Consider the following 228,226-nt stretch of genomic DNA (forward strand, 5'->3'; position numbering starts at 1 on the left):
CCGTTCTCGCAGTAGGTCGCCGAGGGTGCGGGCAGGCTCGCGCCGCCCAGCCACGCGATCGGGTCGACCTGCGAGCCGCCGGTGAGCCGCCCTCCGGGTACGACCTCGAAATGCAGGTGCGCGCCGGAGGATTCACCATTGTTGCCGACATTGGCGATGTGCTGGCCCATGGCGACGATGTCACCGGTCTTGACGAAAATGCCGCTGTCCCACATGTGTCCGTAGACGGTGGAGTAGCGGCGGCCGCTCTCGTCGAGGGAGTCGATGACCACCCAGACACCGAAGCCGGAGGCCGGGCCCGCCGCCACCACGAGGCCGTCGGCGGCCGCGTAGATCGGGGTGCCGTCGGAGGCGGCCATATCGACCCCGAGGTGATTGCCGCCACGCGAGCCGAAGACGTCGGAGACGGTGAATGTGCCTGCCGCCAAGGGGTATTGGCGGCGGCCCAGGCCACTGAGCCGCCCGGCCTCGTTCACCGCGGCGAGGGACACCTCGGGCGAGGCCGACGTGGTGGACCCGCTCTGCTCCTTGATGGTGACCTGCACCCGATCCGTGCGATTGCGCGCCGCGTCGCCGCGATCCTCCAGCGGCGTCCACGCGATGGCGGCGGCCGCGTCGGGAGTCCAGCTGCGCTGCTTCCAGATCAGGTAGTCGATGCGGAAGGCAGCGGCGTTCTCCTGCAGGTACGCGACGATCTGATCGCCCTTGGCCTGATCGGCGCCCACGATGAATTCCACCGCGCGCCCGGCCCGATGATCGGGGAAGGCGTCGTCGGTGATGACGCCGCGCATGTCCATCATCCCGAATTGGGCCACCACACAGCGCAGTGCGCGCAGCGCCCCGTCCTGCAGCCCGGTTTCGGCGGGTGATCCCGTGGCGGGGCAGTTGGGTTCGGTGCGCCCGGTGGTCGCCGACACCACCGCCGGAGTGCCCACGCCGCAGGTCTCCTCGGTGGCGGGCAGGATGATGACGAGCACGAGTGCCATCAGCGCCAAGGGCAGGCCGAGCCCCACGCCCACAAGGACTTTGGAGTTCACGCCCGAACGCTCACGACCGACGCGGTGATCACCCGGACATCATGCCATGCCCGCGCCCCGGATTACCTGAACGCCAGCCGGATTCGGGTGGCCCGCGCTCAGCGCAGGCGGTTATCGCGCAGGGTGGCGGCAATGGCGAGCTGGTCCGCGTCCAGTTCGTCGTCCTCGTCGTCGATGTTCCACAGCAGGTTCTGCAAGGCGCGGCCCAGGGTCCAGGCGGCGGCGCGCTGCCGGTCCTGGCCGGTGGCCTCGGTGAGCAGGTCGAAGCGGTAGAGGACTTCCTTCTCGTCGTAGCCGCCACGGAGTTCGTTGCGCAGGGCGGGCATCAGATCGAATCCGGGATCTCCGGCGAGCGGTTTGGGATCGATGGCCAGCCAGGGTTCGCGGGCGGCGGCCAGGATGTTGTCGAAGTGCAGGTCCCAGTGCAGGAGCCGGTCGCCCGGCTGGTCGAGCACGTCCCGCACGGCGGCCGCGCAGTCGAGAATCGTGCGCCGGGCGGCGCTGTCCACCAGGGGTGACGTGAGCGCTTCGGGGACCTCGTCGAGCATCTCCCGGGCGATATCGCCGAGCCGGCGCAGTCCGGCGGGGGCCGCGACGGCGGTGAGGCGGGCCAGGATTCCGGCGAGAATCGCGGTCGCTGCGTGCATGTCGTCGAGGGCGGACAGGTGCCGGGTCTCGTCGAGGCGCTCGAGCAGCATGCTGCCGGTGTCCGCGTCGTGTTCGAGCAGCCGCACGATGGCGTCACCGTTCCACTGCCGCAGTGCGAGCGGCTCCCCCACGCTTTCCTCGTCCAGCAGTGGCAGTTTCAGCGCGGCGGGGGTGCCGTCGGCGCGCTCGACGGGCAGCACCAGCGAGGCCACGCCGTGCATGGACTTGCCGGTGAGCGTCAGCTGCCAGCGATCGAGAAAGGTGGCCGCACGACGGGGCAGGTCGTCGAGGAAGGCGCGGCCGGCCGCGCCGTTGTAGTCGATCTGGGTCCGGGTGAGTTCCGCGGGAACATCGATCACGACATGATCCTACGAACGCCGTCGAGCGGATTACGGTGCGCGCTCCGGGGATTCCACCCCGGACCGACCGGCACGCCGGCTTGTTTCGACCGGCAGCCACCGGGCATCCGAGGGGTATGCCTTATCTCTACCGCACCTACAACGAGGGTGCCGCCGCCCGCATCATCGCGGGTGTCGGTGGCCTGTTCGCACTCATCGAGGGTGTCTACATCCTGCTGCTGGTGTTCGACGCCGACCAGTCCAACCGGTTCTTCACCTTCATCAAGGGGCTCGCCGAACCCCTGGCGCTGTTCTTCCCGGGCCTGTTCCACACCGGCAACGGGGACCTGGACATCGTGTTGAACTACGGTCTGGCCGCGGTCTTCTGGCTCGCCGTGACGGGTTTCATCGCGCGCCTGGTGTCCCGATACTGACCAGTCCGCGTCTCGCATAACGACACGCGGTTTCCGCTGGTAGCGACACGGTTTCAGCGGGCATGACGGCGACCTGCATCGGGCATATTTCCGTTATGCCGTACGTCGCCCGCAATGAGGCCACCGCCGCGCGGATCATCGCCGGGGTGGGTGCCGTGTTCGCCCTGATCGAGGGCCTGTACATCCTGATGCTGGTGCTGGACGCCGATCAAACCAATCGGTTCTTCCTGTTCATCAAGCAGTTCGCCGAACCCCTGGCGCTGTTCTTCCCGGGCCTGTTCCACACCGGCAACGCCGATCTGGACATCGTCCTGAATTACGGTCTGGCAGCGCTGTTCTGGCTCATCGTCAGCGGATTCGTGGCGAGGTGGGTGGCGAAGTAGCTATCTCTCAGAGATCCGCCGACGCCAGGTCGAACGCGGTGAGCGCGGCCGCGAACAGCGGCGTGTGCTCGGACCGGCCGGGATCGTATCCGGTCAGGGCGGCAATGCGGGTGAGCCGATAGTTGAGCGTATTGCGGTGCACCACCAGCGACTCCGCCGCGGCCACCCGATTGTGATCGTGCGCGAGATAGGCGCGCAGCGCGTCCATCAGATGCGGGTGCCCGGTGAGCGGGGCGAGCAGCTCCAGCAGCCAGGCGCGCGCCGGGCCGGGCCGGGCGAACTGATACTGGAGTGCCAGATCCGCCATGCGGTAGACCCCGGTCGGACGACCCAGGCCACGCGCCAGCCGCGCGATCTCCCCCGCCTCCTCGGCCCGCGCGGGAATCTCGGAAACCACTGCGGCCGTGGCCGTTCCGGCGATCACCCGAACACCTCCGGCGGCGGCGATGCGCGCGACGGCGGCATCGAGCCGGGCGGCGGGCTCGGTGATCGGCACCAGCACCCAGCCTCCGGTCCGGTCCAGCAGGGTCAGCGCGGACGGTGACAGCGCGTCGATCTCGGCATGGATCACCCGCAGCGCCGGACGAGCCGCCTCGGCGGATTCGACGGAGTCGGCCGTGCGCAGCGACAGCACGTGATAGCCCCCGAGGGCGAGCCCGAACCGCTCCGCCAGCAGCTCGGCCGGTTTGCCCTGCAGAAGCGCCTGCGCCAGCGTGCGTTTCGCCTCCCGCTGCTCCCAGTGCAGATCCTGCCGTTCCCGCAGATACGACCCCGCCACCCCCGGAATCACCACCCCCAGATACCGCAGCAGCTGCGGCACCGCGGCCAGCAGTTCGGCCTGCCGCTGCGGCGTATCGACCGCCGCGGCAATGTACTCCCACGCCGCCAGCGCGCCACGATGGTAGACCGCCAGCGCCGCATCCAGCGGAATGCCTTCCCGCGCACGGCGAACCGCGACCTCGATCATCCCGTCGAGATCCTCCGCCCGAGGTTCCCGCCCCTCGATGACCAGGCGCACGAACAGCCGCAGATTGTCCTCCGCCCGCCGCGCCAGATCCCGCTCCAGCCCCTCGTGCGGCAGCCGATCGTAATCGGGAAAGGTGCGCAGCAGATCTGCCACCACTTGCCGAGCCATATCCGGAATGCGCGCGGTGACGAACTCGGGGAACGACAGATCCCGCTCCCCCACTGAACTATCCACGCCCCACATTGTGTATGCGAACCAAGTCGGCCGCACCCCCTAGCGAGGCAGCCGGGAACATTGTCGCTGGACGGTGCGCCGGATCTGTCATTCGAACAAAGTCACCGCCGCAACCCTGATTCGCCGCACAGACCGTGAGCACCTCGGAACAGCGCAGGCGTGGCGACAGTGTCGCCACGCCTGCGGATTTCGCTGTCCGGAACGCGCTAGAGCTTGACGACCGAGGTGAGCGGGTAGTCGCCCTGCTTTTCCCGGCCGTTGAGGAAGCTCAGTTCGAGCACGACCGCCGCCGCGACAACCTCCGCGCCGGCGGCGTGGAATAGCTCGGCCGCAGCGGCGAGGGTGCCGCCGGTGGCGAGCACATCGTCGAGGAGCAGCACCCTGCGGCCCTTCAGGTCGATGCCGTCGGCCGGGATTTCCAGTGCGGCGGAACCGTATTCGAGGGTGTACTCGCGGGAGATGACCGGGGGCGGGAGCTTGCCCGCCTTGCGCACCGCGACCACGCCGGTGCCCAGGACGGCCGCGACGCCCGCGCCGAGCAGGAAGCCGCGGGCGTCCACGCCCGCGACCAGGTCGGCTTCGGGAGCGCAGGCGGCGAAGCAGTCCAGCACCGCGCGGAAGCCCTGGGAGTCCGCGAACACCGGCGTCAGATCGGCGAAACGCACTCCCGGAGTCGGGAAGTCGTCGTGCCAGCGGGTCAGCCGTTCGACCGCCTCGGCGGCCCGGGTGGCCCGCTCACCGGCGATCTCGGCGGTCTCCACCATTTCGTGCTTGCTCATCTACACCCACTCCTCGTCACCACGCCACACGGCACATCTCACCGCTCGAGCACCCAGCGATCCATATTCCAGCCCGCGCCCGCCTTGGTGGGGCTGGCGATGCCGTTCCTCATGCCGTCGCCGAACCCGATGGTGCGCGGGGTGGCGAACAGCGGGATGGACGGCATCTCGCTCCACAGCAGGTTCTCCTGCTCGGTCAGCAGGTTCAGCACCGTGGCCGAGTTGTCCTCCGCCGCAAGCTGATCCGCGATGGCATCGTAGCGGCCATTGCCGAACCGGTTGAAATTCAGGCCCTGACCGGTCTTCAGCGCCGCGGTCGCGTCGGTGCCGGTGAGCGAGCCGGACGGGCCGGGCATGCCGGCGGTGCCGGTCAGCATGGCGTCCACCTTGCCCTCGGTCAGCTGCGCGGGAGCGAAGTCCGGCGTGCCCGCGTCGACCACGGTGATACCGGCGGGCTTGCAGGCCGCCGCGATGTCGGCGATCGTCTGGGCGCGGCGCTCGTCGGGCTTCAGGTAGCCGATGCGCACCGTCGGATTCTGCACGCCCGAGCCGGCCAGCGCCTGGGTGGCGGCGGCGACATCACCGCCCTTGTAGCGGTCGGCCGCGCCGGTGGCCGCCGCGTAGTACAGCGAATCCTGTTGGATGGTGCGGGAATTCAACGGCCCGGAGCCGAGCCCGGAGGCGGCGTCGATGTCCGGGTGGCCGAGTTTGTCGAACAGCGCCTGCCGTGGCGTGCACAGCGCCAGCGCGCGGCGGGCCTCGGTATTGCTGAAGACGCCGCCGGTGCTCAGGATCAGCTGTTCCACACCGCGACTGGGCAGGTTCTCGGCGGAGAAGCCGCCCAGCCCCACATCACCGAGCGAGCCCGCGCCCACGTCGAGGACGCCGATCGCGCCGTCGGACACCTTCTTCTTCAGGTCGGATGTCCTGGGCCACACCACGATTCGCGCGGTCTTGGCGGGATCGCCCCACCACTTGTCGTTCTTCACCAGGACCAGGCCGTCCTTGTCGGTGAAGGATTCGATCTTGTACGGCCCCGAGGCGGGCAGCACCGACAGATCCAGCTTGCCGGGCGCGAGAGTGAAGCCGTTGTTCCAGAACTCGGCCACGCGCTCGAGCTGCCCGGTGTCACCCGACTGCACGGCCGTGACCAGGTTGGACACATTCGCCTGCTTGGCCACCACATGGGCGGGCATCAGCTCGGTGGCGTTGAACAGCGTCTTCCACGCCGAGTAATGCCGGCCCGGCCGGAACACCACGGTGGCGTCCTTGGACCCGGGCTGACAGTCCACCCGCTCGATATCGCTGTACCCGGAGGTCGTGGCGGCGTCGAACAGCGGAACCGGGCCGCCCGGACCGGCTTTGGTGAACCGGCCGCTGCGCGCGGCCCACGCCAGCACCAGATCGTCACAGGACGTGGACGTGCCGTCGGAGTACACGCCGTCCGGATTGAGCCGGTACTGGATGGTCTGGGTCTCCCCCGGCACCTCTTTGGCGGTGCCGGTATCGGTGTCGGCGATCGGCTGACCGTCCGGACCGGTGTAGAAGAACCCGGTCAGCACCCGCGAGAACACCGCCGCCGCACCGGAACTCGCGCCCAGCGTGCTGCCGCCGTTGTAGCTGGCGATGGCGGCGTCCACGCCGTAGCCGATGGACGGCACCTGGTTCTTGCCACCACAACCCGCCACCGCACCGGCGGCGAGCACACCCGCCACACCGACGGCCAGACCGCGCGCCAAGGCCCGGCGAGGCGTCATTCCACTCCCATCGAACGATTCGGTTTCCTGCCGCCGCACCCGCAACCCCCTGCGCATTGTCAGTGCCTTCTCTTGTGTCGTTTCCCGCTCGGTTTGGCGCCGGGGCGCGGGGCGCCGGCGTCGCGGGTGCGCGGCCCGGAGCTCTCCCGGCCGCCACTGAAACCATTTGCCGCGCCGTGGGTTTCGTAGTCGGCATCGCGGACGGCGGTGCGCCCGGCGCGCGCCGAGGCGGCGGTGGCCACCCGTGAGGAGGTCGCGCCCGACCGCTTGGCGAGCACCTTGCGCGTATGCGCCGCAACGGGTCCGAAGCGTTCCTTGATCGACACCAGCAGCGGCACCGCGAAGAAGATCGAGGAGTACGCGCCGACGATCATGCCGACCAGCTGCACCAGTGCCAGGTCCTTGAGCGTGCCGACGCCGAGCAGCCACACCGCGATCACCAGCATGCCGATGATCGGCAGAATGCCGATGACGGTGGTGCTGATGGAGCGCATGAGGGTCTGGTTGGCCGCCAGGTTGGCCTGCTCGGCGTAGGTGCGCCGGGTGACGTGCAGGATGCCCTTGGTGTTCTCCTCCACCTTGTCGAACACGACCACGTTGTCGTACAGCACGTAGCCGAGGATGGTGAGCAGACCGATCACGGCCGCCGGAGTCACCTCGAAACCGACCAGCGAATAGATGCCGGCGGTGACGATCAGGTTGAAGAACAGCGAGGCGATGGCCGCGAACGACATGTCCCGTTCGAAGCGGATCGCGATGTACACCATGGTCAGCGCGATGAACACGACCAGCGCGATCAGGGCCTTCTGGGTGATCTGATGACCCCAGGTCTCACTGATCTCGGCGATGGAGATGGCATTGCGATCCACCACCCCGTCGCTGTCCTTGGGATGGAACGCCTCGAACAGCGCCAGCTGCAGCCGATCGGACTGCTCGGCGTCGAGGGTGTCCGAGCGCACCTGAATGGTGGCCGAGGAGCCCGAGCCCACCTTCTGCACCGTCACCGGCGCGTGCCCGAGGGTGTCGGTGTAGACCTGCTCCACCTGCGAGACGGAGATATTGTCCGACGCCGGGATCTGGATGCGGGAACCGCCGGCGAAGTCGATGCCGAGGGTGAATCCGCGGATGGCGATGCTCAGCAGCGAGATGATCACGAAGGCGGCGGCCAGCCCGTAGTAGAGCTTGCGCCTGCCGACGATCTCGAATCCGCCTGTGCCCGTGTACAACCGCTCCAGGAAGCTGTGCTTCGGAGCGTCCGGGGCGGCCTCGACGTAGTCGATGTCGGAATCAACGATGGGATTGCTCATCGTCACGCCTCCTTGCCCGCGCCGACGGTGGCGGCGGCGGCAGCCTTGCGCTCCCGCGCGATCTGCGAAACCACACCGAGTCCGTTGACCGACGGCTTCGCCCAGAACGGCGACTTGGACGCCAGCATCAACAGCGGGGCGGTCACCAGGTAGAGCACGATCACGTCGAGGACGGTGGTGATGCCGAGGGTGAACGCGAAGCCCTTCACCTGTCCGGCGGCCAGCATGTACAGCACCGCGGACGCGATCAGCGAGACGGTCTTACCGGAGAGGTTGGTGCGCTGGGCACGCTGCCAGCCGCGCGGCACCGCCGAACGGAAGCTGCGGCCCTCGCGCATCTCGTCCTTGATGCGTTCGAAGAACACCACGAACGAGTCGGCGGTCAGACCGATACCGATGATCAGACCGGCGATACCGGCCAGGTCGAGGGTGAAGCCGATCCAGCGGCCCAGCAGGATGATCACGCCGTACACGGCCACACCGGCCATGAGCAGCGAGAAACCGGCCAGCAGGCCGAGCATGCGGTAGACGATCAGGCAGTACAGCAGCACCGCCACCAGGCCGATGGCGCCCGCGATGAGCGAGGCCCGCAGCGAGCTCAAACCCAGTGTCGCCGAGACGGTTTCGGCTTCGGAGGTGGTGAAGGACAGCGGCAGCGAACCGTACTTGAGCTGGTTGGCCAGCTCGGTGGCGCTGGCCTTGGTGAAGCTGCCCGAGATCTCGGTGTTGCCGCCGTACTGGTTGCCGTCGTTGATCCGCGGCGCGCTCACGACCCGCGAGTCCAGGGTGAAGGCCAGCTGGTTGGTCGGCGCCGGCTTGGACACGTATTCGGTGGTCAGCTTGCCCCAGGTGTCGGCGCCGCTGGACTTGAAGTCGATGGCGACCGTCCACTGCGGCTGACCCTGGCGCGGCGCGACCGCCTGCGCGTCCTTGATCTCCTGGCCGTCCAGGGCGGACTTGGCCAGCAGGTACACGTACTGGCCGTCGGTGGAGCAGGTGACCAGCGGCAGGTTCGGGTCGTCGTTGCCCGCCAGCGGATCCGGCTTGCTGCAGTCCATGGTCAGCATGGCCAGCTGCTGCACGTTCGGGTCGGTGCTCTGCCGGGTCGCCTTCGCCTCGGCGATCTCCTGCTGCGTCTTCTGCGCGGTGGTCAGGCCACCGGTGGGCTTGGGGGCCTCCGTGGTCGCCGGAGCCTCAGTGGTCGCCGGAGCCTCGGTGGTCGGTGCGGGCGCCTCGGTGGTCGGGGCCTGCGCCGGGAACACCCGGTTCTGCGGGGCGGGAGCCTCGCTGGTCGCCGGGGCGTCGGTCGCGGGCGCGTCGGTGGCGGGCGCCTCGAGGCCGGGCACGGCGGGTGCGGTGGTCGGCGCGCCGCCGGCGGGCGGCGTGGTCGGCGCGGTGGCCCCACCCTGCTTCTGCGCCTGGATCATGTTCTGCACCGGCCGGATGTAGAGCTTGGCCGTGGTGGCGAGAGTCTTTGCCTGCGAACCACTGTCGCCCGGCACGGTGATCACCAGATTGTCGCCGTCGATCACGACCTCCGAACCGGAGACGCCGAGACCGTTGACACGCTGCTCGATGATGTCCTGCGCGCGACGCAGGGCGTCCTGGCTGGGCTTACCGCCGTCGGGAGTGCGCGGAGTGAGCGTGACGCGGGTGCCGCCCTGCAGGTCGATACCGAGTTTCGGGGTGTGGGCCTTGTCGCCGGTGAAGAACACCAGACCGAATATCAAGGCCAGCAGCGCGGCGTAGACGCCCAGCAGGCGCCATGGATGCGCCGATCCCTGGGAAGGTGGCACGGTTCGTAATCTCCTAGGCCGGAATCGAGGTGGTTGCGGGCGCACGCCGCAGCGCCACCGGCCGCCGGATTCGAGGCGGCCGATGGCGCGCGGTATGTCAGTCCTTGGTCAGCCGCGGGGCTTCGTCGGCGGTCTCGCCGGTCGCCTCGGTGGCGGCCGGAGCGGTGTCCGGGGTCGAATCCTCGGTGGTGTCGGCGACGTCGTCATTGCGGATCTCGCGGATCGCGGCCCGCGACCAGGTGGTCACGACATCCTCGGCGATCTCGAGGTCGACGCTGGTGTCATCGGTGTCGACAACGGTGCCGTACAGCCCCGACGTGGTGATGACCCGGTCGCCGACCTTCAGGTTGTCCTGCATCTCGGTCACCTTGGCCATCTCCCGCTTCTGTCGGCGTACGCCGAGGAACATCGGGATGAGCAGAGCAACCAGCAGCAGTGGCAGCAGAAGGTCCATCGTCGAAGTCAGCCCCTAGTCAGTGGTCGGTTGGGTCGTTTACCCAGACAGTCTGCCAGCACAACCTAAGACAAGGCGCGCCGACTCTCTAACCGGAGCGGCCAGGAATCCGCTCTCGGCGTAACCACTCGGCCCGCGGGCCCGCCTCGATTCAACAGGGAGTAGCCAATTCGACGATGGCGGCGGCGGCCGTGCAGGTGAGCAGAACGCCGCCCGCCGCGGCGAACACGCGGGGGACGCCGGAGCGAATGCCGGTGCGGGCGAACCTGTTCGGCGTGGGCTCACGGTCACGGATCTGCTTCGCCGGCGCGGCAGTTCCCACTCCCGCATCGGGTGCGGCAGCGCCGGGCCGCGACTGGGCGCCGTCCGCCGAGGTCGCCCGCCGGGCGCGCACCCGGCGGCGGATGAGCGTGGTCAGTGCCACCAGGGCCGTCATCACCAGCATGTGTCAACCCCGGTTCATCCGGCGGTGGCGGGCGCGACGGCCGGAGACGCGCTGCGTGCACGCGGACGGCCCGGGTCGGCGACGACGCCATGGTCGATGAGGCCGGCGGCGGTGTCGAAAAGAGACTCCGTGAACGGCCGCATGGTCCAACCCAGTTCGCGGCGAGCCTTGGCGGCGCTGACGCGTTCCTCACGTCCCAGGAAGCGGGCGGCGCTGCGGGCATTGGCATCGAAGCGACCGGCGAGGCGAACCAGGAAGTCGGGCATGGCGAGCGTGGAGACGCGATAGCGGGTCGCCAGGGTGCGGGCCATGTCACGCAGCGGAATGTGTTCGCCCGCAACGATGTAGCGGTTGCCTGCGGCCTGCGGGAGCTCCATGGCGAGGCGGTGCGCGGTGGCCACGTCGCGGACGTCGACGGTGGAGAAGCCGATATTCGGCAGGGCGGGCATCTCGCGGGCCAGCAGGATGCGGATGACATCGGCGGAGGTGCTCAGTCCGGAACCGTGCTGGATCGGGCCGAGGATCATGCCCGGATTGATCACGGCCAGTTCGAGTTCCGGGTGCTCGGCGGCGAAATCCCAGGCGGCACGCTCGGCGAGGGTCTTGCTCTTCGGGTAGGCGTCGCAGGCCGCCAGATCCGACCAGTCCGCCTCGGTGCACTCGTGCGTGCGGCCGATCCGCACGGCCGCGATGGAGGAGGTGAGCACGACGCGTTCGACGCCCGCCACCGCGGCCGCGCGCAGGACCCGCAGGGTGCCGTCCACGGCGGGGCGGATGAGTTCGTCCTCGTGCTCGGGTTCGCGGGGCGGGAACGGCGAGGCGGTGTGCACGACGAAGCGGCAGCCCGCGACCGCTTCGGCCCATCCGGCGTCCGAGGACAGATCGGCTTCGACCAGTTCCACACCGGTGAGATGCGCGGTGGCCGCGCTCTTGGCCAGTGAGCGCACGGTGCCGCGCACCTCGTATCCCTGCTGCTGTAGTTCGCTGACGACGTGTCCGGCCAGGTAGCCCGAAACTCCGGTCACGAGAACACGATTCGACATTGCTCGACTCCGATCTAATCAGTGTTTAGAATCTAAACAATGTATAGATTCACCGGGCGTGCGGTGTCAACCCCGTACTCTCATCGCATGCCGCCGACGAAGGACCGCTACCACCACGGGGACCTGCGCGAGGAACTGCTGCGCGCGTCCCTGCAGCTCATCGAGTCCGAGGGGCTGGCGGCGGTGAGCCTGCGCAAGGTGGCGCGCGAGGCCGGGGTCAGTCCGGGCGCGCCGTATCACCACTTCGCCGACCGCTCGGCCCTGCTGGCGGCCCTGAGCAATCGCGGATTCGAACACCTGCGAGACCGCATGGCGGCGGCGCGCGCCACCTCCGGCTCTCCCATGGAAACCCTGGTCGCCATGGGCGAGGCGTATGTGCGGTTCGCTCGCGAGCAGCCGGCCTACTTCCGGCTCATGTTCCGGCCGGAACTCTCACAGCCGGAGAAGAATCCGGATACCGAAGGCGCCGGGGATCAAGCCTTCGCCCTGCTCGAGGAGACCGTCACGGAAGCCACCGCGGACGGCGTGCTGCCCGCCGCCGACACCGAGACCTTCACCCTGGCCTGGTGGGCGCTCGCACACGGGCTGGCCTCGCTCGAACTGGACGGCAAACTGGTGCACCGCGCCGAGCAGATGGGCACCTCGGCCTCGATTCTCGCCGACCGCGTCACCCGCATGTTCGCCGAGCTCATCGAATCGACCCGAATCACGGGCTGAACGACGAAAAGAGGGCGGTACCAAGACCTTCCGGCCTCGGCACCGCCCTGCCGACTGTCTCACCTCAGGCCGGAACCGGCCCGTAGCTGTAGTCGTCCAGCGGGAAGCTCACCGCGTGACGGTGGGTGGTCAGCGTGCTGTTGGGGCGCAGCAGCGCGGCTTCGCCGTGCTGGTTGTAGTAGTAGCTGCGCGCCGTCGAGCACTGGCCGTCGTAGAAGACCGAGGAGCCCAGCTTCTCGGTGACGGTGTCGAGGAACTTCTTGTTGGCTTCCTCGGTGACCTCGAAGACCTGTTCGCCGCGCCGGAACATCTCGGTGAACAGCCGCCCGATGTGCTTCATCTGCGCCTCGATGGTCGTGAAGTACGACAGGCCGCTGTAGGAGTACGGGCTGTTGAGGGACAGGAAGTTGGGGAACTTCGGCACGGTGATGCCCTCGTAGGCCTGGAAGCGGTTGTCGCGCCAGAACTTTCCGAGGTTGACGCCGTCACGGCCGATGATCTCGATGGCCGGGAAGTTGACGTCCCAGAGGTTGAAGCCGGTGGCCAGCACCAGGGTGTCGATCTCGGTCTTGTGTCCGTCGGCGGTGACGATGCCGTCGGGTTCGATGTGGTCGATGGAGTTGGTCTCCAGCCGCACATGCGGCTCGTTGAAGATCTTGAAGTACTTGTTGGAGAAGGTGGGCCGCTTGCAGCCGAAGTCGTAGTCCGGCGTCATGGCCTTGCGGGTCTTCTTGTCGCGCAGCTGGCTGAACATGTGCGCCTTGGCCAGCACGCCGGCGGCCTTGTTCAGCGGCTTGGCCTCCTTGAAGTGCAGCACGCCGATGACCATGAGGCCCTCCAGCAGGGTCGTGTTGACCATGCGAGCGGCCTTCTGCGTCAAGGGAACTCGCTGGAACAGGCCCTGTAGTCGCTCCGGGATCTCGAAGTCGATCTTGGGCACCACCCAGATGGGGGTGCGCTGGAAGACGGTCAGCTCGCTGACCTTCGCGGCCAGTTCCGGCGCGAGCTGCACACCGGTCGCGCCGGTGCCGATGAGCGCGGCCTTGCGACCGGTCAGATCGTAGGAGTCGTCCCACGCGGTGGAGTGGATGATCTTGCCCTGGAAGGTCTCGATCCCCGGGAACGGCGGGGTGTAGGGCTGTGACAGGAATCCGGTGGCGGTGAAAATGTAGCGCGCCGTGAGGGATTCACCGTTCTCGATGGCGACCGACCACTGCTGGTGCTCCTCGTCCCAGCGCGCCCCGCCGACCACGGTGTTGAAGCGCATGCGCCGGCGCAGGTCGTACTTGTCGGCCACGTGCTCGGCGTACTTCTTGAGTTCCGCGCCCGGCGCGAACAGCCGCGACCAGTGCGGGTTGGGTTCGAAGGAGTACGAGTAGGTCACCGAGGCGATGTCCACGGCCAGGCCCGGGTAGTGGTTGACGTGCCAGGTGCCGCCGAGATCGTCCTCGCGCTCGAGGATCAGAAAGTTGCTCAGGCCGAGCCGATCCAGCTCGATGCCCGCCCCCATACCGCCGAAACCAGCACCGACCACGATGGCGTCGTACTGAGGTGCCACAGCGAACCTCCCTGCAAGAATGTGAATCGTTTATCACGGAATGACATCTCATTCCGTTTGTGATCACCGTATCATCGGTGCTGTGACGAAGCCATCCTCGAGAATCGAACGGCGCAAGGCCGAACTCCGCCAGGAGATCATCGACACCGCATTCGTGTGCTTCGCCGAGCAGGGCTATCACGCCACCGGGATCGCCGATATCGCCGCTGAGCTGGGCATCGGGCACGGCACGTTCTACCGCTACTTCAGCAATAAGCGCGACATCATCGACCATGTGATCGACGATGTGGCCGCCCGCATCATCGAGGCGCTCGGCACCGAGAACGCGCCCGACGCCGCCGAGTCGCTGGAGGAGTACCGGGAGCAGACCGAGCGCATCGGCATGGCCCTCACCCGCATCCTGCTGGAAGACCGCCGGGTGGCGCAGCTGCTGCTGTTCCAGGCCACCGGCATCGACGCCGAACTGACCACCCGGTTGTATGGGCTCATGGACACCGCCGACGCGCTCACCGCCGGCTACCTCGAACACGGGGTGGAGCGCGGCTACCTGCGCGCCGATCTGGATACCCGCAATACCGCGCGCGCGGTCACCGGCATGATCCTGGCCGCCATCCTGCACGGCCTGCGCGATCCCGACGAGATGGCCGCCGGACAGCTCACGCAGGCGATTCGCCGGCTGCTCGTGGACGGCATCCGCAGAGACTGACCGGTCGCACTCGATTCGCATGGGGCGGCAGCGATTCGGACATGACCGCATTGGCACAATGACCCGCGTGACCCCCGAGGACGTACGCCGCAAGGATTTCGGCAAAGCCCCGTTCGGGCATCACGGCTACCATCCCGCCCAGGTGGATGCCTTCTGCGCGCGCATCGCCGACACCATGCTCGGGCGCGATCATCTCACCGCCTCCGATATCCGGCAGATGCATTTCGACGGCGCGCCGCGCGGGAATCGCGGCTACGACCCGGAACAGGTCGACGACTTCCTCGACCATGTCTGCATCGAACTGGAATTCCTGCGGCTGGGCCGATCCCGCGTCCCCAACGGGCGCGTCGACGACACCCTCACCCACGACGATGTGCTGCGCATCCAGTTCTCCGCGCCCCCGCACGGGCTATCCGGGTACCGGGCCGAGGAGGTGGGGGCGTTCCTGGATCGGCTCGCCGCCACCCTGGCGCATCGCGGAGCGAACGGCCTCACCGCGGACGACGTGCGGCACACCGCCTTTCACACCGCCGCGGACGGGGCTCCGGCTTACCATCGCGGAGAAGTGGACGCCTTCCTGGATCTGGTAGCGCATCAGCTCGACAAGTCACACTGACTTCTCGGCGGTGGACCGGGCGCGAACGGGTGGTGCCGAGTGCCCGTAGTTCCTATCGTCGAGGTATTGCGTTCCATCCCAGGAGGTTTCGGTGGTCCTCACTCCGGAAGAAGCCGTTGTCGGGCTGTTCGAACGGACAGCGACCACGGTGCCCGCCTATCGCGCGTTTCTCACCGAGCACGGGGTCGATCCGGACGCCGTGACCTCCTACGCGGATTTCACCAAGCTGCCGCTGGTGGACAAACCCGGGTATCTGCGCCGGTATTCGTTGCCGCAGCTGTGCCGGGACGGCCGCATCGGCGACATGATCGCGGTGTCCTCCGGATCGACCGGCGAACCGACCCCGTGGCCGCGCTCGCTGGGCGACGAGCAGCGCACCACCGCGCGCTTCGAGCAGGTCTTCCGCGACGGCTTCCGCGCGGACGAGCGCAGCACCCTCGCGGTGGTCTGCTTCGCACTGGGCACCTGGGTGGGCGGGCTCTACACCCTCGGCTGCGTCCGCGAGCTCGCCGCACGCGGCTACCCGGTGACGGCGGTCGCGCCCGGCAACAACAAGGCCGAAATCCTGCGTGTAATCGCCTCCCTGGCACCGCATTTCGATCAGGTCGTGCTGTTGGGCTATCCCCCGTTCCTCAAGGACGTGATCGACACCGGCCGCACCGCAGGCGTGCCGTGGCCCGACCACCGGATCAAACTCGTCACCGCCGGTGAGGTTTTCAGCGAGGAGTGGCGCAGCCTGGTCGCGCAGCGCGCCGGATGCGACCCGCGCACCGATATCGCCTCCCTCTACGGCACCGCCGACGGCGGCGTGCTCGGCAACGAAACCCCGCTCTCGATCGAGATCCGCCGCCTGCTCGCCGCCCGCCCCGCCGTAGCGCGCGAACTCTTCGGCGAATCCCGCCTGCCCACCCTGGTCCAATACGACCCCTACCACCGCTTCTTCGAGGAGACCGACGGCACGCTCGTCGTCTCGGCCGACGGCGGAATCCCCCTGGTGCGCTATCACATTGCCGATGAGGGCGGCCTGATCCCCCATCACCGCATGCTGGATTTCCTGGCTTCCCACGACCTGCGCCCGACGGTGTCCGGTCCCGAACAACCCTTCGTCTACGTGTTCGGCCGCAGCCACTTCACCGTCTCGTTCTACGGCGCGAACATCTACCCCGAGAACATCACCGTCGGCCTGGAACAACCCGGCATCTGCGACCACATAACCGGCAAGTTCGTCGTGGAGGTCACCACCGACTCCGATCAGGACCGCAATCTCCAGGTCAGCGTCGAACTGGCCCCAGGCACCAGCCCGGTCACCGGCCTCGCCACTCGCATAGCCGATTCGATCCGCACCGAACTGCGCCGTCTCAACAGCGAATTCACGCACTACGTCCCCGACCGCCGTCAGCACCCGCACGTCCTGCTGCATCCGCACGGCGACCCGGACTACTTCCCGCCCGGCGTCAAACACCGCTACACCCGGCCTCCGGAGTAGCTTGGAGGTCGCCCGAGCTCGCTACCGCAGGTGGAGGACGTATGTGGGATCCGCAGCAGTATCTGAGGTTCGACGATCATCGCGCGCGACCGTACTTCGAACTGGTGGGGCGCATCGGTGCGGAGAAACCACGCCGAGTGGTCGATCTCGGTTGCGGGCCCGGCAATCTCACCGTGCAGCTGGCCCAACGCTGGCCGGACGCCACACTGGAGGCTGCGGACTCCTCGCCCGAGATGGTGGCAGCCGCCCAGGCGCGCGGGCTCGACGCCCGGCTGGCCGATGTGCGGGAGTGGCAGCCCGCACCCGATACCGATGTCGTGGTGTGCAATGCCGTATTGCAGTGGGTACCAGGACATCCGGAGCTGCTGCCGGGGTGGGTGCGGGCTTTGCCGGAGGGAGCGTGGCTGGCGTTTCAGGTACCGGGAAATTTCGACGCCCCGTCGCATCGCGCGATTCGCGAGCTGGCCGGGCAGCCGCAATGGCGGGAAAGGCTCACCGACAGTGGGATCCTCGAGCCGCGGGCGGTGCTCGATCCGGCCGGGTACGCGCAGATCCTGACCGGGTCGGGATGCTCGGTGGATGCCTGGGAGACAACGTATCTGCAGGCGCTCGGCGGACCGGATCCGGTACTCGAGTGGGTCACCGGGACGGCGCTCACACCGGTGCGCACCGCGTTGGATGACGCCGCGTGGGAGCAGTTCCGCCGGGAACTCGCGCCCCTGCTGCACGCCGCCTATCCGCAGCAGCCCGACGGCACGACCTGGTTGCCGTTCCGCCGCGTCTTCGTGGTGGCGCACAAGTAATTCCGGACCGCGCGGTCAGTGGGACCTGGTGGCGGGATTCTGTCCGATGTCGCCGCCATGAGGTCCTGCTGACCGCGTGGTCTGTTCGACGTCAGGCGTCGGAGTCGGGCAGGCGGTCCAAGAGTTCGGACCATTCGGACATGAGGCTGTCGGTCATGGCGCGGAAGCGCTCCTGCTCCGCCTCGGTGGTGGTGACGTGGACCATGAGGTCGACGGTGTCGGCCTCGACGGCCATGAGATCGCCGATGCGGGTGCGGGCTTCGGATTCGACCTGCTCCATGGTGGCGGCGCGCACCGTGCAGGTGAGTTCGCCGGGCAGTCCGGTGGCCACCAATGTCCAAGCATCGGTGTCGGATTCGGGTGGGGTGACGGTGGCGAAGTAGAGGCGGTCGCGCGGCTGGCGCGACGCCGACGACAGGCTGGGACGGTCGGTGAGCCAGGGGGTGCGATGCATGCCCAGACCCTAGCGACGTGCTCCGACAAACGCAGAACTCGCACGGCCGTGTCCGCGACACGGACCGCGTGGCACGCCGAGTATGTCGCCTCGTCCCCGAATCCCCACACAGCGATTCGCCCGAGTACCGAATCCCCTGGTAACGGGGGCCGGGGGCAGAGCCCCCGATACCGGGGGTCCGGGGGCAGCGCCCCTGGGAGAAGCACAGCGGCCGGGGGCAGCGCCCCCGATACCGGGGGTCCGGGGGCAGCGCCCCTGGGAATAATGCAGAATCAAGCCTGGCGGGCGCGGAAAGCGGCGCTCTTGGAACGGTTTCCGCAGACCGTCATGTCGCACCAGCGGCGGGAGCCGGCGCGGGAGGTGTCGACGTAGAGGCGGGTGCAGTCCTGGCGACCGCATTCCTTGATGCGCGGGGAATCGGCGCCGGCGAACAGTTCGATTGCGGTGCGGGCGATTTCGGACAGCGCCTGGTCGGCGGTGCCGGTGCGGCGCACGCTGCCGTCGGGCTGGAGCGCGAGATCCGGGAGTGGACCCTGTGCCAGCCGGTTGATCAGCCGGCGGTCGGCATCGGGTAGCGGGTTGCCGTCGATCGCGGCCAGGGCCAGGTGCCAGGCGGCTTCGCGCAGTGCGGTGGCCTGTCGCAGCGTGTCCGGATCGCCGGTGGGGGCGCGGTCCAGCAGTCCCGCTTCGACGAACCAGTCTCCCAGGTCCGCGGGTGTTTCGAGGAGGTCCGTGAAGTCGGTGCGGCGGGCCTTCACCGTGCCGATGAAGTCCAGGACGAGATTGCCGCTGACGAAGGTGAACACCTCGCCATAGTAACCACCTTGACAGGTTATTCAAGTAGGTGCCACGGTAGTAACCAGTCAAGGCGGTTACCGAGGAGTCGTGGTGGAGAATCGATTGCTGGAAGTCGCGGGCCCGCCCGCATTGATCTTCATGTGGAGCAGTGCGTTCATCGCCGGCATCATCGGCGTCGGCACGGCTCCGCCCATGCTGGTGCTGTTCGGCCGATTCGCCATCGCGGGCGTGCTGCTGATCCTGGTGGCAGTGGCCACGAAGGCGGTCTGGCCGCGCGGAAGGGTGCTCGGGCACACCGTCATCGCGGGGCTTCTCATGCAGATGGTGCAGTTCGGGGCCTTCTACACCGCCATGGGCGAGCACGTCTCCGCCGCGGTCATCTCCCTGGTGCAGGGCCTGAGCCCGGTGGTGATCGCCCTGTTCGCGGGCATGCTCGGCGAGACGGTGAGCCGCATCCAGTGGCTGGGTTTCGGAATCGGCGGCGTGGGAGTGGGTTTGGCCGTCGTCGACCAGTCCTCGTTCTCACTCAGCGGTCTGCTGCTGTGCGTGGTCGGCCTGGCGGGATTGAGCCTGGGCACGATCTACCAGAAGCGTTTCACCCCGGCCATCGACCCCCGCACCGGAACCGCGATCCACGTGGCCGTGAGCGCCCCCTTCGCAGGCGCGATCGCCCTACTGGGCAACGACTTCCACATCACCGATATCGGCCGCTTCGCCGGATCGTTGGCGTGGATGGTCCTGATCAACTCCATGGCCGCGTTCCTGCTGCTCAACACCATGCTGCGCTACTGGGACACCACCCGCGTCGGCCGCTTCTTCTTCGCCATCCCCGCGGTCACCACCGCCATGGCCTGGTTGGTGATCGGAGAACCCGCGCACCCATTGACGATTGCCGGTCTGGCCGTTGGTCTGCTCGGTCTGGTGCTGGCCTCGCGGCGGCCGTCCGCTCAGCGCGACAGCACCCGGGCGGCATTGTCGTACAACCACTTCCGGGACCCCTCCGGCGACAACGGCAGCTCCCGCACCTCCCCCACCAGCTCCGAGACGGGCCGGTCGATGAGGAAAGCGCCGGTGCCGTAGCAGGCCGAGTGCGAGTCCGGTCGTGCGAGGTGTGAATGCTCACCGGCACGCCCAGTGCGGCACACGCCGCCGGAAATCGTTGCGGCCGTTCACACTCGCGTCGTGGCGCGGAAGGTGCGCCGGTAGCCGAGCGGGGACACGCCGATGGCCTCGTGCAGATGCTGGCGCAGGGACGCGCCGGTGGCGAAGCCGACCTCGCTCGCGATCCGGTCGACGGACATCTCGGTGGATTCCAGGAGTTCCCGGGCCCGGAACACCCGCTGCTGAATGAGCCAGCGTCCCGGGCTCATGCCGACCTCGTCTCGGAAGCGGCGGGCGAAGGTGCGCCCGCTCATGCGCGCCTGTGCCGCGAGGTCGGCCATGGACACCGGCAGATGCAGGTTCTCCAGGGCCCATTGGCGAGCCGCGGCGGTGCCGGCGGAGGTTGATGGCGGTACGGGCTGTTCGATGAACTGCGCCTGGCCGCCCTCCCGCCAGGGCGGTACGACACAGCGCCGGGCCACCGCATTGGCGACCTCGCTGCCATGGTCGCGGCGGATCAGGTGCAGGCACAGGTCGACTCCGGCGGTCGCGCCCGCCGAGGTGAGAATGTCGCCGTCGTCGACGTAGAGCACATCGGGATCGAGGTGCACGCGCGGGAAGTGCCGGCGGAATTCCTCGGTCACGTTCCAGTGCGTGGTGGCGGGCCGGCCGTCGAGGAGTCCGGCCGCGGCCATCACGATCGCACCGGTGCAGATCGACACCACCCGCACCCCCGGCCTGATTGCTGCGATGGCATTGCGAATCGCTTGCGGCAGACCGTCGTTCAGGATCGACCGCACCTCGCAGGGCGGGATGACCACGGTGTCGGCGGACTCCAGCACGCCACTGTCGTGCGCGACCGCGATGTCGAAGTCGGAGCTGCTGCGCACGGGCCGCCCGTCCGGCGAGCAGGTGAGGATCTCGTAACGCCCGTCGGCGGTGCCGAACACCCGATTGGCGATGCCGAGTTCGAAGGGATACACCCCGTCGAGGGCCAGCACCACCACTCGGTGGGGTCGTGGGTCGTCCGCCTGCATGGCGCGATCCTATCGAATAATGGCAATCGTGCCATTTTCCGGCGGTGGATGAGGCGGCACTCTGGTCGGCATGAGCGAGAACACGATCGTGATTCCGGAGACCATGCGAGCCATCAGCCAGGACGTTCTCGGCGGCCCCGAGGTTCTGCACGAGGTCGTCCGGCCGGTGCCGCAGCCGGGCCCGAGCGAAATCCTGGTGCGGGTGCGCGCCACCGCCCTCAACCCGACCGACTGGAAGCACCGCGTCCTGACCGGGCTGTTCCTGCCCGAGCCGCCGTTCGTGCTCGGCTGGGACGTCTCCGGTGAGGTCGTCGCCACCGGCACCGGCGTGACGCTGTTCCATCCCGGTGACGAGGTCTTCGGCATGCTCCCCTACCCGCACGGCCACGGCGCGGCCGCCGAATACGTCACCGGTCCCGCCCGCGCCTTCGCCCGTAAACCCGCGAATCTCGACCACACCCGGTCCGCCGCCATACCCCTGGCCGCCCTCACCGCCTGGCAGGCGCTGGTCGATACCGCGAATGTGCAAGCGGGACAGCGTGTTCTGATCCATGCGGCATCCGGCGGCGTCGGCCATTTCGCGGTGCAGATCGCCAAGTCCCGGGGCGCGCACGTGATCGGCACCGCGAGCGCGGCCAATCACGACTTTCTGCGCCGCCTCGGCGTGGACGAGGTGATCGATTATCGCGCAACCGATTTCACCGAGGCGGTCAATGGTGTCGATGTGGTCCTGGATCCGATCGACGAGGCGCACGCGCTGCGGTCACTGCGCACTCTTCGCCCCGGCGGCATGCTCGTTTCCATCCGCGCCTTCGGGGCCGATCAGCTCCTGGCAGCGGCCGCCGAACTCGGGGTCCGGGCCGAACTGCTGCTGGTCGAGGCCGACCACGCGGGCATGAGTGCGCTGGCCGCGCTGGCCGAATCCGGTGCGCTGCGTCCCGAGATCGCCGCGGTCTTCCCCCTCGCCGACGCCGCGAAAGGGCACGCGCTCGGCGAAACCAACCGCACCGCGGGCAAGATCGTCCTCACGGTCGACTGATTCCCAAAGCGGCGATACGGCTGCGGAAGTAGTCGTCGGTAACCTCGTAGGTGCCCGCGCCGCCGTGCGCGATCTGCGCGATGCGCCGGCACCGATTGGCGGCACGGCGATAGGCGCTCTCGGTGACTTCACCTGCGCTGGTGCACAATTCGGTGAGGTTGGCACCGGGCAGCGCGCCACCGGCCGCGACGGCCGCGCTCAGCACCTCCAACTCCTCGAGGGCCGCGGCCACCGCTTCCATGGACGACGACAGACCGCGCAGGTCGTCGGGATCAACCTGGAACATGCGAACTCCCGGTTGGGATGTCGGATCAGACGGTGTGTACGGGGCTGCAGAAATTCGTTTGGGTACCGGATATTTCGCTCGGCCCCACCCCGATACAGAAGACCACAGGGTAGGGCCGGTCCGGAAGTGCGGAAAGGTGACCATCCCCTACCGTCAGCCGGTAGGGGTGGTTGATCTGGAACGGTATCGGCACCGCGAACTCGCGGGCCAGCGACTCGCCGGGCTCGATGCGCGCCACGGTGGGCGGGGCCGGAACCTCGTACACGAGTACGGGGCACTGCCCGCCGACCGCATAGTTCCGGCGACTGATCTCGATCACCTTGTCGCTGCGGGGCACCAGGTTGTACGCGCCGGCATTGCCGCGCTCGGCGGCGAATACGGCCTCCGCGCGATGGTTGGTGACGCTGTAGCGGACGATCAGATCCGCACCCGAGGTTCGGAAGTCGGCCTCGAGGCCGATCGTGTCGTCCTGTGTCACGACCGTCCGCGATTCGCAGGAGGCGGGGCTCGGGTTCGGAATCGATGTGCTGACGTGGTGTTCCGCCGAGTTCGGCGATGCACCGCACCCGGCCCCGAGCAGCGCCGTCGCCAGCAGTGCGGCACACATCCGCGAGGGTCGAGCGCTGACGGTCATTAGTCGTAATCGTAGTGTTCGCGCCGCGGGAGCCCCAATTCCGCGCGCAGAGCGTTCTCGGTGAGGACCGGGGCGTGTTCGGGCGTCAGCTGTTCGGGCGTCGCGGGATTGTTGTCGTGGTCGATGGGCAGGCCGACGGCCACCCGTTCGGCGTTACTGATGGGCAGCTGCCTGTTGTCGTCGCCGGTGTTGTTGTCGACCGCGTCCACACCCGCGTACGCGTCTTCTCGCAACGTCCCCCGGGTGGCGTCGATCGCATGCGCCAATTCATGGCCGAGGATCACCGAAGGTGGTGTCTCGTACCAGCTTTGACCGCTGTACCGCTCATTGAACGAGACCGTGCGGGGATCGTAGGTGACGGTGACATCGGACCCGCCACCCGGCATTCCGGTCGTCTCGTCGTAGTACGCGCCGTCGGAATAGTTCCGCGCCGAATTCTGTCCGGTGAGCCCCTCGGTAATGGTCACCGTGTGCTCGCCGGTCCCGAGGCTCGCCAGCAGCTGCTGCCCGGTCGGCGAGGAGTTCAGGAACTCGAGATCGGCCCGCACCCGCTCCTGGAATTCGGGTGATCCGACGACGACGATCCGATCCGGAATCTCTTGCAGGACAATGTCAACGACGGGACGGTCGTAGATTCTGTCGGCACCGTCATCTCCACGCAGCACATCACCGCCGAGACCGCCGGACAGGATGTCATCGCCGCCTCCGCCCGCGATTCCGTCGTCGCCGCACCCGCCCTCGAGGTAGTCGTTGCCGTCGCCGCCGAGCAGAATGTCGTGGCCCGCGCCGCCGTACAGCACGTCATCGCCCGCGCCGCCGATGACCACATCGTCGTCCGCCCCGCCGTCGAGGTAGTCCCGTCCTCGGCCGCCGGTCATGACATCCTTGCCCGACCCGCCTTCGGCCTTCACCCCGACGACAGTGCCGGCGGCCACGGTGATCTGGTCGTCGCCGCCATGGGTCTTGATGACGATGTTCTTCGCGGCCTCACCGGTAAACGTCTGCGCCACACCGTTGATCGTCACGGTGACGGCATGCGTCGCGGGATCGTCCGCCACGGTCACGACATCGTTCGCGGCCCCGGTCTCGATGGTCACCTTCTCGAAGTCGACGGTCACCCGGGGCTCGTCGCCGAGGACAGCCGTGTCGTCGCCGAGCCGCCCGCCGAGTTCGCGCACCGCGTCCCGGGCGGCCGCGATGGTGCGATCGACCTCGACTGTGGCAGTGACCAGTTCGGCGCGGGCGAGGTCGATCAGCTCCTGCTGCACCACTCGGTCGCCGTCGTTCGCGGTGGCCGCGATCGACACCGTCCAGTCATCGGCCACCGTGAACCCCGCGTCCCGCGCATCACCCACCCGGCTCAGCAGCACATCCCGATACCCGGCGAGGGTGACCGCGCCCGCGATCATCGCCTCCGCGAGCGCACCCACTTCCTGCGCGAGGGTGAACCCGGCCGCATAGTCCGCACCGATCCGGTCGTACGCGGCCCAGTACGCCTGCCCCTCCCAATGCGCCTGCGCCGCGCGAATATCCCCGCGCATCCGCCCGATATTCGCCAGGAACTCCTGGTTCTGCGCGCCGATGCGCCGCCCCGCGTCCGCGAGCGCGGACAACCGCCACCGCTCGACCTCGGCGAGTGTAGGCACGACCGGACCCCCAATTCGCTTGTGCGGCAACGCTACCAGTCGAACGGGAAGAAAGATCAGTCGAAAAGGTCCAGGGTGGGCTGGTTTTCGCGGGCCCGGACCTCGATGGAGCCGAAGACCAGATCCGGCGGCGGCACCAGGCCCAGGTGCTCCCAGGCGGCGGCGGTGGCGACGCGACCGCGCGGAGTGCGGGCCACCAGACCGGCGCGAACCAGGAAGGGTTCGCACACCTCTTCGACGGTGGCCGACTCCTCGCCGACCGCGACCGCGAGGGTCGAAACACCCACGGGCCCACCGTTGAAGCTGCGGATCAGCGCGGCGAGCACGGCCCGGTCGAGCCGATCCAGGCCGAGCGCGTCCACGTCGTAGACGGCCAGGGCCGCGCGGGCGACGTCGATGGTGACCAGGCCGTCGGCCTTCACCTCGGCGTAGTCGCGCACCCGCCGCAGCAGGCGGTTGGCGATACGCGGCGTGCCCCGGGAGCGGCCCGCGATCTCACCGGCGGCGTCGGCCTCCAGGCGGACACCCAGGATTCGGGCCGAACGCTGCAGAATCTGTTGCAGCTCATCGGGTTCGTAGAAATCCATGTGCCCGGTGAAACCGAAGCGGTCGCGCAGCGGGCCGGTCAGCGCGCCCGAGCGGGTCGTCGCGCCGACGAGGGTGAAGGGCGCGATATCGAGCGGAATCGAGGTCGCGCCGGGGCCTTTGCCGACCACCACGTCGACGCGGAAGTCCTCCATGGCCAGGTACAGCATTTCCTCGGCGGGCCGGGCCATGCGGTGGATCTCGTCGATGAACAGCACATCGCCCTCGACCAGATTGCTGAGCATGGCGGCCAGATCCCCGGCGCGCTCGAGCGCCGGGCCGGAGGTCAGGCGCAGCGCCGTCCCCAGCTCCCCGGCGATGATCATGGCCATACTGGTCTTGCCGAGTCCGGGCGGCCCCGACAGCAGCACGTGATCCGGTGTGCCGCCGCGTTTCTTGGCTCCGCGCAGCACCAGCGCGAGCTGTTCGCGCACACGCGGCTGCCCGATGAAATCCTCCAGGGATTTCGGCCGCAGGCTGGCCTCGATCTCCCCGTCGGATTGCAAATAGCTTGCGGTGACCGCGGATTCGTCCGCCTCACCGTATTCGGCTGCGTCGTCGCTCATGCTCGCGCCTATCGGTTCTTACCCAGCAATGCCAGCGCGGCCCGCAGCGCCACCGAGGTGGTGGCATCGGGCTCGTTGACCAGCACCACATCCACCGCGCCCTCGGCCTGCCGCGCTTGGAAGCCGAGCCCGATGAGCGCGTCGACCACCTGATCGCGAATCGGCGTGACCATGGGCGCGGGCATTCCGGGCGGACCCGATTGCACCGGAACGAGATTCACCTTGTCGCGCAGTTCGACGCACATGCGCTCGGCCCCGCGCTTACCCACCCCGGGCACCCGGGTCAGCGCCGCCACATTGCTCTCCGCGAGGGCCTTGCGCAGCGCTTCGGGTTCCAGCACCGCGAGCACCGCCATGGCCAGCTTCGGTCCCACCCCGGACACGGTCTGCAAGAGCCCGAACAGATCCCGCGCCTCGGTGTCGGCGAAACCGAACAGCGTCTGCGAGTCCTCGCGCACGATCATGGTCGTGTAGAGCCGCGACTCCTCCCCGCGCGTGAGGGTGGCCAGCGTCGCGGGCGTGGCATTGAGCCGGTAGCCGACGCCGGCGGCCTCCAGCACCGCATGGTCGAGCCCGATCTCGAGCACTTCGCCGCGTATGGACGCGATCACCGTGTTACCGCCTTCCGTTGCTGGGCAAGCCTTTCCTCGTACAGCTTCCGCTGCGCCGCGGCCATCGCCTCCGCCTTCGCCATGCGTTCGATCATGGGTGCGCGCCAGCAGTGGCAGATGGCCAGTGCGAGCGCGTCGGCGGCGTCGGCGGGCTTCGGTGCGACGGCGAGCCCGAGGATACGCGTCACCATGGCGGTCACTTGCGCCTTGTCGGCGGTTCCGTTTCCGGTGACGGCGGCTTTGACTTGACTGGGGGTGTGGAAGTGCACCGGAATGCCGCGCCGCGCCGCCGCGAGGGCGATGACGCCGCCCGCCTGCGCGGTGGCCATGGCCGTGCGCACATTGTGTTGCGAGAAGACCCGCTCGATGGCGACGACCTCGGGTCGGTGGGTGTCCATCCACGACTCGGCCGCGTCCGAGACGCGCAGCAGTCGTTCGGCGAGATCCATCTCGGGCGGGGTGCGCACCACATCCACCTGGATGGCGGTGACCTTGCGACCCATCTCGCCCTCGACCATGCTCAGGCCGCACCGGGTGAGCCCGGGGTCGACGCCCATGACCCGCACCAAATCCCCTCTCGCCACACACGAACAACTGTTCGAGAGTCTAACGGACGACGACGGGATCTCCGGCCACCGACACGGAACTACACGCCCTGCGCGGCGAAGGCCCGCAACGCATCCTCGCTGAACAAGACGAATCTGACTTCCTGGACAGCGGTTTCGGCGCTGCGCGCGACCTGCACCGCGATGCGCGCGCCATCGTCCATGGGCCAGCCGAAGATTCCGGTCGAGATGGCGGGAAACGCGACCGTGCGCGCACCCAGTTCATCGGCCACCCGCAGGGATTCGCGATAGCAGGAGGCCAGCAGCTCCGAGCGATCCTCGGTGGCCGACCAGACCGGGCCGACGGTATGAATCACCCACTGCGCGGGCAGGTTTCCGGCGGTGGTGGCCACGGCCTGCCCGGTCTTCAGGCCCTTGCCGTACTGCGAGGCCCGCAGTTTCCGGCAGGCGGCCAGAATCTCCGGACCGCCCCTGCGGTGAATCGCCCCGTCCACTCCCCCGCCACCCAGCAGCGACGAATTCGCGGCATTCACCACCGCGTCCACCTGCTGTTCGGTGATGTCCCCACGCACCGCGATCAGTTCGGCCACGCGCTCGATTCTCGCACCGGGACCGTTTGTGTCCCTCGTCCCCGGGTAGTTCGGCGACAGGCCCGGTCGAGCGGGCAACGCGTCCTGCGGTGTCTCTCGCCGGATCGGATGAAAGGCGATGAGGAGATGGCCACCTTCAATACCAGCACGACTCGATGGACTCCGGTGCAGCTCGCCTCGATGGCGGTGGGCGCGCTCTTCCTGCTGGTGGGCGTGCTCGGGTTCATTCCGGGCATCACCACCGACTACGACATGATGGAATTCGCCGGCCATGAATCCCATGCGGAACTGCTCGGGATCTTCCAGGTGTCGGTGCTGCACAACATCGTTCACCTGCTCTTCGGCGTGGCAGGGCTGATCGCCGCCCGCACGCTGTCCGCGTCGCGGGCCTTCCTGATCGGCGGCGGTGTCATCTACCTGATCCTGTGGATCTACGGCATGGTCATCGACAAGGCCGACGACGTGAACTTCGTGCCGGTCAACAGCGCCGACGACTGGCTGCACTTCGTGCTCGGCGCGGGCATGGTCGCGCTGGGTGTGGCGCTGCCGCGCTTGAAGAACACCACGACCCTGCGCTGACCTCCTGGAAAGGTGACGGCCGCCCGTATGCGCAGCGGGCGGCCGTCCCGTGTCAGGGCCGGGCGCGCCGCGCCGCGACCAGGCGCACCGTGCGCGCCGTCAGCACGGCGATCGCCAGCACAGCCGCCGTCACGAGCCAGAGGACGAGCGCGGGCATCACATAGAAGACATGAAGATGGCCGCCCGCACGTCCCGCGAACACCAGGCCCGCCAGCCACGGCAGAAAGAGCAAGAGCGCCAAGGGAATCAGCAGTATCGACAGGCGGAGCACGAGCCACCGGACCCCTGGATCCGAGGGTGACCGATACACCCGAAGCCAGGGGATTCTCACGCTCATCCGCCCGTCCGCGTGGCGCGCGGCCCAGGTCCGGGCTCGCAGCACGCCGCGCACCCCGAGCACGATCGTGCCGAGCGTCAGCACCGCGAGCGCCCAGTCCGTGTAGATGCCGGCCGGCCGCCGGACATCGGGCGAACGGCCCGCGACGAGCTCGGCCAGGCCGTCGGCGATGATGCCCGGATCGTCCTCGATCGCCATGCCGGTATTGGCGAGAACGGCTATGCCGTACCCGGATTCGGGTAGCAGCAGCTGTTCGGCGGTGTAGGTGAACCAGTCGCCGTTGTGCTCGAGCCGCATCGATCCCTCGTCGGATCGCTGCTGCCACCAGCCCATTCCGTAGTCGCTGACAGACGAGGGCGTGTGCATGGCGGTCATCGCGGCGGTGGAGACGACGCGACGGCCGTCCGGGGCAGTGCCGTCGTTGTTCTGCGCGATCAGCCAGCGTGCGAGATCGCCGGCGGTACTGAGCACGCCGTGGCTGCCACCCACGAACCACTCGGGCTCGCCGACAGCGAAGGCCGTGCCGTAGGCGCGGATGTGGCCGCGCGGCAGTTCTTTCGCGTCCTGTGCGGTGTCGACGGTGGTGCTGTCGTTCATGCCGAGCGGCGAGAAGACCTGTCGGCGAAGGTAATCGGCGTAGGGCTCGCCGCTGACCACCTCCACGATGCGGGCGACGACCTGGTAATTCGGGTTGTGGTAGTGGAATTCGGTTCCGGGGTCGGAGGCCAGGTCCGCGCTGTGTAACCGCTCGACCGCGCCGGTCAGCGAATCGGCCTGCGGCAGGCGGAGGTCCGGGAAGGCGGTGTCCGACATGCCGGAGGTCTGATTCAGCAGCTGCCGCACCGTGATTCGCTCACCGCGCGGATCGGCGGTGCGGAAATCCGGGAGATAACGCGGCACCGGTGCGTCCAGCTCCACCGTGCCCGCGTCGACCAGCTGCATGAGGGCCAGCGCGGTCATGGATTTGCTCAGCGAGGCGATCGGCATGCGGGTCGTGGCGGTGACCGCGGCCCCGGTGGAATCGTGACCGTAGCCCGCCACGTGCACCACCCGCGTGCCGTGCGTGATCGCGACCGCGGCTCCGGGCAGTCCCGACTTCGACAGGTACGCCGACATATACCGATCCACCGCGGCCGGATCCACTCCGGGCGCGGCGGCACCCACCGCGATCGACGACAGTCCCAGCACCAGCGCCGCCAGCACCAGCGCACCGACCCTGGCGACGACAACGGCCGCCCGCAGGACTACGGACGGCCGTCGCACTGCTGAACCGATCAGGCGTCGAGTTCGGCGAGCACCTCGTTCGAGATGTCGATATTGGTGTAGACGTTCTGCACGTCGTCGGAGTCCTCGAGGGCGTCGACGAGCTTGAACACCTTGCGCGCGAGATCGGCGTCGGCGGCCACGGAAACCGAAGGCATGAAGCCGGATTCGGCCGAGTCGTAGTCGATGCCGGCCTGCTGCAGCGCGGTGCGCACCGGGATCAGGTCGGTGGGCTCGGAGATGATCTCGAACTGGTCGCCCAGGTCGTTGATCTCCTCGGCGCCGGCGTCGAGCACGATCTCCAGGAGGTCGTCCTCGCTGCGGCCGTTCTTGTCGAGGGTGACAATGCCCTTGCGGGAGAACAGGTACGACACCGAACCGACGTCGGCCATATTGCCGCCATTGCGGGTCATGGCCACGCGCACCTCACCGGCGGCGCGGTTGCGGTTGTCGGTGAGGCATTCGATCAGCACCGCAACACCATTGGGGCCGTAGCCCTCGTACATGATGGTCTGCCAGTCGGCGCCGCCGGCTTCCTCACCGCCGCCGCGCTTGCGGGCGCGCTCGATATTGTCGTTGGGGACCGAGGCCTTCTTCGCCTTCTGGATGGCGTCCCACAGCGTCGGGTTACCGTCCGGGTCTCCACCGCCGGTCCGGGCCGCCACCTCGATGTTCTTGATCAGCTTCGCGAAGAGCTTGCCCCGCTTGGCATCGATCGCAGCCTTCTTGTGCTTGGTGGTGGCCCATTTGGAGTGGCCGCTCATTCCCTACTTCCTCGGTTCAGGGGGCTCGACGGTTCCGGGGAACCGCGTGCCCGCGGACGGACAGCGGGCCCCAGTCTACTGCGACGTGTGATTCACATTTCAGACACCGGCGCGCGGGCGCACCACGGTGTCCACGAACAGCTTGTGCACGCGCAGGTCCCCGGTCACCTCGGGGTGGAAGGACGTGGCCAGCACATTGCCCTGCCGGACGGCGACAATGCGGCCCTCGGCCGGGCCGGACGGGACGCGCGCGAGCACCTCGACGCCGTCGCCGGCGCGCTCCACCCACGGGGCGCGAATGAACACCGCGCGCACCGGATCATCCAGTCCGGTGAAGGGCAGATCGGTTTCGAAGGAGTCCACCTGGCGGCCGAAGGCATTGCGGCGCACCGTCATATCGATGCCGTGCAGCGGCTGCATATCCGGGCGGGTGTCGAGCACCTCGGAGGCCAGCAGGATCATGCCCGCGCAGGAACCGTAGGCGGGCAGCCCGTCGCGCAGGCGCTGCTTGAGCGGCTCGAGGAGTTCGAACACCTCGAGGAGCTTGGAGATGGCGGTGGATTCTCCGCCCGGAATGACCAGACCGTCGATGGCCGCCAGCTCGGATTCGCGCCGCACCGGCACCGCCTGCGCGCCACACGCGGTCAGCGCATGCACGTGTTCGCGCACGTCACCCTGTAATGCCAGCACACCAATCGTCGGAGTCACGCCTGTGATCCTACGATTCGGCGGTGGTGTGGCCCTGCTCACCCAGGCCGTCAAGGTTCCGTCAGGACAGATGACCAGGTGTCCGGTCGAGGATGAGACTCGCCCCTTGTGACCGAAGTTCTGCCGCAATCCGGACCCGGTTCGACCCCGGACGTTCCGCATTCTCCCGGCGCTGCGACCACCGGCCCCGGCGCACACTTCGCCGAAACCGGAAGCGCCGCATCCGCGACCCACACCCTCGACCCCGGCGGCCACGGGCTCAAGGTCTCCACCGGACTGGCCGGACTCTCGCTCGACGCCATGGCCTCGGTCTCCTACGGCCCGGAAGCCATCGTGCTGGTGCTGGCCGCGGCGGGCGCGGCCGGACTGGGCTTCACGCTGCCGGTGACCGCCGCGATCGTGGTGCTGCTGGCCGTATTGATCGCCTCGTATCGGCAGGTCATCGCTGCGTTCCCGAACGGCGGCGGCGCGTACGCGGTCGCGAAGGAACGGCTCGGCCACCGCACGAGCCTGGTGGCGGCGGCCTCGCTCATCGTCGACTACGTGCTGAATGTGGCGGTGTCCATCGCGGCGGGCGTGGCGGCGCTGACCTCGGCGTTCCCGCAACTGCTGCCGTACACGGTGGGGATCTGCCTGGCGATCCTGGTGGGCGTCACGGCGCTGAATCTGTATGGCATCCGGGAGAGCGCCCGCGCGTTCATGGCGCCCACGGTGGTGTTCGTGCTGGGCATTTTCGCGGTGATCATCGGCGGCCTGCTGCGCTCGGAACCGGCGAGCATGGCCACCGGCGCGGCGGTCGTCACCGACGCGCACACCATCGGAATCCTGTTGCTGCTCAAGGCTTTCTCCAGCGGATGCGCGGCCCTCACCGGCGTGGAGGCCATCGCCAACGCGGTCCCGAGTTTCGCCCAGCCGAAGGTGCGGCGCGCACAGCGCGCCGAGGTGGCCCTGGGCGTCCTGCTGGGCGCGATGCTGCTCGGCCTGGCCACCCTGATCGAGAAGTTCGAGATCCACCCGATCGAGGGCACCACCGTGCTGTCCCAGCTCACCGAGGCGGCACTGGGGCACGGAATCGGTTACTACATCGTGCAATTCGCGACAGTGATCCTGCTGGCCCTGGCCGCCAACACCTCCTACGGCGGCCTGCCGACCCTCACCAAGATCCTGGCCGACGACAACTGTCTCCCCCACCGCTTCGCCGTCACCTCCCCCCGCCAGGTCTACCGCTTCGGCGTTGTGGCCCTGGGCATTTCGGCAGCCGTCCTGCTGATCGCCTCCGAGGGCAATATGAACGCCCTGGTCCCCCTGTTCGCCATCGGCGTCTTCGTCGGCTTCACCATCGCTCAGGTCGGCATGGTCCGCCACTGGCTGGCCACCCGCGCCCCCGGCTGGCAATGGCGTATCACCCTCAACGGCTTCGGTGCGGCCCTGACCTTCGTGGCCGCGATCGTCACCACCGCCATGAAATTCACCGAGGGCGCCTGGCTGATCGTGGTGGTCCTCCCCCTGCTGGTCCTGGCCATGGAGCGAATCCGCAAGACCTACAATCGAATCGAAGGCTGCCGCGGCGCAGGCGGCGTCCCCGCCGAACCCCGCCCCACCGACACCGCCATCGTGGTCCCGATCTCCGAGGTCTCCGAACTGAGCCGCGAAGCCCTCTCCGCCGCCATGTCCCTGGGCCGCGACGTGACTGCCGTCCACGTCTGCCTCCCCGGCGAAAACCTCACCCTCTTCACCAAGGAATGGGAAGCCTGGCACCCCGACGTGCAATTGATCCTGCTCGAAGACGGCGACACCACCGTAGGCGGCCCGGTAGCCCGCTACATCCGCGACAATTTCACCGACCGCCGCAAGGTTGTGGTCATCGCCGAAATCGAACCCCCAGCAGGCTGGAACCACCTACTCCCCAGCCACCGCAGCGACGAACTCGAACGAGTCCTGCGCAAGATGCCGGACACGGTGGTCTGCCACCTGCGGGTGCAGACAGCCTGATCGGGCCCTTGCGGGCGGCTTGCGGTCCGCTTGTGGGCCTGGTGGATGCGATTGCCGCCGTGGGGTTTTCGAGGCACTCTGGCCTGCGGGAACAGTCGAACGGGGGGGATGTCATGCGACGAGGGTGGGCTGTGGGGCCGATGGCTGTGCTGAGCGCGGTCGCCCTGTCCGGTTGTCAGGATCCGAACAGGTACAAGCCGCCGTATTCACCGGATATGCCGGTTCCGTGCCGGTACACCCTGGACTTCGCCGACGCCGCGCTCGAGCGATTCGCGGGCGCGTTGTATTCCGCGGCGGTGCAGCCGGTGGCGGCGCGCGGAACCGGTTCCGATGGAATCGATTACGTCGACTCCGGACTCGACGGCAGGTATGCCCGGCTCGAATGCACCGCCACCTACGCGGCCGCCGCCGGCACCGCGACGACCGCTGCGGAACGGACGGTGACCATCGTCTATCGGCGGTATCTGCACCTCTCCGAGTACGAATCGGAGCAGGCTCAGCAACCGGAGGACTCGGTCGCCGCCGCGCGGGCGGCGATGGCGGCGTGGCTCGGCACCGTCGCCGGCTCCGACCGCACCGATGTGACGGCCGTCCACGGGGTCGGTGAAGAGGCGTACCAGTGGCCGGAGCAGCGAGATCTGGTGACCGCGTTCCGATTCCGCAAACAGAACCTGTGGGTGACCATCAGGCTCAGCGGCAAGGACGGCGATCCGGCGAATCCCGCAGGGCGGGCGGTGACCGATCCGGAGTGGACCACCGACGTGGTGTCGATCGCCCGCGCGATCGACACCGTCATCCCGCAGCGGTGACTCAGTTGGTGCCCGGCGGGAAGGACTGGCCGGGCTCGCGCAGGGTGCGGATCAGACCCTCCTGGACGACGACCGCGACCAGTTCGCCGCGCTGGTTCCAGATGCGGCCGGCGGTGAGGGCGCGGCCGAAGCCGGCCGAGGGCGACTGCTGGTCGTAGAGCAGCCAGTCGTCGGCGCGGAAGGAGCGCAGGAACCACATGGCGTGATCCAGGGAGGCGTTCTGGGTGGGCTCGTCCGGGTGGATGACCTTGGAGGAGCCGAGCAGGGTCATGTCGCTCATGTAGGCGAGGGTGCAGACGTGGAACAGCGGGTCGTCGGGGAGTTCGTGGCGGTAGCGGAACCACACCTGCTGCTGGGCGGCGAGGCCGTCGCGGCGGGCCACGTCCTCCTGCGGGATGGTGCGGATGTCCCAGTGCTCCCATTCGCGCATGGCCCACAGGCGTTCGGGGCTCATGGAGGTCCGGGCGTCGGGCAGGTCGAGCGGTGGCGGGACGACCGGCATCTCGTCCTGGTGTTCGGGGCCTTCGTCGCCGACGTGGAAGGAGGCCGACATGGTGAAGATGGCCTCGCCGTTCTGGACGCCGGTCACGCGGCGGGTGCAGAAGGAGCGGCCGTCACGGATGCGGTCGACTAGGTAGACGGTCGGCTCCACCGGATTGCCCGGCCGCAAGAAGTACCCGTGCAGCGAGTGCACCTGGTAGTGCGGGTCCACGGTGCGCACGGCGGAGACCAGCGCCTGTCCGGCGACCTGCCCGCCGAAGGTGCGGGGCAGCTGTGTCTTCGTGGACGCGCCACGGAAGATGTCCCGCTCGATCTGCTCGATTTCGAGGGCCTCTTCGATCGTCGCCATGCACCGTCCCTTTCCGGATTGTCGGGCTCAGGCTAACAACCGGTCGCCGCCCGCAGCCGCGCGACCTGCCAGAACCCGGCCGGCAGCGGCTGTCCCGGCAGGCCGTTCGCGCCCGGTCATCGCGACCGCCGGAAAGTCGATCATGATGGAGCCGTGCCCGAGTTCACGCCTCTCACACCGGATTCCCTCGCCGCGCAGGTCGCCGAGCGTGCCGACGGCCACGGGTTCGCGGTGGTGGGGATCGACGGTGCGGACGCCGCCGACCCGGTGACCTTCGCCGAGGCGGTGGCCGGGCACATCCGCGATCGGGGCGGGGCCGCCGAGGTGGTGTCGGTACACGATTTCATCCGCCCGGCCTCACTGCGATTCGAATACAGTCGCGACGACGAATTCGATTACCGCACGGCCTGGTTCGATTACGCGGCTCTCGAACGTGAAGTCCTGCAGGCACTTCGGCAGCGCGGTGAATGGCTACCCGCGCTGTGGAACGAGCGCACCGATCGCTCCGCACGGGCCCGCATCCGCACGGCCGCACCCGGCACGGTGCTCGTGGTGGCCGGTCCCATGCTGCTGGGGCGCGGGCTGGACTTCGATCTCACCGTTGAACTGCGCATGTCCGAGGCCGCCTTGCGACGCAAGACCGATCCGGCCGACGCGTTCACCCTCACCGCACTGCGCACCCACCGCGACAACCACGGCGAACAGGCCGATCTGGTGGTGGCGTGGGATCACCCCCGCCGTCCCGCGCTGCGGCGCTGACACCGGCTCGAAGGCCCGGCCCGCGCGACCTCGGGCCGACGACGTGGTCGCAGGGTGGTAGAACCGTTGCGATAGTCGAACTTTCGAGGGGGGTGCGCGAGAGCATGCGCCAAGTCCGAACCATCGAGCTGATTCCGGGCCGGCTGTCCGCGCGGGTGTTCGCCGGGCAGGCACCGGGAGGCAAGGACGTCTGGTGTTATGCCAGTGCCGGATTGGAGCGGGTGGGTCAGCGAGAGATCGTCTTGCAGATCGCGCGCCATCGCGGGGACACCGAGGACGCCTCCAACACACCGGATTTCCCGTTCTGGGTCATGCGGCAGGCGCATCGTGAAGCCGAGGCGGGCAAACCGCTCGACGCCGGCGCCCGGCTTGCGGTCCCCGGTTCCGAAGCGGGACACGGCATTACAGGCTTCCTGCTCGAGGAGCATCCGGATGCCGCGCCGCTGTACCCGGACAGCGCGACACCGATCCTGGCCGTGCCGTTGGTCGGTGACGAATACCAGGTGGCCGACGTGTACGGGCATGCCCGGCTGCTGGCGCTGCTCGGCGCGCAGGAGCGGCTGTTCCCCTATCCCGCGTACTTCACCCGGCGGCGCAAATCCGTCGTCGACTACGAAACGCTGCGCGCCGCAACGGTTCTGGCCCGTATGGCCATGACGCACACGCCGTGGATCGAGGTCGCGGGCAGCGGCACCGAACTGCGGGTGACCGTGCTGCCGGAGCGGGCCGGCTGGTTCGCCTGGCTGCTGCGCGAACACGGTCCACGCGGAATCACCGTGCTGACCGCCGCCACTCACAGCACCGCAGCGCACCGCTACATCTGGACCCGAGACGGCGCACCGAGCGCCATCGGCGTCAATGGCATTCCGATCGCGGGCAATTCCCTCGTGGCGGGCAATTTCCTCGTTCTGGTCGTCACCGACGGCCAGTCGAGCACCAACAGGATGGAAGACGGCTTCGGCCTGGTCCTGTCCCCCGCCGACCGCGATCAGATCTCCGCCGCACTCGAATCCGGCCGCGAATACCGCCACCGCACCGGCCCGGCCGATCTCGTCATCGGTACCGGCTCGATCGGCCACGACTCCCCCTTCGGGGCCTACGCCGCCCCCGACACCTTCCGCCGTCACGAGCCGCCCACCGCGGCCGCAGCACCCGCGCACGCCGGACCTCCACCCGAACCCTCGTCATCCCACCCCGATTCCGCGCCGGCCAAGCGGCGCGGATTCTGGTCCCGCTCCGATCGAGCCGCCGGACCGCAACCGTCTTTGCCCCCGCCTCCGCCGCTGCACCACCCCGATGCCCCCGCCCGGTTCACCGCTCATCCAGACAGCCGACCGTACTGGCAGGGCCCGCAACCCCCGGCACACACTTCCGGGCCGGAACTCGGCGCATTGCCGCCCTGGTTGCCGCCCGCACCGGCCCCCGCGCCACAGCCTGACCCGGCCCAGCGGTATGCGCCGCGCGCGGTGGAGTTGAAGCAGATCGTGCTGGTGTCCGAGGAGGCGGCGTTCGCCGCCGAGATGCCCATGGATCGGATGGCGGCATTCTGTGACGAGATCACGCGGATCGTCGACGAGGGGGTGGCGGCCGCGACCGGGCACGATCTCGAGGAACTGGTCGTGGGCGTGGAATTCGCACCGGAGCGGCCGTTGCAGGTCAGTTTGGCCACCAAGGGCAGTTTTCCGAAGCCGTCGGCGCAGGCGCTGGTGAATCGGCTCGACGGGTTGAACCCGCCGCCGGTGCGGGAGCGGGTTCTCGCGTTCGAGGTGTGGTTCCGGGCGCGCGGATGAGGTGGCCGGCCTGCTGAGGCGTGCCGCCGCGGACGCGTTCACTCGACCGGCGGGAACTCCCGGATGTGCGTGTTGTGGAAGCTGGTGAACAGCCAGGTTCCGTTGGCGCGCACCGCGACTCGGGTCTGGATGGACTGCGGGACCGGGTCGGCGCGCGGGCCCGGTGGCATGGGGCGGTCGGTCACCGTGACCATGACGGCGGTATCCGGGGCCGGGTAGCGGATGGTGAGGGTCGTGGGTTCGGCCATGCGGGTGCCCTTCATGAAACCGTTCAGGCCCTCCTGCATCACCTCGGCGAGTTCGGTTCGGCCCCTGACGAATTCGCCGATGACCGAGACGAAGTCGGCGTCTTCGGTGAAGGTGGCGGCGAAAGCCTTGCCGTCACCGGCGGCTCAGGCAACCATTTGCGCGTGCAGCAGGGCGCGCAGGGCGGTGTCGGGGTTGGTGGGGATGGACATTGTGTTCACCTGTTCTCGCGGCGCATGCCCGCGTATTCGATCGTTGCGAAGGTGGCGACATAGAGGGCGCCGGCGTAGAGGAATGCCTTGCCCCAACCGGTCAGGGGCATGAGGTCGGTGCAGGTGAGCGCCATCATCGCCGGGGCCGACAGGGCGTTCACCGCAACCACGCCCAGCGCGGAGCGTTGCGTGATCACCCGGCCACGGGCGATCAGCAGCAGTGCGGCAGCACCTGCCAGCATGACCACCCCGATCGGTCTCGACCAGCCGATCGGCAGGCCCAGCGGCCCGTCCAGGACCGGCGCGGCGGCCAGCAGGAAGACGCCGAAAGCCGCTGTGCCCCAACCATCCAGGCGAAGGGAGGTGCGGAGCAGTCCGGCGTCGGCGGCAGGTGCTCGCCATAGTGTCGTTGCCATGGCGTCGACGCTTCCAGAGGCCGGTCATGGGCTCAATGACCTCGGAGGTCATGGAAGGCATCACCCCATGATCGATAGGCTGGCTCGGTGACGCGTTCGATCCAGGAGTCCCCGGTCGGCACGCTGCTGCGCGAGTGGCGGCAGCGGCGGCGATTGAGCCAACTCGATCTGGCCTTGACGGCCGAGACCTCCGCGCGGCACCTGTCCTGTGTGGAGACCGGCCGCGCCCAGCCCAGCCGGGCCATGGTGCTGAAACTGTGCGAGGCGCTCGAAGTGCCGCTGCGCGAACGCAATACGGTGCTGCTGGCCGGAGGCTTCGCCCCCGAATACCGGGAGCGCGGCCTCGACGACGCCGACATGGCTTCCGCGCGAGCGGCTTTGGCCACCATGCTGACCGCGCACGAACCGTATCCGGCGGTGGTGGTCGACCGGTACTGGAATGTGGTCACCACCAATCGCGCCATGGCCCTGTTCGAGGGCGCGGTGCCCGAACCCCTGCGCGACCTGCCGCCGAACGTGTATCGGCTGGCCCTGTACCCGGACGACGAGTCACCAGCCCGCATGGTGAACTACCGCGAGGTGCGAGAGATGCTGCTGGAGCGCCTGATCCAGCAGGTCCGCGCCACCGGCGACCCGATCCTGCGCGATCTGTACGACGAGGTCTCCGCCTACCCGTTCCCGGCGGATATCGAATCCGACTCCGCCACAATGCCGTCCACCCCGTTCGCGGTGCCGCTGCGTATCAGCACCCCGATGGGCGAGCTGCGCATGTTCAGCACCATGGTCACCTTCGGCGCACCGGCCGACGTCACCCTGTCCGAGCTCGCGATCGAATTGTTCTACCCCCTGGACGATTTCACCGCGGGTGCCCTGCGTCAGCTGTTCGAACTCGCCACCCGGCACGCCTCGGCGTCCGGGTGAGCGAGCCCGGCATCGTCACTCCCAGGCGCACAGCACGGCCGCGATATCGCGCACCAGATATCGCCCCGGTTTCCCGCCCGGTCACCACTCGCGGCGGCTGGGTTTGAAGGTCTCCGTGGGGAAGTCGTCGGGGCTGATGCGCGGCCCGCGCTCGGGTTCCTCCTCGCGGGCGGGCCAGTAGCGGCTGGCGTACTGTCCGCGGATGCGGCTCAGATCAGGTTCGTCCACATCGGTGATGCCGACCTGCAGCAGCATGAGCATGGTGACCATGCTGACCGCGATGATCAGCGGTGTCAGCAGTTGCCCGGCCTGCGCCCCGGACGGTGCCACGATGTGCTCGGCGATGTGGGCGCGCATGGAGAACATGCCCGTGTAGTGCATGCCGCACACCGCGATTCCCATGATCAGCGCCGCACCGATGGTGGCGAGCACCCCGCGCACGTGCAGCGCGAACCACAGCGCCGCGGTGGCCGCGACCACGGCGATCACCAGCGAGAGGAACACGATCCAGGGGTCGTACCGCACGGCCGCATCGGTTTTCATGGCGTACATGCCCGAGTAGTGCATGGCCCCCACCCCGAGACCGGTGATCGCCCCGCCCACCAGCAGGGCGAATACATCCCCGTGCTGATGTACGACGATGGACAACCCCATCCACACCACCAGCATGGCGATGGCCGCGCTCAGCAGTGTGATGGGGATGTTGTAGCGAATGGTGGTCTGCTGCACCGAAAACCCCAGCATCGCAATGAAATGCATGACCCAGATCCCGGTGCCGCCGAGGGCGATGGCGCCGGTGGCGATCCAGCCGCCGTGCCCGTTTCCATTGCGCGCCCGCACCATACAGCGTAGCGCCAGCAACGAACCGGTGACGGACATGATGTAGGCCAGGGTGGGGGTCAGCCAGCCGTAGGTGAACTGGTCAATCTCCAGCATGCGGGCTCCTTGCCAGAAGGCTTCGCGTCGACAGAGTCACCGGTACTCGAGCCGAACATAGCCAGGAACCGCCAGGTAGTAAATTTGCCGCAGCACAATCCTGGAAAATTAGCTGAGTTTGCTGCCGGTCATCCGCGCAGGTAGCGGACGCGTAGCCGGATCAGCCCGGAATCGCCGGTTCGTGTATGCGTCCCTTGACGTTCAGCACCCCACCCGCAACCCACCGCCCGCGCGCTAGGGACTTATGGCACAAGAAAACCGCCGGACAGCCTCGAAAGGCCATCCGGCGGTTCGACGTTCGGCGCTTACCAGCCGCGCTCGGCAGCGACTACCAGCCGCGCTCGGCGAGGCGGTGCGGCTGCGGGATCTCCTCCACATTGATGCCGACCATGGCCTCGCCCAGACCGCGCGACACCTTGGCCAGCACGTCCGGGTCGTCGTAGAAGGTGGTGGCCTTGACCACGGCGGCGGCACGCTGGGCCGGGTTGCCCGACTTGAAGATGCCCGAGCCGACGAACACGCCCTCGGCGCCGAGCTGCATCATCATGGCGGCGTCGGCCGGGGTGGCGATGCCACCGGCGGTGAACAGCACGACCGGCAGCTTGCCGGTGGCGGCGACCTCACGCACGAGCTCGTACGGAGCCTGCAGTTCCTTGGCGGCCACGTACAGCTCGTCCTCGGGCAGCGACACCAGGCGGCGGATCTCGTCGCGGATCTTGCGCATGTGGGTGGTGGCATTGGAGACGTCGCCGGTGCCGGCCTCGCCCTTGGAGCGAATCATGGCCGCGCCCTCGGTGATTCGGCGCAGCGCCTCGCCCAGGTTGGTGGCGCCGCACACGAACGGCACGGTGAAGGCGAACTTGTCGATGTGGTTGGAGTAATCGGCCGGGGTGAGCACCTCGGACTCGTCGATGTAGTCGACACCGAGCGACTGCAGGATCTGCGCCTCGACGAAGTGGCCGATGCGGGCCTTGGCCATGACCGGGATGGAGACCGCATTGATGATGCTGTCGATCATGTCCGGATCGCTCATGCGGGAGACGCCGCCCTGAGCGCGGATGTCGGCGGGCACCCGCTCAAGGGCCATGACGGCGACGGCGCCGGCATCCTCGGCGATCTTGGCCTGCTCCACATTGACGACATCCATGATCACACCGCCCTTCAGCATCTCGGCCATGCCGCGCTTCACGCGGGCGGTGCCGATGGTGGATGTGGTGTCGGGCGTGGTCACGGCAAACTCCTGTGTCATCTGGGCCAATCGGATCGCTCGGATTCGAACACCCCGATTCTAGGCGTCGGCATCAGGCCACTTGATAGCCAGTCCGACACCACTGGACCGGTCACCGGCAGCCCAGTTGCCCAGATCACAGCGACGCGCGCAAAGCTCTTGCCGCAGCGGCTATTCCGCCGCAATCAGCAGTGCACTCCGATCTGGGTGAGCATGTCGTGCACGTCGACGTGCAGCCACTGCTCGGCGATCCGGAGGTCCTCGATGCGCAGAATGTCGACGCCCGCGAAGGCCACGCGGGTGCCCACGGGCGCCTGCGCGCCGACGAAACCACCCCCGTAGGTGCCGGTCGCGTGCCAGCGCCCGACCACGAAGGTGTCGTCGGCGATCGGGCCGATCTGGGTGGTGAAACGCAGATCGGGAAAGACCGCGCGCACATCGGAGATCCATTCGGCCAGTCCGGCCGGGCCGCGGATATCGCGCGCGTTCGCGCCGTCGAGCAGCGCCACGTGGACCGCGAAGCGGTCGTCGATCAGCCGCGGGGCGCCGTCCAGGTCACCGTTCCACAGTGTCAGCCACGGCAGCCAGAATGCGCGGTTGACGGCGTCGGTGGGGATCATGCGAGGCTCCTTGCCGGTGTTCCACTACCTCACTCTGGTTACGCACCGTAACTAGAGTGAGGTACTGTCGCAACAGCTGGGACACACGTCACGGCTACGCTGCGCAGACCGGCCACATCGAGCGGGAGGACCCGATGACGGAAACGGTTCAACACCCGCGAGCGCGTTTCAAGGCGCAGACCCGCGCCGAGATCAAGGACGCGGCGCTGGCACAACTCGCCGCGGGCGGCGTCGCCTCGATCGCGCTGCAGCGCATCGCCAAGGGGCTCGGCCTGTCGGGCCCGGCGCTCTACCGGTACTTCGACAGCAAGGACGCGCTGCTGACCGAGCTCATGCGCGACGCCTACACCGAATTCGCCACCGCCATCGAGGCCGCCGCCGTCCCGGCGGCCACACCGCGCGCCCGGCTGCGGGCCCTGGCGGTCGCCTACCGCGGCTGGGCGGTCACCCACCCCCATCGCTATCTGTTGATCCAGGGCGCGCCGCTGCCCGGCTACGACGCCCCCGCCGAGAGCCTGGCCCGGCTGCGCGCCGTGCTGGCGCACTTCCTCGACGTCTTCGAAACCGCCACTCCCGCAGTGTCATTGGACGCCTTGATCAGCCAGGCGGAGGACTGGTTGCGAGCCGGCGGACCGATGGCCGACTGGGTGGCGGCGCACTGCGCGACCCCGCGTCTCGGCGTCGCCCCGGCCGGGGTCCTGCTCACCTGGTCGATCATGCACGGCGTGGTCAGCCTCGAGACCGCGGGTCAGTACACCGGCCTGGGTCTCACCGGCGAGATGCTGCTCGATACCCAGATCACCGTTCTCGCAGACACTTTCGGCCTGCGCTGAACGGTCACGCCACCGGCGACAGCCGCAGCACCGTGCCCATGTGCCGGGTCAGCGCGGACGGCCCGAGGAATTCCACGCGCCCGGTGCGCACCGCGTGATGCAGCGGCACGCGACCCAGCCACACCTGATACAGCGTGCTCACATCCGAGGTGATGAGGACATCCACCGGGAAGCCCGGATCGGTGTCGCACACCGAGGCGTCGCCGGACTCCACCACGATCCAGTACCGCTTGGGCTCATCGGTGAACCGCACGCCCAGCACCTGCCGTTTGCCCGGGAACGAGGACGTGTCCAGCCGTGTGTGCATCCACCACACCAGCAGATCGGGATCCAGCTCCTCCGGCTCCGGATCGCCGAAGGTCCAGCGCGCACCCCACGCGCCCAGCCCGAACAGGATCGGTTCCAGCTCCCGCCCGGCCTCGGTGAGTAGGTAGCGGCTGCCCATCTTCTCCACCAGCCCGGCGCGCTCGAACCGGCGCAGCCGCTTCACCAGCAGGCTGCGCGACAGGCCCGGCAGGCCACGCGCCAGATCGTTGAATCGTGTTGTGCCGGTGAGCAGATCACGCATGATGAGCAGCGACCACCGCTCCCCGAGCAGGTCGAGCGCCCGCGAGATCGGACAGTACTGCCCGTAGCCGATGGTCTCGTTTTCCATTCTCACCTCGCAGGACAGGTCCATTATGCGGACCGGACAGGTTCAATTTCTGGACTATCGGGTTATCGCGGGCGTCCCTACCTTTCGAAACATGACGACTACCGCTCCTGAAAACACCCCCGCCACCGCCCTGGACCCGATCGCGGCGGCCGCCGCCATCGGCGCGGAACTCGCCGATGGCGTCGCCGATCGCGACCGCTCCGGCGAGCTCTCCACCGTCGCCTTCGATCTGCTGCGCACTGCCGGACTGTCCCGGGCGCTGGTGCCGGCCGAATTCGGCGGCGGCGCGGTCACGCACGCCGAAATGGGCGAGATCCTGCGGGAACTGGGCCGCCACGATCCCTCCACGGCGGTGGCCTTCGCCATGCACTCGCATCTGGTGGCCACCCAGCTGTGGCGGCACAAGCACGGCATGGACGCCAGCGGAATCTTCCAGAAGGTCGCGGCCGGAGCCATTCTGGTGAGCACCGGCGCCTCGGACTGGGTGGAATCCAATGGCCGGGTCGTGCGGGTGGACGGCGGCTACCGGGTGAGCGCGCGCAAGATGCCCGCCAGCGGGTGCGAGGCCGGGACCGTGGTGGTGACCAGCCTGCGCTGGGACGACGCCCCCGATGGTCCGCAGGTGCTGCACTGCGCGATTCCGTTCGCCTCCCCCGGGGTGAGCATCGACAAGACTTGGAACACACTGGGTTTGCGGGCCAGCGGCTCGCACACGGTGGTGTTCGAGGACGTGTTCGTGCCCGATGCGGCGGTCTCGCTGATCCGGCCGGCCGATGTGTGGCCGCCGATCCTGAATGTGGTGATCGGTGCGGCCATGCCGCTGGTCATGTCGGCGTATCTCGGAATCGCCGACAGCGCTGTGGAATTGGCGACGTCGCTGGCGGCGCAACGCGAGGCCGCGCATCTGGTGAGCCTGGTGGGTGAGATGGCGAATGCGCACACCACCGCCGCCGATCTCATCGATGCCATGTTCAGCGAGTCCGATGATCTGCGTTTCGCCAATACCGACGCGCACGCGGCCCGCATTCTCAGCCGCAAGACCGTCGCGGCGGACGCCTTGATCCAGACGGTGCGGCTGGCCATCGAAATCGTTGGCGGACTGGGATTCTCGCGCGACTACCCCCTGGAAATGTGGTACCGCGACATCCACGGCGCGCTGTTCCATCCGCTGCCGCGGGCCAAGCAGCTGCGCTTCACCGGGCACGTGCTGCTGGGCAACACTCCCCTGGGCTGAATTCCGTTCGGCTCCAGCCAGACTCGCTCAATACCAGCCGTTGGCCTGCCAGAACACCCACGCGTCATTGGGACTGCCGTAGCGCTGGTTCATATAGTCGTAGGCCCAACGGATCTGGGTGACCGGATTGAACGGCCAGTCCAGCCCGTGCGTGGACATCTTGTGTCCCGGCAGGGCCTGCGGCAGACCGTACGCGCCGCTGACGGGGTTGACGGCGAAGGTGTTCCAGCCGCTCTCCCGCTCGATGATGGCGTCGAAGGCCAGGAACTGGTCGGGCGGGACCATGGCCAGGGCAATGGCCCGGGGCGTGAGGGTGTACAACCCGAAGAGCGCGCCCACGCCGAGCCCGGCCAGTCCCGACAGCGACAGCGCCGCCGACTCGCGGTCGTCCTCGCAGTCGAGCCCGCAGTCCGCTTCCGCGGTCGCGGCGGCGCAGACCGCCATGGCGGTGGCCACTGTCAGGACGACGGCGAATTTACCGACGCACCGAATCCCCCGCACAATCGAGTGCGGCATGACCGACTCATTCCTTTCACGTCGACGGCGTTAGTCGCGAAACCGGTGAAATCAGAAAGAGCAAATCATTGGTTAATCAGAAAGGAGAGCATTCCATTCGGCGTGTCGGCGTCCAGTTATCCTTCGAGCGGCGCGATCACCAGCAGCGTCGCCCAATATTCGGCGGCCGACGGACCCAGGTACGGCATCAGGAAGTCGTACAGCAGATATGACACGAGAAACACTCACCTCCACACAGGGTCCACCGCATCCGGTACACGGCAAACCGCGTCCGACCCTAGTGGAGATGAGCGTGTTTCACATCCGCTCGGGGAATTTCCGAGACGACGCTGATCGGAGGGCGTGCACGCGCGGGAGTACGCGCTCGGCAATCCGCTCGGTGTATTCGATCGGATCGCGATCGGGCATCAGGTCGAAGTCGAAATACCCAGGGCGGAATACCGTTGGACTCGACGAGGCTCGGATCCTGGGCCCACTCCTGTCGGGATGTCCCCCGTCCTCAGCTGAGCTTATAGACGTACCGACTGGTCGGGACGATGTCCAGGTCGAGGTGCGCGCCGAAGCTGACCACGCTCTCCATCAATCGCGTGATGCGCCGCTGCAATTCGGCATCGTCGCCGCCGCTGCCGTAGAACTCGTGCGGGCTGGCCATGGCCGCCATCGGGAACAGCTCCTCGACCAGGGCATCCACCCGTTTACCCGGGGTGATCGCCTCGGCCACGGTGTTCTGCACGTAGCCGAAGGTCGCCTGCGTTTCGATGGCGACCGGCGTGTGCAGGTCGTGCCAGCGGTGCAGCCACTCCTCCCGGGTGAGGTCGGCCGGGATGCGCAGCAGCGCGACATTGGCGAGCGCATCGGTGCGCACCCCATCCTCGACCTGCGGCGGCACAATCGGCCGACGTTCGTCGACCATCCAGCCCTGCACCTCGTCGGCCACCGAACCCAGTGCGGCGGTGACGGTTTCGTGCCCACCCAGGGTGCGCACGCTCACGATCGCGGCGATCGGCTCCGCATAGGTGGTGTGGCGCAATTGCGCACCCGCCACCTCGGCGTCGCGCACATTCACCTGCAATTCGTACCCGCCGATATCGGCCAGTCGCCGCCGCAGTTCCGCACCGTGCAGCCACGCGTCCAGTCCCTCACCCCAGAGGGCGTACATCAGCTTCATTCCGAAGTCCTTGCCACAGATCACCATTGGTCGGCCCACGGTAACCGCGACACCCGCTCGAGCTGCCGATATTGCCGGATTCGTCCCGCCTATCGGACAGACGTCTCAGGATGTGCCGGAGCCCAGTCCGGGGAGCGGCCGAGCAGGGCCAGGACGGCGTCGAGCGTGGAGTCGCCGGACCAGGCGACAGCGGGCGCGAAGGCCGCGCCGGGGACGGTGCGCGACTTGTCGTCCGGGACGAACCGCGCGACGGGGAGCGCGAGCTTCAGGATCTCATCGCCGAAAGCGACTGTCGCGCCCAAGGTTCGGGCGACATCCCAGCTGTGCACGACATAGTCGATGAAGTGGAAGGTGACCGCCTGGGCGCCCGGAAATTCGAAGGCGGTGGTGAATTCCGGGAGCGGGAAGTTGCGGTCGAGGACATCGGGTTCGGCGAAGGCCGTGAGGACGTGCTCGGCGGCAGCGCGGTAGTCGGCGGCGGGATCGGGGCCGAGTGGGCGCGGATGCCACCGCTCCCGATCGCCCACCCCGCGCGCGGCGGCCGCGAATCCGTAGTGCTGGGCGATCATGTGGGCGAGCAGGTCGTCCAGCGTCCAACCCGCGCACGGTGTCGGCTTCGTGAGATCAGCCGGGGTGACGTGGGACGCGACCTCGACGGAGGTTTCGACTACACGAGCATGCAAAGCGATGAGATCTATTCCGGCAATGAGGGATTCGAAGTTCTTCGAGGTGGTGGATTCAGTGGTCATCGTGGATCCTCTCGACATCCAGGCACCCAAATAGTGTGCATACGCCTATCGTAAGCACAGGCTTACTGTCTGTCGAGTAGTACTTTCTTTCCCATGCCGGAAGTGCAGCGCCCCGATCTCGCCGCGATGCTCGCGCCGCTGGGACGCGTCCTCATACAGGCGGAACTGCCTGTGCTCGAACGCAATGGGCTCAGCATGTGGGGTTATGCCGTGCTGCTCGGACTCGGCAACGAACCCGTCTACACCCAGGCAGCGCTCGCGAAGAAGATCAACGCGGATAAGACGCGGATCATCCGGGTGCTCGACGAACTACAGGAACGCGGGCTCATTCGCCGCGATCCGGATCCGGCCGATCGGCGGGCGCGGCTGGTGTCGCTCACCGCTGACGGCCGTACCGTTCGCGATCGGACACAGCGTGAAATTCAGGAGCAGGAGGAACAGGTGCTGTCCCTCCTGCCCGCCGCCGACCGGAAGGTCTTTCTGCGGTCGCTGCAACGACTGTCGGAAGGGATCCCCGCCCTCGGTGAGCCTGCATGAACTCGCCGAAACTCGGGCTGGTCAAGGCTGGTCCGCGGTCACCTGCCGGTGCTCGTACCAGATTGCCGGGACGACCGATCCGTTCGGCAACGTCTGCGCTCGCCGATCCTTTTCCGTCGCCCCGATCCTGTCGCAGATGCGCTGCACCGCCAGATTCGACTCGCTCGTACCGATTTCGACGGTGGTGACACCGGCGTCGTGGATCGCCTCGACCAGCGCGGCCACCGCTTCGCTCGCGTAGCCGGCGCGCCGGTGCCGTGGCCCGATCCACCAGCCGAGCGTGCGCGACGAGGCGTCGCCAGCGCTGGGGTGCACGGTCGCGCCACCCACCAGGGCCCCGTCCGACCACGCCTCTAACACGAGAAGCCCCGGAGTCGGATGCCCCGACCTGACGGCCTGCACCATTACCCGGGCAGTGCGTTCGGTCCACCCGTTCCCTGCGATCATCTCCGCATCGATCGTGGCGGCGAGTGCGACCGCGTCCTGCGGTACCGGCGGGCGCAGCAGCAGCCGTGCGGACTCGACCTTCCGCGGCACGTCATCGTGCGCCTTGATTGCCTTGTCGCAGAGCTCACTGACCCGCCACGCCCACAACCCACCCGCGACAAGCACAACGCCTACCGCGAGCGCCACCCATACAGCGATGACGAGTCCCCTCGCGGCGGGACTCGACACGACCGTCAACGCGATCCCGAAGACCACCGCCGGAGCCCCGACCGTCACTATCCAACTCGCCAGCCCGCGAGCGGCGGTACGCCAGGTTCCCTGCTGCAGCGCCGCTCTGACATACGTGATTCGCCACATGGGAAACATGCGCGAACCATATTCGATCTCAGCCGCGGATCGAAGGCGGAGCAGGCTAGCGTGGAGTCGTGGCCATGGCACGAGTCGGCGGTCTGGAGATCGCCTACGACCGGGTCGGCGAGGGGCCGCCCGTGGTGTTCCTGCACAGCGCAGGCGACGACGCCCGCATCTGGCGGCCGCAATATGACGCGCTGTCGGACGAATTCACCGTGGTGACCTGGGACGAGCCAGGAGCGGGCCGTTCCTCCGATCTCCCCGAATCGTTCGGCCTCATGGACTACGCACACTGTCTCGCCGCGGTGATGGACTCACTGCGGCTCGGACCGGCGCACATCGCCGGCCTCTCCTGGGGCGGCACCCTCGCCTTGGAGTTCTACCGTCGCCATCCGCACCTGGTGCGCACGTTGATCCTCGCCGACACCTACGCGGGCTGGAAAGGCTCCCTCCCCGCGGAGGAGGTACGAGCCCGCGTCGAGTCCGCGGGTCGGATGCTGGCCGCACCGCCCGGTGAGTTCGATCCGACCCCGCCCGGACTGTTCGCCGGCGAACCACCCGCCGCGTACGCACCGCTGCTCGACGCGATGGCGGCCGCCGCACGCCCGGACACCATGCGCAAACAACTGGCGCTGATGGCCGAGACCGACCAGCGGGACCTCCTGCCCACCGTGTCGGTGCCCACCCTATTGCTCTGGGGCGCACAGGATGTGCGCTCACCCCTGGCGGTCGCACGACAGTTCCAGGACGCGATCCCGCACGCCGAGCTCGTCGTGATCCCCGGCGCGGGACACCTCAGCAACCTGGAACGGCCCGACGAATTCAACCACGCCGTGCGCGCATTCTGCCGCGCCCACTCCTGAGTGGGTTGGCGTACCACTCCCATACCGCGTCCTGCTCACCGTCCTTGCGTGGTGACCGCTCGAAATCAGCGGGGTGGGGGCTGCAGCCGGGTGGGCGTGGTGAAGGCGGACGGAAGCAGTGAGGTGACGGGAGGCAAACGCACGTCAGGCTGCTGGGCGGGGAGACGAGCCGGTTCATCGAGGGCGCCGACGAAATCCAATGGTATGAAGAACAACAGCATTACGGCGGCCCCCTGGAACACGAACCGCGCCCCCTTGATTTCCGGCTGCTCGAGCAGGCGGTTCCACCACTGGCACAGGCGATTCCAGCGACTCGGCGGCATTGCGGACTCGTGGAACACGGCGCCTCCATCGAAATGACCCTCGCTGGTCGTATCGCCGTACGCCACATCGCATTACGGCCTCAGTCGCACAGTTCGATGCGGCGGCGTGCTGGGCTACGCCGAACGAACTGGCAAGCGGCAGTTGAGGATGTTCGCGCGCAGTCACCAACCGCCGGCAACCAGTCACTCCGTTTGGAACTGTGCAACCACGTGAGTTCGGTATCGATGGATCCTCCGGCGAGCCCTGTGCGACCATCCGGAAATCGCTGGATCTTCCGAAACTCGATGCCGTCGTCGAACAACTCCGAGAGCGTCACCAACGGTTCGTCACCTACGGTCTGCCTACTTTCGATCTACTATCCGGAACCTCACTGTAGATCCTGGCCGGTGACACATCTTGCTGGCTGCCAAAGAGATTCGATGAGAATGCACCGATCCCAGCAGTGCACCACTCGGCTACATAGAGCGTTCAGCCAACGCCAGATCAGCTCGCGCCGTTGACCTTCGCCCTGCGGGCACTGGCTGGTCCGGTCAGCGCGACCAGCGGCATGTCAGTGCGTTCGGTGTGCTCGATCCAGGCCGTCGCGAGTCACATCGCCATCCGCATAGGATGGGTCGGTGTCGCGTGTACGCGCCAGGTGGACGGCGTCGGCATGGAGGCACCGCACTTCAGGAGGCAGCCATGGGTCCACTTCCGATTCCCTGCTGATGCCGCGCGCGCCTCGCTCAGACTGCGCGACAACCACTGCCACAGCGCCTTTTACGCCCTCACGCGTTCTTGCCATCAGCGAGGGATGCCTCCCGTCTACCCCATTTCGCGAAAAGAGATCTCCATGTCCACCGACCCCCATCGCGCCCGAGCCCTGGGCCGCGAATTGATCGACACTCACCAGTGGTTGCGTAGCGAACTTCGCCGCGTTACCCACTCCCTGGACGAGTATCCGGCCACGACCCCGATCGGCTCCCTACGGGACCTGCGCGCACACTGCCTGGCCTTCTGCCAAGCCCTCACCGCCCATCACACAAGCGAGGATGAGACAGCGTTTCCCGTTCTGGCTCAACGCTTTCCCGACCTGCGGCCGGTCCTGACCGAACTCTCCGCCGACCACCATCTGGTCGCGGACATCCTGACCCGCATGACCACCGCGCTTGCCGAAGTCAGCATCGAGAATCTTGCGACGGTACGCGCTGAGGTCGCAGGGCTGTCAGCCATTCTGGAATCCCACTTCCAGTGGGAGGAACGCCGCATCGCGGCCGCCTTGGACGAGTTGCCGAGCGCCGACTACACCGCAGCGGAGTTGTTCAGCCGCAGGCACTGATCTTCGGCTATGCATCGTTGACCCCTTCGGTCAGCGCGGGAAGCGGTATTTCAGCGCGTTGTCGGAGCACGGTCCAGCATTGCGGAGCGAACTCTCATCCTTTGCAGAACGAGCACGCGCAACGTGCTCCTCCTGAACAAGACGAGCAGAATGCGCCTTCAGGATCGCCGTATGCCTTAACTGCGGCGGCATCATGTTCGAGCAGGCAAGCTGGTCTATCCCGGGTTTTTCGGAGTCGGGATGTTGGATTCTTGTGCCACCCTGATGAGGAGGAGTGGCATGGGACGGCGTGGGTATCCACCGGAGTTCCGGCGCAAGGTGCTCGATCTGGTCGAGGCCGGCCGCAAGATCGCCGACATTGCACGGGATCTGGACATCAGTGATCAGACGATCTATACCTGGCGTCGCCAGGACCGCATCGACCGCAGCTTGGAAGCAGGCCTGACCAGCGCGGAGAAGGCTGAACTGGTGGCGGCGAAACAACGCATCGCGCAACTGGAAGCAGAGCTGGTGGTGCATCGGCGGGCAACTGAGTTGTTGAAGGGGGCGGTGCGCCCAAAAGCCAAGTACGCCGCGGTCGCGGCGATGGCGGAGGAAGGGATGTCGATCCAGATCGCCTGCCGGGTGCTCGGAGTCTCTGAATCCGGTTTCTACGACTGGCGTTCGCGCCCGCCGTCGCAGCGGCAGGTCCGTCATGCCTGGCTGACCGAGCTGATCGCCGAGGTTCATCAGCGTTCCCGCGGCGCTTACGGCAGCCGCCGGGTGCACGCCGAACTGCGGCTTGGCCGCGGCATCGTCGTCGGGCACGGAGCGGTCGAGTTACTGATGCGGCGGGCCGGGATCGTCGGCGCGATCGGTCGGCCGAAGTGGAAACACGCCAAACCCGACCAGATCGCCACCGACCACGTCAACCGGAACTTCACCTCGGAAGCGCCGAATCGCAAGTGGCTCACCGATATTACGGAACATCACACAAGAGAAGGGAAGGTCTACTGCGCGGTGGTCCTCGATGTCTATTCACGTCGCGTGGTGGGCTGGTCGATCGACTCCAGCCCGAACGCCGCGCTGGTGACCAATGCGCTCGGGATGGCCATCGACACCCGTCGTCCCGGGAACGGAACGATCATTCATTCCGATCAGGGCACGCAGTTCGGGTCATGGGCATTCACCAAGCGCGCCAAGGACTCTGGGCTCGTTCCCTCGATGGGCAGCGTCGGCGACTGCTACGACAACGCGATGATGGAATCGTTCTAGTCGCGGATGCAGGTCGAGCTGCTGGACCGTCGCCGCTGGAACACCCGCGTCGAACTGGCCAACGCGATCTTCGAATACCTCGAGATCTTCCACAACCGACAGCGCCGTCACAGCAGCCTCGGCATGCGAACACCGATAGAGTTTGAAAACACAACCGTCGTGGCATGAAGTCAAGCAACCCGACTCCGCGAAACCCAGGGAAGACCAAGCCCTCCGAGAAAGCGGGGGAACCTCACGGCAGATCAGTGGACCAGTGCGGATCCGGCCTCAGACAACACTTATCGCGGGATTTCTACCACTTCGACCAAGATTCGCTGGAAAGTGTTGGCGTAGGCCGGATCCGGTTCCTCCACACGCCCTGAGTCGATACCGCCCCGCCTCCACGGCTGACCTGAACGTTGATCGAAACGATGACCTCCGCTGTCAGCGCAGGCCGCAGTTCCTCGATGCGATCAGCACATTGGACCCATACCCGAGCCAACTCGGCGACCTCGGACGGTGACCACGCCATGCGCAAGTGACGGACGTCGATCCTTTCCATCGGCAGTCCCGGAGAGATCTTCTGCTCGACTGGGTAATCGTCGCGGTGCCTGACCAGTCGGCCGATGAACCGGTCGAACGGTATGAATAGATGCCAGTCCGCGGAAGGTGCATTCGGCATGATCGGTTCATGCCAACCATGTCCGACGCTGGTGGCGGGTGGTCGGTGGGCTTGGGCGTAGGGTGAGGTTCTGTGGAGGCGGACAGCAAGCTGGAGGACTTACGGTCGGTGCTCTCATGCGTTTTCGAGAAGCTCGGCGCCGAGTGTCTCACTGAGCCCGATCGGGTCGAGTTGGTGGCGCGCGCCGAAGTGGTTCAGGACCAGATCGATGCGATCCAGGATGACATCGATGACGAGCGCATGCGGACGACAGCCGCGCCGGAGCCTTCGGACGATCGACTGTTCTGAGACAGCGACGAACCCCCGAGTGAACTCGGATGATCGTGGTTGCCGATATCGAGCGTGGTCCGGTTCAGTCTGTGGCGAGACCGTTGCGGACTGCTGTGGGGGGTGCGCCGTGCCAGCGGCGGATTGCTCGGCGGAGTACGCGCTCGTCGCTGTAGCCGACTCGGCGGGCTATCGATCGCATCGATAGGTCGGGGTTGCGGAGGAGGGTGAGGGCTCGGGTCTGGCGGGCCTTTTCCACCTCTGTGCGCCAGGTTGTTTCGTGTTCGGACAGGCGGCGTTGGAGGGTGCGGGGGCTCATGGCCAGGCGCTCGGCTACCGCTTCGAGGGAGAGGATGTTCTGGTCGAAGACGATGTCCAGCGCTACGCGGAAGGAGTCGTACCAGCAGAGCACGGGTTTGGCGGCAGCCAGGGTCAGGTCGGCGTGGTGTTGCAGGATCTTGGCGAGGCCGGGCTGGGATTGCGGGAGCGGGGCGTGGGCGTCTTCGTCGAGCAGGGTGATCGAATTGGCGGGGGCCTCGTAGTCGATGCGGGTGGTGCCGAAGAACTCGGTCAGCCGGCGATGTTCGCGAGGTGCGCGGTGGGACAGGCTGACTCGGAGGGGGACGATCGGGCGGCCGGTGGCCTCCCGTGATCGTTTGAGGAACAGCGCGAGCACGAATATCTCGATGGCCTCGACGACGTCGGGCACCGCCGGGCCGGTGGCGTGGCCGACGATGAATTGGCTGCCGCTCTCCATGACCTGGGTGCGGTCCGCACCCGGATCGCCGATCACATCCAGGTAGGTCAGCGCCTGCGGTGTGGTCTCGATCAGGCTGGGGCCCGTCGTGTACAGGTAATCCCACAGGCCGAGGGTTCCCACCGGCGCTTGGTCGGCGACGTGCACGCCGATCGCGGTTCCGGCGTCGCTCAGGGTGAGCTGCTCCCACAGCGCGATCATGGTCGGGGTCGATACCCGGGCCAGATCGTCGGCGAGCACCTCGGGCCGCAGATCCGGCAGGTGCGCGAACTGGCCGCGGTTCATGCCCAGATCTGCTACGACACCCGATACCAAGCGGGCCAGACTGGAGGAGACGGTGCCGTCGTTCGCGGCACGGGATCTGCCTGGAGTCACCACAATCCTCGATCGATCAACTCGAATTCCATTACTGCTGTGCGGGTTCGATGCGGTGGCGGTTCAGCAGCAGGAGGATGGCGAGGACGGGGTAGACGAGGATGGGGAGCAGGGTGCCGGGGTAGAAGGTCTGGTCCACGAGGATGGCGGTGCCGGTGAGGAGAGTGAAGTCGAAGAGGCCGTGGATGATCGAGTTGGCGGTGTTGCCTCGGGTCACGCGGCGGATGAGGTAGAAGAAGTAGCCGGCGAGGCTGACCATGATGGCTTGGGGTAGGGCCGAGGCCCCATGGGTGATGCCGTTGGTGAGGTGGACCGCGCCGAAGACGATGCTGGACCACAGCGCGACCCGGCCTTCGGTGAGCCCGTGTTCGCGCAGCACCACGACGCCGAGGCCGCGGAACATGCCCTCCTCACCCCAGCCGACGAACTGGGTGGCGATCAGCAGGACCACGACGTACAGCCAACCCTTTTGCGCGAGTGCGCTGTAGCCGATGCCACCGGCGATGGCGACGAGGAACACGATCGGCACCACGCGGACCCAGGGCCGGGTCGGGCGGTCGTCGTGCAGGACCGGGCGCAGCCATCCGAGGTAGGCGATCACGCCGTAGGTGAACGCCAAGGCCACGCCCAGCGGGATGATCATTCCGTAGAACACTCCGCGCGTGGACAGGAAATCCTCTTCCCCGCTGAGGTGTTTCATCAGGATCCCGCCACCTTGAATGATGGCGAGGTAGGCGATGACGACAGCGGCGAACATCGGATAGGACAGACGCCGGCCGGTGGGAACGGCCCGCGCCTCGGTATGCGGCGTGCTCATGAGCTAAACATAGAAGATCATCACGCCGTGATCTGCCATGTGGCACCGTGCGGCGGGCATCGACGCGATCAGCGGATGGAGCGCACTTCGGGTTCGGTGTCGGTGTCGACGGCCTTGATCGCTTCGGGGAGAAGCTGATCCAGGTGATAGGGGTAGACGGTTTCGCCGGATCCGTCGAGGTCGATGATGTCGGCGGGGGTGCACCACTTGTTGCCGGTGATGGAGCGGCGTTCGATGAAGTCGAGCTTGGCCGGCTTCGGGTCGAACGCCTTGACGCGCAGGACGAAGAAGAGTTCCTCCGAACGGATGAGTTCGCCGTTGAAGGGGAATACGGCGACGCGCCGCCAGAGCGGGCCGCGCAGCATGGAGGAGTCGGCGGGGTAGCCGGTTTCCTCGTGGAGTTCGCGAATCGCGGCCTCGCGCAAGGTTTCTCCGGGGTCCACGCCGCCGCCGATGGTGAACCAGAACTGCACGTCGGGGACCTGGGGGTCGCGGCCGCGCAGCAGCAGGACCCGGTCCTGTTCGTCGAGCAGGACGATGCGGGCGGAGGTGCGGACGGTGTCGACGTCGAGACCGGTGGAGGCGGCGGGGGTGACCCGTTCGGCGATCTCGAAATAGGTTGGCAGGGGGGCGGTTCCGCCGAGGTGCAGCCAGCGGACCAGGCGGCGGGTGCGCAGGGCGAGGGTGTCGCGGACGGCGTCGTTGTGGAAGCGGCGGGCGATGAGCACCCGGGCTTCGGCGTCGGCGAGCTCGGCCACCAGCTGCGGGGGCAGCAGGGCGATGTCGACGGCGGAAAGTGCTGCGGCGAGCTGGTTTTCGACGGTTTCGCGGTCGCGCCAGTTGGTGCGTTCGGCGCGATCGGCCAGGGAGGTGAGGCGGCGGGCCTGTTCGGCCAGTTCCGGATCGGCCGAGGCGCCGGTGAGGCGACCACTCGAGTCGCGGTCGGCGGCCCGGCCCGCCAGGGTGGTGGCCACCGACCGGCCCACCACGGCACGGCGGGCCAGCGCGGCGTCGAGCGCGTGCCGGGCCTGGTCGGTGCGAACATGCAGGCGGTCCAGGCGATTCGCGGTGGTGTAGGCCCACACGCCGATGGTGATGACGACCGCGGCGATGAGCGTGAGGACCAGAATGGTGGTCGCGGAGAAGGTGATCATCCGGCGGTCCTCACGCGCACGTCGCCGACGGTGACGGTTTCGTACACGCGCAGGATCTGTTCTGCCACCACCGGCCAATCGTATTCGCCGACAACCTGATTGGCGGTGCGGATGAACTCCTCGCGCACGGCCGCATCGGTGAGCATGGTGTCCAGCGCGACGGCCAGCCGATCGGAATCGCCGACGGGGACCAGCATTCCGGCGGTGCCGTCCCGCAGCACGCGGCGGAAGGCGTCGAGATCGCTTGCCACCACGGCGGTTCCGGCGGCCATGGCCTCCACCAGCACGATGCCGAAGCTCTCGCCGCCGATATTCGGGGCGCAGTACACGTCGGCGCTGCGCATGGCGGACGCCTTCTCCGCGTCCGAAACCTGGCCCAGGAAGCGCAGATGCGAGGCGTTCTCCCCCGCTTCGCGACGCAGCTTGTCCTCGTCACCGCGCCCGACGATCAGAATCTCCACCTCGGGATGGCGGCGCACCAGCGCGGGCAGCGCGCCCAGCAGCACCTCCATGCCCTTGCGCGGTTCGTCGAAACGCCCCAGGAACAGCACGGTTCCGCCCTGGCGCGGATATCCCGGCAGCAGCGGCGCGTGCGCGAAGGCGGGCACGTCCACCCCGTTCGGGATCTCCACCGCGTCCCCGCCGAGCGCCTCCACCTGCCAGCGTCGCGCCAGCTCCGACACCGCGATGCGGCCACTGATCTTCTCGTGGTACGGCCGCAGCACACCCTGAAAAGTACTGAGCACCAACGACTTCGTGGTCGAGGTGTGGAAGGTGGCCACGATCGGCCCCTCCGCGATCTTCAACGCCAGCATCGACAGGCTCGGCGCATTCGGCTCGTGAATGTGCAGCACGTCGAAATCGTTCTCGGCGATCCAGCGCCGAATCCGCGAATACGCGGTGGGCCCGAACGACAGTCGCGCCACCGACCCGTTGTACGGAATGGCGACCGCACGCCCGGCCGACACCACATAGTCGGGCAGCGGAGTGTCCTCGGCGGCGGGTGCGAGCACGCTCACCTTGTGGCCGCGTTCGATGAGCACCTGCGCCAATTCCACGACATGCGCCTGAACCCCGCCCGGGACGTCGAACGAATACGGGCAGACCATGCCGATTCTCATAGTGCGCCGTCTCCCCTGTGCCCCTGCGTGCCGGTCTCGGCCTCCGGCGATGCTTGCCCCGGGGCCTGCGGCGCCGACTGGCCCCGCGACCGCTCTGCCGAAAATCCCAGGGCCTGCTGTGCCGCCGCGATGCGGGCCAGCCGCTCCTGCGACAAATCACTCTCCCACACCGGTTGCAACATGTGCCAGTCGGCGGGGTGGGCGGCGATATTGGCCGCGAACCGGTCCGCCAACGCCTGGGTTGCCGCCGCGACCCCGCCCGAAACGTCGATGGGGGCTTCGGTTTTGAATCCCCAGCCCTCGCGCCCGTCCGGGCCGGTGGTGAACCAGCAGTGCACGGGGATCAGCGCCGCACCGGTCTCGATGGCCAGTTTGGCCGCGCCGGCGGGCATCCAGGTGCGCTCGCCGAAGAAGTCGACCGGCACCCCCTTGCCGGTGAGGTCGCGCTCCCCCATCAGGCAGACAACCTTGTTGTCGCGCAGGCGATCCGCGAGTTGCGGGAACGGGGGCTGCTCGCCACCGCTCAGCGGGAACACCTCGAAGCCGAGGCTCTCCCGGTATTCCATGAACCGCACGAACAGCGATTCCGGCTGCAAACGCTCTGCGACAGTGGCCAGTCCGCCCTGGTTCTGCACCAGCCACACGCCGGCCATGTCCCAGTTCCCGGAGTGCGGCAGCGCCAGCACGGCGCCGCGCCCGGCGGCGACGGCGGCCTCGAGGTGCTCGACCTCGTTCACGAACAGCCGTCCCGACCGCACCATGTCGGCGTGATCCATGGACGGCAATCGGAACGCCTCCCGCCAGTAGCGGGCATAGGAGCGCATGCTGTCCCGGATCAGCTCATCGGGCACCTGCTCCGGCGGCACCCCGAGCACGCGGGCCAGATTGCGCCGCAACTGATTCGGATGTCCGGCGTGCGCGGCCTTGTTGGCCTTGCGCGACCCGAGGTCGGCTCCGGCGTCGAACAGCTTGCGCGCCAGGCCCTCCGGCAGTCCGCGCACCAGCCGCCACCCGGCCGCGTACCCCTGATCGGTCAACGCGGACGTGAAATCGCTGCTCACTGCTGCGGTGCCTCCGGGGCCTTCGCCGCGGGGGCGAGAACGTCGCGGGCCCCGGGCGAATTGCGCACCGCGAGGACCCGCTGGAACACGGTGATGATGCTCAGCACCGCGAGGGCGTACATGGCCGCGTACACCGCGTAGGACAGCCATTCGATGCCGAAATGCCCTCCGATGCCGGTGAATCCGGCGCCGACGAGCACGATGACCAGCCGGTCCGGGCGTTCGATGAGCCCGCCGTCGGCCGACAGCCCGCTGGCCTCCGCGCGCGCCTTGGCGTACGAGATGACCTGCGAGGTCACCAGCACGATCAGCGTCGCCAGGAACAGGTGCTTGCTGTGCTCGGTGTACACCGCCCACCAGGCGAGCGCGCCGAAGATGGCCCCGTCCGCCACGCGATCACACGTGGCGTCCAGCACCGCGCCGTATTTCGTGCCGCCGCCGCGCGCCCGCGCCATCGCACCGTCGAGCATGTCGAACATGACGAACAGCCAGATCACCATGGTTCCCCAGAACAGGTGATCGGTCGGGAACAGCGTGACCGCGGCCGCGATCGAGGCGGTGGTGCCGATGAGCGTCATCGCGTCGGGGGTCAGCCCGGTGCTCACCAACGCTTTCCCCAGTGGGGCAGTCGCTTTGGCGAACGTTTCGCGACCGAAGAAGCTCAGCACGCTACTCGGATTCCTTCCATGCCTGCGCCAGCAGCCCCCGCGTCTCGCGCAGCAGCTGCGGCATGACCTTCACTCCGCCGACGACGGTAATGAAGTTCGCGTCGCCGCTCCAGCGCGGCACGATGTGTTGATGCAGGTGATCGGCAAGTGAACCGCCGGCAACGCCGCCGAGATTCAATCCGACATTGAATCCGGCCGGGCGCGAGACCTTCTTCATGACCCGGATGGCCTGCTGGGTGAAGGCCATGAGCTCGGTGGACTCGTCGAGGGTGAGGTCCTCGAGGTTGGCCACGCGACGGTAGGGCACGACCATCATGTGGCCGGGGTTGTACGGGTACAGGTTGAGCACCGCGTACACCCACTGCCCGCGCGCGATGATCAGCCCGTCCTCGTCCGCCATCTCGGGGATGTCGGTGAAGGGGTGCCCGGACTTCTTGGGCGCGTCGGCGTCCGCGTCCTTGGCCTCCTTCTCGGCGGCCTCCCCGGTGATGTAGGACATGCGGTACGGCGTCCACAGCCGTTGCAGGCGATCGGGTTCACCCGCGCCGCGATCCACGATGGTCTCGCGCGGTGCCGAATCCTGTTGTCCCGAAGCCTCGTTCAGCCCAGCCGTACGTTCACTCATGCATCACCCTTGCGGATCTCGAACCCCTCCGCGGTGGGAGAAGCGTTCTCACGGCGCTGAACCCAGTCGATGATGGTCGCGACCGCATCCTTGACCGGCACGCCGTTGACCTGGGTGCCGTCCCGGAAGCGGAAGCTGACCGCGCCGGCCTCCACGTCCCGCGCACCGGCGAGCAGCATGAACGGCACCTTCTGCGCGGTCTGGTTGAAGATCTTCTTCTGCATGCGGTCGTCGGAGCGATCCAGCTCGGCGCGAATGCCCGCGGCCTGCAACTCCTCGATCACGCCGTCCAGGTGCTCGGCGAAGGTCTCGGCGACCGGAATGCCGACCACCTGCACCGGCGACAGCCACGCCGGGAACGCGCCCGCGTAGTGCTCGGTGAGCACACCGAAGAAGCGCTCGATGGAACCGAACAGCGCGCGGTGGATCATGACCGGGCGATGCTTGGCGCCGTCCGCGCCGGTGTACTCCAGTTCGAACCGCTCGGGCAGGTTGAAGTCGAGCTGGATGGTCGACATCTGCCAGGTGCGGCCGAGGGCGTCCTTGGCCTGCACGGAGATCTTCGGGCCGTAGAAGGCCGCGCCGCCCGGATCCGGCACCAGGTCCAGACCGGAGTCGGTGGCCACCTTGCGCAGGGTTTCGGTGGCCTCCTCCCACAGCTCGTCGGAGCCCACGAACTTCTTCGGGTCCTTGGTGGACAGCTCGAGGTAGAAGTCGTCGAGGCCGTAGTCGCGCAGCAGCGACAGCACGAACTGCAGGGTGGTGGTGAGCTCCGCGTGCATCTGCTCCTTGGTGCAGTAGATGTGCGCGTCGTCCTGCGTCATGCCCCGCACGCGGGTGAGGCCGTGCACCACGCCGGACTTCTCGTAGCGGTACACCGAGCCGAATTCGAACATGCGCAGGGGCAGTTCGCGGTAGGAGCGCCCGCGCGACCGGAAGATCAGGTTGTGCATCGGGCAGTTCATCGGCTTGACGAAGTAGTCCTGGCCGGGCTTGCGCACGGTGCCGTCCTCATTGAGTTCGGCGTCGAGGTGCATGGCCGGGAACATGCCGTCGCGGTACCAGTCCAGGTGACCGGAGACCTCGAACAGGTGGCCCTTGGTGATGTGCGGGGTGTTGACGAACTCGTAGCCGGCGGCGGTGTGGCGGCGGCGCGAGTAGTCCTCGAGCTCCTTGCGGATGATGCCGCCCTTGGGGTGGAACACCGGCAGGCCCGAGCCCAGTTCGTCGGGGAAGGAGAACAGGTCCAGTTCCAGGCCCAGCTTGCGATGGTCGCGCTTCTCGGCCTCCTCGAGCAGGCGCAGGTATTCGTCCTGGGCCTCCTGCGATTCCCAGGCGGTGCCGTAGATGCGCTGCAGATCCTCGCGGCTCTGATCGCCCCGCCAGTAGGCGGCCGAGGAGCGGGTCAGCTTGAACGCCGGAATGTACTTGGTGGTCGGGCAGTGCGGGCCGCGGCACAGGTCGCCCCAGACCTTCTCGCCCGAGCGCGGATCCAGATTGTCGTAGATGGTCAGCTCGTTGCCGCCGACCTCCATGACCTCCGGATCGTCGATGCCCGACTTGTCGGAGATGAGCTCGAGTTTGAACGGCTCCTTGGCCAGTTCGACCCGCGCCTCGTCGATGTCGACCACCCGGCGCGAAAACCGCTGCGCGTCTTTGATGATCTTCTTCATGCGGGATTCGAGCTTGGTCAGATCCTCCGGGGTGAACGGCCGGTCCACCTGGAAGTCGTAGTAGAAGCCGTCCTTGATGTAGGGGCCGATGCCCAGCTTGGCTTCCGGGAACTCCTGCTGCACGGCCTGGGCCAGCACATGCGCGGCCGAATGCCGGATCACATTGCGACCGTCCGGGGAATCGGCGGTGATGACCTCGACCTCGGTGTCGACCTCGGGGGTCCAGGACAGGTCCTTGAGATTGCCCTCGTCGTCGCGGACGACGATGACCGCGCCGGGGCCCTTGTTCGGCAGCTCCGCCTCGCGCAGCGCCGCGCCCGCGGTAGTCCCAGCCGGGACCCGGACGCGGGCGGCTGGGGTCATCGGGGCTGAGGTGGTCACGGCTGCGCACTCCTTGGCATCGTCGTCGCGGGTGGTCACCCGCTGGCTTCACTTCTGGGGAGGGGCTCCCCACGATTACGGCCGGTCACGCCCCGCAATGATTCGCAGGGCGCACAAACTCCGGCGTGCATCATGCTATCGGCACGCCGTGACACCCGCGCCAATGGACCGCCCCCGCCGCGTCGCTCAGTCCTGGTTCACCATGTCGGCCAGCAGCTTCTCCCGCTGCGCCGCAGGCCGTTTGGGGCAGCTGGTGCACATTTCACAGCCCGGCACCTCGAAAACGACGCAGCAGGAGATCCGCCGGACGAAGGTGCGCCCGGCGATGTCCTGGAAGCGCGGCACCGGCAGCCGGCCCGCGACCTCCCGCGCCAGCACGGCCCCCGCCTCCTGATCCCCGGCGTCGAGCGCCCGGTTGCCGATGGCGTCGGCCACGATCGCCCACAGCGACGCGATGCTCGCGCCCGACACCTCGGCCACCACCGGAATCACGCGAGAAAGCGTGTGCCGCAAGGCCGGGCCGGGCCCGATGGTCGAGAACGCCTCGTGCGCACCCGCGCAACCGCCGGCGGGCTCGAGGCGCACGCCGGGTTCCAGCTGGACGCCCGGCTCGAGGCGGATCATCGGCCCGGCCGACGCGGCGGCTTCCGGTTCGGTCGCGATGATCCGTTCGATCCCGCCGTCCGGCCGCACCTCGCAGGCGAAATGCTCCAGCGTCGGATCGAAGTCGGCCTCCCCCGCGACCCACGCCTCGAGGACGGGATTCACCAGCGAAGAGGCGGTCATGCACCACCACAGTGTTCCGGAGACCCGGGAATCCCCGGTCCCCCACGAGATGCCCATATCGCCGATCCGCTCCGCCAGCCAGGCCGGCGACAGCAGTTCGGTGCCGGGCACCACGCTCATCCGAACAGTGGGCTGCGCAACCATTCCCATTCGACTCCGATCAGATTCCCGACGAGACTGAACGTTCCCAGCAGCCACAGGGTGACCACCACGAGCGCGGCCGTGGCCAGCGCGGCGAGCCCGCGCACCAGCAGGCCCTGTCCGGCGAACCAGCTCATGACGCGCCGATACCGTTCGCGGGTCCAGTGCAATGTGCGGTGCGCCCAAGCGAATTCGGTGGCCAGGATGCCCAGCCCCGCGAAGACGATCAGCCAGCCCGGTCCGGGGTACGGGATCGCGAGAATGCCGATCACCAGCACCACGGCGCCCAGCACTCCCACCGCGATCCGGTAAACGAGGTTCAGGGTAGGTCGATCGGAGACGAAGCGGCGCAAGGCGCGCCAATGAACGGTAGGGCTCGACACATTGGCCAGCATAGGTGCGCCGGGGACGGACGCGCCGCGGCTGTCCGGCCCGTGCGCCCGGAGCCGGATCGGATTGCCCCACCGCCGGATACGCGCCGGGCGCGCAGCCATCCAAAGGATGAACTCCGCGCCCGGCATGTGTGCGGATCAGTGGGCGTGCGCCCCGACTGCCTCGGCCAAGGCCGATAGCTCGGCGTCGGAGATTTCCGACAGCCCGTCCCGGCCGACTTCCAGGACGCGGGCGCTGCCGATATCGAAGAACAGCCCGGTCACCGTCACCCCGCGTTCGTGGATGGCGCGGCGCACGGCCGGATGGAAGTGCAGGGTTTCCAGCTGCATGGCCACATTGACGATGCTCAACTGGTCGACCGCGCCGAATCCGGCCTCACCCGCTGCCCATGCCACCGGGTGGCCCTGGCGGAACTGCTCCAGGCTGGGGCGGGCGTGCTTCAACCAGTCGCCCAGACCGGGCCCCTGCGGCGGTCCGGTCAGCAGCGCGTTCATCGCGCCGCAGGACGAATGTCCGCACACCACAACGTGATCCACGCCCAGCTCGTCGAGCGCGAAGGTGATGGCGGCCTCGATGGAGCTGTCGCGGCCTTGCGCGGGCACGAGGTTGCCGACATTGCGGACGGTGAACAGGTCGCCGGGTCCGCTGTTGGTGATCACATTGGGCACGATCCGGGAATCCGCACAGGTCAGGAAGAGCGAGTGCGGGTTCTGCACATTGCGTAGCTCGTCCAGGTGCGGGCGCACCACGTGCGCGTGCGTGCGGTGGTAGGCGGCGACGCCGGAGGTGATCGGGTTGCCGTCGTCCTCCTTGCGCCACGGCCGCAGCACATCGTCGAGCAGGCCGCGGGCCTTGCCGCGCACCGGCGGGCCGTCCAGCGCGGCGGCCATGCGGGCGGTGCCGAGCTCGACGTATTCGACTGTGCCGCCGTTGTTCTCGTGCTGACGGGCCCAGTCGTGGATGGCCTCGTAGGCGGCGTGGTCGAGGAAGTCGACACTCAGCTCCACCAGCACGTCCACACCCGCGGGCACCCTGGACAGCTGCGCGGACAGTTTCGGCAGCGCCAGGAAGGTGCAGGTGCCGTCGATGCTGACCATCCAGCGTTCGGTCCCGGCGACGGGTCCGGCGGTCACCGAGACGCGCACCACGCGCCACAGCAGCAGCGCGAACGCCAGCAGCAGGCCGATGAGCACGCCTTCCAGGAGGTTCAGGAACACCACGCCGAGCACGGTGACGACGTAGACGAGCAGGTCGCCGGTGCGGTGCGCGAGCTTGATGTGCGCGAGTTTGACCAGCTGGATGCCGACCACGATGAGCAGACCGGCCAGTGCCGATTTCGGAATCTGCTGCACGAGTCCGGCCAGCGCGACCGAGAACACCAGCACCCAGATGCCGTGCAGGAACGCCGACGCCTTGCTCTTGGCCCCGGCCTGCACATTGGTGGCCGAGCGCACGATGACGCCGGTGACGGGCAGTCCGCCCAGCAGACCGGAGGTCATATTGGCCGCGCCCTGGGCGACCAGTTCCTTGTCGAAGTTGGTGCGCGGACCGGTGTGCATCTTGTCCACGGCCACCGCCGACAGCAGGCTCTCCACGCTGGCGATGAGCGCGATGGTCAGCACGGCGAGCGCGACCGCACCCCAGTTACCGCTGGGCACGTCGGGCAGGCCGATGGCGTCGAACAGCGAGCCGCTCAGCACGATGCGCTCGACATTGCCGGGCAGGACCAGCGACAGCACGGTGGCGACGAGAATGGCGACCAGCGGGCCGGGCACCACGCGCACCTTGCCGGGCACGTACTTCCAGCCGAGCATGATCGCGATGACGACGGCGCCGATGAAGAAATCGTCGCCGTGCAGGCTGGTGAGTTCACCGGGTAGCTGCACGATGTTCTGCAGCGCGGTGCTGTGCGAGGCGCCGCCGAGCAGCACGTGCAGCTGTTGCAGCGCGATGGTGATGCCGATGCCGGCCAGCATGGCGTGCACGACCACGGGTGCGATCGCCAGTGCGGCGCGGGCAATGCGGCTCAGACCGAAGACGATCTGCAGCGCGCCGGCGCCGACGGTGATGAAACAGGCTGTCTTCCAGCCGAATTGGTTGATGGTCTCGGCCACGACCACGGTGAGCCCGGCGGCCGGGCCGCTGACCTGTAGCGGCGAGCCGCCGAGCAGGCCGACCACCACGCCGCCGACCACGGCCGCGATGAGACCGGCGGCGATCGGCGCGTCGGAGGCGACGGCGATGCCGAGCGAAAGGGGTAGTGCGACAAGGAAAACGACGATGGACGCGGGCAGGTCGTGGCGTAGCCAGGTGGTGAACCGGTCGCTCGGTCTACCTGGCGGCGAATCGGTGTCGATGGACATGATCGCTCCTCCACCGGGTCCCCCATGAACCCGGATGAACTCGAAGTGTCTGCGGGCATTCGAATTTGGGACTGCGGACAGCACTGGCCGCAGACTCACCGGACGAGTGTGGGCAACATTAGAAGTAAAGACTTAGCAAAGGCTGAGAAAAACTGCGCCACAAAGTAAAACGAATGTGAACCTCTCTCGGCGAACTTCCGGAAACCGCGTTTATCAAGCGGATCGCGCGGCGACCGGGTGATCCACACCATCGATCTCGGCGATCTCGTCGACCGTGACCTCCACCACACGGGCCGTCGCGATGTCGAAAAACAGCCCGGACAACACGACACCACGCTCCTCCACACCGCGCCGGACCACCGGATGCGCGTACAGGGTTTCCAATTGCACGGCCACATTCACCATGCCCAATTGATCGACCGGCGGGAATCCGGCGGCCGCCGCGGCCAGCGCCACCGGATGCCCGAGCCGGAAGCGATCCAGGCTGGTCCGGGCGTGCGCGAGCCAGTCGTCCAGGCCCGAACCGGTGACGGCCTCGCCGTACAGCGCTTCCATCGCACCGCAGCCGGAATGCCCGCACACCACCACCGAACGCACATCGAGTTTGTCGAGGGCATAGACGAGCGCGGCCTCCATGGACGCGTCGCGGCCATCGGGCGGAATCAAATTGCCGACATTGCGGACGGTGAACAGATCCCCCGGACCGCTATTGGTGATCACATTCGGCACGATCCGCGAATCGGCACAGGTGACGAACAGCGAATCCGGTTCCTGGCCATCGCGCAGCACATCCAGCAGCGGACGCATCAGATGCGCGTGACTGCGGTGATAGGCCACCACGCCCGCGACCACCGGATCCGCGCGCACGGCCGTGCGCCGCCACGGGGACAGCACTTCGTCGACAATGCGGCGCGACCGGCCGCGGGCGGGCGGCCCGGCCTCGGCGGCGGCCATGCGCACGGGGCCCATCTCCACGAATTCGACTCGGCCCCCGGTGTTCTCGTGCCGACCGGCCCACTCGTGGATGGCCTCGTAGGCGGCGTGGTCGAGGAAGTCGACACTCAGCTCCACCAGCACGTCCACACCCGCGGGCACCTTGGCCAGTTCCGCGGACAGCTTCGGCAGCGCCAGGAAGGTGCAGGTGCCGTCGATGCTGACCATCCACTGCGCGGTCCCCGGCACCGGCGCGGCCACCACCGTCACCCGCACCACCCGCCACAGCAGCAGTGCGAACGCCACGCCCAGCCCGATGAGCACGCCGTCGAGCAGATTCAGGAACACCACCCCGAGCACGGTGACCGTGTACACCAGCAGATCGCCGGTGCGCTGCGCCAGGCGGATGTGCGCGAGTTTGACCAGCTGGATGCCGACCACGATGAGCAGCCCCGCCAGTGCCGCCTTCGGAATCTGTTGCACCACACCGGGAAGCGCCACCGCGAACACCAGCACCCAGAGCCCGTGCAGGATCGCCGAGGCGCGGGTGCGCGCGCCCGCCCGGACATTGGTGGCGCTGCGCACGATCACGCCGGTGACGGGCAGCCCGCCCAGCAGGCCCGAGGTCACATTGGCGGCGCCCTGTCCGACGAGTTCGCGGTCGAGATTGGTGCGCGGGCCCTGGGCCATCTTGTCCACCGCGACCGCCGACAGCAGACTCTCCACGCTCGCGATGAGCGCGACGGTCAGCACCGCCAGCGAGACCGTCCACCAGCCGCCGTGCGGGATGGCGGGCAGTCCGATGGCGTCGAACAGCGAGCCGTTCAAGGCGATTCGCTCCATGCCGCCCGGCCACACCAGCGACAGCACGGTGCCGGCGAGGACCGCCACCAGGGGGCCCGGCACCGCGCGAATGCGCGGCGGCATGTACTTCCAGCCCAGCATGATGGCGATGACGACCGCGCCCACCAGCACCGCGCCGCCGTGCAGTCCGGCCAGCTGCCGGGGCAGCTCGGTGATGTTCTCGAAGGCGGAACTGTGCGAGGACCCGCCGAGCAGCACGTGCACCTGTTGCAGTGCGATGGTGAGGCCGATGCCGGCGAGCATGGCGTGCACCACGACCGGCGCGATGGCGAGGGCGGCGCGCGCTATCCGGCTCAGCCCGAACAGGATCTGCAACCCGCCCGCGGCCGCGGTAATGAAACACGCTGCCTTCCAGCCGAATTGGTCGATGGTCTGGGCCACCACCACGGTGAGCCCGGCGGCCGGCCCGCTCACCTGGAGGGTGGATCCGCCCAGCAGCCCGGCGACCACGCCGCCCACCACGGCGGCGATGAGTCCGGCGGCGACCGGTGCGCCCGAGGCCACCGCGATGCCGAGCGAGAGCGGCAGCGCGACCAGGAACACCACGAAGGAGGCGGGCAGGTCGTAGCGAACGAGCGCGGACAGAGACGGAAGCGACGTCCGGAGTGCTGGATCGGTGTCGGTGGACATATCTCTCCTTCGCCGAAGTGGCGTCGCCGCTCCGGTTCATCGGTCAACATGTACTGGCATCGAGAGCGAGCGGCGGGCGAGGCTGAGAAAGCACGACGCTAGGGAGAACGCCGGTAATCGTAAAGACAACGCAAAGACGATGAAAAGCCTTTGCGAATGTTTGGGGCGATCCGCTACCCAATTGTGACCTACGCCACTAGTTGCGGCGAATCGATTCCAGGGTTACCGGCAAGTTCGGTGTGCCGTCCTCGAGCGAGTACGACCCGCCGGGGGCGATTCCAGCGGCGGCAACCCGGTCGAGGGTGGCCAGTCCGACGGCATCGACCGTGCCGAAGATGGTGTACTGCGGCGGCAGCTGCGAGTCGCCGTAGACCAGGAAGAACTGGCTGCCATTGGTGCCGCGTCCGTCGAGGCCGGTGGAGCCGAGGCCGTAGTTGGCGTTCGCCATGGCCAGCACGCCGCGCTCGTAGAGCATCGGGGTCTCGGCGGCGGCACTGCCCGCCGCGTACCGGGTGGTGGGGAACTCGTTGTCGAAGGCGTAGCCCGGTCCGCCCGACCCCGTTCCGGAGGGATCGCCGCACTGCAGCACCTTCAGTGAGCCGGACGTGGTGAGCCGGTGGCAGGCCACGCCGTCGTAGAAGTGCTGGTCGATGAGGCTGACGAAACTATTGACGGTGCAGGGGGATTCGGAGGTCCGGAGGACGACTCCGATCGGGCCCTGACTGGTGTCGAGGGTGACGCTGGTGGACCCGGTCGTCGAGATCCCGGTGCCGGACGGCTTTTTCACGGGTTTGGCCGCCGGTTCGGCGGCGCTGCGATAGGCACAGTTCACGGTCGCAGGCAGGGCAGTCTGCCCGGCCCCGCTCGTCTCGGCCCCGCGCGAGACCTCGACGCTGACCGACCCCGAACCCAGGGCGTCCGATGCCCGATTCACGACGTACACGCTCCCGGCGACCAGCACCGCGAGCACGACCGCCCCGGCCGACAGCCCAGCCGCCAGCCATCGGCCCCTGCTCCTGGAGACCGGCCGCATCTCAGCCGAATATGGCTGCCCCATAACGGGGTTCATGACACCGCGGTCCGTGGGCGCGCCCGCCAACAGTGCCCGTCGCGCATCCTCGGCCAGCGCCGCACACGTCGGGTACCGATGCTCCGGATTCTTGGCCATGGCAATGGCCAGCACTCGATCCAGATCCGGCGGCAGATCCGGCCGCACCGCCGTGGGCCGCGGCGGCGGCGCGGTCAGATGCGCCCCGATGACGCCGCCCGGATCGGCGTACGGATACGGCAGCTGCCCGGTCAGCATCTGATACAGCGTGCACCCCAGCGAGTACACATCCGCCCGCGAATCCACCAGCCCGCCGGAAAACCGTTCCGGCGCTGCGTAACCGAAGCTCGCCGTGATTCCGGTCCCGGTGGCGGTGGCGTCCTGCAGCACCGCGATCCCGAAATCGGTCACCGAAACCCGTTCGGCCCCCGTGTGATCCCGGTCGACGAGCAGATTCGCCGGCTTCACGTCCCGATGCAGAATCCCGCGACTGTGCGCGTAATCCAGTCCGGCCGCCGCCTGCCCGATCAATCCGACTGCCCGATCGGCCGCCAGCGCACCGGCTTCCGCGATCAGCCGCGAGATATCGATGCCGTCCACATACCGCATGGAAATCCACAGCTGCTCCTCCCCGGCCCCGCTGTGGTCGTACACCCCGACGATATTGGGATGCTCGAGCCCCGCCAGCAGCGCGGCCTCCCGCTCGAACCGCGCCCGCATGCCGGGGTCGGCGATCGCGCTCTCCCCCAGCACCTTCAAGGCCACGAACCGGTCCATCCGAGGATGCCGGGCCCGGTACACGACCCCCATCCCGCCGGCCCCGAGCAGCGCGTCGATCGCATACCCGGCGAACACGTCCCCCTGCGCCAACCGCACGCGCACTCCTTCTCCCAGCAAACCGTCCCGGAGAAGATACCGTGCGAGCTGCCGCTTCAGCTGTTCGCGGGGGCGGCGAACAGCCGGACATAATCGCCCTGGTCGGTGAGGAACCCCGGGGTGAACAGTGAGCGGGGTGCGAACAGCGCGGTGAGCACGGCGCTGAGGCTGTTGCCGTCGAGTCCGATCCGGGTCATGCCGTGGGTGGCGTCGCGGTAGCGGGCGACGGTGAGCCGGCCGGGGGTGGTGAGCAGATCGCGGTAGGTGCGCTCGGTTTCGGCGGCGTCGACATTGACGTCGTGGTCGCCCAGGGCGAGGAATACGGGAATCCGGGTGCGGCGCAGGGCGTCCGAGGCGTCGGCGGTGTAGTTCTTGCTGACGAAGGTCCAGCGGTCCGCCGACATCGGTTCGGGGTCACCGGATTCGGCGAGATAGCGCGCGTAGTCGGCGTGTTCGTCGAGCAGGCGCAGCACGGTGTCGCGGCGGCGCAGGGCCGCAGCGGTGTCGGTGGCGGTGGCGTCGCGGGCGCGCAGTTCGGCGCGCAGGTGGTATTCGCCCTGTCGCGACCAGTTGATCGCCGGCGACACCAGGATCAGGAAGCGCAGGTCGGTGCGGGTCGCGGCGATCTCGGGCAGCACCCAACCGGCTTGGCTGGCGCCCCAGAGGCCGATGCGGCGGGGATCTATGTCGGTGCGCTCGCGCGCCCAGTCGATGGCGGCCGACGCCTCGGCCGCACGGTCGGCCATGCTCTGGTGCAGCCAATTGCCTTCCGCGCCGGCGACTCCGGGCTTGTCCCAGGACAGCGACGCGTATCCGGCGCGGGCCAGCGCCTCCCAGATCGGGCGGTAGAAGGTGTCGTGGGTGGCGTCGATCGGGCCGTCGCCGTGCACGAAGACGACCAGGCCGAAGGGGCCGGCGCCGTCGCGGGGGCGGGCGAGCACACCCTGCAACGGCTGGGCCGCACCGGAGATGGTGACCCGTTCTTCACGCAGCGCGTAGTCGTTCTGATGCAGAATCCACACACCGGCGGCCAGCACCATCGCGACCACGCCCGCCAGCGCCACCAGGACCAGTGATCGGCGTGACCGTCGGGAGCCGGAAGTGGCTGTGGCCGAATCTTTTTCGATGGTCATCGGCGGCACCATTGTGCCCGCGGCGGGCACACTGTCCAGCCGTTGCCGTCGGGTCTCGGCACCCGGGTCCACTTGTTCCGGTCGCCCGGCCTGCCCACGTCGGATTCGGCGGGGTGATGCGGTGGCGCGTTGCCGCCCGGATCGGCCTGCGCCGGCGACGCTCCCAGGGCGAGGCCGGCGGTCATGGTGGCGGCGAAGAGGATTCGAGCGAAGGGGGCACGCATGATGATCCTTGTCTGGTGTCTGCGGGAAAGCGGGCAGGCGGTGGCGCACGGTCAGTGGCCGGGGCGGGCGAGCGGCTCCTCCTCGATCAGCAGACAGGAGGTGCCGGGTGGGCATCCGAGTTCCCGCCCCAGATCACGGAACATCCGATCGGGATCGATGACTGCTTCCGGGGCGTGCACGCCGGGGCGGCGTACGAGCCCGTCGAGGAGTTGAGACAGGCCCAGCGCCAAGGGGATTGCTGTGGCGCGGGCCATGTCGGCGGTGAATTCTCGTGCGCCGCGTGCGTTCTCGTCGTCGATGCGGGCGAGGACCGCGTGCCGCCGGCCGTCCTTGCTGCCGTACGCGACGGCGAAGAAGGGCGGCAGGGTACCGGGGGCGGCGTAGCGGCCGGCCGTGGCGTGTGCGCGGATGCCGCGCAGCACACCGGGTTTCATCAGTTTCGCCGCCGCTGATTCGGCGGTGAGCCGGCCGCGGTCGATATCGCGGCGCAGTCCGTCCAGATAGGCGACGGTGCTCGGCGTGACGACCATGAGCGTGGCCGAGACGCCTGCGGGCCGGACGGTGTGGCGCAGCGTGACCGGTTCCGGATGGCCGACCGTGTAGGCGGTCCCGCGCCGATTGCCGGGCAGCTCGAGCGGAATCGGGCGCAGTGGCCGCCAGCGCGCCGGTCCGCCGGCCTCCACCACGCTGATGGTTCCGCTGAGCTGCGCCATCCAGTGCACGGCCGCCGCCGAGGGCCGCCCACCCGCACCCGCGAACTGTTCTGCGCCGTCGTCCGCCGGCACGTCGACCGGCCACGCGGTGTAGACATCGTCCACGGTGTCGAGCCGGCGGGTGGCGGCCAGTGCGAGCAGGTTGCTGATGCCCGGGCTGGCGCCCATGCCGAGGACGGCGCAGATTCCGGAGCCGCGGGCCGCGGCGTCCAGCTTCAGCATGTCGATCGTGGGTTCCCAGTCGTCGCACAGATCCAGGTAGTGCGTGTGGTTCTCGATCGCGGCCCAGAGCACCTCGAGGCCGAATTCGTAATAGGGGCCAACGGTATTGAGCACCACATCCGCCGGTCGCAGTACCTCCCGCAGCGCGGCGCGATCGGTGACATCCACGTGCGCGGCCCGCACGGGCAGCGGCGCGTGCGCGTGCGCGGCCGCCACCCGTTGCGCCGCCGAGAGGTCACGGTCGGCGATGACGAGCTCGTCGATCCCCGGCAGCCGCAGGACCGCTTCGACGGCGACCGCACCCATCGCGCCCGCGCCGCCCAATGCCAGAACTCTCATCGCTTCCCCATTCAGAAACTATCATTACGTAAACGACCGTTTTAAAAACGATAGATCCTGCGGGCACACTGCGGCAAGGGTGAGACGGAGGTCATACCTCGCGCGATTCGCTAGTGCGTGCGAGACCCGTTGCCGCCGAGGGCTTCTCGCACCGCGTCGGCATACATCCGGAAGACGCGGGCCGAGCCGGGGGTCTCGTGGCGGGCCAATTCGATCCAGCACGAGGCAACCGAAGCGCGGGCGCGCGCACCGATCCACGGCCGCGGCAGCAGCTCCGGCGGCAGCAGCGGATCCGGTTCGAGCGCGCGGGTGAACTCGGCCGCCAGTTCGATTTCCATGGTGAGCCGCTCGGTGTCCGTGAGCGCACCGGCGTGCAACCGGTCCAGTCGACGTTCGGCTACCGCGAGCAGCCGCTCGTGTCCCGCGGCAATGCTCGGCAATGACCACAACCGGGCGGCCAGCTCCCGGGGCGCACGCACCCCGCCGATCTCCAGATCATCGGTGGTCATGGTCGAAATATGCTCGGCCACACCGAATTCGGCCGCAGCCGCGGCGATCCGCTGCTCCCAGCGATGCGCCGAGACATACATTCCGCCCTGAATCGCCGCCCCGCCCAGGGCAATGATGCTGTCGCGCAGCGCATCCCGGGCGGCTCGTGCGGCCTCCGGCACCGCGAACGCGACCACGTGCCACACCCCGTCCCAGGGCGCGTCGCCCCGGTCCTGCGCATACATGTACCGAATGAAATCCAGATCGGGTGCGAGCGCGGCCCGCACCCGATCGTCGCCGCGCAAGACCGCCTTGCGCCCCCGCCCCTCCTGGGTGAACTGCCCCTCCGCGACCAGCCGCTTGATGCACAACCGCACCTGCTGATCGCTCATCCCCAGTGCATTGGCCACCGCGTACAGTTCCCCGGCATCGATGGTGAAGTCCTCGCGGAGCATGCTCTCCACAAGAGTGCGCGTCGGAATCTCGACGACGTCCGCCACCTCACACCCCTCAGTTCACCTCGGCAACCGGGTCCATACGCCCGCCGATCCTACGCAGGAGTTAACCTGTGAGGCGTTCCGAGAGGCACAAAGGTCCAGGTGCCCGCCGACGCGGTCCTCGACATCAAGGGCAATCCCGGCTGGAATTCCGCCGCCCTGCGCTGCACCGCCACCACCGGCTCGGGGCAGGCGATCGATCTGCTGCCGCCCGAGCCCGATCAGCAGCCCGAACAAGCCGCGCACGGTGGAACCTGGATCTCCTTCTGGACGGTCGCGACCGCTCCCGGAGAGATCACCGTCGGCTGCTCCGACCCCGACAACCAGATCCCGTACAGCGCAACCAGTTTCATCCGCGTCGTGCCGCGCGGCATCGCCATGACTCGCTGACCGGACCGGGCCGCTCGGACCGCCCTCGCCCATTCGACTGCGCCGGACCCGGTCCGCGCAGGAGGATGGGTGCGGGAGGTCCACTGCTACGGAGCGAGGAGAGATCCGATGGCTGATGTGACGCAACCGCCGCCGAATGGGACGCCGACCTGGGTTGATCTGGGGGTCCCGGATCACCGGCAGGCCATGGAGTTCTACGGGGCGGTGTTCGGGTGGGAGTTCGCGGAGGGGCCGCCGGAGACCGGCGGGTACACGATGTGCCTCGTGCGGGGGAAGCCGGTGGCGGCGGTCATGACCAATCCCGATCCGGGGACGACGGAGTTCTGGTGGAACCTGTATTTCGCCACCGACGACTGCGATGGGGCGGTGAAGCGGATCGCTGATGCCGGCGGGCAGGTCGTGATGCCGCCCATGGACGTGATGGATCAGGGGCGGATGGCCATTGTGGTCGATCCGGTGGGCGGGCAGTTCGGCTTGTGGGAGGGGCGGGCGCACATCGGGGCGGAGGTGGTGGCGGAGCCGGGTGCGCTGGTGTGGGCGGAGCTGTTCACCGCCACGCCGGAGCCCGCGCGCGAGTTCTACACGGCGGCCTTCGATTTCACGCTGGAGGCGATTCCGGGCGGACTCGATTACTCGGTGCTGAATCGCCCGGACGGCACACCCGTGGGCGGCATCGAGGGTGAGCCGTCGCGGGCGAAGGCGGCGTGGGTGACGTACTTCGCCGTCGAGGATGTGGACGCCACTGTCGAGCGGGCGACCACGGCGGGCGCGAAGGTGACGCTGCCCGCCGTGGATTCACCGTATGGGCGGTACGCGGGGTTGCGTGATCCGTTCGGAGCCGACTTCCGGATCATCCGGCCGGCGCAACCCGACTGAGGGCTAGCGGTAGGGCGCGAAGCTGGCGCGCAGGTCCTCGATGATCAGATCGGGTTCCTCCATGGCGGCGAAATGGCCGCCGCGCGCCAGTTCGGTCCAGCGCACGATGGTGTTGTTGCGTTCGGCGAGACGGCGAACGGGCGCGCCGATGTCGTGCGGCATGACGGCGACCGAGAGCGGGACGGTGGTCTCGGGTTCCGGTGCGCCCCAGGTGGATGCGCCCTCGAAGTAGTAGCGGGCGGAGGAGCCCGCGGTGCCGTTGAGCCAGTAGATCATGACATTGGTGAGCATGGCGTCCCGGTCGACGGCATCCTCGGGGACGTTCTTCGAATCGGTCCAATCCTTGAATCGTTCGACGATCCACGCCATTTGGCCGACCGGGGAATCGGCGAGACCGTAGGCGAGGGTCTGCGGACGACTGGCCTGCAGCATGGCGTACGCGCCGAATTCGAAGGCGTAGCGCTGTGCCTTCTCCGCCGCGCGCATCTCCTCGGCATTGCCGGGATCCGCGTTCTCGAAAGTGATTCCGGCCGAGGCGATATCGGTCAGATGCATGGCGATGAGATGTTCGGCGTCGATGACCGCGAGCTGCCGGGTGATGGCCGCGCCGGTGTCCTCACCGTGCGCGACGTACCGGTCGTACCCGAGCCGCCGCATGAGCTCGGCCCAGGCGGCTGCGGCGCGCGTGGTCGACCAGCCGACCGCCGGGCCGGAGAAGCCGTAGCCGGGAATGGTCGGCACCACGACATGGAAGGCGTCCTCGGGCTTGCCGCCGTGCGCGACGGGATCGGTCAGCGGGGCGATCACCTCGAGGAATTCCACGATGGACCCGGGCCAGCCGTGGGTGAGCAGCAGCGGCACAGCGCCGGCCTCGGCCGATCGCACGTGGATGAAATGCAGGTTGTGCCCGTCGATTTCGGTGCGGAACTGCGGAAAAGCATTGAGCCGCGCCTCCTGTGCGCGCCAGTCGTAGCTGGTGCGCCAGTATTCGGCCAGCTCCCGGGTGTAGTCGAGCGGGATGCCCTGTGACCAACCGGCATTCGGATCCTGGTCGGGCCAGCGGGTGGCGTCGAGCCGGCGGTGCAGATCGTCGAGCTGTTCCTGCGGGATGTCGATGCGGAAGGGAGTGATCTGTTCGCTCATGACATTCACGGTAGAAGTCAGCTAGGTCAGGTTCCGCCCTAGCTGAACAGGAACTTTCCAGGCGGCCGGAATGTCTCTGGGCGGCAGACGGTTCCGGGGATCATGGACTTCGGAGTACAGGCCCTCAATATGGATCGGACCATCGAACCCGCGGAGACGATCCGGCTCGCGCGGCTGGTCGAGGAGCTCGGGTATCGATCCTGGTGGGCGTCGGATCACGTGGTGCTGCCCGCGCCCCGGGTGGACGCGTCGCCGTCGGAGCCGACCGAGCCGATCATCGATCCGCTGGTGCACCTGTCCTTCGTCGCGGCGGCCACCACCCGGCTCGAACTGGGCACCGGCGTGGTGATTCTGCCGCAGCGCAATCCGCTGGTGCTGGCCAAACAGGCGGCGAGCCTGTCGGTGCTCAGCGGTGGCCGCTTCGCGCTCGGCGTGGGCGCGGGATATCTCGAGCCGGAGCTCACCGCTCTCGGCGTGCCCACCGCCGATCGCGGACGCCGCACCGACGAGTACCTGGACGCCATGCACGCGCTCTGGCACACCCCGGAGCCGGCGTTCTCCGGAAAGTACGTGGAGTTCAAGGCGATCGACGCGCATCCGCGACCGCGCGGGCTGCGCGTGTACGTGGGCGGGCACAGTGCCGGAGCCATCCGGCGCGCGGTCACGCGGGCACACGGCTGGTTCGCCATCGGCACGGTGGCCGAGACCGAAGCGAACCTCGCGCGACTGGCCGACATCGCGAAGACCGTCGAGCGGCCCGCCGAGCTCGGCCCGCTGTCGGTCACCGTGGCCGCCACCCAGCCGCTGACGCCGTCGGTGGTGCGCCAGTACGAGGATCTCGGCATCGAACAGCTCGTCATTCATCCCGCGTCGCTGCCCGGCACGATCGACGAAGCCCTGCACCGGCACGCCGAACTCATCGCCTGAGATCAGCCAACCGATTCCGCGCATCGCGAGAGCTCGTCCTCTACAGTTCTATTGGCCGGATTCCGGCGGGAAACCACGGGCTCGGGGACAGTGCAACAGGAGTCGGTATGGACCTGCGGGCGGGGACGGTCTTCTCCGGGTTCACCATTCGGCGCCAACTCGGCCGCGGCGGTATGGGCGCGGTGTATCTGGCCGCGCATCCCCGGCTATTCCCTGGGCGCCACGCTGTTTCAACTCTTGACCGGACAGCCGCCGTTCCCCTGCGGAGACCAGGCGTCCATCATCGCCGCGCACCTGCTCGAGGAACCACCCTCGGCACACGCGGTGCGCCCCGGCCTACCGGCCGAGATCGACGGGGTCATCGCGAAGGCGCTGGAGAAGCGCCCCGAGGACCGCTACGCGAGCTGCGCCGAATTCGCCGAGGCACTCGGCCGTGCCGTCGGCACGGCACCGCTGCCTCCCGCACCGGAGCCCGAAAACCGGCAGTCAGCGCCCCGGCCGATGCCGTTCACCGCGACCGCTTCGTCGACAATCATTTCCCCACCGGCGGACCTCTCCGCCGCGACGATCGTTCCTCCGCCCGCACCGGCCGTACCTGTTCCGCCGCAACCGGAAACGGCATCACCGGGCAGGCCCCGCCGCCGCGGGCAGCTCGTCCTGACGCTCGTCGCCCTGTCGGCGGTGATCGCGGTGGTCGTCACGGTGATCGCGGTACTGCGGGACAGCGGCGGCTCCGACAGCGCCAGTGCCGGCCGTCGCACCACGACCGCGGCGGGTCTGCCACCGGCCGTCACGCTCGACGCCGCACCCCGGGGCATCGCGGTCGACTCCGTCACGCATGCCGTCTACGTGATCTCGGACGGCCGCATCTCCGTGCTCGATCCAGCGACGGCTCAGGTGGCCTCGGCAATTTCGGTGCCGGAGAACAGAACCGGGATCGTGGTAGACCCGGCCTCCCACCGGATCTTCCTCGCGGGTGACGCCGGCACCGACCCGGTCATCGATATTGTCGATCCGGCGACTTCGACGGTCACGGCGACGCTCACCATCGGTCCGCCCAAGGCCGAGAGGGCCTTCGATTTCGCCAGCGGCCTGATCGTGGACTCCGATACGCTCTACGCCTTCAATACTTTCGATGCCTGGCTGTCCATAGTGGATACGAACACCCGGGCGGTGACCACCAAGAAACTCGGATCGACCGAATTCACCCTCGACCCGGTCACCCATGGATTGGTGGGCGTGAATATCGCCACCAACACGGCATTCACCATTGATCCGGTGTCGGAGGCGATCACCGATATGACCGCTGTACCGGGTTGCTGTTCGGGCCCGGTGGCTTTCGACCCGTCCACCAGGATGCTCTACGCAGACGATCCCACCGAGGCGCTCATCCATGTCGTCGACCTCGGCAGCAAGCAGGTCGTCACCACGATCCCCACCGGCCCGCAGGGCCTGGGATCCAATGGCATGGCCCTCGATCCGGCCGGTCGCACCCTGTATGTGGCGAGCAGTCACGATCGGTCGATCTCCGTAATCGACCTCGCCCGCAATGCCGTGACCGCGACGATTTCACTCGCCGACCCGCCCAGCACTCTCGCCTTGAACACCTCGACCCGCACCCTCTACGCGGTGAGCGAGTCGTCGAATTCGGTGACGGTCATTCCCCGGTGACCGTCAATCCTGTTCGGGCCCCAGCGATATCCCGCGACTGGCCAGCCAGGGCAGGGGATCGACCTTCTGGTTTCCGTTCAGCCAGACTTCGAAATGACAGTGCGGGCCCGTGGAGAAGCCCCGATTGCCCACGGTCGCAATCTCATCCCCGGCCAGCACTCGCTGCCCCACCGTGACAGTGGTGGTGTCCACATGCCCGTACACGGTGATGGTGCCGTCGTCGTGCAGCAGCCGCACCCACATGCCGAATCCGTCCGCGGGTCCGGCGCTGAGCACGGTCCCGTCCTCGACCGCTTCGATGGGCGTTCCGATCGGCGCGGCCACATCCACCCCGAAATGGGTGACGCCCCAGCGGGAACCGTAGCCCGACGTGAATGTCCCCTGCGTGAATTTCACGAACAGCGGCCGCAGTCCCGCCGTGGCGCGCGCTTCGATATCGGCTGCGGCGTGCTGGCCATTGGCCAGCAGGCGCTGAATTTCCTCGGGGTCGTCGAACGGCGCCGCGGTGAGAATTTCCGGGAAGTGGGCATCGGTGCCGTCGTGCGCGGATATCGGTGCGGCGCCGACGAGTTCCGCACCCGCCATGGCCCGCACGCCGGCCTCGGCCGTGTCGTGCCGCTCCTGGAATCCGGTCTGCACGGCCGCCACCGCCGCGCCCAGCGCCACCGCCGCCATGACGGCGCGTCCCTTCCACGCGTGCAGGGCCGACGGTTTGCGATGTCTGCCTCCGGAAGTACTGCCCCGCAAGAGAACTCGACCCTCCATCCCGACGCTGCTGCGGCGACGGCGAGCACCGCGCCGCATCATGCACCGGCATCGGTCCGCCTCGCCCTGACTCGGGTGCGAGACCCTACCACCCGAACCTGTGAGTTCCGTCCGGGGCGGGCTGCCCCTCCCCCGGCGCCAGCGCGCGCAGGGTCTGCACATCGAGGTGGAGCTGGTCGACGAGTTCTCGAATGGCGAGGGTCAGCCCGGCGGTCTGTTCGCTCAGGTGCCGCAATTGTTCGGCCGCAAGCTCGTTCGACACCGCCGAGGCCAGCAATTCGGCCAGATCGTCGTCCATGTCCAGGGCCTGCCGGGCGAGTTCGGCATTGCGCAATTCGAGATCGAGCTGATGGAGGTGCCCGGCGAATTCTCGCAGCGCGTCGACCCGCCGGCACAGGGTCTGCCAGACGATGCCGAGTTGCTGCCGAGCCGAATGCTGGGCGGTGCGCGCCAGTTCGGCGGTGCGGGTGTCGCCGCTGGGTGCGATGGCGAGCCGTCTGGCCATGGCGTCGTAGCGGGCGGCGCTCTTGGCGATCTGTGCGATCTCGGCCATCACGTCGAATTGCGCCCGGTGCGGTTCCAGATAGATGCTGCGCCACGCCACACTGACGGTGATGCGGTCGACGAGATGGCCGGCGACCGCCACCAGATCGGGGACGTCCCTTATCTTTTCCGCGCCGGACAGCAGCGCCCGGGAGCGGTTGGCATCCGCGATGCGAATGCCGCGGGTGGCCGCCCGGATCGCCGCCAGATCGGCCGGGGTGAGTACGAGCGGGCTGCGGCGGCCCAGCATGTACGGGGTCGCCAGCAGTATCAACAGCACGATCGGGGTGATCAGCGTGATCGCGCCGTTCGCGTCGGCGACCGAGAGCACCATGAGACTCACGATGGCGGCGAACGGTGCGGCGATGAACAATCCCTTGCCCCGGAATCCGCCCGGATCGTCCGGGGCGCCCTCGCGCAGCGCCTGCTGCCGTCGAGTGCGGGCCTGCTCGGCCAGCCTGTGCAGCTCCCGCATGTGGTGCGGATCTGGCTGCCCGAGGCTGGCCTCCCAGATCATGCCTTGCGCCCGTGCGATTTCCGAGTCGAGCTGGGCGAGCCGTTCGCGGGAAACGGGCCGGGGTATGCGGTATCCGGCCTCGGCCCGTTTGCGCAGTTTCTCCCGCACGGCGGGTGGCAGCGCCTGCGCGTCGACGTACCAGAGTCGACCCGCCTCGATGAACGGTTCGTCCACGCTCGCCACCAGCACTCCCCCCTAGCTGTAAATCACCTTCAACTGTAGCGACGCCGAATGCCGGTGGCATCGATCAGCAGATCCAGGTTTTCCGCTATCGCATCGCGCAGTGCGATGATCCGGGAGCGGTGATGGTGGTCCTCGGAGAAAGTGAACTCGATCGAGAGCCGGCCGTGGAATGTGTAGAGGAAATAGCTGTTCTCCGGCCGGGAATTGCCGGTGGCGAAACCCCGGAAATCGGTGATGCGCAGACCCTTCGGGGATTCCAGGTCCGGGACTACACCCCAGTTGGTGATGATGTTGACGGTGTGCGCGCGGGCGCCGTCGTCGGGGAGTTGGACGGCGGCGAACATCGTGCTCAGCGCGGCCCCGCTGGCGATGCCGTGCACAATCTGCGCCTTTATCTCCTTGCCGAGGGTGAGCAGGTCGGTGCCGGGTGCGCACAGGGTGACGGTGGGCGCGAAGCCCAGTCCGTTGGTTGCCTCGGCGGGCACCGCAGGTGGCCGCAGGTGCGGGCGCAGGTCGACGGCATGTCCGATGATCATGGGTAGCTCGGAGATGGTTGCGGCCCCGCGAGTTTCGCCGATCAGCCGTCGCTCGGCCCGGATGATGGCGGCGCTCAGCAGAGCGTGCATGGTCGTGCCCTGCGACCGCGCGTAACGCAGCAGCGCACCGGTATCCCTGGCGGAGAGCTGGATTCGTTCCCCGGCCGCCAGGCGCAGACCCGGCCTGCCCGCAGTTTCCGTGGGCGTGAGGCTGTACAGGCCGCTCAGTTCCGGCAGCGCCGGTTCCGGGACTACGACGCCGCGCTCGTCGAGCAGGTCTTCCAGGCTACGCGGGAAGACCGGGACGGGATCGGGGACCGGCCCTGTCGCGCCGAGCGCGGCCGCCGCTCGCCAGAACTCTTCCAGGAGTGCGAATCCCATGTGTGCGTCGGCTATGGCATGGGCGACACGCAGGGCGACGGCTGTGGTCGCACCGTCGCGGACGATTTCGAGTTTCGCCAGAGACAGGGCGGGATCGATGGTGCGAAGCCCGTTGTCGAGCCAGTCGGCTACTGGACTGTCGAGGATTTCCACGACGGCATTGCCACATCCCCGCTCGGGAACGCTCAGATGGTAGTCACCGTCATGGAATTCGATGCGCCCGCCCAGCATCGGGTATCGCCCGCAGAGGAGCGCGAAGGCCCGACTCAACAACTCGACGTCGGCCTCGCCGGCGCAGATCGCCACCTGTGTGACGGCCACTTCCTTCGGCACGAAACTCTGATCGATGCGCCCGAGGCGATAGGTGCCGGGCTGGTGGGCGAGGGTCATGTGCTGCTCCGATCGGATCGGCGAACGTGCTGTCGATCCGATCTTGTGCGGCGTGCTCGAGCAGCTACTGAGCCATGACTGAACGCGCTTCGTCCAGGCGTCCCTGCGCCGTCAATGCCAGCACTCGGCAGTCCAGGGCGTGTGCCCGCCGGAACGGGTCCGCCGCCTCGGTGAGAACCGAAACAGCCTCGGCGGCAGCGGATTCGGCGAGCTCCGGGTGTCCGGCGGATAGGCTGACCTCGGCCAGCCGGTGCAGCGCCCACCCCAGCAGCAGCCGCCTCCCGTGTGCGCGAGCCACATCCACCGCCTCCGCGCACAGCGCCATCGCCCGCTGCGGGTCGTTGTCGCGCACCAGCACCACTCGGGCCAGCTGGCACCGTGCCAGCGATTCGAAGGCGGCGCCACCGAGCTGATTCGCCAATCGCACCGCGCGCTGGGCGGATTCGGCGGCGCGATCCCATTGCCCGCCGTCGCCGTAGCGGTCGGCGAGGGTGGCGCAGGCCCAGCCCTCCCAGGCCGGATCGTCCAGATCGCGGAAGATCTCGACCGCCGCGGCCATGTGGCCGATCGCGTCTGATTCCCGGCCCAGACCCAGCGTGGCGGCTCCGAGGACGTGTTCGACGAAACCCAGCAGAAGGCTGCTTCCCTTGGGCCGCAGTATCTTCCGCGCGGGTTCGAGTACCGCGAAGGCTTCGTCGCTCCGGCCGAGGTCCAGCGCGAGGACCAGGCCGAGGGTCGCGCGGGCTCGGAGTTCGGTGTCCCGGTCCTCGAATCCGGCGGCGACGGTGAGCAGTCGTCGCAGCGCCTCCGCCAGCTGCCCGGACTGGGCCGACGGGTCGACCGCCTCGCTGATGAGCATGGCCACATCCAGACTCGACGGCACCAGCTCCGGATGATCGGCGGCGATCTGGCGGTGCAGGGCGATCAGCGCCGTGCGTTCGGCGTCCAGCCAGGCGTGGGCGTCGGCCTCTGAGCCGATCGGGTCACCGCGATGTGCGGTCGGCCGGACGTAGTCGAGCCGATGGCCCGGATAGCGCAGGCCGACAATGCTCTTCGCGGTCGCGAGATAGTGGCCCAATAGTCGCTCGAGCACCGCCTCCCGGTCGATGTCCGGGTCGACGGTGTGCGCGAACAGGCGGAGCAGATCGTGGTACCCGTAGCGATCGGCTCCCACCGACTGCAACAGTCCCAGATCGACCAGGGACTCGCAGACCTGCGTGGCGGCGGCGATATCGACCCCCAGCACGGCGGCGGCCGCGCCTGCCGACAGGTCCGGCACCGCCGCGACGGCCAGTTCGGTGAAGGCGCGCGCGATGAAGGCGGGCAGGTGCCGGTATCCGAAGCTGAAGCACGCATCGATGGTGAGATCCCCGCACCGCAACTCCGACAGGCGATTCCGTTCATCGGCCAGCCGCCGCGCCACATCGGCGATGCCCCACCGCGGCCGTGCCACCAGTCGTGCGCCGATGATCCGGATGGCCAGCGGCAGCCTGCCGCAGGCGGCGATCACCGCGTCCGCCGCCTCGGATTCGGCCTCCGTTCGCCGCGTACCGACTATGCGCGCCAGCAGGTCTCGCGCCTCGTCGCCGGACAGCACATCCAGCTGCCGGTAGGTGGCGTCCGGCAATGGCAGCATCGCCCGGCTGGTGACCAGCACCGCACACCCGGGCCCGCTCGGCAGCAGGGGTATCACCTGGTCGAGGGTGCCCGCATTGTCGAGCACCAGCAGCATGCGCCGATCGGCCAGCAGGCTGCGCAGCAGTGCCGCCCGCTCGTCCTCGAAGGGCGGAATATCGCTGTCGGCCACCGCGAGTGCGCGCAGGAACGCGGCGAGCACGCCCACCGGCTCCGCGGGCCGATCGTCCACGCCGCGCAGATCCGCGTAGAGCTGACCGTCCGGGAATCGGTCAGCGATCGCGAGTGCGATATGCGTGGCCAGGGTGGTCTTGCCGACCCCGCCCATTCCGGTGATCACCACCACGGGCGGCGTATGCCCGGCCGGAACCAGGACCGCACAGAGCTCTTCGACCAGCTCCCGGCGCCCGGTGAAATCGGCTATACCCCTGGGGAGTTGCGCCGGTCGAACTCCTCCGTGCGGTTCCCGGCCGTCCCCGGTGCGCGAGCCTTCCCCACCACCCGGCCGACCGGCGCCCGCCGCGCCGAACCCGCCGGAACCCTCCCCGGCTCCCTCCGGGGAACCGGGGTCGGCTGCGGCGCGCGGGGCGGCATGGGGCACGGGGCGGGGAGGTGGCGCGGGCAGGTCGTCGTCGAGCACACGCTGGTGCAGTTCGGCCAGTGCCGGACCCGGTTCGATGCCGAGTTCCTCGACCAGCAGCCGACGGGTGTCGGTGTAGACCGCCAGCGCCTCACCGCGCCGCCCGCATCGGTACAGCGCCGTCATGCGTAGCCCGCGCAGGCGTTCGCGCAGGGGGAATTCGGCAGTGGCCGAGGATAATTCGCCGATCACCTGTTCGTGGCGGCCCAGGTGCAGGTCGACCTCGAACCGGGCTTCCAGCAGATCGGCCCGCAGCTCGGACAGTCGCCGCCGCTGATCGGCGGCGAAGGGACCCGGCACGCCTGCCAGCACCTCGCCCCGCCACAGGGCCAGCGCGTTCTCGAGCAGGTGCCGGGACTGTTCGAAATCGCCTGCGGCCCGGGCGTTCTCGGCGGCGAGGGCCAGCGATTGCGCCTGCAGGGCATCGATGGAGTCGCGCGGAACCCGCAGCTCGTATCCGTCGCCGACCGACACCAGAACCGAGGCCGCGCCCCGTGGGGCGCGGCCGGGTTCCACCAGTCTGCGCAGCAGCAGCGCATGCGAGCGCAGGGCGGCCACCGCGTCTCCGGGCAGTTCGTCGCCCCACACCGCGTCCACCAATTGCGCCGCGGTGAGCGGTCTGCCCTCGGCGAACAGCAGGGCGGCGAGCACGGCCTGGGTGCGGAGCCGCCCCGACTCCAGGGCCAGTGCACCACGCCGGACCGATACTCGGCCCAGCACCAGAAAACTCAGTTCCGCAGGGTCCATCGGCTTCTCTCGGTGAAAACATGGGATCAGCCGATCTTATGTGTCCGATTTCAGCGATGCTTTCTCCAGGACCCAGAGCCGATGAGCACGAGGAACTCCTTGACCCCGAGCAGCCCGTACAGTCCGACCGCGAAAACCAGGACCAACCCCTTCTTGATCCACCCCCACGGTTCGTGCAGGGCGGCCAGCGGTGGCGGAGTTCGATTCGTCATGCATTGGACCGTAGAAACCACGGCTGACCGACCGATTTCCGCGAATGAACGGGCGATCAACGTCGCTGATCAGCCGAGCTTTTCCACGGCGGCGCGGGTGGCCGCGGCGACGAGGGCGTTGTCGGGTTCCGCGTGCTGCTCGGACTTGGTGGTGAGCACGGCGATGACGAGGGGCGCGCGACCGGGCGGCCAGGCGATGGCGACATCGAGCGCCGAACCGTAGGCGGGACTGCCGGTCTTGTCGCCGACGACCCAGTCACCGGGCAGCCCGGCGCGGATGCGGGAGTCGCCGGTGGTATTGGCGACGAGCCACGACTTCAATTGCGCGCGTTCGGGTTCGGCCAGCGCGTCGCCGACGACGAGGGCGCGGTAGTCGGCGGCCAGCGCTGCCGGGGTGGTGGTGTCGCGCTCGTCGCCGGGGATGGCGGTATTGAGTTCGGTTTCCCAGCGATCCAGGCGGGAGGTGGTGTCGCCGAGGGTCCGCAGGAAGGCGGTGAACCCGGCCGGGCCGTCGAGCAGTTTCAGGATCTGGTTCCCGGCGGTGTTGTCGGACAGCGTGATCGCGGCATCGCACAGTTCGGTGACGGTCATGCCGGATTCGACGTGCTTCTCGGTGGCCGGGGAGTACTCGACCAGATCGCTTGCGGGGTAATGGATCACCTGATCCCAGTACCCGGTGGACAGCGGATGGGCGTGCAGCAGCGCTCCGCAGGCCAGGCCCTTGAAGGTGGAGGCCATCGGGAAGCGCTCGCCCTCGCGGTAGGTGACGGTGCGCCCGCTGCCGGTGTCGAGGGCGAAGACGCCGAGCCGGGCCGCGTGCGTCACCTCCAAGGCGGTGAAGGAGTCGGCGACCGCACCCTGTGAGGGCGGCGCGACGGTCGAGTCGGACTGGGAACCACAGGCGGTCACCGACAGCGCCGACAACGCCAGCAAGGTGGCGAGGAATCGGCGTCGGGTTGCAGAGGTGAAGTTCACCGCCACAGATCACCATCGCCGCGGTCGCCGGGGCCAATATCGGGCCACCGCGCCCACGAGTCGATCTCGATATCACCGCAGGTGGGGACGTCCGAACTGGAGACCGAAAATGCTCCCGGTTCGCTGGGAAGGCGGCGGGCGGGCATCCGGCTGGTTGAATTGGCCGCATGGATCTTGTTCGCCACCTCCGCTTCTTCGTCACCGTGGCAGACGAGGGACATTTCGGCCGGGCGGCCGCCGCCCTGGACATGACCCAGCCGCCCCTGTCACAGGGCCTGCTGCGGCTCGAAAAACATCTGGGCGTGGACCTGCTGCACCGCACCCGGCAGGGCGCGGTGCTCACCGCGGCGGGTCAGCGGCTGCTCCCCCGCGCCCGCCTGCTCGTCGACGATGCCCAGCAGTTGCTGGCTGAGGCACAGCGCATTGCGCAGGCGCGCGGCGCACTGCACTGGGGCGCCGCCTCGTCCTTGCCGGGCGCGCTGGTGACCTCCTGCGTGACCGCGCTGCGCGGTGCGGGCGAGGCCGATACGACGGTGTCCACCACGGTCGGCGCGACCGTCGACCTGGTCGCCGATGTCCGCGCCGGCCTGTGCGATCTGGCGGTAATCGAACATCCGGCGCTGCTCGACGGCGTGGCGGCCGGACCGGTCGTCAAACTGCCGCGCTGGCTGATCGTGCCCGCCGAGCACCCGAGCGCCGCCGCCGAGCGCCCCGCTTTCCCGATGCTGACCGGGCTGAGCTTCGCGCACCCGGCGCGCGCCTCGAACCCACCGGCCTTCGACACCGTGATCGACCTGTTCCGGGAACGCGGCGTGGACCCGCCCACCGTCACCGCCCCGGATGACCGCACCCTGTTCGCGGCGGTCGCCGCGGGCGCCAGCTTCGGTCTCACGACGACACCCCCGGCCGCCACGCCCGGCATAGCGTGGCTGCGGCCCGCCCCGCAGGCTCTCGCATTGCGCGCCCGCGTCATTCGCCGTGCGGGGGCGGAATCGTACGCCGAGGCCGTGGACCGGGTGCTGTACCGGGAGCGGCTGCGGTGACCGCCGGAGCCGCGCCGCGCGAGGTGTCGCACTCCCTTGCCGGCCGCGCCCGCGCGGGGTTGCGCGACGCGGCCGAACCCACTGCGGCGCAACGTATTCGCGCGGTGTTCGCCGATGCCGGGTGCACCGGCTGGCTGCATGCGCGCCGGGTCGGCGACACCGCCGCGATCGATGTCGACGGCCGGGCCCGGGTGGTCACCGCCTCGGTGTACAAACTGCCACTGTTCCTGGCGTTCTGCCGCGCCGTCGACGCCGGGCGCATCGACCCCACCTCCCGCCTCACCATCGATCCCACCGAGTGCACCCCCGGCCCGAGTGGTCTTGCCGCACTGCGTGATCCGGTGACGGTCAGCCGCCGTGACCTGGCCGCGTCCATGATGACGGTCTCCGACAATGCCGCCGCCGATGTGCTGCTGGGCGAGATCGGCCTGGGCGCGGTCGAGGAGCTGCTCACCGAACTCGGCCTCACCGAGACCCGCATTGTGGGCGGCACCGCCGACATGCATCGCAGCCTGGTGCGCGACACCGATACCCACACCACCGCAGAGGCTTTCGCGGCGCTGGCCGACAATGACGAGGCCTGGACGGTGTCGGCCTACGACCCCTCGTACACGAGCGCGACCACGCCGGAGGAGATGACGCGATTGCTGTGCGCTCTCTGGAACGGCGACGTACTCTCCACGGCGCAAACCGAATTCGCGCAGGCGGTGATGCGCGGGCAGATCTGGCAGCACCGCATCGCCTCCGCGTTCCCGCATCGCACGGTCTCCGTCGCGGGCAAGACCGGGACCGTCGGCGTCATTCGCAATGAGGTCGCGGTGGTGGAGTTCCCCGGTGAATATCCGGTCGCCGTAGCCATTTTCACGCGTGCGGCCCGCGCGGATCCGACCCTTCCGGCGGTCGATGCCGCCATTGCCGAGGCCGCCCGCATCGCGGTCACGGACCTGCGCCGCCCGCTGCCCGACCGGTAGGTCCCGCCCCGGGCGAGCGTGGTTGATCTCGGCGCGATCGGTTATCCCAGCAATACGACGGCAAGCCCGCGGCCGCGCCGCCGGGTGAGGCGTATCCGATCGCACCGGGAGGCTCGATGGACCATGCACCAGCCCCGATTCTCGACGCGCTGGCCGACTACCAGCGGCTCGGCCGCTACGGCTTCACCCCGCCCGGACACCGCCAGGGCCGGGGCGCGGACCCGCGGGTGACCGCGGTGCTCGGTGACGCGTTGCGCGCCGACGTGCTGGCTGCGCCCGGCATGGACGATCGTCTCTCCCGCGGCCGGCATCTCGCCGAGGCCGAGGAGCTCATGGCCGATGCCGTGGGCGCGGAGTGGGCGTTCTTCTCCACCTGCGGCAGCTCCCTGTCGGTGAAGGCGGCCATGCTGGCGGTGGCGGGCGGCGACGGCGGCCTCATTCTGGGCCGCGACAGTCACAAGTCGATCGTCGCGGGGCTGATCTTCTCCGGCGTGCGGCCCTATTGGATTCCCCCCAGATGGGATGTCGCCCGGCACTTTTCGCATCCACCGTCACCGGAGCAGGTGCGCGCGGCCTGGGAGCGCCACCCGCAGGCGGCCGGGGCCCTGATCGTGAGCCCCAGCCCGTACGGCACCTGTGCGGATATCGCCGCCATCGCCGAGATCTGCCACGAGCGCGGCAAACCGCTCATCGTCGACGAGGCGTGGGGGGCGCATCTGCCGTTCCATCCGGACCTGCCGACCTGGGCCATGGACGCGGGCGCGGACATCTGCGTGGTGAGCGTGCACAAGATGGGCGCCGGATTCGAGCAGGGCTCGGTCTTCCACGTGCAGGGCGACCTGATCGACCGGGCCCGGCTGAGCGAGTGCGCGGATCTGCTGATGACCACCAGCCCCAATGTGCTGCTCTACGCCGCCATGGACGGCTGGCGGCGGCAGATGGTCGAGCACGGGCACGAATTGCTCAGCGCCGCACTGGAAACCGCCGGGCAGGCGCGCGCGGAACTCGATGTGATCCCGGGGATCTCGGTCATGGCGGACGAACTGCTGGGCGTGGAGGCCTCGCACGACCTGGACCGGCTGCAGGTGCTCATGGACGTCTCCGACACCGGCGCGACCGGATACGAGATCGCGGACTGGCTGCGCGAGCACCGGCGACTCGACGTCGGGCTGTCCGATCACCGCCGCGTCCTCGCCACCGTGTCCATGGCCGACGACAAGACCACCGTGGACGCCCTCACCGACGGTCTCATCGCCTGGCGGGTGCAGCGCAAATCCGGTGCTGCACCGGAGATTCGGTTGCCCGCCCCGCGCGATCTGGAACTCGATTCGATCATGCTCCCCCGCGAGGCCTTCTTCGGCCCGTGCGAGGCGGTGCCCATCGAGCAGGCGGCGGGCCGGATCGCGGCCGAACAGGTCACCCCCTACCCGCCCGGCATTCCGGTGATCGTGCCCGGCGAGCTCATCGACGGCGCGGTCATCGACTACCTGCGGTCCGGGCTCGCCGCCGGCATGAACGTGCCCGATCCCGCCGACCCCGATCTGCGCACGCTGCGCGTGGTCGCGCCGGAATCGGGTAGAGCCAGAGCGCGGCTCTGAACCCCAGCTCACGACCCGAGGAGTGAATCCCGATGCCAGACACCACTAATCCCGGACAATTCGGCAACCGCGCGGATACGGTGGCGCAGGCCCGCAAGGGCGGCAAGGCCAGCAGTGGCAGCTTCGGCGAAGCCAATGCGGCGGATCCGAGCGAGGCCGGCAAGCGCAGTCACGAGCACGATCCCGGCCGCGACGCCGAGACCGGCGCACCGGCCACATCCGCTGCGTCCCAGGCGGCTTCGGCGACCGAGCCGGCGGGCGTCGAGGACGCCATCGGCCTGCTGCTCGCCCAGCACGAGCAGATCAAGACCCTGTTCGCCGAGACCGCCGACGCGACCGACCCCGGCGAACGCGAGGCCAAGTTCTACACGCTGCGACGACTGCTGGCCGTACACGAGACCGCCGAGGAGGAGATCATCCACCCGCGCGCCCGCGTGGAGATCGAGGACGGCGCCACCGTGGTCGGCAAGCGCCTCGAGGAAGAGCACGAAGCGAAAACCCAACTGGCCGAACTGGAATCCCTCGCCGTCGACTCCCCCGAATTCGAGAAGAAGCTGGCGCAGCTGCGTGAGGACGTGCTCGCACACGCCGAAGCCGAGGAGCGGGACGAGTTCTCGCGGCTGCGCGAGGAATTGGAGCCGCGGCAGTTGCAGGCCATGCGCCGCGCGGTCGAGATCGCCGAATCCCTGGCCCCGACCCGCCCGCACGCGGGCGTCGAATCGGTGGGCGCGAACCTGCTGGCGGGCCCGTTCGCGGCCATGCTGGACCGGGCCCGCGACGCCATCACCAAACCGAAGGGTGCGTGAGTCATGGAACTGCTTGTGCTGCTGGCCATTCCGATCGCGGTGGCGGTGGTGATCCTGCGCCGCAGACACCGTGGCGAGCCGCTGGACCCGCCCGCGACGCCGCACGAATACAAGCAGCGCCGCCACCCGCACGGCTCCTGAGAGGCAAGGCGATCACCCGATATCGGGTTCCTCGGCGGCCAGCCGCCGCGCGGTCTCGCTCGCCGATTCCGGCGGCGCGGCCTCCTCACCGGTGGGCGTCCACGCCTCGGGCGGGTCGGCGGCCTCCTCGAGCGGATCGGCGTCGAGCGCGTCCTCGTCGAGCTGTTCGGCAGTCGAGGGGATGGGTCGGGTCTCGGGTGTGTTCGGGTCGGCATTCATGATCGTCGGGTAGCCGCTGCGCGCCCCACGAAACCGTGCGCCCGCCCGCTCCCACAGTCGACCGGGCGGGCGCCAGGCCCCAGCCACCCGATTGCCGCGACCGGGCGGCGACGACCGGACTGCCGCAGCCAGGTGGCGGCGATCGGATGGCCGCGGCCGGGTGACTACGACCGGATTGCGTTGTCCTCCATGGCCGTGAGCAGCATGGTGAGCGCGACTTCGACGGCCTGCTCGAGCACCTCGGCAGGCTCGCCGTCGAACTGCTCGTGCCGCGCGAACCGTTCGGTCCCGGTATCCACCGCCAGCCACACCGACCCGGCGGGCTCCCCGTCCTGCGGGTCCGGCCCGCCGACTCCGGTGACCGCCGCCGCGATGTCGGCATCGAGCAGCGACCGCACCCCCGCCGCCATCGCCCGTGCGGCGGTCTCCGACACGACAGGCACCTCCGGCACCCCGAGCACCTCGTGTTTGACCTGTGCGCTGTAGGCCACCACCGCACCGCGCAACCATTCCGCGGAGTCCGGCGCGGCCCCCAGCGCCGAGGAGAGTTTTCCGCACGTGAGCGATTCCGCCACCGCCACCGACGTTCCCGACCGCTGCGCGAGGGCCGACAGACGTTCGGCGAGTTCACCGATCTCGGGCACCGACCCACTCTAGCGATCGGAGGATTGCGCTTCGCCCACCAGGGAATCTCCGAGTATGGCGATGATCGTCGGCACTTCCGGCTGGCAGTACGCGGACTGGCGTACGGTCTTCTACCCACCCGGGGTCCCGCAGCGCCGCTGGCTGGAGCACTATGCGCGCTCGTTCGCCACGGTCGAGCCGCACGCCCGCACCGCTGCCGCCGGTCGCCGATCCGCCCCCGGTCTCACGCGAGTGGAACGCCCCCTGGTGAATCCTGCTCCACCGCCAGGAAACTCAGGTAGCTCGGATGGTCGGGATCGATGATGATGGTCTGCCCCTTGATCTTTCGCTTCAGCGCCGGCGGCAGGAAGTGCCGTGGCACGCTGGCCGGTGCGACCGCCACCCGCAGCCGATGCCCGGCCCGCAGCACCGCCTCGGTCGGATTGATCTCGATATCGATGGCGAAGGGTTCGCCCGGGACGACCGGCAGCACCGAATCCGAGCGCAGGGTGTGCAGCGGGAAGATCAGCTCATCGCCCACATAGGTGCTGCCCTTCTCGTCGACGGCCCGCAGCGATGACAGCAGCGCGCCCCGGGTCAGCGCCGCGGAGGCCCCGTCGGGTTCGACATCGGTGACGGTGACCGACCAGAATGCGTCCGTCCCAGCGGCTTCCACCCACAGATGCAGATTCAGCGGCCCGGACAGCACCAGGTCGGCCGCCAGCGGCGGCGTGGTGAAGGTGACCGCTCCGGCCTCGGCGCGGCGGTCGTCGGAGCCGAAGCGCCGCCCCAGCAGCGTGGCCGCGCCCGTCGTCATGAGCGCGGTGTTGTTGGAGGCCAGGCTGCCGCGCCCGGCCGGCACGGGCAGCCGGGTGGCGTAGTCCGGCGGCGTATCCGCCAGTCCCGCATCGATTCCCGCGTGCGCGGCGGCGCCGCTGGGGTCGGGGTCGAGGTAGAGCCGCCGCACCCGCGCGGCCGGATCCGGGAAGCGCGGCCGCGAGATCCAGCCCCCGCCGCCCTGCCGGCGCACGGTGACCGGCCCGTACCCGTCGATGCCGTTGTCGATTCCCTTGAGCCACCGGTCGAACCACGCGCACTGCAACTCGTCCAGCGGCGCCGGATTGCCGGGATCGCCGAAGCCACCGCCGAAGCTGATGTGATAGCAGTCGTCGACCATCACCTGTTTCGAGCCGGTCGGCAGGTCGAGGCGGTCGAACATGCGGAAGTTGGACCGGTTGTACACATCGTGCCAGCCGCCCTGGATCCAGGTCGCCGCGGTGATGTTCTCCAACACCGGAAGCCGCTGCGCCCATTCGTCATTGAGGAACGCGTCGGGGTGGCCGTCGCTGAGGGCGATCTGCCGGGCCCGCCCGAGCCCGCTGAACGGATCCGCCAGCCGGTCCCGCAGATACTGCCGCAGCACCTTGTTCCTGATCATGCCGCGCGGTGAGGGCAGGAACTTCCCGGCATTGACCGCGGCCAGCCAGACCGCCATGCCCGGGGTGGGCACGCCGCCGGTGAGGCCGAGTTCGCGCACCGGATCCTCTCCGGCGACGATGGCGAAGACCGCGTCCAGGCCCTCGGGCTGCTGTCCCGCGGCCGCGAGTGCGGCGATGCCGCCGTAGGAGACGCCGGTGGCCGCCACATGCCCGTCGCACCACGGCTGCTCCCGAATCCAGGCCACCGTCTCGCGGTAGTCGCGGTGTTCGCGCGGGCTGAAGAAATCCCATGCGCCGGTGGAGGATCCGGTGCCGCGCACATCCACCACCAGGCTCACGTACCCGCGGGAGACGAGCGTGCGGTTGGTGGCCCACACGTCCACCGCACCACCGGCCGGGGTGTGCAGCAGGTCGCGTCCGGTGAACCGCCGCCGATCCGAGGCCCGCACCGCGCGGCCCGCCCGCTGTGCCAGACGGGCGATGCGCGCCGCCTGCCGATTCCCCATCCGGTTGTAGGGCGTGAAATTCACGACCACCGGGAACGCCCCGTCCACCGGCGTCGATCGGTGGTGTGCGGGCCGGATCAGGTCCGCGCACAACACAACCCCGTCCGACATGGGAATGGTGACGGTGGTGTCGAGGTGCACCGCAGGGTATTGTCCCGGCCCGATATCGAATCGGGTGTACGGTGAAAGCGCAACGGCGGCAGGCGCATTCGGTGCGGCCATGGGAGGTTCCTCTCGACGTCGGTGTCCGATGTCTCCATCTGACCGCAAGAGTCCCAGACAGTTGAGTCCATGTCGACCCACATCCGGAACGCGGAAATCTGCTGTCCGATCGCTGGATCCGGACACACCGGACACAGAGGTTGCCTCGAATTATTGTGTAAGGCCCCTCGACAGAACTCTTGTCTTTGCGCCGTACAGTGATACTTTTTCTCTATGGCCGATTCGGCCTGAAACTCGCGAAACGTCGAGGGAGATATCCGTGTCCAGGGCTGTGAAGGATGCCGCCGCACGGGTTTGCGGAGCAATTCTGGGGATCGTCGCGTGCCTGTTCGCACCCGGCGTCGCACACGCCGAGGGTCCACCCGGCCCGATAATGGTCGACGGCACCGCGTATTTCGCCATGGGTGGCTGGAATTGCTCGATCGCCGCGGACGGTGTGGTGGGTTGCGATCTCGCCGACCCGGCCGCGTCCATGAATATCCTCTACGCCGGAGTGCAGGTGCCGGTGCCGAATGTCCCGGCCATCATTGTCGATTCGGTCGCGCTGCCCGCGCGTCCGCACTGGAACTCCAACGGCAGTCACACACTGCCGGGCGGAAACCCGTTCCTGCCCCGCATATCCCCCGTCACCAACCATGACCCGCAATACACGTTCACCTATGCCGGAGCCACCTGCCAGATCACCTTCAACGGTGCGGCGGTGTGCACCTCGATGGGCCATGGATTCAGCCAATGGGGACCAGTCCCGTTCGGATACTGATCCCCAATGACTTTTCGACCAACGAGTTTTCGACTACCGGTACCAGACGCCGGAATCCCAAGCGCCGTAATTCCATACGTTGAAATCGTAGCGGCTGTGCGCACCTCCGAAGAGGTAACCCCACCAGCCTGCGGAGGTGTCGCAGATCTGGTCGTCGTGGTTGCACACGGTCAGGACCGGGAAGCCGCCGAACCAATCGTCGACACCGGCGAGCGGGTAACCGATGAGCCAGTTCCCCGGAGTCGAGGACAGGCCGCCCCAGCCGGGCCCGGGGGCGCGCTTGGGGTCCGCCAGCAGAATGGCATTGGCATCGCCGACATCCTGGTGGTTGGTCACCCAGGCGTGGACGAGGGCCGCGCCCTCACTGTGCCCGATGAGCCGGATGTGGTCGCCCGGGCACTGGTTGCGGTGCTGCCAGAACAGCCGGTCGATTTCGTTCAACCCCGACATCGGGTCGGCGGAGTTGTAGCCCACGGGCTGATTCACGAAGGGAGCGAAAATCGAGGACGTGTTGTCTCCGAGACCGCCGATTCCGATGGCCCAATCGCCAACGCAGTCATCGGCATTCGCCTGGGGACTTGTCGCGTTCGTGAGGGAGAGGAGAATGGCCAGCAGTAATGCGGCGAAGAGCGCCGTTGCTCTACGCATGATCGTACTTTCTTAATTTGTGGTGTCTCCGGGTCCGGCCCGGCTTGAACACCATGTACCCAGAAATTGCTGGTGTTCTTGACTACTGGCGAAACAGTTACATCGCCCTCGTTTTTGTTTGCCGTACCGCGATGTCCCGCGCCCGCTTCCGGGAAACGCGCTCTCCGGACCGGGTATGGACCTTCAGGAAATCCCGCCGCGGTGGTCACCAAACCCTCTCGGGCAGTGTGACACTCACATAACCGGAAATTCGCGCGGACCCGGGCGCATGCGCGCCCACCGGGCGCGAATGGCCTCCCGGGTCGCCGGGCGCAGCCGGTACAGCAGGACGATGCCGAGCGCACAGCCCACGGTGATGCACAGGGCCACCACCCCGGGCGTGGCGTCGTGGCGCGGGTCGGTCGGCCGATACCACTGCGGGGAATAGGCGACGCGCTCGAAGTCCCTGCCCCACAAGGCAACTGCGGCCGACGGGATGTAGAGGACGGCGATGCCGGTCGGCGGCACGCTCGGAAACAATGGCGGCGCGGCGGCCAGGCAGTAGCCGCCCACGAAGGAGATGGCGGTGGCGCCGGCCACCGCGAGCGCCTGTCCATGGGCATTGCCGAGCGCGGTCGCGATCGCCAGCACCGCCAGGCCCGCCGTCAGCGCGGATCCGGCCAGCGGCAGCGGACGCCGGTGCCCGGCAGCCAGTCCCAGACCGACCGCGGCCACGATCAGCACGACGGCCCAGTCGGGGCGGGGCACGGTGACCGGGGTGCTGCCCGCGGCGGCGAAGCCCACCATCAGCAGCAACTGCATGCCGTCGCGGCCCGGCAGTGCCAGGGCGGCGGCGATCGCGGCCACCACGATGAGGACAACGCTGATCACCAGCACATGGGCGCGATGGCCGTCGCGCGCCAGCCACTCCGAGGTGAGCAGGATGACCGGAAACAGCAGCACCGCGGCCAGCAGGGGCCGCAGCGGAATCACATCCACGAGCTTGCGATCCGAGGCGGGCCGGGACCGGTTCCAGTACGCGCACAGTCCGGCCAGCACGATCAGCACCAGCAGCAGCGGCACCGACGGCGAATCGAGCAGGAATTCGTCCAGCGCCGAGGGCGATTCGTCCGGCGCGGGGGTGAAGTCGCCGACCACGATGCCGCTCATGGCCGCGAACAGAAAGACCGTCGCCGTGGTGCGCCGGCTCCAGGACAGCGTGCCGACAATGCCCATGAGCATGCCCGCCAGCGCCGAGTCGGTGTAGTTGAGCGTCGCCTGGGTGACGAAATCGCTGTCCCACAGCAGTTGATCGACGAGCAGCCCGATGGCGCCCACCGCGGTGACGGCCCACGCCAGTGCCACGCTCGTCATGACGGCGAATACGGCGGCCAGCACGGTGACGAAGGCCGCGGCCATGGTCGCGCGCGGCACGCTGAAGACCACCAGATCCAGCGACTGTGCCCCGACGCTCAGTTCGGGATCGACCGGCACCATGATGGTGAGCCCGGCCAGTCCCGCCGCCAGGCCCACCGCAACTGCCTCGATCGCTTCGCGCCGCCGCCTCCGGCCGCGCTCGCCCGCATCGGACACATCCGGCAATCTACATTTCCGCAGGCCATCCGTACCGCAGCCGCGCCGGAGCGGTCCGGCAGCGGCCTGTCAGCCCGGCAGCCGCAGCGGCCGGGAGGGCGGGAATCCGACGGGCAGCGCGGTCAGGGCCCGATGGAAAGGGCCCGGCCGCCACGCCAATTCCCGCACCGGCACCGCCAGCGCGATCTCGGGCAGCGCGTCGAGCAGCTGATCGATGGCCTCCTGCGCGATCAGATACGCCAGCGAGGAAGCCGGGCACACGTGCGGCCCGGCGCCCCACGCGAGGTGGGACCGATTGCCGCCGAACTGCCCGGCCCGGATCTCCGGATCGGTATTGCAGGCCGCCATGCTGATGACCACCGGCTGATGCGCCGGCAGCCACTGCTCGTCCACCAGCACGGGCTGGCGCGGGAAGCTGATGCAGAAATTCGCCATCGGCGGATCGTCGAAGAGCACCTCGTCGAGGGCCTCGCGGGTGGACAGGCTGCCGCCCAGCACGTTTCCGCCGAAGCGGTCGTCGGCCAGAATGAGCAGCAGGGTGTTGACGATCAGGTTCTGCTGCGGCTCGATGCCCGCGCCGTAGAGGGTGGCCAGCTGATGCACCATCTCGGTGTCGCTGAGCCCGGCCGGATGCCGCAGCATGCGGGTGGTGACGTCATTGTCGGGTTGGGCCCGCTTGTGCCGGGTCAGCTGGCCGAGCGCGTCCACGAGCAGCCTGTTGCCCTCCCCCGCGCCGACGCCCTCGAAGATGGCGCGCATGCCGTCGGCGGCCTGCGCGGCGATCTCCCGCGGGCAGCCGAGCAGGTGATTGAGCACCTGGAAGGCGAGCGGAAAAGCGTAGTCGCGCACCAGATCCGCCGATCCGGCCGCGCAGAACCCATTGATCAGCGAGACCGCGATGCGCTCGGTGGTGGCCTGCAACCCGAACCGGTCGATACCGGTCAGTCCGGCGGTATTGGTCTGCCGATAGCGCGCGTGCTCACTGCCCGCGCTGCGCAGGGCGTTGGGCCGCCACTGCATCATGGGCAGCACCGGGCAGTCGGCCGGCACGCCCTCCTGCCACACCCGCGGATCGGCCGGGAACCGTTCCGGATCATTGAAAATCCGTACCGCCGTGCGATATCCGAGCACCAGCGTGGCGGGGATCCCGGGCGCGAGCTCCACCGGCGCGAGGCTCCCGAACTTCGCCCGCATCTCGCGATACGCCTGATGCGGATCGGCCGCGAATTCGGGCGTGTACATGGGAACCCGGGCCATGCCGGTCGGCTCTGACATCGACAACTCCACGCGGTGAACAACATCCACCGCCGCCGAACACCGCACATCCCGGACGCGGAACGAAGTCACCCTACTGTCAAACCGCCGAATCCGTCGCGAATTGTCTGGAGATTTACCGATTCCGCAGGAGCCGCCCCATGCCTAGCGTTGGAATTCTCATTGACCCAGACAGATTGGGCGGCAAGTCAGTGCGGACTTTCCTCAGAGGTGCTGTCGCGTCGGCCGTGGCCGGTGTCGCGATACTCGCCGGAACACCGGCGGCCCAGGCCGATCCGCTCCCCGTGCCCTACGGCAATGGGGAGATGGCCCGGGTGGCGGTGACGGGCTGGGACGCCCCGGTGCCGGGCGCGAACGACTTCGGCTGCGTGCCCTCGGCCGAGCATCCGGAGCCGGTGGTCCTCACCGGCTCGACCTTCCTGTCGGCCGCGGTGAACTGGACCGCGCTCGCACCGTACCTGCACAATCTCGGATTCTGCGTCTACACCGTCGATTACGGCCGGGAGATCTATCGGATCCCACCGGGTCTCAATGGCATGGATCCGATCCCGCCGTCGGCGGCGCAGGTCGGGGCGGTGGTGGATCGGGTTCTCGCCGCTACGGGTGCGACACGTGTACACCTGGTCGGGCATTCGCAGGGCGGTGTCGTCAACCGGTACTACGTCAATCGATTGGGCGGCGCGGACAAGGTGTCGCGCATGGTGCTCATCTCCTCGCCCTACCGGCCCACCGGTCTCCCGGTCGACGTCACCGCCCTGGCCCGCGACATCATCCCCGCCGAGCTGTATCAGGCGATTCTCTACAACGGCCGGATCGCGCCCCTCTACCTGAATTTCATCGATCCCTGGGCATGGGGCGCGGTCCAGACCCTGCAACCGCACATCGAGTACACGCTGATCACCGATATCGCCGACGAGGTCGGCCTACTGGGCGGCATGGGCGCACCGGCGGATGCCGCCAATGCCACGACCCGCTACATCAACGACTTCTGCCCGTTCGATTTCTCCCAGCACTTCGCCCAGCCGTATTCGCGGACCGCAGTGGCGATGGTGGGCAATGCGCTGGACCCCGCGCACGCCGTCACACCACCCTGCACCTTCGTACCCGGATACACCCTCGGCTGACGGCTAGGCCATGTCGTGCACAACATCCGGGCGCACGGTGAAGCGGTAGTCGTCCAGTGGGAAGTGGCGGTTGGTCCAGTACATGTTCAGCTGGGTGGTGGCCCGGAAGGCGGGGCCGTCGCCCTGATAGTTGATGTAGTAGGTGCGGGACGCCTCGCAGCCTTGTTTGAACAGGTAGGTGTTCTTGTTGCGGGCGTACATGCGCTGGAAGTACGCGTCGTGCGGTTCCTGCTTGATCTCGGCGCGAGTCGCGCCGCGCCGCACGGCTTCTCCGATCACGCGGGCGGTGTGCGCGGCCGTCGCCTCGAGCAGCGGGATGACCGAGCCGGGGGCGTAGGCGTAGGGGCCGAAGGTGTGGAACAGGTTGGGGTATCCGGGCGTCGAGACGCCCTCGTAGGCTTGGAAGAGATTGCGGTCCCAGAACTCGCCCAGCTCGGCGCCGCCGAGGCCGTAGGCGGGGAACGGCGGTGTCGAATTCTTGCCCATGACCTCGAAACCGGTCGCGGTGATTACCATGTCGAAGTCGCGCTCCCGGCCGTCCGCGGTGGCGAGACCCTTCTCGGTGAACCGGTCCAGCGGTGTGGTGACCAGCTCGACGTTGGGCCGTGTGAAGGTCTTGAAGTACACATTGGAGATGGATGGGCGCTTACAGCCGAGCCGGTAGGTCGGGGTCAGGTCCCGGCGCAGCTGCCGGTCCCGTATTTGCGTGAACATGTAGGTCTGGAGCGCGATTTCGCCGGCGCCGAGCACGGCCGAGGTGAGCCTCGGATGGTCCGACAGCGCGAAACCCACGCCGAGGAACGCGTTGACGCCCACATTGCCGACCAGCCGCACGGCTCGCTGCACCAGCGGCAGATCGAGCACGCGGTTGAGGCCCTCCCCCATGGCGAAGTCGGGCTTGGGCGCCACCCAGATGGCGGTGCGCTGGAACACCGTCAGCTGTTCGGCCGCTGCGGCGATCTGCGGAATCACCTGCAGCGCAGTGGCTCCGGTGCCGATCACCGCGACCCGTCTGCCCCGGTAGTCGTAGGAGTGATCCCAGCGCGCGGTGTGCATGAGTTTGCCGGCGTAGTCGTCGATGCCGTCGATGGCTGGTGGTTTCGGATGTTCCAGCGCGCCAACGGCATTCACCAGGTGGCGGGTGGTGATGGTGGCACCGGAGTCGGTGACGATCCGCCACAGATCGCGGCTCTCGTCGAACACCGCTTCGCGCACGCCGCAACCGAGCATGAGCTTGTCGCGCAACCCCTGCCGGTCCACGACCTCCTCGGCGTAGCGCTGAATCTCGGTGCCGGGTGCGAAGAATCGCGACCATCGCGAGCGCGGCTGGAAGGAGAAGTTGTAGATCGGCGAGGGCACGTCCACCGCGACGCCGGGGTAGGTGTTGGCATTCCAGGTGCCGCCCACCCGATCCCAGCGGTCGAGGATGCGGAAGTTCTCGATGCCCGCCTCGCGCAGCGCGACACCGGTCGCGATGCCGCCGAATCCCGCGCCGACGATGAGCGCTTCGAGGTGCGGCCGGGAACCATTGGCGGAGTGGGTCTTCGAGGCCGGTTCGCTCATGCCGGAATCCTTGTCGCGTTCGCCGCACTGTCGGCCGTGTCGTACTGGTAGTCGTCGAGCGGGAACCTGCGGTTGCCGCGCCGGGCCTCGAAGAACCCGGAGGGCCGCACATAGGTGGTGTCGCCCTGCGAGTTCCGGTAGTAGGTCGGCACATGCCCGTTCAGCTCGGCCAGGTAGTAGCGCATGGATTCGCCCTGCCGGTAGATGCGCCGGTGGTAAGCGTCGGCGGCGTCCTTGCGGATCTCACAGGCCAGCGCGCCGCGCCGACGGGTCTCGGTGATGGCGCGCACCGCGTGGTCGGCGGTCATCTCCACGAAGGCATGCCAGCCCGAGCCCGTCCACGAGTAGGGGCCGACCAGGGTCCAGCGGTTGGGCAGGCCGTGCACCGACACGCTCTGGTACGCCTGCAAGCCTTCCTTGGTGTAGAACTCGGCGAGATCGAAACCGTTGCGCCCCACCACCGTTCCGGGCCGATAGGTCTCGGGGTCGGAGAACACCTCGTATCCGGTGGCGAGGATCAGCACGTCGAAGGGGTGACGCACCTTGTCGCGGGTGGTGATGCCGGTGCGGGTGATCTTCTCGATCGGCGTGGTCACCAGCGAGACATTGTCGCGGTTGTAGGACCTCAGGTAGCCGTTGGACATGGTGGGCCGCTTGGCGATCACGCCGAAGTCCGGGGTCAGCTGCGCGCGGGTCTCCGGATCGCGCACGACCCGGTCCAGATAGCGCCGGTAGGCCGCGATGCAGACCGCGTCGAATCGGTCCATGGCCGGGCGGGCGTACTTCATCGGCGCCTTCACCGCGACGCGCAGGGCCAGATCGATGACCACCAGCGCGCTGCCGTGCAGGCCCGCCTGCACACCCGGGACCTCCAGGATCCGCTGCACTGCGCGCGGGACCTCGAAATCGGGTTTCGGAATGGACCACACGGGGGTGCGCTGGAAGACGGTGAGCTGCCCGACCTCCGGCGCGATGGCCGGAATGATCTGCACCGCACTGGCTCCGGTGCCGATGATGCCGACGCTCTTGCCGCGCATGTCGTAGTCGTGATCCCAGTCGGCGGGCAGCTGGATCTTGCCGCGGAACGAAGCCTGGCCCGGGATGCCCACATCCGCCTTCGGCCGCACGAACGCGCCGACCGCACTGATCACGAAACGTGCTGTGACAGTGGATCCGTCACGCAGATGCAGGGTCCAGAAGCGGCCCGCGTCGTCGTATTCCTCGCGCTCGACCTCGGCGTGGAAGCGGACCTTGTGATAGATCCCGAAGCGCCGCGCCACATTCACGTGATAGCGCTTGACCTCCGCGCCGAGCGGGAACACCCGGCTCCAGTGCGCATTGCGGGCGAAGGAGTACTGGTAGGCGAGCGCCGGAATGTCCACGCCCAGACCGGGATAGTGGTTCTCGTGCCAGCTGCCGCCGACATCGCCGGAGCGTTCCAGGATCACCATATTGTCGATGCCGGCCTTGCGGAGTTTGATCCCGGCGGCGATGCCGCCCGGTCCGGCGCCGATCACGGCGACCTCGTACTGGGGTGTATTCGTTTCCGTCACAGCAGGACTCATTTCGCGAGGCGGGCGAGCAGCGGGCGCACTCGCTCGAGCAGATAGTCGGCGCGCTCGAAGGAGGCGATGTTCACCACGGTGCGGAACGCACTGGGCGACAGGCGGAACGCGCCGTAGGCGAACCACGACTCCGGATTCACCGGCACCACGGCCCAATTGCGGCGCACCGAGCGTTCGATCGCGCGGGCCACCTTGTCGGGCCCGGCGTAGGCCAGCGACTGCGCCATGGCGACGTCGGCGCGCCAGGCTTCCTGGCGGGCGCCGGTGAGTCCGGCGCGTTCACCGTGCTCCAGCAGGTCGGTGCGGATGGCGCCGGGGCAGATGGCGGTGACGCCGATCCCGTACTGCCGCAACTCCACTCGCAGCGCCTGGGAGGCCATGAGCACCGCCGACTTGACGACGCCGTAGGCGGGGATCAGCTTCAGCGGCAGATAGGCCGCGCCGGAGGACACGTTCACGATGTGGCCGCGAATGCCGTTGTCGATCATCTGCCGGGCGAACAGCCGGGACCCGTAGATCACGCTCATCAGATCGATGTCGACGAGCTTCTGCCATTGCGCCGCAGTGGTTTCCACGAAGCCGCCGGTGTCCATGACCCCGGCATTGTTGACCAGGACGTGCACGGGCCCGACCTCGGCGCGCACCCAGCGGCCGAGCTCGTCCCACTGCTTCTCGTCGGCCACGTCGAGCGGGTGGGCATACGCGGTCCCGCCGTCCGCGGTGATCTCGGCCGCGGCGGCTTCGGCGCCCGCGAGGTCGATATCGGCGAGCACCACCCGGTCACCCTTGCGGGCGAACAGTCGCGCTGTCTCCCTGCCGATTCCGGCTGCCGCGCCGGTGACGAGCACAGTTCTCATCGCGGACCTCCCAGTCCGAGGGCGGCCAGCACACGGGTGCCGCGATCGACGACGGCATCGGCGAGCGGCATGCCCACCAGGCCCATCAGGCCGCGGGCCAGTCCGGGTGAGAGCCGGTAGAGATACCAGCCGGCCCAGGCTTCGAGGCCGACCGGCAGGGTCGAGGGGTTCCAGCGCACCGAGCGTTCGATGGCGGCCGCCACCCGGTCCGGCGACCGGCCCAGAAAAGCCTGTCCCCGAGCCAGTTTCGCGCCCCATTCGGCGTCGGCGCGGTCGTCCGCGCCGCCGCGGGTGCCGTTGGCGGCCAGGTCGGTGCTGATCAGTCCGGGGCAGATGGCGGTGACGCCGATGCCCTTGCCGCCGAATTCCGCGCGCAGCGCCTGTGTTCCGAACCAGGCCCCCTGCTTGGCGACCACATACGAGGGCGCGAGCGGGGTCGGCATGAACGCGCCGACCGAGCACACGTTCGCGATGTGGCCGCGGGTGCCCGCATCGACCATGCGCTGCACGAAGATTCGCGAGCCCAGCAGCGGGCTGAGCATATTGATCGCGATCATGCGCTGCCAGTCGGCGTTCGACTGGTCCAGGAAGCCGCCCGCGATGAGGATGCCGGCATTGTTCACCACCACGTCGGGGACGCCGTATGCGTCGCAGACCCAGTCGGCGAAGGCTTCCCAGTCGTCGGCGTCGGCCACGTCGAGGCGGCGGAATACCGCACGGCCGCCGCTGTTCTCGATGAGGTCGACCGTCTCGGATCCGGTCTTGTCGTTGATGTCGGCCACGATCACCGTCGAGCCGCTGCGCGCGAATCGCCGGGCGGTGGCGCGCCCGATGCCGCTGCCCGCTCCGGTCACCACTGTCAGGGTCATGCCCGGGAACCCCCTCCGGGCCGAATCACGGTAGTTGTCTCAGTCATTGCTCGACTCCTTTGTCGCAATCAGCACAACTGACCCAGATGGTATGGGGTTTCAGATACTGTCGCAATCGGAAAATCGGCCAAGAAGAGGCCCGCCACCGATCGTGCGAGATCAGGGCGGGCGGTGGCGACGGTGATTGCGAGGTTCGGCGGCGGGGTCAGTCGCCCGAGTCGGTGTCCAGTTCGAGGTCGGCCACCCACATGCGGACGGTGCGCATCAGCATGGCCGCGGACTGCTCCTCGTCGACCACCCCGAGCGTATGCCCCAGTGCCAGACCGAGTCCCGTCGCGATGATCGCGTGCACGGCCTCGTCGCGCCGCTCGTCGGGCACCTGGAACGGCAGCGCACCGGCGAGGGCGATCCCGATCATGCTGCGCCCCATGTCGATATGCCCGTGCGAGATCGCCAGCTGATCGGGATCCTTGCGAATGGCCAGCGCGTACTCTGCGGCCAGGGCCACCAGACTCTGGTCCGCGGCCAGCTGTTTCCAGCCTTCGGCGATCAGGTCCAGTTTCTCGTCGAGCCGCCCGGAGGATTCGGCCATGGTGGCGACCAGGCCCGCGAAGATCCGCATGGCGCAGCGCAGCAGCACCTCGGCGCAGAGGTTCTCCTTGCTGGCGAAGTTGGAGTAGATCGCGCCCTGGGTGCGCCCGGCGGCCGCGGCGATCTTGGCCACCGTCGTGCCGTGCAGCCCGTGCTCGAGAAACAGTTCCTCGGCGGCGTCGAGCACCTCCTCGCGCGTGCGCTGCTGAGACTCCGCCCGGCTCACCGGCTTGCGGCCGTCCCGCATTCCACTCTCCTTCGCCGCCTGATCGGTCCGTTTCCGATTCTAGTGACCACCGCACGCCGCATTGCGATGCAATCCGGACCCGGTCATCGGAAGAACAACCACGCCGCCAATCCGAGCGCCCCGACCCCGACTCCGATCCGCATGACATCGGCGGGAATCAGCTTCGCCACCGGCGGGCCGGACCAGCCGCCGGCCAGGGCGCCCAGGGCCAGGGCCGCCGCGACGCCCCAGTGCACGGGCGCGAAGAAGGCGAAGCCGATGGCGGCGACCAGATTCGCGATCCCGAGGAAGAAGCTCTTGAGCACCGTCGCGCTGTGTATGCTCTCCGCCCGCGTGAGCAGGAGCAATGCCACGAACAGCACCCCACCGCCCGCACCGAAATACCCGACATAGATGGACACCGCGAAAAGCCCTACGACAGTGAAGATCCCGGCGTGCCGGTGATCGTGCAGCGCCAGAATCCGGGGTTGCAACAGCAATGCCACCCCGCCCAGCGCCACCAGAAACGGAACCACCGCGGCGAACACCGCATCCGACCCGATCAGCAGCAGTGCCGCACCCACTGCGCCGCCGACCGCCGAGAGCGCGATCCATTCGTACAGCTCCCGGCCTCGCCCCTTGATCTCCTCACCCGCCCGCGCCGTGGCCCCGACGCCGATGGCAATGAGCGACACGGTATTCGTCGCATTGGCCGCCACCGGTGACAATCCGAAGGCGAGCAGGGCCGGAAACGACACGATCGAGGCCATCCCGGTGACGAACCCGACCACCCCGGTCACATACCCGACCACCGCCAGGCCCACGAACTCCCACACAGACACCCGCGCAACGCTAGGCGACTCCCGAGCAACCCCGACATCTCGGGCACCGCTCCCCCGACCCCCGGCGCACTCGCCCGAGCGGACGCGCGCCCGACAAGGCCCCGATCAGGCTTCCGACCGGGGCTTCGTCACCACTCCTACGTGGCCGCGCCCACCAGCTCGGCCGACTCGCCGCGAAGAATCCCGTCGGCGGTACCCGCCGGCCACTCCATCACCGCGTCGAGCTTGGCCAGCACATCGGCCGCCGGCTGCTCCATCAGGCACCGCTCGATCTGGCTGATCGCCCCGGCCGACAGCTCGCCATTGCGCGCCACATCGGCCTGCGTCCAGCCCTTCTCCTTGCGCCGCGCCTTGACCTGCTCCGACAGGGCCTTGATATCCGGCGCTCCGGCCGCACGCACGACCGCCGCCTTCTTCGCCGCCGCGGGCTTGTCCGCAGCCGGCTCCGCGGCCGGCTGCTCCGCGACGGCCGACTTCGCCGCCTGCTCCGGCACAGCCGATTCCGCTGCGGCAACCGGCTTTTCGCTCGCCGCCGCAGCCTTGGACGCCGCCTTCTCCGGCCGCGTCTTCCCGGAGGTCATCAGTCCCTGTGTGATGAGCCGGGACCGCTTCCGCCTACCCATTTTTGCCATACACGCTCCTCGATCCGCATTCCCAGCCTTCGCTGAAGCTCCGGAAAGGTTGCCACAGGTTCGCGGGTTTTCCCGCCCACTACGGTGTGTCGGCGTGCCACGCGCGGCGTTTCCCTGGTGGATAGACCGTTTCGGACCACCTGGTCGAATTCATTGCGACCCACGCCACACCTGTGTCATAGTCGGGCAATCGTGAGACTGGGCGGTTTCACATTTGCGAGACAGGGGGACCTCGATGACGAGGCAATCCGGGCACCCTGGGCCTGGCCGCGGCCATCGCGCAGAACCGGGATCCGAACTCCCCGCTGTTCGGCCGAGTCGACCTGTCCCGCACCGTCTTCGCCGGGCACTCCGGCGGCGGCCAGGCGTCCCTGCAGGCGGGCACGATCCTCCCGCCGATCGCGGCGGCGATCGATCCGCAGCTGCGGATCGCCGGGGTGCTGGCCATCGCGCCGGGCCCGCTCGCGGTGGGCGCGCTCATCAACGTGCCCACCTTCTATCTGACCGGCTACAGCGACTACGTCGTCCCCGACTTCGCCTGGGTGCGCTGGTGGCAGTACAACCTTCAGTTCAACGCACCGGCGTGGATCGCGAACGCCCGTGGCGTCACCCATTTCTCACCACTGGACGGCAGCGACGCCTACCGGGCGTCCGGCGCGGCCCTGGCATGGCTGAAGTACCTCGCGTTCGGCGACGAGACCGCCAGCGCGTACTTCGTCGGCCCGGAATGGCAACTGCCGCAGGACAAAGCCTTCTTCAGCGTGCACCGGAACACGCTCGCAGACAATCTCCGGTGAATCCCGTCATGCCTTCGGGCAGAAAGATATTCATGATGCAGACCCGCCGCGCCGCGTGGCTCGCCGCGCTCGCCACCCTTCTCACCGCCGCGCCGCTGGTCGTTCCCGCGGCATCGGCCGAAACCGCCGGCGTCAGCTGCGCCGAGCCCGTGCCTGGGCAGCCGCTGCCGCGCGCGAATCCCGAAGACGTGCAGCTGGATTCGGCAGCCTTGAACGATGCGCTCGATTTCGGTGCGCGCACGGGCGGTGTCGCGCTGCAGGTCTACCGGCACGGCTGCCTCGTCGGCGACCGCACCCCGACCGGCAACCTCCCGATGCCGCTGGCGAGCGCCACCAAGGGCGTCGCGGCCACGGTGGTCGGCCGCGCCATCACCCTCGGATACTTCGGGCTCGACGATCCGCTCGGGAAGTTCTTCCCGCAGGCCGATGCCGCCCATGCCGAACTGACCGTGCGCCAAGTCCTCACGCAGACAACAGGATTGCATTTCAGCTGGCCCGCCGATATCGCCGGCCTCTACACCGATTCGGTGCTGCAGACCCTGGCCGAACCCGCCGACTACGCCCCGGGCACCACCTACCAGTACGCGCAGAACGTCATCGCGGTCCTGTCGAAGATCATCGAACTGTCGACCGGCAGCGACTTCCAGGACTTCGCGCAACGAGAGTTGTTCGCCCCCTTGGGAATCGACCGCGACAACTGGATCTGGCTGCGTGACCGCAGCGGCAATACCGCCGTCAATGGCGGCCTGGCCATGCGCCCGGACGATCTGGCCAAGCTCGGCCGCCTCATGCTCCAGCAGGGGCAGTGGGGCGACTCCTGGTTGCTGGACCCCGACTACATCCGCCAGGCCACGACCGGCACCACCGCCAACCCCGGCTACGGCTTTCTGACCTGGCTCAACTCCGGCGACACCTACCTGGGCACCGAATTCCCCACCGCGATCACCCATCCGCACCCGCAATTCCCGGGATCGCCGCGCGATATGTACGCCTTCCAAGGGGCACTGGGCCAGTTCATGACTGTCGTGCCCAGCCGGGACATGGTCATCATTCGCATGGGCATCCCCCTGCGCATCGATCCGACCAACCCCGCCGCCATCCTCAGCGGCGCCGGGAATCCCGACAACAAGGAGCTCTACCACCGCATCACCGCCGCCGTGACCGACCTCCCCGCCGAACCCTACGTGGACCCCTACACCCTGCCCAGCTCACCCGCACCGGTTCGCAGCCTCGACGATCTCGCCAAACTCGTCGACCCCGTCAACACCGCCACCATCCTGTTGGGCGTCGGCCCCTACGCCTCCACCGCCTGCAATATCCTGTGGTGCAACGGAAAACCCGTCCCCGTAGACGTGTTCCGCCTCATCCTCGATATCGGCGCCCAAGCCGCGAACGCCCTGCTCGCCCTGGGCAACACGCCACGCTGAAACCGATGGATTCACCGGCCCCGCCGCGGGTATTCGCCTCCGAGAAAGGAGGCTCCCATGCCTTTCACCTTCCGCAAAAGCTTCAAGATCTTCCCCGGCGTCCGCCTCAATATCAACCGCGGCTCCCTGTCCATCACCACCGGCGGCCGCAACGGCCCCCGTCACACCACCAGCACCACCGGCCGCGAAACCACCTCCATGAACCTCCCCGGCCCCTTCGGCTGGCGCCGCACCCGCCACCGCAAACGTTGAATTCCCGCCTCACCCACCCATTTCGATCGCGGTCTCATGCACCGAGTGCCACAGATATCCGCCACCCTCACCGACCAGCACAGCCGTCACCCGCCGCCCGTGCACACCGGCCGCACTCCGGTGCACTTCACGAAACCGAACCACCACGGTCCCACCCACCCGATTCAACACATCGACCTCGTCGACTTCGATCCGCAACCCCGGCACCGCATTCCGAGCCTCGCGCAGCGCAAGCAACAACGCCTCCCGCGAAACCACCGTCCCCTCAACCCCCACCATCGTGAACTCCGAATGCTGCGCCCCAGCAAACCGTTCCCACACCTCCTCCCCCGCCGCACTCCCCAACCACGCCGCCAGATCCTCATGCAGATCCCGCACCGCGCCAACAACATCCATCCCGCCGACCACCTCGTCCCACGCCACCCCGAAATCCTACGACCCCGAACGCCGGACAGATGATCAGCGGACCGAACAGTCGAATCGATCGCCGCCAACCCGACGAGCGATCGATTCACGACGCGACGACCGGCGATCGGTGGGTGGGCCACCGATCGCCGGTCGTGATTGTGGATTTGTCAGCGTAAGAGCGAGGCGCGCAGGTCGGTGATGGCGGCGCGGCGCTCGTAGGCGATCCAGGCGAAGATCGCGGTGAGGGCCAGGGGGAAGATCGCCATGCCGGGCTTGTCGGCGATGAAGGCCTGGGTGCCGGCGGCGAGGAGGGTGAGGACGGACAGGCCGGCGGCGGCGAGCGCGGTGAGGCGGGGCACCATCAGGCCGATACCGCCTGCGACCTCCGCGACGCCGATGAAGATGAGCAGGGCCATGGGGATCGACAGGTTTTCGGGCGGGTTCTTCATCAGGATGTGCGGGATGACGAGCTTGGGGCCGCCCGAGGCGATGATGAAGAACAGGCCGAGCACGATCTGCAAGGTCCACAGGACACGGTTGCGCGTCTTGCCGGGGCGGTCGGTGACGTCGGTGGAGAGGGCGGCGGCGGTGGGGTTGATGGTGGTCATCTCAGGTCCTTCTGGTCGGTCGCGCCGGGTTGGTAGCGCGTTCAGCAGATAGGACGGGACACCGAAGCAAGACTCATCGCTGTCCACGAAAAATTCTTCCGAAGTCGAGAGATTCCGTACCGGGCCTGGGTTTCCAGTCGCTCGACCGGCACAGGCACTGATCGGCCGCAAGTACGGGGCGGTGGACGTCGGCAGGGTCGAGGCCGAACCCGGCCCGGCCCCCCGCTGACTCCGCCATCTCGATCAGGAAACCCTGCGGCGCAAGAGATTCCGGGTGGCCGTCGGATCGTGGATCATGGGTGGTCCGGGTTCGAACCAAATGTCCAGCATGTGGAGAGTTCGCCATGACGGTTGCCGACGATCAGGAATTATGGTGTCCGCTGGGGAGTTCGGTGCATCCGATGCGGGAGGTCATCGAGGCGGAGAGTGCGGGGTGGCTGGATGGGCACGGGGTGGTGCCGGGGGATCGGCGGGCGGGGTTCTGGGCGGGAGCGCCGGGGGCGTTGGGGTCTTATACGTATCCGCGGGGGACGCGGGAGGGGACGCAGCTGGCCAGTGATTTCATTTCTTGGCTGTTTGCTTTCGATGATTTGTACTGCGATGGGAATCGGATCGGGGGTGATCCGGTGGAGTTCAGTGGGGTGATCGGGGAGATCGTGCAGGTGTTGGAGGAGCCGGGGGCGGCGGGGGCGGGTGAGCTGCCGGTGGCGCGGGCGCTGCGGGATCTGTATGGCCGGGTGGCTGGGATGGCGTCGCCGGTGCAGCGGCGGCGGTGGGCCGATGACACCGAGAAGTATCTGCTCACGAAATTGTGGGAGGCGGGGCGGCGGCGGGCGGGGTCGCTGCCGCCGCTGGAGTCCTATGTGCATTTGCGCAGGCTCGGCGGGGCCAATGTCGCCTGTCTCATGTTGACCGATGTGAGCCTCGGGTGCGAGGTTCCGGCCGAGGTGCTGTGCGGGCCGCAGATGAGCGAATTGGTCAAGGCCGCAGCGGATCTCGCCGATCTCGACAATGATCTGCTGTCTTATGCCCGGGAGAGCGGGCCCGATGAGGAGTTCCCGATCAATGGGGTGACGGCGGCGGCCCAGCACGGCGCGGGCGATACCGCCGCGGCCGTCGCCCGCGTGCAGCGGTTCCGGAATGCCCGGATGCGGACGCTGCTGGAGTTGTCCGCGCACTTCGCCGAGCCCGCGGACAGCCCGGCCGCCGACTTCAGCCGCGGCGTGTGCGACTGGGTCAGCGGTCACATCGACTGGATCATGCAGTCCGGCCGCTATTCTCGGCTGCCGCTCGACTGACTCGCATGCGCAGCTGTCGCGGCTGGAGGGTCGAGGAGCGCGTGGGGCGGCTGTCGTTGCCGGGCACGGTCCGCAGCCGCCAGCGGCCGATGATGGTGGCCAGTGTCAGCGTCATCTCGGTCCTGGCGAAGGTTTCGCCGATGCATTTGCGGGCTCCGCCGGCGAAGGCCAGGAAGTCGGCGCGCGCAGGCGATTTCGCGGTGTCCGCCCACCGGCCGGGATCGAAGCGCTCGGGTTCGGGATACAGGTCCGCGCGATGCTGAATGGTGAAGGCGCTGTACATGACCGTGGTGCCGGCGGCGAGTCGATGACCCCCGAGTTCGGTGTCCTCGCTGACCGCGCGGGTGACGAACCAGACCGGTGGACGCAGGCGCAGCGCCTCGGTGATCACGTGGCCCGTCCACGGCAGATCGGGCAGATCCTGATACCTGGCAGCCCGCCCGCCCAGCACCGGCTCGACCTCGGCCCGCAGCCGATCCGCCACGGCGGGATGCTGATCGAGCAGGCACAGCGCCCACGCCAGTGCGGTGCCGGTGGTTTCGGTGCCCGCGACGAAGAATGTGATCACCTGATCGCTGATCTCGAGGTCGCTGAGCCCTCCCCCATCTTCATCCTGTGCGGCGATCAGCGCCGAGAGCAGATCGCCGTGATCGACGCCCTCCGCGCGCCGCGCCGCGATGATCTCGGCCAGCGCGGAGCGCACATTGCCGATCGCCCGCTCGTAGGCGCGATTGCCCGGCGTCGGCACCCGCAGCAGCGGGGCGGGCATGAGCGTGCGCAGCATCAGCGCACGCACCACGTGATCCACATCGGCCAGCAGCGCGCGCAGAACCTGCTGCGGCACAGCATGACTGAACAGGGTCGCGGCGGTCACCGCCGAGGCGAGCGCATGCATCTGCTCTTTCATGTCGACCACCTGGCCGTCTCGCCAGGCGCCGGTGATCGCGTCGATCCGGCGGGTCATGATGGCCGCGTAGTCGGCGGTTCGCGCCGGATGGAACGCCGGTTGCGCCAGCCGCCTATGCCGCCGGTGCATCGAGTACGGGCAGGTGACCAGCCCGTCGCCGAGCATTTCCCGGACCCGATCGAGCAGCGGCCCGCCCTTGTCGAAGACCCGATCGTGCCGCAGCAATTCCTGCGTCAGCCGTGGATCGCACACCGCCACCGCCGGCACCGGACCGAGCCCGACCCGCACGAGATCACCGTGGGCGGGAAGGGAATTCAGAAACCGCAGCGGATCGCGCAGCAGCGAGACCATATGTCCGAGCAGCGGCAGCCGATACGGTGCGGCGGCGATCGGCGACGGGACGGTCACGACGATCCGACGTCGAAACAGCCTGCCGCAGTGCCGGAGATGAACGAGCTCCACTGTGCGGACGAGAAGACCAACGAGGGTCCGGCAGGGTTCTTGGAATCCCGCACACCGACGGCTTCACCGATGAGCCACGCGATTTCGACACACTCCGAACCACCCTGGCTGTACGAGCTCTTGAACCATGCGATGTCGGCGTGCTCGGGGCTCACAGTTGATACTCCTTTGCGACCTGCCGCAGCAGGGCCCGGGTCTCGAGCGGATTCAGCGACGACCGGTGCAGCGCCGCCGATACCGAACGATAGCGTTCGACGTCGGATTCCTTCTGCAAGTATAGATTTGCGGTGATCACGCTCTCGATGTACACGACGGTGGGTTCCACCGGCCTGCCCTTGCCGTCGATCCCGAAATCCAGGACGACGAACGGGCCGGGCAGCATGCCCATCGGGATGCCGGCGGCGAAGGGCAGCACTCGCACTTCGACATTCGGCCACGTGCTCGCATCGGCCAAGTGCCGCAACTGATTCGCCATGATCTTCGGGCTGCCGACCGCGCGCCGCAGCGCGGATTCGTGCAGCACCACATCCAGCACGACCGGCGCGGTCTTGCGTTTGACGATCGTCTGCCGCTTCATGCGCAGAGCGACGCGCCGTTCGACGTCCTCCGGCGATTCCTCGACGAAATAGTTGCGCATCATCGTGCGGGCGTAGTCCGGGGTTTGCAGCAGGCCCGGGACCAGTTCCTGGTACGAAACCAGTTGTTGCGCAACCGCTTCCAACCCGACATAGTCATCGAAATTGTCCGGCAGGATATCGCTGTAATCCTGGTACCAGGTCTTCACCGCCGCCTGCTCGGCCAGGCGAACAGCGGCCGCCGTCTCCTCGGGCGACCGTTCATAGATCTCGCACAGGTGCTTGATGATACGAACCCGCACCTTGTCGGCCGCGCCCTTCTCCAGCCGATGCAATGACGTCGTACCGATCTCGACGATCTTGGCCGCCTGCACCAATGTGAGACCGACCTCGTCACGACTCTGGCGAAGGAACCGTCCGAGCTGCCGCCGGGGCAGAGTGCTGTCTTCGTCGACCATCGCTGCTACCCCTTGGTAAGCCGAAAGGATCGAACCACCACGTGCATGACAAGTCTGACAGCGTTTTCGGAAACGCATCTGGCGAAATGGAAAACATTCCACGGCATTCCACAATCGGCCGAAGACCGCGCCACAGTGCGAGAAGGTTCCCCCATGCCCGAATCACGCAACGCTCCAGCGACATTCGAGGACGCGTCGACGTCCCTCGGTGAGTTACCCGATATAGAGATGCGTGTCCTGCAAGAGGTCATCGATGAGGTGGACGCCCGCATCGAGGCCATGGAGGCCGAGGGCCGCGTGCTCGCCGTACCTCGATCGAAGGTGCTCGCGACGGTCATCTACGCCGTGATGGCCAGCGCCCGCAGCACCGGAAGCTACGGCTCGGCAAGCCTGGCGAGCGCCCCGCTCCTCGATGTCATCCTCGACGGAGCGGAAGGATCGACTTGGGACACAGCGGTTTTCACCGCCCTGCTGGGTTCGGTCGCGCTGGACTAGCGGCCCGCGAATTCCGCGACGAGTTCCCCGGCACGGTGGACCACCATCCCCGGCAGGCGCCCGACCGAGATCGCCGACGCCTCGGAGCAGCGTGCGCCCCTCAGTGTTCGGTGGGCACCACGGTCCGGCCGTTCACCGGCTGTGTCGGCCGGTTGTCCGCGCCGAACAGTGTCCGGAATCGCGCCGCCTCGTCGATGCCGACCGGCATCGGGGTCCGCAGCACCGTCCAGGCGACGCCTTCGGAGCACGGTGGCGTGGTCAGCGATCCTTCATATTGGTATTGCCCCAGATCCTTCGGCAGGTAGTCGCGTAGATCGATGGGTCCCGGCACCGTCCGCGTGCCGTCGATCCGATCCGGCCCGCCGATCAGCACCGGACGGAATATGGACGCACCGGCGGTCTCCTGCAACAGCACCCCCAGCACCGCGAGACCGCCCTGCGCGTTCTTGTGCACCAGATGCAGTTCCATACTGGTCTGCTGCCCGTCGACGGTGTGCTCACTGGGTAGGTGAAAGTGGTACTGCGCCAGCTCGAACGGCACTCCCCCGATGACCAGCCGATTTCCGGTGCCGGCGGCCACGGCGGCCTGCAGCGTGTGCCCATTGTTGACGACGTCGACCGAGTGCAGCGGCGCCGCGTACTCGATGGTTATGTCATCCCCACTGAACTCCGGATGTCCGGGCAGATCGATCGGTGACTGCGCCTGTCCGGTGTCGCAGACGCCGTAGGCCGGATCGAGTTCACCCCAGTGTTCCGGCCCTTCGGCCCCCAGATATCCCCACAAATGGTGCGAATCAGACACCGGCACCGGCGAATTCGCGGAACGGGTGCCGACCGCGGCTGCCATCACCGCGAGCACGGTGAGACCGAAAGTCCTGCGCCCCATTGTCATTGAGGAAACGTCATGTCCTTTGATAATCGACACTCTAGAACGCCATGTTCCTCAGGTCGATGGCATCGGCGCCACTGTGACGAAGACCGCCCCGCACGCCCGCGACGAAAACGGACATGTTGCGCAGATCTCGAAACCTCCGATTGCGGATTTCGGAACGGAATGCGCGGTATAGCATTTCGCTCTGTTCAGTAGTGCGAGGTGGGGAGGTGTATTGGGCACCGATCAGACGCTGTTGCATCGCTTCGTCCTGACTCAGCTCGAGCAGGCCGGGCTCGATCGGAACCGGCTCATCCGGGAATGCGGCGTGCCCGAATGGACGCTGTCCGGCGACGGGGTGCATGTCCCCAGTGAGAGCTTCGGGCGCCTGTGGGAGCTCGGCGGACAGTGGCTGGACGATCCGGACGTGGCCCTGCGCGTCGCAAGTCGCTACGAGCTCAGGGCGACTCGGCTCTACGACTACCTGTTCGTCAGCGCGCCGACCGTCGGCGCGGGGCTGGCGACCTGCGGTCCGTACGTCACCGCGGTCACCACCAACCACCGCTTCGATCTGGTCGACGGCACAGGCGGGCCCATGCTGACCCTCGACATGGTCGACGGCGACGGCAAGGCCCGCGACCACACACAATTGTGGGGATTGACCGCGGTGCTGACCCGGGCCCGCCGTGTGGTCGACGCGCCATTGAATCCGACCGTGGTCACGCTGCGCCAGCGCGCACCCCGCCGCCTCGACGCCTTCCGCGAGGTCTTCGGCGAGGCCCGCCTGGAATTCGGGGCGGATATGGACGCGTTGACGTTTCGCCCCAGCGATATGGAACTTCCGCTCACCACAGCCGATCCGGCGCTGGCCGCGGTGTTGCGCCCGCTGGCCGAGGCGCTGCCGCCGCCCCCGCCGCTGTCGGAGGCGTGGCCGCAGCGGGTCGCCGTCGCGATCGCCGAGGCGCTCGAGGCCGGTGACGTGTCACTGGAGCGGGTGGCGCAGCGCCTGGCCACCAGTCCCCGAACCCTGCAGCGCCGCTTGGCCGATGCGGGCACGACCTGGCGACGCGAACTCGACCGGGCCCGCCACGCGCGCCTGAGCGCGGCGGTGGCCACCGGCCCGCTCAGCCGGAATCGTCAGGCCCATCTGCTCGGCTACGCCGATGCCACCTCGATGCGCCGCGCGACCCTGCGCTGGGCCGTGGCGACGCACACCCATCGCCTGGCGACCACCGATCTAGATCTTTAGGTGGCTGGCAGCAATCTGCCAGAACAGCGACTGCTCCATGCCTGCCAGATCCCAGCTCTCGGCGATCGCGCGGGAGGTGGCGACAATGCCGGTGACATCGAAATCGTCCCGCGTCGCCGTGCCTTTGGCCTCCAAGGCCGTGATCACGTAGGCGACAGCGGTCTCGCGAGTGTGAGGCACAGCATCTCCAATCACGTTCGACAGGGCACGATGAATCGCGAATCAGGTTGTCGCATAAGTGCTGTTTCCAGTCTGGCCGCAAGCGGCGTACCCGCACAGCGCGGAACGCGACAACTTCCGGCAAACGCGCCACCCGGCCGTGACATGTCCCACCGGTTTGGACCGCCGAGTCCCGGGTAGGCGGCGAAGGGGAGACGACAGCAGACGACCGGAGGTTGATCCACCATGCCCAAAACCGAAGAGAGCGGCACCATCACAGGCACCAAGGACAAGGACTACAACCTGCTCTGGTTCATCCAGAGCTCCCTGGAGAACGCCCTGCGCTTGGAAACCTACATCCAGGACGCCGAACGCGATGGCGACACCCAGCTGGCCGAGTTCTTCCGCAAGGCCCAGAGTGAAAGCCGCAAGGGCGGCAGACTGGGCAAAGAACTGTTAGCCGGCCGCCTGGCCAGCTCCGACATCTGAACCGGCAGAGGAAGGGCCGGTCCGTCTGCGGACGGACCGGCCCTTCCTCTGGTGCGGCGCCCACGATCACGCCGAAAGATGATCCAACGAACGATAGAACTCACGTTTGCTCAACTGCCGCTCGGCAATCCGCTCCACCAGCAGCGGTATGAATTCCCGAACCCGATGCCCCTCGAATTCGCGATGAATCCCACGGACTTCCGCACCGACAACCCCAGCAGTCAGATGGGGGAACTTGCCGGCCAGCCGAGTGACGAGCTCGCTGATCTGCTGCTCCTCGTCGGGTACCGTCATGCCTTCGTCTCGCCTCCCTGTATCGATGTCCGAGTTTCCCGAACCTCGGACCGCGCCCTCGAGTCTCATATCATCGCGCAAACTTTTCGACTTCGAATCCCTTTCTGGCACAACACGTCCGAGCGATGGCACCCCGGGTTATCGACAAGAACAAACGTGTGCGGCGAATGAAATTGCAATTGCAACAGCGGCATTCGTCCCCGCCGTGCGCGGCGGTGGTTCAGCGCTGCGATTTCAGTGCGTCGATGTCGACGGTCACATTGCTGCCGGTACCGGTCACGACCACCTGCCCATTCTGGAAGTCCAGCCCGGTCGGTACGACTCCGAAGGGCAGCAACCCGGCCACGTCGAGCAGCACCAGCGGCCGGCTCGCATCGAACCGAACGGTCGTCACCAGCCGATCGACCTCGACCCGGTGCAGCTCACGTTTGCTGATGTCGGAGAACGGGATCGACGCCCCGTACAGGTTGGCCTCCACATCCACGAAGCCGAACTCCTCGGTGCCGACCCCCTTCGCCCGCACCTCGATATTGTCGTACTTCCCCCCGGCCACCTGCGTCAGGAACGGAAACCCCCGGATCTCGACCTCCGGATCCGAACCCAGATTCGCCGTATTCCGCATCGCCTCCGCGGCAGCGTTGTCGGCGTAGGCGCCGGCCCCGAAATCCGCGGCCGCCCCGAGCCCGACGAGCACGACGAGCACCACAAGCAAAGTTCGCATGGCTACAGGATGCTAGTGCGGCGGTGCGCGCGAACCACATTCGCGTGCTGCGCATTCCATGAGGGGTCCGCGCCTTCCCGCTCGGTCGAATCCTGCTGCGTCCGACCGCAGCCGCTTGATACCGTCGGCTGCATGCCGGGCGTCGCGGAAGCTGAGCTGCTCGCACGACTGCGAGCCGGCGACGAGACCGCGTTCGCGGCCGTTCTCGACCGCTGGTCGGACGGAATGCTGTGGCTGGCACGCGATTTCGTCTCGACGAACGAATCCGCGGCCGAGGTGGTGCAGGACACCTGGCTGGCGGTGATCGAGGGCATCGACGGCTTCGAAGGCCGGTCGTCGTTGCAGACCTGGGTCTTCCGCATCCTGGTCAACCTCGCGAAGCGTCGCGGTCTCGCCGAACACCGGTCGCTGCCGTTCAGCAGCGTGCTGCCCGCGGACGACGATTCGGGGCCGACGGTCGACCCGAGCCGGTTCCAGCGCTCGGACGAGCCCTACCCGCATCATTGGCGGTCAATGCCCGCGCCCTGGCCCGCACCGGAACAGGCGCTGCTGGACAGCGAACTGGGCGCGCGCATCTCCGCCGCGCTCGACGAATTGCCCAGGCGGCAGCGCATAGTCGTCGGGCTGCGGGATCTGCACGGCTACACCGCCGCGGAGGTGTGTTCGATACTGGAGATCACGCCCGCCAACCAGCGGGTGCTGCTGCATCGCGCCAGGGCGGCCCTGCGCGGCAGGATCGAGGAGTACCTCGCCACCGACATGCCATCAGATGACACGGAAGGGCAGCCCGCGCCGTGACCGAGATGAATTGCGACGAGTTCGTCGAAACCGTCACCGCCTACCTCGAGAGCGACCTCGAAGGCCCCGCGCTGCAACGCTTCCTCGACCACCTGGCCGACTGCGACGGCTGCGACACCTACCTGAGCCAGATCCGCGAAACCATCGCCGCGCTGCGGCACCGGCCGCGCCCGCAGCTGAGCCGAGCGGATCGCAATGCCCTGCTGGCCGCGTTCCGCGCTCGCCCGCAATGAATCTCGCGCATCCCGCGTAACGTTCGCGGACCCTTCCGACACTGAGCCTCCATGAACACCACCACACCCACCCCGCGCCGATACCTGCCGACCCCCGACACCGGCCGAACAGTCGACCGCCTGGGCTCTCTCCTCGCATGCTGCGGCGTCATCGCGGCCCTGGCCTGGATCGGCGCGATGAAGTTCACCGCGGAGGAAGCCGCCGCGATCGAACCACTGGTCAGCGGCAGCCCGCTGATGAGCTGGCTCTACGACGTCGCCGACCTCAGAACGGTATCGGCGGCAATCGGAGTCATCGAGTTGGTAACCGCCACGCTCCTGCTCCTGGGCATCCGCAGCGCCCGCGCGGGCGTCGCCGGTGGGCTCCTCGCCACCGGCACATTCCTGCTGACGCTCTCGTTCCTGGTGACCTCGACCAGCTACGCCCCCACCCCGCCATTCCTGTCCCCCGGCGGCAGCTTCCTCATCAAAGACCTCGCACTCCTGGGCGCGTCCCTGATGATCCTCGGCCGCTCCTGGGTCCGCCTCACCACTCGATGACAGTCAACCGATGAGCGCCGACGTTCACAGGTTCGCGATCTGCGCTCGCTCAGGTGACCCGGGCGGCCACCAGGGTCTCGAAGGTATAGGGCCGCAAACCATCGGTACGGTCGGCGAAGTACCGCTGCTGGAGGTCTGCACGTGTGGGATGGTCCATGACCTTCAGCCCGCATCGGTTGACCAGCGTCTCGATCTCGGATACCGGCCAGCCGGGCTGAAGAGGCTCGCCGACAGAAGCCGCGATCGGCGTGTAGATGCGGGCGAACTCCGTCCCCACGTCGTCGAGCGCACAGTCCTCGGCCCGGTAGGAGAACACCACCTCGGACCCGGGAGCCGCCGCCGCGATCGTGCGCAACCCCGACTCGATCGCCTGTGCCGTCAGATAGGGCGCCACGCCCGTCCAGCAGAACATCGCCGGCTGCGCCCAGTCGAACCCGGCCGGCCCCAGCGCATCCCGAACCGGTCCGGTCTCGAAATCGGCCGGCACGAAGACCTGCGAGTCGCTGAGCGGCAAGCCGAGCTCCGTGACCCGCTCCAGCTTCCAGGCTTGGGAAGCAGGGTGATCGACCTCGAACACCTTCAACGAGCCCAGCAGATCGGGCCGCCGCCACGCGAACGAGTCAAGCCCCGCACCAAGAATCACGTACTGCGTGAAGCCCCCGGCGGCCAGCCGGTCCTCGGCGTACCGACTGCGGGTGCAAACAGCCGCACGGGATTCGCGACGGACCGAGCCGGGAAACAACGGATCGAACCGGTCTCGCAGCTCCTGCCATACCGGGCCGACAAGCACGAGTGCCAGCACATCGTCCAACACCCACGGCGCCGCCGTCTCCAAGCGAAACAACCCCCGCGACACCGCCGCGAACATCGCCGTTCTGCTCGGCAGGCTTTCCATGCATCCCTCCTCACCCGCCAGAACCCAGCATCCCACCCACACGCGTCCACTTCACAGGATGCGCCTCAACTGCCCCGACGGCCATAGCCAGATCGCCTGGCCGCCACGATCTCTCACCATCGGGATACTCCGAACGGCCATGCACGCCGACATCACAGCCGCCTGCACGCCACCCGGACCCCGAGGCCCTCCGGCTCGTCCCCGCTGGCCTTGGAGGTACCGCCGGAGGCGGACCTGCCGAAGATCCGCAAGCTGTTGGAACACGGTGCAGAACAGGGGTGGTGGCACTGGGAGGAAGGGGGCATCACCGCAGCCTGGAAAGCCGCTGCTCGAGGGTGAGGCCAGCCCCTGCAACTGGCAGCCACATCCTGAGCCCTTGCAACTACAGGAAGCCGCGAACGGAGCTACTCAGCGAACACCTCATCGAGCGAATCCGCGGTGAGCACCCGCGCGCCCCACACCCGCAACCGCGCCGCCTCGCCCCCCCCCCGCACGATCCCGACAACCCGGTCGGGCACCGCCCCGAACTTGACGACCAACTGCTCGAGCAAAGCTTCCGCTCGCCCTTCGGTACGTCCTTCGGTGCGGAACTGTTCAGCGGTTGTCATCATGATCTCCTTCGCTCGCGGACCGAGCCGGTCGATCATATATTCGAGCATCCGGAACGCCATCAACTCGTCCGCGCTGCTCTGATGTTCGATCAACATGAACACGAAGGCGTCGCGATCATCCCAGCGGGTCCAAAACAGCACGTCGGTGTAGCGCGACCGCAACTCCTGCGGCACAAAACTGCACGACTGCAACTCCAAACCATCCCAATCCAGGTGCGCCGCAGCAGCTTCCGGCAGCACCGTCCGCATCTCACCCGCCGCGGCGGTCGCCTCCGACATGACATGCCGGAAATAGGCGTCGTGTGGATTCTTCGGCTGCTCAGCCATATTCGAGCAACCTACTACCGAAATCCCTCGCCGAGGACCGAATCATCGAACCCACGCGCTTTGCCCGATTCGCCACTCGCGCAACGGGTTAAGATCACCGATACTCGATCGCAACCCACCGAGATCGATGCCGGACGTCCCCCACACTCCCTACCGACAGCCAAAGCCCCGCAAACCCCACCCCGAACGCAGTGCGGAGGTTGTCGCCGACACAATTCCGGTACTGCCGGACGGCGCATCGGCTACTCGCCATCAGCACGGAGCTGTCGCGTAGCGGGGAGACTTGGCTACGGCGCGATCTCGTGGGACCCGAGGCCGAACTGGCCGAGGTCCAAAATCAAGAGTTCGGATTCAACGATGGCATGGACCACTGGCGGTGGGTCGAAGCACTGAGAGATCTGCGAAGCAGAGCCAAGGCTGTACAAGCTCGAGAATAGTCCGATCGACTTACTGAAAGGGCTTGTTCGATCCGACGAGCGAACGCCGGACCGAACAAGCCCCTTGGTGGTTCTAGCTGGGATCGAACCAGCGACCCCTCGCGTGTGAAGCGAGTGCTCTCCCGCTGAGCTATAGAACCGTAGCTCGCCCGGGTGGCGTTGCGGCCGGTCCGGACGAGATGGAACATTAGCACGGGGTTGGGGTCGGGTGTGAATTCGCTGGTCCGAGGCATGGTGGGGCGCAAGGGGACTCGGTGGGTGGTCAGCGGTAGTCGCCGCGGTGGCGGAGCCATTCGAGGTACCAGAGGTATTCGCTGGAGGCGGTGCGGAGGCGTTCGTTCGCGGTGGTGAAGTGGTCGCGGGCGTGGACGGCTGCCACGGACAGGGACCAGGGGGCGAGGGCGGTGGTGAAGAGGAGCTCGCACCAGGGCAGGACGGGGTTGTCGCCGCGGGTCAGGGTGTCCAGCAGGGCGAGTTCGGTGTCGTGGGCGTGCCAGGCGGCGCGCAGCCAGGTGTCGTCGAGGCGGCCGAGGAAGTCGATCGCGTCCTCGGGGATGGCCGGGGGCGCGTCGATCGCGAGGTGGACGGCGGCCGAGATGGCGTGGCGCAGACGGGCATCGGAGTGGGTGGCGTCGCGCAGCAGGTTCTCCATCGCTTCGCGCAGGGCGGCGATGGGATCGACCGTGGTCTCGTCGTAGGGGATGCTTCCGGTGCGGTCGGTCATGAGAGGGCCTTCGCCTTCAGCTGGTCGAATTCCTGCTGGCTGATGAAGCCCGAGTCGAGGAGTTTGCCGGCGTCGGCGATCTGGGCTGCCGGGTTGGTGCCCGCCGTCTTGCGGATGTACTTCGCCTCGGCGTCCTGTAGGTGGCGTGCTTCGGCGGCGGCGCGCTGCTGCATGCCGTTGCCGCGGACGATGAGGTAGACCAGCGCGGTGAGCAGCGGCAGGAAGATCAGGAAGACGACCCATATCGCCTTGATCCAGCCGGAGGTTTCGGTGTCCCGGAACAGGTCTCCGAGGATGTGGAAGAGCAGCAGCAGGTAGGCGACGAACGCGAAGCTCACGATGATGAGCCACAACACTTCCCAGAACGACATGGTGCACCTCGCTCGAGTCGGTCGACGATGCCGCGCGGATGGCGACGGCAGCAACGCTAGGCGGCGAACGAGGGGTCGCGGATCACCCGCAAGGGATGAACCGGGAATTTCGCGGAGTCAGTAGCGTTAGTGAACTCACTCCCCTACGCTGAGGCTATGACGGAATGGCAGCCCACGGCATGCATCCTGTGCGAGTGCAATTGCGGCATTCAGGTGCTGCTCGGGCCGGATGGGCGGTCCTTCGACAAGATTCGCGGGGACAAGCTGCATCCCGCGTCGGCCGGGTACACGTGCAACAAGGCGCTGCGGCTGGATCACTATCAGAACGGGCGCACGGGCCGGATCACCGCGCCGCTGCGCCGGCGGGCCGATGGGTCGTTCGAGGAGATCTCCTGGGAGACAGCGATTTCCGAAGTGACGGCGCGGTTGCGGGAGATCGGGCACCGCTACGGCGGGGAGTCGATCTTCTATTACGGCGGGGGCGGGCAGGGCAACCACCTGGGTGGGGCGTACGCGCCGGCCACGATGGCGGCGTTCGGCATGAAGTATCGGTCCAGCGCGCTGGCGCAGGAGAAGACCGGGGATTTCTGGGTGGGGGCGCGCATGTTCGGGCATCCGGTGCGCGCGGATGTGGAGCATGCCGAGGTGGCGTTCTTCGTGGGGAAGAATCCGTATCAGTCGCACGGGTTTCCGCGGGCGCGCACGGTGTTGAAGGAGATGTCGAAGGATCCGCGGCGGTCGATGATCGTGCTGGATCCGGTGCGCACCGAGACCGCCGAGCTGGCGGATTTCCATTTGCAGTTGCGGCCGGGCACCGATGTGTATCTGCTGTCGGCGATGGCGGCGATTCTGGTGCGGGACAACCTGATCGACGGTGAGTGGCTGGCCGAGCGAGCACGGGGTCTGGACGAGGTGGTGGCGGTGCTGCGCGAGGTCCCGATCGAAAAGTATTGCGCCATAGCAGATGTCGACGCAGCACTGGTGGTCGCGGCGACACACCGGCTGGCACAGGCGAAGTCGGTGGCGGCGCTCGAGGATCTCGGCGTGCAGATGAACCGGTACTCGACCGTGGTCAGCTATGTGGAGAAGCTGGTGTGGCTGCTCACCGGCAATCTGGGCAAGCCGGGGACGCAGTACGCGTTCACCGGATTGTCGGCCATCGGGCACGATCGCGGGCATCCGGCGGGCCAGTGGCCGACGAGTCCGGTGGCGGGCGCGCCCATCATCAGCGGGCTGGTGCCGTGCACGGTGATCACCGAGGAGATCCTCACCGACCATCCGGCGCGCTATCGGGCCATGTTCATCGAGAGCAGCAATCCCGTTCACTCCCTGCCGGATTCGGCCCGCATGCGGGAGGCGCTGGAGTCGCTCGAACTGGTGGTGGCCATCGATGTGGCCATGACCGAGACGACCCGGCTGGCCCACTACATCCTGCCCGCGGCCACCCAGTTCGAGAAGTACGAGGCGACGTTCTTCAATTTCGACTTCCCGCGCAATATCTTCCACCTGCGGCATCCGGTGCTGCCCGCCCCCGAGGGCGTGCTGGCGGAGCCGGAGATCCATGCCCGGCTGGTCGAGGCGGCGGGCGTCCTGTCCGAGGACGACTACGCCCCGCTGCGCGCCGCCCTCGAGCAGGGCCGTGAAGCCTTCGCCATGGCCTTTCTCGGCATTCTCGCCGACCGGCAGCAGGCGAAACTCGCTCCCGTGCTGCTGTATCGGACCCTCGGCCCCACCCTGCCCGATGGCGCGGCCGCGGCCGCGCTGTTGTGGGCCGCCGCCTACAACTGCGCCCGCAAGTTCCCGCAGAGCGTCGAACGCGCCGGTTACGGAACAGGTTTGGTGGCCGGTGAGCGCCTGTTCGAGGCCATCCTCACCGGCAAGCACGGCATCGTCATCACCGAGGACGACTACGAGGAAACCTGGACCCGACTGCGCGACAATACGATCCAGCTGAACATCCCCGAGCTCCTCCAGGTGATCGCTACGCTCCCCGAGCCCGACGCCGACCCCGCCCAGTGGCCGTTCGTCCTGTCCGCCGGTGAGCGCCGCGCCTTCACCGCCAACACCATCGTCCGAGACCCGTTGTGGCGCAAGCGCGACGGCGCAGGCACCCTCCGCATGAGCCGCGCCGACGCCGACACCCTCGGCCTGACCGCAGGCGACCTGGTCCGCGTGAGCACTCGCCGAGGCAGCGTCGAAGTCCCCGTGGACCCGACCGATCGCATGCGCCCCGGCCACCTGTCCCTCCCCAATGGCTTCGGCCTCTCGGTGCCCGACGACACCGGCTCCCCCGTCACCACCGGCGTGGCCCCCAACGAACTCACCGAATTCGACTCCCGGGACGAATGGGTAGGCACCCCCTGGCACAAATACGTCCCCGCCCGCCTGGATACCGTGGCCCCATGAAGCGCACCACCTTCGCCAATTGGCCGTGCACCGTGGCCCGCACAGTCGACCTCATCGGCGACTGGTGGACCCCGCTGATCCTGCGCGAATCCTTCTACGGCGCGAAACGTTTCGACGACTTCGAACGCACGCTGGGCCTGTCCCGCAATATCCTCAGCCAGCGCCTGACCCGCCTGGTGGACGAGGGCCTGCTGGAAAAAGTCCCCTACCAGTCCCGCCCACCCCGCCACGAATATCACCTGACCGACCAGGGCCGGGACTTCTTCCCCGTCATCGCCGCCATCATGGCCTGGGGCGACCGCCACCTCGCCCCCGACGGCCCGCCCGTCGTCCTCCACCACACCCCCTGCGCCCACGACACCCACGCCGAAGTCGTCTGCGCCCACTGCCGCCAACCCCTGCACCACGCGGACGTCACCGCCCACCTGGGCCCCGGCTTCCCCGCCCGCCACCGCGAATCCGCCCTCGCCACAGGCCGATTCGGCACCGCAGCGGAGGCGCACCCGCGGTGAGCGGGGGGACGCGCGCCGAACTACACGATCCTGGCGTTGAGGACCTGGTAGCTGCCCGCTCGATAGCCGCCGATGATGCAGCCGGTGACCGCGCCGGGGCTTACTTCGGGTGGGCCCGTTGTTATCTGGAGCATGCGTCCAGTTCCTAGGCCGCCGACTATTTTGAGGTGGTTGGTGGCTTGCTGACCGAGGGTCCACTCCCAGGAGCCGATGATGTGGGAGTTCTGGCCGTTGTCCCAGATGACCAGGAGGTCGGCACGGCCGCCTCGGCTGCCGTAGCAGGTGGCGGCGGGTTCGAAGCTGGTGCCGATGATGGTGCCGACGCCTATGTCGGTGGGGGCGCCTCGGCAGCCGGTGAGGTGACCGCCCACGTTGCTGCCCACGGGGGCCTGGGAGCTGCCGGTCATGCCGGGGCCGTTGGCTTGCCAGGTGAGGGCTCCGCCTACGCAGCTTCCGTCATCCAGGCCGTCTGCCGTGGCGGGGGTGGCGGCGAGAACGGGGGCCACCAGGAAGGTTGCCGCGGCTGCTGTGACGAGAGCAGTTCGGAACTTCGACATGTGCTTGCACCTCTCTCGGGATCAGCGTTGATCGGAGTAGAGCGGCAAAATCAACATCGTCTGGTTCGAGGTTAGGCCAGCAAACTTCTGGTATGCAAACGGGTGGAATGTGGACAACGACTGTTCCGCTTGTGAATTCGCGTTGCTTCACTCTGGCAGGGCGAGGCCGCGGGCCAGGGTCGGCCAGGAGCTGATCAGGGCGTCGAGCCAGTAGCCCCAGGAGTGGGTGCCGACGGGGTGGAAGTCGTAGGTGGCGGGGATACCGAGGGTGGTCAGGCGGGCTTGGAGGTTGCGGCCGCAGTGGTCGGTGGCGGCTTCGAGGACGCCGCCCACGGTGAGCTGGTTGGCCAGGCCGTCGAGGCCGGGGAGGGCGAACGGGCCGTCGAGGGTGTCGTGCGGGCCGGGGAGGCCGGAGCCGTTGGAGATGTAGAGGTGCAGGCCGCGCAGGCGGTCGGCGTGCAGGTAGGGGTCGTTGGCGGCCCACATCGGATCCCCTTGGGGGCCATACATGTTCACGGTGTTGCCGCGGCCCTGCGCCACGACCACATTCACGAAGGCATAGCCGAGCGGGTCACTGATCTGCGCACAGCCGCTGTAGGCGGCGACCGAGCGATACAGGCCCGGTTTCGCGATCGCCAGCTGGAGCACCGATGCGCCGGAGGAGGACAGCCCCGCGATGGCGTTGAAACCGTTGGCGCCCAGGACTTCATCGATGACCGGCGGCAGCTCCTCGGTCAGGAAGGTCTGCCATTTGTTCACGCCCAGCACCGGATCCGGCGCGCGCCAGTCGGCGTAGTAGCTGGTGAATCCGCCGATCGGCTGGACGACATTGACGTCCTTGTCCGCCAGGAAGTCCAGGGCCTGCGGCGCGCGGCGGTTCCAATTCGCCTCGCCCACACCGCCATCGGCGCCATTGAGCAGGTAGAGGACGGGCCGGGGCCGCGAGGTGCCGGCCGCCCGCTGGATGTCCACCGGAATCTCGCGCCCCATGGCCGCCGAGTACACGCTCAGCGTGAAGCGGCGATCGTCGGCCTGTGCGGGAACGCACAGGAGTCCCGCCGCACCCACCAGGCAGACGACCAGCATCCGCGCAATCACATGACCCACCACTGACCTCCTCGACGAAATGACCGGTGTCACAAGAGGTATTCGAAGCTGATCAGCGGTTGTAGGGCTCCTCCTGCACCCAGCTGAAGCCACGTTCCAGCAGCGGAAAGGATTTCGGGTCGAGCTCGGTGAAGTACGCGTGAATGCGGTGTCCGCCATAGTCGTCGGCGTCGATGACCAAGCGTCCATTGTCGGCCCACCAGTAGGTCAGCCGCACCCGGATGGGGGTTTCCGCGTAGGTGCCCAGCGTGATCCGGTGGTGCAGGTCGATGGTGTGCTTGGCCGGATCGATTGTGCCGCCGTACATCTCGAACGAGTCGTCCATGTGCTGAATGGTCACCGACACCGGATCGGAGATGTGGAAGGAGCGGTCGACGATGACGCGCCGCCAGCGCAGTTCGTCGGTGAGCAGCGGATCGCGGGCGTACCCCTCGGTGGAGAACCCGTCCACCTGATAGATCCCGTACAGCTCGGGGGCCGGTCTGCTCCACTGCCGCCAGCTCTGCGCACCGGTTCCGGCCAGCAGGACCAGACCCGTCAGCAGCTGCGCCACCACCGCGATCCGGTTGGCGCGGGCGGATTCGAACAGGGCGTACCGACGCAGCGCGGGCGCGGCACGATCGGAGAACAGCACCGCCAGCAACCTCCTGGCATGCGGCGCCAGCAGGAACAGGCTCAATAGCAGGAACTGCGAGGACACCGTCTTCAACCGGATGTCGTAGGTTATGTTCAACAGGAACACCTGCGTCATGTCCACCGCGCACAGCAGCGCCCCCGCCGCGGCCGCGCGCGGCACCACCAGCAGCACCCCGGCCAGCAGTTCGGCGACCCCCAGCGCGATCTGATACGGCTGCGACACACTGACCTGCGACCACAGCACCCCGGCCGGGCTGAAGTTGCCGAACGGCTCGACCAGCCGGTTCAGCACGAACGGCATCTGCGTCGGAATCGCCTTGGCCATGCCGAAATAGAACATCCCGAGCGCCAGCACGAACCGCAGGAACAGCTGCGTCCACGCGAAAAGCCGGGTGTATGACGGCCGTTGGCGATCCAGGACCGACCACCCGGTCGTCGCCACCACGGCGATCACCACCATGAGGAACAGCGCCGTCCACTGGAAGGCGCTGTCACTGCCCACCTGTGTGCTGGTCACCCGCAAGCCGAGCACCTGGGCCGCGGTCCATTCGATGGGCGGCCGCACGAAGGCCAATCCCTTGTCCACCCAGGCCCAGGCTCCGTCGAACCCCGAGCCCGCCAGGAGAACCGGGACGAGGCCGATCACCCCCACCACGCCGAACTGGCCGAAATAGCTGACGCCGAACCGGAATCCGATGCGCGTCGGCAGCCGCCAGACCTCCGGCCCCGGCGCATCCGCACCGGGCTCCTCGGTCTCCGTCCTCTCGTCCGCCGATTCCGGCTCGGCGACGCCGCACTCCTCGGCCACGGGCACCGGCTTCCCCCTCCTGCTCACTGTCCGGCGACAGTAGGAGTGGCCGCTTACCGGGGACCGGCTGGTTCGCTTAAGAGATCTTCCTGAGCAGGAAAAGCACCGGTCACAGCGCGATTGTCCGGATTGCTGGTTCTCACGATGCGGGCGCGGAGTACCGTTCCTGGGGACATGTCCGCAGCTCGGTTTTCCCCTATCCACACGGATCGACGGGAGCACGCTGATGACTGTTACAGGCACGACCTTCCGCACCTTCGCCACGTTGATCTCGGCCGTCGCGGCGGTCGGCGTGGGGTATGCCCCGGCGGCGGCCGAACGCGGACCCGACGGCCACCTGTACGGCGCCTTCGCGGTCTCGGGCACGCTCGGGGACGGTTCACGACAGATCGGGTCCTCGTGGAATTTTCCCGATCAGGGTGCCGCGGATCAGCGGGCGCTCGCGGAATGCGGTGACGGCAGTTGCGTCGTCGAACTCCGCTTCATGGACGGATGTGGTGCGATCGCGTTCCGCGGCAATCGATTCGCGGGCGGCGCCGGCCCCACCCGGGACGACGCCACCCGCGCCGCGATCGACGCCGTCGGCCCGCCGTGGCCGTCCTCCATCAGCGCCGATGCCAGTGACCCGGCCCAGGTGTTCGGGCCGGACTGCAACGGTTGACCGAACGGTTCGGTCACTGGCGCGAGGCGAGACGGGATTCGAGGGTCGAGGCGATGACGGCTGCCTTGTCGGGCTTGAGCATTCCGGTGTGCCATTCGTCGATGGGGATCTGGTCGATGTGGCCGGAGATGTGGTGACGCCAGGTGTCGGCGAGGTGGTCGCGACCGGATTCGCGGGTGGCGGTGAACAGGAGGGCGTCACCCGCGAAGTGGCCCGGGGCGTATGGGAGGGGGCGGGAGAAGCTGTCGAGGAAGCGGTCGATCTGTTGGGGGGCAAGGACTCCCGCGCGGGCGATGCGGTCGGCGATGAGGGTGTAGAAGTCGTCGAGGCGGTCGATGTCGGGGATCTCGTCCAGTTGCAGCAGGTCGCGCCAGCCGCCGAGCAGGCGTGCCACGGCTTCGGAGATTTCCTGGCGGGTGGGTTCGGGGGTGTCCCCCGCGGCCGAATCGGGTGTGGCGTCGACGAGCGCCAGCAGGCCCACCGGGTGGCCGAGGGCCTGTAGGCGGACGGCCATGGCCTGGGCGATCTGGCCGCCCAGGGACCAGCCGAGCAGGTTGTAGGTGGTGTCGGGGAATCGGTCGAGGAGTTCGCGGACGTAGCGGTCGGCGTAGGCGTCCACGGAGTCCAGGCGGGGTTCCCCGGCGACGATGTAGGGGTCCTGGAGGCCGTAGACGGGGCGGTCGGCGTCGAGATGGCCGACGAGTGCGCCGTAGACCCAGGCGAGACCGCCGCCGGGATGGACGCAGAACAGGGGCGGGCGGGTGCCCGAGGATCGCAGCGGGGTGAGCACTCCGAGTGAGATGTTCAGGGCCGCCGGGTCTTTCGTCAGTGCGCGGGCCAGGGCCGCGGGGGTCGCGTCGGCGAAGAGGGTGCTGTAGGGGATCTGCTCGCCGGTGCGGGCACGGACCAGGGCGACGACCTGGACGGCGGTGAGCGAGTTGCCGCCGAGGGCGAAGAAGTCGTCGTCGGCGCCCACGCGGTCGGTGCCCAGCACTTCGGCGAAGACGTCGGCGATGTGCTGCTCCAGCGGGGATTCGGGGGCACGGTAGCCGCGGGCCGGGAATACCGGTGCGGGCAGGGCCCGACGGTCGATCTTACCGGTGGCGGTGACGGGGAATTCGTCGAGCACCATGACGACGTCGGGGACGAGGTAGGCGGGCAACCGGTTCGCCGCCGAACGGCGGGCGGCCTCCGCGTCGAGGGGGTAGCCGGCCCGAGCCACCACGTACGCGACGAGACGGGCTGTGGCGCGGTCGTTTTCGGCGGACTCGTCCTTGTGCACGATGACCACGGCCTGCGCGATGCCGGGCAGTTCGGTGAGGGCGGCTTCGACCTCGCCCGGTTCGAGGCGCTGGCCGCGCACCTTCTGCTGTAGGTCGGAGCGGCCGACGAAGACCAGAGTGCCGGTGTCGGTGTCCTTTTCGCCGACCTGCCAGCGGACCAGGTCGCCCGTGCGGTACAGCCGCTGTCCCGGTGCGCCGAACGGGTCGGCGATGAAGCGGGCGGCGGTCAGTTCCGCGCGGCCTCGATAGCCGCGCGCCACACCGGGTCCCGCGACGTACAGCTCGCCGACCACACCGACGGGGACGGGACGCAGCCACCGGTCGAGCACGAGGACGGACATGCCGCGGATCGGGTGGCCGATGGTGATGTCCCGGTCCGGGCTCAGATCGGCGCCGGTCACCCAGATGCTCGTCTCGGCGGGACCGTAGAGGTTGTGCACGCGGCGCGCACCGGTCCCGGTCCAGCGGGTCGCCAGCGGCGGCGGGCAGGGTTCGCCGCCGGTGAGCAGCACGCGAAGATCCGCCAGCTCTTCGGGATTCAGCGTGGCCGCGACCGAGGGGGTCAGGAAGGCGTGGGTGATGCGCTGCGCGCGCATGAGCTCGGCGAGTGGTGCCCCGCCGTAGACGTCGGCGGGCGCCGGGATCAGCGTCGCCCCCAGCGAGAGCGCGAGCAGCAACTCCAGCGCGGCGGCGTCGAAGGTGCGGGAGGCGACGGCCAATACCCGTGCGGTGCTGTCGATTTCGCAGCGAATCCGCTGATCTTCCAGCAGCGCCGCGAGTCCGGCGTGGGTGACCGCCACGCCCTTGGGCCGACCGGTCGAGCCCGAGGTGTACACCACGTAGGCGGTATTCCCGGGTCGTACCGGTGCGCGGCGATCACGGTCGGTGAGAGCGGTGATCGGTTGCCGGGCCAGCTGTTCGGCCACCGCGCCGTCATCCAGAACCAGCCAGGAAACTCCTTCGTGCGGCAGGACGGCGATGGCTGCGCTCCGGGTGATTCCTACGGAGACACCGGAATCCGCGCAGACGAACCGATTGCGATCTGCGGGGTGCGCCGGATCGACCGACAGGAAGGCCGCGCCGGTCTTGGCGACGGCCCACACCGACAGCACCCAGTCCGCCGAGCGTGGAACGGCCACCGCCACCACGGACTCCGGGCCGACGCCGTGCTCGATCAGCAAGCGGGCCAGGCGATTCGTGTGTTCGTCCAGCTCGCGGTAGGACAGCCGCAGCGCGCCGTCCACCAGCGCCTCGGTGTCCGGATGGGCCCGCACGGTGGCGGCCAGCAGGTTCGGCAGCGTCGGTTCGGCCGGGTGCTCGACCGAGCCGCCGGTCCCCCAGGCCCGCAGCCGGGCCCGCTCCGGCGGGTCCAGCAGGTCGATGTCGCGGACCGGAGCAGTGGGATCGGCGGTGATCGCCCGCAGGGCCGCCGACAGCCGCCGGGCCACCGTCTCGATGGTCGCGGCATCGAACAGCTCTGCGGCATAGCTGATTCCGACCGGAACGGCTCCGGTGTCGTCGGGAGCATCGGTGAGGGTGAAGGTCAGGTCGAACCGTTCGACCCCGATATCGGCGCCGGCGGTCCGCACGGTCAGCTCGGGCAGCGCGAGGTCGACCGCGTCCAGATTGTGGAAGGCCAGCATGACCTGGAACAGCGGATGGTGCGCCTGGCTGCGCGGCGGATCGAGGGCCTCCACCACCTGTTCGAACGGGATTTCCGCGTGGGCGAACGCATCCAGATCGGCCTCGCGGACTGCGCCGAGCAGATCGGCGAACGAGCGCGATTCGTCGATCCGCGTCCGCAGCACGACCGTATTGACGAACATGCCGACCACATCGTCGAGCAGAGCGGAGCCGCGACCCGACACCGGTGTCCCCACCGCGATGTCGGTGCTCCCGGACAACCGGGACAGGACCAGCGCCAGCGCCGCGTGGAACACCATGAACATCGTCGCCCCGCGCTCCTGTGCGAGCCGCTGGAGCCCGGTGACCACCTCGGGCTCGATCGGGAAGCGGTAGCGCTCGCCGCGATGCGACGCCACGGCGGGCCGGGGCCGATCCGCCGGCAGTTCGAGCACCTCGGGCAGTTCCCGCAACCGGTCCTGCCAGTACCGCACCTGGTGCGACAGCAGCGATTCCGGTGCGGTGGCCGAGCCCAGCGACTCTCGTTGCCAGAGTGCGTAATCCGCGTACTGCACCGGCAGCGGGGTCCAGTCCGGTTGCCGCCCGGCGCACCTGGCGGCGTAGGCGGTGGCCAGGTCGCGCGCCAGTGGGGCCATCGAGAAGCCGTCGGCGGCGATGTGATGGACCACCAGCACCAGGATGTGCTCGGCCGACGCGACCGACAGCAGGCGAGCGCGCAGCGGAATCCGTTCGGCGACATCGAAACCCGCCGACACCACAGCGGCGACCGCACCGAGCGCGGTCTTGGCGTCCGTGGGCTCCGGGGTCAGGTCGATATCCACCGCACCGGACAGTTCGGGTACCGGGACCACCGACTGATAGGGCACGCCATCCACGTCCGGGTACCGGGTCCGCAAGACCTCGTGCCGGCCCAGCACATCCCCCATCGCCGCCGACAGCGCCTCGGTGTCGAGCGTGCCGGTCAGGCGCAGGACGAGGGGAATGCTGTAGGCCACCGAGCCGGGTTCGAACCGGTTCACGAACCACATCCGTTGCTGTGCGAAGGACAACGGGATCCGATCCGGGCGGATGCGCGGCTCGAGGCGTGGTCCCGGCGTCGTGGCGCCGGGCACCCGTACGGTGAGCGTCCGGGCCAGCGCCTCCACCGTCGGGGCCTCGAACACGTCTCGCACCGCGACGGGCAGCTGGAGTTCGTCGGCCAGTCGCGCGGACACCCGGGTGGCGGACAGCGAGTTTCCGCCGAGGGCGAAGAATTCGTCGTCCACACCGGCTCGGTCGAGGCCGAGGATATCGGCGAACACTCGCGCGACGACCGTTTCGACCGGAGTCGTCGGCGCTCGGAATGCCCTCGCGGCGAACACCGGTTCGGGCAGCGCCTTCCGATCCACTTTGCCGCTGCTGTTCAACGGCAGCGCCGCGAGCACCGTCACCACATCCGGGACCATGTATTTGGGCAGTCGCTCCCCCACCGCACGCCGCAGGTCGTCGGGCTCGAGCACGTGACCCGTGGCCGCCACGACGTAGGCGACGAGCCGGACATCCGCGGAACCCGCGAGGTGATGCACGACGGCGACCGCCTGCTCGACCCCGGCCGACTCGCACAGGGCCGCTTCGATTTCGCCCAATTCCAGGCGCTGGCCACGGATCTTCACCTGGAAGTCGGATCGGCCCTCGTACACCAGAACCGCTGTCCCGGAGCCGGTTTCGCCGACCCAGCGCACCAGGTCGCCGGTGCGGTACAGGCGCTGTCCCGGCGCGCCGAACGGGTCGGCGAGGAACCGGGCAGCGGTCAGCCCGGGGCGAGCCCGATATCCGCGCGCCACAGCGGGACCGGACACATACAGCTCACCCGTCACACCGACCGGCACGGGCCGCAGCCACGCGTCGAGCACCAGCAGCCGCCGGTCCGCGATGCCCGCACCCATGGTGATCGGATCCCCGGCCCGCAGTTCCGCACTCACCGTCGTGATGATGCTGGTCTCGGTGGGGCCGTAGGAGTTGTAGAACCTGCGCTCGCCCGCGCTGTCGGTGCGCGACCAGCGCGCGGCCAGCGCGGGAGCGAAATGTTCGCCGCCGACCCACACCACGCGCAGGTCGTCGAGGCCGCCGGGATCGAGCGAGGCCATGACCGACGGCGTCACCCACGCGTGGGTGACGCGTTGCGCGCGCAGCAGTTCCGCCAGCGGCGGTCCGCTGTACACGTCCTCGGGCGCCAGCACCAGGACCGCGCCGACGGAGACGGCCAGCAGCAATTCGAGGATCGATACGTCGAAAGTGCGTGCGCCGACGCCCAATACGCGCGAGGTGGCATCGAGGCCGTACCGGTCGCGATGGTCGGCGGCGAGGGCGGCCAGCCCGGTGTGGGTGACCTCGACGCCCTTGGGACGGCCGGTCGATCCCGAGGTGTAGATGACATAGGCCGTGTTGTCGAGCCGCAGGGGTGCGCGGCGATCAGCTGCGGTGATCGGGGACGGCGGATAATGCCGAATCCTGTGCGCCGCTGCGGGATCGTCGAGGACCAGCCAGGTGAGGCCGTCCTGCGGCAACCGCGTGCGGTGGCGCTCCGTGGTGATCCCCAGGCGCACCGCGGAATCGGCGCAGACGAAGGCATTGCGGTCACTCGGATGCGATGGATCCACGGTCAGGAAGGCCGCACCGGTCTTGGCGATCGCCCAGACCGCCAGCACCCATTCCAGCGAGCGCGGCGCACCCACGGCCACGACGGTCTCGGGCCCGGCGCCATGTTCGATGAGCAGGCGGGCCAGGCGATTCGAGTGTTCGTCCAGCTCCCGGTAGGTCAGGCGGCGGTCGGCCGCCACCACCGCCTCGCCCTGCGGAGCGGCCGCGACCGCCGATTCCAGCAGCATCGGCAGTGGCACCGCCTCGGCGGGAGACCCGGCTGCGCGGAGCAGGCGTTCGCGTTCGCCGCCGGGCAGCAGGTCGATGGATCGCACCGGCATCGCGGGATGCCGGGACACCGTCCGCAGCACCGACAGCAGCCGTTCGCCCAGTGCCGCCACCGTGTCCGCGTCGAGCACGGCCGGCTGATATTGCAGTCGAATGCGCAGGGCGTCCTGCAGGATCACCGTGCAGGACAGCGGATAGTGCGTGGAGTCGGCGCCGATCACCCCGGTGAGTTCGAGGCTGCCGTCGTCGGTGAACTGCCGGATCTGCTGCACGTCAACGGGATACGACTCGAACACCAGGGTGGTGTCGAACAGCGTGTCGGCGTCGGCCAGGGCCTGGATCTCGGCCAGCCCGAGGTGGTTGTGTTCCAGCAGCGCCGCCTGTTCGTCCTGTAGCCGCGTCCACAGGTCGGCACCGGTCTCGGTGGGATGCAGTCGCACTCGGGTCGGGACCGTATTGATGAACAATCCGATCGTCCGCTCGGCGGCGGGCAGCTCGGGCGGGCGTCCGGAGACGGTGGTGCCGAAGACGACATCGGTGCGCCCGGTCAATTGCGCCACCACCATGGCCCACGCCGATTGCAGGACGGTGTTCACGGTCACGCCGGTGGCGGCCGCTGCAGCCAGCAGTTCCCGGGTGGCGGGGGCGTCGAGCGTGATCGTGTGATCTTCCACCGCGCCCAGCACGGCGGTGTCGGCGATGCGGGTGGGTTCCGCGCCCGCGAGCGCGGCGGTCCACGCGGCGGTGGCGGCAGCGCGGTCCCGGGAAGCCAGCCACGCCAGGAAGTCTCGGTAGGAGCCGGGCGATGCGGCAGGCCGACCGGCGTAGTGGGCGAGCAGGTCGGTGACCAGCAGCGGCCAGGACCAGCCGTCGAGTATGACGTGATGGTTGGTGAGGATGACCGCCCACTGGTCGGTGGCCGCCCGCACCACGGTGCAGCGCAGCAGCGGCGCGCGGGCCGGATCGAAGCGACGCCTCTGCTCGGCGGCCAGCTCCGCGATCCCGGACTCGGGATCGGTCGTCTCCGTCAGATCGACCAGCTGCCAGGGCATTTCGAGGTCGTCGCAGACCACGGCGACGCTGGCGCCGCTGCCCGTGGTGGTGTAGGCGGTCCGCAGGCCGGGATGCCTGCGCAGTACCGTTCTCGCGGCCTCGTGCAGCCGCTGTGTGTCCAGGGCACCGGACAGGCGCAGAATCACCTGTGCCGCATAGACATCCGTTTCGGCGGCGGCCTCGGCCAGCTGGGCGTGGAACAGCAGGCCCGCCTGTAGCGGGGTCACCGGCCACACATCCGTCAGCGACGGGTACGCGCGCTCGAGCGCCGCCACGTCGGCGCGGGTGAGTGCGGTCAGGTCGAAGTCGGAGGGGGAATGCCCACCGGCTCCGGGCTTTTCGGCGTGCTCGGCGATGGCGGTGAGGACCTGGGACCACAGTGCCGCGAGTTCCTCGATCTCGGCGGTGTCGAGGAGGGCGCCCGGGAAGCGGAAGGTGGCTTCGAGCCGGTCACCGACCACGATGGCGCTCACATCCAGGGCGAGGGTGACCGGCGTGGCATCGTCCGCGGCGACGGGGAGATCGCCCAGTCCGCCGTCCAGGCCCTCGACGCCCGTATCGGCGGCCGAGATCCGGCCGAGGTAGTTGAATCCGATGCGGCCGGGCATCCGATCCGGCAGGCGGCCGGCGGTGACGGGGTTCAGGTATCGGAGCAGGCCGTATCCGATGCCCTTGTCGGGGATCGAATGCAGCGTCTCCTTGACCGAAAGCACTGCGGCGGCCACGGATTCGCCGCCCGCGAGCACGTTCTCGGGGTCCACCTCCGCGAGCTCGAATCGCACCGGGAACATGGAGGTGAACCAGCCGACCGTGCGGGTCAGGTCCGCGCCGGGCACCACCTGTTCCTCGCGGCCGTGGCCTTCGAGCCGCAGCAGCACCGACGGCTCGTCGACACCCCGGCGCGCCCGCCACAGCCGCACGGCGACGAGCAGACCCGCCAGCAGACCGGCGTCGGCGCTGCCGTGGAATACGGCGGGCACCCGGGACAGCAGGGCTCGGGTCACCGCTTCCGGCAGTTCGGCCCGGACCTGGCGCAGGGTCGCGGCGGTGTCGATGGCGGGGTCGAGTTCCCTTCCGCCCCACACCGGATCGTCGCCGGACACCATCGACTGCCAGAGTTCCAGCTCGTCCGCGCGGGTGGCGGCGGCCTCGGTCAAGCCGTGCGACCAGCGGCGCATGGAGGTCCCGACGGGGGCCAGGATCGGCGGCACGGTCCCGATTCGCACCTGCTCGAGCGCCGAGAGCAGATCCGGCACCAGCACCCGCCACGACACGCCATCGACCACCAGGTGATGCGCGACCACCAGCAGCCAGCCCGGCGTGCCCGCCGCGGCCGGATCGAGCAGCACGCACTGCACCATGACACCGGCGGCGGGGTCCAGCCGATCCAGCGCCGAATCCAGTTCGGCGGCAGCCGCATTCGAGATCAGCTCGCGCCCGGCGGCGGAGTCGACGTCGACGGTCGCGTCGATGGCGACCCGCCGCAGCACCGACGCCGCGTCCGCGTCGCTCGCCGGAGCCACGCGCAGCGACCAGGCACCGGACTCCGTGCGCGCCAAGCGGGAGCGCAGCATGTCGTGGTGCTGCAGCACCGCTGCCAGAGCCGTGCTCACCGCCGCCGCGTCCGCGCCGTGCGGCAGCCGCAGGACCACATGCTGATCGAAGCGGTCGAAACCCCTGCCCCACTCCACCATCCACTGCGCGACCGGCAGCAGCGGCAGGTCGCCGATGCCGCCGCCGGGCAGTTCGGCCGGCCCGGCCACCGGGTCGCCGCCGCCCGCGCAGGCGGCCAGCCGGGCGGGTGTGCGCTGTTCGAAGACATCGCGCGGGCCGAACACCACACCGCTCGCGCGCGCCCGGGAAACCACCTGGATGGACAGGATCGAATCGCCGCCCAGCATGAAGAAGTCGTCCTGCGCGCCGACCCGCTCCACGCCGAGCACCTCGGCGAAGGCGGCGGCCACGATCTCCTCGGCCGGTGTGGTCGGCGCACGGAACTCGAGTGCATGGAATACCGGTTCCGGCAGGGCATTTCGATCCACCTTGCCGCTGCCGGTCAAGGGCAGGGCGTCGAGGATCGTCACCACATCCGGGACCATGTAGCCGGGCAGCCGTTCGGCGACCGCCTGCCGGAGGCAGTCCGGGTCCGCGCTGCCGCCGGGTTCGGGCACGACGTATCCGACCAAACGTGCTGTCGCACCGGTGTTCTCGTCCACTCGACGGACAATCGCCACGGCCTGGGCGATTCCGGTTACCGCGCTCAGTGCCGCTTCGACCTCGCCCAGTTCCAGCCGCTGCCCGCGCACCTTCACCTGGTGATCGGAGCGGCCCACGAATTCCAGCATCGCCGAACCTGATTCGCCGACGACCCAGCGCACCACGTCACCGGTCCGATACAACCGTGCGCCGGGGAGGCCGAACGGATCGGCGACGAACCGCGCCGCCGTCAGCGCGGTCCGGTGCCGATATCCCCGCGCCACACCGGGTCCCGCGACGTAGAGCTCACCCGCGACGCCCTCGGGCACCGGGCGCAGCCACGGGTCCAGCACCAGGGCGCTCGTGCCCGGGATGGGCGCACCGATGGTCACGCGACGATCGGGCAGCAGCTGGGTCGCGGTGGTCCAGATGGTGGTTTCGGCCGGACCGTACAGGTTGTGCACGCGGCGGCGGCCCGCACCGTCGGTGCCCGACCAGCGGGCGGCCAGCTGCGGGCCACTGCGATCGCCGCCGGTGAGAACGACGCGCAGGGTGTCGAGTCCAGCGGGATCGATCGACAGGGCCACGGCCGGGGTCAGGAACGCGTGCGTGACGCGCCGCTCGTGCAGCAGCTCCCACAGCGGTTGGCCGCCATAGACATCCGGCGCGGCCATCACCAGGGCCGCGCCGCCGGAGGCCGCGAGCAGCAGTTCGAGGATGGCCGCGTCGAAAGTGCGGGCAGCCACCGCCAGCACCCGGGAATCCGGGCCCACTTCGCAGCGGCGCACATGGTCGGCCACCAGCGCGGCCAGACCCGTATGGGTCACCTCGACACCCTTCGGGCGGCCTGTCGACCCCGAGGTGTAGACGACGTAGGCCGGATTGCCGGGCCGCAGGGCACGGTTGCGGTCGGCGTCGGTGAGGGCTGCGGCCGACAGCGGTGACAGGTCGAGGTCGCCCAGCCGCACGAGTTCCGCGCCCGCGGTATCGAATCCGGGCTCGCCCTGGGCCAGCACCCAACCGGCCCCCGCGTCGGTGCAGACGAAGCGGTTCCGGTCCGCCGGGTGCGCGGGGTCCAGCGACAGGAACGCGGCACCGGTCTTGGCGATCGCCCAGACGGCCGAGACCCATTCCAGCGCGCGCGGCACCGCGACGGCCACCACCGACTCCGGGCCTGCGCCGTGCCGGATCAGGAAGCGCGCCAATCGATTCGAGTACTCGTCGAGCTCGCGATAGGTCATCCGCCGATCGCCGTCGACCACCGCCACACCGGCCGGATTCGCCGCCGCTGCCGCGAGCAGTTCCGGCAGCGTCAGGGTCGCTTCATCTTCTTCCAGGCCGGAAAGCCCTTCCGCGGCAAACAGATCCAGCTCAGCGGCACCGTAGCGTCCCCAGGCCCGCACGACCCGGTCCCGGTCGGCTGCGGCCAGCGCCTCGACGGCCCGCACCGGCCGGTCCGGATCGGCGGCGAGGGCGTGCAGTGTCCGTCGCAGCCGTTCGCCGAGTTCGGCGATGGCGGCCTCGTCGAATACCTCGGGCCGGTACTGCAATCGCAGGCGCAGATCCGCGCGCAGCATGGCCGTGCACGACAGCGGATAGTGCGTGGCGTCGGCGGCGTCGACGCCGGTGATGCGCAGGTCGCCGTGCCCGGCGGCGTGCTCGAGGTCGTCCATGTCGACCGGATAGGACTCGAGCACCATCAGGGTGTCGAAGAGACTGTCATTGCCCGTGCGCACGTGGATGTCGCGCAGGCCCGCATGGTGGTGCCCGAGCAGCGCCGCCTGTTCACCGTGCAGTCGAATCCACAGTTCGGCAATGGTTTCGGCGGGCCGCAACCGCACCCTGGTGGGAATCGTATTGATGAACAGTCCGATGGTGCGTGCGGCGGCGGGCAGCTCGCCGGGGCGTCCGGACACGGTCGCGCCGAACACCACATCGGTGCGGCCGGTCAGCTGCGCCACGACCATGGCCCATGCCGATTGCAGGACGGTGTTCATGGTCACGCCCGCGGTCGCCGCGGCGGCACTCAGCGCTCGGGTGGCGTCGGCGTCGATGGTGAGGGTCCGGTCCGCGACGGTGACGACCGGGTCCGTGCTCTCGGAGCCGCCCGCGACGAGGGTGGGTTCCGCGCCGTCGAGGGCCTCGGCCCAGGCGTCGAGCGCCGCCTGCTGATCGCGAGAGGTCAACCACGCCAGGTAATCCCGATACGATCCGGGGACCTCGCCGGGTTCGACGCCCGCGTAGCTGCGGAACAGTTCGGTGACCAGCAGGGGGTAGGACCAGCCGTCGAGGATGACGTGATGGTTGGTGATGATGACCGCCGACCGGTCGTGGTCCAGGACCGCGAGGGTGAATCGCAGCAGCGGCGGCGCGGCGAGGTCGAAGGGCCGCGACTTCTCCGCTGCGGCCTGCTCGGCGAGACCGGCTTCGCTGTCGCGGCTGCCGGTGAGATCGACTACCCGCCACTGTGGTTCGGCGTCGCCGGCGAGCACGGCCACGCTCGTGCCGTCGTCGAGGGCGGTGAAGCCGGTGCGCAGACCGTCGTGGCGGCGCAGCAGGGTGGTCGTGGCCGCACGCAGTCGATCCGCGTCGAGGTCGCCCGACAGGCGCAGAATCAGTTGCGCGACATAGGCATCCGTTCCGGCGGCGGTGTCGGTCAGCTGGGCGTGGAACAGCAGGCCCGCCTGGAGCGGGGTCACCGGCCAGATATCGGTCAGCGACGGGTAGGCCCGCTCGAGCGCGCGCACGTCCGGAGCGGACAGCGCCACCAGATCGAAGTCCGACGGGGAATGCGCACCCGCGCCGGGCTTTTCGGCGTGGTCGGCGATGGCGGTGAGCGCGCTGACCCACAGTCCGGCCAGTTCCTCGACCGCGGCGGGTTCGAGCAGGGTGCGCGGGAAGCGGAAGGTGGCGTGCAGCCGGTCTTCGATCACCATGGCCGACACGTCGATCGCGACCGTCACCGGCATCTCCGGATCCGGTGCCGCGTGCAGCTCCCCCAGGCCGCCGTGCACGCCGCCGCCGATGTCGGTTCCCGCGATGCGGCCCAGATAGTTGAATCCGATGCGTCCGGGCATCCGGTCCGGCAGCTGGACGGCGGTGTCCTGGTGGAGGTGGCGCAGCAGGCCGTAGCCGATGCCCTTGTCCGGGATCGCGCGCAGCGTCTCCTTCACCGAGAGCACCGCCGCGGTGACGGCGGCACCGCCCGCGGTCACCGATTCGGCGTCGATGCCGGTGAGGTCGAACCGCACCGGGAACATCGACGTGAACCAGCCCACCGTGCGCGACAGATCCGCGCCCGGGACGACCTGTTGCTCACGGCCGTGCCCCTCCAGCCGCATCAGGACCGTCGAGTCGTCGATGCCCCGGCGGGCACGCCAGATGCGCACTGCCACAGCCAGACCGGCGAGCAGTCCGTCGTCGATCGCGCCGTGGAACACGCTCGGCACACGGGTCGACAGGGACGCGGTCACCGACTCCGGCACGGTGACGTCGATGCGGTCGAGGGTCGCGGCGGTGTCGAGGGCCGGATCCAGTTCGCGCCCACCGAGAACCGGATCGCCGCCGGCGACCATGGACTGCCACAGTTCGAGTTCCCGGGCGCGACCGGCCGCGGCGTCGGTGAGGGCGTGGGCCCAGCGCCGCATGGATGTTCCCACCGGAGCCAGTGCGGGCGGCACGGTTCCGGCCCGCGCCTGTTCGAGGGCGGAGAGCAGATCCGGCACCAGCACTCGCCACGACACACCGTCCACCACGAGGTGATGGGCGATCACGAGCAGCCAGCCCGGGGCCTCGCCCGCCGGGTCGAGCCACACGCAGCGGACCATGACGCCATCGCGCGGATCCAGCTCATCGAGGGCCGAATCCAGTTCGGCGGCAGCCAGATTCGTCACGAGTGCGCGTCCGGCCTCGGTCTCGGGATCGATCCGCGCGTCCAGCGCCCGGCGGTGCACCGTCGCCGCGGCGTCGACGCTGCCGGGCGGTGTCACCAGCAGCGACCATTCGCCGGTGTCGGTGCGCCGCAGGCGAGAACGCAGCATGTCGTGGCGGTCCAGCAGCGCGGCGATCGCCGTGTGCAGGCTCCGCTCGTCGACGCCGGTGGGCAGACGCAGCACCACGTGCTGGTCGAAGCGGTCGAAACCCCTGTCCCACTCCACCATCCAGCGCGCGACCGGCAGCAGCGGCATGTCGCCGAGGCCGCCGCCCGGCAGCTCGGCCAGGCCGTCGGCTTCGGTCGTGCGGGCGCAGCGCGCCAATCGTGCGGCGGTGCGCTGTTCGAAGACATCGCGCGGACCGAAGACCACGCCCGCGGCCCGCGCCCGGGACACCACCTGGATCGACACGATCGAATCGCCGCCGAGGGCGAAGAAGTCGTCGTCCACGCCGACGCGTTCGAGGCCGAGCACCTCGGCGAACACTCCGGCCACGATCGCTTCGACCTGGGTCGACGGGGCCCGGAAGTCGCGGGTGTCGAAAACCGGTTCCGGCAGGGCTTTCCGGTCGATCTTGCCGCTGCTGGTCAAGGGCAGGGCGTCGAGGACCGTCACCGCGTCCGGCACCATGTAGCCCGGCAGCCGGTCCCCGAGCGAGCTGATGATCTCCTTCGGGTCATGCGCGGCGGCCCGGCTCTCGGGAACGACGTAGGCCACCAATCGCACGCCGGCCGCCGGGTGTTCGCCCGCCGGGTGGGTGATCACGACCGCCTGTTCGATGCCGTCCAGCGCGCACAGTGCGGCCTCGACCTCGCCGGGTTCCAGCCGCTGGCCACGCACCTTCACCTGGAAGTCGGAGCGGCCCACGAATTCGAGAACCGGATCGCCCGATCCGGATTCGTCGCGCACCCAGCGCACCAGGTCTCCGGTCCGATACAGCCGCTCCCCCGCCGCGCCGAACGGATTCGCCACGAACCGGGCCGCCGTCGTGCCCGCGCGGCCCCGATAGCCCCGTGCCACACCGGAACCCGCGACATACAGCTCGCCGACCGCGCCCAGCGGCACCGGCCGCAGCGACGCGTCCAGCACCACGAACCCCATACCGGGTATGCCCGAACCCATGTCGATGCGCTCGCCGCCGTGCTGCTCGTCGCTGATCGTCGTGATGATCGTGGTCTCGGACGGGCCGTAGGTATTGAAGAACTGCCGCATGCCCGCGGCGTCGGTCCGCGACCAGCGGGCCACCAGGTGCGTCGAATACCGTTCGCCGCCGACGGTCAGCATCCGGAGTGCGTCCAGCCCTTCCGGGTCCAGGGACGACAGCACCGACGGGGTCAGGAAGGCATGGGTGATCCGCTGCGCGCGCAGGAACCCGGCCAGTGGTGGCCCGCCGTAGGCGTCCTGCGGTGCCAGCACGAGTGCCGCGCCGGTGGGGACGGCCATGAGGAGTTCGAGCATCGAGGCATCGAAAGTGCGTGCGGCGACGCCCAATACCCGCGCCGAGGCGTCGATCGAGTACCGCGCGCGCTGGGCGGCGGCGACGGCGGCCAGACCGGCGTGGGTGACCTCGACGCCCTTGGGCTGTCCGGTCGAACCCGAGGTGTAGACGATGTAGGCCGCATTGCCTGGACGCAGTGGGCCGCGCCGGTTCTCGTCGGTGACCGCGTCGACCGGCTGCCGTTCGATCTCCGCGACCGCTGCCGGGTCGTCGAGGATCAGCCACTGGATGCCCTGCTGCGGCAGCGTCGTCGCGTACCCGCCCAATGTGATGCCCAGCCGCACACCGGAATCCGCGCACACGAACGTATTCCGCTCCAGCGGATGCGCCGGATCCAGCGACAGGAAGGCCGCGCCGGCCTTGGTGACGGCCCAGATCGCGACCATCCAGTCCAGCGAACGCGGCAGGGCGACGGCGACCACCGATTCGGGTCCGGCTCCGCGTCGGATCAGTGCGCGGGCCAGTCGATTCGAGCGATCGTCGAGGTCGCGGTAGGAGATGCGGGCCGTGCCGTCCACGACCGCGTCGGCGTCCGGATCGATGGCCACCGCCGCCGCCAGCAGCGCCGGCAGGGTGAGGGGGACCACGGCGGCCGCGCGCGTCAGGTTGGCGAGCAGCGCCTGTCGTTCCGACGCCGCCAGAATCTCGATATCCCGCACCGGGGATGTGGGATCGGCGGTGGCGGCCCGCAGTGCCCGGAGCAGCCGATCGGCGAAGGCGACAATGGTATCCGGGTCGAAAAGATCTGTGGCATAGCTGATGTCGACCGGAAGCTCACCCCGGGCGTCGGGGGCGTCGGCCAGGGTCAGCGTGAGATCGAAGCGTTCGACGCCGGTGTCGAAGCCGGAGGGCCGCACCTCGACGCCGGGGAGCACGACACCGGCCGGGTCGACATTGTGGAAGGCCAGCATCACCTGGAACAGCGGATGATGCGCTTGGCTGCGCACCGGATCCAGGGCCTCCACGACCTGTTCGAATGGGATCTCCGCATGGGCGAACGCATCCAGGTCGACCTCGCGGACGGCGGCCAGCAGTTCGGCGAACGAGGCCGATTCCTCGAGGCGGGTGCGCAGCACCACGGTATTGACGAACATGCCGACCATATCGTCCAGCGCCGCCGTACCACGGCCCGAAACCGGTGTTCCCACTGCGATATCGGTGCTACCGGACAGGCGGGACAGCACCAGCGCCAGCGCCGCGTGGACGACCATGAAGACGGTGACGCCGGTCGAACGCGCCAGCGCGTGAATTGCGTCGACCATTCCCGCGTCGAGCACCACACGGTGGGTGGCGCCGCGATGGGAGGCGATCGCCGGGCGCGGGCGGTCGGCCGGCAGTTCCAGCACCTCCGGCAGCTCCAGCAACCGGTCGGACCAGTATCGAATCTGGTGTGCGAGCAGCGAATCCGGATCGTCCGCGGCGCCCAGCGAATCACGCTGCCACAGTGCGTAATCCGCGTACTGCACCGGCAGCGGCGTCCACTTCGGCTGCCGCCCAGCGCACCTGGCGGCATAGGCCAGGCCCAGATCACGGGCGAGCGGGGCCATGGAGAAGCCGTCCGCGCCGATGTGATGCACGACCAGCACCAGCACGAACTCGTCCGCGCCGGGCATCAGCAGCCGGGCCCGCAGCGGAACCTGCTCGGCCACCTCGAAACCCGTCGACACCACGGTCGACACCGCCTCGGCGAGTTCCTCCTCGGTGACCGATCGCGGCGTCAGGTCCACATCGGCCACGCCCGCCAGTTCCGCTGCCGGAACCACCGACTGGTAGGGCACGCCGTCGATATCGGGGTACCGGGTGCGCAGCACCTCGTGCCGCTCCAGCACATCCCCCAGCGCCGCCGACAACGCGGGCACGTCCAGCGCGCCGGTCATCCGCAGCAACAGCGGAATACTGTAGGCCGCCGAGTCGGGGGCGAACCGGTTGACGAACCACATGCGTTGCTGCGCATAGGACAACGGCACCCGCTCCGGCCGCTCGCGCCGTCGCGGACCGTCGGTTCCCGGCTCCGGTTCGCGGTCCGAGAGCAGGGCGGCCAGCTCCCACACGACCGAGGCCGCGAAGACGTCGCGCACACCCGTTCGGACACCGAGACTTTCGGCCAGACGCGCGGCCAAACGGGTGGCCGACAGCGAGTTTCCGCCCAGGGCGAAGAAGTCGTCGTCCGCGCCGACCCGCTCCACGTCGAGGATCTCGGCGACGACCGCCGCGACGGTCTCCTCGGCGGAGGTCGCCGGTGCGCGGTAGGCGGCCTGCGCCGACACCGGTTCCGGGAGCGCGGATTTGTCGATTTTCCCGTTCACGGTCACCGGCAGGGTGTCGAGCACCAGCACCGTGTCCGGCACCAGGAATCCCGGCAGGCGCTGCGCCGCCGCGCGGCGGACCTCGGCCGGCTCCAGAACGCGGCCCGGCTCGGCTGTCACGTAGGCCGTCACGCGCGCGGCACCCGGTTCCGGCGTGTGAACCACGACCACGGCCTGCGCGAGGCCGTCCAGTGCGCACAGCGCCGCCTCGATTTCGCCGGGTTCGACGCGCTGGCCGCGCACCTTCACCTGGAAGTCGCTGCGGCCCACGAACTCCAGTACGCCGTGCGCCGGATCGGATTCCGCCGTCCAACGCACGAGATCGCCGGTGCGGTACCACCGTTCCCCGGGGGCGCCGAACGGATTCGCGACGAACCGGGAGGCGGTCAAGCCCGCGCGGCCCCGATATCCGCGCGCCACACCGGGACCCGACACATAGAGCTCACCTGTCGTTCCCACCGGGACGGGCCGCAGCCAGGGGTCCAGGACCGCCACGGCCAGGCCGCCGATGACCGTGCCCATGGTCACCGTGTCGCCCGCCCGCAGTTCGGGACTTCCGGTCACCCAGATCGTCGCTTCGGCCGGGCCGTACAGGTTGAACACCCGGCGGCGGTGTGCGGTGTCGGTGCGCGACCAGCGCGCCACCAGTGCGGGCGGGCACGCCTCACCCGCCGCGATGAGCGCTCGCAGGTCGTCGAGTCCGGTGGGGTCGAGTGTGGCGGCCACGGTCGGGGTGAGTACGGCGTGGGTGATGCACCCGGCCTGCAGGAGGTCGGTCAGCGCCGGGCCGCCGAACACCTCCGGCGGCGCCATCACCAGCGTCGCCGAACTCGACACCGCCAGCAGCAGTTCGAAGACGGCCGCGTCGAAGGTGCGGGCGGCCACGCTCAGGACCCGCGAATCCGGGCCTGCCGCGAAACGCCGCAGTTGTCCGCCGCAGACCCCCGCGAGACCGGTGTGGGTGACCTCGACGCCCTTCGGCCGTCCGGTCGAACCCGAGGTGTAGATCAGGTAGGCGGTGCCGTCCGGGCGCGGGGTGGCGTGCCGTTCGGCGTCGAGAATCCGTGCGGGCGAGCGCTGTTCGATCGACGCCGCCCGGTCGGGTGTGTCGAGTACCAGCCAGGTCGTGCCGTCCTGCGGCAGCGACCCGGCATGTTCGGTGCGCGTGATGCCCAGTCGCACTGCGGCATCGGCGCACATGAATCGATTGCGTTCGACGGGATGTCCGGGATCCAGCGACAGGAAGGCCGCGCCGGTCTCGGCGACCGCCCAGACCGCCAGCACCCATTCAAGTGAGCGCGGCAGACCCACCGCGACCACCGATTCCGGCCCCGCACCGTGGTCGATCAGCAAGCGCGCCAGTCGATTCGATCGCTCGGCGAGCTCCCGGTACGAGAGTTGTCGCGCGCCGTCCTCCACCGCGCATCCATCCGGGTTGGCGACGACCGCTGCCGCCAGCAGCGCGGGCAGCGTCACAGGATGCGAGGCTTCGAAGGTGGCGAGATCGCGGGAATCGCCGCGCCCCAGGCGCAGCAGGCGTGCCCGCTCGGCCGGGGGCAGCGTCGCGATATCGCGCACCCGCAGGCCCGGATCGGCGATGACGGCCCGCACCACCTGTTCCCACTGTGCGGCCAGCCCGGTCGCGGCGGCAGCGTCGAAAACGTCTGGGCGATACTGCAGTCGGATGCGCAGGCCGTCCTGCACGGTGACGCTGCAGGTCAGCGGATAGTGCGTGGCGTCGGTGGCCGTGATCCCGGCGATGTCCAGAGCGGCGCGGGCGGTGAGCCGGCGAATGCGGCCGGTGTCCATGGGATAGGACTCGAGCACCATCACCGTGTCGAACAGGCGGTCGTGGCCGGTGATCGCGTGGATATCGGTCAGGCCGAGGTGCTGATGGTCGAGCAGAGCCGCCTGCTCGTCGTGGATTCGCGCCCACAGGTGCGCCATGGTTTCGGCGGGATCCACACGGACCCGGGTCGGGATCGTATTGACGAAGAGTCCGACAGCGCTTGCGGCGCTGGGCAATTCGGCGGGACGACCGGACACCGTGGTGCCGAAGACGACATCGGTCCGCCCGGTCAGGCGGGTCGTCATGAGCGCCCAGACAGCTTGCAGGACGGTATTCAGGGTCACACCGGCCGTGGCCGCCACGGCGGCGAGCGCCTCCGCCTCGGCCGCACCGAGCGTGATCCACTCCTCGGCCACCGTGGTCTCGTCACCGCTCGCGGCGGCCAGCACGGTCGGTTCGGCACCGTCGAGCGCTCGGGACCAGGCCGCCCGAGCCGCCTCCCGGTCGCGGGTTGCCAACCAGGCCAGGAACTCTCGATACGAACCGGCCGGGCCCGGGACCTCGCCGTCGGCGTAGTGGGTGAACAGGTCGCCGACCAGCTGCGGGTAGGACCAGCCGTCGAGGATGACGTGATGGTTGGTGAGGATCAGCGCCCAGGAGTCGATTCCGAGCCGGGCCAGCGTGATGCGCAGCAGTGGCGGCGCGGCCGGATCGAAGCGCGTCCCCTTCTCGGTGGCGGCGAGCTTCGTCAGCGCATCGCCGGGCTCCGCATCGGCCGTGAGATCCACCACCTGCCAGGGCAATTCGACGCCGTCGCCGACCACGGCCACGTGTGCGCCGCTCGTCGTCCGGTCGAAGGCCGTCCGTAGCGCCGGGTGCCGGTCCAGCAGGGCGGTGGCCGCCGCATGGAGCCGGTTCACGTCCAGGCTGCCGGACAGCCGCAGAATCACCTGCGCGACATAGGGATCCGGGGCGTCCGTTGCCACCATGTCGGCGTGGAACAGCAGACCCGCCTGCAATGGGGTCACCGGCCAGACATCGGTGAGCGACGGGTATGCCCGTTCGAGGGCGCGCACCTCGGCGCGGTCCAGCGCCACCAGCGGGAAATCCGAGGGGGAATACCCTCCCGCACCGGGCTTTTCAACGTGGACGGTGAGCGCGGTGAGCGCCGTCGACCACAGGTCGGCCAGTTCCTCGACCTCGGCGGTGTCGAGCAGCGTGCGCGGAAACCGGAAGGTCGCGCGCAGCCGGTCGTCGACCACGATCGCGGTGATATCGACCGCCAGCGTCACCCGCATGTCCGAAACTGGCTCTCCCGCAAGCTCTCCCACGCCGCCGTCGAGCCCGCCGTGCACGGCGGCATCGGCGCTGTTGATCCGGCCGAGATAGTTGAAGCCGATGCGCCCCGGCATCCGGTCCGGCAGCGCGCCCGCGGTCTCCGCATTGAGGTACCGGAGCAGGCCGTAGCCGAGGCCCTTGTCCGGGATGGACCGCAGCGTCTCCTTCACCGCGAGCACCGCCGCCGCCACGGCCTCCCCGGCGGCAGGCACCTCGGCCGCCTCCACGTCCGCCAGTTCGAACCGCACGGGGAACATCGAGGTGAACCAGCCCACCGTGCGCGACAGGTCCGCCCCCGGAACCACCTGCTCCGCACGGCCGTGGCCTTCGAGGCGCACCAGCACCGAGGAGTCCTCGACACCGCGGCGCGCGCGCCACAGTCGCACGGCCACAGCCAGACCCGCGAGCAGGCCGTCGTCGACTCCGCCGTGGAAGGCGGCCGGAACGCGCGAGAGCAGCGACCGGGTCACCGGCTCGGGCAACTCCACGTCGATCCGCTCCAGCGTCGCGCCGGTGTCGATCGCCGGATCCAGTTCGCGGCCACCCCATACCGGGTCGCCGCCGGACACCATCGACTGCCACAGCCCCAGTTCACCGACCCGGCCGGGATCCTGCGCCGCGGCGACCAGGCCGTGCGCCCACGTCCGCATCGAGGTGCCCACCGCGGCCAGCACCGGTGCGGCCGCACCCGCGTGCGCCTGTTCGAGGGCCGACATCAGGTCCGGCACCAGCACGCGCCAGGAGACGCCGTCGATCACCAGATGGTGTGCCACCAGCAGCAGCCGGCCTGGGGCGTCGGCGGCGGACTGGAGCCACACGAATCGAATCATGCTGCCGCCGAAGGGGTCCAGCCGCTGCAAGGCCGAACTCAGCTCGGCGGCAGCGACCTTCGCGACCTCGGCGCGACCCGCGGCACTGTCCACGTCGAATTCGAGCACGCGGCGGTCCAGCACCGAGGCGGCGTCCACCGCGCCCGGCGGCGCCACGGTCAGCGACCATTCGCCGGTGTCGTCGCGACGCAGGCGCGAACGCAGCATGTCGTGGCAGTCCAGCAGCGCGGCCACCGCCGCGCGGACTTCCGATGCGCGCAGTCCCGCCGGCACTGTCAGCAGGACATGCTGATCGAAGCGGTCGAATCCCGGGCCCTGCTCCACCATCCAGCGCGCCACCGGCAGCAGCGGCAGGTCTCCCACCCCACCGCCGGGGAGTTCCGCCGCGGCGCGGACGGTTCCGGGCTCGATGCGCTGGGCCAGTGCCGCCAGGCGAGCGGCGGTGCGCTGCTCGAACACATCGCGCGGACCGAAGACCACGCCCGCCGCCCGCGCCCGCGACACCACCTGGATCGACACGATCGAGTCACCGCCGAGCGCGAAGAAGTCATCGTCCACGCCGACCCGATCCACACCGAGAACCTCGGCGAACACGCTCGCCACGAGCTCTTCCGCCGGGGTGGACGGCGCACGGTAGGCCCGCTGCTCGAACACCGGTTCCGGCAGGGCCTGCCGATCCACCTTGCCGCTGGCGTTCAGCGGCAGGCTGTCGAGCACCATGACCGTGTCCGGCACCATGAATCCGGGCAGCCGCTCCCCCACCGACGCGCGGATGGCCGCCGGATCCGCCGATCCGCCCGGGGCCACCACGTAGGCGACCAACCGCACTGCGGCGGTGGCATTCTCGTCCTCGCCATGCGCGGTGACGACCGCCTGCTCGACACCGTCCACCGCGCACAGCGCGGCTTCGATCTCGCCGAGCTCGATGCGTTGCCCGCGCACCTTCACCTGGAAGTCCGAGCGACCCACGAAGACCAGAGAGCCTGTGCGTGAACCGGATTCACCGATCGTCCACCGCACCAGATCCCCGGTCCGATACAACCGGTCGCCGGGGGCACCGTACGGGTTCGCCACGAATCGAGCGGCGGTCAATCCTTGCCGCCCCCGATATCCGCGCGCCACACCGGAACCCGACACGTACAGCTCACCCACCGCGCCCATCGGCACCGGACGCAGCCACGCATCGAGCACGAGCGCACCGGTGCCGGGTATCGGCGCACCGATCCCCACGGGCTCGCCGGGCATCAGCTCCCGGCCCGTCACCCAGATGGACGCCTCCGCCGGGCCGTACAGATTGTGTACGCGGCGCAGGCGTTTCGCGTCGGTGCCCGACCAGCGGGAGACCAGCGGTGCGCCCGCCCGGTCACCACCGGTCAGCACCGCGCGCAAGGTATCCAGGCCGGTGGGCTCCACCGAGAGCGCGACCGCCGGAGTCAGGAAGGCATGCGTGATCCGCTGCGCGCGCACCAGTTCCCACAGGGGCTGCCCGCCGTAGACCTCCGGGTCCGCCACCACGAGCGGCGCGCTGCCCGAGATCGCCAGCAGCAGTTCGAGGATGGCGGCATCGAAGGTCCGCGCCGCCACCGCCAGGATCCGTGAATCCGAGCCGACCCCGCATCGGCGTACGTGGTCGGCCACCAGCGCGGCCAATCCGGTGTGGGTGACCTCGACGCCCTTCGGTCGACCGGTCGAGCCCGAGGTGTACACCACATACGCCGGATGTTCCGGGCGCAGCGCCGCGCGACGGTGCCGGTCGGTCACCGCGCCGGCCGACTGTCGCTCCATGTCGGCGACCACGGCAGGCTCGTCCAGCACCAGCCACGACATGCCCTCGCCCGGCAGCTGCTGCGTGCACCGAGTCGTCGTAATGCCCACCCGCACAGCGGAATCCGCACACACGAAGCGGTTGCGATCCACCGGATGCGCGGGATCCACCGACAGGAAGGCCGCGCCCGTCTTGGCAACCGCCCACACCGCGGCGACCCAGTCCAGCGAGCGCGGCAGGCCCACCGCCACCACCGACTCCGGACCCGCCCCCTGTGCGATCAGCAACCGCGCCAGTCGATTCGAGCGCTCATCCAGCTCTCGATAGGAGAGGGAACGCGCCCCCTCCACCACCGCCGCCGCTTCCGGATCCGCGGCCACCGCGGCGGCCAGCAAGTCGGCCAGCGTCGCACGCGGAGTCGATTCGGGTGTCGGGCGACCCCAATCCCGCAGCAGCACAGCGTCTTCGGCCGCGGAGAGGATTCCGATATCCCGCACCAGCACGTCCGGGTCCGCCGTGACCGTCCGGAGCACCTGCCGCAGCCGTTCGACCAGCGCGATCACCGTGTCCGGCTCGAAGAGATCGGTGGCATAACCGATATCGACCGGCATCGCGCCGTCCGCATCGAGTGCCTCGGTCAAGGTGAAGGTGAGATCGAAACGCTCGATGCCGGTGTCCGCACCCGAGGCACGCACCGCCACATCCGGCAGTTCCAGCCGCGCCTGCTCGAGATTGTGGAAGGCCAGCATGACCTGGAACAGCGGATGATGCGCCTGACTGCGCGGCGGATCGAGCGCCTCGACCACCTGCTCGAACGGCACCTCCGCGTGGGCGAACGCATCCAGATCGACACCGCGCACCCGGGACAGGAATTCGGTGAACGACACCGACTCGTCCACCGGCGTCCGCAACACCACCGTATTGACGAACATGCCGATCAGATCGTCGAGTTCGGCCACACCCCGACCGGCCACCGGGGAGCCCACGGCCACATCGGCAGTGCCCGACAGACGCGACAGCACGACTGCCAGGGCCGCGTGGAACACCATGAACACCGTCACCCCGCGGGCGTGCGCCAGCTGGTGCAGCCCGGCGGCCAGCTGCGCGTCCAGCACGACGCGGTGGGTCGCGCCACGATGGGAGGCGACCGCCGGTCGCGGACGGTCGGTGGGCAGCTCCACCACCTCGGGCAGGTCACGCAGCCGGTCGAGCCAGTACCGGAGCTGGCGCGAGAGCAGGGAATCCGGGTCCTCGCCGGAACCGAGCAGTTCCCGCTGCCACAGGGCGTAATCGGTGTACTGCACCGGCAGCGGGCTCCACTGCGGCGGCCGCCCGGCGCTCCTGGCCGCGTATGCCGTCGCGAGATCGCGCGCCAGCGGGGCCATCGAGAAGCCGTCCGCGGCGATGTGATGCACCACGAGCAGCAGCGCGAACTCGTCGGGACCGGTCGAGAGCAGCCGGGCCCGCAGCGGAACCCGCTCCGCCACATCGAAACCCACCGACACCACCGCGGCCATCGCGTCCTCGGCCTCGTCCGCGGCTACTGTCCGCAGCGCCAGGTCGATATCGGCCGCGCTCGCGAGTTCCTCGACCGGCACCACCAGCTGATAGGGCACACCGTCCACATCCGGATACCGGGTTCGCAGCACCTCGTGCCGCTCGAGCAGGTCCCGGACCGCCCCCGCGAGCGCGTCCACGTCCAGGCCGCCGGTGAGCCGGATGACCATGGGAATGCTGTACGCCGCCGACTCGGGCGCGAACCGGTTGACGAACCACATCCGTTGCTGCGCATAGGACAGCGGCACCCGATCCGGATGTTCGCGCCGCGCCAGCTTCGGCCCCTCGGGCACGTCCCGCGCTTGGTCGAGGCGGCCGGTGAGCTGCCGCGCCAGCGCCTGCACCGCCGAAGCCTCGAAGACGTCACGCACCGTGACCGGCACACCCAGCCCGTCGGCCAGCCGGGCCGAGAGCCGCGTCGCCGACAGCGAATTGCCGCCCAGCGCGAAGAAGTCGTCGTCCGCCCCGGCTTCCTCGACACCGAGGACCTCGGCGAACACCTCGGCCACGATCTCCTCGACCGGTGTGGACGGCGCCCGGTAGCAGGCGCGCGCCACCACCGGCTCGGGCAGGGCCGCCTTGTCCACCTTGCCGTTCACCGTCAGGGGCAGGGCGTCGAGCACCATCACCACATCGGGGACCATGTAGCCGGGCAGCCGCGCACCGAGCCGCTCGCGCATGAGCTTGCCGAGAGCGGTCGGCGCGCAATGCTTTTCGTGCGGGACGAGCAGGCCGTCGCGGGCGCCCGCGTCGGAGTGGGCGCCGGATCGGACCTCGTCGCGCAGTGCGTACACGATGTGCAGGTCGGTGCCGACCACATTGGGCGACACCTGGGCCTGCGCGGTGAATCCGTGTGCGCGCAGCAGCTTTTCGACACACGCCAGGCGATCCTGCACATCGTGGACCTCGATCACCATGCGGTCGATGAGCGGCCAGTGCCGGGCCTCGATGCCGCGCAGGGCGTCGAGTTCACTGCCCTCGACATCGATCTTGAGCAGGTCGATGCGGTCGATGCCGTACTCGTCGATGATGTCGGACAGGGTCCGCACCGGCACTTCCACCTGGACGAATTCCAGCCGGTCGGCGATCAGCTGATCGACATAGGTGTCCCCGAGATCGCGGCTCTCCGTTTCGAATTCGTGGTGGATGAACGATTCCAGAATGTCGTGCTGCACCCGGCTGTCGGTGCCGCGTCCGGACAGCACCGACATTTCCGGATAGTAGGTGAACACGTCGGTGGTGGTCTCCGCGCCGATCGCGCAGGGCACCAGGGTGGCGTCCAGATCGTGCAGCGCCGAATTGGCGGCATACATGCGGCGCAGCTCCGGCATCGCCTCCACCGCATAGATTTTCAGCGCGGGCGAGGTGCGCTTGGCGAAGATCGAGAACATGCCCACATGCGAGCCGACATCGACGACGCAGCCGGTCTCGGGGATGGTGAGGCCGGCGCGGCAGTATTCGGCGTTCTCGAAGATCTCCTCGTAGAGGAACTCGATATTCGATCGGTTGCGGCCGACGATCGGCATGCCGTTCGGGAGTTCGTGCAGCTCACCGGCTTTGATCTCACCCGCGCGCTGCAGGTCCAGGCAGGCGGCGGCGACGGGCGCGCGACCCGGATCGGGCACCAGGTAGGCGACCAACTGAGTGTCGGGGGCGGAATCGGCTGCGGCGGGAGCGGTTTCGTGGGTGGTCACCACCGCGTGCGCGACGGCGGGCTGGGCGGCCAGGACGGCCTCGACCTCGCCCAGTTCGATGCGGTAGCCGCGAATCTTCACCTGCTCGTCCACCCGGCCGAGGTATTCCAGGACGCCGGATTCGTTCCAGCGCACCAGATCACCGCTGCGGTAGAGCCGTCCCCCGCGCTGTGCCGTCTCGAAGGGGTCGGCGACGAAGCGGGCCGCGGTCAGTCCCGCGCGCTCGTAATAGCCGCGCGCCAGCTGATTGCCCGCCACGTACAGCTCACCGGCGACGCCGGGCGGGACCGGCCGCAACCACGAGTCCAGCACGTACACGCGCAGATTCGCCAGGGGCACACCGACCGGGCTCACACCCGGACCGGCATCCCAATGCTCCTGCGCCAGTAGCTGTTTCGTCACGTGCACGGTGGTCTCGGTAATGCCGTACATGTTCACCAGCGCCGGGCCGCCGGGGCGGCGCAGCAGCGGCCACTGTCGCAAACGCCGCGGGTCCAGGGCTTCACCGCCGAAGACCACCAGGCGCAGCGCGGTGTCGTCGGATGCGACGGCTCGCCGGGACTCGATGAGCGCGTAGAACGCCGAGGGCGTCTGACTGAGGATCGTCACGCCCTGCTCGACGACCAGATCCCACAGGTCGGCAGGCGAATACGCCACCTCACGCGGGACCACGACCACTCGGCCGCCGTGCAGCAGCGCACCCCAGATCTCCCAGACGGAGAAGTCGAACGCCTGGGAGTGACACCAGGACCACACATCGTCCGGACCGAACCCGCACCACGGCTGGGTGCCCGCGAACAGCGACACCGCGTTGGCGTGAGTTACCGCTACGCCCTTGGGTTTTCCGGTCGTCCCGGAGGTGTAGATGATGTAGGCGATATTGTCCGGGCGCGGGCGGGCACACGCACGCGGCGGCGCATCCGCGTGGTGGGCCTCGTCGATGTGCAGTCGCGGCACCTCGACGGTGCCGCCGAGCCCGGCGGTGCTGTCGTCGACCAGCACCACCCGGGGTGCGGCGTCGGCGAGGATGTAGGCGATCCGCTCCGATGGCGCGGCCGGATCCAGCGGCAGATAGGCCGCGCCCGTCTCGGCCACGGCCAGCATGGCGGTGAGGAACGGGATGCCCTTCGGAAGAGCCAGGGCCACAATGCCTTCCGGTCCGGCGCCGCGGGCGGCGAGCGCCGCGGCCAGCTCGGCGGCCCGGGTCGCGAGCTCCCGATAGGTCACCTGTCGCGCACCCTCGACCACGGCGACGGCGTCGGGGGTCGCCGCCGCCTGCCGGTGGAACAGGTCGGCGAGCGTGCCGGTCGCATCGATCGGCATCGCGCTGTCGTTCCACGCCCGCAGCACGCGCTCCCGCTCCCCGGACTCGAGCAGGTCGACATCGCGCACGGGGGTGTCCGCGTCGACGGTGATCGCTCGCAGGAAGGCGCCGAACCAGCGCAGGAACCGATCATGGTGGCGCGCAAGCTCTTGCGGCGAGTACAGCTCGTGATTGCCGACGAAGTCCACCCGCGTGGTCCCCGACCCCGCGCCGGAATAGACGCTCACCGACAGATCCGAGACCAGTCCGGGGGTCAGCACCCGCATCTCCCCGACGATCGAGCCCAGCACGATCCGGGTGTCGAACATCATGAGGTCCACGTACGGACCGAAGACCTGGGTCTGCGGGGTCAACCGGCCGATATCGCGGAACATGTCCTCCTGCCGGTACCGCTGCCGGCGCATCACCTCGATCAGCTGCCGGTGCGTGGCCCGCACCGATTCGCCCACGGTGACGCGGGGTCCGGCCGTCACCCGGAACGGCACGGTATTGGCCAGCATCCCGCCGGAACGCAGCGCCGCCGTGGTCACGCGCGCGGACACGGGCAGGCTCAGGACCACATCGCCGGTATCGCACATGCGGCCCAGGAACAGGCCGAACGCCGCCAGGATCAGCGCCGCCGGATTCGCCTCGGTCGCCTTGACCGCGGCGTCGAGCAGGGCGGCAGCGTCGGCGGACAGTTCGCCGCTGACCGAGATCGGGTGCGCGTCGGCCTGCGCGGTCTTGCCGGCGAGGCCGACCGGGGCGGGCAGATCCGCCAGCTGCCGCCCCCAGAATTCCCGGTCGGCGTCGAAACGTTCGGAGCCACGGTAGTTTTCGTCCTCGGCCACGAGCTCGGCCAGGCCCCGGATGCGGGCCGCCGCCGGTGGCCTGCCCTCGATCGCGGCGGTGTAGCGTTCGCCGACCCGGCGCAGCAAGGTCATAGCGGCCAGACCGTCCATGGCGATGTGATGGGCGCGCACATACCAGAACCAGCGGTCCTCCCCCACCCGCAGCACCGCGGTGGTGAGCAGCCGATCGGCGAGCAGTTCGACCGGCCGGCTGTACTCCTCGCGCATCCAATCCTCGGCCACCGCAACCGGATCCGCGTCCGCGCGCAAGTCCAGATACCGCACCGGCTCGTCCAGCTCACGGTCCACCGCCTGCACCACGAGGCCGTCGGATTCGATCAGGCGCAGCCGGGCGGCCTCGAATTCGTCGGCCGCCTGCCAGAACGATGCCGTCAGCACCTCGACATCGACCGCGCCGCGCAATTCGATGCACAGGGCGTTGGTGATGGGTGTCGCACCGGTCAACTGCTGGGCGAACCAGATGCCCTGCTGCGCGGCGGACAGCGGAAAAGCACGCGTTTGTTCCCCGGTCAAGGCTGCTCCTGCGTCTCGGCCCCCCCGGGACGAACTAGACGGACTGCGACACGGTTCTGAGTTTCGCGAGCGCGCCCAGCCCGGCCAGCACCTCGGCGTCCGGGATACCGAAATCGATCAGGCAGGCGATCTCGTCGACGCCGATATCGCGCAGGCGGCCGACCATCGCGCGCGCCGAATCCGGCGTGCCGAACAGGCCATTGGTGCGGAAGTAGCGCTCGAACGCGAAGTCCAGCACCTTGGCCCGCGACTTCTCGTCCAGGCTCTCCAGGGCCTCGGAGCCGCGCCGCCACAGGTCGACCGAATCCTCCAGATAGCGCTTGAAGGGGCCCTCGACGGTCCGGCGCACCTGGGCGTCGCTGTCCCCGACGAAGGTGTGCAGCATGACCGTGACGGTGCCCTCGCCCGCGTGCCCGTGCCGGGCCCGCGCCGCGCGATAGGCCGCCAGCTTCCCGGCCAGCTCGTCGACTTCCTGAAACAGCAAGGCGGTCAGCACATTCACGCCCGCCGCACCGGCCATCTCGAAGCGTTCGATGCCGCCGCTACAGGTGAGCCAGACCGGCAGCGCGGGCTGCACCGGAGCCGGGAAGATCCGCACCGCGCGCTCCTCGCCGACGCCGGTGCGCAGGGTGAGGGACTCCCCGCGCCACAGGCGCTGCACGGTGTCCATGCCCGAGCGCGTGACCTCCACCCGCTCGGCATAGTTGCCGGGCGCGAGGACGAAGTCGTCGGCATTCCATCCGGTCGCGAAGGCCAGGTCCACCCGGCCGCCGGACAGATTGTCGACCACCGCCCAGTCCTCGGCCACCCGCACCGGATTGTGCAGGGGCAGAACGACACTGCCCGCCCGGATGCGCACCCGCGCGGTGCTCGCGGCCAGCGCCGCACCCAGCACCGCCGGGTTCGGGTACAGGCCGCCGAAGGAGTGGAAGTGCCGCTCCGGCATCCACACGGCCTGGAAGCCGTGCGCGTCGGCGAAGCGGGCACTCTCGAGGAACAGGTGGTAGCGGCTGCTCTCGTCGCGCTGCGCGTCACTGGAGAAGAACAGCAGGCTGAATTCCATACTGCGCGTGCGGGTTTCCGGGCTCTGCCCGGCCGCCGGCGACCCGTCGCGCTGTTCGCCGACCAGTTCGGCGACGTCGGCCAGGCTCAGCCCGTCGAAGATCTGCTCGGCGGTGATCTCGGTGTCGTACCGGTCCTCGAGAATGGTCATCAGCTCGGCGGCCTGCACGGAATCCAGGCCCAGCGAGGTGAGCGGGGAATGCGGGTCCACCGACTCCCGATCCAAGCGCCGGGATGCCCACTCGTTGAAGAACTCCACGACATTCGTGTCACTCACGGACCGGGTCATCGCACACTCTCCTGCAACTGTGCCGGGGAGGAGTATTCGGCGCGCAGCCGCTGGCGCTGAATCTTCCCGCTGGTGGTCTTGGGTACCTGGCCCTTGCCGACGAAAACGATGCGGTGCAGGTTGATCGCGTGCACGCGGCTGACGATCTCGCGGATCGAGAGCGCCAGATCCTGCTCCTGGGCGTGCTCGAGCGTCTCGTTCACTTCCTGGACCACCATCACCCGGTCCTCGTCGTCGACGGCGGCGGCGAAGACCGCGCAGCCGCCGGGACGCAATGCCGGATGGTGGGCGAGGATGGTGCGCTCGATATCCTGCGGAAAGATATTGCGGCCGTGGACGATCATCAATTCCTTGATGCGCCCGGAAATGTAGAGCTCACCGGCGCAGACGAAGCCGAGATCGCCGGTGCGCAGATACCGCGGGCCGTCCTCGCCCGCGATGGTCGCGTGAAATGCCCGTTCGGTCTCGGTTTCCTTGTTCCAGTATCCGGCGGCGATGCTCTCCCCGCGCAACCAGACCTCACCGATTTTGTTCTCGCCGCAGCGGATTCGGGTGCCGGGGTCGACCACGGCGAGGCCGTCGGCGACGGGGCCGACACTCAGCAGTTCGCGGCCGTGGCTGTGCGGGATCGCGACGCCGCGCTCGAGCTCGTCGGTCGAGAAGCATCGGGAACGGGGGCCGGCGCCGGGCGGTCCGCCATTGACGTACAGCGTGGATTCGGCCAGCCCGTACATGGGCGTGAAGCTCTCCTGCCGAAAACCGCTGGGCGCGAAGGCATCCGAGAACCTCCGCAGCACCGCGGGATCGACCGGCTCCGCGCCGACGAAAGCGAGCCTCCAGCCGCTGAGATCCAGCGCCGCCGCATCAGGGGCGGACACCCGCTTCAGGGGCAGGCTGTAGGCGAGATTGGGGCCGCCCGCGATGACGTCGGCGGCGCCCGATATCGCCCGCAGCCACGTGAGCGGGTCGCGCAGGAACGTCATGGGCGACATGAGCGTGGCGCGGCAGCCCAGGAAGACCGGCATCAGTACGCCCTGAATCAAACCCATATCGTGGTAGGGCGGCAGCCACGAGACGATCGAATTGTGCGATCCGAATTCGTTTTTCGCCTGGATCAGGCCGAGATTGTGAATCAGATTGCGGTGCAGCACCGTGACGCCCTTGGGGGTTCCGGTCGAGCCGGAGGTGTACTGCAGGAATGCGATATCGTCCGGCCCGGGAAACTGCTCGGAAGCCAATTCCGCACCGGAAGCGGCAGCGGCGGAATCGATATCGACAATGCGAATATCGACACCCAGCAATTCTTTGGTCACCGGCAGGGCAGTCAGGGGCGCGAGGGCGGCCACCGCACCGCTGTCCTGGATGATCGCGGTGAGCGTCGCCAGCTGGCGCACCGACATCGGCAGATGCGCGGCGACCGGAATCCGGCGGGTGATCATGCAGGCGAAGAACGCGTAGACGAAGTCCGGGCCGGGCGGGCACAGCAGCATCACCCGGTCGCCCGGCGCGGTGTGCGCCCGGACCAGTTCGGCCAGCTCGGCCGCGCGGTCCCACAGCCGCCGATACCCTATCTCCTCGCTCTCGCGCAGCTCAGCGAATACGAATGCGGTCTGCTGTGGGGTCTCCCGCACCCGCTGCGACAGGATGTCGACCAGGGTTCGCGGGCGTTGCACTGCAGGCTCGAGACTCACCGACACCTCCGCAGGGAGAAGAGCGGGCACAGTTGTGAACACAGAGCGGCGAAACGGCGGAAAAAGGATGTAGCAGCTGACAGAACAGTCCGTTGCACATGATCGCAGAATGCCACCGCCGCCCAAGCTAAAACCGGGCAAATACCGCGTGTCGCCCACTGCGTGTCGAACCCGCGGACGCGGGTACACCGGTCACAACCACATACCTCGGCGATTACAAAATTCCCGAAACGACATGCGTGGCGGTGCTGGTTTGGTACGCATATTCATGCTATACGGCTGCCGAAATCAAGGGCGACAGCCGCTCCGACGATCCACACGGAAGAAGGAGCGATGAGAATCCAGCGATTTGCAGCAACGGCACTACTGTCAATTGGCGCCATGGCGGTAACGGCGGGCATCGCGGGCGCGCAACCCCTCGAAAGCCCACCCCAGGCCGATCCGGGCATCAGCGTCGTCGCCGATCCGCAGCCCGTGGAGGACCCGGACACGACCATGCATCAGTGCAACGCCCTGATCGGCGCGCTCGTCGGCGCGGCCATCGGCGGCACCGGCAGCGCCCTGCCCGGCGCGCTGATCGGCGCCGCGATCGGCGCGGCGATCGGCTGGTCCCTGCTCTACCCGCCGGGACCGCCGCTGGCCTGCTGGCAGCCGACGCCGGCCAACTGACGAGGTTCGCGCAGCCGAGACAGCCGGCGTCTCGGGCGCCGGCTGTTTCCGCGGCCTTGTTCCGAATGCCCTGAGTTACACCGACACTCATCCGATATCGACGACGCGCGCCCACGCGGGTGGTGTGTCCGGAACATAGTCGGGATCGTTCTCGCTGTAGTTGCCTGACCGGCGGAACAGCCCGACTACGGTGCCGCACTGCGGTTTTGCCTCCGGCCACGGAGTCTGTCCATCCGTCAGGGCCACGATCGCGTCCGGGCGGGACCGGGCGCGAAGGGCTTTGGCGAATCCGGTGCGCAGGTCGGTGCCCCCGCCACCCAGCAGCGGTATCCCCTCGGCCGCGCAGAGCGGGTGCGCGATGCGGGCGGCCGCGTCGCAGGACATGACGGTGAGCAGATCCCGGCGGCCGCCGATGGCGCGGGAGATGGCTGCCACCTCCAGTAGTGCGCTGCCCAGTTCGGTGTCGCTGACCGAGGCCGAGGTATCGATGATCACGGTCACGCGCGGCGGGGTGCGGCGCAGACTGGGCAGCACCACCCCCGCGACGGCGGCCGACCGGCGCGACGGCCGGCCGTAGGTGTAGTCCTCACCGACGCCGGGGGCCGAAATGGCCGAGCGCAGGGCCGCGCCCAGCAGGGTGCGCCAGGGCTGCGGTGGATGAAAAACCCTCTCGGCCCACCGTTTCCAGCCCGCGGGCGCGTCACCCGGACGGCCCACAATGCCCTGGGCGACGCGGAATCGCACGGCATCGCGTTGCTGTTCGCTGAGGCCGTCGGCGCCGTCCGGACCCCACTCCCAGTCCCGGTCCCGGCCGTCGGCGCCGCTGCCGCAGTCGAGCCAGGCCATTTCCGGCGGGAGCGCGCCGAGCCGGATTTCACGCAGGTACTCCTCCATGAGCCGCCCCGAGCGCAGGCCGGCATCGGCGGGCATGATCGCACCGGCCGGGCGGGGCAGGCCGTGGCCGAAGATGTCGTCGTTGATCTCGAAATCGGCGGCGATATTGCGGCGCAGCGCTTCGCCCGCGCCGGTCAGGTCGTGCTCCCGGGCGAAGCGTTCGCCGCGGCCGTGGTGATCGCGCAGCAGGTGCGAAACCTCGTGCACGAGCACGCCGGCCAATTCGTCGACCGGCAGCCGATCCACGAAAGCCGGTGAGACATAACAGCGCCAGTATTTGTCCACGCTCATGGTGGGGACCTGTCGCGACTCGACGATGTGCAGCGCGAACAGCGCGGTCGACAGGTAGGGGCGCACCCGGACCGCGTACAGGCGGGCGGCGTAGAGCTTCTCGAGATCCAGGGGTGCCGGGGTGTGTGCGGTCATCGGCTCACCTGCGCGACTGCGACGACGCGCTCGTCCCGATCGACGCGTTCGGCCCGCTGCGACACCGACACCACGCCGGCGAGCTGGTCGATCGCATCCGGAACCGTCCAATCCTGTTGGCGCAGTGTCGCAAGAGTGGTCGCCGGGACCACCACCAGGTCCGGGGCGCCGGTCTCCGCCGCGCGCACGAGCAGCTCCCACGCCGCGTCCCAGCGCGCCCGGTCCGGGCGTTTGCGCACGGCCGCCACCACGCCGTCGAGCACGGCCTGACGCAGATCCCCGCGCCGGGGCAGCTCCGCACTGGCCGGATCGGCAAGCAGCACTTCGGGATCCGGGAGGTCCATGCGATCCATGCTGGTCAGCAGTTCGAAGCCGGGGCCGTCGCCGACCGTGCCGCGAATCAACAGGGACAGCACATCCTTGGCGGAACCGGCCGCGGTGGCGAAGGCGATGAGCCGCACCGCCATCTCCCAGCTGCGCGGTGAGGCCCACGCGCCGCCACGGCGGGTTTCGGACGTGGGCATCTGGTGGACGAGCTTGGGACGCCCGGCGAGCAGACCGCACACCGCCCTGCGAGCGAAAGCCACCGCGTCCGTGAGCTTTTCCGGATCCAACCGGGGCAGTGTCGCGCGCGGCCAGACGCCGCCCAGGCCGCGTACGACGACATCGTGATCATGGGCCCACTGCAGGTGCACGAAGCGGTTGGCCAGCGGCGGGCTCAGCTCCCAGCCGTCGGCGGCCGAGGAGCGCGGGTTGGCGGCGGCCACGATGCGCACGCCGGGCGGGAGTCGCAGTGTGCCGATGCGGCGTTCGAGCACCAGGCGCAGCAGCGCGGCCTGCACGGCCGGGGGCGCGGTGGAGAGCTCGTCCAGGAACAGCAGGCCGCGACCGGCGCGCACGAGCCGGACCGCCCACTCCGGCGGGGCCATCGGGACGCCCTGCTCGGCCGGATCGTCGCCGAGAATGGGCAGGCCCGAAAAGTCCGACGGCTCATGGACACTGGCGATGACCGTGGTCAGCGGAAGGTCCAGGGTCTCGGCGAGGTGGGTGAGGGCGGCCGTCTTGCCGATCCCCGGTTCGCCCCACAGCAGCACCGGCAGGTCGGCGGCCACGGCCAGGGTGAGGGCCTCGAGCTGCGTGTCGGGGCGCGGTTCGGTGGTCGTCGCACCGAGCAGGGTCAGCAGATCGTTCGCGAGGTCGAGTTGCGACCGCGCCGGGCGGGTGGCGGGCAGGACATGCAGAGTCATATGAATCACCTTGTGGATCAGAAGAATTGGCGGAGCACACCGATTTCCGGGTGCAGCGGGGCGCGCAGGGGCGCGGGTCAGTGGCTGTTCGCGTGGCGGGGATGTCCCCGCCGATCACGAGGACGACCCCGGTGCGGGTGAATGTTCCGATCGGGCCGGGCCAGTCCGGCCCGATACAACCCGTAAGTGATCCGCCGCAGCGCGGACGCCTCCAGCGCATCCAGCAGCGGGCCCTCACGCAGGACGGCATCCGGCCCGAGCAGCCCCTCGACCACCGCGAGCGCACCGGCGGTGTCGCCGTGCCGGAGGCGTTCTCGAATCGAGTCCAGCCCGAGGGGATTTCGGTGCAACCAATCGATGAACTGCAGACAGGGCACCGGCTTCCCGGTCAGCGCCACCAGCAGTTCTTCGCGGCGAATCTCGGCCGGGTCATGATCGAGTGCGGTCAGCACGCCGTCCACCACCCCGATCCGATGCTCTCGCCCCTGGCAGGGAACCAGGTGTCGCCGATACGCCTCGGTTCGCGCCGACGTGGCTTCGCCCGGCACATGATCCGGCACCAGGGCCGAGGCGACCAGCGGATGCAGCCGATCCGGCGAGATCGCCCCGCTACGAAGCAATTCCAGGTCGGGCAGCACCCAGGTAGCCGCATCGGGCAGCAGGGGCAGCGCGGACAGGCCGCCGACCGGATGCCCCCGTGCGGGGCGCACCTCGGGCGGACCGCACCCGTCCTCGATCAGTTGGGCGGCCACCCGCTGCCGCCCGCCCAACCGCAGCAGGAACGAATCACCCGGCTGCCCTTCGGCGTCGAGCAGTATTCGCGCCTCGGCGGCCCAGCGGTCCACGGCCCCGGCGCGTTCCCGCGGCGCCATCGATGCGAGTTCCGGATCCACCAGCGTCTCGCCGCCGGAATCCGCAGCGCCACACCGTATCCGAAGCTCGTCGGCCCGCCGCGCATCCCACAGGTGCCGATGCAGATCCAGGCGATAGCGCCGATCGGGCCGAGGATGCGGGTGCATTCCGCTCGCGAACCGCGCGCCATCCCACAGTGTCAGCCCGATCCGCTGCCCCGCATCCGCCCACGCGGGCGCGGTCCGCACCACCAGATGCACGGAAGATTCTCTCCCACAGGGATTTCCGGATTCCCCGACATCGTAGCGAGCCAGCGTGATGGTCAGCCCGGGCCGTAGCAGCCCATCGGGCGCAACCCTGGGCATATGCCATCGAAGCAGATCCGGAGCCAAGTGCCGGAGATCCGCCCGCACGCGGGCAGCCAACTCCGGCCCGTACTCGCGCGCAGCGGCCCGCAAATCGATATCGACATCGAACCCGGCGGCAGCACAGGCCCCCGCCCAATCCCCGACATCCCGCCGGGCTGTAGCGATCTCGATCATGGAAGCCGGCACGGCGAACTCACGCACGCGCGGCCAGAAGGAAAGTCGGGAAGCGTCCCCATTCGTGTCGGTGAGCATCAGCACTCACCTGTTACGAGCGGGACCCCCATTCTGCGAACAGAAGAAGTAGTCATCGTCTCGATCATAGAGCCCCTGCCCGGCCCGCGGCCAGCCGAGGCCAGCACTTCACCGAAACCGGCTGCAGCCCAGCCGGTTTCGCAATGAGCCCGGGTCAGCGCGAACTGTAGGTCAGACAGCGCGCGGCGTGCTCGCCCCGGCCCGGTCCGACCCGGATCTCACCGGCGGAACACTCGAGCCCCTGATTGTGCGTGCAATCCGCACGCTGACAGGCCCCGACCATACTGGTGACGGTATCGAGCCCGCCCTTCGTGGACAGGGCGATGAACGTCCCGCAGTCCGCCCCGCCATCATGATCGGCAACATTGATCGCGTACGCATGACACCCGTCATGGTTGTACGAGCAGTTGCTGACCGTGCACTCACTGACGTGCGGCATTTCCATCGTGGTCATCTACGCCTCCGAGGATTGGCAGTCATCTGCATGCGCACCCCAGCCTAGACCCGCCACCTGCACCGATAGTGTCGACACAATCCGTGTGGGCCCATGCCCGCGACGCCCCCGGCTCCTCGGCGAGACGACGCACGACGACCGGGCCGCTGGGCCGTGACCGCTTTCTCGAATAGCGTGTCAACAACGTAGATCTACGTGACGAAGCACGGCGGGCATCTTCCGCAGAAGGAGGCACCCGAAATGACCGGCAAGCCGACCAGCCGCATCCGATCCAACTCCACCGGCGTCGGCTCCGCCGCAGACGCCCGGCGCGCGGGCCCGATCACCCGGGCGGCGGTGCTGGCGGCGGCGCTGCAGATCGTCGATCGGGACGGGGTGGACGGGCTGTCGATGCGGCGGCTGGCCGAGGCGGTGCGACGGGATCCGATGATCATCTACCGGCATCTGCCCAATAAGGCCGCGGTGCTGGACGGCGTCGCCGAGGTCGTGTTCGCGCAGCTGACGGTCGATGCCGAGGATCCGGACTGGATGGCGCAATTGCGCTCGGCCGCAAGGAGTTTCCGGCAGCTCGCGCTGGATCACCCCCGGGTGGTGCCGCTGCTGGTGACCCGGCCGCTGGCGACGCCGCTGGGCTTGCGCCCGCGAGCGGTACTGCGGCCGCTCGAGGACATCCTGACCCTGCTGACGCGTGCCGGGTTCTCCGGACCCGATGCGCTGCACATCTATCGAGCCCTGTTCGGATTCCTGTACGGGCACGTGCTCAACGAGCTGCAGGAAATCGTGGAGAACCCCGAGGAGACCGACGATCTGCTGCGGCTGGGCCTCTACCGGCTACCTCCCGGGGAATTCCCGCTGCTGCGCGAACTCGCGCCGGTGCTGGCGGCCTACGACGGCGCGGCCGAGCTCGAACGCGGCCTGGACATCCTGCTGACCAGCCTCGCGGCGAGCTTCCCCCGCAGTAATGGCTGATCGGGCAGGTGACCGGCGCAGGACAGCGGCGGCTCACGCCCCATCGCCGGCGTGCGCGGCCGGGTCCGGTCGCCGGGACCCGGCAGCCGTCAGGGTGGCGTGCGCGCTGTCGCGATCGGTGGCCGACGAAATCACCTGCAATACGAGCATGGCTTCGCCGGGACCGATGAGATACATGGTGTTGCCCAGTTCGAAGGCGTGGGCGTCGAGCAGGACCGAGCGGTCGTCGACGATGATCCGGCGCGGCGCTCGGGACCAGCTCTGCCGGTCGTAGACGACCCGCCACACCGGCCCCAGCCGGGAGGTGAGCACCGGCAACAGATCCGGCAGTTCGTCGGCCAGGTCCGCGGAGTAGGGCCACCACGCGCCGTCGAGATATCCAGCCGGGCGGCCGCTGGGCTTCAACGCCAATCGCGGTGGATACGACGGCCTTTCGCGACTCCGGGTGAGATAGGTGCGAATCCGCATTGCCGCCATGGCGGTACTCCCGTCTCGGCCGTCTCGACCGGGTTGTCCGACCCCCGGCGACGCCGTGGCGTCCACTTCAGTAGACGCCTCCCCGTGCGGGGTGTCAACAATGTAGACCTACAGTCAATAATCGCGCGGACCGGGGCGTATCCTCGGGGTGTCGATGGCACATCGCATCCGGTCGCCGCCAGACCGTTTCGCCATACGATTCTCGGCAAACCCGGCCGTTCGCGGCTGAGACAGGAGCGTCTTCCATGACGCCGCAGCCAACCCGCACCCGTCGCCCGGACCGGGCCGACCTCGATCGTCCGCGCCGGCACGGCGAACCCACGCCACGAGTGCTGATGAAACCCGTAGCGCCGAAATCCGGCTACGTCGACGGAGCATGGTGGCCCTACACCGACAATCTCGTCGCCGAACTGCCAGGGTTGCTCACTGTCCTGGCGGCGCGCCTGCGGCCGGTTATCCAGGTCGCCTACCACCTGGTCGAATGGACAACTCCGGCAGGCGAACTCGTCGTCGACGACCGCTCGGTGCGACTGGACTGGCATGGTCACGCCGCCGCGCACACCGTCGCGCTGCTCGGCCCGCTCAACCGCCGGCTCGTGCTGCTGGTGGTACCGCCCGACACCGATCCCGGCGACGCCTACACCGCGATGACCGCCGCTGCCTCCGCGAACAACTCCTCGACCGCCGACGATCTCCTGCAGATCGGCATCCGGCAACGCCGAGCACGCAAGCAGCGAGCCGCCGCGGTGCGCCGCTGGGCCGCGCGCACGACATCCCCCAACTGACCACCGGACACGCCACACCCGTACCCGCCCGCCACGAACCCGACTCCGGCTGCCGCGCGCCAGAAGGACCACCCCATGCCCACCCTGCAACCGATCGCCTACGGCCCCCGGCACACCGGCCCGCCGACGCCCCGCCTCACCATGCGCGAGCCGGGCAGCGCCCCGGGACCGGTCGACGGAGCCTGGTGGCCCCGCACCGGCAACCCGGCCACCGAACTCCGGCAACTCGTCACCGCCCTCGCCGCACGCCTGGGCCCCATGGCCCGAGTCGGATTCGACTGGATAGCCGCCGATCCCACCCTGCTCGACAGCCACGCCCCCACCGACGCGACCCGCGCCGGCATCATGTACCTGTACGGACGCGCCGGCACCCGCCTCGATGTCCTGGTCATCCCCGCGCACACCCGCCCGGCACTGGCCGCGCGGCAAATGCGCTGGGCCTCAGGCAAACCCTGGAGAACGGGGCGATCATGACCACCACCCACGAACGCCCGGCCACTCCCCTGCCGTTCGCCGACGACCCCGCCATCACGCGATTCCTCGCACTCGGGGACAGCACCGTCCGCTGCCTGCTCGACGCGCTGCTGCGCCTGAACGAACTACGCGCCGCCCTCGACGGCCCAGCGACCACCGACGCGGACACCCGAGCCGCGCACAGCGACCTCGCCGGACTCCTCAGCCGACTCGAAACACAGCTCCGCACAACCAATCTGGCAATGCTCGACATCACCAGCGACTGGCCGATGACGCTCCCCGACACCAAACCGAAGAGAGTCTCCCCCGTTGATCCGCACCCATAGAAAGCCGAAAGGGGCTTACCCGATCCAGCGAACGAACGCTGATTCGAATAAGCCCCTCATGGTGGTTCTAGCTGGGTTCGAACCAGCGACCCCTCGCGTGTGAGGCGAGTGCTCTCCCGCTGAGCTATAGAACCGTACGGGGTGTCCGTCCTGGCGTTTTCTGCCGCTCCGAACGAGAAAGAACATTACACATCGGATCGGCGTCGCACCAAATCGCGTGGACAGCGGCGTAAAAGCGGGGTTTGACGGGCGTATGTGCGGTGGCGGGCGTGTCTTCACCTGGGAGCCATCCGGCATTGGCCGGAGAGGGGTGGGATGGGCAGGAGTGGCGCGTGGCGGGCAGGTCGGCACGCAGCGGAACTACACCCCTGTAGTTCACATTTACCCCCATCTACCTGGCGATTTGGTTTGCGCGTCGATAGTCGGCTAATGTTCTCTCTCGTCACCGGGACAGCGAAAACGCCCCGGCCGACGAAATGCGGATGTAGCGCAGCTGGTAGCGCATCACCTTGCCAAGGTGAGGGTCGCGGGTTCGAATCCCGTCATCCGCTCGAGAGGCCAACACGGCCTGCTTGGCGGTGTGGCCGAGTGGTGAGGCAACGGCCTGCAAAGCCGTGCACACGGGTTCGATTCCCGTCGCCGCCTCTTCTCTTTGAAGAGACAAAGTTAGACTCGCGCGATTAGCTCAGCGGGAGAGCGCTTCCCTGACACGGAAGAGGTCACTGGTTCAATCCCAGTATCGCGCACCATAGAAAGACCAGATCAGGCCCGGTTTTCGCCGGGCCTTTCTGCTGTCGTGAACTCAATGTGAACTGACGTCGGTGAACTCAACCTGAACTGAGGTGCACATGCCAGGTACGCCACCTCGCTGACGTTCAGGCCCACGCCGCACTCAGACCCGGATCAGTGACCGATCCGGGTCGTACAGTGCCCGATGCCACTTCACTACAGAGCATTCCGCGACCCCGATTGGCGTGAGCGCAGCGAGGTGATGCTCCACCACCGCTTTACGTACCGCAGGATCGTCGGTGACGCTATAGCCTTCTCCGCAATGAGCGCATCCCCCACTCAGCGGGGCATGACCGTGCTCAGCCTCGCCGGACCGCGTTCTGATCGTGACTACCAACTCTGCGGCGACCCGAGACTCGTCGAGAAGGTGCTTCGCCAGTCTCCATGCACTTTCAGTGGTTACCAAGACCACGAAGTGAAAGGCGTCGGAACCGCTGGCGGTCGGACTGATACCGGCAACGAAGGCCGACTCCTCACCGCACGAAGTACACGATCGGCGAACACCGAAGGCACGCAGCCAGATCCGACCAACGACGTTCCCCGGCGGCTTGTCTATTCGAACAGGCGGAGGTGGCTGCTCGGTGTGATAGTGAAAGCCCGTTCTCCGGGCCATGTCTTCACACCGCCCGCATGTCACCGTCCATCCACCAGGTCCGCCACCGAGCAGACCCCGCCCGTCGGTAACCATCGCGAAGCACATGACGCACCTCTTGCCCCAGCGCGCCCGCCCCGTCCCCGACATAGAACCAACTCCCCCTAGGTAGAAGGACTCCAGTACCTCCAGCATCCAACAAGAGGCCGACAATCTAGCCGAAAGAAGCGGCGGCACGGCCGGCGGCTCAGGCCGTTCCGCGGCCGCTGGCGTGTAAAACCAGTTCCACGATGAACCTACCGATCTCTCTGTCATCTGCCTGTTCCGAACGAAGGATCACTACAGGTCAGTAGCATTCGGCGGGTTGCTCTCGGGACGCAACAAGGCACGCCGCGACTCCCCTGGACACATGCCTGCCCTACATTTGCCCCACGACAGCGAATCCGGTGCCCCACATCTCCATGAGTAGGCGGCCTGATGAGTGGACCACGACAACACTCCTTCTACCGTCTCGCTGTAGCATGCGAGTCTAACTACTGGCGCGGCAAATGATCATCCACTGATCTAATAAATACCCTACAAGCATTGATACAGAGGCTCAGAGATTCCGCTGTTACAATAATTCGCCCATCTGAGATCTTCACCTTAGATTGCAGAATCTTCGCGTCCTTTCCACTGGAGAGTTGTTTCTTAGTAATCACGCCAAGGCCATGCGCAATTGAATTTCGGACTTCTATCGCACGATCAAAATCAGCCCACCCTGAACACTTATTCAGAGCGAATCCATGATGATTCTCAAAGCATTTCTTTCTATCATTCCAGCTTGATGATGCTTTCTCCTGAACCTCTGCCGTCAGGTTTCGAAAGAACGTTTCGAGAGTTTCAACACGTTTGTCAAACAGAGTTTCGGAAACTGTATCAACGTAAGCCTCGGCAATACTGACGATACGCAGGTATTGCCCCTGCGATCGCACCTGCCTTGCGTCAAACCTCGCCCACTTAGCCGCAGACGTTCCACACCACCGCCCCCCTCTGACAACTGGAAGCGATGCAAAGTCTGCGACCGTCAGATTTAAGAGACTAAGGGCTTCTTCGGTAATATCCCACGGGACTCTGCGCAATAATGTCATCGGACCAGAATGGCTTTCGTGATTTCGTTCGTTTCCCGCAATGCAGCTACCGCCTTCTCTTCTTGCTGCGTAGCGCCAGATGAGAGGTGGTCACTAACGCTTGCCAAATAAATAGCCTTCACAGCACCAGGGGAGCTTGCCGCTTCCTCCACGGCCTCATAAACCGCTACTCGCGACGCAGCCGCAAGTGCACGGAAAGCAAAAGCCCTTAGTGGCTCCTTTCCGGAGTAGAAGCACTGTTGAATCCATTCTGACCGCGCCTCATTATTGGTTGACGTTGCACTAGAGAAAAGTTCGAGAGAGCGGTAACATTCGATCAGCCATACTTTTTGCCAGGTGTTCAGCGACACTGATTCAACAATCAAGTCAATAACTTCTCCTGCTCGTTCGGCATTTCCACTCGCGCCAACTGCGATGAGATACTTTGCCAGATCCGGAGTTAAAGATGGAACAAATCCCATAAGAAGAGGCGCAGACTCGAGCGCTGCCGTATTTCCTTCGTTTGCCAAAGCGCTCAAAGCACGTCGTATTCGACGCACCCCGTCACGATCTATCTCTCGAAGATCTATACCCCGCGCTTGTCCGGAAATATTGGCCGACCTAATTACAGCGGCGGCAGAGTCCGAATCCTCACTGAAGTCATCCTGATAGTCGCCAGCAATAGCCTCGACGTCGTCCATCGAGATAGTTCCGCCCTCAGGTAGGCTATCTATGCCGTATGTATTCAGTACATATGTTGAGAAATGAAACGTGAAGGTCTTCAATTCGTTGATCGCCAAACCCACGGATCTAGCAGCGCTATCTAACGCCTCAATCGCAGCAATTGATTCAGAGAAGCTTCGGCACGCTATTCTAAAGTCGTCATTGAATCGCCAAACTGCAAATCCTTGCCGAAGAAGATTGCGCTCAACCTGGTCAACGTACACTTCAGACAGCCGATCGGATGCGTCGTACAACTGCGGAAGCCCCGACGGTCGACCCGTAACCTCAGAAAGTAGATCAACCAAATGCGACACGATATCGTAGTTGGCACCCTGCGCGATTAGTTCGTCAGCAAGTACCGCATGATCGATATATTGATAGAATGAAGTCAAGTCCGAGGATACTACATACTTAATCTCCGAGTTTATAATCGAAAATAGAATCTGATCAAACTCCGAAAGCTGCCTATCTTTTTCAATCTGTCGAGCATACACAACTGGCGCTTCAACAAATTCAATATACTTCGAGACACTACGATCCAAACTGGGGAGGCCGTGAACAGCAGCCTCAACGAGAGCATCGTATAGCACCTGCTCTTCAATTCCCCAAAAGGCTACTGGCCGAACTCCATGGCCTGGCTTTCGGGCGGTTAGTTCACGTTCCGTTGATACTTCAATCCCCCTGCGGAAACGGTTCTCAAGATAGGATACGACACGCTTGATAGTCGCATTGTTCTTTACAAGTTGATCCCAGCCGGGCTGGGAAGGAACGAGGTTGCGTTCTGTCTGCGAAACGCGAACAAGCGCATCCGCCAACTTCAGCTGCCTAAGAACATCGTTTGTGATTGGACGCACACCCGGAATCTACCTGTTCAACTGAGTTCTGCAAAACCCTGCGGGCTCATCCGTTCGTGGTCACGGCAGAGGCAAGTCCAGCTGCGGAGACTCATGTGCCTCATTGTGCGCCAACACCGATAATCAGGACAAAGATCCCATAGCAGATTGCAGCTCGAATCCTGCTGAAGACACACACCGACCTGCATGTAGTGTTCTGCATACCCTCCAGATACGTACCAGTCCGGTAGACGCCGTCAACGCCATGCGAAGCGTTTGTAGCATCGCGGCAACCTTCGAGCACCTGTCAATCTCTTGGGCATCTATAACCCCTCGAAGGACATCTGGCACAGCCCGCAGATGATCGGACCGGCTGAAAAGGTGCTTTCCGAAACACGGATCTTGCGGCCACAGTCGCATTCTGCCGTCATGCCGTTGTTGTTGGACTTGCGGCCGCCGCGGCGGTTGGGTTCGTGCCGGCGGTAGGCGACCAGGGCGAACGCCAGTTCCTCCATCTCGTCCCGGTAGGTTTGGCGAGTCTGGTCCGGCACGGTGGTGACCGACCATCCGAGTTTGGGGTCTTGGGTGAGGGTGAGTCCGAGTTCGGTTCCGAGGGCGCGGAATCGTTCATTGTGCCAGCGGCCTTGGCGGCTGGTGTCCTTGATCCCGCGCACCGCGGCGACACCGTGGGCGGCCTCGTGCAGCAGGGTGCCGAGCACGTCGGCGGCACCGCGTTGCAGCCCTTCGCCGCCGATGAACAGTTCGTGGAGTTCATATTCCCCGCGGACCCATCGGTTGGCGGCGAAGTGCCCGAGGGTGAGTTCACTACCTCCGGTCGACCCCGCGCCGACGGTCAGCACAACGTCGGGAACGTCGAGATGGTGGGATCGGATTGCGGCCCAGGTGTTTTCCAGGGCGGCGACGAGTAGTCCGGTGATGGTGTCGGAGTCGGTCATGATCTCCGGTTCCTTCCGTGAGACCTTGACACGTACGTGTCAACCTGCGCCCCAGGGGTTTTGACACGTACGTGTCAATGAAGGTGAGGTCCCAGAAAGAGCGTGGAATCCCTGGGCGCGCGCCGCGCTCTGTCCGGGGCAGGCCCTGCGCCTGCCCTCACCGCCTGGCCGCCGCGCCGCAGAGGCTCCCGGACAAGCACGAATTTCCGAACACGCTGAATCGTCCCGGTGTGTCCGGAGACTTATTGGTGTGACAGCTCAGCGAGTTGCTGGGCTGGTTGTTGAGCGTAGTAGGCGGCTTCCAGTTCGGCAGGTGGCATGTCACCGCAATTGCGGTAGAGGCGACGGTGATTGAACCAGTCGACCCATTCGGCGGTGGCCAACTCGACGTGATCGACCGTGCGCCACGGGCCTCGAGGTTTGATCAGTTCGGTCTTGTAGAGACCGTTGATCGTCTCGGCGAGTGCGTTGTCATAAGAGGAGCCGACCGCCCCTACAGAGGGTTGGATCCCGGCCTCGGCGAGGCGTTCGGTGAACGCGATCGAGGTATATTGAGATCCCCTATCATTGTGGTGGACAACATCTTTCACATCCCATCCATCGCGGTTCCGAGTCCAGATGGCATGCTCGATCGCGTCGAGCACCAACCCGGTCGTCATCGACGTGGAGGTGCGCCAGCCGATGATCCGACGGGCGTAGGCGTCCACGACGAACGCGACATATACCCATCCCGACCACGTCGAGACGTAGGTGAAATCGGCTACCCACAACCGATTCGGTGCCGCAGGAGAGAACTTGCGTCGCACCAGATCCGCCGACCGCGGCGCGGCCGGGTCCGCGATCGTGGTCCGTTTGACCTTGCCGCGCACCGCACCTCGTAATCCGAGACCACGCATCAGCCGTTCCACCCGGCAACGGGCGACGCCGATGCCCTCGCGGTTGAGCTGCAGCCACACTTTCCGGGCCCCGTAGACCCGGTAGTTCTCGTTGTGCACGCGCGTGATCTGCACATTCAATTCCTGGTCACGCTGTTCGCGCTGGGTCGGGGTCCGGTTGCGATGTTCGTAGTAGGTCGATGGGGCGATCTTGACGCCGAGCTCGGTGAGCGCGGCGCAGATCGACTCGACACCCCATCGCAGGCCGCCGTGTTCGCGACGGCCTTGATGTTCGCTGATGAACCTGACGGTCAGCGTTGGGGCCGGTCCAGTTCGGCCGCGAAGAAAACCGACGCGGCTTTCAGAATTCCGTTGGCGCGCTTGAGTTCTGCGTTCTCACGCCGCAACCGCTTCAACTCCGCGGACTCATCGGTGCTCACCCCGGGACGGGTTCCACCGTCGATCTGGCCCTGACGCACCCACTTGCGGACCGTTTCCGGGGTCCCCACGCCGAGCAGATCGGCGACCGCTTTCATCGCGGCCCACTCCGACTCGTGTTGATCCTGGATCTCCACGAACATCCGGATCGCTCGCTCACGCAGCTCGACCGGGTACTTCTTCCTCGACGACACGACTTCCATCCTTCACAGATGACGAAGTCCCTGGACTCACCGGGGCGATTCACGCTGCCGCACACCCACTCCGGGCCGACACTCGGAAAATCGTGCTTGTCTCGCGGAGGGGCGGCACGGCTATCCTGCGGCGCGCGCCCAGGGAATCCCCACCCACGCAACCACGCACTCACCCCGGCACCCGCCACCCGTCACACCGGACTCAGCCACCTACACGCAACCCGGACCACCGGACGCCACCACCGCGCCAGCGCACCGGACCCCACCATCTACCCGACCGCCACGAACGCACTCCCCGTCACCCGACGTGACCACTCACCCCACCGCAACGTTCATTACCCAATGTAACCACTTCCCCCTAACCAACTTCTCCACCTACTTCCGCCCCGCCTCCCTTCCCTCCTTACTGCTCCTCCCGAACAGATCACCAAATACACACACTCACTACTGAAAAATCTTCCATTGATGTGTGTATTTGGTGATCTGTTCGGGGGGAGCCCATCACCGCAGCTCAGGAGGCGGGGCGGCGTGCGACACGCGTGCACAATGAGGTCATCGACCTGCCCAGCAGAACACACCCGAATCCGCGAAGTTCCACGCAGAACACAGGTCTCGCACTCGACGGTGCCACGTTTGACCCGCCCGGAACACGGGTTCTACCTCTGGTTCATTACGACACGCCGGGCCGAAAATGCCTGCGGTTCAACGGCCATCCCCGGTAGATGGTCGACTTCGGAACGCCTGTCGCGTCCGGTCGGGGTGGGGGCGCGTGATTGTGTCAGCGCCGCCCCTCACGCCAAGCACGAATTTCCCCCCACCGGTCCGGCACTCCCCCGACTGTCCGGCATCGGGAAATTCGTCCTCGGCGCGAGCCTCTCGGGCGGCGCTGCGCGGACAGCGATACCGGGCAGGACGAGCCTGCCCGCGGAGTCCACGCACCCCCACCCCAACCTCGCGCAAACCGCTGGCGTCAACCGCATCCGCAGCCCGGCTACGGCTTTCAGCCCGGACCATCCCGATCGTGAGCCAGGCCGCCGAACACACGCCGTTGGCCCCGAAGCGCTCGGGCCGATCACCGGAGCGATCAACCTGCGGATTGACCGTCGCGCCGGAACATGAGCGAACTGGGGAATAGATCGCGCAGATGTGGCCAGTACCCCAAACCGCGGTGCCGACCGATGAATGAACACACGCACGACGATTCCACCACATCGGGTCCAATAATATGAAGAATGCAATTCTACGGCAGCATATTAAATGACCCTAGAGATTTTATAGCACTGGTGATCGTAAATAACTTTTCGACGATGCCGATCAGATCGCCGAACCTATCGGTATATCGTGAGATCGGGCAATATGCCCCACTCAGGACCATTGAAATAGGGAAATCCATGATCATCAACTTCATACGTCGCACCATCGTTCCAATCGGAACGTCTCTGATCGCAATTGCGGCGGCAACAACCATTGCCGCGCCAGCTAACGCCAGCGAACGACGTGAAATCGTCTGCAATGGCAATGCGTTGATGCCGAAATCCATCGACACCGTTCATATCCAATACGGCTTCACCGTCGACTGCACCGGTAGGCCGGAAATATTGGCCGCCAACACCACGCTGAAGAAACTACAGGATGGAAAAGTCACCAACCATTCCTCGCGGCCAAACGAGGTCATCACCCTGGACGCCAGCAATCGGGCCGAGGTATGGTACACCGCGTCCTGTTCGTTGACAAGCCAGCAACTCGGATTCTTCTACACCGAGGTCACTCTCGGTGCCATCGGCGGAGGCGGCGCGGACATACGCGAGATAACCCCGAGCAACTCTATGCCGTTGTATTGCTGATCGGCGACGATTGCGCTAGACAGGCAATGCCCCGGCAGATCTCGGCGTAGTCCTTCCGATGGGACTGCGGTTTGCGATGCTATCCCCATGGATGGAAGTGGCCGTGAGATGCATCCGGCCGTCGCAGCCGCGCTCTCCGTCATGCCGGAGAACGACGGGAGAGCCCGGCTGGTTGGTTCTGTCATCCGGGAGGAAGACGGTGCGGTCGCGGTGGTCGTACACACCGCCCGGTGGCGCTACGTCGTGGTCGTTCTGCGGGACGGTGACCGATGGATCACACCGACTCTGATCATCGGCGAAGGGATTCCGACCCAGCCCCGACTAGCAACCAACTTTCCCACCATGCCGTTGGCGAAACAGTCGGCAGATATCCGTAACAGCCTCCACAACGATTTCGTGTGGCACGCGGTCGTCGGGACCGCGGCATTGGATGCGGACTCGGTGCGCGTAGTGACGACACTCGAATCTCGCAAACCCGAAATCGGTGACGACGGTCTGGTACTGGCGTTGGTCCGTGCGCAGCACGGTGAACGACCGCTCGTCACCGTCACGACCCGGGACGGACGCGAAGAGAGTAACTACCAGGAGGATTAGGCCGACAGCGACACACCCCTCCTTCACCGTCTACGAGACTATGACCGACCGTGCCAGGTTCACCGAACCGGTTGCCGCGCAAGCGGTCCTGAGTAGGCTCCCGATCAGCGTGATCATCTGCTCAAGGGGATGAAGCCATGACCATGACGCGCACCCTCACCACCCTCGCCGTCCTGCCGGTCCTGGCCGCGGCCGGACAAGGCATCGCGGTCGCCGCACCGGGACAACCCGGCCTGGCGGTCCCCGGCGACGGACAACCCGGACTCAGCCAAGAACCGGCACCGCCCGCGGCACCGAGCCTGGCCGACTACATCCCGGACCCACCGACACCACCGGCCCGGCCACGACCGAACCAGCAGAACTCCCCGAACACCGACACCCTCGTACAGCCACCGCAGACCACCGAGCCCGAGCCCGGCGAAGAACCACAGCCGGTGCCGGAAGCCGCGCCGGCCGATCCGAACACGCTGCGCGCAGGCAACACCACGGTGGCGGTCCCGGACTGGATCGATACGAAGACCCGCGACAAGGCACAGGCGTATCTGAACTATGCGGAATGGCAAATCGCCGCGGGCTATGACGCGCTGGGATTCCCCCGCGAGGAATCGGATCGCCGGGCGGCCTCTACTCTCGCCGGTGGCATCGTGGGCGCACTCACCGGCGTGGAACTGGTAGGGATACCGGCCGTGGCCATCGGCTGTCTCGGCGGGTCCGTGGTCGGCGGGCTCGCCGGTGCGGCCATCGGCGCCACGGCGGCCGGAGTCGAAATGCCCTTCGGCGCCGCCCTCGGGATACCCCTGGGCTGCCTGGCAGGAGGCGCGGTGGGCATGGTGCCGGGCATCGCCCTGGGCGGCATGGCCGGAACCCTCATCGGCGGGGCCGTCGCCGGAGCGCTCGGGAGCGGGGTGGATGTGACGCAGCCCGATACACCCCCGCCGTTGCTGGAAGTCTCCACCGCGCACGAGCTCACGCCTGCGGACTCGAATCCGGTCGGGCAGCCGATTGCCGACGCGCTAGCCGTGGTCGGAGCGCAGGTGGACACGGCCGTGACCTCCTTGCGCGAGGCGCTGGCGACGATGCCGCCGCTGATCCCGAGAGTTCCCTCTTGACCGGCCTTGCTACGGCGTGCTGCGGGAGTATCCGAATCTCGGCATGCCACCGCACCCAGTGAGACAATCGGGTGAAACCCTTTGGGGGACAAGGCCATGCACCAGGCTGACGACGTGCCCGACGCAGCGGACAGCAGTAACACCGATCCGTCCGCGGAGCACCTGTGGCCGCGTCCTGCCCATCCGGTCCTGCGAAAAATGAATCCACGGCGCATCTTTCGGCGGTACCGGACGCGCCAGGCGGTTCGTCTGGTGTACTACGGGCCACCGGTCGGCGAGGGATCGGCGGACGCCTTTCGTTCGATCACATTCTGGCACCGTGATTACCAGGGCGGACCGGTCGGCAAGCTCAATTTCCTGATCTGCCACGAATGTCGGCGGGGATTCATCGGTGATCTCAACGTGCAGACGAGCCTGCAAGGCCACGGCATCGCTACGCGCGCGCTGGCCGAGCTCCGTAAGCAGGTGCCGGGCTACACATGGCGGACCAGCTTGCACTTGCTCAGCGGGAAGAGTTTCTGGACGCTGCTGGCCGAGCGCACCGGCGAGGACTACGGCGACGTCGACCGGACCTGTGAGCACATGGATCTTTTCTGGGGCGGTCGCGGCCCCAAGCAATAAGGACCGGGTGCGTACTCCCCGACAGACGGCCTGCTGGTATGAAAAGGGCGGAGCCCGTGCCAGGTAGTGACTGGCACGGACTCCGCTTTCTGTATTCAGTTTGCTATTCAGTTGTCCAGAATGATCAGTTGAACAAGGTCATCTGATTCTGATGGGCTCTCCGATCACAGTCGTCCCGGTAGGTTCTGGCCAGCCGTTGCACCATCGACTTCGACAGGTCGTAGTCGGTGGCGATAGCGGCCCAGCTGTCTCCGTGGTCGAACCGTTCCTGGAACTCCCGCCCGAGCCGTAGTTGCGTCCGGGCACTCATCGGCTTCTTACGCGTGGTCATCATCGACACCCGCGCAGCCATACGCGTCATTGCGTTGGCACTCGCCGTCCCCGATCACACACCCTGCCTCGTCGCAGAGCCCGCATAGGGTTCGCACCTGGTCTGTTCCGACTACGGTGTCGAAGCAGTCCCGGCACCCGCACCACCGATAGCCCGAGCCATCCGTCGCCGCGGGTTCGTCGTCGCTGACGTCCCACGGTTCGTAGTGGCCGCACTCGCGGCAGTGGATGAGGTACTCGAATCCGAGCGCCCGATCACTGGGGCGGGCGGGGATTCGGGCCATCGGCATCCCGCAGCATTCGATGTCGACGGACTTCATGCCGACACCTCCCGACTGTCGGTGTAGACGGTCCAACGGGTTTGGATCGCGGTCACGATCTGCTCGTCGGCGACATCGATGTCACCCACGATCACCCCGACCTCACGCAGGTACTCCAGCGCGGTCCCGATCACCGCATACAGCTGCGATCGGTCGATGACGTGAACATCGGCCAGCATGACCATCACGCCCTCCCCGGAGTACGTGCCCACTCCCAGTCCTTGGGCAGCATCCCGCCCTCGGACAGCGAGTCATCCAGCACCGCCACCTGATCGGTGAGTTCGATCAAGATGCGCGCCACCTTGCGCAGGTCGTGCACATCCCACACCCCGATCCCGGTGTACTGGCCGATCAGCTCCCGGATCTCGGCCAGAGCCTTATTCGGGTCCATCACGCCCTCCCAACGCCGTGCGCCCACCACTCGGGCAGAACCTCACCGCGCGAGAGCCACGAGTCCAGTCCCACAACGGCTTCGACGAGGGCATACAGCAAACGCGCCTCTTCGTTCTGGTCGTGGTCGATATACGGACTCAGGGCATACGCTTCGTCGGTCAGTCCCCGGATTTGGTCCAAGGCCGCGTTCGGGTCCATCACCGCCTCCTGGATGCCGGCGGTTCCGGGCACAGCGCGTGTTGCTGCTCCAGCGCACCGAAATCCCATGTCAGGCACTGCACCTGATCCAGGAGTTCCTTGCACTGGTCTTTCAGGTCGTCGCGTTCCTTGATCAGCTCGGCCACCCAGATCGAATGGGCCTTCGCGTCGGCAACAGCCGGTTCGCTGTCTTCGACGGGAGTACCGTCCTGGAGGGCGTCGGTGATCGCTTGCAGCAGATCCGTGGTTCCTTGCCGCGACATCTCGGCCGTCACCGACCGATACTGTCCGCCCAGGGAATACAGGACAGTGAACCGGAACTTCGCACCCGGCTCCATGGCGACCAACAACCGGCCTAGCCGTTCGGCCCGCGACACCATCTGATCGGTGTTCATCACGCGACCTCCGCCCCGGGTTCGGCCGGAACGGCATCGTGATCGTCGGCGGGATGCTCGAAATGAGCCCACCAGCGATCGTGCGGGCTGTCGATCAGTTCGATCCGCCCACCGCACTGTCCGCAACGCACCGGCTCCGGCGCGGGCACCGCGTCGTGACCGAAGTCCGGCTCGTCCGCGTGTGTCCACCAGGTGCCGAATGTGCTGTGTACCTCCCAGATTCGACCACGGCACACATCGCAGAACACGAACTTCTCCGGCTCGAACACCGTGGCGTCGCCGTTGACGGTGGCGATGTCCTCGACTGCGTTGTCGATGCCGAAGAACCGGCTGATCGCTCGATTGAGGTTGTCCCGAAGGATGCGCGCCTCATCGACGGTCAGATCGGCGAACATGCCTTCGAAGCGCGGGTGCAGACGCCAGCGGATCTCGATGTCCCCGCGGATGTCTCCGGCGGCCAGCAGCTCGACCGTGGCATCGGGCATGTTGTGCCAATGCAATTCGATCTCCCCGCTGCCGCCGCGCCCGTAATCGCCGAGCGATGCCGCCGCCGCAGTGGTCCCCAAGTACGCCATGATCAGATTCCTTTCTGGATGATGTGGTGAATGGCGTTGTGGCACAGCAGGTTGGTCATCAGAACTCCCCTGCCTGCGGCCACGGACTGGCGCTGAAGGTCGGCGGCAGATCCTCCGGCGACGGACTGAGCGTCCAGTCCGACCCCGAATCGTCCAACCCGTCCCCGGCGATGAACCGGTCGTAGGCCGACAACGCGAACCTCAGCGCCTCCGCCAGCTCGGTCACCTCGTCCATCTCCATGAACACCCGCACCCCGGATTCGGGCGTGGGCGTCCAGGCGATCTCGACCCGCGGCCCCTCGGTGGTGAACCCCAGAAACACTTCGGCCTTGACCTCGTGCCAGTGGAAGGTGATATCCCCGTGGCCGTCGCTGCTCGCGGACCGGCTTTCCATGCACGCCATCAGAACGGCACCTCATCCGACTCGGGCGCGGCAGCGGCGTACGGGTCATCGCTGGCCCCGTTCCCCGCGGCCCCGGACGGACGGCCGTTGCCATTGCTGTTGGCGCGGTTCTTGGACTTCACCGGTTTGGCGACCGCGTATTTCAGCGACACCCCCACCTCCTCGGCGACCAGTTCCACGATGGTGCGTTTGACCCCTTCGCGGTCGTCATAGGTGCGCTGCTGGAGCTTGCCGACCACCACGACCCGCGCGCCCTTGGTGAGGGAGTCGTTGACGTTCTCGGCCGGTTCGCGCCACTGGGTGCAGCGCATGAACAGCGCCGGACCGTCCTTCCACTTCTTCGACTGGGCGTCGAAGATCCGCGGGGTGGAGGCCACGGTGAAATTGACCACCGCGGCACCGGTATCGCGCATGAAGCGGATCTCCGGATCGGCGGTGAGGTTGCCGATAATGGTGAGAGTTGTCTCTCCGGACATGTCAGTCTCCTGAAATTCGGTGTGTTAGTTAGGTTTCCGAGAACAGGTCTCGGGTGAGGTTGTCCAAGCCTCGGATGTGATGCCATGGCATCACGGGTGTGTAGCTGTCGTAGCGGGTACCTCCTTTCGATGTTGTTGTTGAAAAACCTTTGGGGCACAGTCGGTTTCGGCTACGCCTCGGCCTGCATCTGCGCCGTCTGTTCGGCCTGCGCGGTGGCCTGCTGCCGCGGTTCGGCGTGCTCGGCCTGTTCGGCATACTGCGGTTCGGGCTGCCCGTAGTCGGCATCGACAGTGGCCTCCGCGTACGCCTTGGCCCCGTTGTCCTGCTGTACTGCGGGGTGCTGGCGGGGCCGCTGCCGAGCTTCGTGCTTCGCGCGCGGCGCGTGCCCGTTGGCGGTGGCGGTTTCGCGGGGCCGCAGTTCGGTCAGTCGTTCTTCGAGCTTGTCCAGGCGTCCGGCGAGATCATCGAAGCGGCGCGCGTGTTCGCGGCGCAGCTGCGCGATTTCGCCGCTCGCCGGTTGCGCGTCGCCGGTGGCGGTGGCGGCGAGTTCTTCGCGATGCTGGACCACGCGCTGTTCACTGGCCGCCGCCGCGTACCGAGCCCGTACGGCTTCGCGACCGGAGACGGGTTCGAACAGGTTGCGCGCCAACGGTTTCGACGGATCACTGTCGACGGCACCGAGGGCCTGCACGACCTGGCCGCGCTGCTCGGGGGTCAGCACGGTGTCGTGGACGGTGTGCTCGATGCTGGCCCGCAGCCCCGACAGGTACGCGGTCGCCTTTGCCTGTTCCTGCGCGGAGGCTCCGGCGCGGGCGCGGGTGTGGGCGGCGTGGGATTCCTGCTGGTATTCGTGGCTGCGGTGCTGGTACCAGGCTTGGGTGTTGGTGGTCTCGTAGGCGAACTGCCGTTGCGCCTCCATCGCCTGGGCCAGCAGTTCCTTGCGCTGGCCGCGGGTCAGGCGCACCGACCCGTCCGCGGTCGCGCGTTCGATCTGGCGCATCACTTGGAAGAACAGCTGCCACAACTGCGCCCAGTTCCGTTCGACTTCGGCGGATTCGCGGCCGGATGCCTGATGGGGTGTGTCGCTGGACCAGAATCGGGTGTGCTTGTCGGACATGAGAATTCGTTCCTTTCGGGGGTCGGAGGGTCAGGCCGTGGCTTTCGCCGGGGCTGTGCGGTCGCGGTCATGGGCGGTGCGCCAGGCCCGCCAGCGCGCACGCGCCGGTCGGGTGTGGGCGAACCAGAAGCGGGATGTGGCATGGAATCCGGTGAGGGCGAGATCGCGGGCGAGAGTGCCGGCGGTGGTCCAGTCGGGGTAGCCCGCGCTGATCCAGATGCCGTAGCCGATCCAGCCCGCCAGCCACACCAGCAGCGGCACGACCGCGGCGGCGGGGGCACCGGAGAACAGCGTCAGCCACATCAGCGGCGCGGTGATCCCGGCCGCGACCAGGAAAGCGCGGGCACCGAAGATCTTGCGGCGGGCTCGGGTAAGCCATTTGGTGCGCACCATCTCCGCGGGCTTGATGCCCGAGCGCTCCATCAGCGCTTGCAGCTCACCGTCCCAATCGATGCCCTTGCCGTTGGTGGTCATGCCGGAACTCCTTCGTGATCGTCGTGATGGTTGGTGTGGGCTTCGGGCCGCCAGTCCGCGGCCAGTCCGGTGTCCGGGGTGCTGTCCTCGCGGTCACCGTCGCCGGGGTCGGTGTCCGCACTGGTGGCCACGTAGCGGCGTACGGTGCGCTTGCTGACCTCCAGTTCCGCGGCGATGCGGCCATGGCTCCAGCCCGCGGCGTGCAACTCCCGTGCCCGCTGGCGGCGACTGTCCACCTCGGTGTCCTCCTCCGTGGCCATGTCTCCGGCGGAGGTGTCCGCCTGTCCGGACACGGCGGTCGCGGTGTCCACCCGGCGGCCAGGGATCGGGGTCAGGGGTTCGACCTGTAGCGCCAGCGGAACTTCGTAGGGCACGGCCGGTGCCGGTTCCCCGAACCGCATCGGCTTCCGGCGTACGGGTGTAGGCACGGGCGACTCTGTGGTCTCGGGGCGGGTCATCGACACCAGCGCGAACCCGCACACCACCATCAGCCCGTCGAGAGTGAGCGGCCCGAATTCGGCGGCGGGATGCCCGTATCCCCAGGCCAGCAACACATCTCGCACGTGGCTGTAGGAGATGACCGCCGACCCGAGCGCGACCGTCCCGGCCCCGCCGTAGCGGGCCAGTGTCCACCAGGGGCCAGGCCGCCAGGTGGCCCGCGAGATCACCTCGACCGACAGCAGCAGGCCGATCGGCCACACCGCCGCCCCGATCTGGGGTGCGATTCCGGGTGTCCACCCCGCCGGCATGGTGGCCGCGGGCAGCCAGGTGTGCAGGACGTTGGCCGCGATGGAGGTCAGCGACCCGAATACGAATCCCGCCCATGCCACTAGCCGACCGCGTGCGGAGATGGCTGTGGTGTTCATCGTGTCCACCCCCTGTCCACCTCGGTGTCCTCGGTGTCCGCCGGGGTGTCCGGGGTGGCCGTCTGCTCGGGGTGGGTCTGTCCGGGGTGGTCATCGCGGTCACGACGGTGGCCGCTCTGGGTGGCCACGTAGGCGGCCATGGGGCGTAGGTAGTCGGTCATGCGACCTCACCGCCCTCGGTGTCCTTGCCGTCGAATCCGAGATCGGCGCGCGGGGCACGTCCGGATTCCAGATCCCGCACCACCTTCAACGGCACCCGCGGATGACCACCGGGCCAGCGCTGCGGGTACGGGTCGGCGGGCAGCGCGGTCACCTCATCGAGGTCGACCGGGATCACATGTCCCCATTGGGCTTTCAGGGCGTGGACCCAGACCACGTCGCCGCGGTCGAACTCCGCGAGCCGGTTCGGGTCGATGAAGAACGTTTCCCGGTTACCCAGCGTGCCGTCCTCACCGACCTTGCCCGCCTTGGAATGCCGGGTGTTCTCGGTGACCGGACGCGTGCCGAACACCTCCGAGACCTTGCCGCCGCCCTCCTGCACCATCAGCAGGCCACCGGAGGGGCAGCCCTCCATCAGGCGGCGGCGCTCATCGGGAGTTTGCCCGAGCCCGTATTGGTTCTGGGCGGCGAAGATCGCCACCACACCCATCCCCAAAAGCCGTTCGGCGATGGTGAATTGGCCGATACCGCCGGTCTTGTCCGCGACCGCCGACATCTCATCAATGATCAAAATGATCTGCCGGTCATGCTCCCCGCACGCGAACTGCGAGATCAACGTGGTGAGCGCGGCGACCTGGGCGCGGGCATACTCCCCGCGGATGGTGCCGGGCACGGTCGCATAAATGACATCGAAGGAATCCAGCGGCCGTCCGCCTTCGAAACCTTCGCCGATCGCGTTGAAGATGTTGCGGAACTTGCCCGCCACGTCCCCGATCGCGGGCGGCTTGTTCTGCTGGAGATCCTCGATCTCGGCCAGGATCGCGTCGTGGCCGACCCAGCCGACCTTGGTCAGCCAGTCGTGGGAAAGCCGTTGCAGGAAATCGTCTTTGGACTTCGGCTTACCGACCGGGGCGTTCACCGCGAGCTGTACGACCCGGATACGGTTCTGCTTGAAATGCTCCGATCCGGCGTCGACGGCCTGGACCGGGTTGATCATCGACTCCAGGGTGGCGCATTGATCCTCGGCGTTCATCGCCCACAGATCGAACCGGCTTGTGATGGGCCACAACGCAATCCGCTGCGCAGGCGTCCCGTGCCGGGCCGCGATCTTGACTACCTGACGGCCCGTCGCCAACCCCGGCTTGCCGCCCTTGCAGTCCACGAAGATCAGCAGTGGGCGCTTCTCCCCGGTCCGCACGTACCGGTGCCAGTACGCCTCGTACAGCCCGGTCCCGAGTCGCACCAGCAGGGTGGTCTTGCCGGCCTTCTGCGACTTGCCCAGCACGAACATGTGTCCGAGCCCCTCGATGGGGATCTCCAGCTTCGCGCCGCGCGTATCCACCAGCTGCGTGACCGTGGTGTCCTGCGTCGCGTCCGTGCGCTCGGACAGCGTGCCCAGCACGGCCCGGGATTTGAGCCAGCCGGTCACCAGTGGCGCACCGTACTTCGCGGCCCGCCGCGCCGCCCGCGCCTGGCCTTGTTGCTGGCGGCGCAGCAACCGCCGTGTCTTCCACGGGGAGTCGATGCCCTCGGTGCCGAGCCGCGCCAGGAACCGTGCCCGCCACAGGGCAGCGAGCCCCCAGGCGATCGGCAGGCACCCGGCGGTCATCGCCACGAGTGCTCCTGAGCCCGGGCCCGACCGGATCAACACTTGCGAGCCCTGCCACCACAGCGCCGGGGACGCGAACCAGGAGTTCGCGATCCATACCGCGCTGATCGGCAGCACCAGCGACCCGAGCGCGAAGTTACGGACCCGGCGCGCATCCCAGCGCCGCCAGTGCGCCATGTAGTTCATGCCGACCCCGAGCGCGACCGCCCACGCCAGTCCCAGCAGCGCGGTCCCGAGCGCGACGAACGTCTCCGCGACGCTGGGCAGATGCAGATCCCAGTTCGGGGCCTGCCACCCGTTCGGCAGCGCCGGGTTCTCGAACAGCTCCGGCGAATCCGGTTGCGCCGGTAAGGGACTCACCTCGGTGGCCGCCGGAGGTGGTGCGGGCGGTGGGACCTCCACGGTCGGCACCGCAGGGGCCGTGGTGCCGCAGTCGTCCGGGGTGATCATCGGCTTGCATCCGGTCATGACGACACCTCCCCCGCGTCCGCCTTGCCCTGATCGATCAGGCGCTCAAGCGTCAGGCGGATCTCCTCGGGGCTTGCCGACCTCAGATCCAGTCCCGTGGTCTCGCCCCACTGTGCGGACCCGGCGGTGGATTCCAGTCCTCCCGCGGGGTCGATAATGATGATCAGCGGCTCGCTCACAGCAGCCCCTTTCGCGCCAAAGTGGCGTCTAAGTTGTGGATTTCGAGATTGGGAAGAGATTCCTGGCCACGCTTGTGCGCGAGCCGGGTCGCGACACCTTCGAGGGCGCGCTTGAGACCGTCGCCGCGGGCGAAGTACAGAACGCCGGCCAGATCATTCCGTTCGGCTGCTTCCAGGGCCGCGGTCATGGCGCGCATCAGGCGGCCGTCGCCGAACTTGCGCGACAACTCGACCTCGACCGCCCACACCTTGTCGGGATCGGCGAAGTCCTGGAACCACGCGTCATGGATATGGCCCTCGGGCCGCCCGGTGTCGGTCTTGAGCCGCCGCCGCAACAACCGCTCACTGGTCCAAACGGTCGGGTCGGTGTCCAGCCCGGTCAGCGCCAACCGCAACTCCGTGATCGCGGTCAAGTGCGCCGCGGTCGACGCTTTCGGCTGCCATGGCCCTGGATCGAATTCCAGGTACCCCCAGTTGATTTCGCGAGTCATGGAGATCCACAACGGGCCGGTGGGCCGCTCCCCGGGCGCGTCGAAGGTCTTCGAGTTCCGCCACGGCCCCGACGATCCGTAGTCGACTCGGACCACCTCGGCACGACCGAGCTTGGCTACGCGTCCCGCGAACTTGTGCGCCTTGCGCGCCTTGCCGTCTACGGCCTTGGTCAAGGTGTCGAACGACAGGGCGTACTGCTGGCTGGTGAACTCCTCCAGCCGGGTTTCCCACCCCTGCAACAGAATCCGGGGCTCACTCATGACCGACCGCTTCCCGCGGGCATTCCTTCGGCCACGCCGCGACCTGCTGAGTCCCCGGCGCGGGACACACAACCACCGTGGAGGGCAGAGCATCACGAGTGCCGAACAGCAGTACCCCCAAGTACAGGCCCACCGCGAATACGACAGTCAGCAGTACCACTACCGCTACGGCAGATGACGACATCGGCATGGCCACCCGGCTGTCCGGTCCGATCAGCAAGTGCTCATTCATTGCCGATCACCTCGCCACTCGTGGCCGACAAGTCTTGGGCCAGGGTCATGCCGCACCGCCTGCTGTAGGGATCGGAACCAGCAAGGCCATGGCCTCATCACGGCGCACTCGGATGGTGTTCGGTCCAACCATGTAGCCGGTCAGGCGGCCCTGGGAGATCCAACGTCGGACTGTGTCCTTGTGGACGCCGAAGAGTTCGGCTACCTCCTCCATCCGCATGTAAGTGCTGCCGGATCTGCTCTTTTCGCCTCCTCGGCGCTTCCTCGTACTTGTCAAGGCAATCGCTCCTTCCTGTGAACTCTCGGGACGAAACCCGTTGAGATACATGGAATCTCGCGACAGCCTGGGGGTAGTAGGATGCAAAACGGCACGTGGGCGTACGCCACAGAGCCTCGTTACACCCCCTCGTACGCCCCCGTGCTATCCGTCCCACGTCCCATGGGACGCGAGGTATGTTGGGCGGTGTGGAACATCTGCTACCAGGCACTACCTCCGCAGACGTACGCGGACAGAACCCAACTGTCGCCGTCTTGCCGATTGGCAGTTTCGAACAGCACGGTGAGTTTCATCCATTGATCACCGACACGACGATCGCGTGCGCTATCGCGAAGCGGATCGCGATCGACTACGACCTGATGCAGCTACCACCCGTCACCTTCTCGTGCTCTCACGAGCACGCTGATTTCCCTGGCTCCGTTAGCATCCGAGCGACAACGCTGGTATCGATCATCAACGATGTTGCTGATTCACTCCGCGCATCAGGCATAGATCGCCTGGTGATCGTCAACGGTCACGGGGGGAATTACGTACTTCAGAACGTCGTACAGGAATCGAACACATCCAAACGACGAATGACGTTGTTCCCCATGCCATCCGATTGGCAGCAGGCTCGAACCATGTCGAGCATGAAGACGACGGCACATGAAGACATGCACGCCGGTGAGCTGGAAACTTCCATCTTGCTTCACGTAGCGCCAGAATTGCTCTGAATCGTCCCGGTGAGTCCGGAGACTTATTGGTGTGACAGCTCAGCGAGTTGCTGGGCTGTGAATCGCCCCGGTGAGTCCAGGGACTTCGTCATCTGTGAAGGATGGAAGTCGTGTCGTCGAGGAAGAAGTACCCGGTCGAGCTGCGTGAGCGAGCGATCCGGATGTTCGTGGAGATCCAGGATCAACACGAGTCGGAGTGGGCCGCGATGAAAGCGGTCGCCGATCTGCTCGGCGTGGGGACCCCGGAAACGGTCCGCAAGTGGGTGCGTCAGGGCCAGATCGACGGTGGAACCCGTCCCGGGGTGAGCACCGATGAGTCCGCGGAGTTGAAGCGGTTGCGGCGTGAGAACGCAGAACTCAAGCGCGCCAACGGAATTCTGAAAGCCGCGTCGGTTTTCTTCGCGGCCGAACTGGACCGGCCCCAACGCTGACCGTCAGGTTCATCAGCGAACATCAAGGCCGTCGCGAACACGGCGGCCTGCGATGGGGTGTCGAGTCGATCTGCGCCGCGCTCACCGAGCTCGGCGTCAAGATCGCCCCATCGACCTACTACGAACATCGCAACCGGACCCCGACCCAGCGCGAACAGCGTGACCAGGAATTGAATGTGCAGATCACGCGCGTGCACAACGAGAACTACCGGGTCTACGGGGCCCGGAAAGTGTGGCTGCAGCTCAACCGCGAGGGCATCGGCGTCGCCCGTTGCCGGGTGGAACGGCTGATGCGTGGTCTCGGATTACGAGGTGCGGTGCGCGGCAAGGTCAAACGGACCACGATCGCGGACCCGGCCGCGCCGCGGTCGGCGGATCTGGTGCGACGCAAGTTCTCTCCTGCGGCACCGAATCGGTTGTGGGTAGCCGATTTCACCTACGTCTCGACGTGGTCGGGATGGGTATATGTCGCGTTCGTCGTGGACGCCTACGCCCGTCGGATCATCGGCTGGCGCACCTCCACGTCGATGACGACCGGGTTGGTGCTCGACGCGATCGAGCATGCCATCTGGACTCGGAACCGCGATGGATGGGATGTGAAAGATGTTGTCCACCACAATGATAGGGGATCTCAATATACCTCGATCGCGTTCACCGAACGCCTCGCCGAGGCCGGGATCCAACCCTCTGTAGGGGCGGTCGGCTCCTCTTATGACAACGCACTCGCCGAGACGATCAACGGTCTCTACAAGACCGAACTGATCAAACCTCGAGGCCCGTGGCGCACGGTCGATCACGTCGAGTTGGCCACCGCCGAATGGGTCGACTGGTTCAATCACCGTCGCCTCTACCGCAATTGCGGTGACATGCCACCTGCCGAACTGGAAGCCGCCTACTACGCTCAACAACCAGCCCAGCAACTCGCTGAGCTGTCACACCAATAAGTCTCCGGACACACCGGGACGATTCATAGATTCTCTTCCGCGCGAGGTCGATATCCTTCCGGCGCAACTCTGCGAGTTCACCGAATCGCAGGTGGCACCAAGTGGCTAGCAACGCCATCAGCTGGAACCTCGGCGGCAAGGTCGTCACGATCACTTCAAGCTCCTCCAGCGTGGCCGGCCGAATGACCTTCGCCCGTTGCACGCTGCCAGCGCCCTTGATGCGGCAAGGATTTCGGTGGACAGGCACCGCCTTGTCCGCTAGGGCGCTGTTGAAGATTGTCGAGCAAAGACCGTAGACACGAGCCCGGAGCGTGGGCGTCTGTGGGTTCAGCTTCCCGTACCACTGCCTAATGTCTGATTCGTCGATAGAACCGATCGGGTAGTCCCCCAAGACCGGCAAGATGTGGCCGTCGAGCCAGTCTTGGTAATCCTCCCCCGTCCGGTCCGCGAGATCGCGCTCTTTCATGAACCTTTCGGCATACTCCCCGAATGTCAGCTTGACGTCCTCGGGCAACTCTGTGCCCGGCGGCTGCCACGCCTTCCGAATGATGTCCGCCTGCACTACGGAGAGATATGCTCGCGCGTCCTGCTGCGTGAGGAAGGTTGTCGGAGCCTTGTAGCGACGGCCGTCCGGCCCGTAGTACTGCGCACGAACGCGTCCGCTGGGAAGTACGTCGACCGAACCGAACGTACCCGGCGTCCTGTCCTTGCGCCCCTTGCCGCGAACCATGTACCACCGCCTCAGTCCGCGCGGCTATTGGAAGTCAGTTCAACCTGAGTTCACATGAACTCCGTGGGGAGACATCTGTGGTGAACTCGACATGAACTGAGAAAAGTGTATCGATGCGGACCGGTGCCTACCAGTGCAACGAGCATCCTAAGGGAAAGATACTGTCAGGCAATCATTTTCGCTGGCTAGGCACCAGAGGGACGGGACGCGCGATACTGGTTCAATCCCAGTATCGCGCACCATGTTTCATACAGATCAGGCCCGGCTCACGCCGGGCCTTTCTGCTTTTCCGGTCTGGTCCCCACTCAGGTGAACAGCGATCCGGTGCGGGGGTCGATGGGGAGGGGCAGGCCGTTCACCAGGCAGGAGCTGCCGGCGTTGATTCCGGTGCGGCGGACGTCGATGTCGAGGCGGCCGGTGTGGGTGGTGCCGTCGGGGGTGTGCTGGTGGACTTCGATGGTGTGCCAGCCGAGGCGGGTCGGGGTCCACAGGGTGTGGGCGCCGTCGGCGGGGTTGTAGGAGACGCCGGGTAAGGGGGTGCCGTCCACGGTGATGGAGAAGTCGCCGTCTACCGGGTTGGAGACTCCGGCTTTGATGGTTTGGGGGCAGCCCATGACGGGGCCTTCGCTGCCGGTGTTGTAGACGATGACGCCTACGATGCCGGCGGTGGCGGACGGCGCGAACTGCATGATCGCCGCCAGGGCGCAGGCTGCGCCGAGGAATCCGCGCCGGAGGACAGTGCTTGCCATAGTGCTCCTTTCGAGCAGGTCGATTGCCTCACCGTAGAAGACGGCGGCGCGGATGGTCGGCAGGCGCCGCGACCTGTTTCACACGGGCACGCCGGCTTTGTGCGACACCTCGGTTTGCAGCGGGACGGGGCTGGTGTAGCGGTAGTCGTCGCGGTCGAAGCGGGTGGCTTTGCGGTAGGTCTTCAGCAGCGACCAGGGGCGGATGTAGGGGGATTTGCCTTGGGAGTTGATGAAGTAGCTGTTGGAGCCTTCGCAGCGGGTTTCCAGGTAGTAGGCCAGGTTTCGGCCGCTGCGCAGCATCTCCCGGTGGAAGCGTTCCTGCGCTTCGGGGCGGACCTCGACGGTGGTGTGGCCGCGGCGACGGGTTTCGGCGATGACGGTGGCGATGTGGCGCATGGCGTTCTCGACGAAGTAGTGGAAGGCGGTGCCGGTCCAGGAGTAGGGGCCGATCATGAGGAAGCGGTTGGGGATGCCGGCTACCGAGGTGCTGTAGTAGGCCTTGAGTTCCTCGGTGTTGTAGAAGTGGCCGAGGTCGAATCCATTGCGGCCCAGGACGGTTCCGGGTGGATAGCTTTCCGGGTCGGAGAAGACCTGGTAGCCGGTGGCCAGGACCAGGGCGTCGATTTCGCGGTCCACGCCGTGGGCGTCGCGAATGCCGTGCGGGGTGATTTCGGCGATGCCGGAGGTGATGAGCTCGACATTGGCGCGGTTGAGGGTGGGCAGGTAGTCGCCGCCCGCGCCGCCGCGAATGCAGACGATGCCGAAGCCTGGGCGCAGTTGGTCGCGAATTCCTTTGTCCTGCACCTTGTATCGGACCCAGCCGCGATAGGCCCGCTTTCCGGCGAGGTCGACGAGGCGCGCACCGGACTTCCACATCGGGTGCGGTGTGTAGATGGCGACTCGCAGGGCGGTATCGATCAGGGCCTGCGCGGCACCGTTGACCAGCGCCGAGCCGCCGGGCAGGGCGAGGAAGCGCTGCATCCACGGGCGCAGTTCGAAATCCGGTTTGGGCAGGTAGACCTGCGGGGTGCGCTGGTAGATGTCCAGACGCGCGGCCTGCGCCGCGAGTTTCGGGGCGATCTGCATGGTGCTGGCGCCGACTCCGATGACGGCGACGCGTTTCCCGGCGAAGTCGTAGTCGTGGTTCCAGTCGGCCGGGTACATGCGGACGCCCTGAAAGGTGTCCAGCCCAGGGATGTTCGGGCTGGTCTTGGGGTTGATGTACGCGCCGACGGCGCTGATGACGAAGCGGGCGGTGAGGGGTTCGCCCGATTCCAGGTGCAGCCGCCAGAGGTGGTGCGCGTCGTCCCACTCTTCGCGAACGACGTTGACGCCGAATCGCATTCGGCGCGGCAGGTCGTGGTCGGCGGCGACCTGCTCCAGGTATTCCAGGATCTGGTCGCGTTTGGCGAAGAGCCGGTCCCAGTCGGGTTTGCGCGCGAAGGAGAACTGGTAGGTGGTGCTGGGGATGTCGCAGCCGGCGTCGGGGTAGCTGTGGGTGTACCAGGTGCCGCCGAGTCCGCCGACGCGGTCGACGATCAGGAAGTCGTCGATGCCGATCTCCTGGAGTTTCACGCCGGCGCAGATGCCGCCGATGCCCGCGCCGATGACCACGACTTCGTATTGGGGGACTTCGTGTTCGGTCACTTGATGCCGTCCTTGGCACGCCGGGCGCTCAGGCGGGCCGAGGCGTGCCCGTTGGTGGTGATCGCTTCCGGGGTGGCGGTTTTCGCGATCCGGGCGACGCGGCGGCGCATGAGCGGTCCGGTGCCGCCGATGTGGTAGGCCAGCCGCCAGGCGGGCGGGAACCAGGTGGCCAGGCGCAGCGGCCCGCGCGGGGTGACCGCGACCGTCCAGGCGACTTTCGTTCGCCCACCGCCGATATCGGTGAATTTCATGTCCTCGGCGTATTGCCGGACCATCAGGTATTGCATCCAATTCCCGCTCACCACACCGAAGGTGATGCGCTGCAACGGTTCGTACCGCCAGAACCGCTCGCGTTCGACCCACAGGAAGCGCAGCGGATCAAAGACCGATCCCATATCGCGGACGACGCCGACCCCGCGGGCGGGCGAGTCGTAGAGCACGCCGAGACGTGGGAACGGCAGCCAGCTCCAGGCGCGGTCGTCGTCGATGGCGGTCCAGACCGCGTGCAGTGGCGCGTTGAAGGTGGGTTCGATGGTGAAGACCAGTGCGGCGGTGTCGAAGACGGAGTCGTCGACCGGTTGTGCGGCTGGATGCTGGGTGTGCAGGAACGAGGTGGCGCTCATGGCTGCCTCCGGAAGTTCGTTGTGACCTGGTGATAATTACCCGACGTCGGTGTCATCAAACTAAATTGTCTGGGACGGAAACACAAGAGCGTGTTCCCGACGCCCCGCTACCAGCGGGATCACCGGCCCGGCCGCATACGATGGGCTGGATGACCGAACCAGCCAGGCGCGGACCCGGCCGCCCCCGCGACGAACGCAATGCCGAGCGGCGGCGCGCCGAACTCATTGCCGCCGCGTACAAGGTGTTCACCACGAAGGGGTATGCGGCCGCCTCGACCGCCGACATCACCGCCGAGGTCGGCGTCGGCTACGGCACCTTCTACCGCTACTTCGACAGCAAGCGGGCGATTCTCGACGATGTGGTGGATTACGGGCTGGATCGGCTACTGCAGGACATCGCGGGCGATGTCTTCGAATCCACCACGGACACAAAAGAAATCACCATCGAGGGGTTGATCACGACCTGGACGAGCGCCGTCGATCGCATGTGCCGGATCGCCGAATCCGATCCGGCGCTCATGCAGGCGCTGCTGTTCGATCTGCCCGGCATCGACGAGGAGCTCGACAGCCGGATCCTCGGTCTCGGCGGCATTCTGGCGGCGACGGTCGGCCGCTTTCTGTCCCGCGCGGTCGACGCCGGCGTGGTGCGCTCGGACATCGACACCACCGAGACCGCGTGGATGCTGCTGGCCCTGACGATTCCGCCGGTCATGCGTACCCTGCGCGGTGACGGCGAACTGGATCGGCAGGCGTATGTGACGACCGCGCTGGCCGTGCTCGAGCCGGGATTACGGCCCACGACACCCAATTAATCGACGCGCCTGTCTGCTAATCTCGGCCCTGTCCGCCGAGGAGGTCGATCAATGGCACAGGACATCCCCACCTCCCGCGTGCGCCGCGGGACCGCCATGGGCAAACTCGTTGCGGTGCAGGCTGCTCGGGGCGCGGGCGTGGCGCTGTCCACGGTGCGCGACAGTGACGAGGAGCGTGCCCTCCGGATCGAGCAGGCGCTCGCCGACGCGGCCGAGGATCTGGTCACCGTGCTCGGCAGCATGAAGGGCCTGGCCATGAAGGCCGGTCAGCTGCTGTCGACCTTCGATGTGCTGTCGGTGTTCGGCACGAAATCCCTGACGCCGCAGCAGCGGGATCGGTTCCAGCGCAAGCTTTCCGCGCTCTACGACAGTGCACCGCAGGTGCCGTACGCGCGAATGCGGGCCGTGGTCGAGGCCGAATACGGGCAGCCGCTCGATCAGGTCTTCGCCGAATTCGATGAGCGGCCGATCGGCGCGGCCTCGATCGGGCAGGTGTATCGGGCCCGGCTGGCCGACGGGCGGGCGGTCGCGGTCAAGGTGCAGTATCCCGGCGTCGATGTGGCCGTCCGAGCGGATCTGAAGAATCTCGCGCTGGTGGTCCGCCTGCTGCGCACCGTCATGCCCGCGCTGTCCGACCACGCGCTGTTGCGGGAGCTCACCACGCATTTGGCGGCAGAGACCGACTACCGCGTCGAGGCCGCCCAGCACGACAGCGTGGCGCGAATGTACCGGGGTCATCCGTTCATCCGAGTGCCCGAGGTACTGCTCGAGCTGTGCACCCGGCGAGTGCTGGTCACCGAACTGGCCGAGGGCCTGCGCTTCGACGAGATCGCCGCACTGCCCACCGCCGAACGGGACCGGGTCGGCGAGATACTGTTCCGCTTCTTCGCCGGAACCATGTTGCGCGAGCGCCGATTCACCGGCGATCCGCATCCCGGCAATGTCCTGCTGGCGCCGGACGGCACCGTGGTCTTTCTCGACTTCGGCTTGTTCAAGCACATGGACGACACGGCCGTCGACTTCGAGATCGCCTGTGCGCGAGCGGCAGCCGAGTTCCGGGCCGGCGACCTGCGCACGCTCCTGGTCGACTACGGTGTCCTGGAACAAGACACCACCGCGAGCGCGGAACTGTGTCTGCGTCTGTTCCACGAAGCCACCGGCTGGCTGCTCACCGACGCCGAGATCCGCATCGCCGAAGACACCGCGGCGACAGCGATTCTCGCGTTCCTCGACCCACGCCGAGGCTATTTCCAACATCTCCGTCAGCAGTACGCGCCCGCCGAACACGCCATCGCGCGCCGCGTCGAATACGGCACCCTCGCCCTCCTCGGCCAACTCCGCGCGGGCGGCAACTGGCATCGAATCGCCCGCGAATGGTTCTACGGCGAGCCATCGCGCACGGAACTCGGTGTGCTGGAACAGCAGTGGCTGACGGAGATTTCTCAGAGCGCGTACGGGGTGTAGAGGGTGGACTGACCGGCGTAGGTGGGTTTGCCGTAGTCGTCCTTGGGCAGGGCGGTGAGGCGTTGGCGGCTCGCTATGGCGCGCAGGGCAATCGGGTCGAGACCGGCGTCGCGGAGTTGCGCGTCGGAGATCGGGACATGCTCCCAGATCTGGTATTTGCCGAGCTTGCGGTGTGCGTCGTTGAGAGCGACGACGGAATCGAGGAATCGCGCGGCGAAGGCGGCCGGTTCCATTTCCGGTGCCGCCATGTCGCCGGATTTCACTGCGGCGGCGAGGTTTCGCTCGATGCCGTCACCGAATCGGTAGAGGTAGACGCTGCGCCGGTCGGAAGGCTTCTTCAGGCTGTTGCGAATCTCGGCGATCTTGGCCTCCTCCTCGGGGCGCAAAAGGTACTCGCCACAGAAGAAGCCGTTGAGGTCTTCGGACTCCAGGACGCTGATATTCAGCTGGATGGCCTGGCCATCGAGGGTGAACCTGCGCTCGTAGTTCCCGGTGGTGAGGTTGGTCAGGATCTTCTCCACATCCGGCCAGACCTCGTCGAAGGAGGCCGAGGCCAGATTCTTGTGCGCGGTGCCGGTCAGCTTCAGGTGACGGTAGTACTCGTCCTGCATCCAACTGCTGATATCTGACCTCGATTTCAGCCGGGCGGCGAATTCGGCTGCCGTGGATTGCAGGTGAGACTTCGCGATTCCCATGACGATCACCCCGAATTATGTTGGAGGTCAACATGAATACGGTAGGTGGACGGGTGTCGCCGCGATGCCGGTTCGACCGCGCGTGGCACGGATGGACAGGCTATCCGGGCAGGTCAGGACCAACCGGACGGGTTGGAGAAGCTTTCGCGGGAGATGCCGGAGCCGGTGTCCGGGAAGTCACCGAAGCGGGTGTTGTGCAGGTGGGCGAAGAAGTAGCAGAGGGATTCGCATTCGGCGTCCAGGATGGCGGTGGACGGATCGGCGAGGACCGCGGCGTGGAAGTCGTGGCCCATGGCGAGGATGAAGCCGCGGCAATAGAGGAAGCCGTCGTCGGAGCCGTCGGTCACCTCGTGGATGTCGGCGCGGTCGAGGTCGTGGAGTTTGCGTTCGGCTACCCGATCCAGCGCGGTCAGCTGCTCGGCGGACAGGTCCGCGCTGAGCGTTGTCAGGTGTTCCAGGAATGCGGCCAGGTGTTCATCCAGGGCGTATGCGTCGGCGTCGTCGGTTCTGCCGGCCAAGGACTTCCGCAGGGCGTTCGGTTCGGCGCCGACCCGTTCCCAGGCCGCCTCGAGCAGGCTCCAGAACTGGGATTCGTCTGCGGGAGTGGGGATCTTGTTCACGAGGCGAACGGTAACAATCGGGGGTGACAGGTTCAGGCGATCGTGAGGGTGATCTGGGCGGAGTCGCCCGCGGTGAGACCTTCGGCGGTGCGGACCTGCTTCTTGATCGGGAGGATGTAGGTGGCGCGTTTGCGGTCGGGGAACAGGGATGTGGACCAGCGGGATTCGCCGAGGGTTACGCGCACGCGAACCGAGCCGAAGCCTGCGGCGTGGCGGCCGTGGAGTTCTTCGATGTCGTCGGCCAGGTCCTCGGGCAGGCTCACGAAATGCCAGGCGGCCTGGCCCTCCCACTCCCAGAGCCGGGCGGTGAAGGAGTACGTGGGGTTGGGCATGGGTCGAACCTAGTCGCCGAGACCGACAGGTCTGGCATGGTGAGTCGATGGGGTGGCTGCGAGTCGTGATGGCGGCGGGGCTCATTGCGCTGGCCGCGTGCGGCGGGAACTCACCGGTGGATGCGGACTTCGGCGGGTGGGAACCGGTGGGACCGCCTGCGGCGGGGGCACGCGTGTTGGCCGTCACCGCGGCCGGAGACGAGCTGTTGGCGCTCGGGTCGGTGCCCGGGCCCGAGGGGCGCTCCCCCGCCGCGTGGACTACCGGCGACGGACGCCGGTGGGAGGCGGTGACGGTGACCCCGCGCAGCGGGTATGGGGTTGTCGCCGAACTGATTTCGGGTGGGGTCGGGGAGCGGGTGGTGGTGCTGGGGCAGGCGTTCGGGGGTGCGCATTTCAATCCGCGGATGACGGTGTGGGCGGGTGACCGGTCGGCGTTGGAGGAGTTTCCGCAGAGTTTCGAGCAGTTCGGGGGGCCGCGGGCGATCGGGGTCGGTGGGGCGGCGGCGTTCGGGGGCACCGGGCTGCTGGTGGGGGCCTGGGACGGCAGCGGTGGCAGGTACGGGGTGGCGGTGTGGACGTCGAAGGATGGTGCGAATTGGGTTCGGCAGGCTGATGATCCGGCCTTGTCGGCGGGGCCCGGTGAGGTGACCGGGGCGGGTGGGGTGGCTGCCGGGCCCGGCGGATTCGTCGTTGCCGGGAACAGCATTCGCGGGGTGGATTACCAACCGCTGGAATGGGTTTCGTCGGACGGGTATTCCTGGCAGCGGATTCCCCTGTCCGGCAGCGGTGTCGCCGATCGGGTGGCCTGCGCGGCGACCGAGCAGGCGGATCCCTGCGTGGTGGTGGGGCGGACGGTGGGGGTGCGCCCCCAATTGCTGTGCTGGCCGACGGCTTCGGTGTACCGAACCGGGCCGGGAGGCGGGACGCTGGATGTCGATCAGGCCCTGCTGCGCGCGGACGAGCTGCTGATGAGCATCCGCGTCGACGGCGCGGCGCGCCTGCTCACCGCCGGTCGCGACTGCACCGGTATGCGCGAGGTGCCGCTGCCCGTGCGCGCCCCGAGGGCGTTCGTCGGCAATCTGCCCGGCGGGCTGCTGCTGGCCACCACCGATCCCGACGGTGACAGCCGAATATGGTTGCGCGCCATGGCCGGCTGACACCGTGGATCGGTTCGCTACCCGGAGATGCTCGGGATGATCGAGCTCAGCCCGCCACCCCCGCCGGAGCAGGATCCGGTGGCCGCCACGTCGACCGTGCGCGGGGTGACGAGGACGGCGGCGCTGAGGTAGCCGACGCTGGCGGTCAGTTCGTGGGCGCCCGCGGTTTTCGGAGTCCAGGAGACCTTCATGCCGCCGAGCATGTTGGCCGAGCCGTTCACCGAGCCGATCGCCTTGCCGTTGTCGGCGAAATTGCCCGAGGACAGGGGGTTCTTCGGGAAGCCCTCGATGGACAGGGTGTAGGTGCAGCCGACCACGTGTGTGGAGCCGGTGAGCGACAAGGTGTAGGTTTCGGCCGCGGCCTGGGGCGCGGCCGTCACCACGGCCGCCGCCGCGGCGACGCCGACGGCGAGAGCGCCGAGGGGACGGGCTGTCACATTGCGCACCAACATGCTGTCTCGATTCTTTCGACGGGTGTTGCTGTGAGCCTTCGGCTCACCGACAGCGTAGATGTGAAATCACAATACTTCAGACGAAGGAATCGGGGGCTGGCACCGATAGTCGAAACGTGCGGGCCGCCGTGTCCTAGGCTGGATGGATGGCCGACCGCAAAGTGCAGGGCTGGGGCGAGATTCCGGTGGTGGTGCGGGTAGCGGGGGTGCTGGTGGCGATCGAGGGAGCGGTCGCGACGGTCGCCGCGGGTGTGGCGGCGGCACTGCAGTCGATCAGCTTCGGAATGGTCGCCGCGGCGCTCGCCATCCTGGTGCTGGTGGCCGGAATCGAGGTGTACCGGGGGCGCTGGTGGCCCCGGACGATCGTGGTGATCTCACAGATCCTGCTCGCCTGGCTGGCCTGGATGTTCGCCACCGGAGGTGACCCCTGGGTGGGAATACCCGTGGGCGTGGTCGCGGTGGGCGTGCTCGCACTGCTGTTCTCGCCGCCGTCGAATCGCTGGATGGCGCATGCGTTCGACCTGGAACCGCCTGCGGGCGAATCGAATTCGGGGCAGACCGCGTAGCCGTCCCGCTCAGCACAGGTCAGGCCCGGTCCCGGGCCCGCCTGCGCCGCGAGAGCGTAAGGTGAGCGACTCTCACACCTCGATCTCCTCTTCGATGCCCTTGAGCCGATGCCGGGCCATCGCCAGATTCGCGCGGCCGCGATCGAGGGCCAGATACAGGAACAGCCCCTTGGACTTTCGGCCCGTCATCGGCCGGATGATGTGGTACTGACCGCCGAGGGTGATGAGAATGTCCTCGATGTCCTCTTTTAGGGCGAGCTGGTCGATGGTGCGCATTTTGGCGCGCACCACTTCGGTATTGCCCGCCGCCGCGACCTGCAGGTCCAGCGCCTTGGAGCTGCCGAGCATGCCGAGTGCCATCCCGCTGTTGTAGTCGACGACGCAGGCCCCGATCGCGCCGTCGATGACCATCATGTCCTTCAGCGCGAGGTCCATGTTCGTCATATTCTTTCCCTTCTTCTGGTGTTGGATACCGGAGGTTTGGTGAGTTCGTGTTTGCCGCCCTCGGGGGCGCGGACTTCCTTGCCGAGAGCCTTCAGATGCTCGGCGATGGCGCGGGCCAGGGGGCGAGATTCCAGGTGCAGGCGGCCGACATTGACTGTGGGAGCGGCCAATACGGTCAGCGCCGCCGTCCAGCCGGCCGCGTAGATGACCACGTATCCGCCGCTGCCGCGCACCACCACCTCGTCGAATCCGCCGCCGTGCGCGGTGGTGACGAGACGATGCGACAGCGAAAGCTCCGAGGCGGTGAGGGCGGCCATGCCATTGGGTTCGATGTGGGCGGGCACGTCGTGGACGATGAGCAGCCCGTCGATGGAGGCCACCAGCGAGCCGGTCAGCTGCGGGACCCGCTCGCGCAGGCCGTGTAGTTCCGGCAGCAGGACCGCATTCGGATCCGGGTCGGTGTTCGCCACCTTGGTCAACCTCCCTATCAGTTCGCCGAGCTTGGTCTTTCGCCCGGTCACGCCAGCTCCTGCAGGGCCGCCCGCAGGCGCAGCAGCATGTCGCGATCGGCGGGCACCCAGCTGTCGGGGGCGGGAGTGAGCGCGGCCTGCCGGACGCGGCGGCGTGGGAGCGGGCCGGGGCCGCCGGGCGTGGGCTCGGTGATCTCCGGAGCGCCGGACAGAATCGATGCGGGTGCGGGGGCGGGCGGCTCGATGAGGCCCGCCGCGGTCAGGTCGCGGACGGCCTGCAGGCAGCCGTAGGCGGTGCGATCGAGGGTGCGGGCAATGGCGGTGACGCTGCGGCGGGCGTCGGCGGCGGCCAGCACCTCGGCCTGGCCGGCGGTGAGCACCACCCGGCTGCGGGCGATTCGGCGGGCGGGCACGACGGCGGCGCGGTCGACCAGGTCGGTCTGCCAGGGGCCGGAGTCGAGGGCGCCGCGGCGGTCGCACTCGTGCAGGACGACGCGCGGGGCCACCGGGCAGAGCTCAGCCAGCCAATGCGCGGGGGCGGGCTCGAACTCGGCGATGGTCTCGGTGGCCAGCAGCAGATAGGCGGCGTCGAAGATCGACAGCAGCACAAGGGTTTCCAGCCGAGGACGGAAGGGCGTGAGGACGGCGGTCGCGGCGGCCTGCCGTGCGGTGGTCAGCGCGGCGGTGGTGCGCGCGTGGCCGAGTGCACCGAGAATCCCTGTACTACGCGGTATTTCGCCCTCCGGGCGGTCCGGCGCGGGCAGAGGCGGCACAGCACCGAACTCGCCGGAGGCTGATCCGCTCGGCGCGGCACCGGGATCCGGATCGGTCGGCACTGGCCGCGCGGAGCCTGATTCGGTGTGCGGATGCAGGATTGCGGATGGATCGCCGGTGGCGGCGCGCTGCCAGGCGTCGGCGCTGGCCACGCCGGCGGCGATGACGAGACGGTCCAGGGCGGTGGTGCGGCGGCAGTCGACACAGGCGATGGCGCCGTCGGCGAGGTGGAATGCGCCGTCACCGGTGCGCAATACGCCGGTGCGCCTTTCGTTCTCCAGGCGTTGCAGTTCGATCGCCAGTTCAATGCCCATGATCGGCTCCCGCCATTTCGGCGAGGATGGTGCGGATCTGGAATCTCGCCATGGCGAGATTGCCGGTATCGCCGTCGAATACGGTGTGCACGAATAGCCGGCCTTCGAAGTCGCCGCGGAGCAAATTCAGTAGATGGAATCCGTGGGTGCCGTCGATGATGATCTCACCGATGTCGTCACCGCCCGGCGCGGAAGCGAGAGCGGGGCAGCCGAGTACGGCGCGGACCACATCGGTGGTGACGGCTGCGTCGGAGTGCTGGTCGACGCCGTCGTACACGCCCGCCGCCGCGATGGCCAGACCGCTCGCGCCGTCGACGAGGGTCACGCTGCGCGCACCGGGGATATCCATGATGCGTTCGAGGCAGCCATCTATTCCGATCACCCAGCCACCGGCCCTATCGTACGAGTGTTTTCGAGTTCCAGACGCTACACAGCGTTTGCGGGGGGCGTGCGGGGAATGTGCGAGATTTCTTGGCGGCCATCGCATCTGGCCGAAAATCCGATAATTGGACTCGGCGGTATTCGATTAACTGGAGTGGCTGAATTCCGCCGGGAATTCGAAATCGGGGCATATTTGGGTCGCAATCGAGGACCAAATACCCTGGCGCGTCGTTGGGGAATCGTTGGCGATCTCCAAGCGGCGGCCGGAGACTCGACGGCAGACGCCGGGAACGGACCCGGCGCGGGGAAGCGGGGAGGGCCTGCCGTGCACACGAAAACCGTTGCCTGCCTGATGCTCGCGGCGCTGGTGGCCGCCGGGGCGGGATGCGCGCCGGATGAGAGCGGGCCACCCGCGGGCGGGACGAGCACGGTGACGGCGTCGACCGCACCGGCGGGCTCGAAGCCCACGGTGACCTCCGTCCGGCATTCGGGCCAGCGAGGGGACCTCACCTTCGATGTCCTACTCCCCCAGATAGAGGGCGGAAACGCCGAAGCGGCAAAAGAATTCAATCAGGCCATGAGCGGGCTGCTCGAGGGATTCCTGACGCAGTACGCCGCGACGCGGTCGGTGCAGGACCCCGGGCAGGCGAGCGCGGTGGTGCACCTGGGTGCGCACGTGGTGAGCGGAAAAGTGGGGGTGAGCGTCGACTTCGGCGGCGTGCACCCGCTGTTCGCGCTGGCCACCCACGTGACGAATCTCGATACCGGACAGGCGATCACGCTGTCGTCGACGTTCACCAGCGAGGCCGAAGGGTTGCGGGTGCTGTCGGAGCAGGCGCGGGTGCTGCTGCCCGAGACCCGGGCGGCGAAGGCGGGCGCGACCCTGGACTACGACGGGATAACGCCTACGGCGGAACACTTCTCGCGCTGGGCGGTGACACCGGACGGGATGCGGTTGTACTTCGAGCCCGGCCAGGTCGCGCCCCCGGTGGGAGGCGTCATCGACATCACGGTGCCATGGTCGGCGCTGGACGGCGTGCTCGCACCGGGGATGCGAGACATCCTCAGCAGTTGAGTCATCCAGCAGGAATCCGCCGTCATCCCAGCAGGAATCCGCCCGCCATGCCAGCATGACTCCCCCCGTCATCCCGGCATGCTTTCCCGTCATCCCGGCATGCTTTTGGCCGGGATCCACCGAACTTGTGTGGATCCCCGCCAAAAGCGCGCCGGGATGACGGGGACGGCGGGAATCTTCCGTCAGGCGCTCACCGGGTGGCGGCTGCTGCGGCGCGTTTGGCGACGATCTGCGCTGCTACGGCAGCGCCGTCGGCGGCAATGCGGGGCGCGAGGTCTCGAGCCGCGGTCGTGACCTCCGCCGACAGCGCGTGTTCCAGTGCGGCCGTGAGGGATTCGACGGTCGGCGCGGTGCGCGGGTGGGCCGCGCCGATGCCGAGGGCGGCAATCCGTTCCGACCAGTAGAACTGGTCGTAGCGCTGCGGCACGATGACCTGCGGTGCGCCGGAGCGGGCCGCGGCGGTGGTGGTGCCCGCGCCGCCGTGATGGACGATGGCGGCCAGGCGCGGGAACAGGGCCTGCTGGTTGACCTCGCCGAGGGACAGGCAGTCCGGGGCGGCGTCGATCAGCGACAGGTCGGTCCAACCGCGCGAGACGATGGCGCGGCGGCCCAGCGCTCGGGCGGTGTCGATGACCGTGCGGCTGAATTCCGGTGGGACGTGCATGCTTCCGAAGCCGAAGTAGATCGGCGGGTCGCCGGCGGCGAGGAAGTCCTCGAGGTCCGCGGACAGCGGGCGGTCGTCGGGGACCAGCCAGGCGCCGGTGTGGGTCACCTCCAGTTCGGGGGTGTGCCGCCACGGGCCCAGCACCGGGTCGGCGGCCAGCAGGGGCGCGGCGCTGAAGATGTGGTCGCGCACATTCGTGATCGGTTTCAGGCCGAGTTCGACGCGGTGGGCGTTGATCGGTTCGGCGAAGCGGGCATCCCAGCGCTGGGCGTCCTGCGCCCACTGGGTGCGGAAGTCCGCGGTGGGGTCCACGTCCGGCTGGCCGGGGATGGGCGGCATGAACAGCGGGGCGTGGTCGTCGGAGGGCAGGGTGACCGGGCAGAACGAGGTGTACACGTAGGGCAGGCTGCGCTGCTCGGCGATGGAGCTCGACGCCGGTTGCAGGGCCCCGCAGGCGACGATGACGTCACAGCCGTCGGCCGCCGCGCCGACCGCCTCGAACTGTTCGGCGACGGTGGTGGCGATCATCCGCCGCATGGTTTCGACGATGTCCTGGGCGCCGGTGCTCTGCTGCGGCACGATCTTCCGCACTTCCGGGCCGACCGGGGCGAATGGAATTTCGTATTCGCCGATCAATTCCCGGAAATCCGGCGGCGCGACCAACCGAACCTCCGCGCCACTCCCCCGCAATGCCAACGCCAGCGCCAGCATCGGCTGCACTTCTCCCCGCGATCCGATTGTCGACAGCAGAACTCGCACGTGAACTCCTCTCGATGGCCTGAGCAGCGATTATGCGGGAGCACCGGGGCCTTGCCGCAAGCCCCGGTCTACGCTATACAGTGAAGTGGGAACAAAAGCCCGGCAGCAGCCGGGCTTTTCGCAATCAGAGGGCAATTCGCACCGAATTCACCACCAGCGCACAGTTGTTCGTGCGCCATTCGCACCCTCGCTGTGCCGTGCGACACCGGCGGTCGGCGGCCCGGCCACCTCGCCCCTCCGCCGCCGCAGTCCCCAGCCGCCGCAGTCCCCGCGCGTGGCCGGTCCCGGTGTGGCGCATCTCATGCCCGGAAGGCCGGGGCCGACCCGGTGTGGCGGCCCGCGCGTCAGGCCGCTCCCCGGCATGCGGTGCCGGCGGCGTCGCGGGTGGCCGAGCCCCACCCCGGGTGGCCGAATCGCGTAGCAAAACAGCCGTTTTCGTGCCGGTTTGCAAACATTGCGGGGTTGTAGGCTAATGTTTTGTCCCGCAAGCCGAGCAGCACACAGGCCCGGTGAGCGAATGCGGATGTAGCGCAGCTGGTAGCGCATCACCTTGCCAAGGTGAGGGTCGCGAGTTCGAATCTCGTCATCCGCTCTGAGGGGGATTTCCGCGCGATTAGCTCAGCGGGAGAGCGCTTCCCTGACACGGAAGAGGTCACTGGTTCAATCCCAGTATCGCGCACCATCTTTGGTTCACGCCGCCACTCGCCGACCGGCCGGACAATCCGGTCGAGAACGAGTGGCGGCGTGAATTATGTTGAGCGGCATGAGCACTCGACAAGGCCGGATTTCCCGGGGAGTCGTCCTCGCCGTCGTGCTGGCGGGACTACTGGCCTACTGCGGAATTTTCGCGGGCAAACGTCCGGCTCCGACCCCGGTCCCCGATATCGGCCTGTCGCCGTATCCGGCGAAGATCGTCTTCAGCGGCAATGGCGGAACCGGTGGGACGCGGGTTTATGCCATGAATCCGGACGGCACCGGGGTGACCGGGATTTCGGCCGGTCAGGACCCGGCGCTGTCTCGCGATGGTTCCATGCTCGCCCTCGGCCGGCCGCTGACCGTCATGCGACCCGACGGCAGCCATCGCGTGCAGTTGGTCAACGACGGGGCGGATCCGGCGTTCTCCGCTGACGGCACCCGTATCGCGTTCGTCTGTGACCGCAGCATCTGTGTCGTCGACACCGACGGCAGCGACCAGAAGACCCTGACCGGAAGCCTCGGCGTGGGCCTGCAATACCCGCAGCGCCCCGCCTTCTCCCCCGACGGCACGCTGATCGTGTTCAACGTGGAGGGCGACATCTGGATCATGGATTCCGACGGCGACAACCTGCGCCCGCTGCTGAAAGACGAATTCACCAACTTCAGTGCGGTGTTCACTCCCGACGGCAGCGGAATCGCCTTCGCCAGCGGCCGATGTGAGTGCAGAGGCGGTGAGGTCTATCTGATGGATCTCTACGGCCGCAATATCCGTCCGCTCACCGGTGAGGGCACCGCACTGCCCGCGCCCGAGCCTTACTACAGCACCACCCTGCCGGCCTACTCCCCCGACGGCACCAGGCTTCTCGTCACGCGCTGGACGGAGAATTCGGCGAAAGTGATGACCGGGTCCGAGATCTGGGTGATGAACCCGGACGGCAGCGACCCACGCCGGCTCACCGCAGCGAATCAGGCTGCGCGCGCGGCCAGTTGGGGCGGCAACCCGGCGTTGTAGCCGGAATCAGGCGTGGTCGCCCAGGGATGGTTCGAGGGCGCGGGCGTGCGCCAGCAGGGTGAGAGCTCGCCAGCCGTGCCCGGACGGGGGTTGACCGGGCACGGCGTCGGATTCCGCATCCTTGTTCTGGCCCAGCAGGTCTCGTTCGACCATGCGGGCGCACAGACGCAGAACCACATCCTTCAGGCTGATTCCGAGCTCGGCGGCCCGGATCTCGGCCAGTTCCATGGCGAATTCGGCGGTGACCGCGTCCGGAGCACTCAGGATCTCGTCGAGCACCATGCCGCTGACGGCTTGATCGCGCGTCAACGGGTGATCGGGGAGCCAGGTCAGTTCCCAGTGGCCACCGCTGGAAGTGGCGGTCCAGTACGCGGTTTCGGGGGTCACGGTGCTGGTGATCAGCCGATCGGTGATCTGAAGAGCCACGGTTCCCACCTCCTCGCGTGCGGATCGTGAGAACGATGCTACGGGGCCACCCCAGGCCCCTCAACCGAATTTCCCACCGGCACCAGCGATCTCGATCGGTCGGACTCGGCCTGAGCGCACACAATCGACGCCTTTCTGCCATCCGGCAGATTTCACGACGAAAGTGTGCACTCAGGCCGGGGATCACCTTTTCCGGAATCGAATACGCCGCTCACGGATCGCCCGGACTGCCTCTGCGGCGCAGCGGTCAGGGTGGTCGAAGACGTCGCGGGCCGCGTAGCGCAGGACGAGCCAGCCGGTGAGCTGGAGGGCGTTCTGGCGGCGGCGGTCTCGGCAGAAGACGTCGGGTTCGCTGTGGAAGGTGCGGCCGTCTATTTCGATGACGGTGCGGGAGCAGGTGTCTACGAAGTCGCAGAGGTAGGGGCCCACGGAGCGGTTCAGAGGGAGGGGGCAGTTGCGTTGGGCGAGGGCTCGGGCGAATTTCTGTTCGGCTGGAGAGGCGGCGTCGAGGGCTGCTTGGCGGAGTTGGCGGCGAATCGTTTTGGTGCCGTGCAGGCCCAGGTCGCAGAGGGCGGGGATGGTGGCGGCCAGGCCCTGGACCTGGCCGATCCAGTCGGGGGCCAGGTCGCGGCGGTGGAAGGTGAGCCAGGTGGGTGGTCTGCGGGAGACGGATTTCGGGACGGTGGCTTCCAGACGGTCTGGGGCGGGGAGCAATCCGTGGAGGTGGGCGGCGGTGCGGTGGCTGAGAACCGCTCGTGGCTCCCAGGCCAGGGTGGCGTGGCAGCGGTCGATGGGGCTTGGTTCGCTGAGGCTGTAGACGCCGGGGAGGAGGCGGTGAAGTTCGCCACGGCGGCAACGGTCATCGAGGGTGCTCGCGGGGATTCCCTGATGCAGCAGTTCGGCTCGGGTTCGGATCATCACTGGAGGGTCGCTGATCCGGGTGACGGTGCTGGGTGGGCAAGCTGGGGAAATGGGTTGGGCTGTGGATGGATTGGGGGGTGTGGATGGGGGCGCGTCAGGCGACGCGGCCGAGCGGTAGGTGGGTGCGTTCGGCTTCGAGGCGGGCGGTGATGGCGGAGACGGTCCAGCCTTCGGTGGTGGTGGCGTGGGAGGGGGTGCGGCGGGCGGGGAAGAGGGTGCCGAGCCAGGTGAGGGCGCAGCCGAGGGTGAGGCCGAGGAGGAACAGGAGGGCGGGGAGCCAGAGGGCGGACATGGCGGGTCTTCTTTCGGGCGTGGCGGGTTGGGGTCAGAGGTGTGGGGGCGGGAGGACTTCGGGGAGGGGGGTGGCGAGGTCGGGGATGCGGCAGGTGCGGGTGGACAGGGCGTGGGCGAGGTCGGAGTAGGCGAGGGAGAGCTCGGCGAGGCGTTTCCAGGATTGGTGGTCGGGGCAGGCGGGGTGGGAGTGGTGCAGCGGGGTGTGGGCCTCGATGGTGAAGTGGGCCAGGCGGTCTATGACCATGCCGAGGGTTTCGGTGTGCAGGGTGGCGGCGGCGTGCGGGCGCGGGAGGGTGCGGGCGGTCCAGGAGTCGATGTCGTGGATGAGGCGGGCTCGGGAGCAGTCGATCTCGAGCCGGGAGGTGGGGTCGGCGGTGCGGCGGGCCTCGTGCAGGCTGGCGAGCTCGTAGGCGGCGCGCAGGATGGGGTGGGGGTGCGGGACGGTGCCGGCGCACGCCTCCAAAAGCAGTTCCTTGGAGGGCAATTCGTGTGTCACGGGGCGCTCCTTCGAGCCGGAGAGGCGGGGGCTTGCTCAGTACACATGGAAGAATCGCAAACAGGAATACTGCGGGCCGTAATTCCGTAAAATTGCTCTGCGTTCCAGTGCGGGGCGCACCAGATAGCGAGGCTCACTAAATGGCTGGGTCGACATTGCCGCAGCGCGCATTCGGGCGCGTGTTGCGCGAGCACCGAATACGCAGCGGCGCAAGCCAATTGACAGCCGGCCTGCATATCGACCTGTCGCCGCAGTCGATCGGACGGATCGAAGACGGACAGCGGGTGAGAATTTCGACCGTCCAGTTGGCTGCACTGCTGGATTTTTATCGGATCGCCGACCCTAGCCCGGAACGTACCGAGGTGTTCGCTTTATGGGAAGAGGTGAAACAGGAACTGCGCACGGCGCGGCTGCACCAGACCAACTACGGCTGGTGGCGGGTGTACTCCGACCAGTACGCCAATCACTTCGACCACTACATGTCGCTGGAGTCCAGTGCGGTGCGGCTCACCACGTTTCAGTTCGCGCTGGTGCCCGGACTCCTCCAGCACCCCGACTATCGGCAAGCCCTGATTCGAACGGGCGAACCCGACATTTCGCCTGCGGATTTGGAACGACGACTCGAATTGGCCGCGCGCAGACAGCAGATGCTCGCCGATCGGGCGGAAAGTTTCCGGGTGCTGATTCTGCTATCCGAGGCAACCCTGCGACATCGCCCATGCCCCCGCGCGGCCATGGGCAATCAATTGCGGCAGCTCGCCGAATTCGCCCTGCGGCCGAACATCTCGCTACGCGTCGTCCCGTGGGATGTCGACGACCATCCCGGGGCGGTCGTCCAGTCGTTCACACTGCTCGAATTTCCGCGGCTGCCGAGTCGCAATCTCATCGAGCCACCGGTGGTCTACATCGAGGCGCACGAGGGCGCGCTGTTCCTCGAACAGGACAGCGTCATCACGCGACATCGCAAGGCGATCAACGAGATCGAGCGAGTAGCGTTGAGCGAGAGCGACACCAGGGATCTGGTGCTCAGGATCGCAGAGGAGTACGCGACATGACCGATCTGTCGAATGCCCGGTGGTTCAAATCCAGCAAGAGCCCGAATGCCGACACCTGCGTAGAGGTGGCCTTCCTGGACACAGATCTGGTCGGCGTGCGCGACTCGAAGGATCCGACAGGGCCCGCGCTGGTGTTCGACGGACTCCAGTGGGATCGGTTCATTGCGGGGGTTCGAGCTTCACGACATCGAAGGGGATGAACGAGACCGCCTGCACCGTCTGCACTTTGGCGGCGGGATCGGGGATGAGCAGCCGCCAGTCGTCGGAGAGCCAGACGACGGTGGCCGTGTTCGCGGTGATGCTGGCATCGGGATAGGTGGAGTAGATGACGATCTCGGCGCGGGCGTCGGCATAGGTGTTGACCTTGTAGGCCGTGATGGTGGGCACTGTCGCGGGGTCCGCCCCCGAGGTGATGGAGAGCAGGGCGCGGGCGATGACCCAGCTGTCCTTGCCCGGTCCCGGCATGAGCGATTGCGCGGCCATACGCGCCCAGGAGGCGTCCGGGGACAACGAGACTCGCAGCGTGTGGTGGATCGCCGCCAGCGCCGCGCCCTGCGGGGAGTGGGTGTAGCCGAGCGCGGCATCGGCGACCTTGGTCGGACCCTCCTGCGCGAAGGGCAACTGCACGCCCTGCCACGGCTCCCAGCGCACGGCCGTGGGCGGGCGATCGGGGTCGGGGGGTGCGGTGGTGGTCAAGGTGGCGACGGCGGTGGGGCCCGGGTCGCCGCAACCGGAGGTTGCCAGGAGTGCGGTCAGCGCCCAGGCCAGGCATAGCAGTGCCGTTCGCGGGCGAATAGCTGATGTACGCACGAATACCCCTCCTGCAAACCGGCGGCGAATGAAAGCCCTTGTGAGGGCATGGCTGTCGCGCGGTCGGCTCGATCCTAGGGGGTGTGCTCGGGAAACGGGTGACCAATCAAGGGATTTCGGACCTACTCGTCCGTATCCAGTTGCCTGCCCGCAGATTCGGGTACGATCATGCCCGGCAACAACATCATCGCAGGTGACGGGACTCATCGCGGGGTTTTGGCGCGAATTCCTTCTCACCAGCGGCGGTGTCACCGGTCGCGGTGGGCGCTCGCAGGGTTGGGGGCGCGCGACCGGTGGAAAGAGCCGGGGAAATAAGGGGTTCCGGAATGACCGTCAAACGTAAACTGACCGCCCTATCGGTGTTACCGGTAATGCTCGCCGCCGGCCAGGGCCTGGCCGCAGCCGCGCCGGGGCAGCCGGGGCTTGCGGTTCCGGGGGAAGGGCAACCGGGGTTGAGCGAGGCGCCTGCGGCGCCGGCTGAACCCGCCGCGCCGAGTCTTGCCGACTACATACCTGATCCGCCTGTCGCGCCGCCCAATCGGCCGAGGCCGAGTCAGCAGACCACGCCGGACACGAATACGTGGGTTCAGCCGAGAGTCACGCAGCCGGAGACGAATGATGGGGGCTCGGAGCCCGCTGTCGAAGAGCCGCAAGCGCCTCCGAACGACGGCCAAGCCGTGATGCCTACAGATCCGCATCAGCTGCGGGTCGGATACGGAACCGTGCAGCTGCCGGACTTCGTCGATACCAAGTCTCGAGACAAGGCACAGGCGTATCTCGACATGGCGGAGTGGCAGATCGCCGCCATGTACGACAGCTTCGGCTTCTCGCGAGAAGATTCGGACCGGATGGCTGCCACCGGATTCTTAGGGGCCGGTCTTGGTTTGGCCGCTGGCGGTGTGGCCACAGTGGCATTGGTTCCGCTCGGCTGTGCGGGTGGGGCGGTTGTAGGCGCTATAGCCGGTGGTCTGATCGGCGGCATTCCGACCGCCGGAGTCATGGCTCCTGCAGGTGCTCTAATCGGCGGCGTGACCGGGTGCCTAACCGGCGCTGCGGTTGTCGGCATTCCTGCGGTTGGCATCGTGGGTACGCTGGCTGCGCTCGCTGGTCAAGCGTTGAGTGGTGGCGACGCCACCAAGCCTCAGCCCACTATCCCCGCGTCGCTCGAAATCTCTGCGGCAGCTCCGGTCTCGGACGCTGCGCCGCAGGGCGGCACCCCCGCACTCCCCCTCGCCAATGTCAGCGCCCCCGTGGCCGAGATCGCCGCGCCGGTGATCGAAGCCGCGGCTCCCATCATCGAAGCCGCCGCCCCGATCGTCGAGCAGGCGCAGACCGTGGTGGAGCAGGTGTACGAGCAGGCGGCTCCCCTCGTGGAGCAGGTGAACACCGTGGTCGAGCAGGCGGTGGAAACGGTTGAGACGCAGGTCGATTCCTTCCGCGCCGCCGTGTCGAACATGCCGCCGCTGGATCCGGCCGCGTTCCTGGCCGGATTGCAGCCCGCTCCCCCGGTGGGCTGATCGGAACACCGAGGTAGCGCTGTGATCGAACAGGAGGACGCCACCGAATCGCGGCCACCCATGCCCGCGCTGCCCGTCACGGACGAACCCGAGACGAGCGCGCCGGCGGAACCGGGGTGGGCGCAGTGGCTCAGTGACGACAAGCCCGGCGTGGAGATGCGCAAACGCAAATCCCGGTCGTCGGTGGAGGAATTGCTCGCCGAGGATCCGATGGCCCCGCTCGTGGTGGAGGCGCGGCGGCGGGCCGCCGCCAACCGGCATCGCCGGCAGGTGCGGGATCGGGTCGTGTGGGCGACGGTCGGGGTGCTGCTCGTGCTCGTGACCATTGTCGGATTGGTGCGCTCCGGCGGCGAGCAGGACGAGCCGGAGACCGCGACCGCAGCGGTCACCAGCCTGGAGACCACCGCGGCGGTCAACCAGCCCGGATTGCAGACCTGGTGCCGGGAAACCACCGTCGACGGGCGCATCAGCGGTGCGGGACAGGGGGATACGAGCACCGCGCCCGGCGTCATCATGCAACTCGAATACGCGTGGTACGTGCTGAAGGATCCGATCGCGGTGCGGGCGCTGCTCGCCCCGGACGCGCGGGTCGCGTCCGAACAGGCCACCCGCGACGCCATTTCGGCCATCCCGGCCGGAACACAGCACTGCGTCACCATCACGGCGCTGGCCCCGGACCGCTGGGACGTCACCGTGGGTGAACGGCATGCCGACGGCACGCAGGCGTCCTGGCAGCAGATCATGACCACCACCGTACGGGATGGGAAAGTGCTGATCAGCGCCATCATCGCGGGTACGGAGTGAGCGATGGTGGATATCGACGATCTCATCCGCCGCGTCACCGAATCCACCACGCCGCCACCGGAACCCGCGCCCGCCACCCCCAGCGGGTCGCCGACCGATCCGGTGCCGCTGCGCGGCGGACAGGGACGCCTGGTGCGGGCCGCGCTGCCGTCGGTGCTGGTGCTCGGCGGCTCCGGATCATCGGGGGCGTCGACCACCGCGCTCGGGCTCGCGGCCGCGGCCGCCGTCGACAGCGACGGGGAAGTGTGGCCGGTGGCGGTGGACGCCACCCTCGGCGGCGGGGACCTCGCGCTGCGCGGCTGCGATATCGCGCCACCGGCGGGGACCGTCCAGAGTTGGCTCACCACACCGTATCCCGAACTCGCCTCCACGGTCGGGGCGTGCGCGGGGCAGACCAGCACCGGGGTGCGGGTGCTGCCGCGCGCGCCGGAAGCGCTGCCGCGCAGGGAAACCCTGCTGTCCATCGCACGGAATCTCGAAACCGCGGGATTGCTGGCGGTTTTCGACGCGGGGGCCCCGGTAACCAGCCGGCTGGCGGCACCGCTGCTCGCCGACCCGCGCGTGGGGCTGGTGATCACCGTCGCGGCGCGGCCGGACGCGATCAACCGATTACAACCGGCCTTGCAATGGTTGGACGAGAACTTCACCGAATTCGTGGTCGGGGACGCGGTGATCGTGGTGACCGAACAGGTGCCGGGGAGCGCGGCGGGCGTGATCGGGCATGTGCGAACACATTTGGGATCGTGGGTGCGGGAAGTCGTGCGGATTCCGTTCGACGTGCATCTGGCGAGCGGCAGCGTGATCGCGTGGCATCGGCTCGCCACCGAGACGCGGGACGCGTACCTCGCTGTACTAGGGGCGCTGCGATGAGGGGCGGACGTGTGGCTGCGGCTGTGGATCCCGGCCAAAAGCATGCCGGGATGACGGGGGTTGGGGCGCACTCCCACACAACGGGCCTCGCGGCACACCCCCTCACGACAGAACCCGCCGCACACCCCCACACGACAGGGCTTGCACCACACCCCCACACGACAGAACCCGCCGCACACCCTCACACGACAGAACCCGCGGCGCACTCGCACACGACAGGGCTTGCAGCGCACACGCACACGACAGGGCTTGCAGCGCACACGCACACGACAGGGCTTGCAGCGCACACGCACACGACAGGGCTTGCAGCGCACTCGCACACGACAGGGCTTGCGGTGCACTCGCACACGACGGGGCTTGTGGTGCGGGCTCGCACGATGGCGGGCACGGCGCGCGCTCGTCATCCCGGCGCGCTTTTGGCCGGGATCCACGCGGTTGGCGCAGCACTGCTGGGAGTGGATTCCGGACGTCGGTCCGCCCGATCGACAGGGGTGGCGTCATGACCGCCATGAAGGTGCCGCCGGTACCCATGTGGCAGCGGGCCGTGCCCAGCAGGCGGGGGCGGCCGCCACTGCTGTGGCTGGTGGGGGTGCACGGGGGTGCGGGCGTCAGCAGCCTGGCCGCCAGCATGGATTGGGCGGGAGATGCCGGGCAGCGGTGGCCGGCGCGCATCGGCGTCGGAGCGGATATGGATTCGCCGCTGGTGGTGCTGGTGGCGCGCAGTCACATGCACGGGATCAATGCCTTGCAGCGGGCGCTGCTGGCGCACAAGCACGACGCCACACCGGCCGGGAGCCAGGTGGTCGGGGTGATCACCGTGGCCGATTCGGCGCGGCCGCTGCCCGCGCCGGTGGCCGATCGGCGCGACGACACCGAGGCCCTCGCCCACGAACTCGGCGCGCAGCCATGGCGATTGGGCTGGCTGGAACCCTGGCGCGCCCTCGAACCGCACGAGCTGGCCGCCTGGCATCCGGCCGCCGACACCACCCCGCTCGACGACACCGATCCCACCCGCACTCCCCCGCAACCGGTTCGGCTCCTGGCCGAGCTGATCCTCGCCACCGCCCGCGCGGCCGGGGCGAAGATCACCGCACGCGCGCATGATCAGGGCGCAGAATCCGCGAGTCAATGACCTGAACCGAGGTGTGACGTGGCCCGAAAAACGCTGTCCACGGCATGGATTCGACACTCACTGCTGAGCATCACCGTCTGCGTGATCACGGTGGCGGGCTTCGGCGCGGCCGCCGCGGAGACCACCGACGTGGCGGTACCCATCGAGAAATGCCCGGCGCTGTTCGCGCTCGGCATCCAGGGCACCGGGGAATCCTCCCCGGACGCCGAGGTGACCACCGACACCGGCATGCTGTCGGCGGTGTTCCGGCCCATGATGGCCGGGGCCGACGGACTCGTCGACCGGGCCTACGTGCCGTACGAAGCCTCGTTCGGCGGGGCCACCTCGGACAACACCACGCCCTATGCGCAATCGGTGACCAATGGGCTCGCGCGGTTGAAATCCATGGCGAAACAGGTGGCCGAGCGGTGCAGCAGCACCCGGATCGCCGTCGCCGGGTATTCGCAAGGGGCGCATGTGGCTTCGCTGTTCGCGCAGGAGGTCGGACAGGGCAAGGGGGTGGTGTCGGCCGACCGGATCGCCGGGGTCGCACTGTTCGGGGATCCGACACGCAATGCGGGGGAATCGCTGTTCCCCGGGACGTCGGGCCAGACCTCACCCGATGCCGCACCCGGCACCTCCGGGACGGCGGTGAAGGCGCTGGACGCGCCGCCCGCCAATACCGAATCGGCGACCGGCGGCGGTATCGGATCCGATGGGAAGACAGCCAATTTCGGTAATCTCGCGGGGCGGGTGGCGAATTTCTGCACGACCGGGGATCTCGCCTGCGATGCGCCCACCGGAGCGCCGATCGTCACCACTGTCGCCAATATCGCGGGGCAGGTGGAACTTTCGGGCGGGGATCCGATCGCCTCGCTGAAATCCATTGCCGAGGCGCTGGCGTTCACGTCGATCGAGACGTTCACCGATGTGGTGAACAATGATATTCAAGGCGATTCGCTGGCCGATATCTCCTATGAGCCGAAGAAATCGATCTCGGAGCGGCTGGCCGAGGCGTCCTCGCCGCTGACCACGCCCGACTGGTCGGGGGCGCTCCAGGCGCTGCTGAAAGTCGGGACCATCGCGTTGAATTCGGTGATCACCGTGGTGAAGAACGTGCTCACCGCCACCAATATCGCCGAGATCGCCACGGCGGGGCTGGCCAATCCCATTGCGGGACTGGCGGTCCTGGGGACCAAGGTGGTCAGTGCGGTCACGCAATTGGTGCTGCCCACCACCATCAGCAAGTTGACGACGCAGGCGTTCAATGCCGTCACCGACAACATCACCGACAATAAGGATCTGCTCGATGTGACCACGTGGGTGCGGTATTGGAACACCTCGCAGAAGCATGATTACTCGAACAATCAGGGGGCCGAATTCGGGGAGACGCCGGCGCAATACGTGGGGAAATGGTTCGCGGCGCTGGCGCAGGATCTGTCCGGGGGTGCGGCGGTGGGGGCCACGCCCAGCGGCGGAAGTGACCGGACCAGTGCGGGATTCGAGTTCGGGGCGAGCAGTTCGGTGAGCGTGACCACCTCGCCCGGCGGGCAGTTCCCGCTCGGCGGAGGCGTTTCCGGGACCAGTCCGGTGACCACCACCGGCGCCACGGTGACCACCAGCGGGATGCCGTTGATCGACACCTCCGGGGGCAGTACGACCACGAGCGGCGGGACCACCACCGGCGGTGGGGGCGCGGGGAATCCGGTCATCATTCCCACCTCGGAACCACAGGCGAACCGATGAACCCGCCGGAGACGGAACCGGTCGCGCCGGAGGACGTCGACAACTACACCGGGAATTGGGCCGATTGGATCGTGCCGGGGCCGGGCCCGACTCGCGGCTCCTACGAGGATCGGGCGGCGTACGACGACTACGACGACGATCCCTACGACGACTGGGAGGACGAGGACGAGCCGGAGCCGGCCCATCGGGCCGCACCGACCGGTCGGCTCGGATTGCAGGAGCGGCGGGTCGCCGCCGCCCGGCATCGGCTCGGGACCGCGCGGCACGACACCGAGCGGACGTGGATCGCGCCGCTGCTGGGGGTGCTCGCCGTGCTCGCGGTCGTCGCCGCCATCGCGGTGCAGGTCGGCAAGATGAGCTCGTCCGGGGAACCGGACGGGCCGCCCGCCGTCGCGCTGCCGACCGCGGAGACCAGCGGGGCGCAGCCCGCCGCCGACACCACCGGCACCTGCCCGAGCGAGATCAACGGGGAGCATGTGCGCGGCAATGGGACGGGGTCGCACAGGTCCGGGGCGGAGGTCATTCTCGCGGTACAGAGCCGGTATTACCGCGATCGGTCCGGGCAGCAGGTGTTCGAGATGTTCGCGCCCGACGCGGCCGCGCCCACCGCCGCGCAGATCCAGGCCGGGATCGACACCATTCCGGCGGGGACCACGCACTGTGTGCAGATCATGCCGGGGCCGTTCACCGGGCAGCACATCATGGTCGTCACCGAGACGCATCCGGACGGGACCCGCCGGACCTGGCCGCCGCAGCTGGTGCTGACCACCCTCGTCGGGGACAAGTGGTTCGTGGCGTCCATCGTGCCGTTGGAGGAGGACAAAACACCCCGGTAGCAGGCGTTTTGGTAGTTGGGCGAGTTGTGGGCTAATGTTCTTTCTCGTCGCCGGGAGAGCCGAAAGGCCCGAACGAGACACGCGGATGTAGCGCAGCTGGTAGCGCATCACCTTGCCAAGGTGAGGGTCGCGAGTTCGAATCTCGTCATCCGCTCCACGAAAGCCCCGGCTCGAAATTTCGAGCCGGGGCTTTCTTCATGTCTTGTTCACCCGATCAGTCCTTTTTTCCAGCCCGCGTGTGAAACATCCTCGCGCCCAGTAGATCTCGCGCACATTAGCGCGCCGACCGGGCGAGTTTCCATGTACCTTCATGAGGTGACCACCTTGCTCAGCGCCTTCCACGACACTGTGCTCGCCCAGATCAGCAACCCCACCCCGGAGACACCCCCGGTGGCCGACAAGCTCATGAAGCTGGTGCGCTACTTCACCTGGTTCGTGCTGCTGTCCGGCATCCTCGGGATCACCTACGCGGGTGGCCGGTTCGCGTGGGAGAAATGGTCCGGCGGCGGGCTCGCCTCCCCGAAGATGGTGGCGGGAGCCATGATCGGCGGCATCATCGCCACCAGCGCCGGCACCATCATGAACGCCGCCATCAGCTGACCCGAGGCGGATTGCCACCCGAACGGTGTGGTTCGCCGGGAGTTGTCGGTGGTCGCCGTTAGGCTCGGTCGAACAGACTGGCGAAGACGGTAGGGGCCGCGTTGGCGAGTAGCGAGATGGGCACGAGGCAGACCGGAGCGCGCGACGATTCGCGCTACGGGGCATCGTTCGGGCTCGAGGACGTCACCGAAGTGCTCGCCGAAATGGTCGGCGAACAGGCGGTGGAGCGGCCTCGCGACGCTGAGCTCATTACCTGCCGACTGGGTCTGGACGGGGAGAGCCCGGAGACGCTGACTTTGCTGGGCGTGCGGTTCGGGGTGTCGCGGGATCGCGCCCGGCAGCTGTACACCCGCGCCGTGGGGACCATGGTGCGGCGGGTGCAGAGCACCGGGCAGCCCGATCTGGCGGTGTTCGCCGAACGGTATCCGGTGGGCTGGGGCGATGAGCGGCTCGTCCGCACCCTGCTGGCCGAAACCTATGCCACCGACAATGACATCGCCGCCCAGGACTGGGCCTACCTGAAGCTGCGGCTCGCCGGGCACGATCTCCAGGAGTCGAAACGCCTGGCAGGGTTCGTGTTTCAGCGGATCGCCGGATGGCAGCAGAAGGGGCGGTGGCATCTGCTGCCGCAGCAGCAGGTGGAGGACGTACCCGCGGGCGTGTTCAACCCGTGGCTGCGCCGGGTCGAATGGGGTGACGGGTCGCCCGCGGAGCTACCCGAGGAGGCGGCGCGCACCGTCGACATCGACGATGACGGGCGCGGCACCATGTTCGCCGAAAAGCTCGGGCGGGAAGTGACTTTCGACACCGGCATGCAGCAGCGGCTACTACGGCTGCTCGACGGCAACGAGCGCGTCGACGCGTTCCGGGAGCTACCCGCGGCCGTCACCTACGAGGTGGACGGCGGCGAGCGCATCCACTACCCCACCGTCGCCGCGCAATTCGCCGACGGGCGGGTGGTGCTCATGGACGTCATTCCGCTCGGGCAGGTGGCCTTCCACGTGAACCGGCTCAAGGCCGCCGCCGGACGCGCCTACGCGCACGCGCACGGCTGGGGCTGGCTGGTGTGGACCGGCGGATCCTCCGGCGTCGCCGACCTCATGCGCCGCGAGGTCGACAGCCGGCACGAAACGCAGTTGCGCAATCGCCTGGCGAGCGGGCCCGTCGGCTGGGACGAACTCCGCGCCTACCGCGAGGACACCGGCATCGAACTCCTCGATCTCGCCGCCATGACGCTGCGCAACGAGTGGCGTTGGGACCGTGGACCTTTCCGGCTGAGCCGAACCAACTGACCAGCCCGCCCGCGACGGCGGGCAACGATCACCACTCCCCGGACGAGTGCCCCGATATGCATGTTTGCCTGCCCTCACTCAGGGCACGCCGAACACATCGGCATTCTTCCAACAATCCGGGAAACGATCATGGGCTTTGCATCGGGAACGGCAAGAGCGTTGGGCACCACCGCATCCGCGGCAGGCAACGCGGCGGGTGCGGTCGGCGGCGCGGCGGCGACCGCGGCCGGCGCCCTCGGCGGAGCAGCGATCGGAGCGACCACCGGGGCGGTGCGCGGCGCAGTCCAGGGCGCCTACTCCGGCGCCAAACGCGGCGTGGACACACCCACCGCGATACTCGTCGGGACCGCCGCAGCCGGACTGGTGGGAATCGTCGAATGGCCGCTGGTGCTCGCGGGAGGCACGCTCGCGGGCGTCGTCTACGTCTTGAAACAGGCCAGACGCCAGCAGGATTCGGACGGCGCGGACACAACCACGACAGACGACCCGGCGAAGGCGCAGACGAACGCCACCGCGCCGGGCGAGAAGTCCGCTGCGGCGAACAAGACACCGGAGCGCACCACCGCTGGCGCCACAGCCAGCAAGGCAGCCGCAACCTCCCGATCCGGCTCGTCGGCGAAGCCGAACGCCCGCAAGACATCCGGGAGCAGCTCGAGCAGGGCAGGCGGATCCGATAGCGCCGCGTCCACCTCCGGCGGCAGGTCGAACACGACGTCCGCATCCGGCGGGCGCGGCTCCGCGAACCGGACCTCCACCCGCGCCGGCAAATGATGTCCACACTGCGCGCCCTCATCACCGCACCGATCCGAATCTCCGTGGCCGGTGCGGCCGCGGCCGCGGGAGTCATCGCCGCACCCGTCATGACCGCGACTCGGCAGGTGCGGGACATTGTCGAGCCGGTGTTGCCGGAGACCGTGACGGAGTTGATCGATGACTTCGCGCGGGAGGTTACCGCGCTGGTGGATCCGCGTGGGGAGCGGCAGCAGCGGCGGGTTGTGGTGCGGGGGGACCGGATTCACGCCGAGGTTCGGGGGCTGCGGTCAAAGGACTCGGAGCGGGTCGGGCGGAGTGTGAGTGAACGGCTGGAGCGGGCTGAGGGGGTGCAGTGGTATCGAATCAATGCGGCGACGGGGCGGGTGACCGTGGCGCTCGATACGGGCAGCGGGCCACACGATGCGGGGAGCGGGCCACGCGATACGGGGCGCAGGACCAGCGATGCGGGGCGCGGGGCGAACGACGCGGCCGGCAGGACAAGCGAAACGAGGAACGGGGCGAGCGATACCGGTAGTAGGGCAAGCGACGCGGGGGGGCGGGGGTGCTGATACGGGCTCGGAGGCAGGCGATTCCGGTGTGCGGGATGGCGGCGGAACGGGGGCGGGGGACCCGGGGGTGCGGGCGGGGGCTGCGACATTCACGGTGGAGGAGCTCGAGGAGCTGTTGGCGGACGTGGAGGAGCAGGCGGGGATGGAAGGGGCGGGGTGGGGGCGGGATGTGGAGCATCCTTCGGATCGGGAGCCGGTGCTGGCGGCCGCGGTGCAGTTGATGGGGGATGTGGTGGGGATCGGGCTGGCCGTCGTCGGGGCGGCGCTGCCGGTTTCGGGGGGTACGCAGTTGTTGCGGGCGGGGGTGGCGTTGATCGATGGGCAGCCTCGGATTCGGGAGTTGCTGGAGCGGCGGCTCGGGGGGCATCGGGCCGACACCGTGCTGACATTGGGGACGGCGCTGGGGCAGGCGTTGGATGCGCAGGTGGCGGGGTTGGCGGCGGATGCGCTGTCGCGGACTGTGCGGTTGGTGGAGGCGGCGGGGCGGTACAGCCAGTGGCGGCAGTGGGATGAGTTGCTGGCGGAGCCGCATCATCCGGGGGTTCGGGAGTATCGGCCGCCCAAGGTGCGGCCGGAACCTATGCCTGCGGGGCCGGTGGAGCGGTGCACCGACCAGGTCGGCGGCGCGGCGGCAGTGATTTCGCTGACCACGCTCTCGGGTGGGCGCGGGGCGGGGGATGCCGCCGATGCGCTGGTGGCCGGAGTGCCCAAGGCCGCACGGGCAGGGCGGGAAGCGTTCGCTGGAATTCTGGCTACCATCATGGCTTCTCAGGGGGTGCTGACTATCGATCCCTGCCTGTGGCGGCGGCTGGATCGGGTGTCGGCGCTCGTGGTGGATCGACATGCCGTACGCGGGGAACGGGCCGTGGTGCTGTCGGCGGCGGCCGAGGACTCCGGCTGGTCCACCGAGCACGTGTGGAGTGCGGCGCAAAGACTGTTGTGGCGCAATGGGTCCGAGCTGCCCATTCCGCCACCGCGTGGACGCAGCCGGGACGAGTTGCGGCTCACACCGTGCGCCGAGGTCGACGGCGCTTCGGGGAAGGCGGGCACACCGGCCCCGCACTACCCGGGCGAACAGCGCCGTCGCAGCGAGGACGCGGCCGATGACCGAGGGAAGATGCCGGGGTCGGGTCACGGGGATCCGGTGTGGCACTACCTGTTCGACGGGGAGCAGGCGGTCGGGCGGGTGCTGATCGGGCAGGAATTGCATCCGGAGGCGGTCGGGCTGCTCGCGGCGGCGCGGAAGAACGGGCTGCGGGTGGTGTTGATCGGGGACGATTCGACACGGGAATTGCGGCGCAGCGCCGATGAATTCGTGCAGGCGGGCGGGTCGGTCACCGAGCTGGTGCGGAAAATGCAGCGGCAGGGGCATGTGGTCGCGGTGTTGAGCGGGCGGGCGCATCGGGCACTCGGGGCGGCGGATCTGGGGATCGGGCTGGCCGAACGGCACGGGGAACAGGTGCGGGTGCCGTGGCAGGCGGATGTGGTGTGCCCGGAATTGGCTTGTGCGCGAAGGATTGTCGCGGCAGCGGGGACGGCGCACGCGGTGAGCGAACGGGGGCGGGTGCTCACGCTGTCGGCGGCCCCCCTCAGCGGGCTGCTACTGGCCACGGGGCCGAACGGGCGACGGCCCGCACGAGCCACCTCACCGGTGTGGACGGCGCCCCTGCTCGGCTTCGCGGGCGGGGTGATGGCAGGCCGTCGGGCCGGGCGCGGGGACGCGGGAACACCTGTACCGCTGGTGCCCTGGCACGCACTGGAACCCGATGAGGTGCTCGCACGGCTGCCCGCACCCGAACGGGAGGAGCCGCAGCATCGAGTCGTCACCGACAGTGCGCTCCGGGTGGTGCAGCAGTTCGCCACTCCGGCCAGAACTTTGACCGAACTGGCCGGGCAGGTGCGCAAGGAACTCGAAGACCCCCTCACTCCCCTGCTCGCCGTCGGCGCGGTCGCCTCGGCGATGCTCGGCTCCCCCACCGACGCCCTGCTCGTCGGCTCGGTCCTCGGCCTCAATGCGATCGTCTCCGCCCTGCAACGCCGCCGCGCCGGCCAATCCCTGCACCGCCTGCTCGTCGGCGAACGTCTGCTCGCCCACCGCATCGCCCCCGTGAACGACGATGAGGACGGCGAGATCGACACTCCCGCTGAGGAATTGCGGCCGGGAGACATCATCGTGCTGCGAACCGGGGATGTGGTGCCCGCCGATGCGCGGTTGCTGGAGGCGCGGGGGTTGGAGATGGACGAGTCGGGGCTGACCGGGGAGTCGGTGACCGTCGACAAGCAGACCGCGGCGACTCCCGGTGCGGCACTGGGAGATCGGGCGTGCATGGTGTTCGAGGGGGGCGTCGTGGTGAACGGGTCGGCGCGGGCCGTGGTGGTGGCGGTGGGCGCCGGAACCGAGGCGGGGCGGGCGCTGGCGGCGGCCGGACAGCCGCGCGGGGGTGGGGTGCAGGAACAGTTGCGGGCGCTGTCGGAACGGGTGCTGCCGTTGACGCTCGGTGGCGGAACACTGGTCACCGCAGCGAGTTTCCTGCGGGGGCTGCCGTTGCGGCCCGCGCTCGCGGACGGAGTGGCGGTGGCGGTGGCCGCCGTGCCGGAGGGGCTGCCACTGGTGGCCACCGTGGCGCAACTGGCGGCCACGCGGCGGCTGTCGCGGCGCGGGGTGCTGGTGCGGTCGAGCCGGACCATCGAGGCGCTGGGGCGGTTGGACACCGTGTGCTTCGACAAGACGGGGACGCTGACCGCGGGGCGGTTGCATCTGGCGGCGCTGGGGGATCTCGACGAGAGCTGGGACACCGAAAACGCCGCGGAGACACCGCAATCGCGGCGCTTGCTGCGGGCGGCGGCGCGAGCCTGCCCGCATCCGGAGGACGGGCCGCTGGTGCACGCCACCGATCGGGCCGTGGTGGAGGCGGCCGATCACCATCTCGGGGAGCGGTCGGCGCATGTGTGGGACCCCATCGAAGAGGTGCCGTTCGAGAGCAATCGCGGGTACGCGGCGGCGGTCGGGCATACCGCACACCACATTCGGCTCGCGGTGAAGGGAGCGCCGGAAGTCTTGCTGCCCCGATGCACACAGGTGTTGCGGGCCGACGGCGAAAGCGGACGCAACCGAACGGAATTCAGCGCCGAGCAACGCAAGATCGCCGAGGAAGCCGTGCAGCGGATGGCCGAACGCGGGCTGCGGGTCCTGGTGGTGGCGCGGCGCGACCTGCCCAGCGAGCCCGAGGACGTCACCGACGAGATCGAAAAGCTGACCCTGCTGGGCTTCATCGGCCTCGCGGACACACCCCGGCCGCAAACCAAGGACCTGATACGACAGCTGGCGCGCAATGACATTCGAGTGCGAATGATCACCGGCGACCACCCGGTAACCGCGCGCGCCGTGGCCGAACAGCTCGGCATCCCCGCCGACACCGTGGCCACCGGCACCGACATCGACGCCCTCGACGAGGACGCACAGGCCGAACTCATCGACCGCGCAACCGTTTTCGCCCGCGTCAGCCCAGAACACAAGGTGCGCATAGTCGCCGCACTGCAACATCGCGGGCACGTGGTGGCCATGACCGGCGACGGCACCAACGACGCCGCCGCCATCCGCACCGCCGACATCGGAATCGGCTTGGCCGCACGCGGTTCCGTAGCCGCGCGCGAGGCCGCCGACCTCATCATCACCGGATCCGACGAGATCCGAACACCGGGCAACGGCCGCTCCGCCGACGCGAAGAGCTCCGCTCCCGCCAGGGCGAACAGCGGCTCCGCCACCGACGCACATCGCGGTTCCCCCACCAACGAGCATCGCGGGACCGCCACCGACACCAGCCGCGGCTCGACCGGCGGTTCGCATCGCGGCTCCCCTGCCGAGACCGACCGCGACCCCTCGGGCGCTTCGCCGGAAAACCGTACTGCCGCAGGAGGAATCGACCTGACCGTATTGCTGGCCGCGCTGGTGGAGGGCCGGGATATGTGGCGGCGGGTGCGCGACGCCATCGGGGTGCTGGTGGGTGGCAATGCCGGGGAGGTGACCTTCACCGTGCTGGGGACGCTGCTGTCCGGGCGCGCGCCGATCGGGACCCGGCAGTTCCTGCTGGTGAATCTGCTGACCGATCTCGGGCCCGCCATGGCGGTGGCGCTATCGGGGACGCGCGCTGCCGAGGAGGCCGAACCCGCCGATACCGGAAGCGAATTGCGGCAGATTCCACGGCCGGATCTGGGTGGGGACTTCCTGCGCGCGGTGGCCGTGCGCGGAGCGTGCACCACCGCCGGGGCGGGGGCGGCCTGGCTGCTGGGCCGCGCCACCGGTCGGCAGCGCCGGGCAGCGACCATGGCACTGGCAGCGCTGATCGCCACCCAGCTCGGGCAGACGCTGGTGATCGGGCGGCACAGTCCACTGGTGTGGGTGACCGTCGCAGGCAGCACCGCCCTGCTCGCCGGAGTCATCATGACCCCCGGGGTGAACCGCTTCTTCGGTTGCACGCCACTGGGTCCGGTGGCCTGGACAATCGTCACCGGCTGCGCGGTGGGCGGGACGGTCGGCGCGGTCTACGCGGGCCGCCGGTACGCCTGATCGCGTCGGACCCACAGGCGACCCGGCCGCAGCGCCCACCCACCCGCAGCACCGCCACGCTCTGCTTGCGGCGGCCACCGCCACGGGCGCGCGCCGCCGGGGTCAGCGGAGGACGAGGCCGGCTACCAGGCAGGTGACGATGACCATCAGGGCGAACCAGGAGATCAGTTGCCAGTGCAGGAGCGCGGCTTTCTGACCGGCGACCGTCAAGCGGAGGGTGGCGTCCAAGCGGTCGTGGTCGGCTATGCGGCGGCGGAGCTGGGCCAGGTCGTCGGCTTGCTGTTCGGATTCGACCTCGGCGCGTTCCAGGCGGTGGGTGAGCTTGAGGAGTTGTTTGGCCTTGTCGCGGGTGGCCTTGCGGGCCAAGGCCAATGCGGTGCGCTGATTCATGAGTTCCTGGCGCTGTCGTGCGATGACAGCGGCCTGCGTGCGGGTGTGCCGCTCCCAGTCGGTCACTGTCGCCCATCCTCCCGTGTGCTCGTCGCGGAATCCGTACGCTAGCTCCCCGGCAACCCATTCGGTAATGAATCGACGCAGTTCGTAGCGGGCTTCGGCAGGGATCACGCGACCGCCCGGACCGGTGTCGAGGAGCCCGCCGGTCAGTTCGTATTCACATTCGAAAGCGGCGAAATCGTCCACCGCGACAGCCGGGAGCTGCGAGGTCCACAGACCCTGCGGGCAAATCCATAGCACTTCGCTACAACCGCTGGTCCGCAGGGCGCCGGTGAGGTTGCGGGCGCGCGCCAACTCCGGTGGCGCGCTGGAAACCTGGATGGCGCAGACGCGATCACCCTTGCGCCACAGGACATCCGGGGTGAAGGTGACGAACGCGGCATCGACCTGGGCGTCCTCCGCACCGGCCGCGAGCAGCCGCCCGCGCAACCAGTATTTCAGGCGCTGAGCATCCCACCGGCAATCGGCGCAGCCGGGATCGGCGCACCGATCGCCCGGCGCGTGGCCGCGCGAATCCGCAACGGTCGTCTTGGATTTCGGGCCCTCCGGCTCGGCGAGTACCACCGCCTGCCCGTGCGACATTTCCACTCGCCTCGTGCTCACACGATCACCGCCCCAGCAACTTCCACCATGGGCCGCTCCCGCACTTCCGGGAACCTGCGCCCACGCCGTTTATTCCAGAGTGCCGCAGCGCGCAGGGGGGTAACCGCGAAAGCGACCGGATTCGTTATCCAATAGCGAGCCGTACGTGATCAACGGCGGCGCGGATCGTAATCACCGACCGGGATGCCGGGGGTCGTTGGCACGGCTAGCATTTCGGGATGCCCCAGCCGCAGACACCGAAACCCCTGCTCCGAGGCGCGCGCGCCGCCAATTCGGTGGCGTTCGCCGTGCAGGGGTTCTTCCTCGCGGTGGTCCTCACCGAACTGCCCCAGCAGCGCGACAAATTCGGGCTCACCGACACGCTGATCGTGGTGTCGGTGGTGCTGGTGTCGGTGCTCGCCGGGGCGGGCAGCCTCACCGCGGAACGGCTCGCGCTGCGGTGGTCCAGCCGCACGGCGCTGCGCATCGGGATGTTCGGGATCGCGCTGGCCGGCGTGCTGATCGCGTTGTCGCCCAACAAGTTTGTGCTGCTGGCCATGCTCGGGCTGTACGGCGTCACGGTCGGCGTCGTGGACGCGGGCACCAATATGCAGGCGGTATTCATACAGCACGGCTATGGGCGGTTCATCCTGTCTTCGTTCTATGCGGCGTGGAGCGCCGGGTCCATCGTGGGGGCGCTGTTCGTGTCCGTGTGCGAGGAACTCGACGTCCCGCTGACGGCGGCGCTGCTGATGGCCGCGGGCATCGTGCTGGCGGCCACGGTGGCGGCCGGGCCGCGACTACTCGGGGCCGGGGAGGCCGAGGCCGGGCCCGCCGAAGGGGAGGCGGGAGCATCGACGGTGTCCACGCGGCTGTTCCTGGCCTTCGGCGCGGTGGTGGCGCTGGTCTTCGCCATCGACTTCTCGGTGGGCAACTGGTCGGCGCTGTACATGACCGATGAGCTGCTCGCTTCCTCCTCGACGGCGGCGCTGGCGCTGGCGGCGTATCAGGGTGCGTCGCTGACCGGGCGGCTCACCGGTGACCTCTGGGTGCGGCGGTTCGGCACGCGGGCGGTGGTGTTCGTGGCCGCCGCGGTCGGAACCGTCGGACTCGCGATCGTGGTGGCCGCGCCCGGCCCGGCTGTCGCCATTGTCGGATTCCTGATTGCCGGGATCGGGCTGCCGGTCATCGCGCCGCTGTGCTTCAGCGAGGCCGGGCAACTCACCAGCGGACGCGGGCTGGACGCGCTCATCGCCCGGCTGAATCTGTTCAACTATGCGGGCACCCTGGTCGGCGGCGCGGTGCTCGGCGCGGTGGCCGGGGCCGCGAATCAACGTGTCGGATATGGGCTGTCGC

At 68.0% G+C, this 228,226-nt stretch carries 213 protein-coding genes, 8 tRNA genes and 2 pseudogenes (2 of these 223 running past the window's edge); 83 read left to right on the forward strand and 140 right to left on the reverse strand.

Going from position 1 to position 228,226, the window contains the following annotated elements; genetic code table 11:
* Positions 1–1,037 carry the 5' portion of a peptidoglycan DD-metalloendopeptidase family protein gene (locus H0264_RS28060; protein ID WP_338040098.1) on the reverse strand. Its footprint begins 928 nt before the window's first position, so the window shows 1,037 of its 1,965 coding nt (coding positions 1–1,037); it begins with the start codon at positions 1,035–1,037; its stop codon lies beyond the left edge, outside the window.
* 98 nt (positions 1,038–1,135) lie between these two features.
* A complete protein-coding gene (locus tag H0264_RS28065) occupies positions 1,136–2,044 on the reverse strand; it encodes an aminoglycoside phosphotransferase family protein (protein WP_181580334.1) in 909 nt (302 codons plus the stop codon).
* Positions 2,045–2,160: 116 nt separating this feature from the next.
* Here H0264_RS28065 and H0264_RS28070 point away from each other — a divergent pair, with 116 nt between their 5' ends.
* Positions 2,161–2,457 carry a hypothetical protein gene (locus H0264_RS28070; RefSeq protein ID WP_181580335.1) on the forward strand — a complete coding sequence of 99 codons (297 nt, stop codon included), beginning with the start codon at positions 2,161–2,163 and terminating at the stop codon, positions 2,455–2,457.
* A gap of 95 nt (positions 2,458–2,552) precedes the next feature.
* Positions 2,553–2,840, forward strand: a complete 288-nt coding sequence (locus tag H0264_RS28075; protein ID WP_181580336.1) for a hypothetical protein — start codon at positions 2,553–2,555, stop codon at positions 2,838–2,840.
* Between the two features lie 7 nt (positions 2,841–2,847).
* Here H0264_RS28075 and H0264_RS28080 read toward each other — a convergent pair whose 3' ends face one another.
* The 8 genes from H0264_RS28080 to H0264_RS28115 form a co-directional block, all read right to left on the reverse strand.
* The gene (locus H0264_RS28080) at positions 2,848–4,041 is read right to left on the reverse strand and encodes a PucR family transcriptional regulator (RefSeq protein WP_181580337.1); all 1,194 of its coding nucleotides are present in this window, start codon (positions 4,039–4,041) and stop codon (positions 2,848–2,850) included.
* A 206-nt stretch (positions 4,042–4,247) separates the two neighbouring features.
* Positions 4,248–4,820, reverse strand: a complete 573-nt coding sequence (locus H0264_RS28085) for an adenine phosphoribosyltransferase (protein WP_181580338.1) — start codon at positions 4,818–4,820, stop codon at positions 4,248–4,250.
* Positions 4,821–4,858: 38 nt separating this feature from the next.
* Positions 4,859–6,577, reverse strand: coding sequence for an ABC transporter substrate-binding protein (locus tag H0264_RS28090; protein WP_181580339.1), 1,719 nt, complete (start codon positions 6,575–6,577; stop codon positions 4,859–4,861).
* Between the two features lie 59 nt (positions 6,578–6,636).
* Positions 6,637–7,884 carry a protein translocase subunit SecF gene (gene secF / locus H0264_RS28095; protein ID WP_181580340.1) on the reverse strand — a complete coding sequence of 416 codons (1,248 nt, stop codon included), beginning with the start codon at positions 7,882–7,884 and terminating at the stop codon, positions 6,637–6,639.
* 2 nt (positions 7,885–7,886) lie between these two features.
* Positions 7,887–9,680, reverse strand: a complete 1,794-nt coding sequence (gene secD / locus H0264_RS28100; RefSeq protein ID WP_181580341.1) for a protein translocase subunit SecD — start codon at positions 9,678–9,680, stop codon at positions 7,887–7,889.
* A 97-nt stretch (positions 9,681–9,777) separates the two neighbouring features.
* A complete protein-coding gene (gene yajC / locus H0264_RS28105) occupies positions 9,778–10,134 on the reverse strand; it encodes a preprotein translocase subunit YajC (protein WP_181580342.1) in 357 nt (118 codons plus the stop codon).
* A 151-nt stretch (positions 10,135–10,285) separates the two neighbouring features.
* Positions 10,286–10,579, reverse strand: a complete 294-nt coding sequence (locus H0264_RS28110; RefSeq protein WP_181580343.1) for a hypothetical protein — start codon at positions 10,577–10,579, stop codon at positions 10,286–10,288.
* A gap of 14 nt (positions 10,580–10,593) precedes the next feature.
* Complete coding sequence (locus H0264_RS28115; RefSeq protein WP_181580344.1) at positions 10,594–11,622, reverse strand: SDR family oxidoreductase; 1,029 nt, start codon at positions 11,620–11,622, stop codon at positions 10,594–10,596.
* An 87-nt stretch (positions 11,623–11,709) separates the two neighbouring features.
* Between H0264_RS28115 and H0264_RS28120 the strand changes: the two genes are divergently transcribed.
* A complete protein-coding gene (locus H0264_RS28120; protein ID WP_181580345.1) occupies positions 11,710–12,339 on the forward strand; it encodes a TetR/AcrR family transcriptional regulator in 630 nt (209 codons plus the stop codon).
* 64 nt (positions 12,340–12,403) lie between these two features.
* On the opposite strand, the gene H0264_RS28125 is transcribed toward H0264_RS28120, so the two are convergent.
* The gene (locus H0264_RS28125; protein ID WP_181580346.1) at positions 12,404–13,897 is read right to left on the reverse strand and encodes a flavin-containing monooxygenase; all 1,494 of its coding nucleotides are present in this window, start codon (positions 13,895–13,897) and stop codon (positions 12,404–12,406) included.
* 40 nt (positions 13,898–13,937) lie between these two features.
* Between H0264_RS28125 and H0264_RS28130 the strand changes: the two genes are divergently transcribed.
* From H0264_RS28130 to H0264_RS28145, 4 genes are all read left to right on the forward strand, one after another.
* On the forward strand, positions 13,938–14,603 hold the full coding sequence (locus H0264_RS28130; RefSeq protein ID WP_181580347.1) for a TetR/AcrR family transcriptional regulator: 666 nt from the start codon (positions 13,938–13,940) through the stop codon (positions 14,601–14,603).
* 58 nt (positions 14,604–14,661) lie between these two features.
* Positions 14,662–15,219: a DivIVA domain-containing protein gene (locus tag H0264_RS28135; protein ID WP_181580348.1), complete on the forward strand. Its 558-nt coding sequence runs from the start codon at positions 14,662–14,664 to the stop codon at positions 15,217–15,219.
* Between the two features lie 91 nt (positions 15,220–15,310).
* Entirely contained in the window at positions 15,311–16,705 is a 1,395-nt protein-coding gene (locus tag H0264_RS28140; RefSeq protein ID WP_181580349.1) for a phenylacetate--CoA ligase family protein, read from the forward strand.
* Positions 16,706–16,746: 41 nt separating this feature from the next.
* A complete protein-coding gene (locus H0264_RS28145; protein WP_181580350.1) occupies positions 16,747–17,508 on the forward strand; it encodes a trans-aconitate 2-methyltransferase in 762 nt (253 codons plus the stop codon).
* 91 nt (positions 17,509–17,599) lie between these two features.
* Here H0264_RS28145 and H0264_RS28150 read toward each other — a convergent pair whose 3' ends face one another.
* Together H0264_RS28150 and H0264_RS28155 are read right to left on the reverse strand one after the other, a co-directional pair.
* Complete coding sequence (locus tag H0264_RS28150; protein WP_181580351.1) at positions 17,600–17,962, reverse strand: hypothetical protein; 363 nt, start codon at positions 17,960–17,962, stop codon at positions 17,600–17,602.
* A 272-nt stretch (positions 17,963–18,234) separates the two neighbouring features.
* Positions 18,235–18,768 (reverse strand): CGNR zinc finger domain-containing protein, encoded by a 534-nt coding sequence (locus H0264_RS28155; protein ID WP_181580352.1) that lies wholly within the window; start codon positions 18,766–18,768, stop codon positions 18,235–18,237.
* Between the two features lie 82 nt (positions 18,769–18,850).
* Between H0264_RS28155 and H0264_RS28160 the strand changes: the two genes are divergently transcribed.
* Positions 18,851–19,840: a DMT family transporter gene (locus H0264_RS28160; RefSeq protein ID WP_244975968.1), complete on the forward strand. Its 990-nt coding sequence runs from the start codon at positions 18,851–18,853 to the stop codon at positions 19,838–19,840.
* 89 nt (positions 19,841–19,929) lie between these two features.
* Here the strand turns inward: H0264_RS28160 and H0264_RS28165 are convergent, their stop codons facing one another.
* Positions 19,930–20,898, reverse strand: a complete 969-nt coding sequence (locus tag H0264_RS28165) for a GlxA family transcriptional regulator (RefSeq protein WP_220139853.1) — start codon at positions 20,896–20,898, stop codon at positions 19,930–19,932.
* 70 nt (positions 20,899–20,968) lie between these two features.
* Between H0264_RS28165 and H0264_RS28170 the strand changes: the two genes are divergently transcribed.
* Positions 20,969–21,937, forward strand: coding sequence for an NADP-dependent oxidoreductase (locus tag H0264_RS28170; RefSeq protein WP_231085059.1), 969 nt, complete (start codon positions 20,969–20,971; stop codon positions 21,935–21,937).
* Here the strand turns inward: H0264_RS28170 and H0264_RS28175 are convergent.
* The 7 genes from H0264_RS28175 to H0264_RS28205 all read right to left on the reverse strand — a co-directional run bounded on the left by H0264_RS28175 (position 21,924) and on the right by H0264_RS28205 (position 27,421).
* Positions 21,924–22,223: a hypothetical protein gene (locus H0264_RS28175; RefSeq protein ID WP_181580353.1), complete on the reverse strand. Its 300-nt coding sequence runs from the start codon at positions 22,221–22,223 to the stop codon at positions 21,924–21,926. The genes H0264_RS28170 and H0264_RS28175 overlap by 14 nt on opposite strands.
* Before the next feature lie 25 nt (positions 22,224–22,248).
* A complete protein-coding gene (locus tag H0264_RS28180; RefSeq protein WP_181580354.1) occupies positions 22,249–22,701 on the reverse strand; it encodes a hypothetical protein in 453 nt (150 codons plus the stop codon).
* 155 nt (positions 22,702–22,856) lie between these two features.
* Positions 22,857–24,503, reverse strand: a complete 1,647-nt coding sequence (locus H0264_RS28185) for a M91 family zinc metallopeptidase (RefSeq protein ID WP_181580355.1) — start codon at positions 24,501–24,503, stop codon at positions 22,857–22,859.
* A 56-nt stretch (positions 24,504–24,559) separates the two neighbouring features.
* Positions 24,560–25,654 (reverse strand): Holliday junction branch migration DNA helicase RuvB, encoded by a 1,095-nt coding sequence (gene ruvB / locus H0264_RS28190; RefSeq protein WP_181580356.1) that lies wholly within the window; start codon positions 25,652–25,654, stop codon positions 24,560–24,562.
* Positions 25,655–25,662: 8 nt separating this feature from the next.
* Positions 25,663–26,265 (reverse strand): Holliday junction branch migration protein RuvA, encoded by a 603-nt coding sequence (gene ruvA, locus H0264_RS28195; RefSeq protein ID WP_181580357.1) that lies wholly within the window; start codon positions 26,263–26,265, stop codon positions 25,663–25,665.
* Positions 26,262–26,831 (reverse strand): crossover junction endodeoxyribonuclease RuvC, encoded by a 570-nt coding sequence (gene ruvC / locus H0264_RS28200; RefSeq protein WP_181585884.1) that lies wholly within the window; start codon positions 26,829–26,831, stop codon positions 26,262–26,264. The genes ruvA and ruvC overlap by 4 nt, the downstream gene beginning before the upstream one ends.
* Before the next feature lie 80 nt (positions 26,832–26,911).
* On the reverse strand, positions 26,912–27,421 hold the full coding sequence (locus H0264_RS28205; RefSeq protein WP_181580358.1) for an O-acetyl-ADP-ribose deacetylase: 510 nt from the start codon (positions 27,419–27,421) through the stop codon (positions 26,912–26,914).
* 126 nt (positions 27,422–27,547) lie between these two features.
* Here H0264_RS28205 and H0264_RS28210 point away from each other — a divergent pair, with 126 nt between their 5' ends.
* A complete protein-coding gene (locus H0264_RS28210; protein ID WP_181580359.1) occupies positions 27,548–28,000 on the forward strand; it encodes a DUF4383 domain-containing protein in 453 nt (150 codons plus the stop codon).
* Positions 28,001–28,052: 52 nt separating this feature from the next.
* Here H0264_RS28210 and H0264_RS28215 read toward each other — a convergent pair whose 3' ends face one another.
* From H0264_RS28215 to pdxT, 3 genes are all read right to left on the reverse strand, one after another.
* Entirely contained in the window at positions 28,053–29,600 is a 1,548-nt protein-coding gene (locus H0264_RS28215) for a serine hydrolase domain-containing protein (protein WP_220139854.1), read from the reverse strand.
* An 11-nt stretch (positions 29,601–29,611) separates the two neighbouring features.
* Positions 29,612–30,364, reverse strand: coding sequence for a YebC/PmpR family DNA-binding transcriptional regulator (locus H0264_RS28220; protein ID WP_181580360.1), 753 nt, complete (start codon positions 30,362–30,364; stop codon positions 29,612–29,614).
* Between the two features lie 99 nt (positions 30,365–30,463).
* Positions 30,464–31,081: a pyridoxal 5'-phosphate synthase glutaminase subunit PdxT gene (pdxT, locus tag H0264_RS28225; protein ID WP_231087337.1), complete on the reverse strand. Its 618-nt coding sequence runs from the start codon at positions 31,079–31,081 to the stop codon at positions 30,464–30,466.
* A 291-nt stretch (positions 31,082–31,372) separates the two neighbouring features.
* On the opposite strand from pdxT, the gene H0264_RS28230 reads away from it, so the two are divergent.
* Together H0264_RS28230 and H0264_RS28235 are read left to right on the forward strand one after the other, a co-directional pair.
* Complete coding sequence (locus tag H0264_RS28230; RefSeq protein WP_181585886.1) at positions 31,373–33,064, forward strand: APC family permease; 1,692 nt, start codon at positions 31,373–31,375, stop codon at positions 33,062–33,064.
* A gap of 140 nt (positions 33,065–33,204) precedes the next feature.
* Positions 33,205–33,873 carry a hypothetical protein gene (locus H0264_RS28235; protein WP_181580362.1) on the forward strand — a complete coding sequence of 223 codons (669 nt, stop codon included), beginning with the start codon at positions 33,205–33,207 and terminating at the stop codon, positions 33,871–33,873.
* A 1-nt stretch (position 33,874) separates the two neighbouring features.
* Here H0264_RS28235 and H0264_RS28240 read toward each other — a convergent pair whose 3' ends face one another.
* Positions 33,875–34,723: an acyl-CoA thioesterase gene (locus tag H0264_RS28240; RefSeq protein ID WP_181580363.1), complete on the reverse strand. Its 849-nt coding sequence runs from the start codon at positions 34,721–34,723 to the stop codon at positions 33,875–33,877.
* 153 nt (positions 34,724–34,876) lie between these two features.
* Here H0264_RS28240 and H0264_RS28245 point away from each other — a divergent pair, with 153 nt between their 5' ends.
* Together H0264_RS28245 and H0264_RS28250 are read left to right on the forward strand one after the other, a co-directional pair.
* A complete protein-coding gene (locus H0264_RS28245; RefSeq protein ID WP_181580364.1) occupies positions 34,877–35,482 on the forward strand; it encodes a nucleoside/nucleotide kinase family protein in 606 nt (201 codons plus the stop codon).
* A gap of 104 nt (positions 35,483–35,586) precedes the next feature.
* Positions 35,587–37,272, forward strand: a complete 1,686-nt coding sequence (locus H0264_RS28250) for a hypothetical protein (RefSeq protein ID WP_181580365.1) — start codon at positions 35,587–35,589, stop codon at positions 37,270–37,272.
* A gap of 38 nt (positions 37,273–37,310) precedes the next feature.
* Here the strand turns inward: H0264_RS28250 and H0264_RS28255 are convergent.
* Together H0264_RS28255 and H0264_RS28260 are read right to left on the reverse strand one after the other, a co-directional pair.
* Positions 37,311–37,652: pseudogene (locus H0264_RS28255) on the reverse strand (SgcJ/EcaC family oxidoreductase); the annotation flags it as partial.
* A gap of 83 nt (positions 37,653–37,735) precedes the next feature.
* Positions 37,736–38,146: a hypothetical protein gene (locus H0264_RS28260; protein ID WP_181580366.1), complete on the reverse strand. Its 411-nt coding sequence runs from the start codon at positions 38,144–38,146 to the stop codon at positions 37,736–37,738.
* Positions 38,147–38,233: 87 nt separating this feature from the next.
* Here H0264_RS28260 and H0264_RS28265 point away from each other — a divergent pair, with 87 nt between their 5' ends.
* Positions 38,234–39,067, forward strand: coding sequence for a helix-turn-helix domain-containing protein (locus H0264_RS28265; RefSeq protein ID WP_220139855.1), 834 nt, complete (start codon positions 38,234–38,236; stop codon positions 39,065–39,067).
* Between the two features lie 81 nt (positions 39,068–39,148).
* Here H0264_RS28265 and H0264_RS28270 read toward each other — a convergent pair whose 3' ends face one another.
* The 3 genes from H0264_RS28270 to H0264_RS28280 form a co-directional block, all read right to left on the reverse strand.
* Positions 39,149–40,003, reverse strand: a complete 855-nt coding sequence (locus tag H0264_RS28270; RefSeq protein ID WP_181580367.1) for an MHYT domain-containing protein — start codon at positions 40,001–40,003, stop codon at positions 39,149–39,151.
* A 328-nt stretch (positions 40,004–40,331) separates the two neighbouring features.
* Entirely contained in the window at positions 40,332–41,252 is a 921-nt protein-coding gene (gene pdxS, locus H0264_RS28275) for a pyridoxal 5'-phosphate synthase lyase subunit PdxS (protein WP_181580368.1), read from the reverse strand.
* 164 nt (positions 41,253–41,416) lie between these two features.
* Positions 41,417–41,851 (reverse strand): ester cyclase, encoded by a 435-nt coding sequence (locus H0264_RS28280; RefSeq protein WP_181580369.1) that lies wholly within the window; start codon positions 41,849–41,851, stop codon positions 41,417–41,419.
* A 134-nt stretch (positions 41,852–41,985) separates the two neighbouring features.
* Here H0264_RS28280 and H0264_RS28285 point away from each other — a divergent pair, with 134 nt between their 5' ends.
* Complete coding sequence (locus H0264_RS28285) at positions 41,986–42,684, forward strand: TetR/AcrR family transcriptional regulator (protein ID WP_181580370.1); 699 nt, start codon at positions 41,986–41,988, stop codon at positions 42,682–42,684.
* A 4-nt stretch (positions 42,685–42,688) separates the two neighbouring features.
* On the opposite strand, the gene H0264_RS28290 is transcribed toward H0264_RS28285, so the two are convergent.
* Entirely contained in the window at positions 42,689–43,339 is a 651-nt protein-coding gene (locus H0264_RS28290) for a winged helix-turn-helix transcriptional regulator (protein WP_181580371.1), read from the reverse strand.
* A 91-nt stretch (positions 43,340–43,430) separates the two neighbouring features.
* Here H0264_RS28290 and H0264_RS28295 point away from each other — a divergent pair, with 91 nt between their 5' ends.
* Positions 43,431–44,573: an acyl-CoA dehydrogenase family protein gene (locus H0264_RS28295; RefSeq protein ID WP_181580372.1), complete on the forward strand. Its 1,143-nt coding sequence runs from the start codon at positions 43,431–43,433 to the stop codon at positions 44,571–44,573.
* 27 nt (positions 44,574–44,600) lie between these two features.
* Here H0264_RS28295 and H0264_RS28300 read toward each other — a convergent pair whose 3' ends face one another.
* From H0264_RS28300 to H0264_RS28310, 3 genes are all read right to left on the reverse strand, one after another.
* Entirely contained in the window at positions 44,601–45,089 is a 489-nt protein-coding gene (locus tag H0264_RS28300; protein WP_181580373.1) for an aggregation-promoting factor C-terminal-like domain-containing protein, read from the reverse strand.
* Positions 45,090–45,588: 499 nt separating this feature from the next.
* On the reverse strand, positions 45,589–46,257 hold the full coding sequence (locus H0264_RS28305; RefSeq protein ID WP_181580374.1) for an EthD domain-containing protein: 669 nt from the start codon (positions 46,255–46,257) through the stop codon (positions 45,589–45,591).
* A gap of 89 nt (positions 46,258–46,346) precedes the next feature.
* Positions 46,347–47,006 (reverse strand): TIGR03086 family metal-binding protein, encoded by a 660-nt coding sequence (locus H0264_RS28310; RefSeq protein WP_181580375.1) that lies wholly within the window; start codon positions 47,004–47,006, stop codon positions 46,347–46,349.
* Positions 47,007–47,099: 93 nt separating this feature from the next.
* On the opposite strand from H0264_RS28310, the gene H0264_RS28315 reads away from it, so the two are divergent.
* Complete coding sequence (locus tag H0264_RS28315; protein ID WP_181580376.1) at positions 47,100–47,543, forward strand: MarR family winged helix-turn-helix transcriptional regulator; 444 nt, start codon at positions 47,100–47,102, stop codon at positions 47,541–47,543.
* Between the two features lie 21 nt (positions 47,544–47,564).
* Here the strand turns inward: H0264_RS28315 and H0264_RS28320 are convergent, their stop codons facing one another.
* The gene (locus H0264_RS28320; RefSeq protein ID WP_181580377.1) at positions 47,565–48,266 is read right to left on the reverse strand and encodes a GNAT family N-acetyltransferase; all 702 of its coding nucleotides are present in this window, start codon (positions 48,264–48,266) and stop codon (positions 47,565–47,567) included.
* A gap of 155 nt (positions 48,267–48,421) precedes the next feature.
* On the opposite strand from H0264_RS28320, the gene H0264_RS28325 reads away from it, so the two are divergent.
* Complete coding sequence (locus H0264_RS28325; RefSeq protein ID WP_181585888.1) at positions 48,422–49,204, forward strand: alpha/beta fold hydrolase; 783 nt, start codon at positions 48,422–48,424, stop codon at positions 49,202–49,204.
* Positions 49,205–49,269: 65 nt separating this feature from the next.
* Here the strand turns inward: H0264_RS28325 and H0264_RS28330 are convergent, their stop codons facing one another.
* Complete coding sequence (locus tag H0264_RS28330; RefSeq protein WP_181580378.1) at positions 49,270–49,545, reverse strand: hypothetical protein; 276 nt, start codon at positions 49,543–49,545, stop codon at positions 49,270–49,272.
* Between the two features lie 62 nt (positions 49,546–49,607).
* On the reverse strand, positions 49,608–49,880 hold the full coding sequence (locus H0264_RS39385; RefSeq protein WP_476703697.1) for a DUF6881 domain-containing protein: 273 nt from the start codon (positions 49,878–49,880) through the stop codon (positions 49,608–49,610).
* Positions 49,881–50,024: 144 nt separating this feature from the next.
* Between H0264_RS39385 and H0264_RS38335 the strand changes: the two genes are divergently transcribed.
* The 3 genes and pseudogenes from H0264_RS38335 (at position 50,025) to H0264_RS28345 (ending at position 53,049) form a co-directional block, all read left to right on the forward strand.
* Complete coding sequence (locus H0264_RS38335; protein WP_220139856.1) at positions 50,025–50,846, forward strand: hemerythrin domain-containing protein; 822 nt, start codon at positions 50,025–50,027, stop codon at positions 50,844–50,846.
* Positions 50,847–51,125: 279 nt separating this feature from the next.
* Positions 51,126–52,268: pseudogene (locus H0264_RS28340) on the forward strand (IS3 family transposase).
* 565 nt (positions 52,269–52,833) lie between these two features.
* The gene (locus H0264_RS28345; RefSeq protein WP_181580379.1) at positions 52,834–53,049 is read left to right on the forward strand and encodes a hypothetical protein; all 216 of its coding nucleotides are present in this window, start codon (positions 52,834–52,836) and stop codon (positions 53,047–53,049) included.
* A 64-nt stretch (positions 53,050–53,113) separates the two neighbouring features.
* On the opposite strand, the gene H0264_RS28350 is transcribed toward H0264_RS28345, so the two are convergent.
* The 17 genes from H0264_RS28350 to H0264_RS28430 all read right to left on the reverse strand — a co-directional run bounded on the left by H0264_RS28350 (position 53,114) and on the right by H0264_RS28430 (position 73,270).
* Positions 53,114–54,160, reverse strand: a complete 1,047-nt coding sequence (locus H0264_RS28350; RefSeq protein WP_181580380.1) for an AraC family transcriptional regulator — start codon at positions 54,158–54,160, stop codon at positions 53,114–53,116.
* A 31-nt stretch (positions 54,161–54,191) separates the two neighbouring features.
* Positions 54,192–54,977, reverse strand: a complete 786-nt coding sequence (locus H0264_RS28355; RefSeq protein ID WP_181580381.1) for a CPBP family intramembrane glutamic endopeptidase — start codon at positions 54,975–54,977, stop codon at positions 54,192–54,194.
* 68 nt (positions 54,978–55,045) lie between these two features.
* Entirely contained in the window at positions 55,046–56,128 is a 1,083-nt protein-coding gene (locus H0264_RS28360) for an NUDIX hydrolase (RefSeq protein WP_181585890.1), read from the reverse strand.
* Entirely contained in the window at positions 56,128–57,252 is a 1,125-nt protein-coding gene (locus H0264_RS28365; protein ID WP_181580382.1) for a glycosyltransferase family 4 protein, read from the reverse strand. Before H0264_RS28365 ends, H0264_RS28360 begins: the two co-directional genes overlap by 1 nt.
* Positions 57,249–58,313 (reverse strand): phosphatidylinositol mannoside acyltransferase, encoded by a 1,065-nt coding sequence (locus tag H0264_RS28370; RefSeq protein ID WP_244975969.1) that lies wholly within the window; start codon positions 58,311–58,313, stop codon positions 57,249–57,251. Before H0264_RS28370 ends, H0264_RS28365 begins: the two co-directional genes overlap by 4 nt.
* Positions 58,310–58,981, reverse strand: a complete 672-nt coding sequence (gene pgsA, locus H0264_RS28375) for a phosphatidylinositol phosphate synthase (protein WP_231085037.1) — start codon at positions 58,979–58,981, stop codon at positions 58,310–58,312. The genes H0264_RS28370 and pgsA overlap by 4 nt, the downstream gene beginning before the upstream one ends.
* A gap of 1 nt (position 58,982) precedes the next feature.
* Entirely contained in the window at positions 58,983–59,606 is a 624-nt protein-coding gene (locus H0264_RS28380) for an ATP adenylyltransferase (RefSeq protein WP_181580384.1), read from the reverse strand.
* A complete protein-coding gene (gene thrS, locus H0264_RS28385) occupies positions 59,603–61,642 on the reverse strand; it encodes a threonine--tRNA ligase (RefSeq protein WP_420832116.1) in 2,040 nt (679 codons plus the stop codon). The genes H0264_RS28380 and thrS overlap by 4 nt, the downstream gene beginning before the upstream one ends.
* Positions 61,643–61,846: 204 nt before the next feature.
* The gene (locus tag H0264_RS28390) at positions 61,847–62,566 is read right to left on the reverse strand and encodes a (2Fe-2S)-binding protein (RefSeq protein WP_181580386.1); all 720 of its coding nucleotides are present in this window, start codon (positions 62,564–62,566) and stop codon (positions 61,847–61,849) included.
* Complete coding sequence (locus H0264_RS28395) at positions 62,563–62,982, reverse strand: TIGR02611 family protein (protein WP_181585891.1); 420 nt, start codon at positions 62,980–62,982, stop codon at positions 62,563–62,565. Before H0264_RS28395 ends, H0264_RS28390 begins: the two co-directional genes overlap by 4 nt.
* A gap of 135 nt (positions 62,983–63,117) precedes the next feature.
* The gene (locus tag H0264_RS28400) at positions 63,118–65,343 is read right to left on the reverse strand and encodes a SulP family inorganic anion transporter (protein ID WP_181580387.1); all 2,226 of its coding nucleotides are present in this window, start codon (positions 65,341–65,343) and stop codon (positions 63,118–63,120) included.
* A 213-nt stretch (positions 65,344–65,556) separates the two neighbouring features.
* Entirely contained in the window at positions 65,557–67,770 is a 2,214-nt protein-coding gene (locus tag H0264_RS28405) for a SulP family inorganic anion transporter (protein WP_181580388.1), read from the reverse strand.
* Positions 67,771–67,966: 196 nt separating this feature from the next.
* Positions 67,967–69,694 (reverse strand): protein kinase domain-containing protein, encoded by a 1,728-nt coding sequence (locus tag H0264_RS28410; protein WP_181580389.1) that lies wholly within the window; start codon positions 69,692–69,694, stop codon positions 67,967–67,969.
* Between the two features lie 56 nt (positions 69,695–69,750).
* On the reverse strand, positions 69,751–70,734 hold the full coding sequence (locus tag H0264_RS28415; protein ID WP_231087332.1) for an alpha/beta hydrolase family protein: 984 nt from the start codon (positions 70,732–70,734) through the stop codon (positions 69,751–69,753).
* Between the two features lie 89 nt (positions 70,735–70,823).
* Positions 70,824–71,051, reverse strand: coding sequence for a hypothetical protein (locus tag H0264_RS28420; RefSeq protein ID WP_181580391.1), 228 nt, complete (start codon positions 71,049–71,051; stop codon positions 70,824–70,826).
* Between the two features lie 51 nt (positions 71,052–71,102).
* On the reverse strand, positions 71,103–72,326 hold the full coding sequence (locus H0264_RS28425; RefSeq protein WP_181580392.1) for a saccharopine dehydrogenase family protein: 1,224 nt from the start codon (positions 72,324–72,326) through the stop codon (positions 71,103–71,105).
* A gap of 110 nt (positions 72,327–72,436) precedes the next feature.
* Positions 72,437–73,270: a PaaX family transcriptional regulator C-terminal domain-containing protein gene (locus H0264_RS28430; RefSeq protein ID WP_181585892.1), complete on the reverse strand. Its 834-nt coding sequence runs from the start codon at positions 73,268–73,270 to the stop codon at positions 72,437–72,439.
* A gap of 144 nt (positions 73,271–73,414) precedes the next feature.
* Here H0264_RS28430 and H0264_RS28435 point away from each other — a divergent pair, with 144 nt between their 5' ends.
* Both H0264_RS28435 and H0264_RS28440 read left to right on the forward strand, forming a co-directional pair.
* On the forward strand, positions 73,415–73,702 hold the full coding sequence (locus H0264_RS28435) for a hypothetical protein (RefSeq protein WP_181580393.1): 288 nt from the start codon (positions 73,415–73,417) through the stop codon (positions 73,700–73,702).
* A 108-nt stretch (positions 73,703–73,810) separates the two neighbouring features.
* A complete protein-coding gene (locus H0264_RS28440) occupies positions 73,811–74,578 on the forward strand; it encodes a VOC family protein (RefSeq protein ID WP_181580394.1) in 768 nt (255 codons plus the stop codon).
* 3 nt (positions 74,579–74,581) lie between these two features.
* Here the strand turns inward: H0264_RS28440 and H0264_RS28445 are convergent, their stop codons facing one another.
* The gene (locus H0264_RS28445; RefSeq protein ID WP_181580395.1) at positions 74,582–75,721 is read right to left on the reverse strand and encodes an epoxide hydrolase family protein; all 1,140 of its coding nucleotides are present in this window, start codon (positions 75,719–75,721) and stop codon (positions 74,582–74,584) included.
* 102 nt (positions 75,722–75,823) lie between these two features.
* Between H0264_RS28445 and H0264_RS28450 the strand changes: the two genes are divergently transcribed.
* The gene (locus H0264_RS28450) at positions 75,824–76,648 is read left to right on the forward strand and encodes a TIGR03619 family F420-dependent LLM class oxidoreductase (protein WP_181580396.1); all 825 of its coding nucleotides are present in this window, start codon (positions 75,824–75,826) and stop codon (positions 76,646–76,648) included.
* Between the two features lie 237 nt (positions 76,649–76,885).
* Positions 76,886–78,319, forward strand: a complete 1,434-nt coding sequence (locus tag H0264_RS28455) for a YncE family protein (RefSeq protein WP_181580397.1) — start codon at positions 76,886–76,888, stop codon at positions 78,317–78,319.
* Positions 78,320–78,322: 3 nt separating this feature from the next.
* On the opposite strand, the gene H0264_RS28460 is transcribed toward H0264_RS28455, so the two are convergent.
* From H0264_RS28460 to bla, 6 genes are all read right to left on the reverse strand, one after another.
* Positions 78,323–78,994, reverse strand: coding sequence for a M23 family metallopeptidase (locus tag H0264_RS28460; RefSeq protein ID WP_244975971.1), 672 nt, complete (start codon positions 78,992–78,994; stop codon positions 78,323–78,325).
* Positions 78,995–79,169: 175 nt separating this feature from the next.
* A complete protein-coding gene (locus tag H0264_RS28465; protein ID WP_181580399.1) occupies positions 79,170–80,327 on the reverse strand; it encodes an AAA family ATPase in 1,158 nt (385 codons plus the stop codon).
* 29 nt (positions 80,328–80,356) lie between these two features.
* Positions 80,357–81,634: a phthiocerol/phthiodiolone dimycocerosyl transferase family protein gene (locus tag H0264_RS28470; protein ID WP_181580400.1), complete on the reverse strand. Its 1,278-nt coding sequence runs from the start codon at positions 81,632–81,634 to the stop codon at positions 80,357–80,359.
* Between the two features lie 64 nt (positions 81,635–81,698).
* Positions 81,699–84,656: an AfsR/SARP family transcriptional regulator gene (locus H0264_RS28475; RefSeq protein ID WP_181580401.1), complete on the reverse strand. Its 2,958-nt coding sequence runs from the start codon at positions 84,654–84,656 to the stop codon at positions 81,699–81,701.
* Between the two features lie 50 nt (positions 84,657–84,706).
* Entirely contained in the window at positions 84,707–84,868 is a 162-nt protein-coding gene (locus H0264_RS28480) for a hypothetical protein (protein WP_181580402.1), read from the reverse strand.
* A 69-nt stretch (positions 84,869–84,937) separates the two neighbouring features.
* A complete protein-coding gene (gene bla, locus H0264_RS28485) occupies positions 84,938–85,843 on the reverse strand; it encodes a class A beta-lactamase (protein WP_244975972.1) in 906 nt (301 codons plus the stop codon).
* 167 nt (positions 85,844–86,010) lie between these two features.
* On the opposite strand from bla, the gene H0264_RS28490 reads away from it, so the two are divergent.
* The 5 genes from H0264_RS28490 (at position 86,011) to H0264_RS28510 (ending at position 90,402) form a co-directional block, all read left to right on the forward strand.
* The gene (locus tag H0264_RS28490) at positions 86,011–86,886 is read left to right on the forward strand and encodes a LysR family transcriptional regulator (protein ID WP_181580404.1); all 876 of its coding nucleotides are present in this window, start codon (positions 86,011–86,013) and stop codon (positions 86,884–86,886) included.
* A gap of 59 nt (positions 86,887–86,945) precedes the next feature.
* Positions 86,946–87,857, forward strand: coding sequence for a serine hydrolase (locus H0264_RS28495; protein WP_181585893.1), 912 nt, complete (start codon positions 86,946–86,948; stop codon positions 87,855–87,857).
* Positions 87,858–87,973: 116 nt separating this feature from the next.
* Positions 87,974–89,455, forward strand: a complete 1,482-nt coding sequence (locus tag H0264_RS28500) for an aminotransferase class I/II-fold pyridoxal phosphate-dependent enzyme (RefSeq protein WP_181580405.1) — start codon at positions 87,974–87,976, stop codon at positions 89,453–89,455.
* 272 nt (positions 89,456–89,727) lie between these two features.
* On the forward strand, positions 89,728–90,261 hold the full coding sequence (locus tag H0264_RS28505) for a hemerythrin domain-containing protein (protein ID WP_220140100.1): 534 nt from the start codon (positions 89,728–89,730) through the stop codon (positions 90,259–90,261).
* 3 nt (positions 90,262–90,264) lie between these two features.
* Entirely contained in the window at positions 90,265–90,402 is a 138-nt protein-coding gene (locus tag H0264_RS28510; RefSeq protein ID WP_181580407.1) for a hypothetical protein, read from the forward strand.
* Between the two features lie 12 nt (positions 90,403–90,414).
* Here H0264_RS28510 and H0264_RS28515 read toward each other — a convergent pair whose 3' ends face one another.
* From H0264_RS28515 to H0264_RS28525, 3 genes are all read right to left on the reverse strand, one after another.
* Positions 90,415–90,621: a hypothetical protein gene (locus H0264_RS28515; RefSeq protein WP_181580408.1), complete on the reverse strand. Its 207-nt coding sequence runs from the start codon at positions 90,619–90,621 to the stop codon at positions 90,415–90,417.
* A 164-nt stretch (positions 90,622–90,785) separates the two neighbouring features.
* On the reverse strand, positions 90,786–91,265 hold the full coding sequence (locus H0264_RS28520; protein WP_231085023.1) for a CinA family protein: 480 nt from the start codon (positions 91,263–91,265) through the stop codon (positions 90,786–90,788).
* 224 nt (positions 91,266–91,489) lie between these two features.
* A complete protein-coding gene (locus H0264_RS28525; protein ID WP_181580409.1) occupies positions 91,490–93,412 on the reverse strand; it encodes a CocE/NonD family hydrolase in 1,923 nt (640 codons plus the stop codon).
* Between the two features lie 259 nt (positions 93,413–93,671).
* On the opposite strand from H0264_RS28525, the gene H0264_RS28530 reads away from it, so the two are divergent.
* Positions 93,672–94,172 (forward strand): hypothetical protein, encoded by a 501-nt coding sequence (locus H0264_RS28530; RefSeq protein WP_181580410.1) that lies wholly within the window; start codon positions 93,672–93,674, stop codon positions 94,170–94,172.
* A gap of 33 nt (positions 94,173–94,205) precedes the next feature.
* Here the strand turns inward: H0264_RS28530 and H0264_RS28535 are convergent, their stop codons facing one another.
* The 3 genes from H0264_RS28535 to H0264_RS28545 all read right to left on the reverse strand — a co-directional run bounded on the left by H0264_RS28535 (position 94,206) and on the right by H0264_RS28545 (position 97,667).
* Positions 94,206–94,820, reverse strand: coding sequence for a cutinase family protein (locus H0264_RS28535; RefSeq protein WP_181580411.1), 615 nt, complete (start codon positions 94,818–94,820; stop codon positions 94,206–94,208).
* 234 nt (positions 94,821–95,054) lie between these two features.
* Positions 95,055–96,392 carry a hypothetical protein gene (locus H0264_RS28540; RefSeq protein ID WP_181580412.1) on the reverse strand — a complete coding sequence of 446 codons (1,338 nt, stop codon included), beginning with the start codon at positions 96,390–96,392 and terminating at the stop codon, positions 95,055–95,057.
* 69 nt (positions 96,393–96,461) lie between these two features.
* Complete coding sequence (locus tag H0264_RS28545) at positions 96,462–97,667, reverse strand: cytochrome P450 (RefSeq protein ID WP_181580413.1); 1,206 nt, start codon at positions 97,665–97,667, stop codon at positions 96,462–96,464.
* Between the two features lie 227 nt (positions 97,668–97,894).
* Between H0264_RS28545 and H0264_RS28550 the strand changes: the two genes are divergently transcribed.
* Positions 97,895–98,791, forward strand: coding sequence for an esterase/lipase family protein (locus tag H0264_RS28550; RefSeq protein ID WP_181580414.1), 897 nt, complete (start codon positions 97,895–97,897; stop codon positions 98,789–98,791).
* A 3-nt stretch (positions 98,792–98,794) separates the two neighbouring features.
* On the opposite strand, the gene H0264_RS28555 is transcribed toward H0264_RS28550, so the two are convergent.
* The 7 genes from H0264_RS28555 to H0264_RS28585 all read right to left on the reverse strand — a co-directional run bounded on the left by H0264_RS28555 (position 98,795) and on the right by H0264_RS28585 (position 105,885).
* A complete protein-coding gene (locus H0264_RS28555) occupies positions 98,795–100,354 on the reverse strand; it encodes a flavin-containing monooxygenase (protein ID WP_181580415.1) in 1,560 nt (519 codons plus the stop codon).
* Positions 100,351–101,907 (reverse strand): flavin-containing monooxygenase, encoded by a 1,557-nt coding sequence (locus H0264_RS28560; protein ID WP_244975973.1) that lies wholly within the window; start codon positions 101,905–101,907, stop codon positions 100,351–100,353. The genes H0264_RS28555 and H0264_RS28560 overlap by 4 nt, the downstream gene beginning before the upstream one ends.
* 8 nt (positions 101,908–101,915) lie before the next feature.
* Positions 101,916–102,776: an SDR family NAD(P)-dependent oxidoreductase gene (locus H0264_RS28565; protein WP_181580417.1), complete on the reverse strand. Its 861-nt coding sequence runs from the start codon at positions 102,774–102,776 to the stop codon at positions 101,916–101,918.
* Entirely contained in the window at positions 102,773–103,645 is an 873-nt protein-coding gene (locus H0264_RS28570) for an SDR family NAD(P)-dependent oxidoreductase (RefSeq protein ID WP_181580418.1), read from the reverse strand. The genes H0264_RS28565 and H0264_RS28570 overlap by 4 nt, the downstream gene beginning before the upstream one ends.
* 205 nt (positions 103,646–103,850) lie before the next feature.
* Positions 103,851–104,483, reverse strand: a complete 633-nt coding sequence (locus H0264_RS28575) for a TetR/AcrR family transcriptional regulator (protein WP_181580419.1) — start codon at positions 104,481–104,483, stop codon at positions 103,851–103,853.
* An 83-nt stretch (positions 104,484–104,566) separates the two neighbouring features.
* Complete coding sequence (locus tag H0264_RS28580; protein WP_181580420.1) at positions 104,567–105,304, reverse strand: sulfite exporter TauE/SafE family protein; 738 nt, start codon at positions 105,302–105,304, stop codon at positions 104,567–104,569.
* Positions 105,305–105,441: 137 nt separating this feature from the next.
* Positions 105,442–105,885 (reverse strand): helix-turn-helix domain-containing protein, encoded by a 444-nt coding sequence (locus H0264_RS28585; protein ID WP_181580421.1) that lies wholly within the window; start codon positions 105,883–105,885, stop codon positions 105,442–105,444.
* Between the two features lie 326 nt (positions 105,886–106,211).
* Between H0264_RS28585 and H0264_RS28590 the strand changes: the two genes are divergently transcribed.
* Genes H0264_RS28590 through H0264_RS28600 form a run of 3 tightly spaced genes read left to right on the forward strand, consistent with a single transcriptional unit; the run spans position 106,212 to position 108,412 of the window.
* Positions 106,212–106,733 (forward strand): alpha/beta hydrolase, encoded by a 522-nt coding sequence (locus H0264_RS28590; protein WP_476703698.1) that lies wholly within the window; start codon positions 106,212–106,214, stop codon positions 106,731–106,733.
* A gap of 32 nt (positions 106,734–106,765) precedes the next feature.
* Positions 106,766–108,160, forward strand: coding sequence for a serine hydrolase domain-containing protein (locus H0264_RS28595; RefSeq protein ID WP_181580423.1), 1,395 nt, complete (start codon positions 106,766–106,768; stop codon positions 108,158–108,160).
* A gap of 57 nt (positions 108,161–108,217) precedes the next feature.
* Complete coding sequence (locus tag H0264_RS28600) at positions 108,218–108,412, forward strand: DUF4236 domain-containing protein (RefSeq protein WP_181580424.1); 195 nt, start codon at positions 108,218–108,220, stop codon at positions 108,410–108,412.
* A 9-nt stretch (positions 108,413–108,421) separates the two neighbouring features.
* Here H0264_RS28600 and H0264_RS28605 read toward each other — a convergent pair whose 3' ends face one another.
* Both H0264_RS28605 and H0264_RS28610 read right to left on the reverse strand, forming a co-directional pair.
* Positions 108,422–108,835 (reverse strand): DUF4440 domain-containing protein, encoded by a 414-nt coding sequence (locus tag H0264_RS28605; protein WP_181580425.1) that lies wholly within the window; start codon positions 108,833–108,835, stop codon positions 108,422–108,424.
* 152 nt (positions 108,836–108,987) lie between these two features.
* A complete protein-coding gene (locus H0264_RS28610; RefSeq protein WP_181580426.1) occupies positions 108,988–109,428 on the reverse strand; it encodes a DoxX family protein in 441 nt (146 codons plus the stop codon).
* 344 nt (positions 109,429–109,772) lie between these two features.
* Between H0264_RS28610 and H0264_RS28615 the strand changes: the two genes are divergently transcribed.
* Positions 109,773–110,726 carry a terpene synthase family protein gene (locus tag H0264_RS28615; protein ID WP_181580427.1) on the forward strand — a complete coding sequence of 318 codons (954 nt, stop codon included), beginning with the start codon at positions 109,773–109,775 and terminating at the stop codon, positions 110,724–110,726.
* On the opposite strand, the gene H0264_RS28620 is transcribed toward H0264_RS28615, so the two are convergent.
* The 3 genes from H0264_RS28620 to H0264_RS28630 are packed head-to-tail and all read right to left on the reverse strand — an operon-like array spanning position 110,686 to position 113,128.
* Complete coding sequence (locus H0264_RS28620) at positions 110,686–112,041, reverse strand: cytochrome P450 (RefSeq protein ID WP_244975974.1); 1,356 nt, start codon at positions 112,039–112,041, stop codon at positions 110,686–110,688. The two genes, H0264_RS28615 and H0264_RS28620, sit on opposite strands and share 41 nt — an antisense overlap.
* The gene (locus tag H0264_RS28625) at positions 112,038–112,250 is read right to left on the reverse strand and encodes a DUF397 domain-containing protein (RefSeq protein WP_181580428.1); all 213 of its coding nucleotides are present in this window, start codon (positions 112,248–112,250) and stop codon (positions 112,038–112,040) included. Before H0264_RS28625 ends, H0264_RS28620 begins: the two co-directional genes overlap by 4 nt.
* A complete protein-coding gene (locus H0264_RS28630) occupies positions 112,247–113,128 on the reverse strand; it encodes a helix-turn-helix domain-containing protein (protein WP_181580429.1) in 882 nt (293 codons plus the stop codon). The genes H0264_RS28625 and H0264_RS28630 overlap by 4 nt, the downstream gene beginning before the upstream one ends.
* 228 nt (positions 113,129–113,356) lie before the next feature.
* On the opposite strand from H0264_RS28630, the gene H0264_RS28635 reads away from it, so the two are divergent.
* Positions 113,357–113,623 carry a hypothetical protein gene (locus H0264_RS28635; RefSeq protein ID WP_181580430.1) on the forward strand — a complete coding sequence of 89 codons (267 nt, stop codon included), beginning with the start codon at positions 113,357–113,359 and terminating at the stop codon, positions 113,621–113,623.
* 100 nt (positions 113,624–113,723) lie between these two features.
* Here the strand turns inward: H0264_RS28635 and H0264_RS28640 are convergent, their stop codons facing one another.
* A complete protein-coding gene (locus H0264_RS28640; protein WP_220139857.1) occupies positions 113,724–114,515 on the reverse strand; it encodes a carbonic anhydrase in 792 nt (263 codons plus the stop codon).
* Between the two features lie 214 nt (positions 114,516–114,729).
* Between H0264_RS28640 and H0264_RS28645 the strand changes: the two genes are divergently transcribed.
* A complete protein-coding gene (locus H0264_RS28645) occupies positions 114,730–115,743 on the forward strand; it encodes an AraC family transcriptional regulator ligand-binding domain-containing protein (protein WP_181580432.1) in 1,014 nt (337 codons plus the stop codon).
* On the opposite strand, the gene H0264_RS28650 is transcribed toward H0264_RS28645, so the two are convergent.
* The gene (locus H0264_RS28650) at positions 115,732–115,923 is read right to left on the reverse strand and encodes a hypothetical protein (RefSeq protein WP_181580433.1); all 192 of its coding nucleotides are present in this window, start codon (positions 115,921–115,923) and stop codon (positions 115,732–115,734) included. The two genes, H0264_RS28645 and H0264_RS28650, sit on opposite strands and share 12 nt — an antisense overlap.
* A 225-nt stretch (positions 115,924–116,148) precedes the next feature.
* On the opposite strand from H0264_RS28650, the gene H0264_RS28655 reads away from it, so the two are divergent.
* Positions 116,149–116,391, forward strand: coding sequence for a hypothetical protein (locus tag H0264_RS28655; RefSeq protein ID WP_181580434.1), 243 nt, complete (start codon positions 116,149–116,151; stop codon positions 116,389–116,391).
* Between the two features lie 66 nt (positions 116,392–116,457).
* Here the strand turns inward: H0264_RS28655 and H0264_RS28660 are convergent, their stop codons facing one another.
* Positions 116,458–116,685 (reverse strand): three-helix bundle dimerization domain-containing protein, encoded by a 228-nt coding sequence (locus H0264_RS28660; RefSeq protein WP_181580435.1) that lies wholly within the window; start codon positions 116,683–116,685, stop codon positions 116,458–116,460.
* 220 nt (positions 116,686–116,905) lie between these two features.
* Positions 116,906–117,406 (reverse strand): LmeA family phospholipid-binding protein, encoded by a 501-nt coding sequence (locus H0264_RS28665; RefSeq protein WP_181580436.1) that lies wholly within the window; start codon positions 117,404–117,406, stop codon positions 116,906–116,908.
* A gap of 132 nt (positions 117,407–117,538) precedes the next feature.
* Here H0264_RS28665 and H0264_RS28670 point away from each other — a divergent pair, with 132 nt between their 5' ends.
* The 3 genes from H0264_RS28670 to H0264_RS28680 are packed head-to-tail and all read left to right on the forward strand — an operon-like array spanning position 117,539 to position 118,977.
* On the forward strand, positions 117,539–118,204 hold the full coding sequence (locus H0264_RS28670) for an RNA polymerase sigma factor (RefSeq protein WP_181580437.1): 666 nt from the start codon (positions 117,539–117,541) through the stop codon (positions 118,202–118,204).
* Positions 118,205–118,209: 5 nt separating this feature from the next.
* Positions 118,210–118,437: an anti-sigma factor family protein gene (locus H0264_RS28675; RefSeq protein WP_181585896.1), complete on the forward strand. Its 228-nt coding sequence runs from the start codon at positions 118,210–118,212 to the stop codon at positions 118,435–118,437.
* 51 nt (positions 118,438–118,488) lie between these two features.
* Complete coding sequence (locus tag H0264_RS28680; RefSeq protein WP_181580438.1) at positions 118,489–118,977, forward strand: DUF417 family protein; 489 nt, start codon at positions 118,489–118,491, stop codon at positions 118,975–118,977.
* A gap of 49 nt (positions 118,978–119,026) precedes the next feature.
* Here the strand turns inward: H0264_RS28680 and H0264_RS28685 are convergent, their stop codons facing one another.
* Positions 119,027–119,872, reverse strand: a complete 846-nt coding sequence (locus tag H0264_RS28685; protein ID WP_181580439.1) for a class I SAM-dependent methyltransferase — start codon at positions 119,870–119,872, stop codon at positions 119,027–119,029.
* Between the two features lie 210 nt (positions 119,873–120,082).
* Between H0264_RS28685 and H0264_RS39390 the strand changes: the two genes are divergently transcribed.
* Positions 120,083–120,211: a hypothetical protein gene (locus H0264_RS39390; protein WP_420831992.1), complete on the forward strand. Its 129-nt coding sequence runs from the start codon at positions 120,083–120,085 to the stop codon at positions 120,209–120,211.
* A gap of 65 nt (positions 120,212–120,276) precedes the next feature.
* On the opposite strand, the gene H0264_RS28690 is transcribed toward H0264_RS39390, so the two are convergent.
* The 4 genes from H0264_RS28690 to H0264_RS28705 all read right to left on the reverse strand — a co-directional run bounded on the left by H0264_RS28690 (position 120,277) and on the right by H0264_RS28705 (position 122,342).
* Entirely contained in the window at positions 120,277–120,810 is a 534-nt protein-coding gene (locus tag H0264_RS28690; RefSeq protein WP_181580440.1) for an Rpn family recombination-promoting nuclease/putative transposase, read from the reverse strand.
* A gap of 502 nt (positions 120,811–121,312) precedes the next feature.
* Positions 121,313–121,387: transfer RNA gene (locus H0264_RS28695), tRNA-Val, on the reverse strand.
* 122 nt (positions 121,388–121,509) lie between these two features.
* Positions 121,510–121,971 carry a hypothetical protein gene (locus tag H0264_RS28700; protein ID WP_181580441.1) on the reverse strand — a complete coding sequence of 154 codons (462 nt, stop codon included), beginning with the start codon at positions 121,969–121,971 and terminating at the stop codon, positions 121,510–121,512.
* Complete coding sequence (locus H0264_RS28705) at positions 121,968–122,342, reverse strand: SHOCT domain-containing protein (RefSeq protein WP_181580442.1); 375 nt, start codon at positions 122,340–122,342, stop codon at positions 121,968–121,970. The genes H0264_RS28700 and H0264_RS28705 overlap by 4 nt, the downstream gene beginning before the upstream one ends.
* A 156-nt stretch (positions 122,343–122,498) precedes the next feature.
* Between H0264_RS28705 and H0264_RS28710 the strand changes: the two genes are divergently transcribed.
* The gene (locus H0264_RS28710) at positions 122,499–124,748 is read left to right on the forward strand and encodes a molybdopterin-dependent oxidoreductase (protein WP_181580443.1); all 2,250 of its coding nucleotides are present in this window, start codon (positions 122,499–122,501) and stop codon (positions 124,746–124,748) included.
* On the forward strand, positions 124,745–125,260 hold the full coding sequence (locus H0264_RS28715) for a winged helix-turn-helix transcriptional regulator (protein WP_181580444.1): 516 nt from the start codon (positions 124,745–124,747) through the stop codon (positions 125,258–125,260). The genes H0264_RS28710 and H0264_RS28715 overlap by 4 nt, the downstream gene beginning before the upstream one ends.
* A 20-nt stretch (positions 125,261–125,280) precedes the next feature.
* Here H0264_RS28715 and H0264_RS28720 read toward each other — a convergent pair whose 3' ends face one another.
* The 3 genes from H0264_RS28720 to H0264_RS28730 form a co-directional block, all read right to left on the reverse strand.
* Positions 125,281–125,817 carry a hypothetical protein gene (locus H0264_RS28720; protein WP_181580445.1) on the reverse strand — a complete coding sequence of 179 codons (537 nt, stop codon included), beginning with the start codon at positions 125,815–125,817 and terminating at the stop codon, positions 125,281–125,283.
* 147 nt (positions 125,818–125,964) lie between these two features.
* Complete coding sequence (locus tag H0264_RS28725; protein ID WP_181585897.1) at positions 125,965–126,903, reverse strand: alpha/beta hydrolase; 939 nt, start codon at positions 126,901–126,903, stop codon at positions 125,965–125,967.
* A gap of 73 nt (positions 126,904–126,976) precedes the next feature.
* The gene (locus H0264_RS28730; protein ID WP_420831993.1) at positions 126,977–128,395 is read right to left on the reverse strand and encodes a DoxX family protein; all 1,419 of its coding nucleotides are present in this window, start codon (positions 128,393–128,395) and stop codon (positions 126,977–126,979) included.
* Positions 128,396–128,594: 199 nt separating this feature from the next.
* Here H0264_RS28730 and H0264_RS28735 point away from each other — a divergent pair, with 199 nt between their 5' ends.
* On the forward strand, positions 128,595–129,029 hold the full coding sequence (locus tag H0264_RS28735) for a DUF4189 domain-containing protein (protein ID WP_181580446.1): 435 nt from the start codon (positions 128,595–128,597) through the stop codon (positions 129,027–129,029).
* A 13-nt stretch (positions 129,030–129,042) separates the two neighbouring features.
* On the opposite strand, the gene H0264_RS28740 is transcribed toward H0264_RS28735, so the two are convergent.
* Genes H0264_RS28740 through H0264_RS28750 form a run of 3 tightly spaced genes read right to left on the reverse strand, consistent with a single transcriptional unit; the run spans position 129,043 to position 160,710 of the window.
* A complete protein-coding gene (locus H0264_RS28740; protein WP_181580447.1) occupies positions 129,043–157,509 on the reverse strand; it encodes a non-ribosomal peptide synthase/polyketide synthase in 28,467 nt (9,488 codons plus the stop codon).
* Between the two features lie 34 nt (positions 157,510–157,543).
* Positions 157,544–158,860 (reverse strand): MupA/Atu3671 family FMN-dependent luciferase-like monooxygenase, encoded by a 1,317-nt coding sequence (locus H0264_RS28745; protein WP_181580448.1) that lies wholly within the window; start codon positions 158,858–158,860, stop codon positions 157,544–157,546.
* Complete coding sequence (locus H0264_RS28750; RefSeq protein WP_181580449.1) at positions 158,857–160,710, reverse strand: fatty acyl-AMP ligase; 1,854 nt, start codon at positions 160,708–160,710, stop codon at positions 158,857–158,859. The genes H0264_RS28745 and H0264_RS28750 overlap by 4 nt, the downstream gene beginning before the upstream one ends.
* Positions 160,711–160,932: 222 nt before the next feature.
* On the opposite strand from H0264_RS28750, the gene H0264_RS28755 reads away from it, so the two are divergent.
* Complete coding sequence (locus H0264_RS28755) at positions 160,933–161,220, forward strand: hypothetical protein (RefSeq protein ID WP_181580450.1); 288 nt, start codon at positions 160,933–160,935, stop codon at positions 161,218–161,220.
* Positions 161,221–161,307: 87 nt separating this feature from the next.
* Here H0264_RS28755 and H0264_RS28760 read toward each other — a convergent pair whose 3' ends face one another.
* The 4 genes from H0264_RS28760 to H0264_RS28775 form a co-directional block, all read right to left on the reverse strand.
* Complete coding sequence (locus tag H0264_RS28760) at positions 161,308–162,540, reverse strand: vWA domain-containing protein (protein ID WP_181580451.1); 1,233 nt, start codon at positions 162,538–162,540, stop codon at positions 161,308–161,310.
* On the reverse strand, positions 162,537–163,787 hold the full coding sequence (locus H0264_RS28765) for an AAA family ATPase (protein ID WP_181580452.1): 1,251 nt from the start codon (positions 163,785–163,787) through the stop codon (positions 162,537–162,539). The genes H0264_RS28760 and H0264_RS28765 overlap by 4 nt, the downstream gene beginning before the upstream one ends.
* Positions 163,788–163,864: 77 nt before the next feature.
* Positions 163,865–165,259: a hypothetical protein gene (locus tag H0264_RS28770; protein ID WP_244975975.1), complete on the reverse strand. Its 1,395-nt coding sequence runs from the start codon at positions 165,257–165,259 to the stop codon at positions 163,865–163,867.
* 154 nt (positions 165,260–165,413) lie between these two features.
* Positions 165,414–165,713: a DUF1540 domain-containing protein gene (locus H0264_RS28775; protein WP_181580453.1), complete on the reverse strand. Its 300-nt coding sequence runs from the start codon at positions 165,711–165,713 to the stop codon at positions 165,414–165,416.
* Between the two features lie 240 nt (positions 165,714–165,953).
* On the opposite strand from H0264_RS28775, the gene H0264_RS28780 reads away from it, so the two are divergent.
* On the forward strand, positions 165,954–166,682 hold the full coding sequence (locus H0264_RS28780) for a TetR/AcrR family transcriptional regulator C-terminal domain-containing protein (protein WP_181580454.1): 729 nt from the start codon (positions 165,954–165,956) through the stop codon (positions 166,680–166,682).
* Between the two features lie 33 nt (positions 166,683–166,715).
* Here H0264_RS28780 and H0264_RS28785 read toward each other — a convergent pair whose 3' ends face one another.
* Positions 166,716–167,159 (reverse strand): DUF5994 family protein, encoded by a 444-nt coding sequence (locus H0264_RS28785; protein ID WP_181580455.1) that lies wholly within the window; start codon positions 167,157–167,159, stop codon positions 166,716–166,718.
* Between the two features lie 245 nt (positions 167,160–167,404).
* Here H0264_RS28785 and H0264_RS28790 point away from each other — a divergent pair, with 245 nt between their 5' ends.
* The 3 genes from H0264_RS28790 (at position 167,405) to H0264_RS28800 (ending at position 168,744) form a co-directional block, all read left to right on the forward strand.
* Entirely contained in the window at positions 167,405–167,944 is a 540-nt protein-coding gene (locus tag H0264_RS28790; RefSeq protein ID WP_181580456.1) for a DUF5994 family protein, read from the forward strand.
* A 75-nt stretch (positions 167,945–168,019) separates the two neighbouring features.
* Positions 168,020–168,418 (forward strand): DUF5994 family protein, encoded by a 399-nt coding sequence (locus H0264_RS28795; protein ID WP_181580457.1) that lies wholly within the window; start codon positions 168,020–168,022, stop codon positions 168,416–168,418.
* Entirely contained in the window at positions 168,415–168,744 is a 330-nt protein-coding gene (locus tag H0264_RS28800) for a hypothetical protein (RefSeq protein WP_181580458.1), read from the forward strand. The genes H0264_RS28795 and H0264_RS28800 overlap by 4 nt, the downstream gene beginning before the upstream one ends.
* A 59-nt stretch (positions 168,745–168,803) precedes the next feature.
* Here the strand turns inward: H0264_RS28800 and H0264_RS28805 are convergent.
* Positions 168,804–168,878, reverse strand: a tRNA-Val gene (locus tag H0264_RS28805).
* Positions 168,879–169,222: 344 nt separating this feature from the next.
* Here H0264_RS28805 and H0264_RS28810 point away from each other — a divergent pair.
* The 3 genes from H0264_RS28810 to H0264_RS28820 all read left to right on the forward strand — a co-directional run bounded on the left by H0264_RS28810 (position 169,223) and on the right by H0264_RS28820 (position 169,493).
* A tRNA-Gly gene (locus tag H0264_RS28810) sits at positions 169,223–169,295 on the forward strand.
* A gap of 23 nt (positions 169,296–169,318) precedes the next feature.
* Positions 169,319–169,389: transfer RNA gene (locus H0264_RS28815), tRNA-Cys, on the forward strand.
* 29 nt (positions 169,390–169,418) lie between these two features.
* A tRNA-Val gene (locus H0264_RS28820) sits at positions 169,419–169,493 on the forward strand.
* A 1,165-nt stretch (positions 169,494–170,658) separates the two neighbouring features.
* On the opposite strand, the gene H0264_RS28825 is transcribed toward H0264_RS28820, so the two are convergent.
* From H0264_RS28825 to H0264_RS28840, 4 genes are all read right to left on the reverse strand, one after another.
* Complete coding sequence (locus tag H0264_RS28825) at positions 170,659–171,255, reverse strand: hypothetical protein (RefSeq protein WP_181580459.1); 597 nt, start codon at positions 171,253–171,255, stop codon at positions 170,659–170,661.
* Positions 171,252–172,811 (reverse strand): reverse transcriptase domain-containing protein, encoded by a 1,560-nt coding sequence (locus H0264_RS28830; RefSeq protein WP_181580460.1) that lies wholly within the window; start codon positions 172,809–172,811, stop codon positions 171,252–171,254. The genes H0264_RS28825 and H0264_RS28830 overlap by 4 nt, the downstream gene beginning before the upstream one ends.
* A gap of 302 nt (positions 172,812–173,113) precedes the next feature.
* The gene (locus tag H0264_RS28835; protein WP_181580461.1) at positions 173,114–173,746 is read right to left on the reverse strand and encodes a hypothetical protein; all 633 of its coding nucleotides are present in this window, start codon (positions 173,744–173,746) and stop codon (positions 173,114–173,116) included.
* Positions 173,747–173,988: 242 nt separating this feature from the next.
* Positions 173,989–175,253 (reverse strand): IS3 family transposase gene (locus H0264_RS28840; RefSeq protein WP_420831994.1). Its coding sequence is split into 2 segments (ribosomal slippage): positions 173,989–174,971 and positions 174,971–175,253, totalling 1,266 coding nucleotides; the frame shifts between segments, so codons are not numbered across the junction.
* 1,391 nt (positions 175,254–176,644) lie between these two features.
* Between H0264_RS28840 and H0264_RS28845 the strand changes: the two genes are divergently transcribed.
* From H0264_RS28845 to H0264_RS28860, 4 genes are all read left to right on the forward strand, one after another.
* Positions 176,645–177,097, forward strand: coding sequence for a hypothetical protein (locus tag H0264_RS28845; protein ID WP_181580463.1), 453 nt, complete (start codon positions 176,645–176,647; stop codon positions 177,095–177,097).
* Between the two features lie 87 nt (positions 177,098–177,184).
* Positions 177,185–177,691, forward strand: a complete 507-nt coding sequence (locus tag H0264_RS28850) for a hypothetical protein (protein WP_181580464.1) — start codon at positions 177,185–177,187, stop codon at positions 177,689–177,691.
* A gap of 137 nt (positions 177,692–177,828) precedes the next feature.
* Positions 177,829–178,800 carry a hypothetical protein gene (locus H0264_RS28855; RefSeq protein ID WP_181580465.1) on the forward strand — a complete coding sequence of 324 codons (972 nt, stop codon included), beginning with the start codon at positions 177,829–177,831 and terminating at the stop codon, positions 178,798–178,800.
* 96 nt (positions 178,801–178,896) lie between these two features.
* Complete coding sequence (locus H0264_RS28860; RefSeq protein WP_220139858.1) at positions 178,897–179,421, forward strand: GNAT family N-acetyltransferase; 525 nt, start codon at positions 178,897–178,899, stop codon at positions 179,419–179,421.
* A gap of 124 nt (positions 179,422–179,545) precedes the next feature.
* On the opposite strand, the gene H0264_RS28865 is transcribed toward H0264_RS28860, so the two are convergent.
* The 17 genes from H0264_RS28865 to H0264_RS39235 all read right to left on the reverse strand — a co-directional run bounded on the left by H0264_RS28865 (position 179,546) and on the right by H0264_RS39235 (position 188,695).
* Positions 179,546–179,752: a hypothetical protein gene (locus H0264_RS28865; RefSeq protein WP_181580467.1), complete on the reverse strand. Its 207-nt coding sequence runs from the start codon at positions 179,750–179,752 to the stop codon at positions 179,546–179,548.
* A 315-nt stretch (positions 179,753–180,067) separates the two neighbouring features.
* Positions 180,068–180,283, reverse strand: coding sequence for a hypothetical protein (locus H0264_RS28870; RefSeq protein ID WP_181580468.1), 216 nt, complete (start codon positions 180,281–180,283; stop codon positions 180,068–180,070).
* Entirely contained in the window at positions 180,256–180,462 is a 207-nt protein-coding gene (locus H0264_RS28875; protein WP_181580469.1) for a hypothetical protein, read from the reverse strand. Before H0264_RS28875 ends, H0264_RS28870 begins: the two co-directional genes overlap by 28 nt.
* Positions 180,462–180,662 carry a hypothetical protein gene (locus H0264_RS28880; RefSeq protein WP_181580470.1) on the reverse strand — a complete coding sequence of 67 codons (201 nt, stop codon included), beginning with the start codon at positions 180,660–180,662 and terminating at the stop codon, positions 180,462–180,464. Before H0264_RS28880 ends, H0264_RS28875 begins: the two co-directional genes overlap by 1 nt.
* On the reverse strand, positions 180,662–180,937 hold the full coding sequence (locus tag H0264_RS28885) for a hypothetical protein (protein ID WP_181580471.1): 276 nt from the start codon (positions 180,935–180,937) through the stop codon (positions 180,662–180,664). Before H0264_RS28885 ends, H0264_RS28880 begins: the two co-directional genes overlap by 1 nt.
* 119 nt (positions 180,938–181,056) lie before the next feature.
* A complete protein-coding gene (locus H0264_RS28890; protein ID WP_181580472.1) occupies positions 181,057–181,632 on the reverse strand; it encodes a hypothetical protein in 576 nt (191 codons plus the stop codon).
* Between the two features lie 58 nt (positions 181,633–181,690).
* The gene (locus H0264_RS28895) at positions 181,691–182,026 is read right to left on the reverse strand and encodes a hypothetical protein (protein ID WP_181580473.1); all 336 of its coding nucleotides are present in this window, start codon (positions 182,024–182,026) and stop codon (positions 181,691–181,693) included.
* A gap of 8 nt (positions 182,027–182,034) precedes the next feature.
* Positions 182,035–182,511: a single-stranded DNA-binding protein gene (locus H0264_RS28900; protein ID WP_181580474.1), complete on the reverse strand. Its 477-nt coding sequence runs from the start codon at positions 182,509–182,511 to the stop codon at positions 182,035–182,037.
* 170 nt (positions 182,512–182,681) lie between these two features.
* Positions 182,682–183,629, reverse strand: coding sequence for a hypothetical protein (locus H0264_RS28905; protein WP_181580475.1), 948 nt, complete (start codon positions 183,627–183,629; stop codon positions 182,682–182,684).
* A 30-nt stretch (positions 183,630–183,659) separates the two neighbouring features.
* Entirely contained in the window at positions 183,660–184,103 is a 444-nt protein-coding gene (locus tag H0264_RS28910) for a hypothetical protein (RefSeq protein ID WP_181580476.1), read from the reverse strand.
* On the reverse strand, positions 184,100–184,969 hold the full coding sequence (locus tag H0264_RS28915) for a terminase gpP N-terminus-related DNA-binding protein (protein ID WP_181580477.1): 870 nt from the start codon (positions 184,967–184,969) through the stop codon (positions 184,100–184,102). The genes H0264_RS28910 and H0264_RS28915 overlap by 4 nt, the downstream gene beginning before the upstream one ends.
* Positions 184,966–185,130, reverse strand: a complete 165-nt coding sequence (locus H0264_RS28920; protein WP_181580478.1) for a hypothetical protein — start codon at positions 185,128–185,130, stop codon at positions 184,966–184,968. Before H0264_RS28920 ends, H0264_RS28915 begins: the two co-directional genes overlap by 4 nt.
* On the reverse strand, positions 185,127–187,205 hold the full coding sequence (locus tag H0264_RS28925) for a hypothetical protein (protein WP_181580479.1): 2,079 nt from the start codon (positions 187,203–187,205) through the stop codon (positions 185,127–185,129). The genes H0264_RS28920 and H0264_RS28925 overlap by 4 nt, the downstream gene beginning before the upstream one ends.
* Entirely contained in the window at positions 187,202–187,384 is a 183-nt protein-coding gene (locus tag H0264_RS28930; RefSeq protein ID WP_181580480.1) for a hypothetical protein, read from the reverse strand. Before H0264_RS28930 ends, H0264_RS28925 begins: the two co-directional genes overlap by 4 nt.
* Positions 187,381–188,136 (reverse strand): hypothetical protein, encoded by a 756-nt coding sequence (locus H0264_RS28935; RefSeq protein ID WP_181580481.1) that lies wholly within the window; start codon positions 188,134–188,136, stop codon positions 187,381–187,383. The genes H0264_RS28930 and H0264_RS28935 overlap by 4 nt, the downstream gene beginning before the upstream one ends.
* On the reverse strand, positions 188,129–188,368 hold the full coding sequence (locus tag H0264_RS28940) for a hypothetical protein (protein ID WP_181580482.1): 240 nt from the start codon (positions 188,366–188,368) through the stop codon (positions 188,129–188,131). Before H0264_RS28940 ends, H0264_RS28935 begins: the two co-directional genes overlap by 8 nt.
* A gap of 45 nt (positions 188,369–188,413) precedes the next feature.
* A complete protein-coding gene (locus H0264_RS39235; RefSeq protein ID WP_338040102.1) occupies positions 188,414–188,695 on the reverse strand; it encodes an excisionase family DNA-binding protein in 282 nt (93 codons plus the stop codon).
* A 137-nt stretch (positions 188,696–188,832) separates the two neighbouring features.
* Here H0264_RS39235 and H0264_RS28950 point away from each other — a divergent pair, with 137 nt between their 5' ends.
* Both H0264_RS28950 and H0264_RS28955 read left to right on the forward strand, forming a co-directional pair.
* Positions 188,833–189,357 carry a creatininase family protein gene (locus H0264_RS28950; protein ID WP_244975977.1) on the forward strand — a complete coding sequence of 175 codons (525 nt, stop codon included), beginning with the start codon at positions 188,833–188,835 and terminating at the stop codon, positions 189,355–189,357.
* A 110-nt stretch (positions 189,358–189,467) separates the two neighbouring features.
* A protein-coding gene (locus H0264_RS28955) for an IS3 family transposase (RefSeq protein WP_420831994.1) occupies positions 189,468–190,732 on the forward strand; the annotation gives its coding sequence in 2 pieces (ribosomal slippage) (positions 189,468–189,750 and positions 189,750–190,732; 1,266 coding nt in all).
* On the opposite strand, the gene H0264_RS28960 is transcribed toward H0264_RS28955, so the two are convergent.
* The 4 genes from H0264_RS28960 to H0264_RS28975 form a co-directional block, all read right to left on the reverse strand.
* Positions 190,620–191,462, reverse strand: coding sequence for a tyrosine-type recombinase/integrase (locus tag H0264_RS28960; protein ID WP_181580484.1), 843 nt, complete (start codon positions 191,460–191,462; stop codon positions 190,620–190,622). The two genes, H0264_RS28955 and H0264_RS28960, sit on opposite strands and share 113 nt — an antisense overlap.
* A 305-nt stretch (positions 191,463–191,767) precedes the next feature.
* Entirely contained in the window at positions 191,768–192,211 is a 444-nt protein-coding gene (locus tag H0264_RS28965; RefSeq protein WP_181580485.1) for a hypothetical protein, read from the reverse strand.
* 78 nt (positions 192,212–192,289) lie between these two features.
* Complete coding sequence (locus H0264_RS28970) at positions 192,290–193,858, reverse strand: flavin-containing monooxygenase (protein WP_181580486.1); 1,569 nt, start codon at positions 193,856–193,858, stop codon at positions 192,290–192,292.
* Positions 193,855–194,481, reverse strand: coding sequence for an SRPBCC family protein (locus tag H0264_RS28975; RefSeq protein WP_181580487.1), 627 nt, complete (start codon positions 194,479–194,481; stop codon positions 193,855–193,857). Before H0264_RS28975 ends, H0264_RS28970 begins: the two co-directional genes overlap by 4 nt.
* A gap of 149 nt (positions 194,482–194,630) precedes the next feature.
* Between H0264_RS28975 and H0264_RS28980 the strand changes: the two genes are divergently transcribed.
* Both H0264_RS28980 and H0264_RS28985 read left to right on the forward strand, forming a co-directional pair.
* On the forward strand, positions 194,631–195,293 hold the full coding sequence (locus H0264_RS28980; protein WP_181580488.1) for a TetR/AcrR family transcriptional regulator: 663 nt from the start codon (positions 194,631–194,633) through the stop codon (positions 195,291–195,293).
* 51 nt (positions 195,294–195,344) lie between these two features.
* A complete protein-coding gene (locus tag H0264_RS28985; RefSeq protein ID WP_181580489.1) occupies positions 195,345–196,757 on the forward strand; it encodes an ABC1 kinase family protein in 1,413 nt (470 codons plus the stop codon).
* Here the strand turns inward: H0264_RS28985 and H0264_RS28990 are convergent.
* From H0264_RS28990 to H0264_RS29000, 3 genes are all read right to left on the reverse strand, one after another.
* Positions 196,736–197,452, reverse strand: coding sequence for a hypothetical protein (locus H0264_RS28990; protein ID WP_181580490.1), 717 nt, complete (start codon positions 197,450–197,452; stop codon positions 196,736–196,738). The two genes, H0264_RS28985 and H0264_RS28990, sit on opposite strands and share 22 nt — an antisense overlap.
* Positions 197,453–197,565: 113 nt before the next feature.
* Positions 197,566–198,072 carry a DUF4240 domain-containing protein gene (locus H0264_RS28995; protein WP_181580491.1) on the reverse strand — a complete coding sequence of 169 codons (507 nt, stop codon included), beginning with the start codon at positions 198,070–198,072 and terminating at the stop codon, positions 197,566–197,568.
* Between the two features lie 32 nt (positions 198,073–198,104).
* Positions 198,105–198,404: a DUF1905 domain-containing protein gene (locus H0264_RS29000; protein WP_181580492.1), complete on the reverse strand. Its 300-nt coding sequence runs from the start codon at positions 198,402–198,404 to the stop codon at positions 198,105–198,107.
* A 47-nt stretch (positions 198,405–198,451) separates the two neighbouring features.
* Here H0264_RS29000 and H0264_RS29005 point away from each other — a divergent pair, with 47 nt between their 5' ends.
* On the forward strand, positions 198,452–199,561 hold the full coding sequence (locus H0264_RS29005) for a hypothetical protein (RefSeq protein WP_181580493.1): 1,110 nt from the start codon (positions 198,452–198,454) through the stop codon (positions 199,559–199,561).
* Positions 199,562–199,578: 17 nt separating this feature from the next.
* On the opposite strand, the gene H0264_RS29010 is transcribed toward H0264_RS29005, so the two are convergent.
* Complete coding sequence (locus H0264_RS29010) at positions 199,579–199,998, reverse strand: hypothetical protein (RefSeq protein WP_181580494.1); 420 nt, start codon at positions 199,996–199,998, stop codon at positions 199,579–199,581.
* A gap of 161 nt (positions 199,999–200,159) precedes the next feature.
* On the opposite strand from H0264_RS29010, the gene H0264_RS29015 reads away from it, so the two are divergent.
* Complete coding sequence (locus tag H0264_RS29015) at positions 200,160–200,579, forward strand: hypothetical protein (protein WP_181580495.1); 420 nt, start codon at positions 200,160–200,162, stop codon at positions 200,577–200,579.
* Positions 200,580–200,651: 72 nt separating this feature from the next.
* Here the strand turns inward: H0264_RS29015 and H0264_RS29020 are convergent, their stop codons facing one another.
* The 4 genes from H0264_RS29020 to H0264_RS29035 are packed head-to-tail and all read right to left on the reverse strand — an operon-like array spanning position 200,652 to position 202,963.
* On the reverse strand, positions 200,652–201,023 hold the full coding sequence (locus H0264_RS29020; RefSeq protein WP_181580496.1) for a hypothetical protein: 372 nt from the start codon (positions 201,021–201,023) through the stop codon (positions 200,652–200,654).
* Positions 201,020–201,544, reverse strand: a complete 525-nt coding sequence (locus H0264_RS29025) for a roadblock/LC7 domain-containing protein (protein WP_231084993.1) — start codon at positions 201,542–201,544, stop codon at positions 201,020–201,022. The genes H0264_RS29020 and H0264_RS29025 overlap by 4 nt, the downstream gene beginning before the upstream one ends.
* Entirely contained in the window at positions 201,541–202,581 is a 1,041-nt protein-coding gene (locus H0264_RS29030; RefSeq protein ID WP_181580497.1) for a hypothetical protein, read from the reverse strand. Before H0264_RS29030 ends, H0264_RS29025 begins: the two co-directional genes overlap by 4 nt.
* A complete protein-coding gene (locus H0264_RS29035; protein WP_181580498.1) occupies positions 202,571–202,963 on the reverse strand; it encodes a hypothetical protein in 393 nt (130 codons plus the stop codon). Before H0264_RS29035 ends, H0264_RS29030 begins: the two co-directional genes overlap by 11 nt.
* A gap of 324 nt (positions 202,964–203,287) precedes the next feature.
* Between H0264_RS29035 and H0264_RS29040 the strand changes: the two genes are divergently transcribed.
* Positions 203,288–204,037: an RsiV family protein gene (locus tag H0264_RS29040; RefSeq protein WP_181580499.1), complete on the forward strand. Its 750-nt coding sequence runs from the start codon at positions 203,288–203,290 to the stop codon at positions 204,035–204,037.
* Between the two features lie 190 nt (positions 204,038–204,227).
* Here H0264_RS29040 and H0264_RS29045 read toward each other — a convergent pair whose 3' ends face one another.
* Positions 204,228–205,460: a glycosyltransferase gene (locus H0264_RS29045; RefSeq protein ID WP_181580500.1), complete on the reverse strand. Its 1,233-nt coding sequence runs from the start codon at positions 205,458–205,460 to the stop codon at positions 204,228–204,230.
* 519 nt (positions 205,461–205,979) lie between these two features.
* On the opposite strand from H0264_RS29045, the gene H0264_RS29050 reads away from it, so the two are divergent.
* The 3 genes from H0264_RS29050 to H0264_RS29060 all read left to right on the forward strand — a co-directional run bounded on the left by H0264_RS29050 (position 205,980) and on the right by H0264_RS29060 (position 207,168).
* Positions 205,980–206,052 (forward strand) — tRNA-Gly (locus H0264_RS29050).
* 15 nt (positions 206,053–206,067) lie between these two features.
* Positions 206,068–206,142, forward strand: a tRNA-Val gene (locus H0264_RS29055).
* 81 nt (positions 206,143–206,223) lie between these two features.
* Positions 206,224–207,168 carry a TolB family protein gene (locus H0264_RS29060; protein WP_181580501.1) on the forward strand — a complete coding sequence of 315 codons (945 nt, stop codon included), beginning with the start codon at positions 206,224–206,226 and terminating at the stop codon, positions 207,166–207,168.
* Positions 207,169–207,174: 6 nt separating this feature from the next.
* Here the strand turns inward: H0264_RS29060 and H0264_RS29065 are convergent, their stop codons facing one another.
* The 4 genes from H0264_RS29065 to H0264_RS39090 form a co-directional block, all read right to left on the reverse strand.
* Positions 207,175–207,594, reverse strand: a complete 420-nt coding sequence (locus H0264_RS29065; RefSeq protein ID WP_181580502.1) for a hypothetical protein — start codon at positions 207,592–207,594, stop codon at positions 207,175–207,177.
* Positions 207,595–207,777: 183 nt separating this feature from the next.
* A complete protein-coding gene (locus tag H0264_RS29070) occupies positions 207,778–208,512 on the reverse strand; it encodes a type IV toxin-antitoxin system AbiEi family antitoxin domain-containing protein (protein ID WP_181580503.1) in 735 nt (244 codons plus the stop codon).
* A gap of 97 nt (positions 208,513–208,609) precedes the next feature.
* The gene (locus H0264_RS29075) at positions 208,610–208,807 is read right to left on the reverse strand and encodes a hypothetical protein (protein ID WP_181580504.1); all 198 of its coding nucleotides are present in this window, start codon (positions 208,805–208,807) and stop codon (positions 208,610–208,612) included.
* A gap of 33 nt (positions 208,808–208,840) precedes the next feature.
* On the reverse strand, positions 208,841–209,305 hold the full coding sequence (locus H0264_RS39090) for a DUF4254 domain-containing protein (protein ID WP_181580505.1): 465 nt from the start codon (positions 209,303–209,305) through the stop codon (positions 208,841–208,843).
* Positions 209,306–209,445: 140 nt separating this feature from the next.
* Here H0264_RS39090 and H0264_RS29085 point away from each other — a divergent pair, with 140 nt between their 5' ends.
* Together H0264_RS29085 and H0264_RS29090 are read left to right on the forward strand one after the other, a co-directional pair.
* Positions 209,446–210,360 carry a helix-turn-helix domain-containing protein gene (locus H0264_RS29085; RefSeq protein WP_181580506.1) on the forward strand — a complete coding sequence of 305 codons (915 nt, stop codon included), beginning with the start codon at positions 209,446–209,448 and terminating at the stop codon, positions 210,358–210,360.
* Positions 210,357–210,560 (forward strand): DUF397 domain-containing protein, encoded by a 204-nt coding sequence (locus H0264_RS29090; RefSeq protein WP_181580507.1) that lies wholly within the window; start codon positions 210,357–210,359, stop codon positions 210,558–210,560. The genes H0264_RS29085 and H0264_RS29090 overlap by 4 nt, the downstream gene beginning before the upstream one ends.
* Here H0264_RS29090 and H0264_RS29095 read toward each other — a convergent pair.
* The gene (locus H0264_RS29095; protein ID WP_181580508.1) at positions 210,520–211,170 is read right to left on the reverse strand and encodes a DUF8175 domain-containg protein; all 651 of its coding nucleotides are present in this window, start codon (positions 211,168–211,170) and stop codon (positions 210,520–210,522) included. The genes H0264_RS29090 and H0264_RS29095 overlap by 41 nt on opposite strands.
* A 326-nt stretch (positions 211,171–211,496) precedes the next feature.
* Here H0264_RS29095 and H0264_RS29100 point away from each other — a divergent pair, with 326 nt between their 5' ends.
* From H0264_RS29100 to H0264_RS29150, 11 genes are all read left to right on the forward strand, one after another.
* Complete coding sequence (locus tag H0264_RS29100; RefSeq protein ID WP_181580509.1) at positions 211,497–212,687, forward strand: hypothetical protein; 1,191 nt, start codon at positions 211,497–211,499, stop codon at positions 212,685–212,687.
* Between the two features lie 21 nt (positions 212,688–212,708).
* Complete coding sequence (locus H0264_RS29105) at positions 212,709–213,491, forward strand: DUF8176 domain-containing protein (RefSeq protein WP_181580510.1); 783 nt, start codon at positions 212,709–212,711, stop codon at positions 213,489–213,491.
* A gap of 3 nt (positions 213,492–213,494) precedes the next feature.
* Positions 213,495–214,361 carry a MinD/ParA family ATP-binding protein gene (locus H0264_RS29110; protein ID WP_181580511.1) on the forward strand — a complete coding sequence of 289 codons (867 nt, stop codon included), beginning with the start codon at positions 213,495–213,497 and terminating at the stop codon, positions 214,359–214,361.
* Between the two features lie 499 nt (positions 214,362–214,860).
* Positions 214,861–215,493, forward strand: a complete 633-nt coding sequence (locus H0264_RS29115) for a hypothetical protein (protein WP_181580512.1) — start codon at positions 214,861–214,863, stop codon at positions 215,491–215,493.
* Between the two features lie 18 nt (positions 215,494–215,511).
* A complete protein-coding gene (locus tag H0264_RS29120) occupies positions 215,512–217,218 on the forward strand; it encodes a cutinase family protein (RefSeq protein WP_244975979.1) in 1,707 nt (568 codons plus the stop codon).
* On the forward strand, positions 217,215–218,054 hold the full coding sequence (locus tag H0264_RS29125) for a DUF8176 domain-containing protein (protein ID WP_181580513.1): 840 nt from the start codon (positions 217,215–217,217) through the stop codon (positions 218,052–218,054). The genes H0264_RS29120 and H0264_RS29125 overlap by 4 nt, the downstream gene beginning before the upstream one ends.
* A gap of 81 nt (positions 218,055–218,135) precedes the next feature.
* Positions 218,136–218,211 (forward strand) — tRNA-Gly (locus H0264_RS29130).
* Positions 218,212–218,369: 158 nt separating this feature from the next.
* The gene (locus H0264_RS29135) at positions 218,370–218,654 is read left to right on the forward strand and encodes a hypothetical protein (RefSeq protein WP_181580514.1); all 285 of its coding nucleotides are present in this window, start codon (positions 218,370–218,372) and stop codon (positions 218,652–218,654) included.
* A 116-nt stretch (positions 218,655–218,770) separates the two neighbouring features.
* On the forward strand, positions 218,771–219,946 hold the full coding sequence (locus H0264_RS29140) for a hypothetical protein (RefSeq protein ID WP_181580515.1): 1,176 nt from the start codon (positions 218,771–218,773) through the stop codon (positions 219,944–219,946).
* A gap of 129 nt (positions 219,947–220,075) precedes the next feature.
* Positions 220,076–220,717 carry a hypothetical protein gene (locus H0264_RS29145; protein WP_181580516.1) on the forward strand — a complete coding sequence of 214 codons (642 nt, stop codon included), beginning with the start codon at positions 220,076–220,078 and terminating at the stop codon, positions 220,715–220,717.
* A 618-nt stretch (positions 220,718–221,335) separates the two neighbouring features.
* Positions 221,336–225,835: a cation-translocating P-type ATPase gene (locus H0264_RS29150; RefSeq protein ID WP_181580517.1), complete on the forward strand. Its 4,500-nt coding sequence runs from the start codon at positions 221,336–221,338 to the stop codon at positions 225,833–225,835.
* A 102-nt stretch (positions 225,836–225,937) separates the two neighbouring features.
* Here H0264_RS29150 and H0264_RS29155 read toward each other — a convergent pair whose 3' ends face one another.
* A complete protein-coding gene (locus H0264_RS29155; RefSeq protein WP_244975980.1) occupies positions 225,938–226,891 on the reverse strand; it encodes a hypothetical protein in 954 nt (317 codons plus the stop codon).
* 218 nt (positions 226,892–227,109) lie between these two features.
* Between H0264_RS29155 and H0264_RS29160 the strand changes: the two genes are divergently transcribed.
* Positions 227,110–228,226: the 5' portion of an MFS transporter gene (locus tag H0264_RS29160; protein WP_181580518.1), read on the forward strand. The gene runs 107 nt beyond the window's last position; only the first 1,117 of its 1,224 coding nucleotides appear in the window; its start codon is at positions 227,110–227,112; its stop codon lies off the right edge, out of view.

Source organism: Nocardia huaxiensis (assembly GCF_013744875.1).
GTDB lineage: Bacteria > Actinomycetota > Actinomycetes > Mycobacteriales > Mycobacteriaceae > Nocardia > Nocardia huaxiensis.

What these genes read in the sequence shown, in the direction of transcription:
- H0264_RS28905 (WP_181580475.1), bottom strand. Translation starts at nt 183,629, where the DNA reads ATGTCCGACAAGCACACCCGATTCTGGTCCAGCGACACACCCCATCAG.
- H0264_RS28835 (WP_181580461.1), bottom strand. Translation starts at nt 173,746, where the DNA reads ATGACCGACTCCGACACCATCACCGGACTACTCGTCGCCGCCCTGGAA.
- H0264_RS28720 (WP_181580445.1), bottom strand. Translation starts at nt 125,817, where the DNA reads ATGTCGAAGTTCCGAACTGCTCTCGTCACAGCAGCCGCGGCAACCTTC.
- H0264_RS28865 (WP_181580467.1), bottom strand. Translation starts at nt 179,752, where the DNA reads ATGACCACGCGTAAGAAGCCGATGAGTGCCCGGACGCAACTACGGCTC.
- H0264_RS28170 (WP_231085059.1), top strand. Translation starts at nt 20,969, where the DNA reads ATGAGCGAGAACACGATCGTGATTCCGGAGACCATGCGAGCCATCAGC.
- H0264_RS28660 (WP_181580435.1), bottom strand. Translation starts at nt 116,685, where the DNA reads ATGACGGTACCCGACGAGGAGCAGCAGATCAGCGAGCTCGTCACTCGG.
- H0264_RS28380 (WP_181580384.1), bottom strand. Translation starts at nt 59,606, where the DNA reads ATGAGTGAACGTACGGCTGGGCTGAACGAGGCTTCGGGACAACAGGAT.
- H0264_RS28115 (WP_181580344.1), bottom strand. Translation starts at nt 11,622, where the DNA reads ATGTCGAATCGTGTTCTCGTGACCGGAGTTTCGGGCTACCTGGCCGGA.
- H0264_RS28965 (WP_181580485.1), bottom strand. Translation starts at nt 192,211, where the DNA reads ATGGCAAGCACTGTCCTCCGGCGCGGATTCCTCGGCGCAGCCTGCGCC.
- H0264_RS28875 (WP_181580469.1), bottom strand. Translation starts at nt 180,462, where the DNA reads ATGGACCCGAATAAGGCTCTGGCCGAGATCCGGGAGCTGATCGGCCAG.
- H0264_RS28920 (WP_181580478.1), bottom strand. Translation starts at nt 185,130, where the DNA reads ATGACCGACTACCTACGCCCCATGGCCGCCTACGTGGCCACCCAGAGC.
- H0264_RS28725 (WP_181585897.1), bottom strand. Translation starts at nt 126,903, where the DNA reads ATGCTGGTCGTCTGCCTGGTGGGTGCGGCGGGACTCCTGTGCGTTCCC.
- H0264_RS28070 (WP_181580335.1), top strand. Translation starts at nt 2,161, where the DNA reads ATGCCTTATCTCTACCGCACCTACAACGAGGGTGCCGCCGCCCGCATC.
- H0264_RS28230 (WP_181585886.1), top strand. Translation starts at nt 31,373, where the DNA reads ATGGCCTCGGTCTCCTACGGCCCGGAAGCCATCGTGCTGGTGCTGGCC.
- H0264_RS28895 (WP_181580473.1), bottom strand. Translation starts at nt 182,026, where the DNA reads ATGGAAAGCCGGTCCGCGAGCAGCGACGGCCACGGGGATATCACCTTC.
- H0264_RS28075 (WP_181580336.1), top strand. Translation starts at nt 2,553, where the DNA reads ATGCCGTACGTCGCCCGCAATGAGGCCACCGCCGCGCGGATCATCGCC.
- H0264_RS28680 (WP_181580438.1), top strand. Translation starts at nt 118,489, where the DNA reads ATGAACACCACCACACCCACCCCGCGCCGATACCTGCCGACCCCCGAC.
- H0264_RS28615 (WP_181580427.1), top strand. Translation starts at nt 109,773, where the DNA reads ATGACGGTTGCCGACGATCAGGAATTATGGTGTCCGCTGGGGAGTTCG.
- H0264_RS28825 (WP_181580459.1), bottom strand. Translation starts at nt 171,255, where the DNA reads ATGACATTATTGCGCAGAGTCCCGTGGGATATTACCGAAGAAGCCCTT.
- H0264_RS29140 (WP_181580515.1), top strand. Translation starts at nt 218,771, where the DNA reads ATGGGCACGAGGCAGACCGGAGCGCGCGACGATTCGCGCTACGGGGCA.
- H0264_RS28595 (WP_181580423.1), top strand. Translation starts at nt 106,766, where the DNA reads ATGATGCAGACCCGCCGCGCCGCGTGGCTCGCCGCGCTCGCCACCCTT.
- H0264_RS28405 (WP_181580388.1), bottom strand. Translation starts at nt 67,770, where the DNA reads ATGTCCACCGACACCGATCCAGCACTCCGGACGTCGCTTCCGTCTCTG.
- H0264_RS28760 (WP_181580451.1), bottom strand. Translation starts at nt 162,540, where the DNA reads ATGACCGCACACACCCCGGCACCCCTGGATCTCGAGAAGCTCTACGCC.
- H0264_RS28990 (WP_181580490.1), bottom strand. Translation starts at nt 197,452, where the DNA reads ATGGGAATCGCGAAGTCTCACCTGCAATCCACGGCAGCCGAATTCGCC.
- H0264_RS28670 (WP_181580437.1), top strand. Translation starts at nt 117,539, where the DNA reads ATGCCGGGCGTCGCGGAAGCTGAGCTGCTCGCACGACTGCGAGCCGGC.
- H0264_RS28085 (WP_181580338.1), bottom strand. Translation starts at nt 4,820, where the DNA reads ATGAGCAAGCACGAAATGGTGGAGACCGCCGAGATCGCCGGTGAGCGG.
- H0264_RS29015 (WP_181580495.1), top strand. Translation starts at nt 200,160, where the DNA reads ATGGCCGACCGCAAAGTGCAGGGCTGGGGCGAGATTCCGGTGGTGGTG.
- H0264_RS28770 (WP_244975975.1), bottom strand. Translation starts at nt 165,259, where the DNA reads ATGCTCACCGACACGAATGGGGACGCTTCCCGACTTTCCTTCTGGCCG.
- H0264_RS29005 (WP_181580493.1), top strand. Translation starts at nt 198,452, where the DNA reads ATGGGGTGGCTGCGAGTCGTGATGGCGGCGGGGCTCATTGCGCTGGCC.
- H0264_RS29145 (WP_181580516.1), top strand. Translation starts at nt 220,076, where the DNA reads ATGGGCTTTGCATCGGGAACGGCAAGAGCGTTGGGCACCACCGCATCC.
- H0264_RS28135 (WP_181580348.1), top strand. Translation starts at nt 14,662, where the DNA reads ATGACCCGCGTGACCCCCGAGGACGTACGCCGCAAGGATTTCGGCAAA.
- pdxS (WP_181580368.1), bottom strand. Translation starts at nt 41,252, where the DNA reads ATGACACAGGAGTTTGCCGTGACCACGCCCGACACCACATCCACCATC.
- H0264_RS28400 (WP_181580387.1), bottom strand. Translation starts at nt 65,343, where the DNA reads ATGTCCATCGACACCGATTCGCCGCCAGGTAGACCGAGCGACCGGTTC.
- H0264_RS28785 (WP_181580455.1), bottom strand. Translation starts at nt 167,159, where the DNA reads ATGGCGGCAATGCGGATTCGCACCTATCTCACCCGGAGTCGCGAAAGG.
- H0264_RS29075 (WP_181580504.1), bottom strand. Translation starts at nt 208,807, where the DNA reads ATGTCCGCCCTCTGGCTCCCCGCCCTCCTGTTCCTCCTCGGCCTCACC.
- H0264_RS28460 (WP_244975971.1), bottom strand. Translation starts at nt 78,994, where the DNA reads ATGGCGGCGGTGGCGCTGGGCGCGGCGGTGGCGGCCGTGCAGACCGGA.
- H0264_RS28665 (WP_181580436.1), bottom strand. Translation starts at nt 117,406, where the DNA reads ATGCGAACTTTGCTTGTGGTGCTCGTCGTGCTCGTCGGGCTCGGGGCG.
- H0264_RS28545 (WP_181580413.1), bottom strand. Translation starts at nt 97,667, where the DNA reads ATGTCAGAGCCGACCGGCATGGCCCGGGTTCCCATGTACACGCCCGAA.
- H0264_RS28705 (WP_181580442.1), bottom strand. Translation starts at nt 122,342, where the DNA reads ATGTCGTTCTGGGAAGTGTTGTGGCTCATCATCGTGAGCTTCGCGTTC.
- H0264_RS28305 (WP_181580374.1), bottom strand. Translation starts at nt 46,257, where the DNA reads ATGAAGCTGATGTACGCCCTCTGGGGTGAGGGACTGGACGCGTGGCTG.
- H0264_RS28900 (WP_181580474.1), bottom strand. Translation starts at nt 182,511, where the DNA reads ATGTCCGGAGAGACAACTCTCACCATTATCGGCAACCTCACCGCCGAT.
- H0264_RS28295 (WP_181580372.1), top strand. Translation starts at nt 43,431, where the DNA reads ATGACGACTACCGCTCCTGAAAACACCCCCGCCACCGCCCTGGACCCG.
- H0264_RS29125 (WP_181580513.1), top strand. Translation starts at nt 217,215, where the DNA reads ATGAACCCGCCGGAGACGGAACCGGTCGCGCCGGAGGACGTCGACAAC.
- H0264_RS28280 (WP_181580369.1), bottom strand. Translation starts at nt 41,851, where the DNA reads ATGATCCCCACCGACGCCGTCAACCGCGCATTCTGGCTGCCGTGGCTG.
- H0264_RS28585 (WP_181580421.1), bottom strand. Translation starts at nt 105,885, where the DNA reads ATGACCTCCGGGAAGACGCGGCCGGAGAAGGCGGCGTCCAAGGCTGCG.
- H0264_RS28975 (WP_181580487.1), bottom strand. Translation starts at nt 194,481, where the DNA reads ATGAGCGCCACCTCGTTCCTGCACACCCAGCATCCAGCCGCACAACCG.
- H0264_RS28635 (WP_181580430.1), top strand. Translation starts at nt 113,357, where the DNA reads ATGCGTGTCCTGCAAGAGGTCATCGATGAGGTGGACGCCCGCATCGAG.
- H0264_RS28575 (WP_181580419.1), bottom strand. Translation starts at nt 104,483, where the DNA reads ATGCGGGACGGCCGCAAGCCGGTGAGCCGGGCGGAGTCTCAGCAGCGC.
- H0264_RS28450 (WP_181580396.1), top strand. Translation starts at nt 75,824, where the DNA reads ATGGACTTCGGAGTACAGGCCCTCAATATGGATCGGACCATCGAACCC.
- H0264_RS28960 (WP_181580484.1), bottom strand. Translation starts at nt 191,462, where the DNA reads ATGGTTCGCGGCAAGGGGCGCAAGGACAGGACGCCGGGTACGTTCGGT.
- ruvB (WP_181580356.1), bottom strand. Translation starts at nt 25,654, where the DNA reads ATGAGCGACGACGCAGCCGAATACGGTGAGGCGGACGAATCCGCGGTC.
- H0264_RS28440 (WP_181580394.1), top strand. Translation starts at nt 73,811, where the DNA reads ATGGCTGATGTGACGCAACCGCCGCCGAATGGGACGCCGACCTGGGTT.
- H0264_RS28165 (WP_220139853.1), bottom strand. Translation starts at nt 20,898, where the DNA reads ATGCAGGCGGACGACCCACGACCCCACCGAGTGGTGGTGCTGGCCCTC.
- H0264_RS28445 (WP_181580395.1), bottom strand. Translation starts at nt 75,721, where the DNA reads ATGAGCGAACAGATCACTCCCTTCCGCATCGACATCCCGCAGGAACAG.
- thrS (WP_420832116.1), bottom strand. Translation starts at nt 61,642, where the DNA reads ATGACCCCAGCCGCCCGCGTCCGGGTCCCGGCTGGGACTACCGCGGGC.
- H0264_RS28910 (WP_181580476.1), bottom strand. Translation starts at nt 184,103, where the DNA reads ATGACCACCAACGGCAAGGGCATCGATTGGGACGGTGAGCTGCAAGCG.
- H0264_RS28210 (WP_181580359.1), top strand. Translation starts at nt 27,548, where the DNA reads ATGGCCACCTTCAATACCAGCACGACTCGATGGACTCCGGTGCAGCTC.
- H0264_RS28845 (WP_181580463.1), top strand. Translation starts at nt 176,645, where the DNA reads ATGATCATCAACTTCATACGTCGCACCATCGTTCCAATCGGAACGTCT.
- secF (WP_181580340.1), bottom strand. Translation starts at nt 7,884, where the DNA reads ATGAGCAATCCCATCGTTGATTCCGACATCGACTACGTCGAGGCCGCC.
- H0264_RS28110 (WP_181580343.1), bottom strand. Translation starts at nt 10,579, where the DNA reads ATGCTGGTGATGACGGCCCTGGTGGCACTGACCACGCTCATCCGCCGC.
- H0264_RS28260 (WP_181580366.1), bottom strand. Translation starts at nt 38,146, where the DNA reads ATGGCAACGACACTATGGCGAGCACCTGCCGCCGACGCCGGACTGCTC.
- H0264_RS28745 (WP_181580448.1), bottom strand. Translation starts at nt 158,860, where the DNA reads ATGACCCGGTCCGTGAGTGACACGAATGTCGTGGAGTTCTTCAACGAG.
- H0264_RS29100 (WP_181580509.1), top strand. Translation starts at nt 211,497, where the DNA reads ATGACCGTCAAACGTAAACTGACCGCCCTATCGGTGTTACCGGTAATG.
- H0264_RS29115 (WP_181580512.1), top strand. Translation starts at nt 214,861, where the DNA reads ATGACCGCCATGAAGGTGCCGCCGGTACCCATGTGGCAGCGGGCCGTG.
- H0264_RS28390 (WP_181580386.1), bottom strand. Translation starts at nt 62,566, where the DNA reads ATGAGCGTGGTGCCCGGCACCGAACTGCTGTCGCCGGCCTGGCTGGCG.
- H0264_RS28415 (WP_231087332.1), bottom strand. Translation starts at nt 70,734, where the DNA reads ATGGTGCTGGCCGCCGGTGTGTGGATTCTGCATCAGAACGACTACGCG.
- H0264_RS28515 (WP_181580408.1), bottom strand. Translation starts at nt 90,621, where the DNA reads ATGAATGCCGACCCGAACACACCCGAGACCCGACCCATCCCCTCGACT.
- H0264_RS28600 (WP_181580424.1), top strand. Translation starts at nt 108,218, where the DNA reads ATGCCTTTCACCTTCCGCAAAAGCTTCAAGATCTTCCCCGGCGTCCGC.
- H0264_RS28300 (WP_181580373.1), bottom strand. Translation starts at nt 45,089, where the DNA reads ATGCCGCACTCGATTGTGCGGGGGATTCGGTGCGTCGGTAAATTCGCC.
- H0264_RS28735 (WP_181580446.1), top strand. Translation starts at nt 128,595, where the DNA reads ATGACTGTTACAGGCACGACCTTCCGCACCTTCGCCACGTTGATCTCG.
- H0264_RS28250 (WP_181580365.1), top strand. Translation starts at nt 35,587, where the DNA reads ATGCGCCAAGTCCGAACCATCGAGCTGATTCCGGGCCGGCTGTCCGCG.
- H0264_RS29070 (WP_181580503.1), bottom strand. Translation starts at nt 208,512, where the DNA reads ATGATCCGAACCCGAGCCGAACTGCTGCATCAGGGAATCCCCGCGAGC.
- H0264_RS28940 (WP_181580482.1), bottom strand. Translation starts at nt 188,368, where the DNA reads ATGAATGAGCACTTGCTGATCGGACCGGACAGCCGGGTGGCCATGCCG.
- H0264_RS28755 (WP_181580450.1), top strand. Translation starts at nt 160,933, where the DNA reads ATGGCGGTAACGGCGGGCATCGCGGGCGCGCAACCCCTCGAAAGCCCA.
- H0264_RS28710 (WP_181580443.1), top strand. Translation starts at nt 122,499, where the DNA reads ATGACGGAATGGCAGCCCACGGCATGCATCCTGTGCGAGTGCAATTGC.
- H0264_RS29000 (WP_181580492.1), bottom strand. Translation starts at nt 198,404, where the DNA reads ATGCCCAACCCCACGTACTCCTTCACCGCCCGGCTCTGGGAGTGGGAG.
- H0264_RS28565 (WP_181580417.1), bottom strand. Translation starts at nt 102,776, where the DNA reads ATGAGAACTGTGCTCGTCACCGGCGCGGCAGCCGGAATCGGCAGGGAG.
- H0264_RS28315 (WP_181580376.1), top strand. Translation starts at nt 47,100, where the DNA reads ATGCCGGAAGTGCAGCGCCCCGATCTCGCCGCGATGCTCGCGCCGCTG.
- H0264_RS28640 (WP_220139857.1), bottom strand. Translation starts at nt 114,515, where the DNA reads ATGACAATGGGGCGCAGGACTTTCGGTCTCACCGTGCTCGCGGTGATG.
- H0264_RS28765 (WP_181580452.1), bottom strand. Translation starts at nt 163,787, where the DNA reads ATGACTCTGCATGTCCTGCCCGCCACCCGCCCGGCGCGGTCGCAACTC.
- H0264_RS28685 (WP_181580439.1), bottom strand. Translation starts at nt 119,872, where the DNA reads ATGGAAAGCCTGCCGAGCAGAACGGCGATGTTCGCGGCGGTGTCGCGG.
- H0264_RS28395 (WP_181585891.1), bottom strand. Translation starts at nt 62,982, where the DNA reads ATGCTGGCCAATGTGTCGAGCCCTACCGTTCATTGGCGCGCCTTGCGC.
- H0264_RS28220 (WP_181580360.1), bottom strand. Translation starts at nt 30,364, where the DNA reads ATGAGCGGCCACTCCAAATGGGCCACCACCAAGCACAAGAAGGCTGCG.
- H0264_RS28470 (WP_181580400.1), bottom strand. Translation starts at nt 81,634, where the DNA reads ATGACCCTCGCCCACCAGCCCGGCACCTATCGCCTCGGGCGCATCGAT.
- H0264_RS28775 (WP_181580453.1), bottom strand. Translation starts at nt 165,713, where the DNA reads ATGACCACGATGGAAATGCCGCACGTCAGTGAGTGCACGGTCAGCAAC.
- H0264_RS28490 (WP_181580404.1), top strand. Translation starts at nt 86,011, where the DNA reads ATGGATCTTGTTCGCCACCTCCGCTTCTTCGTCACCGTGGCAGACGAG.
- H0264_RS28500 (WP_181580405.1), top strand. Translation starts at nt 87,974, where the DNA reads ATGGACCATGCACCAGCCCCGATTCTCGACGCGCTGGCCGACTACCAG.
- H0264_RS28475 (WP_181580401.1), bottom strand. Translation starts at nt 84,656, where the DNA reads ATGGACCCTGCGGAACTGAGTTTTCTGGTGCTGGGCCGAGTATCGGTC.
- H0264_RS29110 (WP_181580511.1), top strand. Translation starts at nt 213,495, where the DNA reads ATGGTGGATATCGACGATCTCATCCGCCGCGTCACCGAATCCACCACG.
- H0264_RS29020 (WP_181580496.1), bottom strand. Translation starts at nt 201,023, where the DNA reads ATGACGAACATGGACCTCGCGCTGAAGGACATGATGGTCATCGACGGC.
- H0264_RS28915 (WP_181580477.1), bottom strand. Translation starts at nt 184,969, where the DNA reads ATGAACACCACAGCCATCTCCGCACGCGGTCGGCTAGTGGCATGGGCG.
- H0264_RS28925 (WP_181580479.1), bottom strand. Translation starts at nt 187,205, where the DNA reads ATGACCGGATGCAAGCCGATGATCACCCCGGACGACTGCGGCACCACG.
- H0264_RS28425 (WP_181580392.1), bottom strand. Translation starts at nt 72,326, where the DNA reads ATGAGAGTTCTGGCATTGGGCGGCGCGGGCGCGATGGGTGCGGTCGCC.
- H0264_RS28935 (WP_181580481.1), bottom strand. Translation starts at nt 188,136, where the DNA reads ATGAGTGAGCCCCGGATTCTGTTGCAGGGGTGGGAAACCCGGCTGGAG.
- H0264_RS28120 (WP_181580345.1), top strand. Translation starts at nt 11,710, where the DNA reads ATGCCGCCGACGAAGGACCGCTACCACCACGGGGACCTGCGCGAGGAA.
- H0264_RS28290 (WP_181580371.1), bottom strand. Translation starts at nt 43,339, where the DNA reads ATGGAAAACGAGACCATCGGCTACGGGCAGTACTGTCCGATCTCGCGG.
- H0264_RS28555 (WP_181580415.1), bottom strand. Translation starts at nt 100,354, where the DNA reads ATGAGCGAACCGGCCTCGAAGACCCACTCCGCCAATGGTTCCCGGCCG.
- H0264_RS28480 (WP_181580402.1), bottom strand. Translation starts at nt 84,868, where the DNA reads ATGACGAATCGAACTCCGCCACCGCTGGCCGCCCTGCACGAACCGTGG.
- H0264_RS28235 (WP_181580362.1), top strand. Translation starts at nt 33,205, where the DNA reads ATGGCTGTGCTGAGCGCGGTCGCCCTGTCCGGTTGTCAGGATCCGAAC.
- H0264_RS28630 (WP_181580429.1), bottom strand. Translation starts at nt 113,128, where the DNA reads ATGGTCGACGAAGACAGCACTCTGCCCCGGCGGCAGCTCGGACGGTTC.
- H0264_RS28980 (WP_181580488.1), top strand. Translation starts at nt 194,631, where the DNA reads ATGACCGAACCAGCCAGGCGCGGACCCGGCCGCCCCCGCGACGAACGC.
- H0264_RS28790 (WP_181580456.1), top strand. Translation starts at nt 167,405, where the DNA reads ATGACGCCGCAGCCAACCCGCACCCGTCGCCCGGACCGGGCCGACCTC.
- H0264_RS28090 (WP_181580339.1), bottom strand. Translation starts at nt 6,577, where the DNA reads ATGACGCCTCGCCGGGCCTTGGCGCGCGGTCTGGCCGTCGGTGTGGCG.
- H0264_RS28675 (WP_181585896.1), top strand. Translation starts at nt 118,210, where the DNA reads ATGAATTGCGACGAGTTCGTCGAAACCGTCACCGCCTACCTCGAGAGC.
- H0264_RS28310 (WP_181580375.1), bottom strand. Translation starts at nt 47,006, where the DNA reads ATGACCACTGAATCCACCACCTCGAAGAACTTCGAATCCCTCATTGCC.
- H0264_RS28850 (WP_181580464.1), top strand. Translation starts at nt 177,185, where the DNA reads ATGGATGGAAGTGGCCGTGAGATGCATCCGGCCGTCGCAGCCGCGCTC.
- H0264_RS28535 (WP_181580411.1), bottom strand. Translation starts at nt 94,820, where the DNA reads ATGCGTAGAGCAACGGCGCTCTTCGCCGCATTACTGCTGGCCATTCTC.
- H0264_RS28690 (WP_181580440.1), bottom strand. Translation starts at nt 120,810, where the DNA reads ATGGCTGAGCAGCCGAAGAATCCACACGACGCCTATTTCCGGCATGTC.
- H0264_RS28890 (WP_181580472.1), bottom strand. Translation starts at nt 181,632, where the DNA reads ATGGCGTACTTGGGGACCACTGCGGCGGCGGCATCGCTCGGCGATTAC.
- H0264_RS28700 (WP_181580441.1), bottom strand. Translation starts at nt 121,971, where the DNA reads ATGACCGACCGCACCGGAAGCATCCCCTACGACGAGACCACGGTCGAT.
- H0264_RS28150 (WP_181580351.1), bottom strand. Translation starts at nt 17,962, where the DNA reads ATGCATCGCACCCCCTGGCTCACCGACCGTCCCAGCCTGTCGTCGGCG.
- H0264_RS28715 (WP_181580444.1), top strand. Translation starts at nt 124,745, where the DNA reads ATGAAGCGCACCACCTTCGCCAATTGGCCGTGCACCGTGGCCCGCACA.
- H0264_RS28780 (WP_181580454.1), top strand. Translation starts at nt 165,954, where the DNA reads ATGACCGGCAAGCCGACCAGCCGCATCCGATCCAACTCCACCGGCGTC.
- H0264_RS28420 (WP_181580391.1), bottom strand. Translation starts at nt 71,051, where the DNA reads ATGCGTGCCCCCTTCGCTCGAATCCTCTTCGCCGCCACCATGACCGCC.
- H0264_RS28510 (WP_181580407.1), top strand. Translation starts at nt 90,265, where the DNA reads ATGGAACTGCTTGTGCTGCTGGCCATTCCGATCGCGGTGGCGGTGGTG.
- H0264_RS28800 (WP_181580458.1), top strand. Translation starts at nt 168,415, where the DNA reads ATGACCACCACCCACGAACGCCCGGCCACTCCCCTGCCGTTCGCCGAC.
- H0264_RS29085 (WP_181580506.1), top strand. Translation starts at nt 209,446, where the DNA reads ATGGCTGGGTCGACATTGCCGCAGCGCGCATTCGGGCGCGTGTTGCGC.
- H0264_RS28355 (WP_181580381.1), bottom strand. Translation starts at nt 54,977, where the DNA reads ATGAGCACGCCGCATACCGAGGCGCGGGCCGTTCCCACCGGCCGGCGT.
- H0264_RS28610 (WP_181580426.1), bottom strand. Translation starts at nt 109,428, where the DNA reads ATGACCACCATCAACCCCACCGCCGCCGCCCTCTCCACCGACGTCACC.
- H0264_RS28655 (WP_181580434.1), top strand. Translation starts at nt 116,149, where the DNA reads ATGCCCAAAACCGAAGAGAGCGGCACCATCACAGGCACCAAGGACAAG.
- H0264_RS28525 (WP_181580409.1), bottom strand. Translation starts at nt 93,412, where the DNA reads ATGGCCGCACCGAATGCGCCTGCCGCCGTTGCGCTTTCACCGTACACC.
- H0264_RS28240 (WP_181580363.1), bottom strand. Translation starts at nt 34,723, where the DNA reads ATGGCGACGATCGAAGAGGCCCTCGAAATCGAGCAGATCGAGCGGGAC.
- H0264_RS29090 (WP_181580507.1), top strand. Translation starts at nt 210,357, where the DNA reads ATGACCGATCTGTCGAATGCCCGGTGGTTCAAATCCAGCAAGAGCCCG.
- H0264_RS28855 (WP_181580465.1), top strand. Translation starts at nt 177,829, where the DNA reads ATGACCATGACGCGCACCCTCACCACCCTCGCCGTCCTGCCGGTCCTG.
- H0264_RS29030 (WP_181580497.1), bottom strand. Translation starts at nt 202,581, where the DNA reads ATGGGCATTGAACTGGCGATCGAACTGCAACGCCTGGAGAACGAAAGG.
- H0264_RS28880 (WP_181580470.1), bottom strand. Translation starts at nt 180,662, where the DNA reads ATGGACCCGAACGCGGCCTTGGACCAAATCCGGGGACTGACCGACGAA.
- H0264_RS28365 (WP_181580382.1), bottom strand. Translation starts at nt 57,252, where the DNA reads ATGAGAATCGGCATGGTCTGCCCGTATTCGTTCGACGTCCCGGGCGGG.
- H0264_RS28285 (WP_181580370.1), top strand. Translation starts at nt 41,986, where the DNA reads ATGACGGAAACGGTTCAACACCCGCGAGCGCGTTTCAAGGCGCAGACC.
- H0264_RS29060 (WP_181580501.1), top strand. Translation starts at nt 206,224, where the DNA reads ATGAGCACTCGACAAGGCCGGATTTCCCGGGGAGTCGTCCTCGCCGTC.
- H0264_RS39235 (WP_338040102.1), bottom strand. Translation starts at nt 188,695, where the DNA reads ATGTATCTCAACGGGTTTCGTCCCGAGAGTTCACAGGAAGGAGCGATT.
- H0264_RS28130 (WP_181580347.1), top strand. Translation starts at nt 13,938, where the DNA reads ATGACATCTCATTCCGTTTGTGATCACCGTATCATCGGTGCTGTGACG.
- H0264_RS28860 (WP_220139858.1), top strand. Translation starts at nt 178,897, where the DNA reads ATGCACCAGGCTGACGACGTGCCCGACGCAGCGGACAGCAGTAACACC.
- H0264_RS28270 (WP_181580367.1), bottom strand. Translation starts at nt 40,003, where the DNA reads ATGCTGGAGATTGACCAGTTCACCTACGGCTGGCTGACCCCCACCCTG.
- H0264_RS28145 (WP_181580350.1), top strand. Translation starts at nt 16,747, where the DNA reads ATGTGGGATCCGCAGCAGTATCTGAGGTTCGACGATCATCGCGCGCGA.
- yajC (WP_181580342.1), bottom strand. Translation starts at nt 10,134, where the DNA reads ATGGACCTTCTGCTGCCACTGCTGCTGGTTGCTCTGCTCATCCCGATG.
- H0264_RS28430 (WP_181585892.1), bottom strand. Translation starts at nt 73,270, where the DNA reads ATGCTCCGCGAGGACTTCACCATCGATGCCGGGGAACTGTACGCGGTG.
- H0264_RS28795 (WP_181580457.1), top strand. Translation starts at nt 168,020, where the DNA reads ATGCCCACCCTGCAACCGATCGCCTACGGCCCCCGGCACACCGGCCCG.
- H0264_RS28985 (WP_181580489.1), top strand. Translation starts at nt 195,345, where the DNA reads ATGGCACAGGACATCCCCACCTCCCGCGTGCGCCGCGGGACCGCCATG.
- H0264_RS28175 (WP_181580353.1), bottom strand. Translation starts at nt 22,223, where the DNA reads ATGTTCCAGGTTGATCCCGACGACCTGCGCGGTCTGTCGTCGTCCATG.
- H0264_RS28325 (WP_181585888.1), top strand. Translation starts at nt 48,422, where the DNA reads ATGGCACGAGTCGGCGGTCTGGAGATCGCCTACGACCGGGTCGGCGAG.
- H0264_RS28570 (WP_181580418.1), bottom strand. Translation starts at nt 103,645, where the DNA reads ATGACCCTGACAGTGGTGACCGGAGCGGGCAGCGGCATCGGGCGCGCC.